Annotated in this window: 214 protein-coding genes, 1 tRNA gene, 1 other RNA gene, 3 pseudogenes and 1 riboswitch (2 of these 220 only partly in view); of the genes and pseudogenes, 102 read left to right on the forward strand and 117 right to left on the reverse strand. The window is 70.8% G+C overall.

Going from position 1 to position 226,063, the window contains the following annotated elements; genetic code table 11:
* On the forward strand, nt 1–1,283 hold the 3' portion of the coding sequence (locus D1369_RS28030) for a benzaldehyde dehydrogenase (protein WP_007381836.1). Its footprint begins 181 nt before the window's first position; the window shows 1,283 of its 1,464 coding nt (coding positions 182–1,464); the start codon falls outside the window, past its left edge; it ends in the stop codon at nt 1,281–1,283.
* 372 nt (nt 1,284–1,655) lie between these two features.
* On the opposite strand, the gene D1369_RS28035 is transcribed toward D1369_RS28030, so the two are convergent.
* The 4 genes from D1369_RS28035 to D1369_RS28050 form a co-directional block, all read right to left on the reverse strand.
* Nucleotides 1,656–2,144 (reverse strand): MarR family winged helix-turn-helix transcriptional regulator, encoded by a 489-nt coding sequence (locus D1369_RS28035; protein ID WP_037899905.1) that lies wholly within the window; start codon nt 2,142–2,144, stop codon nt 1,656–1,658.
* Nucleotides 2,145–2,155: 11 nt separating this feature from the next.
* Nucleotides 2,156–3,217: an alkene reductase gene (locus D1369_RS28040; protein WP_007381834.1), complete on the reverse strand. Its 1,062-nt coding sequence runs from the start codon at nt 3,215–3,217 to the stop codon at nt 2,156–2,158.
* Nucleotides 3,218–3,281: 64 nt separating this feature from the next.
* Nucleotides 3,282–4,187 (reverse strand): NADP-dependent oxidoreductase, encoded by a 906-nt coding sequence (locus D1369_RS28045; RefSeq protein WP_037899903.1) that lies wholly within the window; start codon nt 4,185–4,187, stop codon nt 3,282–3,284.
* A 282-nt stretch (nt 4,188–4,469) separates the two neighbouring features.
* Nucleotides 4,470–4,883: a hypothetical protein gene (locus D1369_RS28050; protein WP_037899901.1), complete on the reverse strand. Its 414-nt coding sequence runs from the start codon at nt 4,881–4,883 to the stop codon at nt 4,470–4,472.
* A 312-nt stretch (nt 4,884–5,195) separates the two neighbouring features.
* Between D1369_RS28050 and D1369_RS28055 the strand changes: the two genes are divergently transcribed.
* Nucleotides 5,196–6,314: a substrate-binding domain-containing protein gene (locus D1369_RS28055; protein WP_007381831.1), complete on the forward strand. Its 1,119-nt coding sequence runs from the start codon at nt 5,196–5,198 to the stop codon at nt 6,312–6,314.
* On the opposite strand, the gene D1369_RS28060 is transcribed toward D1369_RS28055, so the two are convergent.
* On the reverse strand, nt 6,271–6,768 hold the full coding sequence (locus D1369_RS28060) for a MarR family transcriptional regulator (RefSeq protein ID WP_007381830.1): 498 nt from the start codon (nt 6,766–6,768) through the stop codon (nt 6,271–6,273). The genes D1369_RS28055 and D1369_RS28060 overlap by 44 nt on opposite strands.
* 401 nt (nt 6,769–7,169) lie before the next feature.
* Between D1369_RS28060 and urtA the strand changes: the two genes are divergently transcribed.
* The 6 genes from urtA (at nt 7,170) to D1369_RS28090 (ending at nt 12,367) form a co-directional block, all read left to right on the forward strand.
* A complete protein-coding gene (urtA, locus tag D1369_RS28065) occupies nt 7,170–8,423 on the forward strand; it encodes an urea ABC transporter substrate-binding protein (RefSeq protein ID WP_037899899.1) in 1,254 nt (417 codons plus the stop codon).
* Between the two features lie 122 nt (nt 8,424–8,545).
* A complete protein-coding gene (gene urtB, locus D1369_RS28070; protein ID WP_007381828.1) occupies nt 8,546–9,430 on the forward strand; it encodes an urea ABC transporter permease subunit UrtB in 885 nt (294 codons plus the stop codon).
* The gene (urtC, locus tag D1369_RS28075) at nt 9,427–10,554 is read left to right on the forward strand and encodes an urea ABC transporter permease subunit UrtC (RefSeq protein ID WP_007381827.1); all 1,128 of its coding nucleotides are present in this window, start codon (nt 9,427–9,429) and stop codon (nt 10,552–10,554) included. Before urtB ends, urtC begins: the two co-directional genes overlap by 4 nt.
* Entirely contained in the window at nt 10,551–11,351 is an 801-nt protein-coding gene (urtD, locus tag D1369_RS28080; RefSeq protein WP_007381826.1) for an urea ABC transporter ATP-binding protein UrtD, read from the forward strand. The genes urtC and urtD overlap by 4 nt, the downstream gene beginning before the upstream one ends.
* 5 nt (nt 11,352–11,356) lie before the next feature.
* A complete protein-coding gene (gene urtE / locus D1369_RS28085) occupies nt 11,357–12,049 on the forward strand; it encodes an urea ABC transporter ATP-binding subunit UrtE (RefSeq protein WP_007381825.1) in 693 nt (230 codons plus the stop codon).
* Between the two features lie 159 nt (nt 12,050–12,208).
* Nucleotides 12,209–12,367: a hypothetical protein gene (locus tag D1369_RS28090; RefSeq protein ID WP_037899897.1), complete on the forward strand. Its 159-nt coding sequence runs from the start codon at nt 12,209–12,211 to the stop codon at nt 12,365–12,367.
* A gap of 42 nt (nt 12,368–12,409) precedes the next feature.
* Here the strand turns inward: D1369_RS28090 and D1369_RS28095 are convergent, their stop codons facing one another.
* Nucleotides 12,410–12,901 carry a hemerythrin domain-containing protein gene (locus D1369_RS28095; RefSeq protein ID WP_007381823.1) on the reverse strand — a complete coding sequence of 164 codons (492 nt, stop codon included), beginning with the start codon at nt 12,899–12,901 and terminating at the stop codon, nt 12,410–12,412.
* Nucleotides 12,902–13,200: 299 nt separating this feature from the next.
* On the opposite strand from D1369_RS28095, the gene D1369_RS28100 reads away from it, so the two are divergent.
* Nucleotides 13,201–14,049 carry an RNA polymerase sigma factor SigF gene (locus D1369_RS28100; protein ID WP_007381822.1) on the forward strand — a complete coding sequence of 283 codons (849 nt, stop codon included), beginning with the start codon at nt 13,201–13,203 and terminating at the stop codon, nt 14,047–14,049.
* Nucleotides 14,050–14,076: 27 nt separating this feature from the next.
* Here D1369_RS28100 and D1369_RS28105 read toward each other — a convergent pair whose 3' ends face one another.
* Nucleotides 14,077–15,243, reverse strand: coding sequence for a N(5)-(carboxyethyl)ornithine synthase (locus D1369_RS28105; protein ID WP_007381821.1), 1,167 nt, complete (start codon nt 15,241–15,243; stop codon nt 14,077–14,079).
* Between the two features lie 41 nt (nt 15,244–15,284).
* A complete protein-coding gene (locus D1369_RS28110) occupies nt 15,285–15,557 on the reverse strand; it encodes a hypothetical protein (protein WP_037899895.1) in 273 nt (90 codons plus the stop codon).
* 537 nt (nt 15,558–16,094) lie between these two features.
* Between D1369_RS28110 and D1369_RS28115 the strand changes: the two genes are divergently transcribed.
* The 3 genes from D1369_RS28115 (at nt 16,095) to D1369_RS28125 (ending at nt 18,527) form a co-directional block, all read left to right on the forward strand.
* Nucleotides 16,095–17,201 (forward strand): acyl-CoA desaturase, encoded by a 1,107-nt coding sequence (locus D1369_RS28115; protein WP_082319388.1) that lies wholly within the window; start codon nt 16,095–16,097, stop codon nt 17,199–17,201.
* A gap of 115 nt (nt 17,202–17,316) precedes the next feature.
* Nucleotides 17,317–17,838, forward strand: a complete 522-nt coding sequence (locus D1369_RS28120) for a SigE family RNA polymerase sigma factor (RefSeq protein WP_007381818.1) — start codon at nt 17,317–17,319, stop codon at nt 17,836–17,838.
* A complete protein-coding gene (locus D1369_RS28125; RefSeq protein WP_118082663.1) occupies nt 17,835–18,527 on the forward strand; it encodes a hypothetical protein in 693 nt (230 codons plus the stop codon). The genes D1369_RS28120 and D1369_RS28125 overlap by 4 nt, the downstream gene beginning before the upstream one ends.
* Before the next feature lie 58 nt (nt 18,528–18,585).
* On the opposite strand, the gene D1369_RS28130 is transcribed toward D1369_RS28125, so the two are convergent.
* Together D1369_RS28130 and D1369_RS28135 are read right to left on the reverse strand one after the other, a co-directional pair.
* Entirely contained in the window at nt 18,586–19,101 is a 516-nt protein-coding gene (locus tag D1369_RS28130; RefSeq protein WP_037899892.1) for a hypothetical protein, read from the reverse strand.
* A gap of 452 nt (nt 19,102–19,553) precedes the next feature.
* On the reverse strand, nt 19,554–20,225 hold the full coding sequence (locus D1369_RS28135) for an ANTAR domain-containing protein (protein ID WP_037899889.1): 672 nt from the start codon (nt 20,223–20,225) through the stop codon (nt 19,554–19,556).
* A gap of 333 nt (nt 20,226–20,558) precedes the next feature.
* On the opposite strand from D1369_RS28135, the gene D1369_RS28140 reads away from it, so the two are divergent.
* On the forward strand, nt 20,559–21,521 hold the full coding sequence (locus tag D1369_RS28140) for an anti-sigma factor RsbA family regulatory protein (protein WP_037903281.1): 963 nt from the start codon (nt 20,559–20,561) through the stop codon (nt 21,519–21,521).
* 188 nt (nt 21,522–21,709) lie between these two features.
* Nucleotides 21,710–22,339 (forward strand): ScbR family autoregulator-binding transcription factor, encoded by a 630-nt coding sequence (locus tag D1369_RS28145; protein WP_037899887.1) that lies wholly within the window; start codon nt 21,710–21,712, stop codon nt 22,337–22,339.
* A 21-nt stretch (nt 22,340–22,360) separates the two neighbouring features.
* On the opposite strand, the gene D1369_RS28150 is transcribed toward D1369_RS28145, so the two are convergent.
* The 14 genes from D1369_RS28150 to D1369_RS28215 all read right to left on the reverse strand — a co-directional run bounded on the left by D1369_RS28150 (nt 22,361) and on the right by D1369_RS28215 (nt 39,412).
* The gene (locus D1369_RS28150) at nt 22,361–23,398 is read right to left on the reverse strand and encodes a rod shape-determining protein (protein WP_118082664.1); all 1,038 of its coding nucleotides are present in this window, start codon (nt 23,396–23,398) and stop codon (nt 22,361–22,363) included.
* A gap of 87 nt (nt 23,399–23,485) precedes the next feature.
* Entirely contained in the window at nt 23,486–24,889 is a 1,404-nt protein-coding gene (locus D1369_RS28155; protein ID WP_007381812.1) for a carboxyl transferase domain-containing protein, read from the reverse strand.
* A complete protein-coding gene (locus tag D1369_RS28160; RefSeq protein WP_007381811.1) occupies nt 24,882–26,327 on the reverse strand; it encodes an acyl-CoA synthetase in 1,446 nt (481 codons plus the stop codon). Before D1369_RS28160 ends, D1369_RS28155 begins: the two co-directional genes overlap by 8 nt.
* Nucleotides 26,328–26,384: 57 nt before the next feature.
* Complete coding sequence (locus D1369_RS28165) at nt 26,385–27,257, reverse strand: hypothetical protein (protein WP_007381810.1); 873 nt, start codon at nt 27,255–27,257, stop codon at nt 26,385–26,387.
* 274 nt (nt 27,258–27,531) lie between these two features.
* A complete protein-coding gene (locus tag D1369_RS28170; RefSeq protein WP_161263270.1) occupies nt 27,532–28,119 on the reverse strand; it encodes a hypothetical protein in 588 nt (195 codons plus the stop codon).
* Nucleotides 28,094–28,927 carry an FkbM family methyltransferase gene (locus D1369_RS28175; RefSeq protein ID WP_118082665.1) on the reverse strand — a complete coding sequence of 278 codons (834 nt, stop codon included), beginning with the start codon at nt 28,925–28,927 and terminating at the stop codon, nt 28,094–28,096. Before D1369_RS28175 ends, D1369_RS28170 begins: the two co-directional genes overlap by 26 nt.
* Nucleotides 28,924–29,133, reverse strand: coding sequence for a Trm112 family protein (locus D1369_RS28180; protein ID WP_007381807.1), 210 nt, complete (start codon nt 29,131–29,133; stop codon nt 28,924–28,926). The genes D1369_RS28175 and D1369_RS28180 overlap by 4 nt, the downstream gene beginning before the upstream one ends.
* Nucleotides 29,130–30,035 (reverse strand): hypothetical protein, encoded by a 906-nt coding sequence (locus D1369_RS28185; RefSeq protein ID WP_007381806.1) that lies wholly within the window; start codon nt 30,033–30,035, stop codon nt 29,130–29,132. Before D1369_RS28185 ends, D1369_RS28180 begins: the two co-directional genes overlap by 4 nt.
* A 24-nt stretch (nt 30,036–30,059) precedes the next feature.
* Nucleotides 30,060–30,797 (reverse strand): class I SAM-dependent methyltransferase, encoded by a 738-nt coding sequence (locus tag D1369_RS28190; protein ID WP_007381805.1) that lies wholly within the window; start codon nt 30,795–30,797, stop codon nt 30,060–30,062.
* The gene (locus D1369_RS28195; RefSeq protein ID WP_007381804.1) at nt 30,794–32,158 is read right to left on the reverse strand and encodes a hypothetical protein; all 1,365 of its coding nucleotides are present in this window, start codon (nt 32,156–32,158) and stop codon (nt 30,794–30,796) included. The genes D1369_RS28190 and D1369_RS28195 overlap by 4 nt, the downstream gene beginning before the upstream one ends.
* On the reverse strand, nt 32,155–36,306 hold the full coding sequence (locus tag D1369_RS28200; RefSeq protein WP_007381803.1) for a DUF3367 domain-containing protein: 4,152 nt from the start codon (nt 36,304–36,306) through the stop codon (nt 32,155–32,157). The genes D1369_RS28195 and D1369_RS28200 overlap by 4 nt, the downstream gene beginning before the upstream one ends.
* Entirely contained in the window at nt 36,303–37,028 is a 726-nt protein-coding gene (locus tag D1369_RS28205) for a class I SAM-dependent methyltransferase (RefSeq protein ID WP_037899882.1), read from the reverse strand. The genes D1369_RS28200 and D1369_RS28205 overlap by 4 nt, the downstream gene beginning before the upstream one ends.
* A gap of 20 nt (nt 37,029–37,048) precedes the next feature.
* A complete protein-coding gene (locus D1369_RS28210; protein ID WP_118082666.1) occupies nt 37,049–38,230 on the reverse strand; it encodes a glycosyltransferase family 4 protein in 1,182 nt (393 codons plus the stop codon).
* A gap of 192 nt (nt 38,231–38,422) precedes the next feature.
* Complete coding sequence (locus D1369_RS28215) at nt 38,423–39,412, reverse strand: DUF3068 domain-containing protein (RefSeq protein ID WP_007381801.1); 990 nt, start codon at nt 39,410–39,412, stop codon at nt 38,423–38,425.
* A gap of 212 nt (nt 39,413–39,624) precedes the next feature.
* Here D1369_RS28215 and D1369_RS43120 point away from each other — a divergent pair, with 212 nt between their 5' ends.
* Entirely contained in the window at nt 39,625–39,777 is a 153-nt protein-coding gene (locus D1369_RS43120; protein ID WP_020116177.1) for a hypothetical protein, read from the forward strand.
* Between the two features lie 3 nt (nt 39,778–39,780).
* A complete protein-coding gene (locus D1369_RS28220) occupies nt 39,781–41,004 on the forward strand; it encodes a helix-turn-helix domain-containing protein (RefSeq protein WP_118082667.1) in 1,224 nt (407 codons plus the stop codon).
* A 24-nt stretch (nt 41,005–41,028) separates the two neighbouring features.
* On the opposite strand, the gene D1369_RS28225 is transcribed toward D1369_RS28220, so the two are convergent.
* On the reverse strand, nt 41,029–43,083 hold the full coding sequence (locus tag D1369_RS28225; RefSeq protein ID WP_162951036.1) for a TerD family protein: 2,055 nt from the start codon (nt 43,081–43,083) through the stop codon (nt 41,029–41,031).
* Between the two features lie 252 nt (nt 43,084–43,335).
* Between D1369_RS28225 and D1369_RS28230 the strand changes: the two genes are divergently transcribed.
* Nucleotides 43,336–44,109 carry an IclR family transcriptional regulator gene (locus D1369_RS28230; RefSeq protein WP_007381797.1) on the forward strand — a complete coding sequence of 258 codons (774 nt, stop codon included), beginning with the start codon at nt 43,336–43,338 and terminating at the stop codon, nt 44,107–44,109.
* Nucleotides 44,106–44,954: an SMP-30/gluconolactonase/LRE family protein gene (locus D1369_RS28235; protein ID WP_007381796.1), complete on the forward strand. Its 849-nt coding sequence runs from the start codon at nt 44,106–44,108 to the stop codon at nt 44,952–44,954. The genes D1369_RS28230 and D1369_RS28235 overlap by 4 nt, the downstream gene beginning before the upstream one ends.
* A 7-nt stretch (nt 44,955–44,961) precedes the next feature.
* Here D1369_RS28235 and D1369_RS28240 read toward each other — a convergent pair whose 3' ends face one another.
* Genes D1369_RS28240 through D1369_RS28250 form a run of 3 tightly spaced genes read right to left on the reverse strand, consistent with a single transcriptional unit; the run spans nt 44,962 to nt 48,186 of the window.
* The gene (locus D1369_RS28240) at nt 44,962–46,374 is read right to left on the reverse strand and encodes an FAD-dependent oxidoreductase (RefSeq protein ID WP_007381795.1); all 1,413 of its coding nucleotides are present in this window, start codon (nt 46,372–46,374) and stop codon (nt 44,962–44,964) included.
* Nucleotides 46,367–47,599 carry an MAB_1171c family putative transporter gene (locus tag D1369_RS28245; RefSeq protein ID WP_037899873.1) on the reverse strand — a complete coding sequence of 411 codons (1,233 nt, stop codon included), beginning with the start codon at nt 47,597–47,599 and terminating at the stop codon, nt 46,367–46,369. The genes D1369_RS28240 and D1369_RS28245 overlap by 8 nt, the downstream gene beginning before the upstream one ends.
* Nucleotides 47,596–48,186: a hypothetical protein gene (locus tag D1369_RS28250; RefSeq protein WP_037899870.1), complete on the reverse strand. Its 591-nt coding sequence runs from the start codon at nt 48,184–48,186 to the stop codon at nt 47,596–47,598. Before D1369_RS28250 ends, D1369_RS28245 begins: the two co-directional genes overlap by 4 nt.
* 180 nt (nt 48,187–48,366) lie before the next feature.
* On the opposite strand from D1369_RS28250, the gene D1369_RS28255 reads away from it, so the two are divergent.
* From D1369_RS28255 to D1369_RS28275, 5 genes and pseudogenes are all read left to right on the forward strand, one after another.
* The gene (locus D1369_RS28255; RefSeq protein ID WP_007381792.1) at nt 48,367–49,716 is read left to right on the forward strand and encodes an extracellular solute-binding protein; all 1,350 of its coding nucleotides are present in this window, start codon (nt 48,367–48,369) and stop codon (nt 49,714–49,716) included.
* Nucleotides 49,713–50,663 carry a sugar ABC transporter permease gene (locus D1369_RS28260; protein ID WP_007381791.1) on the forward strand — a complete coding sequence of 317 codons (951 nt, stop codon included), beginning with the start codon at nt 49,713–49,715 and terminating at the stop codon, nt 50,661–50,663. Before D1369_RS28255 ends, D1369_RS28260 begins: the two co-directional genes overlap by 4 nt.
* Nucleotides 50,660–51,535: a carbohydrate ABC transporter permease gene (locus tag D1369_RS28265; protein WP_007381790.1), complete on the forward strand. Its 876-nt coding sequence runs from the start codon at nt 50,660–50,662 to the stop codon at nt 51,533–51,535. Before D1369_RS28260 ends, D1369_RS28265 begins: the two co-directional genes overlap by 4 nt.
* 18 nt (nt 51,536–51,553) lie before the next feature.
* Nucleotides 51,554–51,825: pseudogene (locus D1369_RS28270) on the forward strand (arabinan endo-1,5-alpha-L-arabinosidase); the annotation flags it as partial.
* Between the two features lie 19 nt (nt 51,826–51,844).
* Nucleotides 51,845–53,362: an alpha-N-arabinofuranosidase gene (locus tag D1369_RS28275; RefSeq protein ID WP_007381788.1), complete on the forward strand. Its 1,518-nt coding sequence runs from the start codon at nt 51,845–51,847 to the stop codon at nt 53,360–53,362.
* A 9-nt stretch (nt 53,363–53,371) separates the two neighbouring features.
* Here D1369_RS28275 and D1369_RS28280 read toward each other — a convergent pair whose 3' ends face one another.
* Nucleotides 53,372–56,359, reverse strand: a complete 2,988-nt coding sequence (locus D1369_RS28280; protein ID WP_037899868.1) for a beta-galactosidase — start codon at nt 56,357–56,359, stop codon at nt 53,372–53,374.
* A 110-nt stretch (nt 56,360–56,469) separates the two neighbouring features.
* Here D1369_RS28280 and D1369_RS28285 point away from each other — a divergent pair, with 110 nt between their 5' ends.
* On the forward strand, nt 56,470–56,928 hold the full coding sequence (locus D1369_RS28285) for an Rrf2 family transcriptional regulator (protein ID WP_007381786.1): 459 nt from the start codon (nt 56,470–56,472) through the stop codon (nt 56,926–56,928).
* 175 nt (nt 56,929–57,103) lie between these two features.
* The gene (locus tag D1369_RS28290) at nt 57,104–57,754 is read left to right on the forward strand and encodes a DUF4360 domain-containing protein (RefSeq protein WP_007381785.1); all 651 of its coding nucleotides are present in this window, start codon (nt 57,104–57,106) and stop codon (nt 57,752–57,754) included.
* A 56-nt stretch (nt 57,755–57,810) separates the two neighbouring features.
* On the opposite strand, the gene D1369_RS28295 is transcribed toward D1369_RS28290, so the two are convergent.
* The gene (locus D1369_RS28295) at nt 57,811–58,599 is read right to left on the reverse strand and encodes an intradiol ring-cleavage dioxygenase (protein WP_050789696.1); all 789 of its coding nucleotides are present in this window, start codon (nt 58,597–58,599) and stop codon (nt 57,811–57,813) included.
* Nucleotides 58,600–58,760: 161 nt separating this feature from the next.
* Here D1369_RS28295 and D1369_RS28300 point away from each other — a divergent pair, with 161 nt between their 5' ends.
* Both D1369_RS28300 and D1369_RS28305 read left to right on the forward strand, forming a co-directional pair.
* Nucleotides 58,761–59,066 (forward strand): hypothetical protein, encoded by a 306-nt coding sequence (locus tag D1369_RS28300; protein ID WP_007381783.1) that lies wholly within the window; start codon nt 58,761–58,763, stop codon nt 59,064–59,066.
* A 123-nt stretch (nt 59,067–59,189) separates the two neighbouring features.
* On the forward strand, nt 59,190–59,804 hold the full coding sequence (locus D1369_RS28305; protein WP_202476988.1) for an N-acetyltransferase: 615 nt from the start codon (nt 59,190–59,192) through the stop codon (nt 59,802–59,804).
* Here the strand turns inward: D1369_RS28305 and D1369_RS28310 are convergent.
* Nucleotides 59,794–59,976: a DUF397 domain-containing protein gene (locus D1369_RS28310; RefSeq protein WP_007381781.1), complete on the reverse strand. Its 183-nt coding sequence runs from the start codon at nt 59,974–59,976 to the stop codon at nt 59,794–59,796. The two genes, D1369_RS28305 and D1369_RS28310, sit on opposite strands and share 11 nt — an antisense overlap.
* Entirely contained in the window at nt 59,973–60,758 is a 786-nt protein-coding gene (locus tag D1369_RS28315) for a helix-turn-helix transcriptional regulator (protein ID WP_240436104.1), read from the reverse strand. The genes D1369_RS28310 and D1369_RS28315 overlap by 4 nt, the downstream gene beginning before the upstream one ends.
* Nucleotides 60,759–60,927: 169 nt before the next feature.
* Between D1369_RS28315 and D1369_RS28320 the strand changes: the two genes are divergently transcribed.
* The 4 genes from D1369_RS28320 to D1369_RS28335 all read left to right on the forward strand — a co-directional run bounded on the left by D1369_RS28320 (nt 60,928) and on the right by D1369_RS28335 (nt 63,971).
* Nucleotides 60,928–61,404: an ATP-binding protein gene (locus D1369_RS28320; RefSeq protein WP_007381779.1), complete on the forward strand. Its 477-nt coding sequence runs from the start codon at nt 60,928–60,930 to the stop codon at nt 61,402–61,404.
* A gap of 309 nt (nt 61,405–61,713) precedes the next feature.
* Nucleotides 61,714–62,058 carry a DUF1330 domain-containing protein gene (locus tag D1369_RS28325; protein ID WP_007381778.1) on the forward strand — a complete coding sequence of 115 codons (345 nt, stop codon included), beginning with the start codon at nt 61,714–61,716 and terminating at the stop codon, nt 62,056–62,058.
* A gap of 263 nt (nt 62,059–62,321) precedes the next feature.
* On the forward strand, nt 62,322–62,876 hold the full coding sequence (locus D1369_RS28330) for a hypothetical protein (RefSeq protein ID WP_202476987.1): 555 nt from the start codon (nt 62,322–62,324) through the stop codon (nt 62,874–62,876).
* A 138-nt stretch (nt 62,877–63,014) separates the two neighbouring features.
* A complete protein-coding gene (locus tag D1369_RS28335; protein ID WP_007381776.1) occupies nt 63,015–63,971 on the forward strand; it encodes an arabinan endo-1,5-alpha-L-arabinosidase in 957 nt (318 codons plus the stop codon).
* A gap of 23 nt (nt 63,972–63,994) precedes the next feature.
* Here the strand turns inward: D1369_RS28335 and D1369_RS28340 are convergent, their stop codons facing one another.
* From D1369_RS28340 to D1369_RS28375, 8 genes and pseudogenes are all read right to left on the reverse strand, one after another.
* On the reverse strand, nt 63,995–65,680 hold the full coding sequence (locus D1369_RS28340) for a histidinol-phosphate transaminase (protein WP_118082670.1): 1,686 nt from the start codon (nt 65,678–65,680) through the stop codon (nt 63,995–63,997).
* A 175-nt stretch (nt 65,681–65,855) separates the two neighbouring features.
* Nucleotides 65,856–66,905 (reverse strand): annotated as a pseudogene (locus D1369_RS28345) (aldose epimerase family protein); the annotation flags it as partial.
* Between the two features lie 60 nt (nt 66,906–66,965).
* Nucleotides 66,966–68,210: a multiple monosaccharide ABC transporter permease gene (mmsB, locus tag D1369_RS28350; RefSeq protein ID WP_007381772.1), complete on the reverse strand. Its 1,245-nt coding sequence runs from the start codon at nt 68,208–68,210 to the stop codon at nt 66,966–66,968.
* The gene (mmsA, locus tag D1369_RS28355; RefSeq protein ID WP_037899862.1) at nt 68,207–69,757 is read right to left on the reverse strand and encodes a multiple monosaccharide ABC transporter ATP-binding protein; all 1,551 of its coding nucleotides are present in this window, start codon (nt 69,755–69,757) and stop codon (nt 68,207–68,209) included. Before mmsA ends, mmsB begins: the two co-directional genes overlap by 4 nt.
* A 46-nt stretch (nt 69,758–69,803) precedes the next feature.
* Complete coding sequence (gene chvE / locus D1369_RS28360; RefSeq protein WP_037903274.1) at nt 69,804–70,910, reverse strand: multiple monosaccharide ABC transporter substrate-binding protein; 1,107 nt, start codon at nt 70,908–70,910, stop codon at nt 69,804–69,806.
* A 147-nt stretch (nt 70,911–71,057) separates the two neighbouring features.
* Nucleotides 71,058–72,026 (reverse strand): hypothetical protein, encoded by a 969-nt coding sequence (locus D1369_RS28365; protein ID WP_007381769.1) that lies wholly within the window; start codon nt 72,024–72,026, stop codon nt 71,058–71,060.
* A gap of 123 nt (nt 72,027–72,149) precedes the next feature.
* A complete protein-coding gene (locus D1369_RS28370) occupies nt 72,150–73,154 on the reverse strand; it encodes an alcohol dehydrogenase catalytic domain-containing protein (RefSeq protein WP_007381768.1) in 1,005 nt (334 codons plus the stop codon).
* Nucleotides 73,151–74,311, reverse strand: a complete 1,161-nt coding sequence (locus D1369_RS28375; RefSeq protein WP_007381767.1) for a mandelate racemase/muconate lactonizing enzyme family protein — start codon at nt 74,309–74,311, stop codon at nt 73,151–73,153. The genes D1369_RS28370 and D1369_RS28375 overlap by 4 nt, the downstream gene beginning before the upstream one ends.
* A 469-nt stretch (nt 74,312–74,780) precedes the next feature.
* Here D1369_RS28375 and D1369_RS28380 point away from each other — a divergent pair, with 469 nt between their 5' ends.
* From D1369_RS28380 to D1369_RS28405, 6 genes are all read left to right on the forward strand, one after another.
* On the forward strand, nt 74,781–75,800 hold the full coding sequence (locus D1369_RS28380) for a LacI family DNA-binding transcriptional regulator (protein WP_037899861.1): 1,020 nt from the start codon (nt 74,781–74,783) through the stop codon (nt 75,798–75,800).
* 129 nt (nt 75,801–75,929) lie between these two features.
* A complete protein-coding gene (locus D1369_RS28385; protein ID WP_007381765.1) occupies nt 75,930–76,931 on the forward strand; it encodes an ABC transporter substrate-binding protein in 1,002 nt (333 codons plus the stop codon).
* Between the two features lie 195 nt (nt 76,932–77,126).
* Nucleotides 77,127–78,665, forward strand: coding sequence for a sugar ABC transporter ATP-binding protein (locus tag D1369_RS28390; protein ID WP_007381764.1), 1,539 nt, complete (start codon nt 77,127–77,129; stop codon nt 78,663–78,665).
* Nucleotides 78,662–79,747 carry an ABC transporter permease gene (locus tag D1369_RS28395; protein WP_007381763.1) on the forward strand — a complete coding sequence of 362 codons (1,086 nt, stop codon included), beginning with the start codon at nt 78,662–78,664 and terminating at the stop codon, nt 79,745–79,747. The genes D1369_RS28390 and D1369_RS28395 overlap by 4 nt, the downstream gene beginning before the upstream one ends.
* A complete protein-coding gene (gene yjfF, locus D1369_RS28400; protein ID WP_037899859.1) occupies nt 79,747–80,778 on the forward strand; it encodes a galactofuranose ABC transporter, permease protein YjfF in 1,032 nt (343 codons plus the stop codon). Before D1369_RS28395 ends, yjfF begins: the two co-directional genes overlap by 1 nt.
* Nucleotides 80,779–80,922: 144 nt before the next feature.
* The gene (locus D1369_RS28405; RefSeq protein ID WP_007381761.1) at nt 80,923–82,107 is read left to right on the forward strand and encodes a hypothetical protein; all 1,185 of its coding nucleotides are present in this window, start codon (nt 80,923–80,925) and stop codon (nt 82,105–82,107) included.
* A gap of 48 nt (nt 82,108–82,155) precedes the next feature.
* Here D1369_RS28405 and D1369_RS28410 read toward each other — a convergent pair whose 3' ends face one another.
* Nucleotides 82,156–82,590 (reverse strand): MarR family transcriptional regulator, encoded by a 435-nt coding sequence (locus D1369_RS28410; RefSeq protein ID WP_007381760.1) that lies wholly within the window; start codon nt 82,588–82,590, stop codon nt 82,156–82,158.
* Nucleotides 82,591–82,682: 92 nt separating this feature from the next.
* Between D1369_RS28410 and D1369_RS28415 the strand changes: the two genes are divergently transcribed.
* Complete coding sequence (locus tag D1369_RS28415; RefSeq protein WP_007381759.1) at nt 82,683–83,681, forward strand: NADP-dependent oxidoreductase; 999 nt, start codon at nt 82,683–82,685, stop codon at nt 83,679–83,681.
* 107 nt (nt 83,682–83,788) lie between these two features.
* Nucleotides 83,789–84,211, forward strand: coding sequence for an organic hydroperoxide resistance protein (locus D1369_RS28420; protein WP_118082671.1), 423 nt, complete (start codon nt 83,789–83,791; stop codon nt 84,209–84,211).
* Nucleotides 84,212–84,285: 74 nt separating this feature from the next.
* Here D1369_RS28420 and D1369_RS28425 read toward each other — a convergent pair whose 3' ends face one another.
* On the reverse strand, nt 84,286–85,437 hold the full coding sequence (locus D1369_RS28425) for an EstA family serine hydrolase (protein ID WP_007381758.1): 1,152 nt from the start codon (nt 85,435–85,437) through the stop codon (nt 84,286–84,288).
* Between the two features lie 138 nt (nt 85,438–85,575).
* Between D1369_RS28425 and D1369_RS28430 the strand changes: the two genes are divergently transcribed.
* A complete protein-coding gene (locus tag D1369_RS28430; RefSeq protein ID WP_007381757.1) occupies nt 85,576–86,391 on the forward strand; it encodes an EI24 domain-containing protein in 816 nt (271 codons plus the stop codon).
* A gap of 74 nt (nt 86,392–86,465) precedes the next feature.
* On the opposite strand, the gene D1369_RS28435 is transcribed toward D1369_RS28430, so the two are convergent.
* Complete coding sequence (locus D1369_RS28435) at nt 86,466–87,707, reverse strand: hypothetical protein (RefSeq protein WP_007381756.1); 1,242 nt, start codon at nt 87,705–87,707, stop codon at nt 86,466–86,468.
* Nucleotides 87,708–87,782: 75 nt separating this feature from the next.
* Nucleotides 87,783–88,739 (reverse strand): LysR family transcriptional regulator, encoded by a 957-nt coding sequence (locus tag D1369_RS28440; RefSeq protein ID WP_118082672.1) that lies wholly within the window; start codon nt 88,737–88,739, stop codon nt 87,783–87,785.
* Between the two features lie 58 nt (nt 88,740–88,797).
* Between D1369_RS28440 and D1369_RS28445 the strand changes: the two genes are divergently transcribed.
* Entirely contained in the window at nt 88,798–89,187 is a 390-nt protein-coding gene (locus tag D1369_RS28445) for a RidA family protein (RefSeq protein WP_037899854.1), read from the forward strand.
* Nucleotides 89,188–89,198: 11 nt separating this feature from the next.
* Nucleotides 89,199–89,522, forward strand: a complete 324-nt coding sequence (locus D1369_RS28450; protein WP_037903271.1) for a YrdB family protein — start codon at nt 89,199–89,201, stop codon at nt 89,520–89,522.
* Between the two features lie 3 nt (nt 89,523–89,525).
* On the opposite strand, the gene D1369_RS28455 is transcribed toward D1369_RS28450, so the two are convergent.
* Nucleotides 89,526–90,107 (reverse strand): TetR/AcrR family transcriptional regulator, encoded by a 582-nt coding sequence (locus D1369_RS28455; RefSeq protein ID WP_007381751.1) that lies wholly within the window; start codon nt 90,105–90,107, stop codon nt 89,526–89,528.
* Nucleotides 90,108–90,210: 103 nt separating this feature from the next.
* Between D1369_RS28455 and D1369_RS28460 the strand changes: the two genes are divergently transcribed.
* Nucleotides 90,211–92,658, forward strand: a complete 2,448-nt coding sequence (locus tag D1369_RS28460; protein WP_007381750.1) for a glycoside hydrolase family 3 C-terminal domain-containing protein — start codon at nt 90,211–90,213, stop codon at nt 92,656–92,658.
* A gap of 73 nt (nt 92,659–92,731) precedes the next feature.
* On the opposite strand, the gene D1369_RS28465 is transcribed toward D1369_RS28460, so the two are convergent.
* Nucleotides 92,732–93,703, reverse strand: coding sequence for an aldose epimerase family protein (locus tag D1369_RS28465; RefSeq protein ID WP_007381749.1), 972 nt, complete (start codon nt 93,701–93,703; stop codon nt 92,732–92,734).
* Between the two features lie 10 nt (nt 93,704–93,713).
* Complete coding sequence (locus D1369_RS28470; protein WP_037899851.1) at nt 93,714–94,598, reverse strand: SGNH/GDSL hydrolase family protein; 885 nt, start codon at nt 94,596–94,598, stop codon at nt 93,714–93,716.
* Between the two features lie 250 nt (nt 94,599–94,848).
* On the opposite strand from D1369_RS28470, the gene D1369_RS28475 reads away from it, so the two are divergent.
* A complete protein-coding gene (locus tag D1369_RS28475; RefSeq protein ID WP_007381747.1) occupies nt 94,849–95,343 on the forward strand; it encodes a DUF3145 domain-containing protein in 495 nt (164 codons plus the stop codon).
* Nucleotides 95,344–95,419: 76 nt separating this feature from the next.
* Here the strand turns inward: D1369_RS28475 and fabF are convergent, their stop codons facing one another.
* The 5 genes from fabF to D1369_RS28500 all read right to left on the reverse strand — a co-directional run bounded on the left by fabF (nt 95,420) and on the right by D1369_RS28500 (nt 100,343).
* Complete coding sequence (gene fabF / locus D1369_RS28480) at nt 95,420–96,700, reverse strand: beta-ketoacyl-ACP synthase II (RefSeq protein WP_007381746.1); 1,281 nt, start codon at nt 96,698–96,700, stop codon at nt 95,420–95,422.
* An 85-nt stretch (nt 96,701–96,785) separates the two neighbouring features.
* Nucleotides 96,786–97,034 (reverse strand): acyl carrier protein, encoded by a 249-nt coding sequence (locus D1369_RS28485; RefSeq protein WP_007381745.1) that lies wholly within the window; start codon nt 97,032–97,034, stop codon nt 96,786–96,788.
* Nucleotides 97,035–97,112: 78 nt separating this feature from the next.
* Nucleotides 97,113–98,108: a ketoacyl-ACP synthase III gene (locus tag D1369_RS28490; protein ID WP_037899850.1), complete on the reverse strand. Its 996-nt coding sequence runs from the start codon at nt 98,106–98,108 to the stop codon at nt 97,113–97,115.
* A gap of 16 nt (nt 98,109–98,124) precedes the next feature.
* Entirely contained in the window at nt 98,125–99,048 is a 924-nt protein-coding gene (locus D1369_RS28495; RefSeq protein WP_037899849.1) for an ACP S-malonyltransferase, read from the reverse strand.
* Between the two features lie 89 nt (nt 99,049–99,137).
* Entirely contained in the window at nt 99,138–100,343 is a 1,206-nt protein-coding gene (locus D1369_RS28500) for a helix-turn-helix domain-containing protein (protein ID WP_007381742.1), read from the reverse strand.
* A gap of 93 nt (nt 100,344–100,436) precedes the next feature.
* On the opposite strand from D1369_RS28500, the gene D1369_RS28505 reads away from it, so the two are divergent.
* On the forward strand, nt 100,437–101,090 hold the full coding sequence (locus D1369_RS28505) for a pirin family protein (protein ID WP_007381741.1): 654 nt from the start codon (nt 100,437–100,439) through the stop codon (nt 101,088–101,090).
* On the opposite strand, the gene D1369_RS28510 is transcribed toward D1369_RS28505, so the two are convergent.
* Nucleotides 101,087–101,902 (reverse strand): serine hydrolase domain-containing protein, encoded by an 816-nt coding sequence (locus D1369_RS28510; protein ID WP_007381740.1) that lies wholly within the window; start codon nt 101,900–101,902, stop codon nt 101,087–101,089. The two genes, D1369_RS28505 and D1369_RS28510, sit on opposite strands and share 4 nt — an antisense overlap.
* A gap of 19 nt (nt 101,903–101,921) precedes the next feature.
* A complete protein-coding gene (locus D1369_RS28515; protein ID WP_007381739.1) occupies nt 101,922–102,392 on the reverse strand; it encodes an N-acetyltransferase in 471 nt (156 codons plus the stop codon).
* A gap of 97 nt (nt 102,393–102,489) precedes the next feature.
* Between D1369_RS28515 and D1369_RS28520 the strand changes: the two genes are divergently transcribed.
* Together D1369_RS28520 and D1369_RS28525 are read left to right on the forward strand one after the other, a co-directional pair.
* Nucleotides 102,490–102,954 carry a MerR family transcriptional regulator gene (locus D1369_RS28520; RefSeq protein ID WP_037899848.1) on the forward strand — a complete coding sequence of 155 codons (465 nt, stop codon included), beginning with the start codon at nt 102,490–102,492 and terminating at the stop codon, nt 102,952–102,954.
* Entirely contained in the window at nt 102,951–103,967 is a 1,017-nt protein-coding gene (locus tag D1369_RS28525) for an aldo/keto reductase (RefSeq protein WP_007381737.1), read from the forward strand. Before D1369_RS28520 ends, D1369_RS28525 begins: the two co-directional genes overlap by 4 nt.
* Nucleotide 103,968: 1 nt before the next feature.
* On the opposite strand, the gene D1369_RS28530 is transcribed toward D1369_RS28525, so the two are convergent.
* Genes D1369_RS28530 through D1369_RS28540 form a run of 3 tightly spaced genes read right to left on the reverse strand, consistent with a single transcriptional unit; the run spans nt 103,969 to nt 106,791 of the window.
* Entirely contained in the window at nt 103,969–104,826 is an 858-nt protein-coding gene (locus tag D1369_RS28530; RefSeq protein WP_118082673.1) for a DUF4429 domain-containing protein, read from the reverse strand.
* Between the two features lie 57 nt (nt 104,827–104,883).
* Entirely contained in the window at nt 104,884–106,101 is a 1,218-nt protein-coding gene (locus D1369_RS28535; RefSeq protein WP_007381734.1) for an alpha/beta hydrolase, read from the reverse strand.
* A gap of 54 nt (nt 106,102–106,155) precedes the next feature.
* A complete protein-coding gene (locus tag D1369_RS28540) occupies nt 106,156–106,791 on the reverse strand; it encodes a TetR family transcriptional regulator (RefSeq protein ID WP_037899847.1) in 636 nt (211 codons plus the stop codon).
* A 66-nt stretch (nt 106,792–106,857) separates the two neighbouring features.
* Between D1369_RS28540 and D1369_RS28545 the strand changes: the two genes are divergently transcribed.
* Both D1369_RS28545 and D1369_RS28550 read left to right on the forward strand, forming a co-directional pair.
* Complete coding sequence (locus D1369_RS28545) at nt 106,858–108,477, forward strand: MFS transporter (RefSeq protein ID WP_007381732.1); 1,620 nt, start codon at nt 106,858–106,860, stop codon at nt 108,475–108,477.
* Between the two features lie 259 nt (nt 108,478–108,736).
* Nucleotides 108,737–109,048, forward strand: coding sequence for a hypothetical protein (locus D1369_RS28550; RefSeq protein WP_007381731.1), 312 nt, complete (start codon nt 108,737–108,739; stop codon nt 109,046–109,048).
* 319 nt (nt 109,049–109,367) lie between these two features.
* Here the strand turns inward: D1369_RS28550 and D1369_RS28555 are convergent, their stop codons facing one another.
* On the reverse strand, nt 109,368–110,105 hold the full coding sequence (locus tag D1369_RS28555) for a potassium channel family protein (RefSeq protein WP_037899846.1): 738 nt from the start codon (nt 110,103–110,105) through the stop codon (nt 109,368–109,370).
* A gap of 106 nt (nt 110,106–110,211) precedes the next feature.
* Nucleotides 110,212–112,944 carry a pyruvate dehydrogenase (acetyl-transferring), homodimeric type gene (aceE, locus tag D1369_RS28560; RefSeq protein ID WP_007381729.1) on the reverse strand — a complete coding sequence of 911 codons (2,733 nt, stop codon included), beginning with the start codon at nt 112,942–112,944 and terminating at the stop codon, nt 110,212–110,214.
* A gap of 358 nt (nt 112,945–113,302) precedes the next feature.
* Between aceE and D1369_RS28565 the strand changes: the two genes are divergently transcribed.
* The 6 genes from D1369_RS28565 (at nt 113,303) to D1369_RS28590 (ending at nt 117,772) form a co-directional block, all read left to right on the forward strand.
* On the forward strand, nt 113,303–113,734 hold the full coding sequence (locus tag D1369_RS28565; protein WP_020116104.1) for a DUF3052 domain-containing protein: 432 nt from the start codon (nt 113,303–113,305) through the stop codon (nt 113,732–113,734).
* A 107-nt stretch (nt 113,735–113,841) separates the two neighbouring features.
* On the forward strand, nt 113,842–114,300 hold the full coding sequence (locus D1369_RS28570) for a peroxiredoxin (protein ID WP_007381727.1): 459 nt from the start codon (nt 113,842–113,844) through the stop codon (nt 114,298–114,300).
* Nucleotides 114,301–114,395: 95 nt separating this feature from the next.
* Entirely contained in the window at nt 114,396–114,971 is a 576-nt protein-coding gene (locus D1369_RS28575) for a calcium homeostasis/redox stress adaptation protein (protein WP_007381726.1), read from the forward strand.
* 125 nt (nt 114,972–115,096) lie between these two features.
* Nucleotides 115,097–115,672 carry a TerD family protein gene (locus D1369_RS28580; protein ID WP_007381725.1) on the forward strand — a complete coding sequence of 192 codons (576 nt, stop codon included), beginning with the start codon at nt 115,097–115,099 and terminating at the stop codon, nt 115,670–115,672.
* A gap of 125 nt (nt 115,673–115,797) precedes the next feature.
* Nucleotides 115,798–116,946, forward strand: coding sequence for a DUF475 domain-containing protein (locus tag D1369_RS28585; protein ID WP_007381724.1), 1,149 nt, complete (start codon nt 115,798–115,800; stop codon nt 116,944–116,946).
* A gap of 88 nt (nt 116,947–117,034) precedes the next feature.
* Nucleotides 117,035–117,772 carry a hypothetical protein gene (locus tag D1369_RS28590; protein WP_007381723.1) on the forward strand — a complete coding sequence of 246 codons (738 nt, stop codon included), beginning with the start codon at nt 117,035–117,037 and terminating at the stop codon, nt 117,770–117,772.
* A 6-nt stretch (nt 117,773–117,778) separates the two neighbouring features.
* On the opposite strand, the gene D1369_RS28595 is transcribed toward D1369_RS28590, so the two are convergent.
* Nucleotides 117,779–118,579: a TerD family protein gene (locus D1369_RS28595; protein ID WP_007381722.1), complete on the reverse strand. Its 801-nt coding sequence runs from the start codon at nt 118,577–118,579 to the stop codon at nt 117,779–117,781.
* 206 nt (nt 118,580–118,785) lie between these two features.
* Between D1369_RS28595 and D1369_RS28600 the strand changes: the two genes are divergently transcribed.
* The 3 genes from D1369_RS28600 to D1369_RS28610 are packed head-to-tail and all read left to right on the forward strand — an operon-like array spanning nt 118,786 to nt 123,294.
* On the forward strand, nt 118,786–119,949 hold the full coding sequence (locus D1369_RS28600; RefSeq protein ID WP_007381721.1) for an HpcH/HpaI aldolase/citrate lyase family protein: 1,164 nt from the start codon (nt 118,786–118,788) through the stop codon (nt 119,947–119,949).
* A gap of 25 nt (nt 119,950–119,974) precedes the next feature.
* Entirely contained in the window at nt 119,975–122,470 is a 2,496-nt protein-coding gene (locus D1369_RS28605) for a phosphoribosyltransferase (protein ID WP_007381720.1), read from the forward strand.
* Nucleotides 122,470–123,294 carry a hypothetical protein gene (locus tag D1369_RS28610; RefSeq protein WP_007381719.1) on the forward strand — a complete coding sequence of 275 codons (825 nt, stop codon included), beginning with the start codon at nt 122,470–122,472 and terminating at the stop codon, nt 123,292–123,294. The genes D1369_RS28605 and D1369_RS28610 overlap by 1 nt, the downstream gene beginning before the upstream one ends.
* Here D1369_RS28610 and D1369_RS28615 read toward each other — a convergent pair.
* Together D1369_RS28615 and D1369_RS28620 are read right to left on the reverse strand one after the other, a co-directional pair.
* Nucleotides 123,269–123,895 (reverse strand): DedA family protein, encoded by a 627-nt coding sequence (locus D1369_RS28615; protein ID WP_007381718.1) that lies wholly within the window; start codon nt 123,893–123,895, stop codon nt 123,269–123,271. The two genes, D1369_RS28610 and D1369_RS28615, sit on opposite strands and share 26 nt — an antisense overlap.
* 57 nt (nt 123,896–123,952) lie before the next feature.
* The gene (locus D1369_RS28620) at nt 123,953–124,171 is read right to left on the reverse strand and encodes a zinc ribbon domain-containing protein (protein WP_028807445.1); all 219 of its coding nucleotides are present in this window, start codon (nt 124,169–124,171) and stop codon (nt 123,953–123,955) included.
* Nucleotides 124,172–124,276: 105 nt separating this feature from the next.
* On the opposite strand from D1369_RS28620, the gene D1369_RS28625 reads away from it, so the two are divergent.
* The gene (locus tag D1369_RS28625; RefSeq protein WP_007381716.1) at nt 124,277–125,902 is read left to right on the forward strand and encodes an alkaline phosphatase D family protein; all 1,626 of its coding nucleotides are present in this window, start codon (nt 124,277–124,279) and stop codon (nt 125,900–125,902) included.
* A gap of 160 nt (nt 125,903–126,062) precedes the next feature.
* Nucleotides 126,063–127,427, forward strand: coding sequence for an alpha-lytic protease prodomain-containing protein (locus D1369_RS28630; RefSeq protein ID WP_007381715.1), 1,365 nt, complete (start codon nt 126,063–126,065; stop codon nt 127,425–127,427).
* Nucleotides 127,428–127,538: 111 nt separating this feature from the next.
* Here the strand turns inward: D1369_RS28630 and D1369_RS28635 are convergent, their stop codons facing one another.
* The 7 genes from D1369_RS28635 to D1369_RS28665 form a co-directional block, all read right to left on the reverse strand.
* On the reverse strand, nt 127,539–128,642 hold the full coding sequence (locus D1369_RS28635) for a serine hydrolase domain-containing protein (RefSeq protein WP_007381714.1): 1,104 nt from the start codon (nt 128,640–128,642) through the stop codon (nt 127,539–127,541).
* The gene (locus D1369_RS28640; protein WP_007381713.1) at nt 128,639–129,559 is read right to left on the reverse strand and encodes a hypothetical protein; all 921 of its coding nucleotides are present in this window, start codon (nt 129,557–129,559) and stop codon (nt 128,639–128,641) included. Before D1369_RS28640 ends, D1369_RS28635 begins: the two co-directional genes overlap by 4 nt.
* Nucleotides 129,556–130,572 (reverse strand): hypothetical protein, encoded by a 1,017-nt coding sequence (locus D1369_RS28645; RefSeq protein WP_007381712.1) that lies wholly within the window; start codon nt 130,570–130,572, stop codon nt 129,556–129,558. Before D1369_RS28645 ends, D1369_RS28640 begins: the two co-directional genes overlap by 4 nt.
* Complete coding sequence (locus D1369_RS28650) at nt 130,569–131,282, reverse strand: hypothetical protein (RefSeq protein WP_007381711.1); 714 nt, start codon at nt 131,280–131,282, stop codon at nt 130,569–130,571. Before D1369_RS28650 ends, D1369_RS28645 begins: the two co-directional genes overlap by 4 nt.
* A gap of 13 nt (nt 131,283–131,295) precedes the next feature.
* The gene (locus tag D1369_RS28655; RefSeq protein ID WP_007381710.1) at nt 131,296–131,484 is read right to left on the reverse strand and encodes a hypothetical protein; all 189 of its coding nucleotides are present in this window, start codon (nt 131,482–131,484) and stop codon (nt 131,296–131,298) included.
* Between the two features lie 134 nt (nt 131,485–131,618).
* Nucleotides 131,619–132,995 (reverse strand): hypothetical protein, encoded by a 1,377-nt coding sequence (locus tag D1369_RS43440; protein WP_037899845.1) that lies wholly within the window; start codon nt 132,993–132,995, stop codon nt 131,619–131,621.
* 79 nt (nt 132,996–133,074) lie between these two features.
* Nucleotides 133,075–133,845, reverse strand: coding sequence for a DUF4097 family beta strand repeat-containing protein (locus tag D1369_RS28665; protein WP_007381708.1), 771 nt, complete (start codon nt 133,843–133,845; stop codon nt 133,075–133,077).
* 211 nt (nt 133,846–134,056) lie between these two features.
* On the opposite strand from D1369_RS28665, the gene D1369_RS28670 reads away from it, so the two are divergent.
* Nucleotides 134,057–134,128 (forward strand) — tRNA-Val (locus tag D1369_RS28670).
* Between the two features lie 56 nt (nt 134,129–134,184).
* Here D1369_RS28670 and D1369_RS28675 read toward each other — a convergent pair.
* Nucleotides 134,185–134,511 (reverse strand): hypothetical protein, encoded by a 327-nt coding sequence (locus D1369_RS28675; RefSeq protein ID WP_007381707.1) that lies wholly within the window; start codon nt 134,509–134,511, stop codon nt 134,185–134,187.
* A 160-nt stretch (nt 134,512–134,671) separates the two neighbouring features.
* The gene (locus D1369_RS28680) at nt 134,672–135,991 is read right to left on the reverse strand and encodes an MFS transporter (protein ID WP_082319387.1); all 1,320 of its coding nucleotides are present in this window, start codon (nt 135,989–135,991) and stop codon (nt 134,672–134,674) included.
* A 201-nt stretch (nt 135,992–136,192) separates the two neighbouring features.
* Here D1369_RS28680 and D1369_RS28685 point away from each other — a divergent pair, with 201 nt between their 5' ends.
* Entirely contained in the window at nt 136,193–136,618 is a 426-nt protein-coding gene (locus D1369_RS28685; RefSeq protein ID WP_007381705.1) for a DUF6003 family protein, read from the forward strand.
* A 22-nt stretch (nt 136,619–136,640) separates the two neighbouring features.
* Here the strand turns inward: D1369_RS28685 and D1369_RS28690 are convergent, their stop codons facing one another.
* Together D1369_RS28690 and D1369_RS28695 are read right to left on the reverse strand one after the other, a co-directional pair.
* On the reverse strand, nt 136,641–137,606 hold the full coding sequence (locus D1369_RS28690; protein WP_007381704.1) for a YihY/virulence factor BrkB family protein: 966 nt from the start codon (nt 137,604–137,606) through the stop codon (nt 136,641–136,643).
* Nucleotides 137,607–137,667: 61 nt separating this feature from the next.
* Nucleotides 137,668–138,216, reverse strand: a complete 549-nt coding sequence (locus tag D1369_RS28695) for a YciI family protein (RefSeq protein WP_007381703.1) — start codon at nt 138,214–138,216, stop codon at nt 137,668–137,670.
* 386 nt (nt 138,217–138,602) lie between these two features.
* On the opposite strand from D1369_RS28695, the gene D1369_RS28700 reads away from it, so the two are divergent.
* From D1369_RS28700 to D1369_RS43450, 3 genes are read left to right on the forward strand one after another with little or no spacing between them, the layout of a single operon-like run.
* Entirely contained in the window at nt 138,603–139,799 is a 1,197-nt protein-coding gene (locus D1369_RS28700; RefSeq protein ID WP_037899843.1) for an MFS transporter, read from the forward strand.
* Between the two features lie 16 nt (nt 139,800–139,815).
* Nucleotides 139,816–139,992, forward strand: a complete 177-nt coding sequence (locus D1369_RS43445) for a hypothetical protein (RefSeq protein ID WP_007381700.1) — start codon at nt 139,816–139,818, stop codon at nt 139,990–139,992.
* Nucleotides 139,989–140,285: a dihydrofolate reductase family protein gene (locus tag D1369_RS43450; protein ID WP_007381699.1), complete on the forward strand. Its 297-nt coding sequence runs from the start codon at nt 139,989–139,991 to the stop codon at nt 140,283–140,285. Before D1369_RS43445 ends, D1369_RS43450 begins: the two co-directional genes overlap by 4 nt.
* Here D1369_RS43450 and D1369_RS28710 read toward each other — a convergent pair.
* Nucleotides 140,243–141,235, reverse strand: coding sequence for an alpha/beta hydrolase (locus tag D1369_RS28710; protein ID WP_037899842.1), 993 nt, complete (start codon nt 141,233–141,235; stop codon nt 140,243–140,245). The genes D1369_RS43450 and D1369_RS28710 overlap by 43 nt on opposite strands.
* A 133-nt stretch (nt 141,236–141,368) precedes the next feature.
* On the opposite strand from D1369_RS28710, the gene D1369_RS28715 reads away from it, so the two are divergent.
* A complete protein-coding gene (locus tag D1369_RS28715; protein WP_037899840.1) occupies nt 141,369–141,881 on the forward strand; it encodes a GNAT family protein in 513 nt (170 codons plus the stop codon).
* Between the two features lie 71 nt (nt 141,882–141,952).
* On the opposite strand, the gene D1369_RS28720 is transcribed toward D1369_RS28715, so the two are convergent.
* Nucleotides 141,953–142,867, reverse strand: coding sequence for a 2-dehydropantoate 2-reductase (locus tag D1369_RS28720; protein ID WP_007381696.1), 915 nt, complete (start codon nt 142,865–142,867; stop codon nt 141,953–141,955).
* 116 nt (nt 142,868–142,983) lie between these two features.
* Between D1369_RS28720 and D1369_RS28725 the strand changes: the two genes are divergently transcribed.
* Nucleotides 142,984–143,214, forward strand: a complete 231-nt coding sequence (locus tag D1369_RS28725; RefSeq protein WP_007381695.1) for a DUF2277 domain-containing protein — start codon at nt 142,984–142,986, stop codon at nt 143,212–143,214.
* A gap of 506 nt (nt 143,215–143,720) precedes the next feature.
* Here D1369_RS28725 and D1369_RS28730 read toward each other — a convergent pair.
* From D1369_RS28730 to D1369_RS28745, 4 genes are all read right to left on the reverse strand, one after another.
* On the reverse strand, nt 143,721–144,284 hold the full coding sequence (locus D1369_RS28730; RefSeq protein WP_086023250.1) for a VTT domain-containing protein: 564 nt from the start codon (nt 144,282–144,284) through the stop codon (nt 143,721–143,723).
* A gap of 223 nt (nt 144,285–144,507) precedes the next feature.
* Nucleotides 144,508–144,957, reverse strand: a complete 450-nt coding sequence (locus tag D1369_RS28735) for a DoxX family protein (RefSeq protein ID WP_007381693.1) — start codon at nt 144,955–144,957, stop codon at nt 144,508–144,510.
* Nucleotides 144,958–145,262: 305 nt separating this feature from the next.
* Nucleotides 145,263–146,942: an alkaline phosphatase D family protein gene (locus D1369_RS28740; protein WP_007381692.1), complete on the reverse strand. Its 1,680-nt coding sequence runs from the start codon at nt 146,940–146,942 to the stop codon at nt 145,263–145,265.
* A 72-nt stretch (nt 146,943–147,014) separates the two neighbouring features.
* On the reverse strand, nt 147,015–147,659 hold the full coding sequence (locus D1369_RS28745) for an HNH endonuclease family protein (RefSeq protein ID WP_007381691.1): 645 nt from the start codon (nt 147,657–147,659) through the stop codon (nt 147,015–147,017).
* A 347-nt stretch (nt 147,660–148,006) separates the two neighbouring features.
* Here D1369_RS28745 and D1369_RS28750 point away from each other — a divergent pair, with 347 nt between their 5' ends.
* Together D1369_RS28750 and D1369_RS28755 are read left to right on the forward strand one after the other, a co-directional pair.
* Nucleotides 148,007–148,588, forward strand: a complete 582-nt coding sequence (locus D1369_RS28750; protein ID WP_007381690.1) for a TMEM165/GDT1 family protein — start codon at nt 148,007–148,009, stop codon at nt 148,586–148,588.
* A 204-nt stretch (nt 148,589–148,792) separates the two neighbouring features.
* Nucleotides 148,793–149,461, forward strand: coding sequence for an HAD-IA family hydrolase (locus D1369_RS28755; RefSeq protein ID WP_007381689.1), 669 nt, complete (start codon nt 148,793–148,795; stop codon nt 149,459–149,461).
* 235 nt (nt 149,462–149,696) lie between these two features.
* On the opposite strand, the gene D1369_RS28760 is transcribed toward D1369_RS28755, so the two are convergent.
* Nucleotides 149,697–150,641, reverse strand: a complete 945-nt coding sequence (locus D1369_RS28760) for a peptidoglycan-binding domain-containing protein (RefSeq protein WP_037899836.1) — start codon at nt 150,639–150,641, stop codon at nt 149,697–149,699.
* A 159-nt stretch (nt 150,642–150,800) separates the two neighbouring features.
* Between D1369_RS28760 and D1369_RS28765 the strand changes: the two genes are divergently transcribed.
* The gene (locus D1369_RS28765) at nt 150,801–152,834 is read left to right on the forward strand and encodes an MDR family MFS transporter (RefSeq protein WP_118082674.1); all 2,034 of its coding nucleotides are present in this window, start codon (nt 150,801–150,803) and stop codon (nt 152,832–152,834) included.
* A gap of 265 nt (nt 152,835–153,099) precedes the next feature.
* Here the strand turns inward: D1369_RS28765 and D1369_RS28770 are convergent, their stop codons facing one another.
* Nucleotides 153,100–153,588, reverse strand: a complete 489-nt coding sequence (locus D1369_RS28770; RefSeq protein ID WP_007381686.1) for a GNAT family N-acetyltransferase — start codon at nt 153,586–153,588, stop codon at nt 153,100–153,102.
* A 67-nt stretch (nt 153,589–153,655) separates the two neighbouring features.
* On the opposite strand from D1369_RS28770, the gene D1369_RS28775 reads away from it, so the two are divergent.
* The 3 genes from D1369_RS28775 (at nt 153,656) to D1369_RS28785 (ending at nt 155,541) form a co-directional block, all read left to right on the forward strand.
* Nucleotides 153,656–154,351: a hypothetical protein gene (locus D1369_RS28775; protein WP_007381685.1), complete on the forward strand. Its 696-nt coding sequence runs from the start codon at nt 153,656–153,658 to the stop codon at nt 154,349–154,351.
* 6 nt (nt 154,352–154,357) lie between these two features.
* The gene (locus D1369_RS28780; RefSeq protein WP_007381684.1) at nt 154,358–154,990 is read left to right on the forward strand and encodes a hypothetical protein; all 633 of its coding nucleotides are present in this window, start codon (nt 154,358–154,360) and stop codon (nt 154,988–154,990) included.
* Nucleotides 154,991–155,148: 158 nt separating this feature from the next.
* Entirely contained in the window at nt 155,149–155,541 is a 393-nt protein-coding gene (locus tag D1369_RS28785; RefSeq protein WP_037899834.1) for a hypothetical protein, read from the forward strand.
* A 9-nt stretch (nt 155,542–155,550) separates the two neighbouring features.
* Here the strand turns inward: D1369_RS28785 and D1369_RS28790 are convergent, their stop codons facing one another.
* Both D1369_RS28790 and proP read right to left on the reverse strand, forming a co-directional pair.
* Complete coding sequence (locus tag D1369_RS28790) at nt 155,551–156,222, reverse strand: O-methyltransferase (protein ID WP_007381682.1); 672 nt, start codon at nt 156,220–156,222, stop codon at nt 155,551–155,553.
* Nucleotides 156,223–156,309: 87 nt separating this feature from the next.
* Nucleotides 156,310–157,668, reverse strand: coding sequence for a glycine betaine/L-proline transporter ProP (gene proP / locus D1369_RS28795; RefSeq protein WP_007381681.1), 1,359 nt, complete (start codon nt 157,666–157,668; stop codon nt 156,310–156,312).
* Nucleotides 157,669–158,024: 356 nt separating this feature from the next.
* Here proP and D1369_RS28800 point away from each other — a divergent pair, with 356 nt between their 5' ends.
* Nucleotides 158,025–160,001 carry a bifunctional glycosyltransferase 87/phosphatase PAP2 family protein gene (locus D1369_RS28800; RefSeq protein ID WP_240436105.1) on the forward strand — a complete coding sequence of 659 codons (1,977 nt, stop codon included), beginning with the start codon at nt 158,025–158,027 and terminating at the stop codon, nt 159,999–160,001.
* 5 nt (nt 160,002–160,006) lie between these two features.
* Here D1369_RS28800 and D1369_RS28805 read toward each other — a convergent pair whose 3' ends face one another.
* Nucleotides 160,007–161,245: a cytochrome P450 gene (locus D1369_RS28805; protein ID WP_007381679.1), complete on the reverse strand. Its 1,239-nt coding sequence runs from the start codon at nt 161,243–161,245 to the stop codon at nt 160,007–160,009.
* A 222-nt stretch (nt 161,246–161,467) separates the two neighbouring features.
* On the opposite strand from D1369_RS28805, the gene D1369_RS28810 reads away from it, so the two are divergent.
* Nucleotides 161,468–162,637 carry a steroid 3-ketoacyl-CoA thiolase gene (locus D1369_RS28810; protein ID WP_007381678.1) on the forward strand — a complete coding sequence of 390 codons (1,170 nt, stop codon included), beginning with the start codon at nt 161,468–161,470 and terminating at the stop codon, nt 162,635–162,637.
* A 149-nt stretch (nt 162,638–162,786) separates the two neighbouring features.
* On the opposite strand, the gene D1369_RS28815 is transcribed toward D1369_RS28810, so the two are convergent.
* Nucleotides 162,787–165,030 (reverse strand): XRE family transcriptional regulator, encoded by a 2,244-nt coding sequence (locus tag D1369_RS28815; RefSeq protein WP_118082676.1) that lies wholly within the window; start codon nt 165,028–165,030, stop codon nt 162,787–162,789.
* 119 nt (nt 165,031–165,149) lie between these two features.
* Between D1369_RS28815 and D1369_RS28820 the strand changes: the two genes are divergently transcribed.
* Nucleotides 165,150–165,983 carry an alpha/beta hydrolase gene (locus D1369_RS28820; protein ID WP_007381675.1) on the forward strand — a complete coding sequence of 278 codons (834 nt, stop codon included), beginning with the start codon at nt 165,150–165,152 and terminating at the stop codon, nt 165,981–165,983.
* A 5-nt stretch (nt 165,984–165,988) separates the two neighbouring features.
* Here D1369_RS28820 and D1369_RS28825 read toward each other — a convergent pair whose 3' ends face one another.
* On the reverse strand, nt 165,989–166,687 hold the full coding sequence (locus D1369_RS28825) for a YoaK family protein (protein WP_118082677.1): 699 nt from the start codon (nt 166,685–166,687) through the stop codon (nt 165,989–165,991).
* A 104-nt stretch (nt 166,688–166,791) separates the two neighbouring features.
* On the opposite strand from D1369_RS28825, the gene D1369_RS28830 reads away from it, so the two are divergent.
* The gene (locus D1369_RS28830; RefSeq protein WP_007381673.1) at nt 166,792–168,042 is read left to right on the forward strand and encodes a hypothetical protein; all 1,251 of its coding nucleotides are present in this window, start codon (nt 166,792–166,794) and stop codon (nt 168,040–168,042) included.
* Nucleotides 168,043–168,070: 28 nt separating this feature from the next.
* Here D1369_RS28830 and D1369_RS28835 read toward each other — a convergent pair whose 3' ends face one another.
* From D1369_RS28835 to D1369_RS28865, 7 genes are all read right to left on the reverse strand, one after another.
* Nucleotides 168,071–168,490 (reverse strand): transglycosylase SLT domain-containing protein, encoded by a 420-nt coding sequence (locus D1369_RS28835; RefSeq protein WP_007381672.1) that lies wholly within the window; start codon nt 168,488–168,490, stop codon nt 168,071–168,073.
* Nucleotides 168,491–168,775: 285 nt separating this feature from the next.
* Nucleotides 168,776–169,585 (reverse strand): ECF transporter S component, encoded by an 810-nt coding sequence (locus D1369_RS28840; RefSeq protein WP_007381671.1) that lies wholly within the window; start codon nt 169,583–169,585, stop codon nt 168,776–168,778.
* Complete coding sequence (locus D1369_RS28845) at nt 169,582–171,303, reverse strand: ABC transporter ATP-binding protein (protein ID WP_118082678.1); 1,722 nt, start codon at nt 171,301–171,303, stop codon at nt 169,582–169,584. Before D1369_RS28845 ends, D1369_RS28840 begins: the two co-directional genes overlap by 4 nt.
* The gene (locus tag D1369_RS28850; protein ID WP_118082679.1) at nt 171,300–172,391 is read right to left on the reverse strand and encodes a CbiQ family ECF transporter T component; all 1,092 of its coding nucleotides are present in this window, start codon (nt 172,389–172,391) and stop codon (nt 171,300–171,302) included. The genes D1369_RS28845 and D1369_RS28850 overlap by 4 nt, the downstream gene beginning before the upstream one ends.
* Complete coding sequence (locus D1369_RS28855; protein ID WP_007381668.1) at nt 172,381–173,034, reverse strand: SCO2322 family protein; 654 nt, start codon at nt 173,032–173,034, stop codon at nt 172,381–172,383. Before D1369_RS28855 ends, D1369_RS28850 begins: the two co-directional genes overlap by 11 nt.
* Nucleotides 173,031–174,209: a prenyltransferase/squalene oxidase repeat-containing protein gene (locus D1369_RS28860; RefSeq protein WP_037899817.1), complete on the reverse strand. Its 1,179-nt coding sequence runs from the start codon at nt 174,207–174,209 to the stop codon at nt 173,031–173,033. The genes D1369_RS28855 and D1369_RS28860 overlap by 4 nt, the downstream gene beginning before the upstream one ends.
* Before the next feature lie 213 nt (nt 174,210–174,422).
* Entirely contained in the window at nt 174,423–175,448 is a 1,026-nt protein-coding gene (locus tag D1369_RS28865) for an MBL fold metallo-hydrolase (RefSeq protein ID WP_037899814.1), read from the reverse strand.
* A 167-nt stretch (nt 175,449–175,615) separates the two neighbouring features.
* On the opposite strand from D1369_RS28865, the gene D1369_RS28870 reads away from it, so the two are divergent.
* Together D1369_RS28870 and D1369_RS28875 are read left to right on the forward strand one after the other, a co-directional pair.
* The gene (locus D1369_RS28870) at nt 175,616–177,073 is read left to right on the forward strand and encodes an aldehyde dehydrogenase (protein ID WP_007381665.1); all 1,458 of its coding nucleotides are present in this window, start codon (nt 175,616–175,618) and stop codon (nt 177,071–177,073) included.
* 6 nt (nt 177,074–177,079) lie between these two features.
* Nucleotides 177,080–177,313, forward strand: a complete 234-nt coding sequence (locus tag D1369_RS28875; protein WP_007381664.1) for a ferredoxin — start codon at nt 177,080–177,082, stop codon at nt 177,311–177,313.
* 68 nt (nt 177,314–177,381) lie between these two features.
* Nucleotides 177,382–177,557: riboswitch (TPP riboswitch) on the forward strand.
* A gap of 22 nt (nt 177,558–177,579) precedes the next feature.
* On the opposite strand, the gene D1369_RS28880 is transcribed toward D1369_RS28875, so the two are convergent.
* Entirely contained in the window at nt 177,580–178,215 is a 636-nt protein-coding gene (locus D1369_RS28880; protein ID WP_086023199.1) for a TetR family transcriptional regulator, read from the reverse strand.
* A 227-nt stretch (nt 178,216–178,442) separates the two neighbouring features.
* Between D1369_RS28880 and D1369_RS28885 the strand changes: the two genes are divergently transcribed.
* From D1369_RS28885 to D1369_RS28895, 3 genes are read left to right on the forward strand one after another with little or no spacing between them, the layout of a single operon-like run.
* Nucleotides 178,443–180,164: a glycosyltransferase gene (locus tag D1369_RS28885; protein WP_007381662.1), complete on the forward strand. Its 1,722-nt coding sequence runs from the start codon at nt 178,443–178,445 to the stop codon at nt 180,162–180,164.
* Nucleotides 180,158–180,892 (forward strand): class I SAM-dependent methyltransferase, encoded by a 735-nt coding sequence (locus D1369_RS28890; protein WP_118082680.1) that lies wholly within the window; start codon nt 180,158–180,160, stop codon nt 180,890–180,892. The genes D1369_RS28885 and D1369_RS28890 overlap by 7 nt, the downstream gene beginning before the upstream one ends.
* Nucleotides 180,889–181,959, forward strand: a complete 1,071-nt coding sequence (locus D1369_RS28895; protein WP_118082681.1) for a prenyltransferase/squalene oxidase repeat-containing protein — start codon at nt 180,889–180,891, stop codon at nt 181,957–181,959. Before D1369_RS28890 ends, D1369_RS28895 begins: the two co-directional genes overlap by 4 nt.
* A 50-nt stretch (nt 181,960–182,009) precedes the next feature.
* Here the strand turns inward: D1369_RS28895 and D1369_RS28900 are convergent, their stop codons facing one another.
* From D1369_RS28900 to D1369_RS28945, 10 genes are all read right to left on the reverse strand, one after another.
* Complete coding sequence (locus D1369_RS28900) at nt 182,010–182,303, reverse strand: hypothetical protein (RefSeq protein ID WP_007381660.1); 294 nt, start codon at nt 182,301–182,303, stop codon at nt 182,010–182,012.
* Nucleotides 182,304–182,343: 40 nt separating this feature from the next.
* The gene (locus D1369_RS28905; protein WP_007381659.1) at nt 182,344–183,354 is read right to left on the reverse strand and encodes an LLM class F420-dependent oxidoreductase; all 1,011 of its coding nucleotides are present in this window, start codon (nt 183,352–183,354) and stop codon (nt 182,344–182,346) included.
* A gap of 103 nt (nt 183,355–183,457) precedes the next feature.
* Nucleotides 183,458–184,312, reverse strand: coding sequence for a DUF5336 domain-containing protein (locus tag D1369_RS28910; RefSeq protein WP_037903265.1), 855 nt, complete (start codon nt 184,310–184,312; stop codon nt 183,458–183,460).
* Nucleotides 184,313–184,395: 83 nt separating this feature from the next.
* Nucleotides 184,396–185,301 carry an N-acetylmuramoyl-L-alanine amidase gene (locus D1369_RS28915; RefSeq protein WP_007381657.1) on the reverse strand — a complete coding sequence of 302 codons (906 nt, stop codon included), beginning with the start codon at nt 185,299–185,301 and terminating at the stop codon, nt 184,396–184,398.
* A 10-nt stretch (nt 185,302–185,311) separates the two neighbouring features.
* Nucleotides 185,312–185,974: a class I SAM-dependent methyltransferase gene (locus tag D1369_RS28920; protein ID WP_007381656.1), complete on the reverse strand. Its 663-nt coding sequence runs from the start codon at nt 185,972–185,974 to the stop codon at nt 185,312–185,314.
* Between the two features lie 293 nt (nt 185,975–186,267).
* Nucleotides 186,268–188,007, reverse strand: a complete 1,740-nt coding sequence (locus D1369_RS28925) for an MFS transporter (protein ID WP_007381655.1) — start codon at nt 188,005–188,007, stop codon at nt 186,268–186,270.
* Between the two features lie 350 nt (nt 188,008–188,357).
* On the reverse strand, nt 188,358–189,287 hold the full coding sequence (locus tag D1369_RS28930; RefSeq protein WP_007381654.1) for a helix-turn-helix transcriptional regulator: 930 nt from the start codon (nt 189,285–189,287) through the stop codon (nt 188,358–188,360).
* 299 nt (nt 189,288–189,586) lie between these two features.
* The gene (locus D1369_RS28935) at nt 189,587–190,219 is read right to left on the reverse strand and encodes a response regulator transcription factor (RefSeq protein ID WP_007381653.1); all 633 of its coding nucleotides are present in this window, start codon (nt 190,217–190,219) and stop codon (nt 189,587–189,589) included.
* Between the two features lie 214 nt (nt 190,220–190,433).
* Nucleotides 190,434–191,843, reverse strand: coding sequence for a sensor histidine kinase (locus D1369_RS28940; RefSeq protein WP_037899811.1), 1,410 nt, complete (start codon nt 191,841–191,843; stop codon nt 190,434–190,436).
* A gap of 14 nt (nt 191,844–191,857) precedes the next feature.
* Nucleotides 191,858–192,880 (reverse strand): hypothetical protein, encoded by a 1,023-nt coding sequence (locus D1369_RS28945; protein ID WP_158680122.1) that lies wholly within the window; start codon nt 192,878–192,880, stop codon nt 191,858–191,860.
* A gap of 260 nt (nt 192,881–193,140) precedes the next feature.
* On the opposite strand from D1369_RS28945, the gene D1369_RS28950 reads away from it, so the two are divergent.
* The 3 genes from D1369_RS28950 to D1369_RS28960 are packed head-to-tail and all read left to right on the forward strand — an operon-like array spanning nt 193,141 to nt 196,077.
* Nucleotides 193,141–194,016 carry a MaoC/PaaZ C-terminal domain-containing protein gene (locus tag D1369_RS28950; RefSeq protein WP_118082682.1) on the forward strand — a complete coding sequence of 292 codons (876 nt, stop codon included), beginning with the start codon at nt 193,141–193,143 and terminating at the stop codon, nt 194,014–194,016.
* 31 nt (nt 194,017–194,047) lie between these two features.
* The gene (locus D1369_RS28955) at nt 194,048–195,124 is read left to right on the forward strand and encodes a Zn-dependent alcohol dehydrogenase (protein WP_118082683.1); all 1,077 of its coding nucleotides are present in this window, start codon (nt 194,048–194,050) and stop codon (nt 195,122–195,124) included.
* 14 nt (nt 195,125–195,138) lie between these two features.
* Nucleotides 195,139–196,077, forward strand: a complete 939-nt coding sequence (locus D1369_RS28960; protein ID WP_106433593.1) for a 3-oxoacyl-ACP reductase — start codon at nt 195,139–195,141, stop codon at nt 196,075–196,077.
* A gap of 57 nt (nt 196,078–196,134) precedes the next feature.
* Here D1369_RS28960 and D1369_RS43125 read toward each other — a convergent pair whose 3' ends face one another.
* Both D1369_RS43125 and D1369_RS28965 read right to left on the reverse strand, forming a co-directional pair.
* Nucleotides 196,135–196,287, reverse strand: coding sequence for a hypothetical protein (locus D1369_RS43125; protein WP_020116022.1), 153 nt, complete (start codon nt 196,285–196,287; stop codon nt 196,135–196,137).
* 96 nt (nt 196,288–196,383) lie between these two features.
* On the reverse strand, nt 196,384–197,682 hold the full coding sequence (locus D1369_RS28965; protein ID WP_007381646.1) for a hypothetical protein: 1,299 nt from the start codon (nt 197,680–197,682) through the stop codon (nt 196,384–196,386).
* 187 nt (nt 197,683–197,869) lie between these two features.
* Here D1369_RS28965 and D1369_RS28970 point away from each other — a divergent pair, with 187 nt between their 5' ends.
* Genes D1369_RS28970 through D1369_RS28980 form a run of 3 tightly spaced genes read left to right on the forward strand, consistent with a single transcriptional unit; the run spans nt 197,870 to nt 200,645 of the window.
* Nucleotides 197,870–198,709, forward strand: a complete 840-nt coding sequence (locus D1369_RS28970; RefSeq protein ID WP_007381645.1) for a Nif3-like dinuclear metal center hexameric protein — start codon at nt 197,870–197,872, stop codon at nt 198,707–198,709.
* Nucleotides 198,706–199,449 (forward strand): C4-type zinc ribbon domain-containing protein, encoded by a 744-nt coding sequence (locus D1369_RS28975; protein WP_082319556.1) that lies wholly within the window; start codon nt 198,706–198,708, stop codon nt 199,447–199,449. The genes D1369_RS28970 and D1369_RS28975 overlap by 4 nt, the downstream gene beginning before the upstream one ends.
* 11 nt (nt 199,450–199,460) lie before the next feature.
* Nucleotides 199,461–200,645, forward strand: coding sequence for a bifunctional RNase H/acid phosphatase (locus D1369_RS28980; RefSeq protein ID WP_037899805.1), 1,185 nt, complete (start codon nt 199,461–199,463; stop codon nt 200,643–200,645).
* On the opposite strand, the gene eda is transcribed toward D1369_RS28980, so the two are convergent.
* Together eda and yaaA are read right to left on the reverse strand one after the other, a co-directional pair.
* Nucleotides 200,628–201,272 carry a bifunctional 4-hydroxy-2-oxoglutarate aldolase/2-dehydro-3-deoxy-phosphogluconate aldolase gene (gene eda / locus D1369_RS28985; protein WP_007381642.1) on the reverse strand — a complete coding sequence of 215 codons (645 nt, stop codon included), beginning with the start codon at nt 201,270–201,272 and terminating at the stop codon, nt 200,628–200,630. The genes D1369_RS28980 and eda overlap by 18 nt on opposite strands.
* 63 nt (nt 201,273–201,335) lie before the next feature.
* Entirely contained in the window at nt 201,336–202,118 is a 783-nt protein-coding gene (gene yaaA / locus D1369_RS28990) for a peroxide stress protein YaaA (protein ID WP_007381641.1), read from the reverse strand.
* A 63-nt stretch (nt 202,119–202,181) separates the two neighbouring features.
* On the opposite strand from yaaA, the gene D1369_RS28995 reads away from it, so the two are divergent.
* The 3 genes from D1369_RS28995 to D1369_RS29005 all read left to right on the forward strand — a co-directional run bounded on the left by D1369_RS28995 (nt 202,182) and on the right by D1369_RS29005 (nt 205,220).
* On the forward strand, nt 202,182–203,600 hold the full coding sequence (locus tag D1369_RS28995; protein WP_037899802.1) for an RNB domain-containing ribonuclease: 1,419 nt from the start codon (nt 202,182–202,184) through the stop codon (nt 203,598–203,600).
* A 166-nt stretch (nt 203,601–203,766) separates the two neighbouring features.
* A complete protein-coding gene (locus D1369_RS29000; RefSeq protein WP_007381639.1) occupies nt 203,767–204,345 on the forward strand; it encodes a Uma2 family endonuclease in 579 nt (192 codons plus the stop codon).
* A gap of 47 nt (nt 204,346–204,392) precedes the next feature.
* A complete protein-coding gene (locus D1369_RS29005; RefSeq protein ID WP_007381638.1) occupies nt 204,393–205,220 on the forward strand; it encodes an AraC family transcriptional regulator in 828 nt (275 codons plus the stop codon).
* Nucleotides 205,221–205,294: 74 nt separating this feature from the next.
* Here D1369_RS29005 and D1369_RS43130 read toward each other — a convergent pair whose 3' ends face one another.
* Together D1369_RS43130 and D1369_RS44055 are read right to left on the reverse strand one after the other, a co-directional pair.
* Nucleotides 205,295–205,462 carry a hypothetical protein gene (locus D1369_RS43130; RefSeq protein WP_162951037.1) on the reverse strand — a complete coding sequence of 56 codons (168 nt, stop codon included), beginning with the start codon at nt 205,460–205,462 and terminating at the stop codon, nt 205,295–205,297.
* 348 nt (nt 205,463–205,810) lie between these two features.
* A complete protein-coding gene (locus tag D1369_RS44055) occupies nt 205,811–206,038 on the reverse strand; it encodes a hypothetical protein (RefSeq protein ID WP_240436106.1) in 228 nt (75 codons plus the stop codon).
* A 167-nt stretch (nt 206,039–206,205) separates the two neighbouring features.
* Here D1369_RS44055 and rnpB point away from each other — a divergent pair.
* Nucleotides 206,206–206,610, forward strand: an RNA gene (rnpB, locus tag D1369_RS29020) — RNase P RNA component class A.
* A gap of 497 nt (nt 206,611–207,107) precedes the next feature.
* Here rnpB and D1369_RS29025 read toward each other — a convergent pair.
* From D1369_RS29025 to D1369_RS44060, 3 genes are all read right to left on the reverse strand, one after another.
* The gene (locus D1369_RS29025) at nt 207,108–208,991 is read right to left on the reverse strand and encodes a DUF2075 domain-containing protein (protein ID WP_118082685.1); all 1,884 of its coding nucleotides are present in this window, start codon (nt 208,989–208,991) and stop codon (nt 207,108–207,110) included.
* A gap of 100 nt (nt 208,992–209,091) precedes the next feature.
* Nucleotides 209,092–211,107 (reverse strand): DUF2075 domain-containing protein, encoded by a 2,016-nt coding sequence (locus D1369_RS29030; protein ID WP_007381633.1) that lies wholly within the window; start codon nt 211,105–211,107, stop codon nt 209,092–209,094.
* 124 nt (nt 211,108–211,231) lie between these two features.
* A complete protein-coding gene (locus D1369_RS44060) occupies nt 211,232–211,363 on the reverse strand; it encodes a DUF6408 family protein (protein WP_237557619.1) in 132 nt (43 codons plus the stop codon).
* Between the two features lie 570 nt (nt 211,364–211,933).
* On the opposite strand from D1369_RS44060, the pseudogene D1369_RS44585 reads away from it, so the two are divergent.
* The 8 genes and pseudogenes from D1369_RS44585 to D1369_RS29065 all read left to right on the forward strand — a co-directional run.
* Nucleotides 211,934–212,173: pseudogene (locus tag D1369_RS44585) on the forward strand (DUF2399 domain-containing protein); the annotation flags it as partial.
* Nucleotides 212,174–212,268: 95 nt separating this feature from the next.
* Nucleotides 212,269–212,364 (forward strand): DUF2399 domain-containing protein, encoded by a 96-nt coding sequence (locus tag D1369_RS44590; RefSeq protein ID WP_276147342.1) that lies wholly within the window; start codon nt 212,269–212,271, stop codon nt 212,362–212,364.
* 46 nt (nt 212,365–212,410) lie between these two features.
* The gene (locus D1369_RS29040) at nt 212,411–212,794 is read left to right on the forward strand and encodes a hypothetical protein (protein ID WP_050789692.1); all 384 of its coding nucleotides are present in this window, start codon (nt 212,411–212,413) and stop codon (nt 212,792–212,794) included.
* Between the two features lie 368 nt (nt 212,795–213,162).
* Entirely contained in the window at nt 213,163–214,449 is a 1,287-nt protein-coding gene (locus D1369_RS29045; protein ID WP_037899796.1) for a sugar ABC transporter substrate-binding protein, read from the forward strand.
* A 6-nt stretch (nt 214,450–214,455) separates the two neighbouring features.
* Complete coding sequence (locus D1369_RS29050) at nt 214,456–215,361, forward strand: sugar ABC transporter permease (protein ID WP_007381628.1); 906 nt, start codon at nt 214,456–214,458, stop codon at nt 215,359–215,361.
* Entirely contained in the window at nt 215,361–216,293 is a 933-nt protein-coding gene (locus D1369_RS29055; protein ID WP_007381627.1) for a carbohydrate ABC transporter permease, read from the forward strand. Before D1369_RS29050 ends, D1369_RS29055 begins: the two co-directional genes overlap by 1 nt.
* Nucleotides 216,290–218,926, forward strand: a complete 2,637-nt coding sequence (locus tag D1369_RS29060; protein ID WP_037899794.1) for a beta-galactosidase — start codon at nt 216,290–216,292, stop codon at nt 218,924–218,926. Before D1369_RS29055 ends, D1369_RS29060 begins: the two co-directional genes overlap by 4 nt.
* Before the next feature lie 9 nt (nt 218,927–218,935).
* Nucleotides 218,936–220,174, forward strand: coding sequence for an ROK family transcriptional regulator (locus tag D1369_RS29065; RefSeq protein WP_007381625.1), 1,239 nt, complete (start codon nt 218,936–218,938; stop codon nt 220,172–220,174).
* A gap of 168 nt (nt 220,175–220,342) precedes the next feature.
* On the opposite strand, the gene D1369_RS44595 is transcribed toward D1369_RS29065, so the two are convergent.
* Together D1369_RS44595 and D1369_RS44080 are read right to left on the reverse strand one after the other, a co-directional pair.
* Nucleotides 220,343–223,936, reverse strand: coding sequence for a SpoIIE family protein phosphatase (locus tag D1369_RS44595; RefSeq protein WP_118082686.1), 3,594 nt, complete (start codon nt 223,934–223,936; stop codon nt 220,343–220,345).
* A gap of 450 nt (nt 223,937–224,386) precedes the next feature.
* Nucleotides 224,387–224,671 carry a hypothetical protein gene (locus D1369_RS44080; RefSeq protein ID WP_037899791.1) on the reverse strand — a complete coding sequence of 95 codons (285 nt, stop codon included), beginning with the start codon at nt 224,669–224,671 and terminating at the stop codon, nt 224,387–224,389.
* Nucleotide 224,672: 1 nt separating this feature from the next.
* Between D1369_RS44080 and D1369_RS44085 the strand changes: the two genes are divergently transcribed.
* Together D1369_RS44085 and D1369_RS29085 are read left to right on the forward strand one after the other, a co-directional pair.
* Nucleotides 224,673–224,954 carry a hypothetical protein gene (locus tag D1369_RS44085; protein WP_007381622.1) on the forward strand — a complete coding sequence of 94 codons (282 nt, stop codon included), beginning with the start codon at nt 224,673–224,675 and terminating at the stop codon, nt 224,952–224,954.
* A gap of 2 nt (nt 224,955–224,956) precedes the next feature.
* The gene (locus tag D1369_RS29085; protein WP_037899788.1) at nt 224,957–225,553 is read left to right on the forward strand and encodes a hypothetical protein; all 597 of its coding nucleotides are present in this window, start codon (nt 224,957–224,959) and stop codon (nt 225,551–225,553) included.
* Nucleotides 225,554–225,566: 13 nt separating this feature from the next.
* On the opposite strand, the gene D1369_RS29090 is transcribed toward D1369_RS29085, so the two are convergent.
* The gene (locus D1369_RS29090; protein ID WP_007381620.1) at nt 225,567–225,962 is read right to left on the reverse strand and encodes an alpha-L-arabinofuranosidase C-terminal domain-containing protein; all 396 of its coding nucleotides are present in this window, start codon (nt 225,960–225,962) and stop codon (nt 225,567–225,569) included.
* A 58-nt stretch (nt 225,963–226,020) separates the two neighbouring features.
* A protein-coding gene (locus D1369_RS29095) for a sugar diacid recognition domain-containing protein (RefSeq protein ID WP_007381619.1) crosses the window boundary here: on the reverse strand, nt 226,021–226,063 show its 3' end. 1,160 nt of this gene lie beyond the right edge of the window; 43 of the gene's 1,203 nt are visible here — the last part of the coding sequence; its start codon lies beyond the right edge, outside the window; the stop codon is at nt 226,021–226,023.

The following is a 226,063-nucleotide window of genomic DNA, read 5'->3' on the forward strand; positions in this document are numbered from 1 at the left end:
CCGCCCGGGCTCAGCGGGCCTGGGCCGAGGCGGCACCTCAGGAGCGCGCCGAGGTGCTGCTCCGTACCGCCCGGGCACTGCGCGACCACAGCGGGGACGTCCGCCAGTGGATCGTCAGGGAGTCCGGAGGCGTCCCGGCGAAGGGCGACTACGAGATCGCGGCCGGACTCAGTCAGCTGTCGCAGGCCGCCGGGCTCGCCTCGCTGCCTCGCGGCGAGATCCTGAGCCCCTCGACGCCGGGCCAGACCAGTTGTGCGTGGCGGGTACCGCTGGGTGTGGTCGGCGTCATCAACCCCTGGAACGCCCCCCTGCTGTTCGCCATGCGGGCCCTCGCGCCCGCCCTTGTGCTGGGCAACGCCGTCCTGCTCAAACCCGATACCCACACGCCGGTGTCCGGCGGCATCGTCGTGGCGCGGCTGTTCGAGGAGGCCGGACTGCCCGAGGGGCTGCTGCACGTTCTGCCCGGAGGCCCCGGCACCGGTGAGGCGGTCGTGGCCGATCCGCACGTCGCCATGGTCGTGTTCACCGGGTCCACCCAGGCGGGACGGGCGGTGGCCCGGGCCGCGGGCGACGGGCTCAAGCGGGTGGCCCTGGAGCTGGGCGGCAAGAACTCGATCGTCGTGCTCGACGACGCGGACATCGACGCCGCCGCGGCGGCCGGGGCGATGAGTTCCTTCGGCTATCAGGGGCAGGCCTGCGTCGCCGCCGGACGTCATCTGGTGCACGCCGACATCATGGAGCCGTACACCGAGGCACTGATCGGACAGGCCGACGCGCTGCGGGTCGGCGACCCCCGCGAGGAGGGTGTGGCACTCGGTCCCGTGATCAGCGAGCGCCAGGCGGCGAACATCGAACGCATCGTGGACGAGAGCGTGGCCGCCGGGGCACGGGTGCTGGCCGGCGGACGCCGCGACGGGCTGTTCTACCCGCCCACCGTCCTGGACCACGTCGCGCGGACCATGCCCGCCTTCACCGAGGAGATCTTCGGGCCGGTCGCCCCTGTCGTCGCCTTCCGTACCGACACGGAGGCCGTCGAGATCGCCAACGACACCGTGTACGGCCTCACAGCGGCCGTGCACTCCCGTTCGGTGCCGCGGGCCGCGGCCATCGCCGAGCGGTTGCGCACCGGCATGGTGCACCTCAACGACGTCTCTGCCAAGGACGCCGCGAACGCCCCCTTCGGCGGAATGGGAGCATCGGGCAACGGCTCCCGCATCGGCGGCACCGCCAATCTGGAGCAGTTCACCCAGTGGCGCTGGATGACGGTGGCCGAGGGGGTCTGACGGGCCGCTCGTTCGGCGGTCGGTGGCGGCAGGGCTTGTGCCTGTACGCCGACGAGGAGGCGGTCTCGTCGTCACGCGTCGGTATGACGACCCGTACGGGAACCCGAGGGGCTCGGAGCTGTCGACGTGGGGATCGGCACACGAGACCCATGCCTTCCCAGGCAAGCCGACGGACTCGGTGACCGGCGCATGACCTGCCGGGGGCGCGCGACTACGACCCGTCCTGGGACGTTTCCTCATGCCCGACCCGGCGTTCCGGGCGGGCGACCAGAACCGGACGGGCGGGTACACGTACGCGGCGGACAACCCGGCGAGCGGCTCGGATCCGACCGGGTTCGACGGGCGCCCGGGATCCGTTGCTGAGCAGGGGAGTTACGTGGACTGTCCCCGCTCTTGCCCGGGAAGGGCGCGGCCGTTGATCGCGTCGGCGATGGCGTAGGCGGTGCGGACGAAGGCCTCTGCCTGCTGCGCCGACAGGTCCCGGGCGGAGGTCTCCTCCAGCGCCCGCCACATGGCCGCGATGGGCTCGCGCATGGCACGGCCCCTGTCGGTGAGGTGGACGACCATGACGCGCCGGTCGTGTTCGGCCGGCTCGCGCACGAGCAGGCCGGCGTCCTGCATGCGGCGCAGGGACTTGGAGACGGTCGAGTGGTCCAGGCCGACGCTTTCGAGCAGTTCGGACTGGGTCTGGCCGTCCCGGTCAAGGAGCTGCATCAGCAGCAGTTCCTGGCCGGGATGCAGGTCCATCTCGCGGAGCATGGCGGCGGCGCGGGCGCGGTGAGCGCGGGCGAGCTGGAAGATCGCGTAGCTCATCGGCCCCTCGCCGGCCGTAGAGGGGGTGCGGTGGGTGGAGGCGGCCATGATGCGGTTCCTCAGACGGTGTGGGTGGGGTAGTCGGTGTAGCCGGCCACTCCGCCGCCGTAGAAGGTAGCCGGGTCGGGGGTGTTCAGCGGCGCGTCCGAGCGTAGCCGCTCGACCAGGTCCGGGTTGGCGAGCGCGAGGGCGCCGACGGAGACAAGGTCGGCCGTGCCGTTGTCGACGTCCTTGGCGCGGGTGGGCAGGTCGGTGCCGGCCCGGTTGAGGATCAGCGTGGTCGGCCACAGCGTGCGCAGGGTGCCCAGCAGCTCGTCGTCGCCCGCGTGGAGGATGTGGAGGTAGGCGAGGCCGAGCGGGCTGAGCGCACGCAGGAGCGCCGGATACAGCTCGGCGGTGTCGGACTCGGCGATGTCGTTGTAGGGGTTGCCGGGGGAGATGCGCAGGCCGGTGCGGTCGGCGCCGATTTCCTCGGCCACGGCTGTGGCGACCTCGACGGCGAAGCGGATGCGGTTGTCGATGGAGCCGCCGTAGCGGTCGGTGCGCTGGTTGGAGTTGTCGGCGAGGAACTGGTGCACCAGGTAGCCGTTGGCGCCGTGGATCTCCACGCCGTCGGCGCCTGCCGCGACGGCGGCCGCCGCGGCGCGGCGGAAGTCGTCGACGGTCGCCACGACCTCCTGCGTCGACAGAGCACGGGGTACTGGCATTTCCTGGGGCCCGGAAGCGGTGAACATCGCGCCCTGCGGCTGAATCGCTGAAGGGGCGACCGGCTGACGGCCGTGCGGGGTGTTGTCGGGGTGGGCGATACGTCCGGTGTGCATCAGCTGGATGACGATCCGGCCGTCGGCCGCGTGTACGGCGTCGGTGACCTTGCGCCACCCGGCGATCTGATCGTCATTGTGGATGCCGGGGGTGAGGAGGTAGCCCTGGCCGTCGGCGTTGGGCTGGGTTCCCTCGGTGATGATGAGCGCGTGCGAGGCCCGCTGGGCGTAGTACTCGGCGTTCAGCTCGGTCGGTACGCCTTCGGGGGTGGAGCGGTCACGGGTCATGGGGGCCATGACCAGGCGGTGCGGGAGGGAGATGTCGCCGACGGTGGTCGGTGTCCACAGGGCGTTCAGCATGAGTGGTCCTTGGGCGCGGTGATGGTCAGGTGATGGTCGGAACAGGAGGAAAAGGCGGGCGTGATCAGTCGAGGGTGAGGACGAGCTTGCCGCGGACATGCCCGGCGTCGCTGATCTGCTGGGCCGTGGCGGCCTGGTCGACGGGGTAGGCGGTGACGGTGGTGACGAGCTTGCCGGTCGCGGCGTCCTGCGCCAGGGCGGCCAGGCGGGCGGCCGAGCGTTCCTGGCCACCGCTGGAGAAGGTGATGCCGAGCTGGTGCGCGCGGAAGTCGGCGATCGTGACGATGCGCTCGGTGCCGCCGCGCAGGGCGACGGAGTCCTCCAGGGCTCCCTTCCCGGCCAGGTCGAACACCGCGTCCACGCCGTCGGGGGCGAGCGCCCGGACCCGCTCGACCAGGCCCTCGCCGTAGAGGGTCGCGGTGGCGCCGAGCGAGGTGAGGTAGTCCTGGTTGGTGGGGCCGGCGGTGGCGATGACACGCGCTCCGCGGGCCGTGGCGAGCTGGATTGCCAGGGTGCCGACCGCTCCGGCCGCGCCGTGCATCAGTACGGTCTCCCCGGCGGTGACGCCCAGCAGGTCCAGGACCCGCTCGGCCGTCTCGCCCGCCACCGGCAGCGCGACCGCGTGCTGCCAGTCGAGGCCAGCGGGCTTGGGGGCCACGGTGGTGGCCAGCGCGTACTGGGCGTACGAGCCGGTGTCCGACCAGCCCAGCACCTCGTCGCCCACCTGCACGTCCTGCACACCCTCACCCAGGGCGTCCACCACGCCGGCGAGCTCGGCACCGGGGACGGCGGGGAGCGACGTGGGGAACGCGGCCTCCATCGCCCCGGAGCGGATCTTGCCGTCCAGTGCGTTCAGGCCGGCCGCCCTGACGCGGACGCGGACCTGCCCCGGGCCGGGCTGCGGGACCTCGATGTCCGCCTCGTGCAGCACGTCGGTGCCTCCGAAACGGTCGAACAGGATGGCCTTCATGACGACTCCTCTCGTGTCGCCACCCATTTAGGTGGCTGGACACATAATCAACGTAACAGCAAACATGTGGCTAGCCAAGTATTTGTTGTTGCTCGGGCTGCGCAAGATCGGTCGCGGTCGAATCGGTCGCCTCAGGGTGGCGGTCGAAGCGGGAGGCGCTCCGCCGGAGCGCGCCTTTCGCAGCCAAGGGCTACCTCGACCGGAAGCTGGACGACCGGGCCGGCCAGCCCCTAGCGGTGCGCGGCTCCACGCACGTACACACGGCTGCCGGCGAGGTGCAGGTCACCTGCCGCAGAGGTTCAAGGCGACGGTCAGGAAGACCAGGTGGTTCGGCACGGTCTTGACCTCGGCCTTCGCCCAGGCTCTGCGTCGTCCGTACTGTCGGACGACCACGACGCCGGCGTGGTCGTTGATCGCCTCGACCATCGGCCAGGGCAGGGTTCCCTTGCGCTTGGCGGTGACGCCGGTGGCATCCGGTTCGAACGGGCCGTAGGTCGTCTTCCGTCCCGGATCGGTGAGCCGAGAGTCTGTGGAGCGAGCCGTAAAGACTCCCCAAGGGCGGCTGAAGTGCGGTTGCTGTTCGTGTTCGGTCCGGATCGCCAGGCCGTGATCCTGGTCGGTGGCGATGAAGAGGGCAACTGGTCCGGCTGGTACCGCGTCGCGGTGCCCCAGGCGGAGCAGGCGTACGCAGAGCATCGAAGCGAATCGATGGAGAGGAAGGGGCACGCCAGACTGTTTCCCGGACGAGCACGGGGCTGGACGGGACCGGTGACCTGGCCGCCGTCGAGGCTGCCGCGTCCGCCGGGGCCCGTGTCGACGACCTCGCGCCCGCGGAGCGGTACCGGCTGGTGACCATCTCCCCGACAACCGGCGGCTGTTCTTCCGGTATCCGTTGGTCGGTTCCGCGGTGGTGGAGCCCGCACGGCGAGCTTGCTCCTCATGTCTACAAAACGGTCTCGATCCCAGCCAATGCTTGGGCGCTGACGGTCGCCCGGCAATCATGTGGCCATGCAGCGGCCGCTCAGCCTCCACACCCCCGAGTGGTTCACGGCCGACGACTCGGCCCTGAACGTCGCGCTCGTGTACCCGATGCAGGGGCCTGCCGGGATCTTCGGTCCTGCCTGTGAGGCATGCGGGCAGCTGGCCGCCGAGGAGATCAACAGGGCCGGCGGTGTGCTCGGCAAGGAGCTCCGGCTGCTGGAGGTCGACGGCGGCGCCGACCCGCGGAAGGTCGCCGACGAGGTCGAGGCCCTGGTGGCGACCGGTGTGGTGCACGGGGTGACCGGTTGGCACATCTCCTCGGTCCGGCAGGCGGTGGCGCCCCGCATCGCGCACCTGGTGCCGTACGTCTACACCGCCCTGTACGAGGGCGGGGAGCGGACCGACGGCGTCTTCATGACCAGTGAGACGCCCGACTGGCAGCTGCTGCCCGCCATGCGGCTCCTGGCCGAGACACGGCGGGTGCGCCGATGGTTCGTCGTCGGCAACAACTACGTCTGGCCCCGGCGCACGGCCCGGGCGGCCCGTCGCTACGCCCGCTCGTGCGGGGGTGGGCGGGTCTGCGGCGAGGCGTACCTCCCGCTGGGCACCGGGGACTTCCGTGACGTGCTGCGGCGCATCGAGCACGCGGACGCGGACGGCGTGCTGATGCTGCTGGTCGGCAGTGACGCGGTCCGCTTCAACCGGGCCTTCGCCGCCTCCGGCCTCGACCAGCGGTGCCTCAGGCTCAGCACGCTGATGGACGAGAACATGCTGATGGCCAGCGGTCCGGAGGCGACCGGTGACCTCTTCAGCACGGCCGGGTTCTTCGCCTCGCTGGCGAACCAGGACACCCTGGACTTCCACGGCCAGTACGCCGACCGCTTCGGCATCGAGGCTCCGGCCCCCGGAAGCCTCGGTGAATCCTGCTACGAGGGCGTGCTGCTGCTCGCCTCACTCATCGAGCGGGCCCGCACCCTGGACGTCGCCGCGATCTCGGCCGCCGCCGAGACCGTCTCCTACGAAGGGCCGCGCGGTCTGCTCCACCTCCGCGACCGGCATGTGCGCCAGCGCATCTACCTCGCGGAGGCGGACGGGCTCGACTTCAACGTGCTCGCCCAACTCCGCGCTCCGCACGACCTGGTGTGACGCCGCCCGGGCCGGTGGCGCCCCGGCCCGAGGTGCCCCGACCTTCCAGGGCCTCGGCCAGCCGTGTGAGCAACTCGTCCAGCTCCTCGCCAGGGAGTGACAGCTCCAAGTCCCCCCACTCGGCACGTACTTCACGGACCAGCAACTGCCACCGCTGCATGCCTCGCGGAGTGAGGTGGGCCAGCACCCGACGCCGGTCGGCGGGGTCGACGCGGCGGTAGACCCAGTTCTGGTCGACGAGTTGGTCGACCAGCTTCGTGAGGCTCGGGGCCGGCAGGAAGGCGTGGTCGGCGAGGGCCGTCATGTTGTGCCCCTGCCCGTCGGACAGCAGGTCGAGCACCCTCCATGCCTCCACCGAACAGTCGAACTCGTCCAGTACGGACTGCACTCGGCGCACCGCGAGACGTTCGGCCCGGGTCAGGAGGTAGAGCAGTTGCTGGGGCTGCCTCGCCATCGTGCTTCTCCGCTCGTGCTGTCGGCCGGTGTCCGAGCCTACCTGCGATCACCTGGCGCTTGACAAGGGGAACCGAGAAACTGATCCTTTCCCTGGGAAGCATTAATTGCCGTCGCTGAGATGCCGTCAAACACGCATCTTCAGCGGGGGCCTTTTTGTTGTGCCCGCAATTTTGCTTCCACTGGAAACCATTCTTCAATTGCCGTGAAACGCACCGGAAACAGTCTCCTCGCAGGCTGTGGTCGCACTTCAGTGACCAGCCCGGACGCCACCCCGGAACGGCTGGGGAACCCGTGCGTCAACGCCGCCGCTTCTGAAGCGTGTCCCTCCCCTTCCCTCCCACGGCTCTTTTGAGCCACTCCGCTCTTTTCGCATCGCCCTTCGGGGCAAGGAGGTTGTGCATGTCCGGGCTCAGCATCAGCAGACGCGGTCTTCTGGCCGGCATATCGGCAGTCGGCGCGTCCGCCGCCCTCAGCGCCTGTGGCGCCAAGACCGGCACCGAGGCGGCGTCGGGCTCCGGCGCCAAGGCGGACACGTCCGGCAGCACGGTCAAGGTCGGTCTGCTCAACTCGCTTTCGGGCACGATGGCTATCAGCGAGGTCACGGTCCACAACTCGCTGCTGCTCGCCATCAAGGAGATCAACGCCTCCGGGGGCGTCCTGGGCAAGAAGCTCAAGCCCATCAGCCAGGACGGCGCCTCCGACTGGCCGACGTTCGCCGAGAAGGCCGAGGCCCTCATCACGGACGACAAGGTCGCGGCCACCTTCGGCTGCTGGACCTCGGCCAGCCGCAAGGCGGTCAAGCCGGTCTTCGAGCGGTACAAGTCGCTGCTCTTCTACCCCGTGCAGTACGAGGGCCTGGAGGAGTCGCCGTACATCTTCTACATCGGCGCCACCACCAACCAGCAGATCGTGCCCGCCCTCGACTACCTGAAGAAGCAGGGTCTGACCAAGCTGTACCTGGTCGGCAGCGACTACGTCTTCCCGCGCACCGCCAACAAGATCATCAAGGCGTACGCGAAGGCCAAGGGTCTGACGGTGGTCGGCGAGGACTACGCGCCGCTCGGCTCCACGGAGTTCAGCACCATCGTCAACAAGGTCAAGGGCTCCGGCGCCGACGCGGTGTTCAACACCCTCAACGGTGACAGCAACGTGGCCTTCTTCAAGGAGTACAAGTCCGCCGGCCTCACGGCCAAGAGCCTGCCGGTGCTCTCCGTCTCGATCGCCGAGGAGGAGGTCAAGAGCATCGGAACGCAGTACCTGGAAGGCCAGTTGACTGCCTGGAACTACTACGAGACCACACCCGGCGCCGCGAACAAGAAGTTCGTCGCGGCCTACCAGGCGGCGTACGGCAAGGACAAGCCGACCTCCGACCCCATGGAGGCCGCCTACATCTCCGTCTACCTCTGGAAGGCGATGGTCGAGAAGGCCGGCTCCTTCGACGTCGCCAAGGTGAAGGCCGCCTCCGACGGCATCGTCTTCGACGCCCCCGAGGGCAAGGTCACCGTCGACGGCGCCACCCAGCACGTCTACAAGACGGCCCGCATCGGCAAGGTCGGCTCCGACGGCCTGATCGAGGAGGTCTGGAACTCGGGCAAGCCGATCAAGCCGGACCCGTACCTGAAGGGCTACTCCTGGGCCTCCGGCCTGTCCTGAGCCACGCCCCACGGGATCGACCCGGCTCCGTCAAGGGGCCGGGTCACGCCCATGGCGAGCCCGTACGCGGCAAGCCCGCACGTCGCCAGCCCGCACGTCCGTACCCGACCCGGAGCCGCTTCATGACGGTCGTCCTCAACCAGTCCTTCACCGGCATCAGCATCGGTGCCGTCCTGCTTCTCATCGCGCTCGGCCTGACCCTGACGTTCGGTCAGATGGGCGTGATCAACATGGCGCACGGCGAGTTCATCATGGCCGGCGCCTACACGACGTACGTCCTGCAGAAGTCCATCAGCAGCGCCGGGATCTCCCTCCTCGTCGCCCTGCCGCTCGCGTTCCTGGTCGCGGGCGCCATGGGGGCGCTCCTTGAATGGCTGCTCATACGGCGGCTCTACACGCGCCCGCTGGACACCCTGCTGGTCACCTGGGGTGTCTCGCTGATGCTCCAGCAGCTGGCCCGGGACGTCTTCGGCGCCCCCAACGTGCAGACGGCAGCGCCCGACATCCTCACCGGCAACATCTCGGCCGGCTCGGTCACCTTCGCCAACAACCGCCTGTTCATCCTGGGACTGGCGCTCCTCTGCGTCCTCGGCCTGACCCTGGTCCTGCGGTTCACCCCGCTGGGCCGCCGGATCCGGGCCGTCGTGCAGAACCGCGACCTCGCCGAGGTCTCCGGCATCGCCACCGGGCAGGTCGACCGGATCACCTTCTTCATCGGCTCCGGCCTGGCCGGCGTGGCCGGGGTCGCGCTCACCCTGGTCGGACCGATCGGCCCGACGATGGGCACCAACTACATCGTCGACGCCTTCCTGGTCGTGGTCGTCGGTGGCATCGGACAGCTGAAGGGGGCCGTCATCACGGCGTTCGCGCTGGGCGTGCTGCAGTCCGTGCTGGAGTACTCGACCACCGTCAGCGTCGCCAAGGTCGTGGTGCTGGTGGCGATCGTCGCCTTCCTCCAGTGGCGACCCCAGGGCCTGTACACACTGCGCACCCGGAGCCTGGCATGACGACCACGACCACAACCACGCCCCCCGGCACCGTGACCCCGCCGTCCACGCCGTTGCTGAACCGCTTCCGGGTGCCCGCGGGCTTCGCCCTCGGTGCCGTGCTCCTGCTCGGCATCGCCCCGCTCGCCCTCTCCGACTTCCGCCTCTCCCTCCTCGCCAAGTACCTGTGCTACGCGATCGTGGCCGTCGGTGTCAGCCTGGCCTGGGGCCGCGGTGGCCTCATGGTCCTCGGCCAGGGCGTCTTCTTCGGTCTCGGCGGCTACGCCATGGCCATGCACCTCAAGCTCACCGACGCCGCCGCCACCGGCGAGAAGCTGCCGGACTTCATGCAGTTGTACGGCACCGGCGACGCGCTGCCCTGGTGGTGGAAGCCCTTCGCCAACCCCGGCTTCGCGCTCGCCATGACCGTGCTGCTGCCCATGGCGGTCGCCGCGGTGCTCGGCTTCCTCGTGTTCCGACGCAGGGTGAAGGGCGCCTACTTCGCGATCCTCAGCCAGGCCCTCGCCGCCGCCCTCTCCATCTGGCTGGTCGGCCAGCAGGCGACCACGGGAGGCACCAACGGCCTCACCGACATCCAGGGCTTCTTCGGCTACTCGCTGGACGACCCGGTCAACCAGCGCATGGTGTACTTCGTCATCGCCGTCGTGCTGCTCCTGCTGATGGCACTGGCCCGCCAGCTGTTCGTCAGCCGCTACGGCGAACTCCTCATCGCCGTACGGGACTCCGAGGAACGGGTGCGCTTCCTCGGCTACAACCCGGCGAACATCAAGCTCGTCGCGTACGTCGTCGCGGCCGGCATGGCGGGCCTCGCGGGAGCCCTCTTCGTCCCGGCCGTCGGGATCATCTCCCCGGCCCTGATCGGCATCGTGCCCTCCATCGGCTTCGTCATCGGCGCGGCGGTCGGCGGGCGGGCGTCCCTGGTGGGAGCGGTGCTCGGCGCGATCGCCGTGGCCTGGGCGCAGAGCACGCTGTCCGACGAGTTCCCCGCCGCATGGACCTACCTCCAGGGACTGCTGTTCGTGCTGGCGGTCGGCTTCCTGCCCGGCGGCCTGGCCTCTCTGGGCGTCGTCCTGCGCAGGCGCCGCACTCGTACCGGTACCCCTGCGACTGGAGAGACAGCATGAGCGGCGAGGGACTGACTGTCCGCGACCTGCGGGTCACCTTCGACGGGTTCACCGCCGTCGACGGTGTCGACCTGGACATCCAACCCGGTGACCTGCGCTTCCTCATCGGCCCGAACGGCGCCGGCAAGACCACCCTCGTCGACGCGGTCACCGGCCTGGTGAAGGCGACTGGCTCGGTCCGCTTCGGCGAGCAGGACCTGCTGGGCAAGCCCGTGCAGAAGATCGCGCGCCTGGGCATCGGCCGTACGTTCCAGACGGCCAGCATCTTCGAGGAACTGACCGTGCTGCAGAACCTCGACATCGCGGCGGGCGCCGGGCGGGGCGTGTGGACGATGCTGCGACGCCGCAGGGACATCCCCGAACCGGTCGCGAAAGCGTTGGAGACGACGGGCCTGACCGAGCTGCGCGACCGCCCCGCCGGCGTTCTCGCCCACGGCCAGAAGCAGTGGCTGGAGATCGGCATGCTGCTCGTCCAGGATGTGCAACTGCTCCTGCTCGACGAGCCGGTGGCCGGCATGAGCCACGAGGAACGGGAGGCCACCGGCGGGCTGCTGCAGCGGGTGAGCGAGGACCACACTGTCGTCGTCATCGAGCACGACATGGACTTCATGCGCTCCTTCGCCCGCAGCGTCAGCGTCCTGCACGCCGGCAAGGTGCTCAGCGAGGGCACCGTCGCCGAGGTCCAGGCCGACGCCAAGGTCCAGGAGGTCTACCTCGGGCGCGCCTCCGAACCCGTACCCGAAGCCGAACCGGGATCGACGCCCGCCGCCCCCGCCGCCGTCGCCGAGGAGGCGTGAGACCCATGCTGGAGATCAGTTCCGTACAGGCCGGTTACGACCGCACCACCGTGCTGCACGGCGTCACGGTCTCGGTCCCGAAGGACGCGGTCGCCACCGTTCTGGGCCACAACGGCGCCGGGAAGAGCACCCTCCTGCGGGTCGCCATGGGCCTGCTCAGGCCGAAAAGCGGCGCCGTGCTGCTCGACGGCGAAGACATCACGCGCCTCGCCCCGCACCAGCGCGTGGCCCGCGGCATGGCGTACGTCCCCCAGGGCCAGCAGTCCTTCCCGCATCTGACCACCGCGGAGAACCTGCAACTCGTCGCCGACGGACGCCCCGACGGCAAGGAGGCGACCGCCGAAGCCCTGGACCTCTTTCCCGTCCTGCGCGAACTGTCCGGCCGCCGCGCCGGCCTGCTCTCCGGCGGCCAGCGGCAGCAACTCGCCATCGCCCGCGCCCTGATCACCCGGCCGAGGCTGCTGCTGCTCGACGAACCGACCGAGGGCATCCAGCCCTCCGTCGTCGCCGAGATCGAGGAGACGATCCTCGCCCTCACCCGGCGCGGCGGCCTGTCGGTCCTCCTCGTGGAACAGCACGTCGGCTTCGCCATGCGGGCCGCGCAGCAGTACTACGTCCTGGAGGCGGGCCGGGTGACGTCCTCGGGCGAGGGCGGAACAGGCGCCGAGCAGACGGTACGGGCCGCGCTCAGCGTGTGAGGCCCGGCCGGTGAACGTGCGGCCCTCGACGGACGGTGAGAACCCGATCCCCGTCGAGGGCCGTCCGCGTGCCGGCCGCCTTACCGGGTGAGGCTCAGGTACTGCGGCGAGCGCATGGACCGGAGACCAGGAACGAACCCGACGAATCAGTTGATAACTATGGTTCCTCTGCTCGTCGTCCTTCTGCTGGCTCTGATCCTTTTCGGCGCGGGTTTCGCGCTGAAGGCGCTGTGGTGGCTCGCCGTCATCGTGCTGGTCGTCTGGCTGCTCGGCTTCGTCCTGCGCTCCGCGGACAACATGCCGGTGGGCCCCGGATGATCCGGGGCCCACCGGCATGTCCCGGGTGAGGCTGTCGCGTAGTCAGGAGCCGACGATGCGGCGCACGTTCTCGACGTCACCGCAGCCGGCCTTCAGCCGGCGCTCGCGCTCTTCCACGAAGGCCTCGCCCAGTTCCTCGCGGCGCTCCATGGCGACGTTCTCGCGCGCACCGTTCAGGATGGTGCGCTCCTCCTCGTCGGCGTGGTGCGTGACGGCCTGCACGAGTTCTTCCAGCTTCTCGTCCCACTCCTCGGAGCCGACCTCGTCGACTTCCAGGAGTTCCAGGAGCGCCTTGTTGCCCTCCTCGTGCTCCTCCTCGCCGTGTTCCACCTCATCGTCGTCAATCTTCTTGTAGCGCTTCAGCGCGGGATAGACCTTCGCCTCTTCCGCCAGAGCGTGCGCGATCAGCAGATCGGAGAATTCCCGAAGGGCGGCAGCCCGGTCGGCTTCGACGCTGCGCATCAGACGAAAGAGATCCTCCATCTTCCGGTGGTCCTGGAGAATGAGTTCAACGACGTCTCGTGTCTGGGCCATGGGGGTAGGCATCACTTTCGTGCGGGGGAATCTTGCCGGAATCCTGCTACCCCCTCCTGCGGCGTTCAGCAGGACGGCCTGATCGAATACCGAGCAGTGTTCTGTCACCGATCATTGCGCACCAGGTGCAGTCCATGGCCGCCGACGCGGCGAGCGTCAGCGTTCTTCGCCGCCGGCTTCTCCCGCTTGGCCGCACGTTTGGATGTCGGCCCGGGCATGAAGGTGCGGAGAAGGGGTAGACGCGGCTCCGGTGATCAGAAGTGGGCCGGGGTCGGCCTGGCCGACAAGGGAGGGACCTAATGGTTACGGATACGGCAGTGACGACGGCGGATGCGCGGTGCGCTGAACTGCCGGCGGTCCCGGACCCGTCGAAGGTCGCCCCGAAGGACGCGCGGGAACTCACCCGCCTGTTCTTCCAGCAGCTCACGGTGTTGGACGAGGGCACGCCGGAGTACCAGTACGCGCGCAACACGCTGATCGAGATGAACATCTCCCTGGTCCGCTACGCGGCCTCCCGCTTCCGCAGCCGGGACCCCGAGGAGATGGAGGACATCGTCCAGGTCGGCGTCATCGGTCTCATCAAGGCCATCGACCGGTTCGAGCTCTCCCGTGAGGTGGAATTCACCTCGTTCTCGATCCCCTACATCGTGGGAGAGATCAAGCGGTTCTTCCGTGACACCACCTGGGCCGTGCACGTTCCGCGCCGCCTGCAGGAGGCCCGCGTCCAGCTGGCACGCGCCACCGAGGAGCTGAGCACCCGCCTGGGCCGCACCCCGACCGTGGCGGAGCTGGCCCAGTTGATGAACCTGGAGGAGAAGGAGGTCATCGAGGCACGGCTGGCCTCCAACGGCTACCGCTCCTCCTCCCTGGACGCAGCCATCGGCAACGGCGACGACGGCGAGACCGCCCTTGCCGACTTCATCGGCACCGACGACGGCGCGCTGGAGCTGGTGGAGGACTTCCACGCACTCGCTCCGATGATCGCCGCGCTCGATGAGCGGTCGCGCAAGATCCTGCACTGGAGGTTCGTCGAGGAAGCGACCCAGGCCCAGATCGGCGAGCGACTCGGCATCTCCCAGATGCACGTCTCCCGACTGCTGTCACGCACCCTGGCCCAGCTCCGCGAGGGCATGCTCACGACTCACTGACACCGCCGCATCGGACAACGGGTGACCTCATACCGGCTGCGGCGCGGGGTCCAGCGCGGGGGCGTGCGGGTAGGCGGCCGTCCGGTGCTGGAAGGAGAGGATCTTCGGGTTCTGGACGACGCCGTCGCGGATCTCGATGGCCTTGCTCACCGTGGCGTCCGCGTCCCACGCCGCCGGGCCGGTCAGGACCTTGCGCAGATAGGGGAGGAGCGCCTCGCTGATCTCCCAGGTGGCGGAGTTCCACAGGTGGGACGGGCTGTGGTCCACGCCGTAGTAGTGGCATCCCGGCCCGACCAGGGGCATCGGGTCGCTGAAGGTGGTCGGACGGGCCCAGGAGAAGCCCATGCCCTCGTCGCAGGAGACGTCGACGAAGAAGGAGCCCGGCCGGAACAGGGCGAGTTCCTCCTCGTTGACGAACGTCAGGGGCGCGTCCGTGTCCTGCCTCACGCAGTTGACGACGATGTCGAACCCGGCGAGGTACTCCGCGAGGGGCACGGGCCCGGCCGGGGTGAGTGCCTGGAGGCGCGACGGATCGTCCTCCAGCTCCTCGAAGTGGTTCATCACGACCGACGGCATCGGTGAGGCCACCGCGGCCGCGGCGCGCTGGGTGAGCACGGTGACGTCGGAGACTCCCATGGCTCCCAGGCCGGTGACCGCTCCGCGCGCCGTGGCGCCGAAGCTGATGACCACGGCGCGCAGCCGCCGTCCGTAGCTGCCGGTCAGCCCGCCGAGCTGTAGGGCGTGCAGCACCGAGCAGTAGCCCGCGAGCTCGTTGTTCTTGTGGAACACATGGACACTGAAGGCGCCCGTGGACGTCCAGTGGTTCATGGCCTCCCAGGCGATCAGGGTCAGCCGGCGGTCGATGGCGAGCTGCGTCATCTGCTCGTCCTGCACGCAGTGCGGCCATCCCCACAGCACCTGGCCCTCGCGCAGCGCGGCCACGTCGTCGTGCATGGGCTTGGGCAGCAGCATGACGTCGCACCCGGCGAGGAGCTCATCGCGGGAGCGCAGTCCCGCCACGAGCGGTCGCAGCGCTTCGTCGGCGACGCCGAACCGTTCGCCGTAGCCCTGTTCGAGGAAGATCCTCTGCCGTAGGTCCGGGGCGATCCGGTCGAGGTGGGCGGGATGCAAGGGCAGACGGAACTCGTTCTCCTTGCGGGAGGAGGCGAACACTCCGAGACTCAAAAGGCTCATACGCTTCCTCATCATTTCTTTCGGTCGTTTCGTTCGGCGTCCTACGTGGGCGGACTGCCGTGGGCGCGCACGCGCTCGGCCAAGGGGAGGGGTGTCTCGTCCAGACCGTCGACCGACCCGCCGGCCATGCGCGCACACGTGCCGCGGCAGGCGAGCAGCTGCTTGTCGTCGCGGTGGGCGACCACGACCGCCTCCGTGCCGGGTGCGTACCGGTAGTCGGTGCCGCAGATGAGGCAGGCGAGTCCCGAGAGCATCTCCGGGGTCGGTTCGCGGCGGCCGCGGCGGTGGCCGGAGATCGAGTCCTGTGAATACATGCGTCCGGATCCTCTTGATCGGTTCAGGGCGTACGCCGGATGCCGGAATGCCCGAGGACATTCCGAGCACATTCCGATGGGGGAGATCCGCTACCGCGCTGCGCGGGACCGGATACGGGAGGGGGCGTGGCAGTACGAGCCAAGCGGCATGGTGCGGCTCTCTTCCGGCCGGATCCGAGATGCGCCGGCCTGTGCCGTTCTCCGAGGGCGACGCCGAAACGGGTGACGGCGTGCGAGGTGCGCCCGGTCTCGCAACCGTACTCCCCTCCAGACCCGGCGCGTACCGGACCGGGGCTCCCGAGCGGTCGCCGGGAGCGCTGTCGAGCCCTTGCCGGACCCGGTGGGAACGTTCTGTGCGCACCGGTCGTTCCAGCGAGTGGTTGTAGTTGGAGTTTGCGAACGTTGAGCGCCCGCGGAGTTCTGCCGGCGGGCGTTCCGTCGTTTCCAGGGTTTTCTTCGACGGCCGGCGACCAACAGCCCGGGATCGCGCGATCGCGCACGGACCCGACCTACTCGCCATCTCGAAGGAGACGTCACATGTCCGTGAGCACCGACACCATCGACCGGGGCCCCGATCCGGTGACCCCGTACGCAGGGCCGACGGACCCTCCTGCGGAGACCCGGGGGAGCGACTACGCCGTGCTCTGCCGTGAGGTGAAGGGGAGCGGGCTACTCAAGCGGCGGCCGGGCTACTACTCCGTCAAGGTCGGCGCGAACCTCCTCCTGCTGGCCGCCGGCTGGACCGCCTTCGCCCTGATCGGCCAGTCGTGGTGGCAGCTGCTGACGGCCGCCTTCCTCGCCGTGATGTTCACCCAGACGGGATTCATCGGGCACGACGCCGGACACCAGCAGATCGCGGGCTCCAAGCGCGTCAACAATGTGCTCGGCCGTGTGCACGCCGACCTGCTGATCGGCCTCAGTTACGGCTGGTGGATCACCAAGCACAACCGCCACCACTCCCACCCGAACCACGTCGACCGCGACCCCGACATCGCCGACGGCGCGATCGCCTTCACCGAGGACCAGGCCCGCGTCCGCAGCGGGGCGTACGCCTGGCTGGGCCGCCACCAGGCCTGGCTGTTCTTCCCGATGCTGCTGCTGGAAGGACTCGCCCTGCACGTCGCCGGCGTACGGGCCCTGCTCGACCGCACCGGCACGGCGACCTCGCGGACGACCAAGGCGGCCGAGGCCGGCCTGCTGACGGCACATCTCGTCGGCTATGTCGCCGCACTGTTCCTGGTCCTGACCCCCGTGCAGGCCGTGGTCTTCCTCCTCGTGCACCAGGGCCTGTTCGGCCTGTACATGGGGTGCTCGTTCGCCCCGAACCACAAGGGCATGGCCCTGTTCGGCAAGGACGACAAGGTCGACTTCCTGCGCCGGCAGGTACTGACGTCGCGCAACATCCGGGGTCACCGACTCACCGACTTCGCGCTCGGCGGGCTCAACTACCAGATCGAGCACCACCTGTTCCCCTCCATGCCGCGGCCCAGCCTGCGCCATGCCCAGGAACTCGTGCGCACCTACTGCGCCCGGCACGGCATCGCGTACCACGAGACGGGGCTCCTCGACTCCTACGCCCAGGTGCTGCGGCACCTCCACGCGGTCGGTGGCCCGCTGCGGCTGCGCCCCGAGCTGGAGTACTGAGCGTCCGGGGTCCGAGCCCCACCGCCCTTCGGCATGGGTCACGAGAAAGTCCGACCCGCAGGGCAGTCGAACCCCCTTCCCCACCCGTCTTTACAGGGGAACGAGGGAGGGCGCATTGAACGCCGACGAGGAACGCCAGTTCCGCGAGTTCGTGGCGGCGCGGTCGAGATCGCTGCTGCACACGGCCTACCTGCTGACCGGGGACTGGGAGCAGGGCCGCGACCTGCTCCAGACCGCGCTCGCCGCCACCGCTCGGCGCTGGTCGAAGCTGCGGGACCGGGAGCAGCCGGAGATCTATGTGCGCCGGGCGCTCTACCACGCCCAGGTGGACCGCTTCCGACTGCTCAGCTGGGGACGGGAGACGGTCACCGACACCCTGCCGGACCAGCCGTCCGCGCAGGTCACCGACTGGGCCGACACCGTGGCCCAGCGGCAGGACATCATGGCCGCGCTGCGGCGGCTGCCCAAGCGCCAGCGCGCGGTGATCGTGCTGCGCTACTTCGAGGACCGGCCGGACGAGGAGATCGCCGCGATTCTGGGCGTCGCCCAGGGGACGGTCCGCAGCCAGACCCACAAGGCGCTCGCCTCTTTGCGCACCTCCCTGTCCACTGCCTCCGGAAGGGGCGTCGTCGCATGAACGACTCGACCGAACACCCGCTGCGCGCCGCCCTGCACGCCGAGGTCCGGGAGAGCGCCGACGCCGCCGGTGCCCGGCTGGCCGGACTCGCCGACGGCGCGTTGCGGATCGCCCGGCGGCGGCAGCGGCTGGTCCGCGCCGGGGCCGGCGTCGCCGTCGCCGCCGCGGTCGCCGCCGCCTGGGTGGCCGTCCCGGACGGGACGACCCCGCGCGGGCACGTGGTGCCGCCCGCGGCAGGGGACAGCACCGGGAAGGCGGCCCTGATGTCCCTCCTGCCGGTCACCTCGTCCACGGAGGGCGCCTGCGCCCCCGGCAGCGGCGGTTACACCGTGCGGGCGAGCGCGAGCCACCCGGAGCTCTGCGTCCGGGCCGACCGGGCCAAGGGCATGACCGACGTCCGGGTCGCCTCCGCCAAGGCGGTCAAGAGCAGCGTCGTCGGCACCTGGCAGGTCGAGGTGACGTTCAACTCCGCCGACCGGACCCGGTTCGCCGCCCTCACCGGCTCCGTCGCCCCGGCCCCGCCCCCGCGCAACGAAATCGCCATCATCGTCGACGGCAAGCTGTGGGGCATGCCCTACGTGAGGACCTCGATCACCGGCGGCCGTCTGGAGATCGCCGGGGCCTACTCCGGGGACCTCACCAGCGCCGCCGTCCACGACCTCGCCCACCGTCTGGACCCCGGCAGGTGACCCGAGTGCCGGCACTCGCACAGGTGATCCGACGCCGAGGGTGACCCGATCTGACGACCTACGTCTCGGAGAGCTCCGCGCGCAGGGTGTCGCGCAGGCGGCGCAGGTCGTCCGCGGGGCGGCCCAGGCCGTTGAGGCGCAGCCGGGCCGCCTCGGTGCGGTCGCCGGGGCGGACGGTGCAGGCCAGGTTCATCGAGGCGCGCAGCATCCACAGGTCGTAGGCGAGCAGCCGGACCGCGCGGGCCTGGGCCGTCACCAGGTCCGGGTCGGTGGTGCCCACGTCCTGGAGCCGGGCGCGCAGCCGGTGCAGGGCGATGCTCTGCTGCCCGCAGTCCCGGGCCGTCCCGCGGGACACCGGGCCGGGCTCGCCGCACGCGGCGACCGCCTCGTCGGCCGGCGGCTGCGCGGCCACCGCCTCGTCCAGTACGGCGACGAGCGCCCTCAACTGGTCGGGCCGCGACGGTCCGACGAGGGCCGGGCGGCGGTGCACCAGGGAGCGCAGGAACGGCCGTACGGCCGCGAGCCACCGGACGGCGCGGGGTGCGAGCCCGTTCGGAGCTGTGCCTGTGCGCATGGCCCCTCCTGGCGTCCGTGGCGTCCGTGGCGACCGGGCCCCGACAGGCCCTCGCGGGCGCGGAGAACCGGCTTCCGGCCGCCGCGTTCCTCCAGTGTGCGCCTCGCGCGCGGCCGGGTGTTCCTTCGCGTCCTGTCCGACAAGGCTTGATCGGGCGTTCTCGGGGGTAGTTCTCCTCCCCCGGGGGTAGTGGGAGGCGGTGCGGTCGTCCCGGGGAGGTAGGGCAGGTGCCTTCGAGGGCACGATGTGCGGGCGGGTCTCGACGGCGAGGCTGGTTCGTGTCGGGGAACAGGAATCCAGGCCCGAGGAGGGCGCCATGAACCGCCAGATCCGTGTTCGCGTCAGCCGTCGGCCCTCGTCCTCCCGTGACACCCGGCAGCCCGAGATCGACCGCAGGACACCGTCGGGACGGCTGCTGCCGTACTGACGCCCCAACGGCCCACGACCGCCGGTCAGTTCAGACAGCGGTCGATCGCCGTCCGCAGCGCTTGGCGTAGTTCGGGCGACGGCAGCGGGCCACCGCCCTCCGCGCCGGCCGTGACCACCGCGGCGACCTTGCGCAGTTTGGTGTTGGAGAGCTGGGAGGCCTCCCGCAGGACGTTCCACGCCTGGTCCGAGGAGCAGGCGTGGGTGGCCATCAGGACTCCGCGCGCCTGGTCGATGACCGGGCGGGTGGCGATCGCCTGCCGGAGCTGCTCGACCTCCGTGCGCAGCCGGTCCAGCTGCTGGGTGCGCTCCAGGACCATCGAGGAGGGCACGGGCTCCCAACGCGTTCCGGGGCCGTGCAGCGGATCGTCGGGGTCCAGACCGGCCATCTCCAGGACGCGGCGCGGCTGTTCGGCCCAGCCGGTCGCCGTCACCCGTACGCGACGGCGACGGCCGTAGGTGTCGAGGACTTCCAGGAACTGCAGTCCCGTCGTGTCCATGAAGGTGACACCGGTCATGTCCAGGTCGACCCGGTCGGTGTCCTCCGGCAGCCGGGCCAGGGTCCTGCCCAGGGCGTCCGCACAGCCGTGGATCAGCTCGCCGCGGGCGACGAGCACGGCCCTGCCCCCGTCCACGCTGCTGTCCAGGGCCAGGGTGTCCGGCCGCCCCGCGAGCGATGTGTGTGTCGCTGACCTCATGTCCGCCTCGCTGCTCCCCACAGTCGTCACGACGTTGAGTCACCGATCGCCGCCGGTTTCCGGCCCGGCCCAAGGGTGTGGCGGTGCGGGATCCGGCGGTGCTGGGATGCGCCTGCCCGGCTCCTCGGGGAGTACACCCGGCCCGACGGGGCGTGATGGGCGCACTCGGGGGGTAAACGCGGTCTCATCCAGGTCTTGGCAGGAGACGTTTCGGGAGGGGAGCCGTATCGGAGGGGAGAGAGGCTGGTCGGCAGAGTGAGGAGTGGGTGTGAAAGTCCGGTACAAGGTGCCGAGGCGCCGCCTTCCGGCGGGCGGGAACAGGGTGACGCCGTGGTGAACGCGGTGACCGAGGCGGCGGATCCGTTCGTGCATCCCGCCCTCTTCTACCGCGACGAGCGGGAGTACCTGGCCGCAGTGGTGCCGTTCGTGCACAAGGCGCTCGCCGCCGGGGAACCGGTCGCCGTGGCCGTGCCCACCGAGAACCTGCGGCTGCTGAAGGCGGAGATCGGCGCCGAGAAGGACGTACGGTTCCTCGACATGCGGGAGGCCGGGCGCAACCCCGGCCGGATCATCCCGGGGGTGCTGCGCGCCTTCGCCGACGCCCAGCCGCCCGGCACCCGGGTGCGGATCGTCGGCGAACCGATCTGGGCCGGCCGCTCGGCCGTCGAGTACCCCGCGTGCGTCCAGCACGAGGCGCTGATCAACGCCGCCTTCCGGGGCCGCCAGGTCACCATCCTGTGCCCCTACGACACCCGCCGCCTCCCCCCGCAGGTCGTCGCCGACGCCCACGCCACCCACCCCGTGGTCGTCGACGCCGGTTCCGGGCGGGAGGAGGAGAGCGGACGGTACGACTTCGAGGCCGTGCACGCCCGCTACAACGCCCCGTTGCCCCCGGCCCCGGATGTGGCCGCCCACGCCTTCGTCGCCGATGTGCTCGGCGAGATCCGGCACTTCGCGTCCGACGCGGCCGAGCGGTTCGGGCTCGTGCGGCCCCGGCTCGACGACCTGGCGCTGGCCGTCGCCGAGCTGACCACCAACAGCGTGGTGCACGGCGGTGGTTCGGGCCTGCTGCGGGTGTGGGCGGAGGACGGGCACGTGGTGTGCGAGGTCCGCGACCAGGGACACCTCGCCGACCCGCTGGCCGGCCGCCGGCCGCCCTCCCGGGACCAGTTCGGCGGTCGCGGCCTCCTCATGGTCAACCTCGTCGCCGACCTCGTGCGCGTGCACACCGGGCCGGACGGCACGACGGTCCGCTGCTGGTTCGCCGTCCGACCCGCCGACCTGAAAGTCGTTTAACGCACTCAGCGCCGGGAGATGGATGTTGCGACCCCATCGTCCTCGCTCGGCACGAGCGCCTACGACACCCACCCGGATCCTGTCCGCCAGGTGAACTCCCCTCGTTGGTCAGGGTGTTTCCCCGATCCGTCGGGAAAAGTACAAACTGATCCACAGAGCTCGTCGTGACACAGGCAGGGGTGGGACGCATGGTCGGACAGGAACGCGCGGAGGTCACCCGGTCGGCCATCCTCGACGGGGCGGCCCGCGCCTTCGACGCCGAGGGCTACCACGGGACGTCGCTCGGGGACATCGTCAAGGAGGCCGGAGTGACGAAGGGCGCGCTGTACCTCCACTTCGGTTCGAAGGAGGAGCTCGCCCAGGCCCTCGTCGACGAGCAGTTCACCGCCCTGGAGTCGGTCACGGACACGGGCAGGCCCGGGGTGCAGACCGTCATCGACATCGTGCACTCCATGGCCCGGCGGCTGCCGGCGGACGTCCGGGTGCGGGCCGGCATCCGCCTGGTCATCGACCAGAGCTCCAAGGCGGGCCTCGTCAGCGAGCCGTACACCCGGTGGATCGAGCTCTTCCGGGAGTGCCTCGTGCAGGCCCAGCGGCGCGGGGACGTGAAGGCGGACCTCGACCCCGGACGGGTGGCCCGGCTGGTCGTCGGCTCCTGGACCGGACTGCAGCTCAGCTCCCAAGTCCTCAGCGGGCGGGCCGACCTGACCGAGGAGACCACCCTCATGTGGGAGATGCTGCTGCCGAGCATCGTGCCGCCGCGGCGGCTGGAAAGGTTCCACCCCGAGGGCACGGCCCGGGTGCCCGAGATGGTCTGAGGGGGCCCGCAGGGGCCACCCTCAGGTGGCCAGGGGGTCGAGTGACATCGGCTCGATCCGGCCCTCCAGCATGTACCCCAGTCCCTGTACGGCGCAGACGTCCGGCCGCTCGGCGATGTGCACCGGCATCCCGGTGGCGTGCCGCAGCATCTGGTCGAGCCCGGGGAGCAGGGCGGAACCGCCGACCATCATGATCCCGCGGTCGGCGAGGTCGGCCACCAGGTCGGGCGGGCAGTTGCGCAGCACCCGGCCGATGCCGTCGAGCACGGCGGTCAGCGGGGTCTCGATCGCGTCCCGTACGGCGGCGGTGTCGACCTGCACCGAACGGGCCAGTCCGGTGGCGACGTCCCGTCCGTGGATCTCGGTGGAGGCGGGGCCCTGCGGGGTGAGGCCGTTGCCGGAGAGGGCGAGCTGGAGCGGTCGTACGGACTGACTGGGCAGCATCAGCTCGTGCTCGTGACGCAGGTGCTGGACGATCGCGTGATCGACGGCCTCGCCGCCGACCGGGACGCGCTCGGCGGTCACGATCGACCCGAGGGAGAGCACGGCGACCTGGGTGGCGGCGGCCCCGCACACCATGATCATGGTGGCCTCGGGCCGCTCGACGGGCAGTCCGCAGCCGACGGCGGCCGCGATGAGGGTGTCCACCAGCTCCACGCGCCGCGCCCCGAGCCCCACCAGGGTCTCGATCGCCGCGCGCTGGGCCAGCGGATCGGCGTCGTGCGGGGTGCAGGCGGCGGCCCGCAGCCGGGGCTTGCGGCGCAGGTTGCGGCGGATCTTGTCGCCGAGCAGATGGCGCAGCATGCGCTGGGCCATCTCGATGTCGACGACGGTGCCGCCGGAGACGGGCCGGACGACACGGATGTAGTCGGGGGTGCGGCCCGTCATCTTCTCGGCGAACTCACCGACCGCGATCAGCGCGCCGGTACGGGTGTTCACGGCGGCGGCCGACGGCTGGTCGACGACGAGCCCGGCCCCCTTCACGTACACCCGCGTCCTCGCCGCGCCCAGGTCGACGGCGAAGTGGCAGCGGCGCAGCTGCTCCAGACTGGCGGTCATGGAGGTCCTCCCGAGAGCACAGACCGTGGGCACGCCGGGTGGCGGGCTTAGTGGCATCGTGCGGGGGAGGGGGAGGGGGCGCCTTTCTTAGGGGGCCGGGCGGGGTGCCGCTGAATGGGGGTTTCTGCCGCCGTCGGGCGCGATCACCCCGAGATCCACCAGGTCCTGCGGCCGGATCCGCAGCTGATCCGCCGTCGGTTCGACCTCCTCCGGCGCTCGCTTCAGGATCGCCGCCGCCAGTTCCGGCGCGATCACGGAGAAGTAGCTGTCCGGTGTGGCGTACGTCCTTCCGGGCGCCGCCAGGGCCAACGCGCCGCCCGAGCCGCCCTCGCCGATGAGGAGGGACGTGATCGGGGTGCGGGCGGAGGCGACCGTGGCGAACAGTTCGGCGATGGCCGCACCCACGCCCTGGCGCTCGGCCTCGGCGTCGTTGGCCGCGCCCGGGGTGTCCACCAGCGTGAGCACCGGGATGCCGAGGCGGTCCGCGAGGCGGATCAGACGGGTGGCGGTGCGGTAACCGGCGGGGCGGGTCGCCGTGCCGGTCTGGGCGGCATAGGCGACGGTACGGCCCCCGTGCTCCCCGAAGCCGCACAGCATGCCCGGGTCGGTGCCCCCGCAGCGGTCGCCTGAGACGGCCGCGCGCCGGGTGAAGTAGGCGTCCAGGTAAGCCTCCGCACGGGGCCGCTCCGGAGAACGGGCCCGGCGGACCGCGTCCCACCCGGTGGCGGGCAGGTCGGCCGTGCCGAGCGGGGCCGGGACGGGAGCGGGTGCCGGTTCGGGGGTACGGCCGTCCGCGGTCCCGTCGCCGGCTGTGCCCGACCGCCTCGCCAGCAGCCGCAGCCACAGTCCGAGGGTCTCCCGCAGTTCCTGCGGCCGTACGACCGCGTCCGCCGCGCCCGCCGCGACCTGAGCCTCCGCCGTGTACGCCGTCGGGTCCGCGTCGGCAGGGCGGACCCGGGAGCCCGCGAAGCCGACCTGGGCGCCCGGGAGGGCGAGGACCACGTCGGCGCCGGCGCCCAGGGTGGCCCAGCCGCCGCCGGTGGTGGGATCGCGCAGCACCGCGATCTGGGGCAGGCCCGCCGCCCGGGTGAGCGCCGACTGGCGTGCCACGCGCTGGAGTTGGGACAGGGCGAGCATGCCCTCCTGCATACGGCTGCCTCCCGTGGCCACCAACGGGACGACCGGCAGGCGGTGTTCGCGGGCGTAGGTGTACGCCGCCTCCAGACGGTCCCCGGTGCGTTCGCCCAGCGAGCCGCCGAGGAAGCCGAACTCGAAGGCGATCAGGACGGCTCGGGTGCCCTCGACGCGCGCGGTGCCGCAGACGACCGACTCCTGCTCGCCGGTGCGTTCGGCGGCGCGGGCGCGCGAGGCGTCGTAGCCCTGCCAGGCGAGCGGCCCGTCCGGCTTCGACTTCCTTGCGGGGTACGGGATTTCGCTGAAGTCGTCGGCGAGCAGGGCTACCGCCTCGCGTGCGGACAGGCGCTCAGCCATGCAGCACCCGCTTCATGATCTTCCCCATGTCGTTGCGGGGGAGGGCGGTGAGGTGGTGGACGACCCTGGGGCGCTTGTGCGGGGCCAGGCGGCGGGCCACGTGGTCCGCCAACTCCTCCAGCTGCGGCGGCGACTGGGAATCCGCCGGGACGATCCACGCCACGATCCGCTCGCCCAGGTCCGGGTCCGGCTCCCCGGTCACCGCCGCCTCCCGCACCCCGGGGTGCTCAAGGAGCGCGTTCTCGATCTCACCCGCTCCGATCTTGTAACCGCCGCTCTTGATCAGGTCGGTGGCCTTGCGGCCGACGATCCGGACGTACCCGTCCGCGTCCCGCACCGCCATGTCCCCGGTACGGAACCAGCCGTCCGACGTGAACGCGGCCGCCGTCGCGTCCGGCCGGTTGAGGTACTCGGTGAACAGGTTCGGGCCGCGCACCTGGATCTCGCCCACCGTCTCGCCGTCGTACGACGTGATCGGTGACCCGTCCTCCTCCACCAGCCGCAGCTCCACGCCCGGCAGCGGTACGCCCACGGTCCCGGCCCGCGGCTCGCCGTCGGCGCGCACGCTGGTGTTCATCAGGGTCTCCGTCATGCCGTAGCGCTCGACGACCCGGCGGCCGGTCGCGGCCGTGATGCGCTCGTGGTCGTGGACGGGGAGCGCCGCCGAACCGGAGACGAGCAGTCGGGCACCGGCCAGCGCCTTCACCAACTCCGGGTCCCCGGACAGGGTCTCGGCGATGCGGTGGTACATCGTGGGGACGCCGAAGAGCATGGTCGCGCCGTCGTTCAGCTCCCGGGCCACCCCGTCCGTGCTGAAACGGCCGAGGTGGCGGACCGAGCCGCCGCGGCGCAGCGGGCCGAGGACGCCCAGCACCAGGCCGTGCACATGGAAGAGGGGCAGACCGTGCACCAGGACGTCGGCCGAGGTCCACTGCCAGGCGTCGGCGAGGGCGTCCAGAGTGGTGGCGACGGCTCGTCGGGGGAGCACGGCGCCCTTCGGGGGGCCGGTGGTGCCGGAGGTGTAGACGACCAGGGCGGGGTCGTCGTCCCGCGCCGCACTGTCGAAGGTGGTGCCGCCGGTGGCATGCACGTCGATGTCGAGGCGCTCCAAGTCACCGACCGCTGACGGGAGTTCAGCGCCCGGTGCGGCGAGCAGCAGACCCGGCGTGCTGTCGCCGAGGATGTGCCCGAGCTCCTTCTCGCCGGACTTCGGGTTGAGCGGCACCGCGGCGACACCGGCCTCCAGGGCCGCCACCACGGCCACCGCGGTCTCCAGTTCCGGCGTCGCCCAGACAGCCACGCGGTCGTACCGCGCGAGACGGGCCGCCAGGGTGCCGGTCGCCGCCGCCAGTTGCGCGTAGGTGAGCGAGCGGTCGCCGAACCGCAGGGCGACCCGCCCCGCCGTGTCGCCGGTCAGGGCCGGGAAGAGAGTGGTCACGCGTCGTACTCCTTGCCTGTCGTTGCTGCTCGGTGTGCGGTCGGGAGCCTCCCCGGTCTACCGCCCGGCGGCCGCCAGCACCGCCTCCACCACCGGCCGCAGCGACCCGGGATGCAGGAACAGGAAGAGGTTCGGCTCGACCAGCTCCAGCTCCATGACCCGCGGCTGTCCGTCCTCCCCGTCGACGAGGTCCACGCGCGCGTACAGCAGCTCCGGCGCGTCCGGTACGGCTGCCAGGGCGCGCTCGGCGACGGCCTGTTCGGCCGGGGTCGGCGTCCAGGGCTCCAGTCCCGGGTGGGCGACCTTCGCCGCGTCGAAGGCCGTACCGGGCGCGAGGACGGCCCGCTTGCGGCTGGCGTGCAGCAGCCGGCCCCCGAAGAACTGCAGCGCCCGCTCACCGGCCGCGTCGATACCCCGCATGTACGGCTGCACCATCGCGGTCAGCCCCTCCGCGTGCATGCGCTCCAGCTGCCGTACCGCACTCTCGTGCTGCCCGGGCGTGTACCGCGCCGCGTAGCGCGCGCCCGCCCCGGACGTGGGCTTGACGACGTACTCGTGGTCGTCGGGCAGGTCGGCCGGGTCTCCGGGCGCGAGATAGCGCGTCGGCACCACCGGCACGCCCGCCTCCGCGAGCTCCCCTAGGTACCGCTTGTCGGTGTTCCAGCGCACGACCTCCGCCGGATTGGCGAGCCGCGTCGCCTTGCCGCACCGCTGCGCCCACGCCACGAACTCGGCGGCCCGCCAGCTGTAGTCCCAGGTCGACCGGATGACGGCCAGGTCGTAGCCGGCCCAGTCGACGTCTGCGTCGTCCCAGAACACGGCCTGCGCGTCGGCTCCGGCCTCGCGCAGCGCCGCCACCAGCACGGGCAGATCGGCGTCCTTGCTGGGCTCGGGGCGGGGGTCGTAGGTGACGAGGGCGATTCGGGGCACGGCGGGGTCCTTTCCCATACGGCTCGACCAGCAGGCTAACCACGGCGGACGCAACCGCCACAACCGCTCCCGTATCCGCACCGTGTGCGCGTTGCCGCCGACGGCCCCGAGGATCGTGGTCGACGACTTCACCCCGGCAGCGGAGTGACCGCCCGGCACGGGGGTCACGTGGACCGCCCCCGCCCCCGCTGGCTGGCACACCCCGCCCTGGACGCCGTCGAACTCCCCCTGGCGGAGGATTCGGCCACCCTGGTGGGGACGCGGCGCCGGGCGGTCAGCGCACGGTCAGTCTCTGCAGCAGCCCCCACGTGAACTCGGCCACCACCTCCCGTCGTACGCCCTCCTCGTCCGGGGCCCTGAACGCCAGGCCCCAGCGGGTCGGGGCCGTGCCCTCCAGGGGGCGGGCCGGGGGGAAGGCCCGGGCCGCCTCGTCGACCGTGCAGGACCAGGGGGTGAGGTCGGCGAGTGTGTGCAGGCCGGGGCCCTTGGCTCCCGGGGCGCGGATCAGCCACTCGTTCCAGACCGCGCCGGCCGGGGACAGGAGGACCTCGAAGCGGAGGTCGGGCCAGAGCGGGACGGGCCAGAGCCAGGCCTCGCACTCCAGGTCGCCCACCTTGCGGGTCAGGACCGTCTCCGGGACGCCGAGGACCGAGCGGTACCGGGACGCGGCGGCGCGGGCCCGAGGCGAGCGGACCATCGCCTGCCAGCGCTTGTTGGCCTCGCGCATGTCCGCGATCGAGGCGCCCAGGGTGCGTCTGGCGCCCTCCACCAGGTCGGGGTTGTGGTCGGCCATGCGGCGCAGCAGGACCAGCTGGAAGTCCTGGACGGTGAAGGGGCTAGCCGGGGGCTTTCCGGAGGACATGGTCACCATCGTCCCCCACAGCACTGACACCGGGCCGGCGCCCGTCGGGCAGGAACAGCACCGAGTTGATGTACCGCGGGCGCCGGAGGAAGGGCAGGACACGGCGGAGCAGGCCCTGGCTGACGACGTACGAGGCCGTCTCCTGGTGGGCCTCCAGGGGGAAGCCGGACAGCGGGACCCAGGTGGCGCGGGGCAGCACCCAGCCGTCGTAGCCGAGGAGGGACAAGTACGTCACCACCGGGGCGATCGGCTGGATCCGGGACTCCAGCTCGACGAAGAGCGCGGGCCGGTCGCGCGCGAGGATTCCCGTCGCCCCGCGCAGCACCGCCAGCTCGCTCCCGTCCACGTCGATCTTGATGAAACCGACGTCTTTCAGGCCCAGTTCGTCCAGCGTGACGCAGCGGACGTCCAGCGCGCGGCCGTGGATGTCACGCCGGACCAGGGAGGACACCCCGCGGTCGCCCTCGTCGCCGGGCGGCAGCCACAGCCGGGCAATCCCCGGGCGGTCGGTGGCGGCGGCCTGGACGACCTGGACGTTCGCCGGGGCCGCCGAGGTCAGCAGCCGGGCCAGATGGGGGACCGGCTCGACGGTCACCACGCGCCGCGCCCGCCCGGCCAGCCGCCGCGTCCACGGCCCGTACCAGCCGCCCACGTCCACCGCCGTCCGGCAGTCCGCCGGGCACAGCTCGGCCAGCCGCGCCAGCTCCGGCTCGAAGCGCGGGTACACGGCCCGGGCCGCCGCCGCGACGAGGCGGGTGGGCAGATGGGGGGCCACTCTCGCCGCCCAGGTGCGCGCCGGTCCGGTCATGGGGTCATCCGTTTCAGGAGGTCCTCGTGCTCGTCGTCCGTCACCTGCTCACCGGAGGACGGCAGCAGCTGCGGGATGCCGTCGACGATCGGGTAACGGCGGTGCAGCCGGGGGTTGTAGAGGGCCTCGTCCGGCGGTACGAGGTGCAGGGGGCCCTTGTCGAGCGGGCAGGCCAGGATCTGCAGCAGCGGGTCGTCGGGGTTCATGGGGGCGTCAACTCCTTGGCACCGATGGCGGGTTGGGGCGCCGGATCATGCTTGGGCATGCTGAGCAGTACGGCGACCGCGAGCACCGTGCCCGCGAGGCGCAGCGCGAGCCGCAGCGGATCGTGGGGCAGGGACTCACCGAACGAGAGCGTGCCGAGCACCGCGGTGTACAGACAGGTCACCGTCGTGCACACCGGCACGATCAGCGAGGCCCGGCAGCGCTGCAGCGCTGCCTGCGACATCACCAGACCGAACGCTCCGGTGAACAACAGGAGATACGGATACGGAGAGCCCAACAGCTCAACTACCGCGCCACCAAGCCCACTTGACGTCAGGCAACTCGACACGCCCTTGATCGCGAGCGAACTGACCCCGTACAGCAGACCCACCGCCACGCCGTACTCGACGCCGGTCGTCGGCATCCGGTGCCGGTGTCGGGTGCGCCGCTCGGCGGACCCGTACAGCCACACGCCCGCCGCCAGCGACGGCACGGTCACCAGCAGGATCAGCTGGTACGGGGCGTCCCGGCTGACCCGGTCCGAGCCCTCCTTCAGGGACAGCACCACCATGAGGAGCGCGGCGAGGATGGCGCCCAGCGCATACCGTTCCCGGCCGGTCGTCTCCTCGCCCAGCAGCCGCGCCGACAGCAGCACCAGCAGCACGAGACCGGAGACGAAGATGCCCTGCGCGGCCGCGATCGGCAGCGTCCGGTACACCGCGAGCTGCGCCCCGAACCCGGCGGCCAGTGAGAGCGAGCCGCCGATCCAGAGCGGACTTCTGAGCACCAGCCCGAGCAGCCGCGCCGGTTGCCGGATCGACACCTCCGGCAGGGCGGTCAACGCCCTTTTCTCCAGCACGAATCCGACGCTGTACAGGGTGTTCGCCAACAGAGCCGCCGCCACTCCCCACCACATGGTCCCCGCCCCCTAGGTCTTGCGCGCGTGCAGCAGCAGGATCGACGCGAGCGAGGGTCTGGCACACGCGAGGCGGTCCAGTGCGCGCAGCGGACGCGGCACACCGTGGAAGGGAGCCCCCTCCAGCCGTACGACCTCGAAGCCGGCCGCCGCGACGAACTCCCGCAGCGCACGCGCCGTGTACAGCCGCAGATGCCCCACGACCTCCCGCCCCGGCCGCCCGTGGATCGCCCGCAGACTCACCTCGGAGAACACCGGCTGGACGCCGGCCAGCAGCAGGCCGCGGTTGTACCAGGCGGCCAGGTTCGGCGTGGACAGCATGAGATGGCCTCCCGGGCGAAGGATGCGACGGATCTCGTCCAGCGCGGCGTCGGGGTCGACGAGATGCTCGACGACCTCGCTGAACAGCACGGCGTCGACGGAGGAGTCCTTGAACGGCAGCCCCGTGCCGCCGAGTTCACCGCGGATGGCGTACGACAGTCTGGCGCGGGCGCGCTGGAGGGCGTCCTGGGACCAGTCGACGCCGACGATGCGGTGACCGGTGAGGAGCGGGGCGGCGGTGGCGGCCGCGGAGCCGTCGCCGCAGCCGATGTCCAGGACGGTACGCGGGGCCGTTCCGGCGGTGCCGAGGGCCGCGGCCAGCATGCGGGCCTGGCGCAGGGAGCGGGGTGTGCCGGAGGCGACCGGGACGGCCGGGTCCTCGTAGAAGTCCCTGAGGCTGCCGCGGCGCGGGGGTGCGGTGGTGTTCACGGGGCCACCTCCGTGGTGTGCAGGTAGTGCTCGAACAGGTCCCGCAGATGGGCACCGTCGCCGTGCCCGAGCAGGGCCCGCGACCAGCGCAGGGCGAGGTGCAGGCGGCCCGCGGTCGAGGCGGTCGTGACCGTGAGGCCGCGGGGCATCCGCGCGGGCGCCGAGAACCACACGGCGTGCGCCCGGCCCGCCTCCTCCCCGAAGTCCAAGGGGTACGGGATGCGGCCGATGTTGCTGAGCAGGGTGGTGGAGGTCCAGGGGGCCGCCGCCCTGCGCAGGCCGCGGGTGAGGGCGGCGCGCCAGGCGACCGGGGTCACCGGTGCCGTGAGGAGGCTTGCGCCGTGGCCGAGTTGGGGTCGAGAGAGGGATTTCAGCGCACGGGTCCGCTGCGCGGTGCGGCTCAGGAACTCGGGCATGTCGGTCGGGTCGTGCGGCAACTCCTCGGCCGAGAAAGGGACTTCGACCAGACGGGTGCCGTTGCCTATCGGCATGGTCGTGTCTCTCGGACGGTCGTCCACGGGCATGGTGATGCGCAGGGGGCGGGGGGTTTGTCCGTGCTCCCTGTTCCAGTGGGCGATCGTCAGGGCCGTGGCGACCATGAGCTGGTCGTTGACCGTGTAGGGGGAGCCCTTGGGGCGGTGGGGGAGGGGGAGTTCGGTGACGAGGAGGCCGTTGCCGGGGGAGTTCTCGGGCGTGCCTTGCGCTACGCGGGCCGGGCGGGTCCAGTTGGACGGGGCGTCCGTTGTTTGTGGGGGATCCGGGGGGCGGATGGGCGCCGGGGTGGGGGAGTTGTCCCTGCCGCCGTAGATCTCCGCCGCTGTGGCGAGGATGCGGAGGCAGGCGGGGCCGTCCAGGGCTGTGTGGTTGATGGTGAGGAAGAGGACGGTCGTTTGTCGGGTGCGGGGCAGTGGGGGCTTGTCGCGCAGTTCCCCGCGCCCCCAAGCAGGTGGGTGCAGTCCGACCATGTCTGTGGCCTCGCTGCCCTCTGCCGGCCCTGCCCCCTCCACCACCTCCAGTCGGATCGGCGGGGACAGGGACAGAGGAGGCGCCTCCTCCAACGCCCTCGTCCTCGCATCCCGCAGGGCATTGCGCCCCGCCTCCGGAAAGCTCACCACCTCCACGTCCGGCTCCGTCGTCAGCTCCCACTCGTAGCGGCGGCGGTACCGACCCCCCGGGGCCTCCCGCATCAGGATCCGCGGGTGCCGGTGCAGGGCCTCCAGGAACGCCTTCCGGAGCCGTGACCGGTCCAACCGTCCCGGCAGGTGCACCTCGATGTGGACCGTCTCCGGTTCCTCCTCCTGGAGGCAGTGGCGGGAGACCTCGTCGACCACTGGGAACGGGATGCGCGTCGATGGGGTCATTCCGGTTCCGTCCTCCCCTTGCTCACCTCGGGCTCGGGCTCACGCACGCTCACCAGCGCCGCGAACAAAGCGATCAGCGCCAGCAGTTGGGCCACGTGCCCGAAGGCCCCGTGCGACGCGCCCACCGGTTCACCCGCCCCCACCGCCGCGGCGATCCCCGCCCCCGCGAGGGCCACGAACGCGATCGGCACCAGCAGACCGTGCCGCCTGGACGCGAGCAGCGCCAGTGCCGGGACCAGCAGGGCGAACCATCCGGCGATCACCACGCCCACCAGGGTGAGCGCCACCACCCCGAGCCACACCCCCGGCGCCGGAGGCGCCGGCTGCGGTGCGTCGGGGTTCGGGGAGCGCCTGCGCCACAGCACCAGGCCCACCAGTACCGCCAGGGCGATCCCGCTGCCGATCAGCGCGCCGTCGTACGTCGTCGCGGGCTCGTACGACAGCTTCACCGTGCCGCCGGCCCCCGCGGGGACGCGCCAGCCCTGCTGCCAGCCGTCGAGCCGCAGCGGGGAGAGCGACTTGCCGTTCAGCGTGGCCTTCCAGCCGTCGTTGTAGTTCTCGTACGTCGTGAGGTACGAGGCGGCGCCCGACCCCACGGTCACCTCGCGCCGGTCGCCCAGCCAGTCCCGTATCCGCAACTCCCGGGTGAGGGAGGTGGGTTCGGCGACCGTGCCGCGGGTGAGGGTGATGTCGGTCAGGGCGAGCGGCCCGGCGTCGCCGCCCTCGACGACGTGCTCACCGGACGGGAGGGACAACTCGGCGTCCGAACGGCTCGACTGACAGAGCGTCACCTTCAGCTCCCGCCGGTCGGTCAGGTCGCGGATCAGTCCCGACACGCCCGTCTGGTACAGCTTCCCGTCGATCGCCAGCACCGGGCCCTTGCCGCACGGCAGGGAGAACTTCCGGTCGGCCTTCGGCTGCGGGGTCCGGTACTGGTCGAGGGCCGGGAGGTAGGCCTCCGTCAGCCCCACCGGGAGCTGGAGGTCCTCGTCGGCGACCGGGTTGTGCAGGACCAGCGGGGCCGTCCTGGTGATCGTGATGTCGAGGCGGTCGGTCGTGATCGCGGGGAAGCGCACCGCGCCGTTCTCGTCGACCCCGGCGACCGTCGCCCCGTCGGGCGAGGTGATGTCCACCTCGGTGGGACGGGTGGAGAGGCCGCCCGCGGGCGCCAGCACGATCTCCGAGATGGGCTGCTTGCCGTTCCAGCTCAGGTGGATCGTGGGGCGGTCGCCCGCGATCCAGGCGGTCGTGAGGTCGCCGTCGGTGAGGTTGCGGGCGGACAGCCCGGTGCCCAGGGTCGCCGTGGAGTCGGCGGTCGCGGTGATGCGGTTGCGCTGGTCGGGGGCGACCTCGTACAGCAGCCTGTCGAGCTCCTCCCCGCTCACCGGCACCGCGCTCGCCCGCACCGAGTACGTTCCCGAGGCGTCCGTGGTGAAGCGGCGGTGCAGGCCGGCCTCGGTGCCGGTCGGGGAGATCCCGGCCGGGTCGGGGACCCGGTGCAGGGAGACCACCTCGGCTGCCGAGTCCGCGCCGTCGGCGTCGGTCGGCACCCGCAGCAGCCGGGTCACCTGCACGTCCGGCAGGGCGATCTCGGAGAACCCGGCCCCGGCGAGCCCGGTCCGTCGCGCGACCGAGTCGACGATGGTGAGCTTCATCCAACCCGTCGCCCCGGGCGGGGCCTTGATGCTCTGGGTCGACCCGTCGGCCCGCAGGAAGCTGGTCCGCGACCCCCGCTCCGTCTCCACCCGCACCTTGGTCGCCGCCGACCGCACGCTCTCCTGCGGCAACGGCGTGACCTTGAACGACGAGGGCATGTCGTACGCGGGGTCGGACAGCCCGATCCGCAGCCACTGCCCGTCCGGCGAGCCCGCGACGCCCTCCGCCCAGGCGGTGTCCGGGTTGCCGTCGAAGGCGTTGACCGGGTCGAACTGCGGAAGGTGGAACAACCAGTTGCCGTACGAGGACGCCGTCACCGAGCGGGCGCCGCGCAGTTCCGCCACCGTCTGGTGTGCCTGGCCCGTCGTCGGCAGGATCTGGTGCGGTTTCTCCCCGGCGTCCTGGGCGGCCCCGGAGGCGTTGCGCTCGTCGCTGGTGTACGTGTACGAGGTGTTCGCGTTGACGAGCCCGAAGCGGGTGTCCGCGCGCCGCAGTCCGTCACCGACGATCTGGAGCGGCGGGGTGCCGAGCCCGGGGTGGTTGTCACCAGTCAACACCGTTGCCCTGCCCCGCAGTTCGGTGGCCAGCGGGAGCAGTGACTCGGGACCGCCGGACACCTGCGCGGTGTCGGCGACCGGCAGCAGGCCGGCCTGTCCGGGCCGGGGCACGTCCTTGTTCGCCGGACGGTAGATCTCCACCGCCCGCTGCCTCGGGTACAGCCCCTCGATCTGGAGCGGGGTGTCGTTCGCGATCGTCCCGCCCGTCATGAGGGGCCCGAGGCCCGTCACCCGCTCGTAGCCGGACTGTTCGAGGGCCCGCTTGACCACCGAGGACGACACGCTGCCGATCTGGTCGGGGTCGAGGTCGTTGCGGACGACGACGTAGTAGACCCCGGCCCGGCTCAGGTAGTCCGCGAGGCCCGGGATCTCGCCGCCGGTCATCAGTGCCTGCTCGACCGCGTCCGTCGCGCGCCGGTTGCCGGGGGTGCCGAAGGGGACGTAGTCCCGCTGCGCCCAGCGGGACTCGGCGAGGACGTCGAGGGGCTGGTCGATGGGGGAACCCCAGGTGTAGATGCCGTGCGCGGTCGCGGGGACGACCAGGGCGCGCGAGTCGGGGGAGTACTTCTCCAGCCAGTCGGCCGTGGTGTGCCAGTACTTGGGCAGCTCCTGGAAGGAACCCGGGTTCAGGATCGAGCCGTTGAGATACGGCCACATCAGCCCGGGCAGGACCAGGAGGGCCGCGATCAGCGGGGCGTACCGGCGGCCCCTGATCTCTCTCGCCCCGCGCGGTTCGGCGGCCACGCCCACCAGATGGGCGAGACCGAGGACCAGGGCGAGCGCGAGCCCCGGCTGGAACTTGTAGATGTTGCGGAAGGGGGCGAGGCCGCCGTTCAGCCAGTCCTGCACCAGCCCGTGGAAGGGGGCGCCGAACGCGCCGCCGTACCCCGCGAGCAGCACCAGGACGGCCGTCAGCACGGTCAGCACCAGCCACCGCCGCTCCGGCATGTCCCGGCGCGCCAGGCCCGCGAGGCCGAGCCCGGCCGCGAACGCCGAGCAGAGGATCACGATCACCGAGGAGGCCACGGTCCAGCCGGCCGGCAGCCACGCCTCACCCAGATGCAGATAGGCGACCCAGTTCCCGGCCCCGCGCAGGGCCTCCGTCGCCGACATCGTCTCGGTCGTGGTCCGCGCGCTCTCGACGTACGGCAGGAAGTTCTCGCCGTAGAGGCCGAGCAGCAGCAGCGGGATCACCCACCAGGCGGTCGCCAGGATCACGCCCGGCACCCACCAGACGATCAGCTTGCGCTGCCGTGGTCCGGGCGGCCGGGAGAGCAGATACAGCCCGACCGGGAGCAGACAGGCCAGAGTCGAGGCAGCGTTCACCCCGCCCATGAACGGGACGAGCAGCGCCGAGCGCAGGGCGGCGATCCGGGCGCTGAGGCGCTCGTTCGTCAGCGGCAGCAGCACCCAGGGCAGGAAGGCGCCGGGCAGCGCGGCGGCGGAGGTCGAGCCGACGACGATGGTGAAGGTCGGCCACAGCGCGTACGCGACGGCGGCGAGCAGCCTTCCAGGACCGTTGCCGATGCGCAGCCGCTCGGCCAGCCGCAGCGCACCCCAGAAGGCGACCGACACGATCAGCGAGAGCCACAGCCGCTCCACCAGCCACACCGGCAACTGGAAGGCGTGGCCCAGCCAGTAGAACGGCAGCATCGGCCACAGATAGCCGACGTACTGGTCCTGGATGCCGCCGAAGGACCCCTGGTCGTGCCACAGCTGCCCGAGGTCGGCGAGGAACCGCCCGGGATCCGTGGTGACGCCCAGCTTGGTGTCGAAGGTCTGCCGGCCCGGGTGCACCACCAGGAACAGCACGAAGACCACGGCCCAGAACCCCAGCAGCCAGCTCCGCGACCGCGGACCCTCGGGAGGACCCGGCATGACCGCGGTGCCGGGGACGGCTGCCGGAGGAGGGGCCTGGACCGTGGACGTCGTCATGGTGGACACCGCCGGAGGATGAGGAGGAGGTTCCAAGTGGCGATCTCGCGGAGGCCGGGAGCCCGTACGACGGTCTCCGCGAGGAAGGGCCAGTAGCGGGAGCGCGCCGAGACGACCGTGATGTCGTCGCGGGCACGCACCTGCCGCAGGGTCGGGCCGATGTGCACGGCGAACAGGTTCTCGCCGAGCGTGTGCTTGGGGGCCCTTCCGGTACGGCGCCGATAGCGGGCGCGGGCCCGCTCGGCTCCCAGGTAGTGCCAGGGCGCCCACTCGTGACCGCCCCACGGGGACAGCCAGTTGGTGAACGACACGTAGATCAGCCCGCCGGGCCGGGTCACCCGGACCAGCTCGCTGAGGAAGATCTCCGGATCGGCCACGTGCTCGAGGACGTTGGAGGAGAAGGTGACGTCGGCGGCCGCGTCCCGCAGGGGGAGCAGGTAGCCGTCGGCGATCACCGTGGAGTCGGGCGGTTTCTCGCCCAGCTCACGCACGTCCGGCTCGAAGAGGAACGCGTCGGCGCCGCGCCGCCGGAACTCCTCGGTGAAGTACCCGCTCCCGCCGCCGACGTCCACGACGGTACGGCCGGCGACGGGACCGTCGTAGGCCTCAACCTGGTCCACGGCGTCGCGGGCGAGCAGCGCGTAGCAGGACTCGGGGTCGTCCTGCTCCCGCAGGAAGGCCCGGAAGAGCGCGAGCGAACGCCGGAGGGAGGGATCCTTCATCCGATTCGCCCGGGGCCGCGTCACGGTCCCCAGCCCCTCACCGCCTCGGCGGCCACGGCCCGGAACTGTCTGACCGTCCGGTGCCAGCGATACCGGGCCGCCCGGTCCTGAGCGGCCTTGCCCATCAGCTCACGGCGGTGTCCCGACAGGGTGAGCGTGCACCAGGCGGCGGCGAACGAGGACTCGCCCTGCGCGAGGACACCCGTCTCCCCGTCCTCGACGGAATCCCGTAGGCCGGGCACGTCGAAGGCGATGGTCGGCGTCTTGCGGGTCGCGGCCTCGGTCACCACAAGACCCCACCCCTCCACGGCCGAGGGATGGAGCAGCAGCCACGCCTCGCACAGCAGCCGGTGCTTCTCGGCCTCGGTGACATGGCCGGTGAACTCCACGCCGGGACCAGCGAGTTGCTCCAGCCGGGAGCGCTCGGGGCCGTCCCCGACGATCACGAGTCGGCCTCCGGTCACCGGTCGCACCCGCTCCCAGAGTCTCAGCAGCAGGTCTATGCGCTTGTACTCGACAAGCCGGCCCACGGCCAAGAAGAGCGGTTCCGGGGAGCGGCGAACCAGGGGTTCCGGTTCCTCGACCCCGTTGTGCACGACCCGGATGCGGTCCCGCTCGACCCCGATCGCCCGCAGGGCCTGCGCTGTCGAGGGAGACACGGCGACCAGCAGACTCCGGTGCCGGGCCGCCGCACCGGCCAGCGCCCAGTGTTCGAGTCTTCGGCCGATCCGGGCGGCCGGGGCCAGCGGGCCGCCGAACCGCATCTTCCACAGGTCGGTGTGCACATGGTTGACCAGGCACAGGGTGGGGCCGTGGTGCCACAGAGGGGCGAGGTACGGCATGCCGTTGCAGACTTCGACCAGCAGGTCGGTCTCGCCGACCTGGCGGGCGAAGGCCGTTCGGGCGCGCAGGTAGTGGCCGAACTCGCCGCCCGCCGACACGACGCGGTAGTCCCGGTAGGAGGCCGGGCCGCCGCACAGCAGGGTCACCTGGTGGCCGAGCCGGGTCAGTCCGTCGGCGAGCCGGTCGACGAGGAGCTCGGAGCCGCCGGCGGCCGGATTGTCGAGGTCACGGTGGGCGAGAAAAACGATTCGGCGCGGGGGTGGGGGGAGCGTCGAGGGGTGGTGCGGTCCGTGCGATGAGGGTTGCCACTGCGACGCCTGGGGAGACGTGCGCAGCGGGTGGGGCACGTGCTGGGGCATGGGTGCTCCAACTCGTCTCAGGGTGCGGAACTCAGCGGTGTGTTTCCGGCTGTTGTGGGGGGACTGAGTGCTTCCTAGGAGGAGGGTGTGGACGGGTTGTGCTCGGGTGGGGTGGCACAGTTTTCGCCCACCGGTACGCCGTGGCTACTCACGCACGTGACAATTTCCGGGCTTATTAGAGCTGACGTCCAGTCACATCGTGAGGACGGGCTGGGGCGTACCGCTCATATCGGTGGACTCGGGGCGCCTGCGTCCCCGTACCACCAAAACGCCCCCCACGGCAGCCAGCACGAATCCAGCCACAGCCGCCCCGATCGGCAACGTCTCGCCCACCGCTCGCAGTTGGCCGCTGTCCCGCTTCGCGAGTCGTACGGCGTCCTTCTGGGTCGCGGTGGTGAACGCGATCTTTTTGCTGTCGAGCAGCACGACTGCGTCCTTCTTCGCCCCGGGCGCCCGCAGGGTGCGCTTGGGGCCCACCTGTGCGTAGACCACCCGGCCGGTGCACTGGTCGACGACCAGCTCGATGCCGTGGTTGGAGTACCACTCCTCGGCCAGCACCTGCGGCCGGCCGGGCTCGTCCACGATCGTGCCCGGCACCAGCCGTGTCCCGACCTTCGCCGGGGCGACCGTGCCGGTGAACCGGTAACCCGTGTACCCCTGAACCTTCTTCGTACCCTGGTAACGCAACGTCACCGTCGAACCCAGGGAGTTGTCCCACCACTGGTAGGAGCGTCGCTGCACGTCGAAGGGGAACTTCAGATAGGCCTCGCCCTCGATGTACGGCTTCTCGCCGCAGCAGTGCACCGGCTTGGTGGTCTTGCGGTCCATGACCCAGCGGTGCGGGACGAACTCCAGCGCGTCGTGCGGGTCGGCGGCCGGCAGCGACTTGTCGGTGTCGACGGTGGTGGTGACGTCCCACACCGCGGCCCGGCCGCTGCGCTCACTGTCCTCGACGTCGCCGCGCACTCGCTGGGTGACGGTGATCCGCTGGTCGGGGACGGTCTTCACCTGTTCGGTGTCGAAGACGCTGCCCGTGCCGCGGTAGACGGCGGTCTGGTCGATGTTGATCGGATTCACGGCTGCCCGTGGGGCCACGTACCACGCGAGCAGGGGCGCCAGTACCAGCAAAAACGTGCCGAGTCCCAGCAGAATCAGGGAGATTGGAGAGGCTGTACGGCGCATCCGGACACTCCAGGGGCGTGAGATGACGGAGTTCGGGCCGCTCTATGGGCCGGAGACCGTAGGCGTATCGGCACGGGGTGTCAACGGGGTGCCGATGTCTTGACGGACTGTCAAGGTGATGTCGACACTGGGTCGACAGGCAGGGTGGGTACCGGGCTTGGATGCTGGGGTGGGACACCGGACCGAGCCGCTCGAGAGAGGCTGCCCCTGCGATGTCCAGACTGCTCGCCGCCGCACTGACCGTCGTGGTCGCCGCCCTGCTCGCCCTCGGTGCCGCGCTCGGCATCGTCGCGCTCCTGGAGGCGACGCCCGAGCAGCCCAACACCCCCTTGATCACCTATGAGCAGACGGATCAGGGGAGTTGACCCGTGGCCGCCCGCCCGGCAACAGTGAACGCCCGCTCGGCCTGGCATGACGTCCCGCGCCTCCAGGTCCGTCGTTTCGCGGCCATCGCCATGTCCGAGGCGCCGGCCCTCGCGGAGGAGATCCTGCGCGAGATCCGCCGCGAGTACCCCCATCTGCCGGTCGTCCTGGACGACTCCGGCGAACCGATGGCCCTGGTCGGCATCCGCCGCGCGATCGAGGTCTTCGTCCAGCACCTGGAAACGGCGGAGGGCCGCCCGACCGTCCCGCCCGGCGTCTTCCAGGAGTTCGGCAGAGGCGAGGGCCTGAACGGTCGCAGCCTCGACTCCCTCCAGGCGATCTACCGCATGGGCGTACGCCTGGCCTGGCGCCGTTTCGCCGACATCGGCCAGCGCGTGGAGATCCCGCCGCCCGCGATGTACGAGCTGGTGGACGCGGGCTACGAGTACCTGGACGGCCTGGTCGACCAGTCGGTCCGGGGCTACGCCGAGGCCGCGGCCCGCCAGGCGGGCGAGCGGTTGCGCCTCCAGCGCCGCCTGATGGAGTTACTGCTGGCCGAACGCCACCGGGGCGATCCGGCGGACGCGCTGACGGAACGCGCGGCCCGCATCGGCTGGCCCCTCCCGAAGAAGGTGGCGGTCGGCGTCCTGCTCCGCCCGGCCCGCGAGGCGGTACCCCCCGCGGTGGGCCAGGGAGTCCTCCTGGACATGGACTACGAACAGCCCCGCATGGTCGTCCCGGAACCGGACGCGGCGGGCCGCCCCGAACTCCTGCACCGGGCCCTGACCGGCTGGGCGGGCGCGATCGGCCCCCCGGTCCCCCTCGCCGACGCGGCCAAGTCCCTCCGCTGGGCCGAGGCCGCCGTACGCCTCATGGAACGCGACCTGCTCCCCGCCGGAGACGTGCTGTACTGCACCGAACACACCGAGGCCCTGGTCCTGCTCCAGCCCGAGGAACTGATCGACGACCTGGCCCGGCGCTGCCTGGCCCCCCTGCGCCACTGCGGCCCCACCCACGGCCGCCGCCTCGCCGAAACCCTGCTCGCCTGGCTGGAGACACGCGGCGGGGCCCCGGAGGTGGCCGCCCGCCTCGGCGTCCACCCCCAGACCGTCCGCTACCGCCTCCGCCAGATCCGCGAACTGTGGGGCGACGAGATCGACAACCCGGACCGCCGCTTCGAACTGGAGCTGGTGCTGCGGGCGCGGCGGTTGCGGGGCGAGCTGACGTGAGGGGCGGACCGCCGCCCCGGGGCCTCACACCCGGGCCCTTTCCCTCGCCCCCGTCCGCCGGGCCGCGGGAGCGTCCAGGTGGACCATCACCGTGGAGTGGAAGCGGTGCACGGCGTCGTCGACGCTGCGGATGAAGCTGGACTCGGCGTTGCCGCGGCTGTTCCCCATGTTCTTGAAGAGGGACAGACGGAAACCGGTGATGGCCCCACCCCCCTTCGGCAGCATGTCCGCCGGTTCGGGGCGCAGCCGCTCCAGCGTGCCCCGGGGGCCTCCCGTCCCGCCCTCCAGCAGGGTTTCGACATGCAGGTCCGCCGGTGCCTCGGCGAGACGGCGGACCAGACGCTTGACCCAGCTCAGGGGATAGCCCTGCTCGGGCGCGGGGAACTCGATCGAGGTGCGCAGCCTGCCGGTGCGCAGATCGGCGCCGATCGTGAGCAGGCCAGGTGCCTGCTCCACGCGAAGCTCCGCCTGAAGCCGGCCTTCCACACAGAGCCGGTCGGCGAGCTGCATCCGGCGGGCCTCAGGGTCGGTGCCGCGCCGGGCGCGCTGGGCGGGCAGCACCTTCTGCCCGAGTTCGCCGCCGAGCCTGAGGCACACCTGACGGACCAGCCGCTCCCAGCTCTCGACCACTTCGAGGGCGCGCGGGTCGCCCTGGCACAGGGTCTCGTCGCTGATGCCGTTACGCACCGGCACCCAGGCCGAGCCCATGTTCTGGAAACCGTGGCAACCGGAGTTCTCGTGCTGGAGATAGTGCAGCAGCTCCTGGAGCAGCCAGGTCCGCGCGGCGTTCCCGACGCCCTCGTGCCGGATCAGCATCTGCGCCTGATGGGCCACTTCTGCCCAGGACAGGTGCCACAGCGCCACCTGGTGCTTGCGCCGTCGGTCGATCCTGACGTCGACCAGGGGACTGCCCTCCAGTGCCACGTCGTTCGACAGCGTGATCACGGCCTCGTAGCCACGCCGGGCGGCGATGTCCATATAGGCCTGCACTTGGTCGGCCTTGAGGGCGTTGCCGTTGGTCTTCGTCTCGACGAGAGCCGTCCACAGCTTGCCTGCCCGCTCGATACGGATCACCCCGTCGGGGCGCCGGGGTGTGTCACCGTGCGGCAGGGAGACCTCGGTGAACGTCTCCATACGGCCCGACGGTGCCCCGAACGCGGCGGTGAGTCGTCTGCCGAACCGCGGAACCTGGGTCATCACCGACAGCAGGACCGATGTGGCGCGCATCTCCCGGTCCCGGTCGCTCTTGAGTGCGGAGACCGGAAAGAGCCTGGCGGGTTTCCAGGAGTCGTTCTCCGCGAGCGACTTCGGTGGCGTGCTGGGCGGCGCGGCCCTCTTCTTGGCGGTGCGGGGCCGGGCAGCCGGTTTGGGTGCTCCGGCCTCGTCGGCGGACCGGCGGGGAGCCGGAACGGCGTCCAGCGCGCCCGACGGATCCGGCTCCGGAGCCGTGCCTGGCGGCACTCCGACCGGCCGGCCGTTCACAGCCGGTTCCGCAGCGGCCGTGACCGCCATGTCGTCCACGACCTCGACGGCCGTCTCCGCGTCGTCGTCGACGTCCACCCCGAAGTCCGTGGCAAGGCCCGCCAGCCCCGAGTCGTACCCCTGGCCGACGGCGCGGAACTTCCATTCGTCGCCGCGCCGGTACAGCTCGCCGAAGATGATCGCGCTGACCGTTCCGGCGTCGCCGACGGTGAAGCGCAGGAGGGTTTCGCCGACCGCGTCGGAGAGGGTGACGCGGAGGTCGTCCAGCTCGCCGAAGTGGGCGCCTTCGTAGCGGCTCGCGGCCACCACCATGCGGTCGACCTCGGGTGGGACCGCGGTCAGGTCGAAACCGATCCGGTCTTCGTTCCCGTCCTCGGTGGGTGTCTTGTCCAGCAGCTGCACGCTTCCGTCGGCGGCCACCGGGTTGTTGTAGAAGTAGAAGTCGGCGTCGCTGCGGACCTTGCCGTCCTGGCCCAGCAGCAGGACGGACACATCCGCGTCGCCGTCCCCCGCCGGACTGCTCCAGCCCAGGCTCACGATCACCGAACCGGTGTTCTCGCTCAGGGCCGACAGGGCAGTGTTCGACCCCTTGGTCATTTCACGCACGAGATCCCCCCTGGATCACATCCCCCACACGCACCACGCATTGTGACGTGTCGCACACGAACACAGTAATACCGGCAGCTCGCACCCGTGTCCTTCCTGCGGAAACAGGCTGGAGGGGGAGTTCGGGACGTGCCTGACCATTGCCGGAGGAAACAGCATGTCGATAGCCTGTGTTCGTCATGCCGATCGTCTGTTGAAATTTCGAACGCAGACGCCTTAGACGCAAAGGGAAGGGGGCCGGTTGTGGGACGCCTCGTACCTGCCGTGACCCGGGCTCTCGACATTCTCGAGCTCTTCCTCGACGGAGACGGGACGCTCTCCGCCCCCGACATCGTGCGCAAGCTCCAGCTGCCGCGCACCACCGTGCACGAGCTGGTGACCACTCTCGCCGCCCGGTCGTACATCGTCCAGGTTCCCGGTCAGCCGGGACGCTACCGGCTCGGGGTGCGGCCCTACCAGCTCGGCAGCCGGTACGCCGAGCAGCTCGACCTCGCCGCCGAGGGCCAGCAGGTCGCCCGGTCCGTCGCCGAGACCTGTGACGAGACCGTGCACGTGGCGATCCTGGAGGGCACCGACGTCATCTACATCGCCAAGGTCGACTCGACGCACGCGGTGCGTATGGTGTCGGCCGCCGGCCGGCGCCTGCCCGCGCACTGCACCTCCGTCGGCAAGATGCTCCTCGCCTCCCTCCCCGAGCCGCAGCTCGCCTCCCGTGTCCCGGAGGACGGCACGCTCGTGGCCATGACGCCCAACAGCATCACCGACCCGGCCGCCCTGCGCGAGGCCCTCGACGAGATCCGGCAGCGCGGGGTCGCCGTCGAGAACCGTGAGTCCAACCCGGACGTCTCCTGCGTCGCCGCCCCGGTCCGCGACCGCACCGGGCAGGTCGTCGCCGCGCTCTCCATCTCGGTGCCGATGATCCGCTGGAGCGACGACCGCCGCGGCGAGCTGGAGCAGCTGGCCGCCAAGGGCGCCGCCGAACTGTCCGAGCGTCTCGGCCACCGGAGCGTGGGATGACCCGCCACACGAAGTACGAGGTCGCCGTACGCGCCGAGGCCACCCTCGGCGAGGGCCCCACCTGGGACGGCGAGCGGCTGCTGTGGATCGACATCCTGGGCGCCCGGCTCCACAGCTACGACCCCGTGTCCGGGCATCGCACGGTCCGCCTCCTGGACCAGCACATCGGTGCCGTCAAGCCGCGCACCGGCGGCGGACTCGTCCTCAACCTGCGGGACGGCGTGGCCCTGCTGGACCCCGACGGCTCCTTCCGCTGGCTCCACCACGAGCCCGTCCCCGGCCGCCGGGCCAACGACGCCGCCGTCGCCCCCGACGGTTCCCTGTGGGCCGGCACCATGCGCTACGACGAAGCACCGGGCGGCGGCACCCTGTCCCGTGTCACCGGTGACGGCACGCACCACACCGTCCTCGACGACGTGGCCGTCAGCAACGGCACCGGCTGGAGCCCGGACGGCCGGCTCATGTACTACGTCGACTCGCCCACCCGCCGCGTCGACGTCTTCGACCACGAGAACGGGCACATCTCCGGCCGCCGGACCCTCGTCGAGATCGAGGACGGCGCCGGTTTCCCCGACGGCCTCACGGTCGACGCCGACGGGTGTGTCTGGGTCGCGCTGTGGGACGGGGGAGCGGTCCGCCGCTACACGCCCGACGGCGAGCTGGACCGGGTGATCACCCTCCCGGCCCCGCGCGTCACCGCGTGCGCGTTCGGCGGCCCGGACCTGACCGACCTGTACATCACGACGGCCCGGGTGGGCCTGGCCGCCCCGCACCCGGTGGCCGGCTCCCTGCTGGTGGTGCCGGGCGCGGGCAAAGGCGTACGGCAGCCGTCGTTCGCGGGCTGAGCGACGGCTACTGCAGCCCCGCCTTCTTCAACTCCTCGGCGGTCAGCGGCGGTTCGGTCAACGCCGGTTTCAACGGCCCCCGCACCGCCGCCAGCAGCACAGCCGGCGTCAGCAGCACCTCCGCCCGCCGCTCCAGTGACGTCACGTCGGTGACCCGGCGGGCGATCCGGCCGTTCCCCGTGGCCGTGCGCATGAGACGCGAGACGTACGCGGCCACGAGCCGGTCCCGGGCCGTCGGGCCGGCCTCCGTCGCTCCGGGATAGAAGACGTCCTGTCCGGTGGCCAGGTCCCACGCCGCCCCCACCGGCCGGGCCACCGCCCTCTGCACCCGACGGGACAGCCCGGCCGCCCCGAACCCGTGCCGCCGTGTGAGCTCCCGCAGGATCAGCGCGCTCTGGGCGCCGACGGCCAGACCGTGCCCGTAGACCGGGTTGTACGCGGCCAAGGCGTCGCCGAGCACCGTGAAGTTCTCCGGCCAGGCCGCCGCCCGCTCGTAGAAGTACCGCCGGTTGACGGTCGTACGGGTGAAGGCGACCTCGGACAGCGGCTCGGCGCGGGCGAGCAGGTCGCCGATCAGCGGATGTCTGAGTTCCTCGCGGGCGAAGCGTACGAAGTCCTCGCCTGAGGCGTCGGCGGCGGTGGGTTCGCCGCCGCGGGTGCCGTTGAGGGTGACGATCCAGCGGCCGTCCTCGATCGGCAGCAGGAAGCCCGACCGGCCCGGTCCTGGCTCGCGGGTGTCGGGCTGGACACTGACGACGGGGAAGCCGTCGCGGGCCTGTTCGGGGGCGAGGTAGAGGCGGCTCGCGTACGCCAGGCCCGAGTCGACCTCACGGCGCTCCGGCGCCGGCAGCCCGAGGTCCGCGAGCCAGCGGGGCGTTTTGGAGGCCCGCCCGGTCGCGTCCACGACCGTCCCCGCACCGATGGTCCGTTCGCGGCCGTCGGCCTCCCGCACCCGCACCCCGGTGACGGCCTCCGCGCCGCCCACCAGCCCCAGCGCCTCCGCGCCGCCGAGCACCTCGACCCGTTCGTCCGCGAGGACCCGCGCCCGGACCGTGGCGTCCAGCAGGTCCCGGCCGGCCAGGATCACGTGGTGGGACTCGGGCCAGCGCCGGAACCAGCCGTGGGCCGAGTGGACGACCATGTCGGTGGTGACCGGCGCCCGGCGGGCCCCGGCGTCCAGGAGTGTGGCGGTGATGCCCGGCAGCAGTTCCTCCATCGCCCGGACACCGCCGGACCACAGCATGTGGGCGTGCCGGGCCTGCGGCAGCCCCTTGCGCGGGGCCGGCCCCCCGGGCAGTTCGTCGCGTTCCACCACGACCACCCGGTCGGCGAGGCCCGTCAGCGCGGCCGCCGCGAGCATGCCGGTGTGCGATCCCCCGAGGACGACGGCGACTCTGGCGGGGGAGGGGCTTTCAGTCATGCGTGGACATGCTCTCTGCCGGGACGGTCGCGCGGGCGCGTACCGCCTTGATCTCGTCGGGGCTGCGCAGGACCTCGGACACGGCCGCGATCTCCTGGAGCAGGTACGTGGTGTCGGGTTCGCCGTCGCCCTCGGTGTCCGGCGCCTGCCGCCCCGCCTCGACGGCGTCCAGGATCGTCACGGCGGCGGCGAGGGCCTGGGCCCGGCCGCGCTCGAAGCCGAGGGCGAGCGCGGTGTCGTAGGCCCGCACCCGCAGGTCCTCGTCGATGAACCGGGACAGCTGGAGCAGTGCGTCCCGGATGAAGGTCTCGCGGCGGATCAGCCGCATCTCGGCGGTGGCGCGCAGGGCGAGCGGCTCACGGCTGCCCGCGACGGTCCGCATCAGCCGGGCCAGGGCCCTGAGGTCGCGGTGGCGACGGCGGACCAGCCAGCGCTCGTGGAGGTACTGGCCGGCGTGCGGGACGATGAAGCCGATCGCGACCAGGGTGGCGGCGACGCAGGCGGCGGCCGGGGCGATGTTGGTGTTCAGCCAGTCCAGGTCGTGCCCGGTCCAGCGGGCCACGACGGCGGTGAGCTTGGCCGCGCTGAAGAGCAGGTTCGTCGCGAAGCCGACCCCGAGGAAGCGCAGTCCCCAGCGCAGCCAGGCGTCGAGGCCGGCGGTGCGGATCCAGTTCCACACCAGCCCGGACGTGATCAGGCTGGCCACGGTGTGCGCGAGCAGGTAGAGCAGGATCAGCTCGCGCATGAACGGGGTCTCGGCGTAGTAGGTGTCCAGGTCCCGGATCCGCTCCACGGGGACGTCGGCGAGGGCGAACAGCACCCACATCACGACGACCACGGCCGCGTACACCCAGATCACCCAGCGGGTCGCCCGCCGGGTCCGGGCGTGGTGCTCGGTGCGGCCGTCGCGCCAGTGCACGACCAGCAGCAGCCAGGACGCGCACAGCGCGGTGAGCAGCGAGTACACCCAGGGCGCGGCGATGTTCGGGACGCCGGTGACCCGGTTCGTCCAGGCGATGGTGCTCGGGGCCGCGAACAGGAACACCGCGCAGGCGAACAGCAGCAGGCCGCCCACGGCGCGCAGCAGCGGGTCCCGCCACAGCTTGACGATGCTGGGCAGCTTGATCGCCAGGGCCGCTCCGAGGACCAGGCCCGGCAGCCAGTACGGGATGCTCAGACCGGTGAGGGACCCGACCGTCCCCGCGGTCAGGTGGGGGTGTGTCACCGCGCTCCGCCTCCGCGGTAGCCGAGGGTTCTCTGGACCGTGCCGGGCCGGGCTCCGGAGCCGCGGCCGGAGACGAACGGCCGGAACGCCGCCGCCAGTCGGTGCCCGAAGTCGTCCGCCTCGGCCTCGTCCGCCGCCCGGGAGCCGTCGCGGGCGGCCACGGTCAGGGCGACGGAGTCCCAGCCGGGCCGTTTGGCCAACGCGTCCGCCGCGGCCGCGTGGTGGTGGGCGTGGCCCGCGTGCAGGTGCCACAACTCATGGCCCAGGATGACCAGTTGCTGCATCTCCTCGGCCCGCTCCTCGATGATGACCAGGTCGAAGTCCTCGAACTCCACCCACAGTCCGGTCACCGCGATCTCGTCGGGGAACCGCTCGAAGCGCAGGTCGACGGGCCGTCCGCCGCGCCGGACGCTCATCTCCTGGCACAGGGCCCGGCACAGCTCGGGCACGTCGGCCGGGGGGCGGGGCCGGGCCCGGACCGCGGCGGTGAGGTGGGAGACCAGATCGCGCATGGCCGAGGTCGCACGGGTGCGTCGTAGCGCCGAGGCGATCCGGGCCGCACTCCTGCGCGCACCCGCGATGTCCATCCCACCCCCTGAACTCTCCCGCCGCCACAGGACGGGCTGTTCGAGACTACGCGCCCTGTCCGATCCCGTCACGCGATCCGATTTTGCCTGCGCACCCCATTGACTAGAAAGCGCTTCCTGCCTACGGTCCCGTTCGAAGTTACGGGCGCAATTCGAGATCTCGAACAGATGGGGCAGGGAATGGGACGACCTGACCTGAGCCGCAGGCAACTTCTCACCGCAGCCGGCGGACTGGGCGTCGCCGCGAGCTTCGGCTTCGCGGCCCTCGGCACCGGCGCCGACGCACTCGCCTCCGGCGCGGACACCCGGGTGCGCTACTGGAACCTCTTCAGCGGCGGCGACGGCGCCAACATGATCGCGATGCTGGACGCCTTCCGAAAGGCCCACCCGGACATCGACGTCAAGGACTCCACCCTCCAGTGGGGCAACCCCTTCTACACCAAGCTCGCCATGGCGGCGGCGGGCAACCGCGCCCCCGACCTCGGCGTCATGCACATGGGCCGGGTCACCGGCTTCTCACCGGGCCGTCTCCTCGACCCGTGGGACCTCGACCTGCTCGCCAAGTACGGCATACACGAACAGGACTACAACCCCGCGCTGTGGAAGCGCGGCGTCATCGACGGCAAGCTCTACGCCCTCCCGCTCGACATCCACGTACAGCTCTGCTTCTACCGCAAGGACGTCCTGGGCAAGGCGGGCCTGCTCGGCGACGACGGCCGGATGGTCCCGGTCACCTCCACCGACGAGTGGTTCGACGTCCTGAAGAAGGCCAAGGCGGCCCAGAAGAAAGGGCTCCAGACGATCGGCCTGTGGACCAACGACCAGAACTTCCAGTGGTGGTTCTTCGTCGCCTTCTACACCCAGCTCGGCGGCAGGTGGTTCAACGCCGACAACACCGAGGTCCTCTTCGACCCCGACAAGGCCACCCAGGTCCTGGAGTTCCTCCGCCGCCACGTCACCGACGGGTACGTCATCCCCGGCGCCCCCACCGGCGAACAGTTCATCAACGGCGCCCCCTTCACCTGGGAGGGCAACTGGTCCGTGCCGGTCTTCTCCGGCGCGAAGCTCGACTACGGCGCGACCCCGCTGCCGCCCGTCTTCGGCAGACAGGCCACCCACGCCGAGTCGCACGCCTTCGTCCTGCCGCACCAGGCGGGCCGCGGCGGCGCCACCAACGAGGGCGCGCACCGACTCGCCGCGTACGTCGTCACGCACGCCCTCCAGTGGGCGGCCGGCGGTCACATCCCCGCGTACACGCCGACGCTGTCCACGGCCGCGTACCGGAAGCTCACCCCGCAGAACGAGTACGTGAGCGCCATGGACCACCAGGCCACCGAGCCGAAGGTGTGGTTCGCGGGCTCCACCGGCGTGCTCGCCCAGGACCTCGGCCCGGTCGTGGTCTCCTCGACGATGGGCTCCGCGAAGCCCGCGTCGGTGGCGCAGACCATGAAGAAACACCTCACCAAGCTGCTCGCCTCCAAGAACCCGATGGACGGCAGGACCGCCGCGCAGGGAGGTGCGGTCGCATGACGACCAGCGCTCACATGACGACCGGAGCCGTCGCCGCACCGGGACGCGCCAGGACCGCGACCGCGACGGCGACCGTCCGCCGCAAGCAGGGCTTCCAGCACGGGGGTTGGTTCATCGCCCCGTTCCTGGCGCTCTTCGTGCTGTTCGTGATCTGGCCGCTGCTGCGCGGCGTCTGGCTCAGTTTCACGGACGCCAACATCTCCGGCGACGACGCGAGCTTCGTCGGCCTCGACAACTACCGCGAGGCCCTGCACGACTCGGCGATGTGGGACGCGCTCGGCCACAGCGCGTACTTCACGCTGCTGGTCGTCCCGTGCATCACCGTCCTCGCCTTCCTGCTGGCGATGCTCGCCCACCACATCGAGCGCGGCAAGTGGCTGTGGCGGCTGTGCTTCTTCGTGCCGTTCCTGCTGCCCTCGACGGTCGCCGCCAACATGTTCCAGTGGCTGTTCACCCAGGGCATCGGCCTGGTCAACGAGACCTTCGGGCTCGACACGCCCTGGCTCACCGACAAGTCGTACGCGATGCTCGCCATCGTCATCGAGACCCTCTGGTGGACCGTCGGCTTCAGCTTCCTGCTCTACCTCGCCGCCCTCCAGGGCATCCCCGGCCACCTCTACGAGGCCGCGAAGCTGGACGGCGCGAACGCCTGGCACCGCATGGTCCACATCACGCTGCCGATGCTGCGCAACATCACCGGCCTGGTGATCGCGCTCCAGATCCTCGCCTCGCTGCAGCTCTTCGACCAGGCGGTCGTGATGATGGACTTCGGGCCGGGTCCCGAGGTCAGCACCCGCTCCTTCGTCCAGTACACCCTGGAACAGGGCTTCACCAGCTACCGGGTGGGCTATGCCTCCGCGATGTCCATCATCTTCTTCGTGATCATCGCAGTCGTCGCCCTGGCCCGGATGTGGCTGCTGCGCAACCGTGAGGAGAGCGGCCGATGACCACCACCGCCGTACAGACCCGCAAGCGGTCCCGCGACCGGACCCGTAAGCCCTGGACACCCAGCCAGATCGTCCTCACCCTCCTCGGGGTCGCCGTCTCCGCCGTCTTCGTCGCACCGATCGCGGCCGCGCTGTTCACCTCCCTCAAGTCCGAGGCGGAGGCGGCCGAGATCCCGCCGCACTGGCTGCCGAAGGTCTGGACGGGCCAGGCGTGGAAGGCGCTGTGGGAGACCGGCAACATCACCAACTGGTTCATCAACTCCCTGGTGGTGTCGGTCTGCGTCACCTCCGTGGTGCTGACGGTCAGCGCCCTCGCCGGATACGGCTTCGCCCGCACCGAGTTCCGCGGCAAGAACGTGCTCATGGGCATCGTCATGTCGGGCCTGATGGTCTCCCCGGCGGTCCTGGGAGTGCCCCTCTTCACGACGGTCCAGCAGATGGGGATGGTCGACACGTACTGGGGCATGATCCTTCCCCAGTGCGCGCCGGCCGCGATGGTCTACATCCTCTACAAGTTCTTCCAGGGCGTCCCGCGCGAGTTGGAGGAGGCCGCGTTCATCGACGGCGCGGGCCGCTGGCGGGTCTTCTTCACGATCGTGGTCCCACTGGCGAGGCCGTCCCTGGCGGCGGTCGGCATCTTCACCTTCATCGCCTCCTGGAACAACTTCCTGTGGCCCTACATGGTGACCAACAACCCCGACCTGATGACCATGCCGAACGGCATCGCGACCGTCATGAACTCCTACGGCATCCAGTGGGCCCAACTCATGGCCGGCGGCCTCATGGCGGGCCTCCCCCTGATCATCGTGTTCGTCTTCTTCCAACGCCAGATCGTGGCGGGGGTGGCCCATACGGGGCTGGCGGGCCAGTGACACGACCACGGCACTGCACGGCACGGCCGCTCCTACTACCTCCTCGCGTCATACGACACCTGTTGTGCGGGAGTGAACTCCACGTACAAGATCAGGGCGGCGGCGACCTGCTGCTGGCAGGACACGGGAGGTACATCGGCACCGGAGGCGAGTCGGTCTTCCGCACCCGCGGCCAGGACTGGCTGGCCTACCACTACTACGACGCAGAGGACAACGGCACACCGAAGCCGGGCCTGAACAGGCTCGGTTGGGCGCGTGACTGGCCGGTTGTCGAGCAACCCCGTTTCTGAAACTTCCTGAAAGGCATCCATGAGCACGCCCACCGCCCGCTTCACCCTCGACCCCGCCTTCACCGTCGGCGAAGTGAACCCCCGTGTCTTCGGCTCCTTCGTGGAACACCTGGGCCGCTGCGTCTACACCGGCATCTTCGAACCCGGTCACCCCTCCGCGGACGAGGACGGAATCCGCACCGACGTCCTGGACCTGGTCCGGGAACTCGGCGTCACCGCCGTCCGCTACCCCGGCGGCAACTTCGTCTCGGGCTACAAGTGGGAGGACAGCGTCGGCCCGGTGGAGGACCGCCCCCGCCGCCTCGACCTCGCCTGGCGCTCCACCGAGACCAACCGCTTCGGCCTCTCCGAGTACATCGCCTTCCTGAAGAAGGTCGGCCCCCAGGCCGAGCCGATGATGGCGATCAACCTCGGCACCCGCGGTGTCGCCGAGGCCCTCGAACTCCAGGAGTACGCCAACCACCCGGCCGGCACCGCCCTCTCCGACCTCCGCGGCGCCCACGGCGACAAGGACCCCTTCGGCATCAACCTCTGGTGCCTGGGCAACGAGATGGACGGCCCCTGGCAGACCGGCCACAAGACGGCGACGGAGTACGGCCGGATCGCCGCCGAGACGGCCCGCGCGATGCGCCAGCTCGACCCGGGCGTCGAACTCGTCGCCTGCGGCTCCTCCAGCCAGTCCATGCCCACGTTCGCCGAGTGGGAGGCGACGGTCCTCGCCGAGACGTACGACCTCGTCGACTACATCTCCCTGCACGCCTACTACCAGCCGGAGAACGGCGACCTCGACTCCTTCCTGGCCTCCGCCGTCGACATGGAGTCCTTCATCGAGAACGTGGTCGCCACCGCCGACCACGTGGGCGCGAAGCTCAAGTCCAAGAAGAAGATCAACCTCTCCTTCGACGAGTGGAACGTCTGGTACATCTCGGAGTGGCACGAGATCGAGAACTCCGGCACGCGGGACTGGGCGGAGGCCCCCCGTCTCCTGGAGAACAACTACAGCGTCCTGGACGCGGTCGTCTTCGGTTCCCTCCTCATCGCCCTGCTGCGGCACGCGGACCGCGTCACCGTCGCCTGTCTGGCCCAGCTGGTCAACGTGATCGCCCCGATCATGACCGAGCCGGGCGGCCCGGCCTGGCGTCAGACGACGTTCTTCCCGTTCGCCCAGGCCTCCAGGTACGGCCGCGGCGAGGTCCTCGACGTCCGGGTCGACTCGCCGACCTACGACACGAAGAAGTACGGCGAGACGGACCTCCTGCACGCCACCGCCGTGCGCGCCGAGGACGGGTCGGTCACCGTGTTCGCCGTCAACCGCAGCCGCAGCGAGCAGCTGCCGCTCGAAGTCGCCCTGAGCGGACTGGACTTGACGACCGTGGTCGAGCACAGCGTCCTCGCCGACGCCGACCCGGACGCCCGCAACACCCTGGACGCGCCCGACCGGGTCGCCCCGCACGCGGCCGAGGGCACCGCGCTGACGGACGGCACCCTCACCGCCGTACTGGAGCCGCTGTCCTGGAACGTGATCCGGCTCGCGTGACCGACCGGGCTACCGGCCGGGGGAGTCCACCGGTGCCACCGGCACTCCTCCGGCCGAGGCCCCCATCGCCGTCAGCCGCACCTCCCCGGGCCCCGACTCCGTCGTCCCGTCGGACAGCACCGCCAGTGCCAGGGTGTTGGTGCCCCGCGTGCGCAGGATGCCGTTCGGCAGGACGAAGGTGTGCTGCGGGCCCACGTCGTTGACGTACTGGCCCATGTTCCAGCCGTTGAGGAAGATCTGCACGCGGTAGGCGCGCTTCGGGTCGTCGTCGAGGGCGAGACCGACGGAGGCGTCGATGCCGGAGTCCACGGCGAGCCGGAACGTCGTCCGGTACCAGGTGACCCCCTGGCGCCGGTCGGCGCGCGGCAACTGCGTGTCCTCCCAGTGCTCTTCGGCGAACCCCGGCAGATGCCAGCCCTTGCGCTCCCCGTACAGCCCGCCGTTGTTGAGCGGCCCGCGCACCGGGTCGGGTGCCGTCTCGCCCTGGATGCGCCAACTCGCCTTCGGGGAACCGCCCTTGAAGGTGACCGCCGTCAAACCCCGGGCCACCTTGTGGGAGTCGGCGGATCCGCCGTCCATGTCGTGTGCCATCCGCCGGACCAGGACGGACAGGACGCGGGGCGAGTGCCCGGCGGGGGGCGGCACGTCGAAGGTGGCCGTCGCCGTCCAACTGCCCCTGCGCGCGGTGCCCTTGTCCGGCACCGGCATCCGGTGCGTGCCCAGCGGCTCGCCGTCCAGCCACGCCATCAGCAGCCCCTGCGTGCCCGTGCTGTAGGACAGCGACACCGACTCCAGCTCGTCCGCGCCCGTCAGGCGTCCCCGGTACCAGACGTCGCCGTAGTGGAAGCCGTAGTCGTCGGCGAACAGGACCGGCTGCCCCTTCGGGACCGGGGTGATGCTGTACGAGCTCGTGCGGTCGGCGGTGGTCCAGCCGGAGTCGTCGTAGTCCGGGACGGACTCGAAGTTCTCGGTACGGCGCCGCCAGCCGCCCAGCGCGGGCAGCCGCACCTCCCCCACGGCGGGGATCGGGAGCTGTCCGGGCGTGGGCGGCATGTCGGCGCGCAGGCTGCCCATCGGGGTGGCGGAGGTGCGCAGCGGGCGGCCGTTCCAGGTGATCCCGCCCATGCCGCGCGGCCCCCACACCTCCATGCCCGTGCCCTCGACGGTGTCACCGGTGAGATGGGCGGTCGCCCCGTCCAGGGTGACCCCGCGCACCAGCGACGGCCCGTACACGAGGACCGGTCCGGTCGGGGTGTCCACCGGGAACAGCCGCAGCGAGCCGGGGTCGTCGGTGAAGATCAGCAGCAGCGGGGTGTCGCTGCCGCCGCCCTCGATCCGCACCCGGGCCGGGCCGCCGACGCCCATCGGCACGGTGATCCTGAGGACGCCGAGGTCGTAGTTCCACGCGGGTTCCGCGTCGCCCCGGGTGACCAGGGGCTCCTCCGGGCACTCCAGGAGGACCTGGGCCATCTCGCCGTGCGGGGCCGTGAACACGGCGATGTCCATCCGGCCGACCTTCTGGCACATCATGGGCTGCGCGGTGGCGAACTTGAGCGTGTGCCCGCCCAACTGGAGGCCCGCGGTGAGCAGTCGGGCGTCATGGGCGGCCACGGTGAACGCCACGTCGATCCCGGCGTCCGGGATCGTGGTGGTGATCGGCGCGTCGGTGTCGTTGCGCACGACGTACACCTGGGAGCCGGTGTCCGGGTTGGTCAGGTGGTACACCTTCAGCCGCTCGTCCGCGGCCCGCACCGCGTCGGCGCGGTTCAGCTTGGCGAAGTCCGGCACGGTCCGCAGGAGATGGCCCAGCTGGTGCGCCGGGGCGAGCTTCGGCGTCTGCCGGCGGGCCTCGTCGATCGCCGCCCCGTAGTCGTACGACGTGTAGACCTGCGGGGCGGGCAGCCAGCCCCACGAGGTGCCGCCGAAGGTCATGTAGACGTTGTGCACGGTGATGCCGTTGGCGAGGTTGGTGAGCTGGAAGCGCCGCTCGTAGGCCGCGTCCCGGGTCCGCCGTGCCTCGGCGTACCCCTTGCCGTCGAACGTGGCCCCGCCCCACGAGTCGAACCAGCCGCCGCCGAACTCCGGCATGAACCCGGGTGTCGTGGGACTGGCCGTGGCCCCGCCCTTCAGCCCGCCCTCGCCGAAGTCCCCCCAGTCGGGCGGCACTTCGGACGGCACGGGGTACCCGTCGAAGCCGTAGAGCCATCCGCGCTCCTCGCCCCCGGTGTTGAAGGATCCCGGGGTCCAATACCCGTTCCTGCCCTTGTCGTTGTGGAACAGCGGGACGTCGATCCCGTCGGCGCGCACCTTCTTGTACAGGTGGGACATGTAGTCGCGGCCGAGGGGCTCGTCGACGAAGGCGTCGTACTCGTTCTCGATCTGGTAGAGCAGGACCGTGCCGGTGCCCTTGGTGAACAGGTGCCGGGCGGCGATGGCGTTGACCTCGGTCAGCCACTCGTCGACGTACGACAGATAGGCCGGGTCGGAGGTGCGGGCCCGGCCCGCGGTCGCCGTCAGCCAGCCCGGGAAGCCGCCGCCGTCGACCTCGGCGTTGATGTACGGGCCCGGGCGCAGGATCACGTACAGGCCGGTCTCGGTGGCCGTGCGCAGGAACAGGTCGAGGTCGCGGACGCCGGTGAAGTCGTACTGGCCGGGGCCGGGGGAGTGGTAGTTCCAGGCCACGTACACGCTCACCGCGTTGAAGCCGTGGGCGCGCATCTTCTGCAGGATGTCCCGCCACAGCGACGGGCTCGGCAGCCGGAAGGGGTGCATCTCACCCGACCACAGCACCAGGCGCCGGCCGTCGACCAGCAGCGAGTGCTTGTCGTGGCCGACCTTGTGGCGCGCCCGGTCGGCGGCGGGAGCGCCGGGCGCGGGCCCGGTGGGCACGCTGTGGGAGGCGTAGGCCCGGGTGGTCTCCCCACCACTGCCGCTCAGCGCGAAGCCGAGCGCCGTGGTGCCGGCGAGGGCGCTGAATGTACGTCTGCTCAGCTCCAAGGGAGCGCCTCCTGGTCGTGCCGCGCTAGCGCCAGTCCGTCCGTGGGTGTGGTTGGTGTGCCTATTGTGGCGTGGCCATTGTCTCTTCCCGAACGCCGCACAATTGTCGTATGAGGATCTCTGCACGGGCGGACTACGCGGTACGGGCAGTGCTGGAGCTTGCCGTGAGGCAGGGCACCGAGCCGGTGAAGGCCGAGGCCATCGCCGCGGTCCAGGACATTCCGCACAAGTTCCTGGAGGGGATCCTCGGCGACCTCAGGCGCGGCGGGATCGTCGACAGCAGGCGGGGCGGGGGCGGCGGTTACCGGCTCGCGCGCGAGGCCTCGGCCGTCACGGTCGCGGATGTCATCCGCGCGGTCGACGGGCCGATCGTGTCGGTGCGCGGCGAGCGGCCCACCGGTCTGGAGTACACGGGGTCCGCCCAGCCCCTGCTCCCGCTGTGGATCGCCCTGCGGGCCAACGTCCGCAAGATCCTGGAGGGCGTCACCATCGCCGACATCGCGGGCGACGCGCTCCCCGAGCCGGTGCGGCGGCTCGCGGCCGAACCGGCCGCGTGGGAGAACCCCTGATCGCTGCCGGGGCCCAACTTCTGCTGTTTACACGTGAGTTCGGCCATCGTGGGAATGGCTGGAGTTCGCTCTGGCGGTGCCACAGGGGGCTCCCTACGATTCGATCGCCGCGGCGCTTCACAGAAACCACACAGGTTCTCCACGCTTCAACTACAGCGCAGAGGAGAGACCCCCCATGGCAAGTGGACTTCTTCTGGGCGGTGCCGTCGCCGCTCTCGTGGCCGCGGCGGTGCCCGCGCACAACCCGTCCGGCGGGTTCGTCGACCCGCCCCCGGACAAGATCGTCATCGACGTCGCCACGGTGAACGGCTCCGGCTGTCCCGCGGGTACGGCGGCCGTCGCCGTCTCCGAGGACAACACCGCCTTCACGGTGACCTACAGCGACTACCTCGCCCAGGTCGGCGGCAACTCCGATCCCACGGCGTTCCGCAAGAACTGCCAGCTCAACCTGATCGTCCACGTCCCGCAGGGCTTCACGTACGCCATCGCCGAGGCGGACTACCGGGGCTTCGCCTCGCTCCAGGCCGGCGCGAGCGGCGTCCAGCGGGCCTCGTACTACTTCCAGGGCTCCTCGCAGACGGCCGCCAAGACCCACACCTTCCCCGGCGCCTACAACGACAACTGGCAGGCGACCGACACCACCGACTGGGCCCAGCTGGTCTGGGCCCCCTGCGGAGTCCAGCGCAACTTCAACATCAACACGGAGGTCCGCGTGAACGCGGGCACCTCCTCGCCGTCCAAGGTCAGCTTCATGACGATGGACTCGACCGACGGCGACATCAGCACCGTGTACCACATGGCGTGGAAGGAGTGTCCCCGCAAGTGAGGTCCTGAGCGGGGCCGCCCGCCGTCCGAGGGGCGGCGGGCGGTTCGGTTCCGGTGTCAGCTCCTCTCGACACCGAGGGTCAGGGTGCCGGAGTAACCGGCCGAGGGGCTGCTGCCGAGGGCGGTCAGCGTCAGGAGGCCGGACGCGGCGCCGCCGTCGTCGTAGATCCCGTCCTGGGCGAGCGTGGTGCGGCGGACCGTGTTGGCCGAGTACGGCGAGAGCGCGCCGACCTTGGCGGTGGTCGTCTCGTTGAAGAAGAGCTGGCCGGTGTGGAGCTCGGTGCCGCCGGTGAAGGAGCCGTCGGAGGTGAGGGTGACGCCGACGTGCACCTTCACGTGGATGTGGACGCAGCGGCCTATGTACCACCCGGGGTAGACCGTGGTGATCTTGGCGACCCCGCTGGAGTCGGTCAGGACGCCGCCGCGCAGGAAGGTGCCGCTGTCGGGCTCGTTGTGGCCGTTGTTGCCCACGTAGCCCGAGTACTCGCCGAGCGCGTCGCAGTGCCAGATCTCCACGAGGGCGTTGCTGATCGTGGCACAGGTGTCGTCGTCGACGACGGTGAGGGCGAGTTTGAGCGGGAAGCCGGTCTTGCCCTCGGTGATGTCGGCGCGGACGTACTGGCCGTCGAGGTAGTAGGGGCCTTCGGTCATCTCCTTGGTGAGGGTGCAGACCGCCGCGGCGGCCACGGGGGCGGTGTCGGGGGATGCCTGGGTGCCGGGCACGGCGGCACCCACGGCGAGCGTGACGGCCGTCGCCCCGGTGGCGACGAGGACGGTCCGTCGGCCGATGCGGTCTCTCGTGGGGGTGTCGTACAGGGGGGACTCGCTCAGGGGAGTCTCGTTCATGGGGGTGTCTGTCATGGACACGGCACCTTAGGGGCCGTTGCTGTTGATGGGCTGTCAGTTCGGCAAAGTGAGGGACCGTCAAGTTTCTTGCGAGACACGTTGCGGTGTCTCACGCGGTGGGCGCGGTACCGTAACGGGGCGTATGCCGACAAGGAGGGTAAATGGGGCTTACCGTGCGGGTCGAACGGCGCATCGCGGAGGACTTCCCCGGCCGGGAGGGCGAGGTGGTGGGTGACCTCCTCACCGAGCTGGTCAACCACCTCACCGACCGGGGCGACCAGGAGGACAAGGAACGGATCGCCGCCGCGACGCTGCTGTGCGGACAGGGCCGGGTGGACCGGCTTCTCGACGCGGTCCAGCTGGCCAAGGAGGACTGGCGGGACGTGCTGGTGGGGGCGGGGCTGGCGGATGCCGGGTGGAGGGAGCGGCTGGAGGCGGACTTCGGACCGGCGGCCTCCTCCGGCTGACCCGCGGGGGCAGGACCGTGCGGCATCCGGGCAGGGCGCCTCCTGGTCGGTGTCGTGCGGCCCCGCCGTCGCAGGTCGCAAATGCCTCGTGTACGAGTCGGCCCTCGACCTACGCTCACCACCATGACGTCACACGATGTGCCCGCAGGTTCCCGGGCCGCCTCCGGTGGTGCCGGACCGGTGATCCGGCAGGAGACCGCTGACGACCACCCGGACGTGCGCGAGGTCCATACGCGCGCGTTCGACGACGGCGAGCGGGTCCCCGGGCTCGTGGAGGCACTGCGCGCCGCGGAGGCCGCGGTGGCGCCGATGTCGTTCGTCGCCACCGTCGACGACCGGGTCGTCGGGCATGTCCTGCTGAGCGCGGCGCGGTTGGACGCGCCGCGCCGGATCGTGGACGTCCTCACCCTGTCACCGCTGGGCGTCCTCCCGGAGTTCCAGCGTCGGGGCATCGGTACCCGGCTCGTCGCGCACGCCCTCGCGGCGGCTGACAGCCAGGGTGTGCCGCTGGTGTTTCTGGAGGGCTCGCCGCACTACTACGGCGCGCGCGGCTTCGAGCGGGCCGACGCGGTGGGCTTCCGTTCGCCGTCCCTTCGGATCCCCGAACCCGCGTTCCAGGTGGCCCGGTTGTCCGCGCACGAGCCGTGGATGACGGGCACGTTCGTGTACTCGGAGGTGTTCTGGGCCTTCGACTGCGTCGGTCTGCGTGAGCCGGAGGGCGGCGCGGTCACTTCGTGAGGTGGGTGAGGAACTCGGTCCAGGGGGTGGGGGTGGTGGTGAGGTGGGGGCCCTCGGGGTTCTTGGAGTCGCGGATGTGGATGGTGGTGGGGGTGAGGGCGAGCTCTACGCAGTCGCCGTCGCCACCGCTGCTGTAGCTCGACTTGAACCAGTCCAGTTCGGTGCTGCTCATACGTCCCCTCGCATCCGCTGCAACAGGCTCACCGAGTCGTTGAGAGTGAGAGCCTGTGAGCGCATCCTGGCATATCGCCGTTGGAGGACGCTGACCTCATTCGGGTCGGAAATGAGGAGTCCGGCTCGCTGACCCTCGCAGTAGGCGAACCACTGTGTCCGCGGCGTCTCCAGCAACTGCATGGGGCCGTCCAACCCGGCGTGGTTCTCCTGCTCGGTCGGCATGATCTGGATCTCGACGTTCCGCAGCTCGGCCAACTCCAGGACGTGGTCGATGAGTTTCGCCGTGACCTCGACTCCGCCCGTATGCCGCCGGAACAGATGCTCCTCGAGAATGAAGCCGAAGGCCGTGTTCGGCCTCTCTCGCAGCAGTCGTTGACGCTCCGCCCGCGCGACCCACTGCGCCTCGATCTGGTCGTCGTCCAGCGGCGGGAGCTGGTTCGTGAACAGCTGCCGCGCATACGCCTCCGTCTGCAACAGCCCCGGGATCAGCCGGCATTCGTACGTGTACAGAGTGATCGCACCGGCCTCCAGTCCCGCCCACTGCCGAAACCACGCCGGCAACCCCGGCTGTCGAGCCAGCTTCGGAAACGACTTCCGCAACGCCCCGGTGTTCCCCGTGGCCTCCTCCCCCCGCTCCACCAGCACCAGATCCGGCATCCGGCGCCCCAGCTCCACACTCGCCACCGTGTGTTTGGAGAACCCCACGAGGTCGCCGAACTCCTCCCGGCTCAACCCCGAGTGCTCCCGCAGCGCTTGCAGCACCGCCCCGAACGTCCGCATGCTGTCCGACGACTCCGGCTCACCGCCACCATCGACCACAGTCGGTCACCTCCCGCACTCATGGTCACGGTCCGTCACGTGTACTGTCCAGTCCGTGACCGCGTACTCTGCCGCGGCGTACGCGGTGTGGACCTGGAGAAGTTCGGCCCGGGGGCGCCAGATTGGGGCCATGACAGCACCTGCCACCCCCCAACCGCCGGTCACCGTACGTATGTTCACTCAGCGACTCAGTGCGACCCCGAGAGCTGCCCGTCTCGCCCGGCATCTCGCCCTGAACCAGCTGCACGACTGGGGTATCCCGCACGACGCCCCGGCCGCCGACTCCGTCGCGGTGATCGTCGCCGAACTCGCCGCGAACGCGGTGACGCACGGTCGGGTGCCGGGGCGTGACTTCGAGTTGCGGCTCTCCCTCGTCCCCGGAAGTGTGCGCGTCGAGGTCACCGACACGCGCGCCGAGCCCGTTCCCGCCGTGCGGCCATCAGGGCCCCTGGACGACGGCGGCCGCGGTCTCCTTCTCGTCGACGCCCTCGCCGACCGCTGGGAGGTGCTGGACCGGGAGCCGCCGCCGGGCAAGACGGTCCGAGCGGAGGTGGATCTGCCGCGGTGGCGGGCGCTGGCCAGGAAGGCGGGGGCGACGGACAGCTGACGCCCCTCGTGTGCGATGCCGCGCGGCGAGCGGGGCTCAGGTGCCGGCGGTCGTGCCGGCGCCTGTCCTGGTCGAGGGTCCGCGTCACGAAGGGCGTGAGCCCGAGTTCCGTCCGCGCACCAGGGATCGGCTGCGAGCGCGGGGGATCGCGGCGGTGCGGACCGGTGCTCCTCCCCGCTGAAGTGCTCGGACGCCCGGACCCCGGGATCCCCGGGCGACCGGCCCGCTTACCTCGCGGGTAATCGCCCCCGGTTCGCCCCGCGTGCCAGGCTCGTCGGCGTACGGAGCCCTACCGACCGGGAGGACACCATGACCGCCTACGCCATAGCCCACCTGCGGGAAGCCGCGCCGCATCCCGAGATCGCCGAGTACATCGAGCGCATCACCGCCACCTTCGAACCGTACGGCGGCCGCTTCCTCGTGCATGGTGCGCAGCACGAGGTGAGGGAGGGCGGCTGGCCCGGACACGTCGTGGTGATCGGGTTTCCCGGGATCGCCGAGGCGCGGGCCTGGTGGGACTCCGCCGCGTACCAGGGGATCGCGCCACTGCGTTCGCGGCACATCGAGGGCGACATCATCCTCGTCGACGGCGTTCCCGAGGGATACGACCCGGCGGTCACCGCGAAGGCGATGCGGGACGCGCTCGCCTCCTGACAGGACTGACGCGGCACGCGGGGCGCTGCGCGGCGACCTCACCGCCGGAACGCCGAACGGAGGCCGAGGCGGGCGAGCGGTTCGGGGGAGGGGCAGCGGGCGCGGGTCGTCGGCATGGAAACGGATGGTGTGGGCATGGACCGGCCGGACACGACCCACGACCCATGACTCCGAGTTCGCCAAAGAGACCGCCGACGCCGTCCGTAAGGTGGAGGCCGGAACGGACGGCAATCCCGTCGACATCGACATCAAGTGGTGGCCAGATGACTAGCGCGAGCCCGGCGTCGTCCCGGCTGATCGCGACGGTGGACGCGCTGCGGACGGCACTGGCGGAGAGTCCGGACGTGCTGTCGTTCACGCTCGGCGGGACGATCGACGAGGAGACGGCCGCCGCCGCGGAGGCCGACGGGGTGCCGCGGGAGTTCCTGGACTTCTGCCGGGTGCTCGACGGCGCAAGCTGCGGGCCGTCCGTGCAGCTCTTCGGTCTGGACGAGGCGGAGGAGCACCAGTTCTACTGCGAGCCGGTGGTCGACTCCCCGCTGCCGCTGTCCCCCGAGAAGCTCTACTGTGTCGGGATGGCCCAGCAGGCCCCGGTCTTCCTCGACCGCGCGGGCGGCGGCGTCCTCGGAGCCCCCGAAGAAGGCGCCGACTGGGTCGACGCGGAGCGCTTCGAGCAGCTCGCGCCCAGCGTGGCGGCGTACTTCCTGGAGCGACTGGCCACGTTCGACGAGTACAAGCGGCTCGCGTCGGTCGACGACGAACTGGTGGAGTACGACGACTGGCTGAAACTGCTGCGCCGGGCCGGTCTCGCCGACTGAGCGCCGTCGTGCCAACGGCTGTTGCTGCGCGGACCATTGACGCGCAAGGGGTTCGATTCTACGGTCCCGCCCGAAGCTCTGATCGGTGATCGGCATATCGAACATCCCCCCACTCGCATCCTGCGAAGGAGCGTCACCGTGCGCCGCACCTCACTCCTGGCCGTCCCCGTGGCCTTCCTGCTGGCCCTGATCCCGGGCACGGCCTCCGCGTACCCCAACCCCGGGACCGTCACCGGCGCCACCACCGTCCACGACCCGACGATGATCCGTACCTCGGCGGGCCGCTACCTGCTGTACGGCACCGGTGGCGGCCTCGGCTACCGCATCTCCACCGACCGGATCGCGTTCACGGCCGGCAGCGACGCCTTCTCCGCCAAGCCGGGCTGGTGGTCGTCGTACGCCACCGAGGCCTGGGCGCCCGACATCTCCTACCAGGGCGGCAAGTACCTGATGTACTACGCCGTCTCGACCTTCGGCTCCAACAAGTCGGCGATAGGCCTGGCGACTTCGAGCACCGGTCTGCCCGGCTCCTGGAGCGACCAGGGCACCGTGTACACCTCCACCACCTCCAGCGACTACAACGCCATCGACCCGAACCTGTTCGTCGACGGCGACGGCAAGTGGTGGCTGTCGTTCGGCAGTTGGTGGACCGGCCTGAAGATGATCCAGATCAACCCGGCCACCGGCAAGCAGCTCTCCACCAACACCACCCGGTACTCGATCGCCTCCCGCCCCACCGGGACCAAGGCCGTCGAGGCGCCGTACATCGTGAAGCGGAACGGCTACTACTACCTCTTCGCGTCCTACGACACCTGCTGCGCCGGCACCAGTTCGACCTACAAGGTCAAGGTCGGCCGCGCCACCAGCGTCACCGGGCCGTACGTCGACAAGAACGGCGTCTCGATGATGAACAACGGCGGCACCCCGGTCCTGGAGACCCACGGCAGCATCATCGGCCCCGGCGGACAGTCCATCATGAACGACACCGACGGCGACCTGATCGTCTACCACTACTACGACGGCAACGCCAACGGCACCGCCAAGCTCGGCATCAACCTCCTGAACTGGAGCAGTGGATGGCCGGTCGCGTACTGATCAGGTGAACACGTGGACGCCGCTCAACCGGTCTGCCCCATGCCCGCCGCGTTCGGCCAGCTCTGAGCGTTGGGCCAGCCGGTGGCGGGCGCCTGGGACAGCTCCTGCGGAGCCCCGGGCGCCGGCGCGGTCATGCCCCGCACCTGCGCGGCCGTGAGCCCGCCGCGGGCCGGCACTCCCACCGGAGTCGGCCCGCTGGGCGGCGCGAAGGGCGCGGGAGCCGCAGGGGCCGGCGGAGGCGTCGGCATCTGGGCAGGGACAGGGGCAGGGGCAGGTGCAGGGGCAGGCATCGGGGCCGGCGCCGGCATCTGGGCCGGCATCGGCATCCCCGCCCCCATGGAACCCATGGAACCCATGGACCCCATGGGACCCATGGAAGCAGCCGCCCCCATGGGCGCCGCCGCGGCCACCGCCACAGGCTGGGCCACCGGCATCGGCATGCCGACGCCTCCGCCCATCCCCCCACCGCCTACGGCCATCGCCGCGAGGTCCTGCATGCCCGCCCCGTTGGTCTGGCCGACCAGCCGGTCCACTGCCGCCGTACCCGAGCTGTAGCTGGTCCCTTGAGCGAGCTCGGGCACGGCGGCTCCCCTCCTGGTCCCGTAGAGCACCTGTTCCAGGCCGGACACCAGGCGACGCACGTCCACCTGGGGGCGCACCACGAGCCGCAGGAAGCGGCTTGACGAACCGATCTTGTTGCCGCACTCGCGGACGAGGATGCGGTGCTCGGTGAGCATCCGGTCCCGGACCACGGTGCCCTCGGCACCCACGGGCAGGCGCACGAAGAGGAAGTTCCCCTGGGAGGGGTAGACGGTCAGGCCGGGCAGCGCGGAGAGCTGGCTCGCCATGTCGAGGCGGTCCCGGCGGACCTGGTGGAGGCTCTGCGCGTACTCGGCGCCGTGCTCCTTGAGCATGAACACCACGTACTCGGCGAAGGCGTTGAGGTTCCACTTCGGCAGCATCGAGCGGACCCGGCCCGCGAGGGAGGGGTTGGCGACCATGTAGCCGAAGCGGATGCCGTGCAGGCCGAAGTTCTTGCCGAGGCTGCGCAGGACGATGACGTTCGGCCGGATCATCGCCTCCTGGACGACGCTCGGTTCGGACTCCGCGTCGGCGAACTCCAGGAACGACTCGTCGATGATGATGAGGTCCAGGTCGGCCATGGCGTCCATGAACTGCACGAGCGCGTGCTTGTGGAGGAAGCCGCCGTCGGGGTTGTTCGGGTTGCAGATGACCGCGACCCGCGTGCCCCGGGTGCGTATGAACTCGGCGTACTGCGCGAGGTCCAGAGCGAATCCGCTGGACTCCTGGAGCGGGAACATGTCGACCCGCTTGCCGGTCTCCATCGGCTGGTCGGTCCAGCGGCCGAAGGTGGGAACCGGGATGGCCAGGGACTCGCGGACCAGCAGGTGGTCGATCCAGGTGATCAGTTCGGTCGAGCCGTTGCCCATCGCCACGGCCTGCGGCGGGAGTTGGAGCAGGTTGCACAGCTCGGCGGTGATCGTGTCGGCGCTGCTGGGGTAGTAGGTGATGATGTCCTTCAGCCGCGCGGCCATGGTGTCCATCATCGCCGGGGTGGGGAAGTAGGGATTGCAGGGGATACAGAAGTCCACCGGCCCCGTCCCGTCGCCGCCCTCGCGCGCCAGCGCCGCCATGGACGGGCTGTGCGCAGCCGTGCTGCGGAACAACGAGGTGACGTTGTCGGCCATCGAACCTCCGTATGGGGCGGACCCGGCGGGGACGACCGGGTCCGTCGTCATGGGGTGGCCCGCGCGGGGGAGCACGGGCCGCCCTTACATACGGACGCCTGAGTGGCGCTGTTCAACGGGTGTGAAAGAAGTGTGAGTTCGGGAACCCGGGGCCCGAATTCGTCATCTCACCAGGTCAGACGCCGAACGAGTGAATCGTCGTGGTCCGGTGTGTCTGGCCCGGACGCAGCACCGTCGAGGGGAACGACGGGTGGTTCGGCGAGTCCGGGAAGTGCTGCGTCTCCAGGCACAGGGCGTCGCCCTGGCGGTAGGTGTGACCGCCGGTGCCGGTGAGGGAGCCGTCGAGGAAGTTGCCCGAGTAGAACTGCAGACCCGGCTCGACGGTGGAGATCCTCAGGGTGCGGCCCGACGACGGGTCGCGCAGGGTCGCCACGTGCTCGGGCTCGGCCGTGACGCCCTTGTCGAGGACCCAGTTGTGGTCGTAGCCCTTGGCGAAGACCTGCTGCTCGTGACCGGCCCGGATGTCCCGGCCGATCCGCTTGCCCTCGCGGAAGTCGAAGGGGGTGCCCGCGACCTTCGCCTGCTCACCGGTGGGGATCAGACCCGAGTCGGTGGGCGTGTAGCGGGAGGCGGCGATGTGCAGCTCGTGGTCCTCGATGGTGCCGGTGCCCTCGCCGCCGAGGTTCCAGTACACGTGGTTGGTCAGGTTGACCACGGTGGCCTGGTCGGTGGTGGCCTCGTAGTCGATCCGCCAGTCGCCGTGGTGGGTGAGGGTGTACGTCACCTTCACCTCCAGGGTGCCCGGGTAGCCCATCTCGCCGTCGACGGACGTGCAGTACAGGTGCAGGCCGACGTCCGAGCCCTTGGTGAACGGCTCGACGTCCCACACCCGCTTGTCGAAGCCCTGGGTGCCGCCGTGCAGGCTGTTGACCCCGTCGTTGACGGAGAGCTGGTAGCTCTTGCCGTCCAGGGTGAACCGGCCCTCGGCGATGCGGTTGCCGTACCGACCGATCAGCGCGCCGAAGTACGGGCTGGAGGCGACGTAGTCCTCGACCCGGTCGAAGCCGAGGCAGACATTCGCGTACCGACCGTCCCGGTCGGGGACCTCCAGGGACTGCACGATCCCGCCGTACGACAGGACCTTCAGCCGTGTACCGCCGTTCTCCAGCGACCACCGGTCGACCTCGGTACCGTCGGCGAGCCTGCCGAAGAGCGTCTTCACCGGTCCTTTTCTCCTCCCATGGGAAGGGCCCCGCCTTCCGGCGGGGCCCGATCCGGTCGTGGTCTACGAACCGACCCTGCGCTTGTTCCACACGTCGAAGCCGACCGCCGCCAACAGGGCCAGACCCTTGATGACCTGCTGCCAGTCGGTGCCGACGCTGAGGAGGTTCATGCCGTTGTTCAGCACACCGAGGACGAGACCACCGATGATCGCGCCGAGGACGGTTCCCACACCGCCGCTCATGGACGCGCCACCGATGAACGACGAGGCGATGGCCTCGAGTTCGAAGTTCAGTCCCGCCTTCGGGGAGGCCGCGTTCAGGCGGGCCGCGACCACCAGACCCGCCAGGGCCGCGAGCACGCCCATGTTCAGGAAGACAAGGAAGGTGACCTTCTTGTCCTTGACGCCGGACAGCTTCGCGGCCGGCAGGTTGCCGCCGATCGCGTAGATGTGCCGGCCGAAGACGGCGTTGCGCATGACGTAGCCGTAGCCGACCACCAGCACACCGAGGACGAGCAGGATGATCGGCGCGCCCTGGTAGCTGGCGAGCAGCATCGTGACCGCGAGGACCGCGGCGGCGATCGCGACGAGCTTGAGCAGGAAGGCGTTCCTGGGCAGCACGTCCAGCGCGAACTCCTGCTGGCGCTTGCGGTCGCGGATCTCCTGGTAGACCACGAAGGCCAGCAGCGCGAAGCCCAGCAGCAGGGTGAGGTTGTGGTAGTTGGTCTCCGGGCCGACCTCGGGCAGGAAGCCGTTGCCGAGCTTCTGCAGACCGTTCGGGAACGGGCCGAGGGTCTGACCCTCCAGCAGGATCTCCGTCAGACCGCGGAAGAGCAGCATGCCCGCCAGGGTGACGATGAACGACGGTATGCCGAGATACGCGATCAGATAGCCCTGGACCGAGCCCGCGACCGCGCCCACCACCAGGGTCAGCACCAGCGCGACCGGCCAGGCCACGTCGTGCTGCACGGTCAGCACGGCCGCGAAGGCGCCCACGAACGCGGTGAGTGAACCGACCGACAGGTCGATGTGCCCCGCGATGATCACCAGCATCATGCCGATCGCGAGGATCAGGATGTAGCTGTTCTGGAGCACCAGGTTGGAGACGTTGCGCGGCAGCAGCAGGTCACCGTCGGTCCACACCGCGAACAGCGCGACGATCAGGCCGAGCGCGATCAGCATGCCGTACTGGCGCATGTTGCGGCGCAGTCCGCCCAGCATCAGCTGGAGCAGGCCCTCGCCGGAGGACGACCCCCCGCCCTTGCCGGGCGGCGCCGCGGCCGGAACCTTCGTCACATCGGTGCTCATCGCGTTACCTCTTTGTCCTTCGTCATCTGGCGCATCAGCACTTCCTGCGTGGCCTCGGCACGCGGAACCTCACCCGTGAGCCGTCCGGCGGCCATGGTGTAGATGCGGTCGCACATACCGAGCAGCTCCGGCAGCTCGGAGGAGATGAAGACGACCGCCTTGCCCTCGGCGGCCAGCTGGTCGATGACCGTGTAGATCTCGTACTTGGCGCCCACGTCGATACCGCGCGTGGGCTCGTCCAGGATCAGCACCTCGGGACCCGCGAAGATCCACTTGCTGAGGACGACCTTCTGCTGGTTGCCGCCGGACAGCCTGCCCACCGTCTCGAAGACGGTGGGCGCCTTGATGTTCATCGACTTGCGGAAGCGCTCGGCGACCTTCCGCTCCTCGTGCTCGTCGACGACACCGCGCTTCGCGACCTTGTTCAGGGCGGTCAGCGAGATGTTGCGGTTGATGTTGTCGATGAGGTTGAGACCGTAGTGCTTGCGGTCCTCGGTGACGTACGCGATGCCGTGCTCGACCGCCTCCGCGACGGACTTCGTACGGATCTCCTTGCCGTCCTTGAAGACCTGGCCGCCCGCGTGCCGGCCGTAGGTGCGCCCGAACACGCTCATCGCGAGCTCGGTGCGGCCCGCGCCCATCAGGCCCGCGATGCCGACGATCTCCCCGCGCCGCACATGGATCGACACGTCGTCGACCACCTTGCGCGTCTGGTCGATCGGGTGGTGGACGGTCCAGTTGCGGATCTCAAGGGCCGGGGCCGCGTCCGTCTCGCCCTCGTACGGCGTGCGGTCGGGGAACCGGTGATCGAGGTCGCGGCCCACCATGCCCGAGATGATCCGGTCCTCGGTGGTCTCCGGGGCCTTCACGTCGAGCGTCTCGATCGACTTCCCGTCGCGGATGATCGTCACCGAGTCGGCGACCCGGCGGATCTCGTTGAGCTTGTGGGAGATGATGATCGAGGTGATGCCCTGCTTCTTCAACTCCAGGATGAGATCCAGGAGTTTGCCGCTGTCCTCGTCGTTCAGGGCCGCGGTCGGCTCGTCGAGGATGAGCAGCTTCACCTTCTTCGAGAGCGCCTTCGCGATCTCCACCAGCTGCTGCTTGCCCACACCGATGTCGGTGATCCGGGTCTCCGGGTGGTCGGTGAGACCCACCCGGCGCAGCAGTTCGGTGGCGTGCTTGAGCGTCTCGTTCCAGTTGATGAACCCGCCGGAGGCGTGCTCGTTGCCGAGGAAGATGTTCTCCGCGATCGACAGGAACGGCACCAGGGCCAGTTCCTGATGGATGATCACGATGCCGTGCTGCTCGCTCGCGCGGATGTCCTTGAAGGAGACGACCTCTCCCTCGAACAGGATGTCGCCCTCGTACGTGCCGTGCGGATGGACGCCGGAGAGCACCTTCATCAAGGTGGACTTCCCGGCGCCGTTCTCACCGCAGATGGCATGGACCTCGCCCTGACGGACGGTCAGTGTGACGTCCGACAGCGCTTTGACGCCGGGAAAGGTCTTGACGATCGAGCGCATTTCCAGGACGGGTCCCGCCATGGTCGTGCCTTTCAATCAGGGGGATGGGCCGACAGGGAGGGGCTGACTAGTTGAGCTCGCTCGCCTTGTAGTAGCCCGTGTCGACCAGTTCCTTGGTGTAGTTGCTCTTGTCGACGCTGACCGGCTGCAGCAGGTAGGCCGGGACGACCTTGGAGCCGTTGTCGTACGTCTTGGTGTCGTTGACCTCGGGCTTCTTGCCGTTGAGGACGTCGTCCACCATGGTCGAGGCGACCTCTGCGAGCTTGCGGGTGTCCTTGTAGACGGTCTGCGTCTGCTGGCCGGCGATGATCGACTTCACCGAGGCGAGCTCGGCGTCCTGACCGGTGATGACCGGCAGCGGCTTGCTCGCGGAGCCGTAGCCGTCCGACTTCAGCGCGGCGATGATGCCGATGGAGATGCCGTCGTACGGCGACAGGACCGCGTCGACCCGGCCGCTCTTGTACGAGGAGGTGAGGACGTCCTCCATGCGGTGCTGGGCGGTGGTGCCGTCCCAGCGCAGCGTGGTGACCTGGTTGATCTTGGTCTGGCCGGACTTGACGACGAGCTTCTTGCTGTCGATGTACGGCTGCAGCACGCTCATCGCGCCGCCGAAGAAGTACTTGGTGTTGTTGTCGTCGTTGGAGCCGGCGAACAGCTCGATGTTGAAGGGGCCCTTGCCGCTCTTCAGGCCCAGCTTGTCGACGATGTAACTGGCCTGCAGCTCACCGACCTTGGTGTTGTCGAACGACGCGTAGTAGTCGACGTTCGGCGTGCCGAGGATCAGACGGTCGTAGGCGATGACCGGGATCTTGGCGTCCTTGGCCTGCTGGAGCACGTTGTTCAGCGACTTGTTGTCGATGGCCGCGACGATCAGGCCCTTGACGCCCTGCGTGATCAGGTTCTCGATCTGCGAGACCTGCTGGTCGGGGTCGTCCTCGCCGTAGACCAGCTTGGTCTTGTAGCCCTTGGCCTTGAGGTTCTTGACGACGTTGTTGCCGTCGGCGATCCAGCGCTCGGAGGACTTGGTCGGCATCGCGATGCCGATGGTGCCGCCCTTGGCGCTGCCCGTGCTCTCCTCGCTGCCGCCCTTGCTGTCCTGGCCGCAGGCGGTGAGGGTGAGGGCGAGCGAGGCGGCGCCGGCTATGGCGGTGAGTGCGGCTCGACGAGTACGCATGATCATCATCCTTGATGTCGGGAGGCCGGGTGCGGTCCGGCAGTACGGGTGCCTGGGGGCGGTGCGGGGGAGCGACCGGGAGAGGCGGGGTTGTGTCGGAGTCTGTGCGACTGCGTCGGGTTTTGTGAAGGGGCGTTGTCCGGAACGTTATGCAGGTGTTTCGAATCGCTTCAGCTCGCCCGGCAGTCGGGAGCCGAGCGGCGCCATGTCGCCGTCCGCCCCGTGTCGTTCGAGCAGATCCAGGGCAAGCCGTCCGCGCCGCACTCTCTCCTTGGCGGTGGACAGTGTGAGATCGCGCATGTGGTGCCCGTACGGGTAGATCCCCGGCGCCTTCGACAGGCCGAACTTCAGATAGAGCGGTGCGCCGCGCCGGATCAGTTCGGCGACCTCGTACATCCGCACATAGCCGCCGAGATCGTCGGGGGCCTCGATGTACATGTCCATCGGGGCGGCCGACACCCGCCGGATCTCGGTGAGGTGATCGAGCGTCAGATCGCTGGGCACGTTGATCGAGTCGCCGCCGAGGTTCTCGTACACGGCGTACGCGGCCGGGTTCACCGGCCCGATCAGCGCCGACACCTTCAGCGTGGTGTCGGCCGGGATGATCCCGGCGGCCCGCGCCCGGTGCAGCGTCCACAGCACACCCTCGTCGGCGACGAGGAGGCACTTCACACCCAGCTCGGTGGCGCGCACCGCGTCCTCGACGCAGCCGGCGACCGCGTCGTGCCCCCGGGCGCGCAGCCCGCCGCCTCTGGAGTCGGTGCGGGTGGAGCCGCCGATGTCCCAGGTGCCCCGGGGGCCGGTGAACAGGCAGAGCTCGATGTCACGCTCGGCGGTCGCCTCCACCATCTCGGTGATCTCGGCGTCGGTGAGCATCCACACGCCCGAGCCCTGGCTGATCCGGTGGATCGGCACATCGAGCCGCGAGGCCTCCTTGAGGACCACGCCGAGGGCCTCGGGGCCCTCCACGGAGGGCACTTCGGTGCGCCAGCGTCCACCACCGGGAAAGGTGTGGGGGGACGCGTCGGAGGGGTCGAGGGCGGGCGCGTTCAGGCCCAGCGCGGCGAGTGCCCGCTCGCCGGGTCGTCGGGCCGCGCTGGCGGTGGTCTCGGTCACAAGCTGTCCTTCAGGGTTCGGTATTTCGGACGACATTCGCGGCTCTGGGTGCGCAAGGCTGTGGATGTACGCCGGTACGAAGTCATCAGGTAACCCCGTACCGGCGTACGGCTCAGTGGTGTGTCATGGCCGTAGGAGGACTTTCCCGACCTTCGGATCGCCGGACCCCACCAACTCGATGGCCTGGGGGAATTCGTCCAGCGGCAACTCGTGTGTGACGAGCGGCAGCGGATTGAGCAGCCCGGCTCCGAAGACCCGCACCGTGTGCGCCCAGGCGTCCGGCGGCGCCCCGAACACGGTGTGCACCTCCAACTGCCGTACGACGAGGTCGGTCGGGTCCAGTCCGTCGGCGCCCGGGGCCGGGATGCCGGTGAGGACGAGCCGGCCACCGCGTCGGAGCAGCGAGGCGGCGGTGTTGGCGGCGGAGGCCGATCCGGCGGTCTCGATGACGACGTCGAAATCGTCCGGCAGCTCCTGGTCCCGGGTGCGGAAGTCGGTGGCGCCGAAGGTCCTCGAGAGCTCCGCACGGTCCGGGCGGGTGCCCACCACCAGCAGCTCCGCCGGGGAACCCGCCTTCAGGAGCTGGACGGCGAACATCCCGAGCGTCCCCGTGCCCACGACGGCGACCCGCTCGCCGGGCCGCGCGTTCGCCTTGAGAGCGGCGGCGGCGATGCAGGCGGCGGGTTCCAGGAGCGCGGCCGCCGTCAGGTCGGCGTCGTCCGGGAGGGCGTGCAGCAGCCGGGCCGGCAGGGTGAGCGTGGCGGCCATGGCGCCGGGCTGGGTGAAGCCCGTCTCCTCGTAGCCGGCCGTGCACAGCGTGGTCTCGCCCGCGTGGCAGCGGTCGCAGACCTGGCAGTTCCGGAAGCCCTCGCCCACCACCTTGCGGCCGAGGAGCGACACCGGAACCCCGGAGCCCACCGCCTCGACCGTGCCGGACCACTCGTGGCCGGGCGTGAGGGGGTAGCGGACGTACCCCTCGGGCCGGTTGCCCTGGTACACCTCGCGGTCGCTGCCGCAGATGCCGACGGCGTGGACGCGGACCAGCGCCTCGCCTGCGGCGGGCTCCCGAGGGGTGTGCTCGACGAGCTGGTGCTCGCCGGGCGCCTCGATGACGACCGCGGTCCTCACTTCGCGGCGCCCTTGGGCTTGCGCCGCTCCCAGCCCTCGGCCCACAGGTCGAACCGGGCCTGCTGCTGCGGGAACTCGGCGGCGGCGTCGACGTCCAGCTCGACACCGAGGCCGGGGGCGTCGGAGAGGTGGAAGTAGCCGTCCACGACCTGCGGGGCGCCCTTGACGACCTTCTTGATCTCCGCGTCGGCGAAGTCGTTGAAGTGCTCCAGGATCTTGAAGTTCGGAGCGGTGAAGCCGACCTGGAGGGAGGCGGCGGTCAGGACCGGCCCGCCCACGTTGTGGGGCGCCACCAGCATGTAGTGGGTCTCGGCGGTCGCGGCCAGCTTCCGCGTCTCCCAGATGCCGCCGATGTGGCCGACGTCGGGCTGGATGATGTCCACGGCCTGGCTCTCGAAGAGCTCGCGGAACTCGATGCGGTCATGGATCCGCTCACCCGTGGCGACCGGCATGTCCACCTTGGCGGCGACCTTCTCCAGCGCCTTCAGGTTCTCCGGCGGCACCGGCTCCTCCAGCCAGGCGGGCTTGAAGGGCGCGAGATCCTTGGCCAGGCGGACGGCCGTGGCGGGGGAGAAACGGCCGTGCATCTCCAGCATCAGCTCGGCGTCCGGCCCGATGGCGTCACGGACGGCCTCGATGAGCGAGACGGCGTACTGGCTCTGCTCGTGGTCGAGCTCGAAGTGCCCGGTGCCGAAGGGGTCGATCTTGAGCGCCTTGTAGCCGCGCTCCATGACCCCCCGGGCGGCCTTGTGGTAGGCCTCCGGCGTCCGCTCGGTGGTGTACCAGCCGTTGGCGTACGCCTTGACCTTGTCGGTGACCTTGCCGCCGAGCAGTTGCCAGACGGGCACACCCAGGGCCTTGCCCTTGATGTCCCAGCAGGCCATCTCGATCACGGCGATACCGGACATCACGATCTCGCCGGCCCGGCCGTAGTCGCCGTACTTCATACGCTTGACGAGGTCCTCGACAGCGAACGGGTCCGACCCGAGAATGTGGTTCGTCTTCGCCTCGTGCAGATAGCCGAGCAGGGCGTCGGTGTGGCCCAGCATGCGGGTCTCGCCGACTCCGGTGAGTCCCTCGTCGGTGTGCACCTGGACGTAGGTCAGGTTCCGCCATGGCGTCCCGACCACGTGCGTGCTGATTCCCGTGATGCGCACGTCAGCTACTCCCTAGACTTACTGAGCTTGTTCGAAATTTCGGCTCACGTTCGAAATGCTGGCTCGACCGTAAGGACGAGGCGGTCGGAGTGTCAATGGGTCGGGTGGTCGAACGAGTAACGGTTTCCGTGTGGCGCCCACATCGCCCCACATCGGTGGTGCGCGGCCCCGCGAAACCGCCCCCCTCCCGAACTCCCGCAGCTAGTCGCGTTACTCAACCGTAACGACACTTCCCGCTGCAGCCCTCTTGACCGCCGCGAATTGTTAGCGCTCACAATGACCTCCGCATTCATCGATCGATGCCCACCGGCATCCAGGGAGGTACGAGCGTCGTGTCGGCAGTGCTCCCAGCCGCCTTACCGGTCGAGGTCACGGGGCTGTCCGGAACCCCCGCGTGATCCGGACGGCGCGGTATCGTCCGCCCACCCCACAGGACTTGTCGGAAAACGATCGCCAAGGAGGTGCGACCGTGAACCACGTACAGCTTCGGCCGCCCACCATGGCCGACGTGGCACGCCTGGCCGGGGTGTCCCACCAGACCGTCTCCCGCGTACTGGGGGATCACCCCAATGTGCGGGACGAGACGCGTGCCAAGGTGCAGCGCGCGATCGAGGAGATGGGCTATCGCCGCAACTCCTCGGCGCGGGCCCTGGCGACCAGACGCACCCGGACCCTGGGTGTGGTCGCCTCCAACACCACCCTCTACGGACCGGCCAGCACGCTGTTCGCGCTTGAGGAGGCGGCGCGTGCCAAGGGGTACACCGTCTCGACGGTCAGTCTGCGCAGGCTCGCGGTGGAGACCCTCTCCGAGGCCCTGGACCACCTCAGCGAGGGCGGGGTGGAGGGGGTGATCGCCCTCGCTCCGCAGCGGTCGGCGGTCGAGGCCCTCGCCGAACTCCGCCGTCCCTTCCCGGTGGTGGCCGTGGGGACCGGCTCGGGCGCGGAGATCCCCAGTGTCAACGTGGACCAGTGGCTGGGCGGGCGGCTGGCCACTCGTCATCTGCTGGCCGCCGGCCACCGCACGGTCTGGCATCTCGCCGGGCCCGAGGACTGGCAGGAGGCGACCGACCGGGCCGCCGGCTGGCGAGCGACCCTCGAAGCGGCGGGCGTCGAGCCGCCGATGCCGCTGCGGGGGGACTGGAGTCCGCTGTCGGGCTATCGTGCGGGGCAGGAACTGGCCGGCTGGGTGGGCCGCGGACTGACCGCCGTCTTCGTCGCCAACGACCAGATGGCACTGGGGGTGTTGCGGGCGCTGCGTGAGGCGGGCGTACGCACTCCCCAGGACGTCGCGGTGGTCGGCTTCGACGACATCCCGGAATCGGAGTTCTTCGCTCCACCGCTCACCACCGTCCGGCAGGACTTCGCGACGGTGGGCAAGCGGAGCATCGACCTGCTGCTGGATCTCATCGAAGGCCGGGAGCCCTCCGGGACGCCCGGAGTCGCCATCGAACCCCAACTCGTCGTCCGGGCCAGCACCGCACCGGACTGACGGACACCGAGCGACAACCCATCAGCGCCAATCAGCAACATTCGCACACCAGTGTGACCGGTATTTCGAATAATGATCGACAGGCTGGACGCAGTGCGATCGGTTCTGGCTCTTCAAAGGAGAAGAAACATGCTCAACAGAAGGAACTTCCTCACTGCGGCGATCGGCGTGGCGGCGGCGGGCACCCTGGCGGCCTGTGCCAAGGAGGACGGGGACTCCAGCACCTCCTCCGGCGGCAGCAAGACGATCACCCTCGGCTTCTCCCAGGTCGGCTCCGAGAGCGGCTGGCGCAGCGCCAACACCGACTCGGTGAAGTCCGCGGCCAAGGAGGCGGGTTACAACCTGAAGTTCTCCGACGCCCAGCAGAAGCAGGAGAACCAGATCTCCGCCATCCGCAGCTACATCGCGCAGAAGGTGGACGTCATCGCCTTCTCCCCGGTCGTCGTCACCGGCTGGGACGCGGTGCTCAAGGAGGCCAAGGCCGCGAAGATCCCGGTGGTCCTCACCGACCGCTCCGTCGAGACCTCCGACCAGTCCCTGTACGTCACCCTGGTCGGCTCCGACTTCACCGACGAGGGCCGCCGCGCCGCCAGGATCCTGGAGAAGGTCCTGACGAAGGCCGGTCACAAGGGCGCCGTGAAGATCGCCCAGCTGGAGGGCACCACCGGTGCCGCCCCCGCCATCGAGCGCGCCAAGGGCTTCAAGGAGGTCATGGACGCGGACCACGCGGACGACTGGAAGATCGTCGTCAGCCAGACCGGTGACTTCACCCGCGCCGGCGGCAAGCAGGTCATGGCGGCCTTCCTGCAGTCCAACCCGGACGTCAACGTGCTCTTCGCGCACAACGACGACATGGCCATCGGCGCCATCCAGTCCATCGAGGCGGCGGGCAAGAAGCCCGGCAAGGACATCCTGATCGTCTCGATCGACGGCGTGAAGGACGGCTTCGTGGCCATGTCCGAGGGCAAGATCAACGCCATCGTCGAGTGCAACCCGCTGCTCGGCCCCCAGCTGATGGACGTCGTGAAGAAGGTCAAGAACGGCGAGAAGGTCGAGCGCTGGATCAAGACCAAGGAGGGCGACTTCATGCAGGACCAGGCCAAGGCCGCGCTCCCCACCCGCAAGTACTGAGCCGCTCGCAAGTACTGAACGACCGCAAGTACTGAGCGACCGCGCGTACTGATCCACCGCGTGTACTGATCCACCGCGGCACCGACCGACCGCACTCACCGGCAGGGAGCCTCCGGCAGGCCGAGCACACCTCGGCTCAAGGAGGCTCCCCGCGGGCCGTGAACGAGATTCGATGAGTCCATGAGGAGCGCTGCCATGGCAGAGCCGCAGCCCGTCCTGGAGATGACGGGCATAGTCAAAGAGTTTCCGGGGGTAAGGGCTCTGTCGGGCGTCGACTTCCGGCTCTTCCCCGGCGAGATCCACGCCCTGATGGGCGAGAACGGGGCAGGGAAGTCCACTCTGATCAAGGTGCTGACCGGGGTCTACTCCCTGGACGGCGGCACCATCACCCTCGACGGCAAGGCCGTGCGGATCGGCAGCCCGCTGCAGGCGCAGCAGGCCGGCATCAGCACGGTCTACCAGGAGGTCAACCTCTGCCCCAACCTGTCGGTGGCGGAGAACATCTTCATCGGACGTGAACCCACCCGCGCGGGCCGCATCCAGTGGAAGCGCATGCGCAAGGAGGCGGCGGAGCTCGTCGACCGTCTCGGCCTCGACATCGACGTCACCGCGCCGCTGTCCTCGTACCCCCTCGCGGTGCAGCAACTGGTCGCGATCGTACGGTCGGTGGGCACCGGTGACAGCGACGGCGAGGGCTCCGGCACCAAGGTCCTGGTCCTGGACGAGCCGACCTCCAGCCTTGACCGCGACGAGGTGCTCGAACTGTTCCGCCTGATGCGGCAGTTGAGGGACGAGGGGGTGGCGATCCTCTTCGTCTCCCACTTCCTCGACCAGATCTACGAGATCTGCGACCGCATGACCGTGCTGCGCAACGGCACCCTGGTCGGCGAGCACATGGTCCGCGACCTCGACCAGGTCGGGCTGATCGAGCTGATGATCGGCAAGGCCCTGGACCAGCTGGAGGAGCTCCACGACCAGCAACTCCACGCGGACGTGGGCGAGTCGCTGCTGAAGGCGGAGGGCCTCGGCAGGGCCGGCGGTATCGCCCCCTTCGACCTGGACATCAAGAAGGGCGAGGTCGTCGGCCTCGCGGGCCTGCTCGGCTCCGGCCGCACCGAACTGGCCCGGCTGCTCTTCGGCGCCGACCAGCCGGACAGCGGCACGGTGACCATCGGCGGCAAGCAGGTCTCCCTGAGCGCCCCGAACGACGCCATCGGCGCCGGGGTCGCGTTCTGCTCGGAGAACCGCAAGACCGAGGGCCTGGTCCCGGATCTGACGGTCCGTGAGAACATCATCCTCGCCCTGCAGGCGGCCCGCGGCTGGACCCGGCCCATCCCCACCGCACAGCGCGACGAACTCGTCGCCAAGTACATCAAGGCGCTGGACATCCGCCCCGCCAACCCGGAGGCCAGGGTCGGCCAGTTGAGCGGCGGAAACCAGCAGAAGGTGCTTCTCGCCCGCTGGCTGATCACCCAGCCCAAGCTGCTGATCCTGGACGAGCCGACGCGCGGCATCGACATCGGTGCCAAGACGGAGATCCAGAAGCTGGTGGTCTCCCTCTCCGAGGACGGCATGTCCGTGCTCTACATCGCGGCCGAGCTGGAGGAGGTCCTCCGCCTCAGCCACACCATCGGGGTGCTGCGCGACCGCAAGCTGGTGGCACAGCTCACCAACGGGCCCGAGATCACCCCCAGCAAGATCCTCGAGACCATCGCGAGCGGAGAACACCAGTGACCACCACCTCCCGCTGGCGAGCACTGACGCGCCACAACCTGTTCTGGCCGGTCGCGGTCCTGGTGGCCCTGCTGCTCGTCAACGTCCCCTTCACGCCCGACTTCTTCGCGATCCACATGACGAACGGCCACCTCTACGGCAGCCTCGTGTCGATCGTGCTGTTCGGCTCGCCCCTGATCCTGGTGGCGGTCGGCATGACCCTGGTCATCGCCACCGGCGGCATCGACCTCTCGGTCGGCGCCGTGGTCGCCATCACCGGGGCCCTGACCTGTTCGTACATCAGCGACCAGGCCGACCAGGGCGCCCTGTCCTCGGTGCTGCTCGCGATGGGCCTCGGCCTGATCGCGGCGGTGGTCTGCGGACTGTGGAACGGCTTCCTCGTCGCCAGGATGGGCATCCAGCCCATCATCGCGACCCTCATCATCATGGTCGCCGGCCGCGGTGTCGCCCAGCTGATCACCGACGGCCAGATCATCACCATCAACAGCGAGCCGTACAAGCTCATCGGCGGCGGCTACTGGCTGACGCTGCCCTTCTCCATCTTCGTGGTGGCCGCGGTCGTGGCCGTCACCGTCCTGCTGACCCGCCGCACGGCCCTCGGTCTGCTCGTCGAGTCGGTGGGCGGCAACGCCGAGGCCAGTCGTCTGGTGGGCATCCGGTCGATGCGCATCAAGATCATGGTGTACGTGTTCTGCGCGGTGTGCGCGGGCATCGCGGGCCTGATGATCAGCTCCAACACCTCGGCCGCGGACGGCAACAACGCCGGCCTGTGGATCGAGCTCGACGCGATCCTGGCCGTCGTCATCGGCGGCACCTCGCTGCTCGGCGGACGCTTCTCCATCGGCGGCACGGTCATCGGCGCGCTGGTCATCCAGACCCTCACGACGACGATCTACACCATCGGCGTTCCCACCCAGACCAACCTGGTCTTCAAGGCAGCCGTCGTCATCGTCGTGTGCCTGCTCCAGTCCCCGAAGTTCCGCGCCAAGGTCTTCGGCGCCCGCGCGAAGGCGACGGGCCCGGCAGCGCCCGCCGCGGTCGCCGAGTCCGCCGACCCCGCTCCCAAGATGGAGGTGTCGTGATGAGTACGACCACTGAAACTCCCGCGACACCAGGCGCGCCGGAGCGTCGTACGACGTCCAGGTCCGCCCGTCTGCTCGGCGACCGACGGCTGTCCGTCCTGGTCACGGCCGCGCTGTTCCTCGTGATGTACATCGTCGGCCTCAGCCGCTACCAGAACTACGGCTTCGGCGACTCGCAGGTGTTCCTCAACCTGTTCATCGACAACGGCTATCTGCTGGTCGCCGCCGTCGGGGCCACCTTCGTCATCATGTCCGGCGGCATCGACCTGTCGGTGGGCTCGGTGATCGGCTTCACGACGATGCTCACGGCGTGGCTGGTCCAGGACGTGGGCCTACCCCTGCTCCTGGTGATCCCGATATCCCTGGCCGTGGGAGCGTTCGGCGGCTTCCTCATGGGCTATGTGATCCACAACTTCGAGATCCAGCCGTTCATCGTGACGCTCGCCGGTCTCTTCCTCTTCCGGGGCCTGTGCCTGGTCATCAGCAAGGAGTCGATCGCCATCGACGACTCTGACGTGAGCAGCCTCGCCCAGACGCGAGTGCCGCTGGGCGTGGGGGAGTTGTCGATCGGCGCCGTCGTGGCCCTGGTCGTCCTGGCCGCGGCCTTCTACATCCTGCACTACACCCGTTTCGGACGCCGGGTCTACGCCGTCGGCGGCAATGAGCAGTCGGCCCTGCTGATGGGCCTCCCGCTGGGCGGCACGAAGATCGCGGTCTACACGATGAGCGGCTTCTGCTCCGCGCTGGCCGGCCTGCTCTTCATGCTCTACATCCAGTCCGGTGACCCCCTGCACGCCGTGGGCATGGAACTCGACGCGATCGCCGCGGTGGTCATCGGCGGCACCCTGCTGACGGGCGGATCCGGCTACGTCCTGGGCACCCTCTTCGGCGTCCTCGTCCTCGGCCTGATCAAGAGCATCATCCAGTTCGAGGGCACGCTCAGCTCCTGGTGGACGAAGATCGCCACCGGTGTGCTGCTCTGCGCGTTCATCCTGATCCAGCGCGTGATGACGGCCCGTAAGAAAACCTGAGCCGACGGGGAACCGGCGATGTCGGTTTCGATGCGATGGGAGTGGAACATCCTCGACTGCCGCACCGGAACAGCCGGTTCCCCACACAACCTTCACAGCTGTCTCTAGGAACGCCACCGGTCCGGAACTTAATCTTCCCGCGTCATGGACTTCTGCCTCCCGTGCCGACGGCACCTCAACGGCGCCCTCGCCTGCCCGGGCTGCGGCACCTCGATCGAAGAGCTACGCGCGTACGCCCCCCGCGTACCGGCCCAGGCTCAGCCGCAGGAGCCTCCAACGACCCCGGTGTACGCGGCGTACGGAGCCGAGGAGCAGTACGGCCACCCTTCCCTCGCGACGGACGCCCACGCGGGCGCGTACGCGGGCGGGACGGGTGTGTACGGCGGCCAGGGGATGGCCGGGGCGTACGGCACGGGTGCCACTTCTCAGTACGGCGGAAGTGGCGACGAGGTCACGTCGTACGACGGAGACGGGCGCGGCCCCACCTCGTACGGCCCGGCTGGTGTGGCGCACGACGCCGGCGGTCACGGTGGCATGGCGTACGGCGGCGACGGCCGTGGTGCCGCCTCCCCCGCGGGGGATCCGGCAGGTGGCCGGTCGGCGGAGTCCGGGGCGGGCTACGGCTCGACCGGGACCGACACCGGCTCGGATGCCGACGTCGAGGCCGCCGTGAGCGACGGCGTGGCCGAGGGCGCGGCGGAGCCGACCGGTGGCCGGGCCTCGCGGCGACGCGCGCGTGGCCGGAGTGCGGAGAGCGCCGAGGGCGCCACTCCCTCCGCGGAACCCGAGAACACCCACGCCGACGAGTACGACGAGGACGAGGGCGACGACCCCACCGGCGGAGCCAGTCGTCGAGACCGCAAGGCCGCGGCCCACCGCAGGCGTCGCCGCAGGACCCTGCTGATCGCCGCCGGGTTCGTGCTCGCGGCCGGCGGTCTGAGCCTCGCGGAGCTGGGCATGGACGCCCCGGGATCCTCCCCCAAGCCGGCCGCTGCGGGCGGGGATTCGGCCGAGGACGACGCCTCCCCGGAGGCGAGCGAATCGGCGTCGACGGACACCGACACCGCAGGAACCGTTCCCTCGCACTCGCCTTCCCCGTCGGCCTCCGCGTCCCCTTCGCCCTCCGCGTCCAAGAGCGAGGGCCCCGACGCGAGCAGAAGCCCCGACACCCAGTCGGCGACCGGCAAGCCCCCCGGCGCGTCGCCCCCCACCGCCACGCCCACGTCCACGAGCGGCGGCGCGGGCCCCACGGCCACCCCCACCACCGCGGCCCCGAGCCCGGACCCGTCCCCGACGGAGTGCGACCGCTTCCTGTGGTGGTGCACGTGACGCCTTCGCTCAGGTGAGGCGAAGGCATACGTGCGGACCCGTCGGCCCCTACGCGTCCCGCATCCGCCGCAGCAGGTCCCGCAGTGACTCCCGCTCGCCCTGGGACAGCCCTGCCAGCGGCTCCCGCGCGAACCGCAGCCCCTCGCGAAGGTCCCGCGCCACCCGCACGCCCTCCTGAGTCGCCGCCGCCACCTTCACTCGGCGGTCCGCGGGATCGGGCCGCCGCTCCACCAGTCCCCGCGCCTCCAGCCGGTCCACTATCCCGGTGACGTTCGACGGCTCGCACTTCAGCTTCTGGGCCAGTTTGCGCATGGGCAGCGGCTCCAGGGACAGCAGACTCAACAGCCGCGCCTGCGCCCCGGTGAGGGCGTGCTCCGCGGCCGCGTCCTCGTAGTCCGAGTAGAAGCGGGCCACCACGTCCCCGATGAGCTCCACGACTTCCATGGTGAGCGCGTCGGGCCGGGTCTTGTGAGGAGTGGGCATGCGCTCCAGGATACCCCTTTACTTGACAACCTGAAATATTCAGGAGCATGGTTGTTTAAGGCACTGAAGTAAATGGAAAGGTCGCAGGCATCATGATCAACCGCGAATGGCACCTCGTCTCCCGCCCCGTCGGCTGGCCGAAGCCCGAGGACTTCGCCCTGGTCGAAGCCGAGGTCCCGACCCCCGGTGCGGGCCAGGTACTGGTCCGCAACAAGTACCTCTCCGTCGACCCGTACATGCGCGGCCGCATGAGCGCCGCGAAGTCGTACGCCGCGCCCTTCGAGCTCGGCAAGGTCATGCAGGGCGGCGCGGTCGGCGAGGTCATGGAGTCCAACGCCGAGGGCATCGCCGTCGGTGACCACGTCCTGCACTTCTTCGGCTGGCGCGAGTACGCGGTCATGGACGCGAAGCACGCCGTCAAGGTGGACGCCGACCAGGCCCCCCTGTCGACGTACCTCGGTGTCCTCGGCATGACCGGCCTCACCGCCTACGCCGGCCTTCTGCGCACCGCCTCCTTCAAGGAGGGCGACTCGGTCTTCGTCTCCGGCGCCGCGGGTGCCGTCGGCAGCCAGGTAGGCCAGATCGCCAAGCTCAAGGGCGCCTCCCGGGTCATCGGCTCGGCCGGCTCCGACGAGAAGGTCAAGCTGCTCGTCGAGGAGTACGGCTTCGACGCGGCCTTCAACTACAAGAACGGCAAGGTCAGCGACCAGCTGCGCGAGGCCGCCCCGGACGGTGTCGACGTCTACTTCGACAACGTCGGCGGTGACCACCTGGAGGCCGCCATCGGCTCCCTCAACCAGGGCGGCCGGATCGCGGTCTGCGGCATGATCTCCGTCTACAACAACACCGAGGCCGCCCCCGGCCCGCGCAACCTCGCCCGTCTGATCCAGACCCGCGGCCGCATCGAGGGCTTCCTGGTCGGCGACCACTACGACCTCCAGCCGGAGTTCGTCTCCGAGGTCGGCCCGTGGGTGGCGTCCGGAGAGCTCAAGTACCGCGAGACGGTCGTCGAGGGCATCGAGAACAACCTGGAGGCGTTCCTCGGGGTCCTGCGCGGCGACAACACCGGAAAGATGATCGTCAAGCTCTGACCTCCGCGGCCCCCTGTGCTGGATTTCCGGCATGCGGTAACTTCTTTCCGAATCCCGCCGTCGATCGTGGGCGCGAGTCGCGGTGGACCGAGGAGGAAGACAACCGCATGCCGGAAATCCAGCAGTCCGACGTCCTGTACACCGCCGTCGCCACCGCAGAGAACGGTCGCGACGGCCGGGTCGCCACCGACGACGGCAGGCTCGACGTGGTCGTCAACCCGCCCAAGGAGATGGGCGGCAGCGGCAACGGCACCAACCCGGAACAGCTCTTCGCCGCCGGCTACAGCGCCTGCTTCCAGGGCGCCCTCGGGGTCGTCGCCCGCCAGGAGAAGGCCGACCTCTCCGGTTCGACGGTCACCGCGAAGGTGGGCATAGGCAAGAACAGCGACGGCTTCGGCCTGATCGTCGAGATCTCGGCGACCGTCCCGAACGTCGACCCGCAGACCGCCCGGGCCCTGCTTGAGAAGGCCCACCAGGTCTGCCCGTACTCGAAGGCGACCCGCGGGAACATCTCCGTGACACTCACCTGACGGAGCTCACCGGTCGTACACGGCGGAGGCGGCACCCCTGGACGTGGGGTGCCGCCTCCGCTCTGCCGTACGGCTCACACGGACAGAGCCGCCTGGTGTACGGCTCTCACGAACCGCTCGTTCTCCGGCGCCGCCCCTCCCGGGAACGCCATCCGGCGGCGGGTGTAGCCGTAGGCGAGGCCGCTGCGAGGGTCGGCGAAGGCCTGGGAGCCGCCCGCTCCGCTGTGGCCGAAGGAACCGGCGCCCAGGAACGGGTGCCACATGTCGGCGGTGGCCTGGAAGCCCAGGCCGTAGGACTTGTGGGCGCGGGCCACCAGGTCGTAGCCGACGGAGTGGATCTGGCCCACCTCCGCGATCGTGTCCGGCTTCAACAGGGGCGGCCGGTCGGCCACTTCGCTGATCGCCGCCGCGTACATCCCGGCCAGGCCCCGCGCGGCCGCCACGCCACCCGCCGACGCCGGCCCTTTCGCGCGTACGGCACGGGAGTTGGCATAGCCCACCAGGTCACCCGGGTCCGGCACCTGCTGGTTGAAGGCGATCGCGGCCAGGGTGTGCGGGCCCGTCGGTGTCGCGTCAAGGAGGGCCTGCTGCGTGGCCGTCGGCACCATCGGCTGCACCGAGCGGTAACGGGGCTCCAGGGCCTCGGGCAGCCCCAGATGGAAGTCCAGCCCGTACGGGGCCCGGATCCGCTCCTCGTACACCTCCTGGAGCGTCCGGCCCGTCGCCCGCCGTACGATCTCGCCGGTGAGCGCGCCGATCACGAGCGCGTGGTAGCCGAAGGCCGTGCCGGGGCGCCAGAACGGCTTCTGGTCCGCGAGCCGTTCCGCCACCGCCCGGTCGTCCGACAGCTCCTGTGCCGTGAAACCGGCATCGAGGCTGACCACCCCGGCCCGGTGCGCCAGCAGATCCCGCAGGGTCAGCTGCCCCTTGCCCTCGGCGCCGAACTCCGGCCAGTAGTAGGTCACTTTGCGGTCCAGTTCCAGCGTGCCCTCCTGGACGAGGAGCGCCACCACCAGGTGCGCGGCCCCCTTGGTCGACGAGAACACGCCGTACAGGGAGTCCGGTCCGGCACTCTCGCCGGCCCACAGGTCGACGACCCGCCTGCCGTGCACGTACGCGCTCAACTGCCCCTCGTAGTCCGGCCGTTCGCCCGCCACGAAAGCGGCGAACTCCTCACGCACCACCTCGAAGCCGTCCGCGACGGTGCCGTGGATCTCCTGCGTCATCCGCTCTCCTCAACCTCAGCCGCTGCTCGCGTGCGCCTTGGTGAACAACGCCCGTCCGACAGTACGGCGAGAGGTGCTTGTTCGACTCAACCGCACCAAGAGGGGGTCGCCCGCAGGTCACCCGATAGGGTGCGGGACATGCGTGATCTCGGGGCGGGCTTCCACTATCTCCTGAAGGGCCAGCGGTGGGTGGCCCGGCACGGCAAGCAGTACGGCTTCGGACTGATCCCGGGCCTGATCACCCTGGTGCTGTATGTGGCGGCACTGGTCGCCCTGGGCACCTGGGGCGAGGACTTCGTGTCCTGGGCGACGCCGTTCGCCGACGACTGGTCTGGCCCGTGGCAGGGCCTGTTCCGGGGCTTCCTCACGGCGGTCCTGTTCGCGCTGGCCCTCCTCCTCGCGGTCCTGACCTTCACGGCGGTCACCCTCCTGATAGGCCAGCCCTTCTACGAGAACCTCTCCGAGAAGGTCGACCGGGACGTGTCCCCGGACGGCACGGCCCCCGAGTCCGGTCTGCCACTGTGGCGCGAGCTGTGGATCTCGGCGAGGGACAGCCTCCGTATCGTCGTCCGGGCCCTGCTGTGGGCGGTCCTGCTCTTCGCCCTGGGCTTCGTTCCGGTCGTCGGCCAGACGGTCGTCCCGGTCATCGGCTTCTTCGTCACGGGTTTCTTCCTCACGGAGGAGCTCACCGCGGTCGCGTTGCAACGCCGAGGCGTCGACCTCCGGGCCCGCCTCACCCTCCTCCGCTCCCGCAAGACCCTCATCTGGGGCTTCGGCACCCCCCTCGCCCTGGCCTTCGTGGTCCCCTTCGTCGCGGTGTTCCTGATGCCGGGCGCGGTGGCGGGGGCGACGCTGATGGCGCGGGAACTGCTGGGGGAGGAGACCCGGGACGGGGACGACGAGTCCGACGACGACTCCGACGAGTGGACCCTGTCCGGCGAGCCCGGAAGCTGAGACGACGGAAGCGGGCACCGTCGTTCAGCCCGTCCGGCGTGTGAGGACGAGGCCCCTTCCACCGCCCGAAAGCCCTACGCCCCTGCCGCCACCGAAATGATCGCCCGCACCTGCGCGATGATGTCCAGCCGGTTGCGGACGAACCCCGGATCGGTCACCGTCCCCGTCGCCGGATCCGTGTTCCCCGCCCCGAACTCCAGCACCGGCGTGTGCACATGGCCGCCCGGCAGTACGTCGTGCAGCCCCAGCCGGTCCCGCAGCAGCGTGGCCCGGTAGGCGATCTCGTTGGAGAGGTAGTCCCCGCCACCCCCGGCCCGTGCCGTGGACCCCGGGCTCGGCCCGTCCGGACGGACGACCGGCTGTGTCTCTCCCGCCGGGATCTCGGTCACGCTCGTGTGGTCGTAGACCGGAAAGCGCCCGGTGTCCGCGTCCACGATCGCCTTGTACGGCAGCGTCGTGGTCGTCCACTGCGGCTGCGAGCCCGGATCGGCGACCGGAATCGTGCCCGTCACCCCGACGGTGTCGTTGTCCGCGAACCCGCCCCGCCAGGCGCCGTTGGTCCGCTCGACGTCGAACCGCCCCACCCGCCCCTGACTCACGGTCGTGAAGAGATCCACCCGCTTCAGATACGGCCGCAGCGCCCGCTCCACGGTCTGGTCCGTGAAGTCCTGCCACCGCACCGGGAACACGACGGTCTCCACCCGGGCCGGCCCGTCCGCCGTCTCGATCACCGTCCCGTCGAGCGCGAGCGCACTCGCCCCGGAGGGATTCGAGATCCGTATGTCACGGTCCAGCGTGAACGGATCGAACCCGGTGACGAGCACCCGCTTCAGCCGCTCACCGGCCGGATACCGCACGGCGGTCTGCCCCCGCGAGGTCTGCTCCAACTCATCCAGCAGAGCCGCGCGTTGCGCGTCCGACAGCCCGAACGACGGCTCCCAGGTCCGCACTTCGCGCGTCATCGCCAACCGCGCCCAGTACAGGGGCCGGTCGTCGTCCCGGCTCAGGTCCCCACCGGCCGGACCCCGCCCCTGCGCCCGGTCCACGGCCCGCTTCCACAGCGCGGACCCCTGCCGTACGACGACCTTCCGCGCCTGCGCGTAGGAACGCGCCGCCCCGAGCGCCCGGTTGAAGCGCGGCGGCACGGTGTCGAATCCGGACCGTTCGAGGATCTCCCGCGGCACGGCCTGGTCGAGCCGCCGCTCCTCCACCGTGGGCGAGGGCGCGGTCGCGGCCGCCGCCGGGCCCGCGGGGGCCACCGGCCCCGCCAGCAGGGCCAGTCCGAGGATGCCGATCCGAACGCGTAGGGATGTCAAGGGAGTTCAGGTCCTTCCGTCGCTGTGGGGCGCGAGTGGTGCCGGACGACGGCAGTATCGCGTGAGGGAAGTGGTCTACGCCATGGGGAGCGAGGTGCGGGGAATCCGCCCCGCCGCCTCCCGCAGCGCTTCCACGAACACCTCCACGGCCGGCGCGACCGACCGTCCCCGCGGTGTCGCCGCGTACACCGCCCGCGCCGGAGCGCCCTCGTCGAGCACCGGGAGCAGCACGACGTCCGGCCGTACGGACTCCGCGGCGAGCGCCGGGACCAGCGCCACCCCGAGCCCGGCGGCGACGTACCCCTGCTTGGCGGTCCACTCGCCGACGACATGCGCGATCCGCGGCCGGAAGCCCTGCCGCAGGGCCGCGTCGAGAAGCGTCCCCTCGGGCCGCGGGCTCCCGGAGATCCAGTCGGCGTCCGCGAGCCGCCCGAGCCGCACCGGCCCACCGCCCTCGGCCACCAGCGGATGCCCGGCCGGGACGGCGACGTACAGCGACTCGTCGAGCAGATGGCTCAGTTCGTACGCCGACAGCGGCGCCCCGCCGGTCGTGGAGACCACCGCGAGATCCAGCCGCCCCTCGGAGAGCCGGTCCAGCAACGACGGCGTCAGCCCCTCCTCGCGGGAGACCCGCACGCCCGGACGGCGGGTACGGAAGGCGCCGAGGGCGTGCGGGACCAGGGCCGCGTCCGCCGTCGGGAACGCCCCGAACCGCAGCCGCCCGCCCGCCCCTTCACGCAGCGCCGCCAGCTCGCGCGCGACCCCGTGCAGCGCCCCGGTGACGGTCTGCGCGTACGGCACGAGCACCCGCCCCGCCGCCGTCAGCCGGACCCCCCTCGGCAGCCGGTCGAACAGCGGCCCCCCGCCCAACGCCGCCTCCAGAGCGGCGATCTGCCGGGACACCGCCGACTGCGTCCAGCCCAGCGTGCGTGCGGCCACGGTGAACGACTCGTGCCGGGCGACCTCCAGGAAGACCCGCAGCCACACGGTGGCGAGGTCGGGAGGGAGATCCTTGCGATGCGGGTTCGGCATGGCAGCCATGCTGGACATTCGCTTGTCGCATCGCAAGGGCGGACCTAGCGTCGACGGCATGCAGATCACCCTGGACAACCCCGCCGGTGCGCCCCAGCCCCTGAGCCCCTACTACTCCCAGGTCGCCCGCGTCGAACAGGCCGACGGCAGCGCCCTGTTGTTCGTCTCCGGGCAGATCGCCGAGGGCGCCACGCTCGCCGAACAGTCCCGGGGCGTCTTCGAGACCCTCGCCGCGCTGCTGGAGGCACACGGGGCGAGCCTGTCCGACGTGATCAACATCCGCACCTATCTCACCGACATCTCCGAACTGGAGGAATACGGCGCGGTACGACGGGAGTTCCTCACCGGCACCCCGCCCACCAGCATGACCTTCGAGGTGCCCCGGCTCTTCCGGCCCGAGGCGCGGATCGAGATCGAAGTCGTGGCGGCGGTGCCGGCGGGCGGGTGATACTGCCGCCCATGAAGGCAGCCAACCTGGGCGTTCTCTTCCTGATCGAGCTCGGCGCCCTGGCGGGTGCCGCCTACTGGGGGTTCACCCGGGACATCGGCGCACCCTGGCTGCTCGGTCTCGCCGCACCCGCCGTACTCGTCGCCCTGTGGGCGCTGTTCGGCTCGCCGCGCGCGAAGTACAAGGTGAGCGGGGCCGGTCGCGTCGGCTTCGAGCTGCTCTGGTTCGGGGCGGGCGTCGTCGCCCTGTTCGCCGCCGGGGCCCACCTCTGGGCGTTCGCCCTCGCCGTCGTCTGTCTGCTCAGCAAGACACTCGCCGCCGTCTGGAGCCAGTGACCCTCACTCCACCGTCTCGCCCAGCAGTCGCAGGAAGTCCCGGAACGCGCCCGGCATGTCCACCGACTCCGGGTCGAGCAGCCACTGGTACTGGAGTCCGTCCATGACCGCGACCAGCAGCGGCGCGGTGCGTTCCGGGCTCAGCCCGTTGGGGAGGCGGTCGCCGTACTCCGTGCGGAGGGCCGCCGCCATCGACGCGCGTACCCGGCTGTAGCGGTCGGTGAAGTACTCCCGTGCCGGATGTCCCTCCGTGACGCTCTCGCCGAGCAGCGCCGAGAAGGTCTGGATGATGGCGGGCCGCATCGCGTTGTACTCGACGAGAGAGGCGAGCAGGTCGACACGCCAGCTGCCGTTCGGCACCGCGTCCCACCTGTCCCGCTCCTCCAGGACCGCGACCAGCAGCGCGTCCTTCGTCGGGAAGTGGTGCAGCAGCCCCTGCTGGGTCAGTCCGACGCGCTCGGCCACCGCGGCGAGACTCGCGCCCCGGTAACCGCGCTCGGCGATGACCTCCAGGGCCGCCCGGATGATCTCGGCCCGGCGTTCCCCGCTTCTGGTCCTGGCGCTCATGGCGTCACCGTACGACATGCCACCCCCCTCGTTGTAACGGCGAGATAACCAAACCTACCGTTCGCCAGGTAATCGGGGCACGATGTGAGGACCGCACGGACTTCAACGAGGAGGCACTGCCATGGCGGCATCCGAGGGACCCGAGGGCACCATCCCCGCCGACCAGGCCCGTGAGGCGGCCGTCGAGGCGGCACTCGCCGCGCTCGACCTCGACGCCAAGGCGGCGCTCCTGGCCGGCCAGGACATGTGGACCCTGCCCGCGCTCCCCGAGATCGGCCTCGCCTCCCTCGTCATGTCCGACGGCCCGATCGGCGTCCGGGGCGTGCGCTGGAGCGCCGACGACCCGTCGATCGCCCTGCCCTCCCCGACCGCGCTGGCCGCCACCTGGGACCCGGAACTCGCCCGCCGCGCAGGCGTGCTGCTCGCCCAGGAGGCCCGCCGCAAGGGCGTCCACGTCCTGCTCGCCCCCACCGTCAACCTCCACCGCTCCCCGCTCGGCGGCCGGCACTTCGAGGCATACAGCGAGGACCCGTACCTGACGGGGCGGATCGGCGCCGGGTACGTCACCGGCGTCCAGGAGGGCGGCGTCGGCACCACCGTCAAGCACTTCGTCGCCAACGACGCCGAGACCGACCGCTTCACGGTGAACAACCTGGTCTCCGAACGCGCCCTGCGCGAGCTCTACTTGGCGCCCTTCGAGCACATCGTCGAGAACGCCCACCCGTGGGGCATCATGACCGCCTACAACACGGTCAACGGCACGACGATGACCGAGCACCACCACCTCGTCAACGAAGTCCTGCGCGGGGAATGGGGCTTCGACGGCTACAACGTCTCCGACTGGATGGCCGCCCGCTCCACCAAGGCCGCCATCGAGGGCGGCCTCGACGTCGCCATGCCCGGCCCGACGACCGTCTACGGCGAAGCCCTCGCCCGGGCGGTGCGGGACGGCGAGGTCCAGGAGAGCGCGGTCGACACCGCCGTACGCAATGTGCTGCGGCTCGCCGCCCGCGTCGGCATCCTGGACGGCGCCGAACCCGTCGTCACCGACCTCCCGGACACCGTCGACGGCGCCGAACTGGCCCGCGAGATCGCCCGCCGCGCCTTCGTCCTGGTCCGCAACCAGGGGGCGTTGCCGCTGAAGTCCGGCACGGTCGCCCTCATCGGCGCCGCCGCCCGGGACGCCCGGGTCCTCGGCGGCGGCTCCGCCACCGTCTTCCCGGACCGTGTCGTCTCCCCGCTCGACGGTCTCACCGCCGCCCTCCCCGAGGGCACCCTCACCTACGCCCTGGGCGCCGACCCCAACACCGAACTCGCCGTCGCCGACAAGGGGTTCAGCCTCACGGCGGTCTGTCGCGACCCGGCCGGAGACGTCATCGGCACGGCCTCCGCCCCCAACGGCCACATCCAGTGGATGGGTTCGGACCTGCCCGAAGGCGTCACCCACGACCGTCTGCACACCGTCGAGCTGACCGGCACCTTCACCCCGCGCGAGAGCGGCGCCCACACCTTCGGCATCAAGGGACTCGGCGCCTTCAAGCTGGTCGTCGACGGCACGACGTACTACGACGACGTCCAGCGCACCGACAGCGACGACCCCTTCATCACCTTCTTCGGCGCCCCCGAGCCCCGCGCCCGGGTCGAACTGACCGCGGGCGAGCCGGTCGACGTCTCCCTGACCTACGTCGTCGTCCTCCCCGAGGACATCCCGATGAAGGTCATCGCCTTCACCCTCGCCCACCAGGACCCCCAGCGCGACCCCGACGAACTGATCGCCGAGGCCGTCGAGGCCGCCCGCGCCGCCGACACCGCCGTCGTCGTGGTCGCCACCACCGAGCGCGTCGAGTCCGAGGGCTACGACCGCCGGGACCTGACCCTCCCCGGCCGGCAGGACGAGCTGGTCCGCGCGGTCGCCGCCGCCAACCCGAACACCGTCGTGATCGTCAACTCCGGCTCCCCGGTGGAGCTGCCCTGGCGCGAGGACGTCGCCGCCGTCCTGCTCGGCTGGTTCCCCGGCCAGGAGGGCGGCGCGGCCCTCGCCGACGTCCTGACCGGCGCCCACGAGCCCGGCGGCCGCCTCCCCACCACCTGGGGCACCCTGGCCGACGCCCCGGTCACCAGGGTCACTCCGCGGGACGGCGAACTCCCTTACGACGAGGGCGTGTTCATCGGGTACACGGCCTGGGAGAAGGAGGGCCGCACCCCGGCCTACCCCTTCGGACACGGCCTCGGCTACACCGACTGGACCTACGAGTCCGTCGAGGTCCGCGGCGCCACCGCCCGGGTCCGGCTGCGCAACTCCGGTGCCCGCCCGGGTCGCGAGGTCGTCCAGGTCTACCTGGCGCCCGCCGAAGCCGACGCCGAGCGTCCGGCCCGCCGGCTCGCCGGATTCGCGGCGGCCGAGGCCGGCCCCGGCGAGAGCACCGAGGTCACCGTGGAGATCCCGCGCCGGGCCTTCGAGATCTGGGACGAGAAGACCTCATCGTGGGCGTATGTGAAGGGTTCGTACGAAATCCAGGTGGGGCGCTCGATCGGGGACCGCAGGGTCACCGCGAGGATTAACGTCTGATCGTAGGGGGCACTGCTCTCACACAAGCAGCCCCGGCCCGGGACCTGACCCCTGGGCCGGGGCTCGTTCGTGCTCAGCGCGCGCCGAAGCCGTACACCGTCTGCGACCGGTACACCTCGCCCGGCCGCAGCACCGTGCTCGGGAACTCCGGGCGGTTCGGCGAGTCGGGGAAGTGCTGGGTCTCCAGCGCGATGGCGTCGCCGGGCGCGAAGGGCTCGGTGAGGTGGTCGGCGGTGTAGAGCTGGAGCCCCGGCTCGGTGGTCGCCACCGTCAGCAGCCGCCCGGACGCGGGGTCGTACAACTCGGCGACCTCGACGGCCTGTTCGGTGATCCCCTTGTCGAGCACGAAGTTGTGGTCGTAGCCCGCGCCGACCTTGCGCGCCTGACGGAAGTCGAACCGGGTGCCCGCGACCTCCTCGACCCCCGTCGGGATCAGATCCGCGTCGACCGGGGTGAACCGCGAGGCGTCGATCCGCAGTTCATGTCCGCCCGCGTTCCCGGAACCGGCCAGGTTGAAGTAACTGTGGTTGGTCAGGTTCACGATGGTCGGCGCGTCGGTGACCGCCTCGTACGCGATCCGCAGCGCCCCCGACTCGTCCAGGCTGTACGTCCCCGAGACCTCCAGGCGCCCCGGGAAGCCCTCCTCGCCGTGCGGGCTGATCCGGCTCAGCCGCACCCCGTGCGCACCGGCGGGCTCCATGTCCCACACCCGCTTGTCGAAGCCGTGCTCACCGCCGTGCAGCGAGTTGGGCGCGTTGTTGGGCGCGAGCGCGTACGTCGCCCCGTCCAGCTCGAAGCGGCCGCCCGCGATCCGGTTCGCGTACCGCCCGACGAGGGCACCGAGATACGGACCGGAGTGCTCCAGATACCCCTCAAGGCCGGCGAAGCCCAGCACCACGTCCGCCGTCCGCCCGTCCCGGTCCGGCACCTCGACCGACTGCACGATCCCGCCGTACGACAGGATCCGCACGCGGACGCCCGCGCGCTCCAGGGTCCAGCGGTGCACCGGGGTGCCGTCGGAAAGCGTGGCGAAGAGTTCGTTCATGTACGGAACTTTAGGACACGGACCTGACCTTGCGGTATGCGATCTCCGCCAGCCGCGCCTGTCCGTTCACACTCGGATGGAACCAGTCCCAGTGACTGAGCTGGTCGGTACCGAACCGGTAGTCGTACACCGCGCCCCCGTCGTACCGGCACCGCTCGTCCCTGGCGCACACCTGCCTCAGCACGGCGTTGTAGGACTCCACCCGCTCCTGCACGGTGTCCCGCCGCTCGGTCGCCGCCGCGTCCAGGGCGTCCGCGTCGGCCAGCATCGACGGGCACACGCCCAGCTTCCACACCTGCTTGCCCAGCGGATTGCTGCGGCCCTGGGACCACAGCCGCTTGAGGTTCGGCACGCTCGCCACGTACACCTGCGCCTTGGGTGCCTGCTTGCGCAGCACGCCGAGCGCGTCCTCGAAACCGGCGCGGAAGTCGGACACCGACGTCATCGCCGCCGTGGAGTCCCGGCAGGCGTCGTTGGCGCCCACCATCACGGTGACCAGCGCCGGTGTGCGCGAGGCCGCCTGTGCCATCTGCGTGGGCAGGTCGGCCATCCGCGCCCCGGACACCGCGTAGTTCCAGCTGCGCCCTGCCGCCTTCGCCCTCCCCAGCAGCCGCACGGCCAGGGAGTCGACCTGGGTACTGCTCCCGGTGGCCCAGGACACGTCGGGGCAGTCCTTCAGGATCCCGCAGGCGTCGAAGCCGCGGGTGATGGAGTCGCCGACGGCGGCGATCGAGGCCGGGCTGCTGTCCCACGCCGGCGTCGGCTTCGGCGAGGACCTGGGCTTCTGGGTGGGAGCCGCCGAGTCACCGCCCACGGCGTCACAGCCGGCGACGCCCACAAGAGCCGCCGTCAGGACGGCGACGACGGCCCGCGAGCGGTGGCCCTGCTTCCGCATCCGTGGTGTTCCCCTCATGAAATGGTGGTCCTCTCATCACAACGCACGGGAGTTCCCGGGGGTCGCGAGGGAACGATCGACACCCGTACTAGCGTCCTGCCGGGTGAATGGCGGGCGTTTCCGGGCACCGGGACCGACGGTACGTCACACTCCTTGCGCCGCCGCACGGTAGCCTCGCCATCAACGTGGCCGGTCGGCATCGCCGCCATGCCGGCCGGCAAGACCTGTCCCGCTCAGCCCGGAGGTCCCGGTGACGACACGTGGAGTTCTGTACGTGCACTCCGCGCCGCGCGCGCTGTGCCCGCACGTCGAGTGGGCCGTCGCCGGGGTGCTCGGCACGCGCGTCAACCTCGACTGGATCCGGCAGCCGGCCGCGCCGGGCACCTGGCGCTCGGAGTTCTCCTGGAAGGGCGAGGTGGGCACGGCGTCCAAGCTCGCCTCCGCCCTCAGAGGCTGGCACCTGCTGCGCTTCGAGGTCACGGCCGAGCCCTGCCCCACCGCGGAGGGCGAACGCTACAGCTGCACGCCGGAACTCGGCATCTTCCACGCCGTCACCGGCATCCACGGCGACATCCTGATCCCGGAGGACCGCCTGCGCGCGGCCCTGACCCGCTCCCAGCGCGGCGAGACGGACCTGGAGGCCGAGCTGGCCAAGCTCCTCGGCAAGCCCTGGGACGACGAGTTGGAGCCGTTCCGGTACGCGGGCGAGGGCGCCCCGGTCCGCTGGCTGCACCAGGTGGTGTGAGTCCGCCTGGACGCGCCGTACACGTGAAGGGCCCCCACCGACCGGTGGGGGCCCTTCCGTTGCGTACAGACGGTTCTCAGACCGTACGGAACGCCAGTACGACATTGTGCCCGCCGAACCCGAACGAGTCGTTCAGCGCGGCGATACGGCCCTCCACGGGCAGCTTGCGCGCCTCGCCGCGGACGACGTCGGCGTTGGCCTCCGCCTCCGGGTCGAGGTTCTCGACGTTGATGGTCGGCGGAGCCACCCGGTGGTAGAGGGCGAGGACGGTCGCGACCGTCTCCACGCCGCCCGCGCCACCGAGCAGGTGACCGGTCATCGACTTGGTGGCGGACACCGCGATGTGGTCGGCGTCGTCGCCGAACACCTTGCGCAGCGCCTTGAGCTCGGCGATGTCACCGGCCGGGGTCGACGTGGCGTGCGCGTTGACGTGCACGATCTCCGCCGGGTTCAGGTCGGTGTTGTCGAGCAGGTGCTGCAGGGCGTGCGAGATGCCGCGGCCCTCGGGCTCCGGCTGCACGATGTCGTGCGCGTCGGCGGAGATGCCCTGCCCGACGGCCTCGGCGTACACCCGCGCACCGCGCTTGGCGGCGTGCTCGGCGGACTCCAGGACGACGACACCGGCACCCTCGCCGAGGACGAAGCCGTCACGAGCCACGTCGTAGGGACGCGAGGCACCCTCGGGGTTCTCGTTGTTCTTGGACATCGCCATCATGTTGCCGAACGCGGCGATGGGCAGCGGGTGGATCGCCGCCTCGGTGCCACCGGCGACGACGACGTCGGCGCGGCCGGTACGGATCATCTCGATGGCGTAGCCGATGGCCTCGGCGCCCGACGCGCAGGCGGAGACCGGGGTGTGCACACCCGCGCGGGCGCCGACGAGCAGACCCACGTTGGCGGACGGGCCGTTGGGCATCAGCATGGGCACGGTGTGCGGGGAGACGCGGCGAACGCCCTTCTCCTTGAGCACGTCGTACTGGTCGAGGAGGGTCGTCACGCCACCGATGCCGGAGGCGATGACGGCGCCGAGACGGTCGGGGTCGATCTCGCCGACCGAGCCGTCCTCACCGGCCTTGCCCTCGAAACCGGCGTCGGCCCAGGCCTCCTTGGCCGCGATCAGCGCGAACTGCGCCGAGCGGTCCAGGCGGCGGGCCTGCGGACGGGGAATCACCTCGGTCGGCTCCACCGCGATCTGCGCGGCGATGCGGACCGCCTGGTCGGCGGCCCACTCCTGCTCCAGGGGCTTGACGCCGGACTTGCCGGCGACGAGGCCCTCCCAGGTAGAGGCTGCGTCGCCACCCAGCGGTGTGGTTGCGCCGATACCGGTGACGACCACGGTGCGATTGGTCGGGCTCACGGGAAATCTTTCTCCAACGGTACGAGGATTAAGCGGCGCCACCGCCGGGTGGCGGGGCCGGTCAGCGTCCGACCCAAGCAGTGGCTCAGGCCTGGTGCTTGAGGATGTAGTCGGTGGCGTCGCCGACCGTCTTGAGGTTCTTGACGTCGTCGTCCGGGATCTTGACGTCGAAGCGCTCTTCGGCGGCGACGACGACCTCGACCATGGACAGCGAGTCGACGTCCAGGTCGTCGGTGAAGGACTTGTCCAGCTGGACGTCCTCAACCGGGATGCCGGCGATCTCGTTCACGATGTCGGCAAGACCGGCGACGATCTCTTCCTGAGTGGCGGCCATGGTGGCGCTCCTTCGTTTTCTTGATCAGAGGGTTGGCAGTGCTTCCCGTCCCGGACCGGTCGGTCCGGCACGGAGTGCCTAGGGGAGGGTAACGACAGTGGCGGCGTAGACGAGACCCGCCCCGAATCCGATGACGAGCGCGGTGTCGCCGCTCTTCGCCTCACCGGTCGCCAGAAGCCGCTCCATAGCGAGCGGAATCGAGGCGGCCGAGGTGTTGCCGGTGGTGCGCACGTCACGCGCGACCGTGACGTGCTCCGGCAGCTTCAGCGTCTTCACCATCGAGTCGATGATCCGCTCGTTGGCCTGGTGCGGAATGAAGACGTCCAGGTCGCTCGGGGTGATCCCGGCCGCGTCCAGCGCCTGCTGGGCGACCTTCGCCATCTCGAACACGGCCCAGCGGAACACCGCCTGGCCCTCCTGGGTGATCGCGGGGAACTTGCCCGTGGAGTCGTACTCGGTCCACGCCACGGTCTGCTTGATCGTCTCGGACTTGTCGCCCTCGGAGCCCCAGACCGTGGGGCCGATCGCCGGTTCCGCGGACGGACCGACCACGACCGCGCCGGCACCGTCGCCGAACAGGAAGGCCGTGGCGCGGTCCTCCAGGTCGGTGAGGTCGGACAGCCGCTCCACGCCGATGACAAGTACGTACTCCGCCGAGCCCTCGACGATCATGCCCTTGGCGAGGGTGAGGCCGTAGCCGAAGCCCGCGCAGCCCGCCGAGATGTCGAAGGCGGCGGCCTTGTTCGTGCCCAGCTTGTCGGCGATCTCCGTCGCCACCGCCGGGGTCTGCTTGAAGTGCGAGACCGTCGAGACGATCACGCCGCCGATCTGCTCGGCGGAGATCCCGGCGTCGGCGATCGCCTTGCCGGACGCCTCGATCGACATCGCGGCGACGGTCTCCTCGTCGTTCGCCCAGTGGCGGGTCTGGATGCCGGAGCGCGAGCGGATCCACTCGTCGGAGGAGTCGATCGTCTCGAGGATCACCTCGTTCGGCACGACCCGGGTCGGACGGTAGCCGCCGACACCGAGGATGCGCGCGTACGGAGCGCCCTTGCTGGGCTTGATCTTCGACATGCTCTCGTGCTCCTTCTCAGGCACTGTGCTCGGCGATGAGCTCGCGAGCAGCGTCGAGGTCGTCGGGTGTCTTCAGGGCCAGCGTCCTGACGCCGGGCAGTGCGCGCTTGGCGAGGCCGACCAGCGTGCCGCCGGGGCAGACCTCGATCAACGCGGTGGCGCCGAGCTCCTTGAAGGTCTCCATGCACAGGTCCCAGCGGACCGGGTTGGCGACCTGGCCGACCAGCCGCTCCAGCACCTCGGCGCCGGTGCCGACGGTCTGCCCGTCCTTGTTCGAGACGTACGGGACCGTCGGGTCGGCCGGTGTCAGGTCGGCGGCGGCCTTGGCCAGCGCGTCGACCGCGGGGGCCATGTGGTGCGTGTGGAAGGCGCCGGCGACCTTCAGCGGGACGACCTTGCGGACGCCCTCGGGCTTGTCCTCGTTCAGGACGGCGAGCTGCTCCAGCGTGCCCGCGGCGACGATCTGCCCGGCGCCGTTGACGTTCGCCGGGGTCAGACCCAGCTTCTCCAGGTGCGCGACGGAGACGTCGTGGTCGCCGCCGAGCAGCGCCGACATGCCGGTCTCGGTGATCGCGGCGGCGTCGGCCATGGCCAGGCCCCGCTTGCGTACGAGGGTGAGGGCGGCGGCGTCGCCCAGCACGCCCGCGAAGACCGCGGCGGTGATCTCACCGACGCTGTGCCCGGCGACGGCGCCCGGGGCGATCGTGGCCGTGTCACCGAGTGCCGAGGCGGACAGGATCCCGGCGGCGACCAGCAGCGGCTGGGCCACCGAGGTGTCGCGGATGGCGTCCGCGTCGGCCTGTGTGCCGTAGTGGGCGAGGTCCAGTCCGATGGCGTCGGACCACGCGGCGACGCGGTCCGCGGCACCGGGGAGTTCGAGCCAGGGGGTCAGGAAGCCGGGCGTCTGGGCGCCCTGGCCGGGAGCGACGAGTACGAGCACTCTCACACTCTCTCTTGAGGGCGGCCCAAGCCGCCCGTGGGGACAAGGACGAAGAACAGGTAGGGGTTTTGTGGGCCCCCGACAAAAGCCTAGGGCTGGAGATCCCCGTCGGCCAGACGCCCCAGGATGAGCGCGATCCGCAGGGTGAACGCCGAACGTACATCGGAGGGCGACCAGCCGGTGACGTCAGTCACACGTCGAAGCCGGTAGCGCACGGTGTTGGGATGCACGAAGAGCATCCTGGCCGCGCCCTCCAGACTGGACGCCTGTTCGAGGTAGACCGAGAGCGTCTCCAGGAGCGCGGAACCGGCCTCCTCGAGTGGTCTGTAGATCTCCTCCACCAACTGCTCGCGCGCACGGGGATCACCGGCCATCGCGCGTTCCGGAAGCAGGTCGTCCGCCAGCACCGGGCGCGGGGCGTCCTGCCAGGCGGAGCACGCCTTGAGCCCGGCGGCGGCCGCCTGCGCGGAGCGGGTCGCGGCGAGCAGATCGGGTACCACGGGCCCGGCGACCACGGGTCCGGCCGCATAGGGCCCGATCAGCGACTTGGCCACGGCGAGCGGGTTGTCGCTGCCGCCCGCGATCACGACGAGCCGGGCCCCGAGCACCCCGGTCAGCACCTGGAGCTTGGCGTGCCGGGCGGCCCGCCGGATGGCCTCGACGGTCAGCTCGGAGTCGCCCTCGGGGGCGGGGCCGAGCACGACACAGACATGCTCGGGCGCGTTCCATCCGAGAGCCGCCGCCCTGCTCACGGCCCCTTCGTCGGCCTCCCCGCTGAGCACCGCGTTCACCACGAGCGACTCCAGCCGGGCGTCCCAGGCACCGCGTGCCTCGGCGGCCTGGGCGTAGACCTGCGCGGTGGCGAAGGCGATCTCACGGGCGTACACGAGCAGGGCCTCACGCAGCACGGACTCGTCACCGGGGGCCGCGACCTCGTCGATCGCGCTCTCCATGACCTCGATGGTGGTGCGCACCATCTCCACGGTCTGCCGCAGCGTGATGGCCCGGGTCAGCTCACGGGGAGCGGTCCCGAACACGTCGGTGGAGATGGCCTGCGGGGCGTCCGGACGCCGGAACCACTCGGTGAAGGCCGCGATTCCGGCCTGGGCGACCAGCCCGATCCAGGAACGGTTCTCCGGGGGCATCGCCCGGTACCACGGCAGCGTCTCGTCCATGCGCGTGATGGCCTGCTGGGCGAGGGACCCGGACGACTTCTCCAGCCGCCTCAGGGTCGCGGCATGAGCGTGGGGACCGCGTGCGGCGGGGTCGGACTTGCGGTGTTCGGGTTCGGGCACGGGGACAAGACTGCCTTATCCGGACGTCAGTGCGCGCCGCCGGGTACCGCCCGAGACCCCACCGGCGGCCCGCCCTGGCACTACCGTGGTCCCGTGACGGACGTACGGCGCGCCGCGGAGCGCTACCCAGGCGGGGACCCCGGGACCGGAATCGAGTCGTGGCACGCCTTCTCGTTCGGGCCGCACTACGACCCCGACAACCTCCGGTTCGGCGCGCTGATCGCCTGCAACGAGGAGCGGCTGCTGCCCGGGGCCGGGTTCGACGAACATCCGCACAGCCACACCGAGATCGTGACGTGGGTGGTCGAGGGAGAGCTGACGCACCGGGACTCCACCGGGCACGAGACCGTCGTACGGCCCGGTGACGTCCAGCGGCTGCGCGCCGCGGCGGGCGTCCGGCACGTGGAGCGCAACGACGCCGAGACCCCCCTGACCTTCGTGCAGACCTGGCTGGCGCCCCTGGAGCCCGGCGGCGAGCCGGCGTACGAGATCGTCCGCGGGATCGCCGACTCGACGCCGTACGCGATCCCGGAGGCGGGCGCGATGCTCCACCTACGGCGGCTCGGTGCGGGGGAGCGGACGGCGGTGCCGGACGGGCGCCACCTGTACGTCCATGTCGTGCGGGGCGAAGTGCGGCTGGACGGCGAGGAGTTGGGAGCCGGTGACGCGGCCCGGGTCACCGAGGCCAAGGAACTGGACGTGGTGGCGGTGACGCCGGCCGAACTGCTGGTGTGGGAGATGTCCTAGAGCTCGGCCAGGACGGCGTCGGTGAACACCGGCCACGCCTCGACCGCCCACGGCCCGAACGCGCGGTCCGTCAGCGCCACGCAGGCCGCCCCCGCGTCCGGGTCGATCCACAGGAACGTGCCGGACTGGCCGAAGTGCCCGAAGGTGCGAGGGGACGAGGAACTCCCCGTCCAGTGCGGGGACTTGCCGTCGCGGATGTCGAAGCCGAGGCCCCAGTCGTTGGGATTCTGGTGGCCGTAGCCGGGCAGCACGCCCTTCGTGCCCGGGAACTGGACCGTCATCGCCTCCGCGACCGTACGCGGATCCAGCAGCCTCGGCGCCTGCACCTCCGCCGCGAACCGGAGAAGATCCTCCACCGTCGACACGCCGTCCTTCGCGGGGGAGCCCTCCAGGGACGTCGACGTCATGCCCAGCGGCTCCAGGACCGCCTGCCGCAGATACTCCGCGAACGGGATGTCCGTCGCCTTGGCGACATGGTCGCCGAGCTGTTCGAAGCCCGCGTTCGAGTACAGCCGCCGCTCCCCGGGGGCAGCCGTCACCCGGTGCTCGTCGAAGGCCAGCCCCGAGGTGTGCGCGAGCAGGTGCCGCACTGTCGACCCGCTCGGCCCGGCCGGCTCGTCGAGCTCGACCGCCCCCTCCTCGTACGCGACGAGGACGGCGTACGCGGCGAGCGGCTTGGTGACCGAGGCCAGCGGGAAGCGGTGACCGGCCGGACCGTGGGTGCCGAGGACCGTACCGTCGGCCCGGACCACCCCCGCCGCAGCGGTGGGAACCGGCCAGTTCTCGATCAACGCGAGGCTCTGCAAGGACATGCCGTCGAGCGTAAGCGGCTCAGAGCTTCAGAATCATCGTGGGGTCCGGTTTGTGGACGAAGCCGAGCGAGACGTAGAGCGGCTCGGCCTCCGGGGAGGCGGTCAGCATGACCTGGCCGGCGCCCCGCTCGCGGAACCACGCCAGCAGTTCGTCCATGCACGCGCGCGCGTACCCGCGCCGGCGGGCCTCGGGGTCGGTGGCGACACTGAAGACGTACCCGGCCAGCCCGTGCGGATTGCCCGCCTTGCCGATCCGGTAGTCGACCGTCCCGGCCACCAGCGCGCCCAGCGCCCCCGGCCGGTCCGGGTGGTCCACGACGAAGGCGGCGAAGTCCCCTTCGGCCTCGCGCAGCTTCCTCCGCAGCGACGGCAGCGCCTCGGTGTGCCACGCTGTGGAGGCGTCCCCGCCGGGCAGGGCGTCGATCATCACCTGGCGCAGACGCAGCACTTCCTCGGCGTCCTCGGGCGTGGCACGGCGTACGAGACTCATGGCCCGCACGCTAGCGACCGAGGCTGTGGCGCGTCCTGCCGATTTCTTACCGGTCCCCCTTGCTTGGAGTGCACTCCAAGGCCATAGCGTTGAGGTCATGACGGTGATGGAGACCACAAGTACCAGGACCGACAGCTGTGCCGCCCCGCCGCATGCGCACCGGCGCCCGAACGGCCAGGACAGCTACACGATCAGCGAGGTCGTCGCCTTCACCGGCCTGACCGCGCACACCCTGCGCTGGTACGAGCGCATCGGCCTGATGCCGCACATCGACCGCTCGCACACCGGCCAGCGCCGCTACAGCAACCGTGACCTCGACTGGCTCGACCTCGTCGGCAAGCTCCGGCTCACCGGCATGCCGGTCGCCGACATGGTGCGGTACGCGGAACTGGTGCGCGAGGGCGACCACACGTTCACCGAACGGTTCGAGCTCCTGGAGACGACCCGCCGGGACGTCCTGTCCCGGATCGCGGAACTCCAGGACACGCTCGCCGTTCTCGACCGGAAGATCAGCTTCTACGCCGAAGCCGGTCGCGCCTACGAATCGGAGAAGGCCGGATGACGGACACCACGATCCCCACCGCACAGCTCGGCGACACCGGCCCCACGGTCGGCGTCCAGGGACTCGGCTGCATGGGCATGAGCTTCGCGTACGGCCCCGTGGACGCGGAGGCGTCGCGGGCCACCCTGGAGCGGGCCCTGGAGCTCGGCATCACGCTCTACGACACGGCGGACGCCTACGGCCAGGGGGAGAACGAGAAGTTCCTGTCCCCGTTCTTCAAGGCCCACCGCGACGAGGTCGTGATCGCCACCAAGTTCGCCCTTTCGATACCCCCGGACGACCCGACCCGGCGGATCATCCGCAACGACCCGCCGTACATCCGCCAGGCGGTCGAGGCGAGCCTGAAGCGCCTGGACATCGACGCGATCGACCTCTACTACATGCACCGGCGCGATGTGAACGTGCCGATCGAGGAGTCCGTCGGCACCATGGCCGAGTTGGTGCGCGAGGGCAAGGTCAAGCACCTGGGCCTGAGCGAGGTCACCGCGGCGGAGCTGCGCGCGGCCCAGGCCGTCCACCCCATCGCCGCCGTGCAGTCGGAGTGGTCCCTGTTCAGCCGGGACATCGAGGCCCAGGTGGTCCCGGCCGCCCGCGAACTGGGCGTGGCCCTCGTCCCGTACTCCCCGCTCGGCCGCGGCTTCCTCACCGGCTCCTTCACCAACGCCGACAAGGACCTCACCGCCGACGACTTCCGCCGTCAGCAGCCCCGCTTCACGGGCGACAACGCGGCGGCGAACGCGGCCCTGCTGGAGCCGGTCCGCACGGTCGCCGCGGCCCACGGAGTCTCCCTGGGCCAGGTCGCGCTGGCCTGGGTCCAGCAGCAGACGACGGTCCACGACCTGCCGGTGATCCCGATCCCGGGCACCCGCAAGCCCGGCAGGGTCGAGGAGAACGCGGCGGCGACGGGCATCGAGCTCACGAAGGAGGAGCTGGAGCTGCTGGAGCCGATCGCGGGCCAGGTGGCGGGAGACCGGTACGCGGACATGCGGTTCTCGTCCGCGGGCCGGGAGTGAGCTAGAGCTCCGCCAGCAACTCCGCCTTCTTCACGGAGAACTCCTCGTCGGTGACCAGGCCCGCCTGGTGGAGTTCTCCGAGATGGCGAATCCGTTCGGCGATGTCGGCGGGGTCCCGGCGCGGCGCGGTCGCGGCCGGGACCGCCGCCGCGGGCCCTCGTCGCCGTACGGCCGCGAGGACCGCCGCCGCGAACGGCAGGGACTCGTGGACCGGCCCGTACCCGAGCCCGAACACCACGGCCGCCGGGTCCTGGTCCGCCTGCGCGGGCCCCGGCTCTCCGCGCAGCAGCCGCAGATGGCCCTCGAAGACCTCCGGCGACCGCCACTCGACACCCGTCAGCTCGGACACCGGGAAACTCTGGTCGCCGGCCTTCCACTTCGCCGAGGACGCTCCCGTCCAGAACCAGCGGAACCGCACGGTACTGCCGTCGAAGCTCGCCTTGCCGTCGTACGCCTTGAACTGCAACGGCACCTCGGGCGCCGGTACCAGGAAACGTTCCGCCGGCTCGTCGTCCTCCTTCAGGAGGGCGCGCAGCTCGTCCATGTAGTACTCGGCGAGCGTCTCCTTGTCGGCGGGCAGCACCAGCCGGTAGGGATCGCACCCTTCCTTCAGCTGTCCCGCAGCCGCCTCCATGAGCGGATCCGCCCCGGGCCGCGGCTCGGCGTGCAGCACCACCGTGCCCCGCTTGCCGGGTGTCAGCGTCACCCCGGCGATCGCCTCCAGGGGGATCCGTCGTTCCCCCAGCGCCTGGAAGAGCTTCGGTGTGCGAATCCCCCGTTCGTAGCGGATGAGCACGGAGTCGGAGTCGAACTCCCAGGCGGCATGAAATCCGGCCAGTACGTCACCCATGCGGGTCATCGTATTCGGCACGAGCTCCTTCGTCCCTCCTCGCGCGGACCGCACTTCCTGCGGTCTCTACGCGCGTCCGGCCGTGGCCGTGCCGGACAAACCGGCGCGGCAGGCTTCGTCCTCGTGGGCGCAGTGCACCGAGCGGTACGCGCCAATGCCGATCTCGGCGAAGTTGAGCAGGCTCTCCGTTCCGGGCTCGAAATAACCGGCGTGACCGTCCGCACCCTGCGCGGACAGCACGCGCGCGCCGAACGCGGAGGACACCGGGTCGGCGCCGTGGCCGAGCCCGCCCACCTCCAGGTACGGCACGTCCTGGATCCAGTCGTCGGCGTCCCGCATCGCCCACACCCGCGCGGTGGTGCGCAGATGGGAGGCGTGGGAGACCCGCATCCCGGGGCTGCCGGCCACCGCGATGTCGGCCACCCGGCTGGGCAGTGTGTGCGCGGCGACCCCGCACACCACCGAGCCGTAGCTGTGGCAGAACAGGGAGACGGGCGAGCTGCCGGGCAGCGCGCGCACCAGCGCGTTCAGCCGCACCGCGCCGTTCTCGGCGCGCATCGCGGTGGCCGAGTCGATGCCGAGTCCGGCGGGTGCCGTGTAGTCCGCCCAGGCGATCACCGCCGTACGCGTGGCCGGGCTCGCCTCCCGCTCGGCCCGGTACAGGGCCTGGGCCATGCCGACCGGTGCGGACCAACTGCGGTTGGTGCGCTGGAAGGTGAGCACGTCGGTGTCGACGCCGGGCACCACGACGGAGACCCGCTCCGCCGAGCCGAGATCGCCGAAGACCTCGGCGACCCGGCCGGAGCCGTCGGGGTCGAAGGCGAGGATGTGGCGCTCCGGGGCCGTCAGCGCCTCGAAGCGCTGCATACGGCGGCCCGCCTCCTGCTGACCGGCCGGCGTGAGCCGGGCGTCGTGCATGCGGGTGCGCTCGACGGCACGGGCCTGGAGGAGCGCGAGGCGGTTGGCCTGGTAGCGCAGTGCGACGGGGGCGCCGTTCATGTTGCCGACCGCGAGCGGGTAGCGCTGGGCGAGGCGGACCCGCTCCTGGGAGCTGAGCGAGGCGAAGAAGCGCCCGAGCCGGTCGGGGGCGGTGTCGGGGTCGGGCAGCCGGTGTCCGTGGAGGCGGCCGTGCGACCAGGACTCGAGCGAGGCCTGGAGCTGACCGGCCTCCCGCTCATTGCGCAGCGCGGTCCAGCCGGTGGTCGCCAGCATCACGAACACCACGGCCAGCGCCAGCAGTGCGCGCCAGACGTTGAGTTGCGGGGAGGTGTCGAAGGAAGTCACTGAAAGGACACACTAGGAGAACGGGACGGTCTCGGGTTAATCCAGTGACAGGGATCACAGTTTGGTGTAGGGGCTCCACTTGCCGGTCAGCGCGGGACCCAGCAGTTCGAGGTGGGAGACCGTCAACGCGCGCATCGCCTCCAGGCTGAACTCCCCGTCGGCCGACCACTGCCGTTCCGTCACCCGCATCACTCCGCTGAAGACGGCCACCAGCAGCCTGGGCCGCGGGTCGGTGGCCGCGTCGAGGCCCTCGCGTTCGGCCAGCACCCGTGCGAGCACCTCCTCGACCTCCGCCGAGCGCCGCAGATGCGCGGCGAGGAGCACGGGCGTCGACTCGATCACCCGGTACATGCCCAGGAACCGCTCCACCGGCACGACCGACTCGACGACCTCGTGCAGCGTGTCCCACCCCTGGAGCACGGCCTGGCGCAGCGCCTCCAGCGGGGGTTCGTGCGGCGGACGCGCGCGTACGGAGTCGACGAAGTTGCTCACCGTCATCGCGTCCAGGGCGAGCGCCGCGTCCTCCTTGCCGGCGAAGTAGCGGAAGAAGGTGCGCTGCGAGACCCCGACGGCGTCGGCGATGTCGTCGACGGTCGTCTGCTCGTAGCCCCGGGAGGTGAACAGCTCGATCGCCACCCGCAGCAGTGCCTCCCGGGTGCGCTGTTTCTTGCGTTCGCGGAGTGTTTCCATTGGTGTCAGTTACCGACTTGTGAATTGGTTTGTCAATTGTCAGTGGCTGTCACTAGCCTCGAACACATGACTAGTCAGACCACCATCGACACGACGGGGCCGGGGGACAAGGCGCCACAGTCCCCGTCGGATCAGCCGCCCCTCTCGGGACTGCGCGGCCACCCTTGGCTCACCCTGCTGACCGTGGCCGTCGGGGTCATGATGGTGGCCCTCGACGGCACCATCGTGGCCATCGCCAACCCGGCCATCCAGGCCGACCTCAAGGCGAGCTTCGCGGACGTCCAGTGGATCACCAACGGCTACTTCCTCGCGCTGGCGGTCGCCCTGATCACCGCCGGCAAGCTCGGTGACCGCTTCGGCCACCGCCAGACCTTCCTGATCGGCGTCGTCGGCTTCGGAGCCGCCTCGGGCGCGATCGGACTGTCCAGCTCCATCGCCGCGGTCGTCACCTTCCGCGTTCTGCAAGGCCTGTTCGGCGCCCTGCTGATGCCGGCCGCGCTCGGTCTGCTGCGGGCCACCTTCCCGGCCGAGAAGCTCAACATGGCCATCGGCATCTGGGGCATGGTCATCGGCGCCTCCACCGCCGGCGGCCCGATCCTCGGCGGTGTCCTCGTCGAGCACGTCAACTGGCAGTCGGTGTTCTTCATCAACGTGCCGGTGGGTGCCCTCGCCCTGGTCCTCGGGGTGCTGATCCTCCTCGACCACCGCGCCGAGAACGCCCCGCGCTCCTTCGACCTCCTGGGCATAGCCCTGCTGTCCGCCGCCATGTTCTGCCTGGTGTGGGCGCTCATCAAGGCCCCGACCTGGGGCTGGGGCGACGGACTGACCTGGACCTTCATCGTCGCCTCCGTCGTGGGCTTCGGGCTGTTCGCCTTCTGGGAGACGAAGGTCAAGGAGCCGCTGATCCCGCTCGGGCTGTTCCGTTCGGTGGCGCTGTCGGCGGGTGTGGTGCTCATGGTCCTCATGGCGATCGCGTTCATGGGCGGCCTGTTCTTCGTGACCTTCTATCTCCAGAACGTGCACGGTATGCGCCCGATCGACGCCGGTCTCCACCTGCTCCCGCTCACCGGGATGATGATCGTCGGCTCCCCGCTCGCGGGCGTGCTGATCACCAAGCTCGGCCCGCGGATCCCGCTGGCAGGTGGCATGGCGGCCACCGCGATCGCCATGTACGGCATGTCCACGCTTCAGGCGGACACCGGCAGCGCGCTGATGTCCCTCTGGTTCGCGCTGCTCGGTCTCGGCCTCGCGCCCGTGATGGTCGGCGCCACCGAGGTCATCGTGGGCAACGCGCCCATGGAGCTGTCCGGTGTGGCCGGCGGTCTCCAGCAGGCCGCGATGCAGATCGGCGGCAGCCTCGGTACGGCCGTCCTCGGCGCCGTGATGGCCTCCAAGGTGGACGGCGACCTCGCGGGCAACTGGAAGGACGCGGGGCTGCCGGCGCTGACGCCGGCCCAGCTGGACCAGGCCTCGGAGGCGGTCCAGGTGGGCGTGGCGCCGGTCGCCAAGGGCACCCCGCCGGAGATCGTCGCGAAGATCACCGACGTCGCCCACGACACCTTCATCTCCGGCATGAGCCTCGCGTCCCTGGTCGCCGCGGGAGTCGCCGCGTTCGCGATCCTCGTCGCCCTGCTCACCAAGCGCGGCGAGAACGCGGAGGCGGGTGCGGGGGTCGGCCACATCTGAGGCCTGACGAGACGTCAGCGCACTTCCCCTATCAGGGTGAAGAGGCTAAAGATTTCTCGCCTCCGGTACGCGCCGCAGGTCACAGTAAGTCAAGCCCTCCGCACGGCACGCTCGTACGCCGCGGAGGGCGGACGGCGCTGCGGCGCGCTGCCGGAGGGGGGCGGCGCGCCGCAAGGCCGGAGGATTAACCCCGGAGACCGGGGTACTCGCATCGTTGAACCCGAGATGAACCCAACCAACCAAGGTTCTCAGGGAGTTGATGATGGCGGGCTTCGGACAGGGAACGCGCAGGTACCCCCGATCACGTGGCCGGACGTGGTCACGGACCGGGCCGGATCGCGCGACGCTCGGAATCATCGGAGTCATCTGCGCGATCGCGGGATTCTTCGTACTGGGCATCATCCTCGGCCCCGTCGCGCTCGTCTGCGGCTGGCTCGCCATGGGCCGCACCTGGTCGGGCGCCAACGGTGCCTGGCCCGCTCTGGTCGCCTTCGTACTGGGCGCCATCGACACGCTCCTGGCGATCATCTGGCTCGTCGGAGCGGCCACCCCGGGCAGCGGGATGTTCTGACCCGGGGCGCGTGAGGGAAGGGCCCCCGGTGGGACGACCGGGGGCCCGCCTCACGTCTGCCGACGGCTGCGCGGCTCCCGGGACGCCAGGTGGTCACGCAGCGGGCGCGCGACCCTCGGAATCATCGCCGGGTCCTGGCGGTGACCCCCTGAGGGGTCCGTACCTGCGCGGTCGCGGGCCCGTCTCATGTCTGCCGACGGCTGTGCGGCTCCGGGAGTGTTCCCAGGCGGCCGGCTCGTGACGGGCCGCCTCCGTCCTGGATCCGGAGGTCCCGTCATCCGCGTCTGCGGGGCCGGTCCCGTCCTCGGCGGAGTCCTCCTCAGCCGCCGACAGAGGTTTTGCGCAAGGCCGCCACCTCGGCTCTGAGGGCCCGGACCTCCTCCGTCAGGGCGCGGATCGCCTCCGTCTGCTCCCGTTCCTCCACATCGTCCTTCTCGAAGCGCTCGATGAACCACGCGGCGATGTTCGCGGTCACCACACCCAGCAGGGCGATGCCGGACAGCATGAGCCCGACCGCGATCATGCGGCCCAGGCCGGTCGTCGGGGCGTGGTCGCCGTAGCCCACGGTCGTCATGGTCGTGAAGGACCACCACACCGCGTCACCCAGTGTGCGGATGTTCCCGTTCGGGGAGTCCCGTTCCACCGAGAGCACGGCCAGCGAGCCGAACATCAGCAGCCCGACGACCGCCCCGCCGACGTACGTCGTCACCCTGATCTGCGAGGCCATCCGCGCCCGCCGCCCCACCAGCAGCAGCGTCGAGACGAGCCGCAGCAGGCGCAGGGGCTGTATGAGCGGCACGACCACGGCACACAGGTCCATCCAGTGCTGCCGTACGAATCCGCGGCGGTCCCGCGAGAGCGACAACCGCATGAGGTAGTCGACGGCGAACACCGCCCACACCACCCACTCGACCACCGTGCACGCCGCCGTCAGGGAATGCCCCGCCGAGGTGTCCACGATCGGCACGGCGTAGGCGACGGCGAACAGCACCGCGAGCGCCAGAAGAGGCCGCTGGGTGTGCTGTTCCCAACGGGCCTGCGCCGACTGTTCCGTCATGTCCGCATCGTAGAGAAACGACGGAGGGCGGTGAGGCCGTAGACCCACCGCCCTCCAGGGGCGCGGGGAACTGGCGATCAGTCCCCACACACCCGCAGCCGAACGACTACGCGTCGCCCCCGGCGGCACCGGGGTCCGCAGCCGACACATCCAGCAACTGGTACCGGTCAATGGCCTGCTTCAGCACCGACCGGTCCACCTTGCCCTCCCGCGCCAGCTCCGTCAGCACGCCCACCACGATCGACTGCGCGTCGATGTGGAAGAACCGCCGCGCCGCACCCCGGGTGTCCGCGAAGCCGAACCCGTCGGCGCCCAGCGACTGGTACGTGCCCGGCACCCACCGCGCGATCTGGTCGGGAACCGACCGCATCCAGTCGGAGACGGCCACGAACGGACCCTGTGCCCCGGCCAGCTTCCGCGTCACGTACGGCACCCGCTGCTCCTCCTCCGGGTGCAGCAGGTTGTACTCCTCGCAGGCCACGGCCTCGCGCCGCAGTTCGTTCCAGGAGGTCGCCGACCAGACGTCCGCCTTGACGTCCCACTCCTCGGCGAGGATCTTCTGCGCCTCGACCGCCCACGGCACGGCCACACCGGACGCCATGATCTGCGCCGGGATCGACCCCGAGACGCCCTCGCTGAAGCGGTAGACGCCCTTCAGGATGCCTTCGGCGTCCACGTTCTCCGGCTCGGCCGGGTGCTGGATGGGCTCGTTGTAGACGGTGAGGTAGTAGAAGACGTCCTCACTGTCCGGGCCGTACATCCGGCGCAGACCGTCCTGCACGATGTGCGCGATCTCGAACCCGAACGCCGGGTCGTACGCCACACAGCCCGGGTTGGTCGAGGCGAGCAGCTGCGAGTGGCCGTCCGCGTGCTGGAGACCCTCGCCGGTCAGCGTCGTACGGCCCGCGGTCGCGCCCAGCACGAACCCACGCGCCAGCTGGTCCGACATCTGCCAGAACTGGTCGCCGGTGCGCTGGAAACCGAACATCGAGTAGAAGACGTAGACCGGGATCAGCGGCTCGCCGTGGGTGGCGTACGCCGAACCCGCCGCGATGAGGGAGGCCGTGCAGCCCGCCTCGGAGATGCCGTCGTGCAGCATCTGGCCGGTCGGCGACTCCTTGTACGCGAGCAGCAGCTCCCGGTCGACGGACTCGTACTGCTGGCCGAGCGGGTTGTAGATCTTCGCACTCGGGAAGAACGAGTCCATGCCGAAGGTACGGTACTCGTCCGGCGCGATCAGCACGAACCGCTTGCCGAGCTCCTTGTCCCGCATGAGGTCCTTGAGCAGCCGTACGAAGGCCATGGTGGTGGCGATCGACTGCTGCCCGGAGCCCTTCTTCACGGTCGCGTACGTCTTGTCCTCCGGCAGCGCCAGTGGCTTCGCGCGCACCACACGCGTCGGGACGTAACCACCGAGACCCAGTCGGCGGTCGTGCATGTACTGGATCTCCTCCGAGTCCCGGCCCGGGTGGTAGTAGGGCGGCGCGCCCGACTCCAGCTCCTTGTCGGAGATCGGCAGGTGCAGCCGGTCGCGGAAGCCCTTGAGGTCGTCGACCGTCAGCTTCTTCATCTGGTGCGTGGCGTTGCGGCCCTCGAAGTTCGGGCCCAGGGTCCAGCCCTTGACCGTCTTGGCGAGGATGACCGTCGGCTGGCCGGTGTGCTCGACGGCCGCCTTGAACGCCGCGTAGATCTTCTTGTGGTCGTGACCGCCGCGGCCCAGGTGCAGGATCTGGTCGTCGGTCATGCCCTCGACCATGGCGCGCAGCCGCTGGTCGTCACCGAAGAAGTGGTCGCGGATGTAGGCCCCGGACTCGGTGGCGTAGGTCTGGAACTGTCCGTCCGGCGTGGTGTTCATCCGGTTGACGAGGATGCCGTCGCGGTCCTGCGCGAGCAGCGGGTCCCAGCTCCGGTCCCAGATCAGCTTGATCACGTTCCAGCCGGCGCCCCGGAAGACCGACTCCAGCTCCTGGATGACCTTGCCGTTGCCGCGCACCGGGCCGTCGAGGCGCTGGAGGTTGCAGTTGACGACGAAGGTCAGGTTGTCCAGGCCCTCACGTGCGGCGATGGTCAGCTGGCCGAGCGACTCGGGCTCGTCCATCTCGCCGTCGCCGAGGAACGCCCACACATGGGACTTGCTCGTGTCGGCGATCCCGCGCGCGTGCATGTAGCGGTTCATCCGCGCCTGGTAGATCGCGCCGATCGGGCCGAGACCCATCGACACGGTCGGGAACTCCCAGAAGTCCGGCATCAGCCGCGGGTGCGGGTACGAGGACAGCCCGTGCGGCGCCTTCGACTTCTCCTGGCGGAACGCGTCGAGGTTGTCCTCGCTGAGGCGGTCGAGCAGGAACGCGCGCGCGTAGATGCCCGGGGAGGCGTGGCCCTGGAAGAAGACCTGGTCGCCGCCGTCGCCCTCGTCCTTGCCGCGGAAGAAGTGGTTGAAGCCGACGTCGTAGAGCGACGCGGAGGACGCGAAGGTGGCGATGTGTCCGCCGACGCCGATCCCGGGACGCTGGGCGCGCGAGACCATCACGGCCGCGTTCCACCGGGTGGCGTTCAGGACCTTCCGCTCGATCTCCTCGTTGCCCGGGAAGAACGGCTCAGCCCTGGTCGGGATGGTGTTCACGTAGTCCGTGCTGCGCATCTCGGGCACGGCCACGCGCTTCTCGCGGGCCCGCTCGATGAGCCGCAGCATCAGATAGCGGGCCCGCTCCCGGCCGCGCTCGTCCACGGCGGCGTCGAGGGAGTCGAGCCACTCCTGGGTTTCCTCGGGATCGAAGTCAGGAACCTGACTCGGAAGGCCGCCAATGATGATCGGGTTGCGATCGGATCCGGAAGCCACGCTGTTCCTTACCTGTCAGAGGGCCGTATTTCTGTATGTCTGCACCGCTCCCCATCGTGTACCTCGGGGGGCCAAACGTCATCTCTACTCCGGGGTAACCCAGGGGTCCGTACCCGGGTATGGTTCCCAAACACGCAAAGAGGGCAGAAAGGTGTGGCATGCGTCACGACGTGAGCGCGATGATGTGCCAGGAGTTGGGCGACACGTTCCGGAACGTCACCGTTTCGGCGGTCTGAAACGCCGGGTACTTGCGCGATCCGCCCCGCCCGTGTGGACTACGGCCAATGCTTCGCGCACGCGCGTGGCTGAGACTCCCCCGTGGGGGACCCCCATCAAAGACAAGACCAGGAGGCAACCCGTGAGCGCGACCGCGGACCACGCGGAGACGAGCCCTGCCGTGAGGCTGGGGTTCCAGCCCGAGCAGGTGGTCCAGGAGATCGGCTACGACGACGACGTAGACCAGGAACTCCGCGAGGCCATCGAGCAAGTCATCGGCAGCGACCTTGTGGACGAGGATTACGACGACGTCGCCGATGCCGTGGTGCTCTGGTTCCGTGACGAGGACGGCGACCTGACCGATGTGCTGGTGGACGCCACCACGTACATCGAGGAGGGCGGCTCGATCCTGTTGCTGACGCCGAAGACCGGCCGGGACGGCTACGTGGAGCCGAGTGACATCTCCGAAGCCGCGACGACGGCAGGCCTGTCCGCCTCCAAGAGCGTCAGTGTGGGCAAGGACTGGAGTGGCAGCCGGCTGGTGACGCCCAAGGCGGCCAAGTCCAAGAAGTAGCCCGAGGGGACCGGACGGGCCGCCACCGGCCCGTCCGCTTTCCCGCGGTGATCGCTGCGTAGGGTGGGCGTGTCACTCGAACAGCCCCCCGAAGGGACATCCACGCGATGGCGATCCAGGTCGGCGAAAAGGCCCCCGACTTCGAGCTCAAGGACAACCACGGCCGGACCGTGAAGCTGTCCGACTTCCGCGGCGCCCAGAACGTCGTGCTGCTCTTCTACCCCTTCGCCTTCACCGGCGTCTGCACCGGTGAGCTGTGCGAGCTGCGTGACAACCTGCCGCAGTTCTCCGACCGCGACACGCAGCTGCTCGCCGTCTCCAACGACTCCATCCACACCCTGCGCGTCTTCGCCGAGCAGGAGGGCCTGGAGTACCCGCTGCTCAGCGACTTCTGGCCGCACGGCGAGGTCTCCCGGGCCTACGGCGTCTTCGCCGAGGACAAGGGCTGCGCGGTGCGCGGCACCTTCGTCATCGACAAGGAGGGCGTGGTGCGCTGGACCGTCGTCAACGCCCTGCCGGACGCCCGCGACCTGAACGAGTACGTGAAGGCGCTCGACACCCTGTGATTGTTCGCCTCCAGGGACTGCGTGGGCGGGGAACCCGTCACTAGGATCGAAACGTTGATCCGGCAGCATCAGAAACAGCAACCTATGGAGGACTCGTGGGAGTCAGCCTCAGCAAGGGCGGCAACGTATCGCTGACCAAGGAGGCCCCGGGCCTGACCGCGGTCATCGTCGGTCTGGGGTGGGACGTCCGCACCACGACCGGCACCGACTTCGACCTGGACGCCAGCGCGCTGCTGCTGAACGCGGCCGGCAAGGTCGCCAGCGACGCGAACTTCGTCTTCTTCAACAACCTCAAGAGCGCGGACGGCTCCGTCGAGCACACCGGTGACAACATCACCGGTGAGGGCGAGGGCGACGACGAGCAGATCAAGGTCAACCTCGCCGCCGTCCCGGCCGACGTCGACAAGATCGTGTTCCCGGTCTCGATCTACGACGCCGAGAACCGCCAGCAGTCCTTCGGCCAGGTGCGCAACGCGTTCATCCGCGTCGTGAACCAGGCCGGCGAGGCGGAGATCGCGCGCTACGACCTCTCCGAGGACGCGTCCACCGAGACGGCCATGGTCTTCGGCGAGCTCTACCGCAACGGCGCGGAGTGGAAGTTCCGCGCCATCGGCCAGGGCTACGCCTCGGGCCTGCGCGGCATCGCCCAGGACTTCGGCGTCAACGTCTAGGACCTGATCCCCGGGCAGGCCCTCGGACCGGCCCCGGCCCTTTTCGTCCGGCGCCGCACGGTTTGCGTGCGGCGCCGGACGTGCAGGAACAGCACAGAAACACACTCTCGGGGAGGGAACAGCACATGGGCGTCACGCTCGCCAAGGGAGGGAACGTCTCCCTGTCCAAGGCCGCCCCCAACCTCACCCAGGTGATGGTCGGACTCGGCTGGGACGCGCGCTCCACCACCGGAGCCGACTTCGACCTCGACGCCAGCGCCCTGATGTGCAGCAGCGGGCGGGTCCTGGGTGACGAGTACTTCGTCTTCTACAACCAGCTCAAGAGCCCGGACGGCTCGGTCGAGCACACCGGCGACAACCTCACCGGTGAGGGCGAGGGCGACGACGAGTCGATCCTGGTCGACCTCTCCCGGGTGCCGGACCGGTGCGACAAGATCGTCTTTCCGGTGTCGATCCACGACGCCGACAACCGCGGCCAGACCTTCGGCCAGGTCAGCAACGCCTTCATTCGCGTGGTCAACCAGGCCGACGGCCAGGAACTGGCCCGCTACGACCTCTCCGAGGACGCCTCCACCGAGACCGCGATGATCTTCGGCGAGCTCTACCGCTACCAGGGCGAGTGGAAGTTCAGGGCGGTGGGGCAGGGGTACGCATCGGGCCTGAGGGGCATCGCCCTCGACTTCGGGGTCAACGTCTCGTAACGCGATATGAGCAAAAGCCGGGGCCGGGTCGGGCTTCGAAGGTGCCCGACTACACTTCGCTTCAAAGTTTCGTAAAGCCGAGTGCGGCACGGGGGAATCCCGTACACGTACGGATTGGGTAGCCAGTGGTTCTCAAAACCTTCGGCTGGTCGTTCGCGGTCACCGCGCTCGGCTTGGTCGCTGCGGTCCTCTACGGGGGGTGGGAGGGCTTCGGTGTCGTGGCGATCCTCTCCATCCTCGAGATCTCCCTGTCGTTCGACAACGCGGTGGTCAACGCCGGAATCCTGAAGAAGATGAACGCCTTCTGGCAGCGCATCTTCCTCACCGTGGGCGTCCTGATCGCCGTGTTCGGCATGCGGCTGGTCTTCCCCGTCGTGATCGTCGCGATCAGCGCCAAGATGGGGCCCATCGAGGCGGTCGACCTCGCCCTGAACAACAAGGACCACTACCAGGAGCTGGTCACCGACGCGCACCCGGCGATCGCCGCGTTCGGTGGCATGTTCCTGCTGATGATCTTCCTGGACTTCATCTTCGAGGACCGGGACATCCAGTGGTTGCGCTGGATCGAGCGGCCGCTGGCCAAGCTCGGCAAGGTCGACATGCTGTCGGTCTGCATCGCGCTGGTCGTCCTCCTGATCACCGCCTTCACCTTCGCGACCCACGCCCACCAGCACGGCGGCGCGCATGTCGACAAGGCGCAGACCGTCCTGATCTCCGGTATCGCGGGTCTGATCACGTACATGGTGGTCGGCGGACTCTCCGGCTACTTCGAGGACAAGCTCGAAGAGGACGAGGAACGCGAGCACGAGGAGGAGGAACGGGCCGAGCGCGAGGGCAAGTCCAAGTCGGCGGTCCTGATGGCCGGCAAGGCCGCGTTCTTCATGTTCCTCTACCTGGAGGTCCTGGACGCCTCCTTCTCCTTCGACGGTGTGATCGGCGCGTTCGCCATCACCAACGACATCGTCCTGATGGCCCTGGGCCTGGGCATCGGCGCGATGTACGTCCGGTCCCTGACCGTGTACCTGGTCCGCCAGGGCACCCTCGACGACTACGTCTACCTGGAGCACGGCGCCCACTACGCGATCGGCGCCCTCGCCGTGATCCTCATGGTCACCATCCAGTACGAGATCCACGAGATCATCACCGGCCTGGTCGGGGTCCTCCTGATCGGCTGGTCCTTCCTGTCCTCCGTACGGCGCAACAGGGCGCTCGCGGCCGCGGAGGGAAAAGCCCAGGGCTCGGACGAGAAGACTGAGGTCTCGTCCGGGGTGTGACACCCTTCCTGGTGAGGAACGCTCTGAGCGGGGCGGCCGGGCTCCGGCCGCCCCGCCGGTTTTCTCCACAGTGAACAGGGGGGCGGGAATGGGCTTCTTGGACGGACTCCGGGGCGGCCGCGAGGTCCACTTCGACTCGGGCAGCGCGGCCAGCAACGCCATAGAGCTGACCAAGCGGCACAACCGGGTCTCGCTCACCAAGCAGGGCGCGGCGACCGGGAACCTCCGCGTCAACCTGACCTGGCGGATGCGGACCTCCGACATCGGCGGCTCCCAGCGGGAGTCGCTGCTGCGGCACCCCTTCAAGGCGCTCAAGCCGCCGGAGGTCCTCGGGCACAGCCAGAGCATGGTCAACGTCGACCTCGACCTCGGCTGCCTGTACGAGCTGGCCGACGGCACCAAGGGGGTCGTCCAGCCCCTCGGCGGCCTGCTCGGGGACGTCAACGCGCCGCCGTACGTGAAGCTCAGCGGGGACGACCGGTTCGGCTCGGCGTCCGGCGAGACGATGTACGTCAACCTCGACCACCGGGACCAGATCAAGCGGCTGCTGGTCTTCGTGTACATCTACGACCAGACGCCGGCGTTCGACCGCACGCACGCGATCGTGACGCTGTACCCGAGCAACGGGCCGCGCATCGAGATAGGCCTCGACGAGCGCCACCCTCAGGCCCGGTCCTGCGCCGTCGTGATGATCGAGAACGTCAAGGGCGAGCTCATCGTGCGGCGCGAGGTGCAGTTCGTGTACGGGTTCCAGGGCGAGCTGGACCGGTTGTACGGGTGGGGCTTGCAGTGGGGACGGGGATACAAGTCGAAGGCGGACCGGTGAGCGCCGCTACCGCCCGATGAACTGCGGTCCCTGGGGAGGCATGCGGAACTCCGCGCCCGCCGGGACCGCGGGCACCGGGTGCGGGTAGCCGTAGCCGGACGCCGCTGCCACGGGGGCCGTGGCCGGGGTCGGCGACTGGGGGTAGCCGTAGGCCGCCTGGGTGGGGACCGAGGAGGCCGACTGGGCCGGCTGCTCCGGGGGAAGCGGGAAGGACGTGGGCTCGGGCTGGGACGGGGTCTGTGCGGAGTCGGACTCGTCCACCACGATGCCGTAGTCCGTGGCCAGGCCCTGCAGACCCTCCACGTAGCCCTCGCCCAGGGCGCGGAACTTCCAGCCCTCGCCGCGGCGGTACAGCTCGCCGCAGATCAGGGCCGTCTCCCTGCCCGTCTCCGGTTTGATGTCGAAGGAGACCAGCGGCTCGCCGTCGGCGACCGAGGCGTCGTACAGCAGGATGCACAGACCCCGCACCCGGCCGAAGGTGGCGTCCTCCGCGGACGTGTCGTCCGTCGAGGCCACGAGGAGAATCTGGCTGACGTCGGGCTCGACACCGGCGAGATCTGTCTGGATCGTGTCGGTGGGGCCCTCGGCGACGCGTTTCTTGCCGAGAAGCCAGACCTTCCCGGAGGGGTGCCGGGGCTGGTTGTAGAAGACGAAGTCCTCGTCGGACCGCACACGGCCGTCGGGGCCGAGGAGCAGCGCCGAGGCGTCGACGACCGGGACCCCCTGCCCGGGTGCCCAGCGCAGCACGGCGCGTACCGTGGTGGCTTCCAGCGGGACGTTCGACCCCTTCAGCATGGCGTGCGTCATGCGGTCATCCTGCCCTCTCGGTTCTGGTCACGACAATGCGGGGGTGCGGGAGAGCGGTTCATGTCGTACCGGTGTCGGCATGGTCGTGTTTGCCTGCGTTACCTGAAATTCATGACCGGTGGGAACCTCGTACATGGGTACCTACGTACTATTACCGGCCACCTGTGAACGGCTCGCAGGCGGCACAGCCATCACGGGGGAGTCATATGCGTCATTTCGGGCACATCGCCCCGGAGGTGCGTCAGCGCCTCTTCCACCAGGAGCCCTGTGAGTTCACCGCGGACTCCCCGTCCCGGCTGCTCTCCGCGGCCCTGGGGGCCACGCTCTACAGTCCGGCCACGCGGCCGCGCCTCGCCGACGACATCGTCAAGCAGGCTGGGCTCGGCGTGGTCTCGATGGTGCTGTGCCTGGAAGACTCGATCGGTGACGAGGACGTCGTCGCGGGTGAGGAGAACCTCGTCCGGCAGTTCACGGACCTGGCGGAACGGCAGGGGCATCTCCCGCTGCTCTTCATCCGGGTCCGTGCCCCCGAGCAGATCCCCGATCTCGTACGCCGGCTCGGTCCCGCGGTCCGGCTGCTGTCCGGATTCGTGCTCCCGAAGTTCACCGAGGAGCGCGGCATCCCCTTCCTGGAGGCCCTCTCCGTCGCCGAGGCCGCGAGCGGGCACCGGCTGTTCGCGATGCCGGTGCTGGAGTCGCCGGAGCTGCTCTACCGGGAGACGCGCGTAGAGACCCTGGAGGGCATCGCCCGCGCGGTCGACAAGTACCGCGAGCGGGTCCTGGCCCTGCGCCTCGGCGTCACCGACTTCTGCTCCTCCTACGGCCTGCGCCGCGCCCCCGACATGACCGCCTGGGACGTCCAGATCGTCGCCTCCGTGATCGCCGACGTGGTGAACATGCTGGGCCGCGCCGACGGCACCGGGTTCACCGTGACCGGGCCGGTCTGGGAGTACTTCCGGGTCCAGGAGCGCATGTTCAAGCCGCAGCTGCGCCGCAGCCCCTTCCTGGAGGGCCAGGCCGAGGAACTGCGCGAGGCCCTCATCGAGCACGCCATGGACGGCCTGCTGCGCGAGATCACCCTCGACCAGGCCAACGGCCTGCTCGGCAAGACCTGCATCCACCCCTCCCATGTGCTGCCCGTGCACGCGCTGTCCGTGGTCAGCCACGAGGAGTTCAGCGACGCGCAGGACATCCTGCGCCCCGAGCGGGGCGGCGGCGGAGTGCTGAGGTCGCAGTACACGAACAAGATGAACGAAGTGAAGCCGCATCGCGCCTGGGCCGAGCGGACCCTGCTGCGCGCCGAGGTCTTCGGGGTGGCCAACGAGGACATCGGCTTCGTGGAGCTGCTCGCCGCCGGAATCTCCGGCTGATCATTCCGTGGACACCAAGGGACGCATGAACAAGGCAGTGAACGACGGGACGCCGGGCCGGATCTGGTCGGGGACGTGGGTCGCCGACCGGCTCGGCGTCGAACTCGTGGGCGACGACCGGCTGACCGACCTGCTGGGGCTGGCCCTGCGCCGCAATCCCAAGCGGGCCCATCTGCTGGTCTCCCACGTGCTAGGCAAACACGTCCCGCAGTCCCCGTCGGTGGTCTACGGCCATGGCTTCTCCCTGGGCCGCCGGGTGCGCGACCTGCTGGGCGACGAGGAGGCGGCCCGGGCGGTCGTCCTCGGCTACGCGGAGACGGCGACGGGCCTCGGCCACTGTGTCGCCGACGGCATCGCCCTCGCCCCCTACCTCCACTCCACCCGCCGCCCGGTCCCCGGCGTGGCCCCCGCGGGCGGCTTCGAGGAGTCCCACTCCCACGCCACGAGCCATCTGCTCCTCCCGGAGGACCCTGCGCTCCTGGCCGGCGACGGCCCCCTGGTCCTGGTCGACGACGAGTTCTCGACGGGCAACACGGTCCTGAACACGATCAGGGATCTGCACGAGCGGTATCCGAGGGACCGGTACGTGGTGGTCGCGTTGGTGGACATGCGGTCGGAGGAGGACGCGGGGCGGCTGGAGGATTTCGCGCGGGAGATAGGGGCGCGGGTGGAGCTGGTGGCGGCTGCATCGGGCACCGTAAGCCTGCCCGAAGGGGTCTTGGAGAAGGGCCAGGACCTTGTAGCCAGGTTCGAGGTGACTGACCCAGGGGCGCGGGGCTGTATCGAATCTGCGGCTACCGCCGCGCGGGCGCGACCAGCCCCCACGAACCCGCACCCGGCATACCACCGTGTTGACCTGTCGTGGCCCCGAGACCTCCCCGACGGAGGTCGTCACGGTTTCGCTCCGGCACACCGAATACGCCTGGAGAACGAACTCCCGGCGATGGCCGCAAGGCTCGCCGAAACGCTGCCCCACGGCGCACACCGCGTGCACATCCTCGGCTTCGAAGAGCTGATGTACGCCCCCCTCAGACTCGCCCGCGAACTCGAACAGTGCGCTCAGGACACCGAGTTCACCTACTCCACCACTACCCGCTCACCCGTCCTCGCCGTGGACGACCCGGGATACGCGATCCGCACGCGTCTCACCTTCCCCGCCCACGACAACCCGGCCGACGGCCCCGGCGACCGCTACGCCTACAACGTCGCCGGCGCCGGCTTCGACGCGGTGGTCGTGGTCGTCGACTCCACCGCCGACACCCCCGAACTGCACGCCCCCGACGGCCTCCTGGCACGGCTCGCCGAACACACCCCGCACGTCACCCTCGCGGTCGTCCCCAGCTACACCCCCGAAAGGCCCTCCATGCTCCCCGAGCCCCTCCGTGGCCCCGCCTTCTCCTCCTATGCCCCGGAGGACGTCGGCTGGCTGCTCCAGGACCTCTCGGACGTCACGCTGGAGGCGCCGACCGAGGAGCGCGAGGAGGCAATCCAGAGCGGCGGCGCGCACTACGCGGAGTCGCTGCCGATGGAGTACCAGCCGAGCGACCAGTACCAGGAGCTGTTCCGGACGGCCCTCGACGAGTCCTCGGCGAGGCTCGCCCAGGCCGTCGGCGCGGTCACGGAGATCGTGCTCCAGGAGCGCTCGCCCCGCCCCGTCCTCGTCTCGCTCGCCCGCGCCGGCACCCCCGTCGGCGTCCTGATGCGCCGCTGGGGGCAGTTCCGCCACGGTCTCGACCTGCCGCACTACGCCGTCTCGATCGTCCGCGGCCGCGGCATCGACGCCAACGCCCTGCGCTGGCTGGCCGACCACCACGACCCGGCCGATGTCGTCTTCGTGGACGGCTGGACCGGCAAGGGCGCGATCACGCGTGAACTGACGGAAGCGGTGCGGAAGTTCGAGGCCGAGGGCGGCCCCGCCGGCTTCGATCCGGAGATCGCCGTACTCGCCGACCCGGGCTCGTGCGTGCGGACGTACGGCACCCGTGAGGACTTCCTCATCCCCTCCGCCTGCCTCAACTCCACGGTGTCGGGCCTGATCTCGCGCACGGTCCTGCGCGCGGACCTGGTCGGCCCGGACGACTTCCACGGCGCGAAGTTCTACCGCGAACTCGCGGGCGCGGACGTGTCGGTGGACTTCCTGGACGCCGTCGCGGCCCGTTTCCCCGAGGTCGTGGACGCCGTTGACGCCACCGTGAAGGAACTGCTGGCCGGCGACCGCGAACCCACCTGGGAGGGCTGGGCCGCCGTCGAACGCATCAGTGAGGAGTACGGCATCCACGACGTCAACCTCGTCAAGCCGGGCGTCGGCGAGACCACCCGGGTGCTGCTGCGCCGGGTGCCCTGGAAGATCCTGGCCAGGGCCGGTGCGGGCGCGGACCTGGACCACGTACGCCTGTTGGCCGAGCAGAGAGGTGTCCCGGTGGAAGAGGTCGCCGAACTCCCTTACACGTGCGTGGGGTTGATCCACCCCAAGTACACGCGGGGCGCGACGGGCGCCGACGGCAAGTCGGTGACCCTCTGATGGCGGCCCAGGCTCCGGTGCTGGTCGCGAGCGACCTCGACCGTACGCTCATCTACTCGGCCGCCGCCCTCGCGCTGACCATGCCGGACGCGCGGGCGCCCCGGCTGCTCTGTGTCGAGGTGCACGAGAGCCGGCCGCTGTCGTACATGACGGAGACCGCGGCGGGACTGCTCTGCGAGCTCGGGGACGCGGCGGTCTTCGTGCCGACGACGACCCGTACCCGTAAGCAGTACCAGCGCATCAACCTGCCCGGCCCGCCGCCCGCCTACGCGATCTGCGCGAACGGCGGCCATCTGCTGGTCGACGGCGTCACCGACCTCGACTGGCACGAGCGGGTCACCGCCCGCCTCGCCGACGAATGCGCGCCGCTCGCCGAGGTCAGCGCGCACCTCCAGGCAACGACCGACCCTCTGTGGGTGCGCAAGCACCGGATCGCCGAGGACCTCTTCGCCTACCTCGTTGTCGAGCGCGAACTGCTGCCGGAGGACTGGGTGAAGGAGCTCGCGGTGTGGGCCGAGAGCCGCGGCTGGACGGTCTCCCTCCAGGGCCGCAAGATCTACGCCGTTCCCAAGCCGCTCACCAAGAGCGCGGCCGTGCGCGAGGTGGCCCGGCGTACCGGGGCCGCCCTGACGCTGGCCGCGGGCGACTCCCTGCTCGACGCCGACCTGCTCCTCGCGGCCGACCGGGGCTGGCGGCCGGGGCACGGCGAGCTGGCGGACGAGAACTGGACCGCTCCGGCGATCACCGCGCTGCCGGAGCGGGGCGTGCTGGCGGGGGAGCGGATCCTGCGGGAGCTGCTCAGGACGGCTCGGACGCCTCAGTAGACGAGGGCCGCCGCAGCAGTCGTACGGCGACGAACGCCACGACCGCGAGCGCGGCGGCCACCAGGACGACCTTCGAGTAGGCGGACACGACGTCGGTGACCTGGGTCCAGTTGGCGCCCAGGGCGTGGCCCGCGAGGACGAACGCCGTGTTCCACAGAGCGCTGCCCAGTGTGGTGAGCGTCAGGAACACCGGCAGCGGCATGCGTTCGACGCCGGCCGGGATCGAGACGAGGCTGCGGAAGACCGGGATCATCCGGCCGAAGAACACCGCCTTGGTGCCGTGCCGCAGGAACCAGGCCTCGGTCCGCTCGATGTCCGCGGCCTTGACGAGCGGCAGCCGGGCCGCGAGTGCCACCGTGCGGTCCCGGCCGAGGAGCGCGCCGACGCCGTAGAGCGCGAGGGCGCCGATCACCGAGCCCGCCGTCGTCCACAGCAGCACGGCGACCAGGCTCATCCGGCCGGTGCTCGCCGCGAAGCCCGCGAGCGGCAGGATCGCCTCGCTCGGGAGGGGCGGGAAGAGGTTCTCCAGGGCGATGGCGACCCCGGCCCCGGGCGCGCCGAGGGTGTCCATGAGGCCGTTGACCCAGTCGATGGCTGACATGGGCCCACGCTAGGGACACGGACCTGAAGGCAGCCTGAAGAAGCGTCCGTACGGCGGTCAGCCGCAGCAACCGCCGCCGCAGCACCCTCCGCCGCCGCCCGCCTGGGGGGCCGGGGCCGACGCGGACGCCGAGCCGCCCACCGCCACCGTCGACAGGAGCTTCACGGTGTCGTCGTGGCCGGCCGGGCAGTCGGCGGGGGCGGAGGACTCGGCCATGGGGCGGCTGAGTTCGAAGGTGTCGCCGCAGGTCCGGCAGCGGTATTCGTAGCGAGGCATGAACACAGGTTAACCGGCGCTCCGACAGGCATGTCCGAAATCTGATCATTGTCTGGTTAGCATGCGGGGGTTCTCTGCCGGCGATCAACCGCGGGAGGAGCCCCCTTGGCTTCGCGACACAACCCCGAACTGCGCGCTGCCGCACGGCACGTGGGGCGGCGGCGGTTTCTCACGGTCACCGCGGCGGCCGCCGCCCTCGCGTTCAGCACCAACCTGCCGGCCCGGGGTGCTGCCGGCTCCCGCGAACTCGACGCGACGCGGATCGACAGTGACCCGTTCACGCTCGGCGTCGCCTCCGGGGACCCGTTGCCCGGCTCCGTGCTGCTGTGGACCCGGCTCGCCCCCGCCCCGTTCGAGCCCGACGGCGGTCTGCCCCAGCAGTTCGTCGTCGTCGAGTGGGAGCTGGCCTCCGACGAGAGCTTCAGCGCCCCCGTCCGCAGCGGCACGGCCGTCGCCTATCCGGAGTACCACCACACCCTGCACGTCGACGTCGACGGGCTCGATTCCGACCGGGTCTACCACTACCGCTTCAAGACCGGCACCTGGATCAGCGAGACGGGCCGTACCCGCACGGCACCGGCCACCACGGCCGCCGCCGCGTCCCTCACCTACGCCGCCGTCTCCTGCCAGGCCTACCACGACGGGTACTACACGGCGCACCGCCATCTCTCCCAGGACGACGTCGACGTGGTCCTCCACCTCGGCGACTACCTGTACGAGTACGCCGTGAACTCCGCGGGCGGTCAGCGCGCGTACACCGACCGGAAGCTGCCCGCCCTCTTCAACCGCGAGACCATGACCCTGGAGGACTACCGGCTGCGCTACGCCCTCTACAAGAGCGACCCGGACCTCAGGGCGGTCCACGCGGCGCACCCCTTCGTCGTCACCTGGGACGACCACGAGGTCGAGAACAACTACGCGGGCGCCATCAGCGAGAACGACGACCCGCCGGAGGAGTTCCTGCTGCGCCGCGCCGCCGCCTACCGGGCCTACTGGGAGAACCAGCCGCTGCGCGCCGCACAACAGCCCAGCGGCCCCGACGCCCGGCTCTACCGCCGGCTCCAGTGGGGCACGCTCGCCCAGTTCGACGTCCTCGACACCCGGCAGTACCGCTCCGACCAGGTGTACGCGGACACCAAGCACACCGGCGGCCCCCTGCAGGACGACCCGGCGCGCACCATCACCGGGGCGGCGCAGGAGAGCTGGCTGATCGACGGCTGGCGTGCCACGCAGGCCCTGTGGAACGTGATGCCGCAACAGGTCTGCTTCTCCCAGCGCAAACTCGACCTCACCGCGGAACCCAAGATGTCCATGGACGCCTGGGACGGCTACCGGGCCTCGCGCCGCAGGATCCTCGACGGCGCGAAATCGGCCGGGGTCGAGAACCTGGTGGTGATGACCGGGGACCTGCACGCGGCGTACGCCTTCGACATCAAGGACGACTTCGACGACCCGGCCTCCCGGACCCTCGGCACGGAGTTCACCGCCACGTCGGTCGCGAGCGGGCGGGACGGCGCCGAGAAGCCCTCCACGTGGGACACGTACCTCAAGGCCAATCCGCATCTGAAGTTCTACGACGGGCGCCGCGGCTATGTGCGGGTCACCCTCGACCGGCAGAAGGCGCGGGCCGACTTCAGGACCGTGTCCGCCGTGACGACTCCGGGTGCGCCGATCTCGACCGCCGCGTCCTTCGTGACGGAGGCGGGCGACCCCGGCCTCAAGCCTGGCTGACGTACCCGGCCCGGCGGCCCGGCGGCATCCCCTGCTCCGCCGGGCGGCCCCCTCTTGTCGTCCGATGCGCGGAACGACCGGGAAACGGACATCTCTTGAGCTGTTTTCGGCAAAACCTAGGGATTCGAGAGCTTTTGTACCCCACCCGAGGAGACGCCTGATGGCCCACAGACACGTTTCAGCCGGCTGTGCCGCGTTGACGGTACTCGGCGCACTCGTGCTCACGGGGCTGCCCGCGGCCGCGGCCGCCGAGCCCCCCGCGCCGACGCCGGCACCCTCCGCCGCCGAGACGCTGGGCGCGAACAGCCCTTCATCCGTGGTCCTGCGGGCCATGGAGCGCGACCTGCGCCTGACCGAGGCCCAGGCCAGGACCCGCCTGGTGAACGAGGCCGAGGCGGGCACGCGCGCCGGCCGGCTCCAGAACGCGCTGGGCAAGCGCTTCGCGGGAGCGTGGGTGAGCGGCGCCACCTCCGCCGATCTGACGGTCGCGAGCACCGACGTCGCGGACACCCCGGCCATCGAGGCCGGCGGCGCGCGGGCCGTGGTCGTCGACACCCCGCTGGCGGACCTGAGGGCGGCCAAGACGAAGCTGGACCGTGCCGTGACCGGCGAGGGCCTCAAGACGCCGGTCCGGTACGTCGACGTACGGACCAACCGGGTGACGCTGCAGGCGACGAGCCGCGCCGCCGCGGACACGCTCATCGAGGCCGCCGGCGTCGACAGCGCGCTCGTGAAGGTCAAGGTGTCGGCCGACCAGCCGCGCGCCCTCTACGACATCAAGGGAGGTGACGCCTTCTACATCGACGACACGTTCCGCTGTTCCGTGGGCTTCGGCGTCACCAAGGGCGACCAGCAGGGGTTCGCCACGGCCGGCCACTGCGGGAAGACGGGATCGAAGACCACCGGGTTCAACCAGGTCGCCCAGGGCACCTTCGAGGCGTCCGTCTTCCCCGGGCAGGACATGTCGTGGGTGGGCGTCAACAGCGACTGGACCGCTACGCCCGCCGTCAAGGGCGAGGGCGGCCAGGACGTGCAGACCGCCGGCTCGGTGCAGGCCCTGGTGGGTGCCGCGGTGTGCCGGTCCGGTTCCACCACGGGCTGGCACTGCGGCACGATCCAGCAGCACGACACCAGCGTCACCTACGCCGAGGGCACCGTCGACGGCGTGACCCGGACGACGGTGTGCGCGGAGCCGGGTGACTCCGGCGGCTCGTACATCTCGGGCGTCCAGGCCCAGGGCGTCACCTCCGGGGGCTCCGGCGACTGCACGAGCGGCGGCACGACCTTCTACCAGCCGATCAACCCGGTGCTCAGCACCTACGGCCTCACGTTGAAGACCAGCACGAGCGAGAGCGGCACATCCGCCCCCGAGGACGGCCAGGAGGGTTCCTGGGCCGCGGGCCGGGTGTACGAGGTCGGGGAGCGGGTGACCGTCGACGGCGTCGCGTACGAGTGCCTGCAGCCCCATCAGGCGCAGGCCGAGTGGCAGCCCGCCCTGGCTCCGGGCCTGTGGCAGCGCGTCTGACGACAGGGTGACGGACCGCGGCGAGGCGCGGGGGGCGGGGTCTGCGGGCTCTGCCCCGCGCCTCGCCGTGATGCCGCCGATGCCCGGCCCGTCGTCCCGTCCGTCGTTCCGCTACATCTCGGCCAGCAGGGCGTACGCGGTCGGCACGAAGGCGTCGCGGACCCGGAAGCGGCGGGTGCACATGGCGGCCAACGCCGTCCCGGTGTCGGGCCGGAAGCCCAGGAAGGCCTGCTGGCCGAGGGTGGCCCCGCCGTGGAAGTACATCGGACCGCGCTCCGTGGGGTGCCGGAACCAGGCCACCGTGTGCACGTGCCGGTGCCCGAGGCCGCGCCGGAGCACCGGGCGGCGGACCGCGCGCAGCGCGCCGGTCAGGGGCCGGTCCGCGGGATCCAGATGCGCTTCCAGGAACGTGAGCAGGTCGTGCGGGGTGGCCCGGACGGCGCCGGCCGCCTGGAAGCCGCCGACGGTCAGCGGGGGTACGGGCGTCGTGCCGTCCCTGCGGTGTCCGGTGGCGTCGGTGGCCGGGCCGCCGGGGACGAGGCCGGCCCCGCTCAGCCCGAGCGGGCCCAGCACCTGACCGGTCAGCAGCTCGTCCCACGGGGTGGCGGTCGCCGCCGCCAGGGCGTGACCGAGGACGGCCACACCGAAGTTGGAGTAGTGCCAGCGGGTGCCCGGCCGGCGGTGCTGCCGATGGCGCAGGAAGGCGTCGACCACGCGCTCGGCGGGATAGCGGGCGTAGGGGTTGGTGCGCCACGCCGGCAGCGCCCGGACGAAGAAGTCGGCGGGCAGGGCGGGCAGACCGGAGGTGTGGGTGATCAGGTGGGCGAGGGTGACGGGCTCCTCGCCGGGCCGCCGGGCCGGATCCGTTCGCCGGGCCGCGTCCAGCAGGGCGGCGGCCGGCTCGCCGCCGGACAGCAGGCCCGTGTGGGTCAGGTGCGCCAGCAGCAGTCCGGTGAACGTCTTGGAGGCCGAGCCCAGTTCGTAACGCAACCGCTCGCGCGGCACGGGCCGGGGCGGCGCGGTGCCTCCGGTGCGCACGGTGCGGCGACCGTGCCGGGACAGGGCGAAGACGACGTCGGGCGCGTCCACGGCGGCCACGGCCGCGTCCAGTTGTCGCCGTACCACCTCGTCGTCCTCCGCCTGCGGGACTTCGGGCGGGAGTACGTCGGTGAGGTCGAGCGGACCGCCCGGCCAGGGGTGCGCGCCGGCCCTCATGACGGGGTGTGCGCCAGTCGCGTCAGGGCGCGCGACATGGCCAGTACGGAGGCGAAGGCGGCGACCAGCGTCGGGTGGTAGACGACGTCGAAGACCTCGTCGGGTCCGCCCTGCGGCATCGCGCGTACGGCGGGCATCGCGCCGTCCGGCTGCTGGGCGGCGGCGAATCCTTCCCAGGCCCGCTCGTCGAACGTGGGGCGGGGCAGACAGGCGTCGACGACGAGCAACTCTCCGAGCAGGTCCCAGCGTTGCAGGTCGAGCCAGTCGTCCAGCCAGACCGGGAGCCAGGTCGCGAGGTAGTCGGCGATCCCGGCCGGCAGACCCTCGGGGTTCTCTCCCCAGTCGGTGAGATGGAAGACGGTGTGGGTGATGTCGTAGGCGATGTGCCCCTCCACCGTCCAGGGTTCGGGTGCACGCCCCAGCCAGGTCGCGCCGACGAGGTCGGCTTCCGGCGGCCGGGGCGGCAGGCCGAAGCGGCGCTGGAAGGCGGACAGGCCGAGGCGGCGGACCGGTGCCATCTCCAGGGCGGCGAAGCTGTCCAGCCGTTGGTTGAGCCGGAAGGCCCGCTCGGCCTCGGGGTTGCTGTAGCCCAGTTCCCTGAACGGCAGGTACACCTCGAAGGGGATGGGCGAGACGGGTTCGGTGCGCTGGCCGCGCACCAGCATCCGGCCGCCGTCCAGGGTGTGGCACCAGGCGTGGTCGATCAACTGCCGTGCCAGCGCGGCCTGCCGGGACCCGGCCACACCTTCACGGAACAACACCTTGCAGATCAGGGCCAGTTCGCCGACCGGTTTGAAGCGTTCCAGGAAGCCGACCTCCGGATCGACGTCCAACTCCAGCCGGAATCCGTCGCGGTGGGCGTGCAGCCACTCCAGGGCGCCGGCCCCGACCTGGTGGATGAGGCGTGTGTTGGTCATCCCGGCACTCCCTGTCCGCCGCTCACCGCGTCCGCCTGCCCGTCGTCCTCGGCCGCCTCGCGCAGCCGGTTCACGGTCAGCACGGCGGCGAAGGCCGTCATCAGCGTCGAGTGGTAGCAGTCGACGAAGGCGGGCGCGTGGGTACGGCTGCCTCGTCCGCCGGTCTCCGGGACGAAGCCGGAGTCGTCCTGGGCCGTCGACAGCCTCGCCCACGCGTCCTGAAGCAGGGCGCGCTCCGGCGGGCCGGGCAGGCTGCTCGCCACGGCCAGCAGTTCGCAGCTCAGGTCCCACTGCTCGTCCTCCAGACAGGTGTCGAGCCAGGGCGGGAGCCAGTGCCGGAGGTAGGCCGCGACCGGCGGGGGCACGGCCCGCGGGGTCAGGCCCCAGTCGGTGAGATGGAAGATCACATGGGTCAGCGTGTAGCCGGCGGCCAGCTCGAACGTCCATGGCTCCGGCAGGCCGGCGAGCCAGGTGCGGTCCAGCGCCCGCGACATGTCCCGGTGTTCCGGGATGCCGCTGCGGCGCTCGGAGTTGAGCACACTCATGCGCCGGTTCGGTTCCTGCTCCGTCACGTGCCAGCCGCGGGTGCGGGCCACCGTCGCGGTGGCGCGCTCGTAGCCTTCGTGGCGCAGGCCCGCCGACGCGAAGGCCGCGTACACCTCCAGCGGATACGTCGCGAAGGGTTCGAGGCGCTGCAACTCCACGAACAGGGCGCCCCGCCCGGTCTGGTGCCACGCGAACGACAGCAGGTCGGACGCCGTCACATGGAGCGGGTCGGCCGGATCGGTGTGCCGTCGTACGCAGACGCACACCTGGGCCAGCTCACCGAGGGGCTTCCAGGTGGTGTTCACGTTGCCGTGCTCGGCGAGCGCGTCGTCGCCGAGCGTGAATCCGTCGCGGTGGGCGGACACCCAGGTCAACGCGGCCTCGGCCAGGTCCCGGACCTCGCGCGGCGGCCGGACCCCAGGGGTCGCCCGGCCCTCGGGGGTCGCCCGGACCTCGGGCGCCGTCACACCAGCACTCCGGTCCGCATCAGCTGAGCGGCCTGGACCTGGAGCGCCACCCGGGCGTCCTCGCCGCCCATCTGCGCCACGAACTCCAGCCCGGTGTCCAGGCCCAGGGTCTGCGGCACGTCGTCGAGGAGGACCAGCCAGCGTCCCGCTCCGGCTGCCTGGAGCCAGTCGCGGCGGCGGACCGCCCGGACGAATCCCCGGGCGATGTCGACCGGACGGCGGCGCGCCGCACGGGCCACCGCGCAGTCCTCGCCGGGCAGCGCGAGCGCGGCGAGCACGGCGAGTTGGTGGGTGAGGAACTGCCATGGCGCGTCGTCGAGCCAGGCCGCCCCGGGTTCGGTGCCGTCACCCGACGCACCGTCGAGGGACGCGTCCAGCCGCAGGAGCGCCCGCCTCATGGCCCAGTGACTCCACACCGAGGTGGGAGCGGCTTCGGCGGGGGGCGGATAGGCGTGCACGGCTCTGCTGAACACGGTGAGGTCGTCCGGTTCGGGGGGCGGACAGCGCAGCAGGACGCTCGGCAGGACGACGTCGGCTCCCACCACCCGTACGGCGGCGAGGGACGGGTCGGCGGTCGTCTCGGGGCCGTGCCCTTCGGTGACCGTGCCTGCCAGCCGGAAGCGGTCTCCGCTCCGAAGAGCGGAGACCAGTTCCGACGTGAGGCCCTGCACCGCGCCCGCGAGGCGGGTCGAAGTGCCTGACTGCTCCATTCGGATTCTCCCGTCAGCCCTTCTTCGGCCGTGGCGTCGGAGGCGACAGCAGGAGGTTGCTCGACGAAGACGTCAGAGCAAGCGCCGCGCACTGGCGGCTGTCGCGGTAGTAGCCGTCGGCCTCGACGGGGTCGAGAGCCGCTTCGACGTCGGTGCCGGGAACCTCGGTGAGGTCCTCGAGCTGGAATTCGGTGGAGGACATACCAACATCTCCTTTGTGAGAGATATGCGGTCTCAGTCCATGTCACCGTATTGGGGCGATCTATGCAAAAAAGGGTGATTTGTCTAGTTCGTGCGAGATTCAATCGCCTGCTCGCGAGTAGTTGACGAGCAGTTCTAGTGCGCGGCCCCGCGCTCCTCACGGATCTGCGCGACCACCCGGGCCACCGTCTGCCGTACCGCTTCCGTCTCGGTGAGGAAGTGCCAGTAGTCGGGGTGGCGGCCCTCCAGGGTGGCGACCGCCCGGTCCAGGCGGGCCACCGAGTCGTCCAGCGGGCGCGCGTGCCGTGGGTCGGGGGTGGTGCGGCCGGTCATGGCGAGGCGCTGGGCGTCACGGAGGGCGAAGCGGGTGCGGTCGATCTCCTGCTGGGGGTCCTTCTGTACGGCGTTCAGCCGGCGCAGCCGGTCGCCGGCGGCGGACACGGACTCGTCGGTGGTGTTGAGCAGAGCGCGGACCGTGGAGAGCAGCGAGGTCGCGTCGGGCCAGCGCTGTTCGTCGCGTGCGACGCGGGCCTCACGGAGCTTCTGCTCGGCCTGCCGGACGTTCTCCGCGGCCTGGTCCGGGACGTGCTGGAGGTCCTGCCAGCAGGCGGCGGTGAACCGGCGGCGCAACTCGCTGAGGACCGGATCGACCTGGCCCGCCCGGGTGGTGAGGGCCTCGGCGCGGGTGCGCAGGGAGACCAGCCGGTGGTCGATCTCCGCGGCCCGCTCCGGCAGCCGCTCGGCCTCGACCCGGATCGACTCGGCCTCCCGCGCGACCAGTTCGGCGCGCTCCAGGGTCTGCGCCACGCCGTGCTGCCCGGCACCCTGGTTCAGTTTGGTCAGTTCGGGGCCGAGGGTGGCGAGCCGGGCGGCGAGGTCGTCCGCCCTCAGCCCCGACTCCCGTACCGCGTCCAGGGCGTTGGAGGCGGCCAGCAGCCCCTGTCGGGCCCGCTCCACGGCCGGGGCGAGGCGGGCCAGCCGGGTCTCGGCCTTGTCGAGCAGCGGGCCGAGGCTGTCGCCGAAGCGGTCCAGCTCCTTCTTGACGTTGCCGAGCTCGTCCTTGGCCCGGGTGAGCTCGGTCCGCGCGTGTGCGGCGACCGACGCCTCCAGGTCGTCCCGGTCGAGGTCATGGGCGTCGACGGCGTCGATGTAGTGGCGGCTGGCCTCATCGATGCGTCCGCTGATCGCCTGGAAGTCGGCGACCGCCCGCCGGGCGGCGGGGGAGTCGTCGACGGCGGTGATGGTCTCTATCGAGATGCGCAGATCCCGCTGGGCGGTGTCCAGTTCGTAGAACGCGGCCGCTGCGGCGTCCTTCGCGGCCTGTGCCTCGGCCCGCTGGCTCTCCGCGCGCCCGCCGAACCAGCGCCGGGTGCCGCCGCCGGCGAACGCGGCCGGCAGCGCGAGGGCGGCGAGCAGGGGCAGACCGACGAGCGTGAGGGTGTCCCTGAGCGCCCGGCGGTGTGCGCGCGGCACCGACGACGACGAGTACGACTGCGATGGTGTCGCCGTCACATCCCTCTCCCGTGCTGAGTCCGTCCAGGCGGTGCCCGGTGTCATTCTCCCACCGGTGAGGGACGAACACACGGGCCGGTCAGTTCGCGGTTCGCACCGTGATCTTCCCGTCTCCGCTCTGGGCGGACACGAAGTGGTCGCTGGAGTCGGAGCGGGGCACGGACACGTCGACCCCGCCGTCACCGGACTTCGTGTCGACGCGGTAGGTGGCCTTCGGCAGCTCGACGGTCACGGAGCCGTCGCCGCTGCGGGTCTCCACCCGCTCCGGTACGGCGCCCAGTTCGAGGTGGAGCGAGCCGTCCCCGGTGCGGGCGGTGACCCGGCGGGAGGTGACCTGGGCGCGCATCGACCCGTCGCCGGTGCGCAGCTCCAGCGGCCCGCTGGAGTCGGTGACCCGCACGGAGCCGTCGCCGGTGCTGATGCTCAGCGGCCGGGTGAACCCCCGGGCCCGCACACTGCCGTCGCCGTCCTCGACCTTCACGCTGATGTCCCGGGGCACCTCGATGCGGTGCTTGGCCGCGCAGTCGGCCACGACACCGCTGCACTTCATCCGCAGCACCAGCCGGTCGTCCTTCATCGACCAGGTCACCTCGGGGTCCTTGCCGACGGCGACGGTCCCCTGGAACCAGCGGGTGACCTCGATCGTGCCCGCCTTGTTCGAATCGGCGGCGACGATCTCCAGCGCCGAGTCGTCGGAGTCGACGGTCAGGGTGCGGCCCTGAAGAGCGAAGGCCTTGTGATCGGGGGTCTTGTCGTCCCCGGCGGAGGCACCACAGGCGGTGGCCCCCGCGACGACGAGCGCGAGGACCCCGGCCGCGGCGGCGGCACGTGCGGGAACGGAACGGACCATGATGATCTCCCCCTGATCTAGCCCTGGACGGGCGGTCGCGGGCAGTCCGCGACCCTGTTTCGACCCTAGGGACCGGGGCCCGGGCGGGGGATCCGGGTCGCTCCCGGATCGGGGGTGGGGTTTTCCCCCGTACCGACCCTGATCGCGCCGGCCCCGCGGGTAAGGGTTTGCAGGGCAGGGTCCCGGGCAAGGTAGGCTGTCGACTCGTCTCGGGTGCGTAGCTCAGGGGTAGAGCGCCTGCCTTACAAGCAGGATGTCGGCGGTTCGAAACCGTCCGCGCCCACCTGACGAAGGACCCCGGCCGTCTCGGCCGGGGTCCTTCGCCGTTCAGCCCGCTTCCTACTTGCGGGACGCGTGCTTCAACTCGGTCCGGGCGTCCACGCGGTCCGGGGTCTCCACTTCCGTCCAGAAGCGGTGGGTGGTGACGAAGACCGCGAGTTCGTGCTCGCGCTGCCGGAGCTTCTCCACCTCGGCCTGTTCGTCGGGGGTCCAGCCGGGGGAGGCCGGGCGCTCCACCTTCCGCCAGCCGTTGTCGTCGCTGAAGCCGTCCAGAGGCGCGACCGACCAGGGGAGCCGCTTGAGCAGGGCCGACAGCTCGGCCCGGACCTGATGCAGCTCCTCCTGACCGGCGAGGAGGTCACTCGGAAAGTCATAGGTCTTAGCCACGACACAATGCTACGCCTGTTCGATTTTGGGTGGCGAGTGGCTTCAGGAGGTTCATGCGAACGGGGGGCGACCGGTCTGGGAGGCGGCGGTCTGGGGTGACCGGTCTGGGGTGACCGGTCTGGGGTGACCGGTCTGGGGTGACCGGTCGGTCCCGCGCGCATCAGTCGGACGTGGGGCCGGCGTGTCGGGCGGGTTCCGGAAGCGTCCGTCCCAGGCGGGCGAGCGGGGACAGGGCCATCACCACCGGTGACAGCAGCATGCCCGCGGCCGTCACCAGGAGGCTGGTGCGCAACCCCCACTCCTGCGCGAGGTATCCGCCCAGCAGGGAGCCGAGCGGGGTCAGGCCCATGCCGACGAACGTGATCGTGGCGGCCGCGCGGCCCTGCATCCCGTCCGGGGTGACCGCCTGCCGGACGGCCATCACCGTGACGTTCACCAGCTGGCCGCCCGCCCCGAACACGAATCCGACCGCGAGGAGCGCGACGACCGTCATCGCCGAGGAGCCGTGCAGCGCGGGCACCCACAGGAACGCGCCGTCGCCGAGTGCCGCCGCGGACACGAGCACCGCACCATGACCGAACCGGCCCGGCAGACGGGCGGCGAGCAGCGATCCCAGGAGCGCACCCGGCCCCGTCGCCGCGAGCGACAGCCCGACGACGGCGCCCGGCAGATGCAGTTCGCGCGGCAGGAAGAGCAGATGAACGGTCATCAGCGCGGCGAAGGAGAACTGGAAGGCCGCCGAGGCCAGGCACACGGTCCGCAGCGAGGTGTCGCCGACGACGAACCGCAGGCCCTCGTATATGCGCCGCCCGGTACGAGGCGGGCGCCGCTCCGGGTGCTTTGGGAGATCCGGGACCGATTCGACCCGCCGGATCCGTCGGATCGACAGGAACGACAGCGTGAAGAAGAGCGCGCCGACACAGGCGGCGACCGGCGCCGACAGCCATGACACCAGCGCCCCGCCGAGGGCGGGACCGCCGATCTGCGCCGCGGACCGGCTGCCCTCCAGCGCGCTGTTGCCCCGCACCAGCTGATCGCGTCTCACCAGCCGTACGAGAGACGACTGGTAGGCGACGTCGAAGAACACGGACAGGACGCCGACGGCGAAGACGACCACGTACAGCGCGGGCAGGCCGAGCCCGCCGAGGAGCCCGGCCAGGGCGGCGGCGCCCAGGGCCAGGGTCCGGCCGGCGTCCGACAGCACCATCACCGTACGGGTCCGCCATCGGTCCACCCACGCACCGACGAAGAGCGAGAGCAGCAGGATCGGCGCCTGCCCCACCGCTCGCAGGACGCCCAACTCGCCGGCGCCGGCGTCGAGGGTCAGGACGGCGAACAGGGGCAACACCAACAGGCTTGTGTGTTCGCCGAGTTGGGAGGCCGTCTGGCCCACCCAGAGGCTACGGAAGTCGCCATCCCGCCACAGCCGTGACGGGACGGGCCGAGCGGAATCGGACACGGCGGAGGAAAAGGACGGCACGGGGGATCCTCGGATCGAAGGCCGGCTGTGCCACACCTCGCGAGGGCAGCACGCGATGACAGGCCGGACGGCCTACGACGTCAACGCGCGCTCTCGGGACCGGGCATGTCCTCGCTCCTCTCCGGTCACTCGCCGAACAGAACATTAGCCGGGCGCGGCGGGGTATTGGGAGGTCGAAGCCTCTGGTGAGAAGGAGTCGAGATGACCGACGACGCCTACCTGTTCCTGCTCGACGACGCGTCCGCGCGGCTCGGCGTGGCCCCCGCCGCCGTCGGTGAGCTGGCCTGCATGGAGACCCCCGCGGTCCGCGCGTGGCTGGACGCCCAGGGGACCACGCCGACCTCCCCGCACCTGCGTCTGCTGCCGCCGGAGGAGACCGCCGCCGTGCCCGAGGGAGCCGAACGGCTGCCCGTGCCGCTGAGCGACGAGGAACTGAGCCGGGTCCGCCACCATCTGGCACCGGAGTCCCTCGCCGGGGTCGAGGAGGAGCTGCTCGCCTACCGCGACTACGCGGACGGCCGGGACGGCCTGATCGGACGCGCCCTGGCCGCCGGCGTCCCACCGCACCGCGTCGTCGAACTGACCGGCGTGGACCCCGCGACGGTCACCGCCGCCGCCCAGGGCTGACCGCGAGGCCGCCGCCCCGGCCTCACTCACCCGGGCCGGGGTCCGGGTGCACGGCCGACTCGATGCCGGCGCGGGCCGCTTCCAGCTGAGCGGCGAACGCGATGCCGAGGAACAGCGCGACAGCGGTGAGGTTCGCCCACAGCAGCAGGGCGATGAAGGCCGTGAGCGGCCCGTACACGGCGCCGAAGGCACCGCTCTCCTCGACGTACAGCGCGAGCAGCCAGGTGGCCGACACCCACAGCAGCAGATGTACGGCCGAGCCGAAGGCCAGCCAGGTGTAACCGGGCTGCACGCGCCGCGGTGACCAGCGGAAGATCACGGCGGAGGCCACCCAGGCCAGCGCGAGCCCCACCGGCAGGTCCAGCACACCCCACCAGCGCGGCCCGCCGCCCTCCCGGCCCGCGGACCGGGCCACCGCGTCGCCCACGGCCTCGCCGGCGACCAGCACCACGAACCCCAGCACCAGGGGCAGACCGGCGGCGACCGCGAGCACGATCCCGCGCGCGTACTTGCGCGGGAAGGGACGGTCGCGCTCGATGCCGTAGATCCGGTTCGCGCCGCGTTCGATCTGGCCCATGGCCGAGGCGAGGTTCAGCAGGGCGAAACCCAGACCGAGCCACAGGGCGAGCGTGCTCCAGACACTGCCGTGCGCGGTGCGCCGCGTCCCGTCGAAGGCGTCCTTCACGATGTCGGCGCTCGCGCCCGGCACGATCCGGCCGAGTGTCAGCTCGATGATCCGCCCCACGCCCTCCGTGTGCACCGACGTGGCCAGGCCGACCAGCGCCACGGTGCACGGCACCAGCCCGAGCACCACCTGGAAGGCGAGGGCCCGCGCGTTGGTGAAGCCGTCGGCGTAACGGAACCGCGCGAAGGAGTCGGTCAGCAGCCGCAGGCCGCCGTAGTGGCGCAGGGCGGTGAACGCCTCGTCTCCGGAGAGCTCGTCCCCGATCATGTCCCGGGTCTGCGGGACGTGGACGGCGGTACCCATGGCGTGGACGCTCCTTGTTCGTACGGCTGGTCCCTGTGCGGTTGCCCCGAGATCCAGGTTGTCAGCGTCGCCCGCCGAACTCCCACGCGTGGACCTCCACGGCCGCGTACCGGTCCGCGCTCAGCACGGCTCGGGCCCGCTCCGGGTCCGGGGCGCGGACCAGGGCCGCCGTGCCCAGCCAGGCGGTGGCGTCGTCCGAGAGCAGGGGGCCGTAGGCGATCAGGTCGTCCCTCTCCCGCGGTACGGCGAGATCGACGGCCTCACCCGTGCCGAGACCGAGCACCAGGTACCGGTCGTCCCCGGTCCGCCCGCCGGGGAAGTCCCACATGGTCCGGCCCAGCAGGTTGCGCCAGCGGCGCAGCAGTACGTCCCGGTACGCGCCGGCCTGGTAGTTGGGCTCGTCGAACGCGAAAGCGCGGGCCGCGGCGGGGTCGGGCAGGTCGACGATGTGCACACTGCCGGTCGGTGTCTCCCCGTCGGCGCCGAACGTCGGCCCACGGGCGATCAGTTCGTCCGCGAACCGGTCCATGTAGGACCAGTGCGCTTCCGTCAGCTCCTCCCGCAGGGGCAGCGAGCCGGGCCGGTCACGGTGGTAACAGAAGAACTCCATGGCCCCAGAGCCTTGTCGATCTACGTCCGCATCTCAATGGCATTTGCCCGGAAGTGTGTTCGCCGGCCCGGCGAGCATCGGGGCGAGGCGGGTGGCGAGTTCGGCCATGACGACGTCGATCGGGGCGCCCAGGGTGCTGAGGCTCGCGGGCGACTGAAAACCGTCCGTTGCTGCGGGCGCCGTGAGTCGAACGCCGGGTCGATCCCCAGCTCCTTTCGGCAGGAGGAACACGCGGATGACGCTGGCCCCAGAGGTCGGCCCCGCTTTCGTCCAAGCGTCGTCGGTGCTTTGTCCATGGACCGGGCCGTGGCCGGGAGGCGAGGGTCGGTTCATGGACGCGGATCTTGAGGATTGTCGTGCATAGTCCGACGGTCGAACGGCCACGGATGCCAAGTGGGCTGCTCGCGCTGGCTGTCGGCGGGTTCGGCATCGGGCTGACCGAGTTCCTGATCGCGGGCCTGCTGCCGCAGGTGGCGTCGAGTTTCGCGGTGTCCGAGGCGGCCGCGGGCCAACTGATCTCCGGATACGCGTTGAGCGTCGCGGTCGGCGCGATCGTCCTGACCGCGGCGACCGCACGGCTGCCCCGCAAACAGGTCCTGGTCGGCCTGGTGGTCCTGTTCGTCCTCGGCAACTTGCTGTCCGCGATCGCACCGAGCTACCCGGTGATGCTGTGGGGGCGGATCGTCGCGGCCCTGTGCCACGGTTCGTTCTTCGGCATCGGCTCCCTGGTCGCGCGCAGCCTGGTCGCGCCGGAGCGCAAGTCCCGCGCGGTGGCCGTCATGTTCGCCGGGCTGACCGTCGCGAACGTCCTCGGCGTGCCGTTCGGCGCGCTGGTGGGGGAACGCTGGGGCTGGCGGGCCGCGTTCTGGGCGGTCACCGCGGTCGGCCTGCTCGCGCTCGCGGGAATCATCGCGTGCGTGCCGGGCCGCGCCGCTACGACACCGACGACGGAACCGGCGCCCCCCACCGGTCTGCGCGCCCAGCTCGGCGCGTTCCGGTCCGGGCAGGTCTGGCTCACCCTGGTGGCCACAGCGCTCGGCTACGGCGGGATGTTCGGCGCGTTCAGCTATATCGCCTACACGTTCACCGAGGTCGGCGGCTTCTCCTCGGCGGACGTCGCCTGGCTGCTCATGGTGTACGGCGTCGGCCTCGTCGTAGGCAACATGATCGGCGGTCGGGCCGCCGACCACGACCGCGACCGTACGCTGCTCCTCGTCCTGGCCGGTCTCACCGTCACCCTGGCCGTGTTCGGACTGCTCGCCGAGAGTGCCACGGCCTCGGTGGTGCTGGTGTTCCTGATGGGGGTGTTCGGCTTCGCCGGCGTGCCCGGCATGATCACCCGCGTCACCGACCACGCGCAGGGCGCCGCACTGGCCGCAGGCGCCAATGTGTCCGCGTCCAACATCGGCAACGCGCTGGGTGCCTGGGCCGGAGGCCTCGCCATCACCGCGGGTCTCGGCTACACCGCACCGCTCTATGTCGGCGCGGGCATGGTGCTCACGGCCGTCGCCGTCATGGCCGTGGCCGCGCGGCGAGCCGGGGCGGCCGTAAGGCAGCACCGCGCGTCGTCGCTCCGGCGATGACTTCCGCGCGCGGGAGATGGCACCGCAGACCGCCGCGGGCAAGGTGCTCTGGCACTTCACGATGTCGTTGGACGGGTTCGTGGCCGGTCCCGGGCACACGATGGACTGGATGACGGGGTTCTCGTTCCGGCCCGGCCTCGTCGAGGAGTACGCCGCGACCACCCCGAGGACGCGCCCTCCGCCACCGGGGTGACCTTCCTGAGCTGCGACGCCGCCGAGGCCGTCCGGATCGCCCTGGAAGCCGCCGGCGGCAAGAACGTGGAGGTCTTCTCGCCCACGATCGGCCGGCAGCTCCTCGAACGCGGGCTGATCGACGAGATCGACCTGCACATCGTGCCCGTCCTGCTCGGCGACGGCATCCGGCTGTTCGAGAACCCCGGCGGCGCTCCCGTCCGCCTCGCACGCCTCGACGGCGGCGACCGCGGGGCCGCGGTGAACGTGCGCTACCGCCCGCTCGTGACCGACCCCAGCCACTCGGTCAGGTGACGGCCGACCTCCTCGGGGCGTTCCTGCTGGATCCAGTGGCCGCAGCCGTCGAGGAGGTGGGCGGCGTGCAGACCGGGAAGCGTGGTGGGGAAGGCGTCGATGGCGTCGGACAGCCAGGTGGTGGAGGCGTCGAGGGCGCCGCCCAGGAAGAGCGAGGGCCGGCGGATCGGCGCGCCCGCGTAGGCGGCCAGGTCCTTCCAGTCCTGGTCCATCGCGCGGTAGCGGTTCAGGGCCCCGGTCAGTCCCGTGCGTTCGAACTCCCCGGCGTAGACGTCGAGATCGTCCTCGGTGAGCCAGGCCGGGAGGCGGCCGGCGGGGAAGCGGTCGCGCAACTGCCCGCCGGGTGCGACGAAGTGCGGGTCGGCGGGCATGTGGTGGGCGTCGGCGGTGGACGTGGGCATTGTGTCGGCCGAGAGCGCGGCGTAGAAGCCGGCCAGCCAGCCGCGTACGTCCGGCTCGATCTCCCGCTCGGCGCGGCCGGGCTCCTGGAAGTAGGAGACGTAGAACTCCTCCTCCCCGCCGATCCCGGCGAAGACCTCGCTGGGGCGGGGGCCGCCGGGCGGGGTGTACGGCACGCTCAGCAGGGCGACCGCGTGGAAGACCTCCGGCTTGAGCAGCGCCGAGTGTGCGGCGATCGTCGCGCCCCAGTCGTGCCCGACGACCACCGCGGAGCGCTCGCCGAGCGCCTCCACCACGGCCGCGTTGTCCTCCACCAGCTCGGTCATCCGGTACGCCGCCACCGCCTCCGGCCTCGAGGAACGGCCGTATCCGCGCACGTCCACGGCGACCGCGCGGTATCCGGCCGCGGCCAGCACCGGCAGCTGGTGCCGCCACGAGTACCAGGACTCCGGGAAGCCGTGCAGCAGCAGGACGAGGGGCCCGGTGCCCTGTTCCACGAGGTGGATCCGGCCGGCGGGACCGGGGACCAGACGGTGGGTGAGGTGCGACATGTGTCCTCCGTACGTACGGATACGGGTCACGACGAGCATGCGGGGCGGCGACGATGTCGCGCGAGGTCTGTTGCCGGTTCGGCAAATCCGCAGGCCGGGGGCGTTGTCAGACCCGGCACTTACGGTGGTCGGCATGGATACGGAGCAGGTGCGGCTGGTGCCCTGGGCGGAGGGTGACCTCTGGCTGCTGGAGCGGACCAACAGTCCCGAGATGACCGCCCACTTGGGCGGGCCGGAGAGCGAGGAGAAGCTCGCCGCCCGGCACCGGCGGTACGTCGGTCTGTCATCGGGGCGGATGTACCGCGTCACGCTCGCGGACGGCGGGCAGACCGTCGGCTCGGTGGGGTTCTGGGAGCGTGCGTGGCGGGACTCCCTGATATGGGAGACCGGGTGGGGGATCCTGCCGGAGTTCCAGGGCCGGGGACTGGCCGCGCGGGCGGCCCGCGCCGTCGTGGCCGAGGCACGGGCTGCCGGCGGACACCGGTATCTGCACGCGTTCCCGACCGTGGAGCACACCGCGTCGAACGGCGTCTGCCGCCGGGCGGGCTTCACGCTGCTCGGACAGGTCGAGTTCGAGTACCCGAAGGGGCACTGGAGCACGTCGAACGACTGGCGGTTCGACCTGACCGGCGGGGACGACCGCTGAGAGCGCGCGCGGGGACGGCCGGTGTCGGGGCGGGCGGTGACAGGACGGGCGGTGACAGGGCGGCCAGGCCGTCAGTGGCCGGCGTCCGCCAGTTCCCCGACCACCCGGGTCGCCACGGGCACCTTCACCCCGTGCCGGTCCGCCGCGCGCAGCAACGCCCCGCCGATCGCGTCCAGTTCGAGGGGGCGGCCCGCCTCCGCGTCGCGCTGCATCGACGACTTCGTGCCGGGCGGAAAGGCGTCGTAGCGGGCGAGGGCCCGGGTGGGGTCGGCGGGTCCGCCGCAGGCCGCGCTGACGGCGGTGGTCTCCTCGACCAGGGCGGTCAGTTCCTCGCGGTGACGGGTGCGTACCTCGCCGAGGGGGAGGGCGTGCAGGGTGGTGAGGAGGGCGAAGGGGGCGAGGAAGGACATCTTGGCCCACAGGGCGGCGGTCTCGTCGTCCAGGACACGGGTTGCGGGGCCGGCGGCGGCCAGGGCGGAGGCCAGGGCGTCCAGGCGTTCGCGGGGGACGCCTTCGCCGGTCAGGTCGAGCTCGGCGAAGGGGCTGCCGTGCTCGATGACGCCCGGCGCGACCCTCGTCGACTCGACCCGGATCACCGCGGGGGCGACCCGGTCCGGGCGGTAGCGGGTGCGCAGGGTCGCCGGGTGCTCGACACCGTTCAGGAGGGGGACGAGCAGGCCGTCGCCCAGGGCGGTGGGCGGGACGCGGTCGAGGGCGGAGTGCAGGGAGGTGTGCTTGACGGCGATCACGCAGGCGTCGACCGGTTCGCGCAGCTCGGTGTCGGCCTCGACGGGGGTCGTGAAGTCGCCGAAGGTGCCGCTGCGGACCTGGATGCCGGCCGTGCGCAGGGTGTCCGCCGTGTCGTCGCCGGCCAGGCAGATCACCCGGTGTCCGGCGCGGGCCAGGAGAGCGGCGAGGAGGCCGCCGGTGCCGCCCGGGCCCAGGACGGCCACGGTGCGTTTTTGGTGCGCGGAGTCGTGCGCCATGTCGGGTTGTTCCTCTCGTCGGTCGGCCCCGGGGTCGGTGGCCGCCTCGGCGAGATCATGACATTCGGAACGGGCGGACGGAAGCGCCGATCCGCTCGGGGAGGGAGACTGTCGGTATGTGCCGCAGTATCAAGACGCTTCGTCCGCCTGTGTTGCCCGAGGAGGCGACGGAGGAGGAGATCCGGGCCGCCGCGCTCCAGTACGTGCGCAAGGTGTCCGGCTTCCGGGCCCCCGCCGCCCACAACCGCGAGGTCTTCGAACGGGCGGTGGAGGTGATCGCGGAGGCGACGGCGGAGCTGCTGGCGGACCTGGAAGTCAGGGGAACGGCTCGCCGCGAGGCGGGGTGACCCGGGACGACTCCAGCCGAGAGCAGCGCCGGGTGAGGCGGGCTGCCCCGGCGCGGGGACCGACCCGGGACAGGGCCTGCCCGCCGCCGCGGCTCGACCTGCCGGGGGCACGCGGGCTGCGTGGCTCGGCCGGGTAGGCAGCGGATGCATGTCCTCGGTCGCCGATCAGGTACCGCTGCGGCTGACCTGCCTGCTGGCGCGGGGGCGTGTCGCTGCGCGGTGCTCACCGGTCCGCGGTTGAGGTGCGTCCTGCCGGCGCCGGTCGGGTGGTGCGCGGTCTGGCCTGCGTGCGGCTCCGCCGGGCGGTAGCCGACGGCCGTCCCGCTCTCGCAGATCGGGTGTTCGGCTTTGACCTGCCTGTGTTGCCGGGCGGGGCCACCGGGCCGTAGCCGATGTGCGTCCTGCCGGCGCCGGGCGGGTCCGGCATCAGCTTTACCTGTGTGCGAGCGCGGGAGCGTGTCGCCGCGCGGTCCCACCGGCCCCCGCCGTCGTCCTCGGCGACGCCGTCAGCTTGCCTCCGCTTGGCCCGGTCGTGGGCGCATCACAAATGCCGCCACCGCCCCCGCCCCGAACAGCGCCGCCACCGACACCCCCGTCGCCAGCCAGGTCGCCCCCAGCCAGTGGGCGCCGAAGTAGCCGAGGGCCACGCTGTACGCCGCCCAGGAGAGGCCCGCGAGGGCGGACCAGGGGAGGAAGTCACGGGCTCGGCGATGGGCGGTGCCGGCCAGGAGGGAGACCACCGAGCGGCCGGCGGGGGCGAAGCGGGCGAGGACCACCAGGGCCCCGCCGCCCGCGGAGAGCGCGTCGCCGAGACGTTCCTGCGCGGTGGTGAGGCGACGCGAGCGGGCGATCGCGCGGTCGAGGCGGGCGCCACCCCGGAAGGCGAGGCGGTACGCGGCCAGGTCGCCCAGCACGGAGGCGGTCGTCGCGCAGAGGATCAGGACCATCACGTCCGGGACCTGCCCGGTCGCCGCACTGCCCGCTGCAGCGGCCGTCGCGGCCGTGATGACCAGCACCCCGCTGGGCAACAACGGCACGAACACGTCGAGGAGCACCGACAGCGCGACCATGGCGTAGATCCATGGACTGCCGGTCACTGACCCCAGGCTCTCCAACACCGCGACTCCCCGTGATTCCCCCGTAGACAGCCATACAGCGTACGCGTGGGCAGTGACAGGAGATTCACGGGGGGCTCATGAGATGGACGCGGCATGTTCACCCGGCTGCCGCGTCCGCACCGGACATGCCGGTGCCCTCCCCACGGACGCGGGGAGGGCACCGTACGTGATCGCCTCAGACGGCCACCGGCTCGGCCGCCGGCTTTCGTTCCTGCGCCGAGCGCTTCGCGAACAGCCGGTCCAGGCCGAACGCGCCGGACCCGGTGAAGACCAGCAGCAGGAAGGCCCAGCTGAACATCGCCGCCGCCTCGCCGCCGTTCTCAATGGGCCACAGGGCCGTCGGCTGGTGCACCTTGAAGTACGCGTACGCCATGGACCCGGCGGCGAGGAACGCGGCGACGCGCGTGCCCAGGCCGAGCAGCACGAGGCTGCCGCAGACGAGCTCGATCACGGCCGCGTACCAGCCGGGCCAGGTGCCCGTTTCGACGGTGCCGCCGTGGGTGCCCGGGACACCGCCGAGGACACCGAAGAGGGAGGCCGCGCCGTGGCAGAGGAAGAGCAGGCCGACGACGATGCGGTACAGGCCGAGGGCGTATGGCTGGGCGCTGTTCAGGCGTCCGGTCATGTGGGGGACTCCTTCGGTCGGGTCGGTCCCACAGGGGGGTCGCCCCAGGGGGATGGGAACCGAGTCGGGCCCTCCACGCTAGGTGTCCCTGATCTATGCTTTCAAGTTCAACATTTAGCCATCGGTTTGCCTCATCCGCCCCTGCCGTTTCACCCGCAGCCGCACGTGGAAGGGCTCTCGCCCTCGCGCCGGGCTACCGAAAGTGTGTCCGAATACTCACCTGCGGGTGGGCATGCCGAACATGAACAGCCTTGCCCAGGGCCATATTTGACGATGTGTCAGGCACGTTAGGCACGTCAGGTGCGTCAGGTAGTGCCACGGGCCAGCCGGGGCTCTGCCCGTCCGCTCCCGCCGGTGAGTTCGGACTCCGAGATCGTCACCAGCCGGGTCCGGCCCTCGCCCGACTCCCGCGCGTGGTCCAGCCGCAGCCGCGCCGAACGTCCGTTCAGCGTCAGCGTCATGAGCTGGTTGCCGAACCAGGGGCCGCCCGTGTGCCGCCAGGAGACCGGCGGTCGCGCACAGCGTCCGTGCCGGGCGAGCCCCCGCCCGAGCACCCGCGCCACCGCGCTCCAGCCGAAGCGGAAGCCGAACCGCATGTAGGAGGGCACGGAGTTGTGGACGGGGGAACAGGTGAGCTGGAGAACGCGCGCGTCCGGTTCGCCGGTGTGCCACTTCGGCTCGGCCACGTACGCGTGGTGCACGTCCCCCGACAGCACCAGCACCGTCGCCGGCGCCTCGGGACCCGAACCCACCTCGGCGATCAGATCCGCCAGCGCCGCGAAGGACTCCGGGAACGCCGCCCAGTGCTCCAGATCCGCCTTGCGCCGCAGATTCTCGCCGAACCGGGCCCAGCGCGCCCCGCGGTCCCCCCGGCACAGCGCGGCGTCCCACGCCTCGGCGTCGTGCACCAGATGCGGCAGCAGCCAGGGCAGCGAGGTGCCGATCAGGAGGTGGTCGTAGGAGGAGCGGTCCTCCAGCGCCTGTTCGCGCAGCCACTGCGCCTCGCCGGGGTCCAGCATCGACCGGTTCTCCTCGTCGAGGACGCGGGCCGCGCGGGAGTCCACCATGAGCAGCCGCGTCCGGCCGAAGTCGCGCCGGTAGCTCCAGCGCACGGAGGCCGCGTCGGCCTCGGCCCGGCAGGCGAAGTCGCGCAACTCTTCGGTGCCGTCGGGCGATCGGCGTACGGCGGCGTAGAGCGGGTCGGCGGCCAGCTCGGCCGGGGGGAGGTTGCCCAGGTGCTGGTAGACCCAGTACGACATCAGCCCGCTCAGCAGCCGCTCCCGCCACCAGGTGAGGGTGCGCATGTCCTCGACCCAGGCGGCGGAGGTGTTCCAGTCGTCGATGACGTCGTGGTCGTCGAAGATCATGCAACTGGGCACGGTGGACAGCAGCCAGCGCACCTCGGGGTCGAGCCAGGACTCGTAGTAGAGGTGGGTGTACTCCTCGTAGTCCGCCACCTGGTCGCCCGGCGGGTCGCTCAGGTCGCGGCGTGCGGCCAGCCAGCTCTGCGTGGCCCGGGAGGTCTCGTCGGCGTAGACCTGGTCGCCCAGGAGGACGAGGACGTCCGGCCGTTCGCCCTCCGGCTCGGCGGCGATGCGGATGGCGAGGGTGTCCAGGGCGTCGGGGCCCACGGGGTCCTTCTCGCCCTCCGGGGGCGCGGCCCAGCGGCATGAGCCGAAGGCGACGCGTACTACCGCCTCCTCGGTGGTCGTACGGATCACGGAGGGCGGGAAGGGCGAGTCCGGCAGCGGCCACGCGCGTGTGCCGTCCAGGAACACCTCGTACGACCGCTCCGTGCCGGGGGTGAGGCCGTCGACCGGGACCAGCGCGTAGTGGTGGCCCGCGATCTGGAAGGTGGGCGCCTCACCACCCGTGCCGTCCGAGCAGCGCACCTCGGCGGTGCACGGACGGCTCGTCTCGACCCACACGGTCGCGGACGAGCCGTCGACGTACCTGAGCAGTGGTCCGACCCGCAGATCCGTCACGTGATCCTCCTCCGTCGCCCCGTACGGTACGGAACGACCGAGGCCTGCGGGGAGATTCCGGCCCGGAATCGGTCAGCAGTTGGCGAGGTAGCTCGTGAGAGCGCTCTTCTCGGCGGAGTCGACGGAGAGGTCGTAGTAGTACTTCACCTGGACCCAGGCGCGGACGTAGGTGCAGCGGTACGAGGTGACCGACGGCATCCACTCGGCCGGGTCCTGGTCGCTCTTGGACTGGTTCACGTTGTCCGTGACGGCGATCAGCTGCGGGCGGGTGACGTCGTTGGCGAAGGCCTGGCGCTGGGCGGTGGTCCAGGCGCTCGCGCCGGAGTCCCAGGCCTCGGCGAGCGGGACCAGATGGTCGATGTCGAGGTCGGAGGCGGCGGTCCAGGTGGCGCCGTCGTACGGGGAGTACCAGCTGCCGCTGGTGGCGGTGCAGGCGGAGTTGGTGACGACGTTCGAGCCGTCCCGCTTGAGGATGTACTCCCGGGTGTTGCAGGTGCCGCTGATGGTGATCCACGTCGGGAACAGGTCCCGGGCGTAGCCGGTGCGGTTCTCGGTCGCCACGGTGAGCGAGGCGAGGTAGGTGCGGGCGGTGGCCGCGCTGACCGGGGTGGGGAGGGCGGCGGAGGCGGTCGGGCCGTTGAGGACCGCGACGGAGGCTATGAGCGCGGTGAGCGCGCCAAGTATGCTGAGCCGTCGACGCGCGTAGAACTTCGGCATGCGAACTCCCTTGGGGGGGCGGGGGTGTTGGAGCGCGAGCGTTCGAATGCTCGTGGCTCCGTGTTGCGGGGAGATGTGCGTACGGTGAGAAGTTAATGACGCGTACATGACACGACAAGGTTTATGGCGAAACGATCACGTACGATGGATGCCGTTGAAGGGGAGTAGCTCTTCGCCGGACCGTCGACATACTGCTCAGCTCGTCTGAGCCGGCGCCCGGAGGCAGGTCTTCAGGGATCGGCCAGCGAGACCTTCGGCCAGTAGTGCACTGACTGTGTGCTGCCGTGCCGAGGCGTCGTTTCGCAGGAACACTCTCGGTGGGGCAGCGCCCGACCGATTGAGGACTTTTGATCAGCTTCACCGTGACGGCCGTCGTCTTCGGCGTCGTCTTCCTCGCCGAACTGCCCGACAAGACCGCGCTCGCCGGCCTCGTCCTCGGCACCCGCTACCGCGCCTCCTACGTCTTCGCGGGCGTCGCCGCCGCCTTCGCGCTGCATGTGGCGCTCGCCGTCGCGGCCGGCAGCGTGCTGACCCTGCTGCCGCAGCAGATCGTGCAGGCGCTGACCGGCGTGCTCTTCCTCGGCGGCGCGGCCGTCCTGCTGCTGAGGAAGGATGACGGCGACGAGGAGATCCGCAAGCCCGAGGACCAGTCCTTCTGGAAGGTCGCCGGGGCCGGGTTCATGCTCATCCTGGTCGCCGAGTTCGGGGACCTGACCCAGATCATGACGGCGAACCTCGCAGCACGGTATGACGACCCGCTCTCCGTGGGCCTTGGCGCGGTACTCGCCCTGTGGGCGGTGGCCGGTCTCGGGATCGTCGGCGGAAAGGCCCTGATGAAGCGGGTTCCGCTGAAGCTGATCACCAAGGTCGCGGCGCTGCTGATGCTGGCGCTCGGGCTGTGGAGCCTGTGGGAGGCCGTGACCGGCTGAGCTGAACGGCGAGTGAACTGTTCCCGGCCGTCTCGGGGCAGTCTCCGGGGGGGTGGTGGCGGGAACCGGCCCGATTTTGTACCGTGGAGAAACAAAGTGGCCCCCGCTCGTTTTCCCTGACCGGCGGGCGGGGCCGCCTTGTCCCTCCGGGGGGCGCGGAGGAGACACCTCCGAAGCCCCACGTCCCGCGTCTTGGAGCTGCCGATGACGGCCACCGCCGCCCCCACCGTGCTCACCGCCCGCGCCCTCCTGCTCGACATGGACGGCACCCTCGTCAACTCCGACGCCGTCGTCGAACGCATCTGGCGCCGCTGGGCCGAACACCACGGGCTGGACGGCGACGAGGTCATGAAGGTCGTCCACGGCCGCCAGGGGCACGCCTCGATGGCGGTCCTGCTGCCCGACCGGCCCATGGAGCAGAACCTCGCGGACAACGCGCGCATGCTCGCGGAGGAGACCGCGGACATGGACGGGGTGGTGGCGATACCGGGAGCGCCGGAGTTCCTGGCCTGCCTGCGAGGACTGCCCCACGCACTGGTGACCTCGGCCGACGTGCCGCTGTCCACGGCCCGGATGGCGGCCGCGGGTCTTGAACTGCCCGATGTCCGTGTCACCGCGGAGTCGGTCGGCGCCAGCAAGCCGGACCCCGAGGGATTCCTCAAGGGGGCGGCGGAGCTGGGCGTGGCACCGGCGGAGTGCGTGGTCTTCGAGGACTCCGGGGCGGGGATCGCGGCGGGCAAGGCGGCCGGGATGCGGGTCGTGGGGGTCGGTCCACGCGCGGGCGTGCACGGGCCGGACGTCGTGGTGCGGGACCTGACCCAGGTGAGGGTGGAAGCGCGGGCCGACGGCACGCTGGGGATCCACGTCGGGTAGATCTCCCCGGGGCGGGGCCCCGTACGGCTGCCGCCGCGGGGGCGCGACCCCCACCGTCCCTGCGCTCGCGATGCGGGTCTACGGCTGGGTCGAGTCTGTCCGCCCGCGGCTGGGTCGTGTCCGTCCGTCCCCCCCATCCGCCCGTCCGCCTTGCCGGGCGCGGGGCCCTGGTGACTCTGCGGCCGCCGTCGCGTGGGCGCGACCAGCCCCACCGGGGCCGCGCCCGGGGAACGGCCTACGGCTGGCTCGTCTCCGACTCCAGGCGCTCCCGCGTGACCAGGTCGTACACCCCGTGCTCCGCCACCTGGACCCCCCGCTGCCACTGATACGCGGCGACCGCGTCCTCGACCCCCTCGTCGTAGTGCCCGGCCGCCTTGCGCGAGTACAGCCCGACCTGGGTGAGCCGCAGTTCGAGCTCGACCACCTCCGCCCCCTCGGACCCCCGCCGCAGCACCGGCGGCGTCGCCTCGCGCGCCGCGTCGGACCCGGCCGCCGGATTCGTCGCGGCGGACGCCGTCGGGGTCGCCGAGGGCCCGGCCGACCGGGACGGGCTGGGGGAGGCGCTGGACCTCGACGGGGACGGGGAGGCCGACGGGCTCGCGCTCGCCGTGGCGGACGGCGGTGCGGAGGACGGCCGTAAGGACGCCGTGGCCGTGGACGGGGGTGCTGACGCCGCGGTCGTCGTCGCGTCCGGGACCGCCGGCCGTACGTCCTGAGGCGCCGCCTCGTCCCGCGACGGCGGCTCGTACGCGAACAGCCCACTGGCGAGACCGGCCGCGGCGACCACGGCCGCGACCGCCCCGGCGGAGGCGAGCAGGACGGTACGGCGTCGGGTGCGGCGCGGGTGCGCGTCCGCCGTCGAGTCGTGTGCGGAGGAGTCCCGCCCCGCCTCGAACAGGCTCAGATCCGTGGGGCTCGGGGGAGGCGGTGGCGGTGACGGCACGCGCAGCGGCATCGTGGCGTCCGGCGCGGGCGCCCTCGGCACCGGTGCGCTCTCGTCGTCCAGCTCCACGTACGGCCGTATGCGCAGCGGATCGAAGTCCTCCGCCGCGGCCGCCTCCGCCGTACGCGCGTCCCGCAGCGCGTCCGACGCGCGCCGGGTGCACCCGCAGGACGGGGTGTTGTCCGCCCCTCTCGGTGCCCCGCACTCCGGGCACAGATGACCGTTCGACTCCGCCATGTGTTCGTCCCTCCCCTCGCAAACTCCAGAGATTATGCAGACCCCCTCCACAGCCGACTTTCGGAAGCCCCCGGAATATCGGCTTCCAATGGGACTCAACAGGCCGTAAACGGTCACACCGACCACGATGGAGAGGTATCGAGAGCTCGGGAGGACTTCATGGCCGCGGACGCGCACGGTATGACGGAGGATGTGCGAGACACGGGAGAACACCACGTGTCCGGCAACGTCCTCGTCTCGATCGGGGCCCTGCTGCTCGGCATGCTGCTCGCCGCGCTGGACCAGACGATCGTGTCCACCGCGCTGCCCACCATCGTCAGCGACCTCGGCGGCATGGAGCATCTGTCCTGGGTGGTGACGGCCTATCTGCTGGCGTCCACGGCGGCGACACCGCTGTGGGGCAAACTCGGTGACCAGTACGGGCGCAAGCGGCTGTTCCAGACCGCGATCGTGATCTTCCTGATCGGCTCCGCGCTGTGCGGCATGTCCCAGGACATGACCCAGCTGATCGCCTTCCGGGCCCTGCAGGGGCTGGGCGGCGGCGGGCTGATGGTGCTGTCGATGGCGATCGTCGGCGATCTCGTCCCACCGCGCGAACGCGGGCGATACCAGGGGCTGTTCGGGGCGGTGTTCGGGGCGACGAGCGTGCTCGGACCCTTGCTGGGCGGCCTCTTCACCGAGCATCTGAGCTGGCGGTGGGTGTTCTACGTCAACCTTCCGGTGGGCGTGGTCGCGCTGGCCGTGATCGCCGTGGTGCTGCGGATCCCCCGCAAGTCGACCAAGCACGTCATCGACTACCTGGGGACCTTCCTCATCGCCGCCGTCGCCACCTGTCTGGTCCTTGTGGCCTCGCTGGGCGGCAACACCTGGGGCTGGGGATCGCCCCAGATCGTCGGACTCGCGGTGCTGGGGGTGCTGCTGGCGGTCGCGTTCGTGGCGGTCGAACGGCGGGCCGCCGAGCCCGTGCTGCCGTTGAAGCTGTTCCGGGTGCGGACCTTCACCCTGTCCGCCGTCATCAGCTTCATCGTCGGGTTCGCGATGTTCGGGGCCATGACCTATCTGCCCACCTTCCTCCAGGTGGTGCACGGAGTCTCACCGACCATGTCCGGTGTGCACATGCTGCCCATGGTGTTCGGGCTGCTGTTCTCCTCGACCCTGTCCGGGCAGATCGTCAGCCGTACCGGGCGGTGGAAGGTGTTCCCGGTGGCCGGGACCGCGGTCACCACGCTCGGGCTGCTGCTTCTGCACCGGCTCGACGAGAGCAGTTCCACCTGGGTGATGAGCCTGTACTTCTGTGTGTTCGGGCTGGGACTCGGGCTGGTCATGCAGGTGCTGGTGCTGATCGTGCAGAACGCCGTCTCGTACGAGGACCTCGGCGTCGCCACGTCCGGCGCGACCTTCTTCCGGTCCATCGGGGCGTCCTTCGGCGTCGCCATCTTCGGTACGGTCTTCGCGAACCGGCTCGGGGACAAGCTGGCCGAGGCCCTGCACGGGGCCCAACTGCCGCCCGGGGTCTCGGTGTCCGGGATCGAGGCCGACTCCCGGGGACTCGCTCAGCTGCCGGGCTCGCTCAGGCCCGAGGCGCTGCACGCGTACGCCTCGTCGATCACCGACGTGTTCCTCTACGCGGCGCCTGTGGCGTTCCTCGGGTTCGTGCTCGCGTGGTTCCTCAAGGAGGACCGGCTGCGCGGGTCGGTCACGGCACCCGACGTGACCGAGACGCTGGCCAGCAACCCCGTGGAACGGTCGTCGTACGACGAGGTGTGCCGGGCGCTGTCGGTGCTCGGGACCCGGGAGGGGCGGCGGGAGGTCTACCGGGAGATCACCGCGCGGGCCGGGTACGACCTGCTGCCCGCGTCGAGCTGGCTGGTGCTGCGGATGCGGAAGTACGGGTGGGTGGAGCCGTCGCTGCTCGCCGAGCGCACGTCCCTGCCGCTGGGCGTGATCATCGAGGCGGCGCGGCAGGTGGAGGAGCGGGGGCTGGCGACGCGGCGGGGGCTTGATCTGTTGCTCACCGAGCCGGGGGAGGAGGTTGCCGCGCGGCTCGCGGCGGCTCGGGAGGCGTCGTTGGGGGAGCTGCTGGGGGACTGGTGGGGGCCCGGTCGGCCCACCGATCTCGCGCAGCTGGTGAAGGATCTGAATGACGAACTGTGCGGGTCTGATCGTGAGCAGCCGCATGCCTCCGGCGGTTGAGCGGTTGTTTGTGCGGGTCGGTGGGGGCGGGCGTTTTTGCGCAGTTCCCCGCGCCCCTGATGCCTGCGGCGCAGCTGCGGGTTCGGTGGGGGCTTGTGTAGCGCGTGCGGTGTGGTTTGGGGTCGGGGCCGGGGTGGGGGGTGTCCGTCCTCGGTCCGGCGGCTCGGCTGCTTGAGCAGGGCTCTGTGACGGACGCCGGCCGCTGCGGGCGGACACCCCCCACCCCGTCCCCTTCCCGCCGTACGCGGCTTGCGGGCCGTCGGGGCTACAGGGGCTTGCCCAGGGTGTGGTCCGCGTAGATGTCGTCGCTGTACGGGGCGATCTCCTTGTAGCCGAGCCTCGCGTACAGGGTCAGGGCCTCGGTCAGATCCTTGCGGGTCTCCAGGACCAGGCGGGTCGCGCCCAGGGCTCGGGCCGCGGACTCCGCCGCTGCGACGAGCAGGGGCGCGCCGCCCTTGCCGCGCAGCTCCTCGCGCACGTAGACCCTGGTGAGCTCGGCGCTTCCGTCGGGGCGCAGGCGTATGCCCGCCGTGCCGGCCGGTTCTCCCGCGTATCTCGCCACCAGTAACTGGCCTGTCGGAGGAGTCAGGTCGCTTCTGGTCTCCTTCGCCACCTCCCTCTCCAGCTCGGCCGGGTCCGTTCTGCGGTTCTCATGGAGGAGGTAGTAGCGGTCGCTGACCTCCGTGTAGTAGGCGCGCCAGAGTGCCGCTGCCGTGGGGGAGGCGGGATGTTCCGCGGTGATGGTCCAGGTCATGGCTGGATTGTCGCGTACACATATGCGGAGACGGTTTGAATATACGGTTCAGGGCAACCCGGCCGTCATGTCAACAGGCCTGATCATCGCTCTGATCGTGATCGTGGCGGCCGTCCTCATTGTGGCGGCCGTCCTGTCCCTGCGTGGCCGGGGCGCGCAGCACGGCCGGGGCCTGAAGCGACGCTTCGGGCCCGAATACGACCGTACCGTGGCCCGGCACGACGGGGACGAGAAGGCCGCCGAGCGCGAACTCGCCGAACGCGTGGAGCGGCATGGATCCCTGCGCGAGCAGCCACTCGAACCGGCGGAGCGTCAGCGGTACGAGGACCGCTGGACGGCCGCCCAGGAACGCTTCGTCGACTCTCCTCGGGAGGCTGTCGCCGAGGCGGACCGGCTGCTCGCCGAGCTCGCCGAGGCCCGGGGCTTCCCGGGCGGCGGGCAGTACGAGGAACAGTTCAACGCGCTGTCCGTGCACCACGCGGACCACGTGCACGGCTACCGGCGGGTACACGCGGTGGCGGGTACCCGCGCGAACGTCCGGCAGGACGGCGACGGCCGGACGGACACGGAGGACATGCGCGCCGCCATGGTCGAGGCACGGGCCCTCTTCGAGGACCTCGTCGGCCCGCCGCGGAGCCGCGAGGAGTCCCGTACACCCACCGGCGAGTCCCACGCGCGCGCCGGTCAGCCCCGCGACGGTCGTGACGACAGCCGGGGACATCTGCCATGGGCATTCAACAGGCGCCACGCGAAGGGGAGTTGAGCTGAAATGACGGATGCCACGAACAGGCCGGGAGCCGAGGGACGCACGGGCAGGGGTACGGGCAACGATCCCGCGGACGAGCACAGCCCCCTGGTGACACCCACCGAGACCGAGGCGCCGGATCTGGAGCAGGAGGGACGTCCGGCGGGCACCGCCGGCGCCGAGCGGCGTGGTGACGAGGGCGGCTTCGGCCGTGACTCCGTCGCCGGCCGGGACAAGACGTCCGGCCTCGGTCGCGGGACGGAGCGGGGGCGGGACGCCGGTTCTGCCGACGCCGTCGGCGGTGTCGGTACGGGTGTGGGCGGGGTCTCCGGCCGCGAAGGTCATGACGGCCGTGCCGGTCAAGAGGCCCGGCTGCTGCCGCACGACGAGTCCGACAAGCTCAGCGAGCGGCTCCAGCACGCCGTCGCCGGGTTCGTCGACGAACCCCGGTCCGCCGTAGAGGAGGCCGACCACGTGCTGGAGGAGGTCGCCGCCCGGTTCGCCGATGCCGTGAAGGAGCGTCGGCGCACCCTGCGCAACTCCTGGCAGACCGGCGACGGCGGCCAGAACAAGGCCGTGAGCGCAGGCGACACCGAGCAACTCCGGCTGGCGCTGCGGGACTACCGCGAGCTGACGGAGCGGCTGCTGCACAGCTGACGCCTCGTCCGTACGTACGACCGGCCTGTCTCCCGAAGTCGGGGGGCAGGCCGGTCTTGCGTGGCTTGCGCCGGACACCGCCCTGCCGGGCGATTTATCATGCGGCGGCGGCAGGTCAACGGGGTTGCCGCGCAAGGAACCTTTCAGGAGGAGCGCACGTGCTCGAACTCACCATGGCCGTCGTCACCGCGGCGGAGGAGGGTGCCACGGCCGGTATGCAGATGGCCGACGCGCCCAGTGACCCGGGCACCGTGCTGCGGGTGGGCCGGGACAAGTCCGTGTGCCGGCTCGCGACCCCCGACGACTGGCTGTTCGTCTCCCGGGTGCACCTGGAGTTCCTGTGCGGGCCCGAGGGCGTCTGGCAGGTGACCTGGCTCCAGGGCTCGCAGCCCGATCCCTCGTCCGAGGTGCAGCTGGTGGCCGGGGCCTACGCGCAGCCGCTGGTCTACGGCGGCTCCGTGACCCTGCCCCGGGGCGGCAACGGTGAGATCGTCATCCGCGACCGCACCGCCCCGCGCAGCGTCAACGTCGGCTTCTATCACGAGGCCTGAGCGGGACGGCTACGGCAGGACGCGGGCCAGCGCGAAGCCGTCGTAGCCCTTGCTGCCCACCGTCTGGATCGCCGTGGCGCTCAACCTCGGGTGCTGTCCGAGCAGTTCGAGCGCGGTGCGGGTGCCCCGGACGTCGGGGGCGGGGTTGTCGGGGTCGGCGACCCGGCCGCCCCGTACGACGTTGTCCACCACGATGAGGCTGCCCGCGCTGGTGAGCTTGAGCGCCCACTCCACGTAGTGCGGGTTGTTGGCCTTGTCGGCGTCGATGAAGACCAGGTCGAAGGGGGGCGGGTTCTCGTCGGCCAGCCGGGGGAGGGACTCCAGGGCGGGCCCGACGCGTACCTCGACGACCTTGTCGAGACCCGCGCGGGCGATGTTGCGGTTCGCGACCTCGGCGTTCTTCGGGCTGTACTCCAGTGAGACCAGGCGGCCGTCGGCGGGCAGGGCGCGGGCCAGCCAGATCGTGCTGTAGCCGCCGAGCGTGCCGAGTTCCAGGATCGTGCGGGCGCCCTGGATCTGGGCCAGGAGCTGGAGAAGCTTGCCCTGCGGCGCCGTGACGGCGATGGACGGGAGCCCGGCGGCCTCGCTGTCGCGCAAGGCCGCCCGGAGTGCTTCGTCCTCCGGGGCGAGATGGGCGGTGAAGTAGTCGTCGACGTCGTCCCAGAACTGCGACTCGCTCATACACCTATGCCTTTCATATGCCTAGTTAGGGCAGCTAACTAGTTGCACTAAGGAATATAGGTGTGCTCCCGGCTCCTGTCAGGGGAATTACCGCTGAGGCGGTGAGCCGGGCAGCGGCCGGCCCGCCGACTCGGTCATGAACCACACCGCCACACCGCCGATCACGGCCGCGGCCATCATGTAGTAGGCGGGCATCATCATGTTCCCGGTCGCGCCGATCAGGGCCGTCACCACGAGCGGGGTCGTGCCGCCGAAAAGGGACACCGAGATGTTGAAGCCGACCGAGAGGGAGCCGTAACGCACCCGGGTCGGGAAGAGCGCGGGGAGGGCGGACGGCATCGCCGCCGTGAAGCACACCAGGAGCAGGCCCAGCGCGCCCATGCCGAGCGCGATCGCGAACAGGCTGCCCTGCCGGATCAGCAGCAGGGCCGGTACCGAGAGCAGCAGGAAGCCCGCGCAGCCCGCGGCGATCACCGGGCGGCGGCCGACGCGGTCGCTCAGGGCGCCCGCGAACGGCTGGACGACCATCATCAGCGCCATCACGGCGAGGACGACCAGCAGGCCGTGCGTCTCGTCGTACTTCAGCTCGCTGGTCAGATAGCTGGGCATGTACGACAGCAGCATGTAGTCGGTGACGTTGAAGACCAGGACCAGGCCCACGCACAGCAGCAGGGCCTGCCACTGGCCGGTGATCATCTCGCGCAGCGGGACCTTCCGGCGGACGGACTCGGCCTTCTCGGTCTCCGCCGCGAAGGCCGGGGTCTCCTCCAGGCGCAGCCGCAGATAGAGGCCGATGGCGCCCATCGGGCCCGCGATCAGGAACGGGATCCGCCAGCCCCAGGAGACCAGGTCGTCGGTGGACAGCAGGGCCGTCATCAACGTGACCAGGCCCGCGCCGGCGATGTATCCGGCCAGCGTGCCGAACTCCAGCCAGCTGCCGAGGAAGCCGCGCTTCTTGTCGGGGGAGTACTCGGCGATGAAGGTGGACGCGCCCGCGTACTCGCCGCCGGTCGAGAATCCCTGGACCAGGCGGGCGACCAGGAGCAGCAGCGGGGCGCCGACGCCGATCGTGGCGTACGACGGGATCAGGCCGATGGCGAAGGTGCCGGCCGCCATCATGATCATGGTCACCGCGAGGACCTTCTGGCGGCCCACGCGGTCGCCCAGCGGGCCGAAAACCAGGCCGCCGAGGGGGCGGACCAGGAAGGCCGCGGCGAAGGCGCCGAACGTCGACAGGAGCTGGGCGGTCGGATTGCCGGACGGGAAGAAGACCTTGCCCAGGGTGACGGCGATGTAGCTGTAGACGCCGAAGTCGAACCACTCCATGGCGTTGCCCAGCGCGGCGGCCTTCACGGCGCGCTTCACGAGGGCCGGGTCGACGGCTACGGCCTCGGGGGCGCCGGGGTCGTGAGAGACGGTGTGAGAGAGGGCGGTGGCACTCGGCAAAACTTCGCTCGCCTGCCTTTCGACGGGGACAAGGGCAAAAAGCGACCATAGGCGGACTTGCCGGGCTTACGTGCTGCTCGGGTCCGGTCGCGGACCGTACATAAAGGTGCCGTATGCAGGTACCCCGTGCCTGGTCGGGGAGGTGCCTCCCCGGGACACATGTGATCCATCTCGCGCCTGGCTGCGCGACAGCCATCGGGACGGACTATGGTCATTCGGACAAAAACGAAGCGGACGTCAGGTGAAGCAGGCGTGGCCTGCGTCCTTCTTCCCGGACGCATGGCACGAACGGGACGAGAGGCCGACGCGGCGTGGCGAATGCGGAGCACAGGGGGACCACTGAGGTCCAGGCGCGGATGCGTGCGGCCAGGCTCGTCCTGTGGCTGGTGACGGCCGTCCTCGCCCTGCGCGAGGTGGCCGTCGTCCTCCGTACCCCCAGAGGCGAGCGGCTGACGGACCTGGAGACCTGGGTCGGCCCGGACGGTGTCCTGCATGCGAAGGGGTCGCTGTACGACTCGACGCGGTTCACCGGTACCCCGTTCGGGGGACTTGTCCTGAAGCCGCTCACCCGCGCCGCCGAACAGGCGCTCGGCTGGGGCTGGACCTTCGGCACCCTGCTCCTGGTCGTCGCCCTCGGTCTCGTCGCCGCCCGCGCGCTGCCCCAGCCGGTCGGCCGCCGCACCTCCCTGCTCGCCGCGCCGGCCGCGATCAGCCTCCTCATGCTGTCGCTGCCCGTGCGCAACACGCTCTACCTCGGGCAGACCAGCATCATCCCGGTCCTGCTGGTCCTCGTCGCCTGCTTCGCCGTACGGGGTGAGCGGGTCAGCGGACTGCTCATCGGGCTCGCCGCCGCCCTCCAGCCCGCGGTCCTGCTCTTCGCGGCCCTGCTCTGGTTCACCGGCCGCCGCCGGGGCGCCCTCACCGCGGCCGCGACCTTCGCCGCCGGCACCGCGCTCGCCTGGGCCGCGCTGCCGCACGACTCGTACACCTACTGGGTGCACCACATCGCGGGCACCGGCCTCGGGGGCCCCGCCGACGACCTCGCCAACCAGTCCCTGCACGGCCTGCTGCTGCGCCTGGGTGCGGCCGGACCGCTGGAAATCTCTCTGTTCCTGGCGCTCGGCGCGGCCGTCGCCGCGCTGGGCGTGCGCCGGGCCGTGCGCTACGCCCGCGACGGCCAGCTGCTGCTCGCCGTCGCGATCACCGGATGCGCGGCGATCGCCGTCTCGCCGACCACCTGGCAGCACCAGCTGCTGTGGGTGCTGCTCGCGGTCGTGGGACGGGTCGGCAAGCGGGCCTCCGACCGGTATGTGTGGCCGGTCGCCGTCGTCGTGGTGATGACACTGCCGACGACGATGCTGCTGCCGCACATCGCGACGCTGTACCCCCTGCGGGACAACATGGTGCTGCTGGCCGCGCTCGCCGCCGCCACGGTGATCCCCTTCCTGTCGCGCACCTCGCCGTACTACCGGACACCGATTGCCGCGCGGTACGCACCTCAGGTGCCCGCCCGGTTCCGGCACGTGCCGCTGCTGCCGTTCCTGCGGCGCGTGCTGACGCGGCCGAACCTCCTCCTCGAACTCCTGCTGATCCGGATCACGTACGCCGCCTACCAGCAGGTCAGACTCGCGGCGACCGGTGGCACCAACTCCGCCGGGCGGGCCACCGCCGAGAAGCACGGGCAGCAGGTCCTCGATCTGGAGCGCCTGCTGCACATCGACATCGAGCACTGGGCCAACCAGGCGGTCGTCAAGGTCGACTGGCTGCGGAACTTCTTCGACTACTACTACGAGTCCTTCCACTTCGTGGTCCCGCTGAGCGTGCTGGCCGTTCTGTACTGGCGCCGCCCGGTGGACTACCGGTGGGCCCGGGCCTCGCTCGGGTTCGCGACGCTGCTGGCCCTCGTCGGGTTCTGGCTCTATCCGCTCGCCCCGCCCCGGCTGATGCCGGCGCTCGGCGTCATCGACACCGTGCACGGAGTGCAGGACTTCTCCAAGCCGGACTACGGGACCCTGACCGCGCTGACCAACCAGTACGCGGCGATGCCCTCGCTGCACTTCGGGTGGTCGTTGTGGTGCGGGGTCGTCATCGCGGTCATCGCGCCGAAGTGGTGGATGAAGGGGCTGGGGCTGCTGCATCCGCTCTTCACGGTCTCGGCGATCGTGGCCACCGGGAACCACTGGGTGCTGGACGCGGTGGGGGGTGCGGTGGTGGTCGCGGGTGGGTTCGGGTTGTCGTATCTGTTCCAGGGGCCGCGGGGTCGGACGGTGGCAGCTGCCGCGGAGGTCGATGACGAGGAACGGGCGCTGGTGCGCAGTCCCCAGCGCCCCTGAAGACCTCAACCCAGGGTGACCTGAAGCTCCTTGACGCCGTTGATCCACGCCGAGCGCAGGCGGCGTGGGTCGCCGGTCGCGCGGAGGTTCGGCATGGCGTCGGCGATGGCGTTGAAGATCAGGTCGATCTCCAGGACCGCCAGGGACTTGCCGAGGCAGTAGTGCGGGCCTCCGCCGCCGAAGCCGAGGTGGGGGTTGGGGTCGCGGGTGATGTCGAAGACGTCCGGGTTCTCGAAGACCTCGGGGTCGTGGTTGGCGGCGGCGTAGAAGATGCCCACCCGGTCGCCCTTCTTGATCTGCTTGCCGCCGAGTTCCGTGTCCTGGGTGGCCGTGCGCTGGAAGGCGTTGACCGGGGTGGCCCAGCGGACGATCTCCTCCGCGGTCGTCGAGGGGCGCTCGGCCTTGTACAGCTCCCACTGGTCGGGGTGGGTGAGGAAGGCGTGCATGCCGTGGGTGATGGCGTTGCGGGTCGTCTCGTTGCCGGCGACCGCCAGCATCAGCACGAAGAAGCCGAACTCGTCGGAGTTGAGGTTGCCCTCGTCCTCCGCGGCCACCATGGTGGTGACGATGTCCTTGGCCGGGCACTGCTTGCGGTCGGCCGCCATGTTCATCGCGTAGGCGATGAGCTCCATGGCCGACTCCTGGCCGACCTGCTCGCTGATCGCGTACTCCGGATCGTCGTACGAGATCATCTTGTTGGACCAGTCGAAGATCTTCGCCCGGTCGTCCTGCGGGATGCCGATGAGCTCGGCGATGGCCTGCAGGGGCAGTTCGCAGGCGACCTGGGTGACGAAGTCGAAGGAGCCGCCGGGCAGGGCGGACGCGCTCTCGACGATCGCGTGGGCGCGGTTGCGCAGGCGTTCCTCCAGGGCGCGGATGGCCCGGGGGGTGAACACCCGTTGGACGATCCCGCGGACCCTGGTGTGCTCCGGCGGGTCCATGTTGAGCAGGATCAGCCGCTGTGCGTCGATCGCGTCGCGCTCGATGCGTTCGTTGAAGCGGATGATCGCCGTGTTGAGGTACGACGAGAAGATCTCCGGGTGGGTGGAGACGTACTTGACGTCCGCGTGCCGGGTGACCGCCCAGTACCCCTCGTCCTGGAAACCGGCGACATTGGCCGACTGGGGGATCCAGCGCACCGGTTCGGCCCGGCGCAGTGCGGCGAACTCCGGCAGCGGTACGCGACTTTGCAGCAGGTCGGGGTCGGTGAAGTCGAACCCGTCGGGAAGCGCTGGACACGACATCGGCAACTCACTCCAGCCGTTCGACAACTTTCTGACGGCCCATCAGGAACAGAGCTGCCGTGAAGGTAGTAACGGGTTCTACAAGAGGCAAGGGGCACGGAGGCCCCAATTGCCTGCAAGACCCTTGCGGTGGCGGCCGGATCCTCAGCAGACTGCAAGCAACGCGCTAACTAGAACACGTACTAGTTCCAGGGATCCGTTCGGAGGAGAGGACCCGCACCCATGGCCGCCGAACCCGTGATCGTCGAAGCCGTCCGTACCCCCATCGGCAGGCGCGGCGGCGCGCTCGCCAATCTGCATCCCGCCTATCTGCTGGGCGAGACCTACCGAGAACTCCTCGGCCGTGCCGGCATCCCCGCCGACGCGGTGGAACAGATCGTCGGCGGCACGGTCACCCACGCCGGCGAGCAGTCCATGAACCCCGCGCGCACCGCCTGGCTGACCGTCGGGCTGCCGTACGAGACCGCGGCGACGACGGTCGACTGTCAGTGCGGCTCCTCGCAGCAGGCCTCCCACATGGTGGCCAACATGGTCGCGGCCGGGGTCATCGACGTCGGCATCAGCTGCGGTGTCGAGGCGATGTCCCGGGTGCCGCTGGGCTCGGGATCGAAGCACGGGCCCGGCAAGCCCTTCCCGGACGAGTGGAACGTCGACCTGCCCAACCAGTTCGAGGCGGCCGAACGGATCGCGCGGCGCCGGGGGTTGACCCGGGAGAACGTCGACACGCTCGGCCTGCTCTCCCAGGAGCGGGCGGCCGTCGCCTGGGCCGAGGAGCGTTTCAAGCGGGAGACGTTCGCGGTGCAGGTGCCGACCACCGAGGAGGAGCAGCGGGCCGGGCAGGGCATGTGGCGGCTCGTCGACCGGGACGAGGGGCTGCGCGACACGTCCATGGAGGCGCTGGCCGGTTTGAAGCCGGTCATGCCGACGGCGATCCACACGGCGGGCAACTCGTCCCAGATCAGCGACGGCGCCGCGGCGATCATGTGGGCGTCCAAGCGGATGGCGCGGGCGCTGAAGCTGAGGCCGCGGGCCCGGATCGTGGCCCAGGCGCTGGTCGGCGCCGACCCGCACTTCCACCTCGACGGTCCCGTCGACGCGACCCGCGCGGTCCTCGGCAAGGCGGGCATGTCCCTGAAGGACATCGACCTCGTCGAGATCAACGAGGCTTTCGCGTCCGTGGTGTTGAGCTGGGCCCAGGTCTTCGAACAGGACCTGGACAAGGTCAACGTCAACGGGGGCGCGATCGCCCTCGGACACCCGGTGGGGGCCACCGGGGCTCGGCTCATCACGACGGCCCTGCATGAACTGGAGCGCACGGACAAGGAGTTCGCGCTCATCACGATGTGTGCGGGCGGGGCGCTGGCCACCGGCACGATCATTCAGCGGTTGTAGCCGACGTCCCGTCGCGGACGGCTCGGAGGCCGAACGGGGGCTCGACGTCTTCTCCACCTGGCGGTCGACCTTGGGTGAGGCTGCAACAGGACGGGGACACCCCTGTCCGCCTGCGCACCGGCCCCGCCGGTTCCCAGGTGAGGACCGTTTCACCCGAGGCGCTCGATCCCCGCCCTCGCCTCCGCCACCGACGCCGTGTCGCCGAATGCCGTGAACAGGTCGCGGGCCCGGAGATAGAGCTCGCGGGCTTCGTCGGGGTCGCCACAGTGTTCCAGGGCCGTGGCGAGGCCGAGCGAGGTGTGGGCGCGGAGGCGGTCGATGCCGGCGTGGGCGGACGGTGTGCCGACCGCACGGAAGGCCTCCGCCGCCTCGGGCCAGCGTTCGAGGGCCAGCAGGTCCTTGGCCGTCTCGCAGCGCAGGAGCGCCGCGACGAACTCGTTCAGGCCGGGCACGTCCCCGGGCCGGGTGCCGAGCAGGGCCCGGTGCAGGGCCAGTGCCTCCTCGCCGTGGCCGGACTCGCGCAGGGCGGTGCCGAGGACGCGCTGGGAGACGGCCATGCCGGTGGAGTCCCCGGTGGTCTCGAAGAGCTGGGTGGCCCGGGCGGCCGCCTCCGCCGCCTCCGCGGGACGGCCCAGGCCCATGCAGGCCCCGCTGATGTACGACCACGCCCAGGCCTGCTGGTCCAGGTCACCGGTTTCCGAGGCCAACTGCAGGGCCTGGAGGGCGAGTTCCTCGGCCTCCTCGTACCGGCACGCGCCCACCGAGTGGGCCCAGGCGAGGCAGTTGAGTTGGTGGGCCTCGGCCGCCCGGTCCTCGAGGGCGGCCGCGGACCGGGCGCCGTGGGAGAAGAGGGTCCGCCACTCGGGCCACTGGCACCAGCGGTCGGAGAACCAGTACAGGGTGCGCGAGGCGTGCAGGATCTCCTGGTGCCGGTCCGCCGCGAACATCAGGGGCAGGGCGCCCGCCCAGTTGGAGCGCTCGGCGGTGAGCCACTCCTCCGCCTCCTCGGCGGACCCGGGGGTGAAGGGGACGGGTTCGCCCGGCCAGGGCTCCGGCGCGCCGGGCGCCTCGAACCGGCGGCCCGCGGCGGAGGCCGACCGCAACAGCCAGTCCGCCATGCGCCGTCGCACGTCCCGGGTCACCGACTCCGGTTCCTCGGCGCCGAGTTGCTCCCGCGCGAAGAGCCGTACGAGGTCGTGCAGGGCGTACCGGCCAGGCGCGGTCTCCTCCAGCAGGCCCCGGTCGACCAGCAGGTCGAGGGAGTCCTCGGTGGTGAGCGGGTCCTCGCCGGTCAGTACGGCGGCGAGGTCGGGGCCGGTGTCGTGGCCGGGGACGAGGGACAGGCGGCGCAGCAACAGCCGGTGCGGCGGCGTGAGTTGGCCGTAGGAGAGGGTCAGGGCGCTGCGGACGGCGAGGTCGCCCGCGACCAGGCCGCTCAGTCTGCGTCCCTCGTCGGCGAGTTGGCCCACCAGGTGGGCCGGGGTCCAACTCGGTCGGCTAGAGAGGCGGTTGCCGACGATCCGCAGGGCCAGGGGGAGATGCCCGCACAGCTCGGTCAGCCGGGTGACCGACTCGGACTGCCCGTCGACGCGCGGGGTGCCGAGGATCCGTTCCAGGAGGGTCGCCGACTCGCCGCCGCTGAGCCCGCCGAGCCGGATCCGCCGTACCCCTTCGAGACCGGCCAGCGGACGCCTGCTGGTGACCAGCACCAGACTGCCTTCCGCGTCCGGCAGCAGCGGTCTGGTCTGGGCCTCGTCGGCCGCGTCGTCGAGGACGACCAGGGCGCGGCGGGTGGCGAGCGTGGCCCGGTAGACGGCCTCGCGGGCCGCGGGGTCGACCGGTATCCGCTCCGGCGGGAGACCGAGCGCCGTCAGCAGGAGGACCAGCGCCTCGTCGGCCGGCAGCGGGGAGTCGCTCATGCCGTGCAACGGGACGCAGACGCAGCCGTCCGGGAAGGAGCCGGACAGGCGTCGCAGCGCTTCCGCGGCGAGCGTGGTCTTGCCCTGTCCGCCCGGCCCGAAGAGCACCACGGCACGCGTACCGGTGCCGCTGCCCAGGGACTCCAGCTCCGCCAGTTCCCGCTTCCGTCCGGTGAAGTCCGGGACGGTCCGCAGGAGATACGGCGGCGTCGGCGCCCCGCCGCGTTCCCGGCCGGCGTCGGCCAGCCGCTGCAAGCGCTCGCGCTGCTCGTCGTCGAGCCCGAGGGCCGCGGCGAGGGCGTCGACGGTACGGCGCTGCGGCCCCCGGCTGCGACCGCGCTCCAGGTCGCCGAGGGCGCGGACGCTGACTCCTGAGGCCTCGGAGAGCTCCTCCAGGGTCAGCCGGGCGGCCCGGCGCAGGGAGCGGAGGGTGCCGCCGAAGGGGGTCGAGGGAGGAGAAGTGTGCCTGGTCATCAGGACAATTAGAACAGCGCTCCCTACTTCCGCCTGTGTTTCTGCCTGGCGCGAACCGGCCGCCACTGGTGAGCTGGATTCCGGTCCGAGCAGTTCCCGTCGAAGGAAAGAGAACCGATATGCCGTACATCACCGTAGGCGCGGAGAACAGCGCGCCGATCGAGCTCTATTACGAGGACCACGGCACCGGACAGCCCGTCGTGCTGATCCACGGCTACCCGCTCGACGGCCACTCCTGGGAGAAGCAGCTCCCCGCGCTGCTGGAGGCCGGCCACCGGGTCATCACCTACGACCGCCGCGGCTTCGGCCGTTCCTCGCAGCCCACCACCGGCTACGACTACGACACCTTCGCCGCCGACCTCGACAAGGTCCTCACCACCCTGGACCTGACCGACGCGGTCCTCGTCGGCTTCTCGATGGGCACCGGCGAGGTGGGCCGCTACCTGGGCACCTACGGCTCGGGCCGGGTCGCGAAGGCGGCCTTCCTGGCCTCCCTTGAGCCCTTCCTGCTGAAGACCGACGACAACCCGACGGGCGTGGACCAGTCGGTGTTCGACGGCATCCTGGAGGCCGTGACCAAGGACCGTTACGCCTACTTCGACGCCTTCTACCAGGACTTCTACAACCTGGACGAGACGCTCGGCAGCCGGATCAGCGAAGCGGCCGTCCGGGGCAGCTGGAACGTGGCGGCGGGTGCCTCGGCGCACGCCTCCGTGGCCTGCGTGCCGACCTGGATCACCGACTTCCGGGCCGACGTGGCGAAGATCGACGTACCGGCGCTGATCCTGCACGGCACCGGCGACCGCATCCTGCCGATCGACGCGACCGGCCGGCCCTTCCACGCGCTGCTGCCGTCCGCCGAGTACGTCGAGATCGAGGGCGCGCCGCACGGGCTGCTGTGGACCCACGCGGAGGAGGTCACCTCGGCGCTGCTGGCCTTCCTCGCGAAGTAGGCGGGCTACTCGCGCCCCGAGGCGGTCACCGCGAGCAGGGCCACCAGCCCCGCCGCGACGGCCAGCGGAATCCCGAGGCCGTGGTGGAGCACCAGCCACGCGCCGATCCCGGCTCCGGCGACCATCGCGACCACGGACGCCGTGCGCCGGGGGGAGCGGGTGCCGGGGCCGCCGCCGGCCCGGGAGTCGGCGGCGAGGCCGGTCAGCGTCATGGTCAGCACGGTCGTCGTCAGGTCAGGGACGCCGAGCTTGCGGACCGTGGCGTTGCGCAGGCCCATGGCGAACGCCGTGACGGCGATGAGGGTGTAGGCGGTGGCCGTGGCGCCGGGCGCGGCGAAGGCGACCACGGCCGAGATCCCCAGAAACACCGCCTCGGCGGCGAGCGTGAGGCGGGCCCAGGTGCGGCGGGAGCCGGAGCCGAGCCGTACGGCGACCCGGCCACCCGCGATCGCGCCCACCACGAAGGACACCAGCGAGGTCAGCGTGTGCTCCACCGAGAAGCCGGGCGCCCCGGCCGCGGCGAACCCGAGCACCACCACATTGCCGGTCATGTTCGCGGTGAAGACGTGTTCGAGGCCGAGATAGCTGACGGCGTCGATCAGTCCGCTGACCACCGTCAGCCCCAGCAGTACGGCCACCAGGCGCAGCCCGCGCGCCTCGGGATCGCCGGCTGCCTGCGTGTCGGTGCCGCTCTGTTCGCTCATCGGGTCTCCGGACGGCCGGACGGTCGGGGTGCACCCAAGTCCACCACGGATGCGGGGGGTTCTCGGATGTCGGGGGTGACCTGCGCGTCCGTAGCGTCGAGGACATGAGTGACGAGACGCGCACATCCCATGGATCACGGGCGAGCCGGCGCACGCGGAGGGGGCTCGCCGCAGCGGCCGCCCTGCTGCTCGCCGGGCTCGCCGCGGCCCCGGTGGCGGCGGCCGCCGGTGAGCGGACGCAGCAGACGCGACGCGGTGACCTGGTCGCCGTCACGCCGGTCGCCGACCGGGACGCCGGGCAGGTCAGGTCGTTCCTGACCGGGTGGGACGTCGACGCCGACGGGGTGCGGTACGGCTTACGGGCGTACCGGCTGACGTACCGGACCGTCGACCCGTACGGCGCACCCACCACCGCGACCGGGCTGCTGACGCTGCCCAGGGGTGGCGGCCACCGCCTCGACCTGGTCTCCGACACCCACGGCACGATGGTGGACCGCGACTACGCGCCCTCGGTGAGCGAGGACTTCGGGCGGGTGCCGTCGTACGTCAACGCGGCCGCGGGCCGCGCGGTCGCCGCCCCCGACTACCTCGGTCTCGGCAAGGGGCCGGGCCCGCATCCGTACATGGACACCGCCTCGTCCGTGACCGCCTCCGTCGACATGCTGCGCGCGGCGCGGACGGCCGCGGAACGGCTCGGGCGCCCGCTGACCGGCGCGGTGTACGCGACGGGCTTCTCGCAGGGCGGGCAGGTCGCGATGGCGCTCGGGAAGGCCCTGGACGAAGGCGCCGACCGGCACTTCCGGCTTGTGGCCCTCGCGCCGGTCAGCGGCCCGTACGACCTGGAGGGCCAGGAGATGCCCGCGCTGTTCGACGGCCGGGTCAACGACACCAGCGGGGTCCTCTACATCGCGTACTGGCTGGTCGCGCAGAACCGCCTGCACCCCCTCTACAAGGACCCGTCCGAGGCCTTCCGCGCGCCCTGGGCGAGCCGGGTGGAGGGCCTGCTCGACGGGAGTCACGAGCAGGAGGACGTCGGCAGGGGACTCGCGCCCTCGGTGAAACAGCTGCTCACGCCCGCCTTCTACGAGCGGCTGCGGCACCCGTCCGGCGCCGTGCTGGACGCCATGCGGACCGCCGACCACACCTGCGACTGGAAGCCGGACGTGCCGGTGCGGCTGTATGCCGCCGCCGGCGACACCGACGTGCCCCTCGGCAACACCCGGACATGCGCCCGCACCCTCGCAGGTCAGGGAGCGAGGGTGCGGGTGGTCGATCAGGGGGCCGTGGACCACTTCGGGTCGGTCCTGGTGTCGGCCCCCCAGGTGGTGCGGTTCTTCGACGGCGTACGGCGGTGACGCGTACGACGGTGACGTGTGCGGCGGCTCAGTACCAGCCGTTGGCCTGCCAGAAGGCCCAGGCGGCGGTCGGGCTGCCGTAGCGGGAGTTCATGTAGTCCAGGCCCCACTTGATCTGGGTCTTGGCGTTGGTCTTCCAGTCGGAGCCGGCCGAGGCCATCTTGGAGCCGGGCAGGGCCTGGACCAGGCCGTAGGCGCCGGAGGAGGAGTTGGTGGCGTCGACGTCCCAGCCGCTCTCGTGCTCGACGATCCTGCTGAACGCGTTGTACTGCGCGGCGTTCGGGATCATCTTGTGTGCGATGGCCTTGGCCTGGGCGGAGGAGTTGGTCGTGGCCGCCTGGGCCGGCGCCGCGGTCAGGACCAGGCCGGCGGTGGCGGCGGCCATCGCGACGGTGGTGATGGCCTTCTTCGGGGAAGCGATGCGGCGGGCGAAGCGGGAGACGGACACGAGGAACCTTTTCTTCGGGGACGGTGGTGTCGCTCGCTGCCCCGGGGGACATGCGGCGGCGCCGAGGCCCGTGGGCTTGTCGGCGCCGTGCGACGTCGTCCACAGAAACAGGCTCGGAAGGCGTCCGCAATGACCCCTTTTACTAGTTGTGGTCGAATCGCCGGGAAAGGCCGCCTCTGTGATCTGGCTCTCAAAGCGCAGGTCAGAGGGGGTGCACGATGGGTGTTATGTCGGAAATGCTCCTACTGTTCCCCTTAGTAGGTGAGCTGGGTCATGTGGGGCGCTTCACCGCTCGGGCGCCTCGAATGTGACCTGGGCCTCGAAGGCCGCGCGGCGGGTGGCCCGGCGCAGCGCCCTGAGGAGGGCCGGGCCGAGGGTGAGCGTCAGGACGACGGTGACCACGGCCCGCCCGAGGTCCCAGCCGACGGACGTGGCCAGGCAGTACGCGACGAAACGGGCCAGGTTGGCGGGGACGCCGGCGTGCGGGTCGAAGGAGATGTCCGAGGCGAGGGCGCCCAGGAAGGGCCAGCCGGCCATGTTCATGGCCGTGCCGTAGGCGAAGGCGGCGAAGAAGCCGTAGACGGCCAGAAACCGGACTTCCGTACGGCCCCCCGCGCGGGCGGGCACCGGCAGCAGGCCCGCGCCCATGGTGAACCAGCCCATCGCCAGCATCTGGAACGGCATCCACGGCCCCACCCCGCCCGTGAGCAGGGCGGACGCGAACATCGTGACGTTGCCGAGCGCGAAGCCGAAGCCCGGGCCGAGGACGCGGCCGCTGAGCACCATCAGGAAGAACATCGGCTCGATGCCCGCGGTGCCGGCGCCGATCGGCCGGAGCGCGGCGCCGGTCGCCGCGAGCACACCGAGCATCGCCACCGCCTTGGGGCCCAGCCCCGACTCCGCGAGCGCCGCGGCGACCACCGCGACGAGGAGGACGAGCAGCCCGGCGAAGAGCCAGGGGGCGTCCTGGGCGTGGGTGCCGACCTGGGAGGTGGGCGGGGCGAGGAAGGGCCAGCCGAAGGCGGCGACGCCCACGGCGCTGACCAGGGCGAGGGTGAGGACGGAACGAGGGCCGAGGTGGACGGCTCGGGTCATGACAGGGCCTTTCGCACCTGCGGGACGGTGAGCCATCGCTGAGGGGCCAGGATCTTGCTGACCTGCGGGGCGAAGGAGGGGGAGGACGTGATGACGTCCGTCACCGGGCCGTCGGCGATCACCTCGCCGTCGGCCAGCAGGATCACCCGGTGGGCGAGTTCGGCGGCGAGTTCCACGTCGTGGGTGGCCAGCATGATCGCGTGGCCGCCGGCGGCGAGTTCCTGGAGCAGGCGGACGAGACGGGCCTTCGCCGCGTAGTCCAGGCCGCGGGTCGGTTCGTCGAGGAGCAGGAGGGGCGGGCGCGCGGTCAGGACCACGGCGAGGGCGAGGGCGAGCCGCTGACCTTCGGAGAGGTCGCGGGGGTGGGTGTCGTCGGTCACGCCGGGGAGGAGGTCGGTGACGAGAGCGCGGCAGGTGCCGGGTGCCGCGTGGGCGTCGGTGTCGGCGGCGTGGCACTCGGCGGCGACGGTGTCCGCGTAGAGGAGGTCCCGGGGTTCCTGGGGGACCAGGCCCACTCGGCGGACGAGGTCCCGGGGCGGGGTGCGGTGGGGTGGGGCGCCGCTGACCCGGACTGTGCCGGTGCTCGGTGCCACGAGCCCTACCAGGGAGTTGAGGAGGGTGGACTTTCCGGCGCCGTTGCGGCCCATGAGGGCGATGGTCTCGCCGGGGGTGATGGTGAGGTCGATGTGGCGCAGGGCCTGGACGTGGGCTCGGCAGACGGAGAGGGCCGTGACATCGGCGAGGTTTGGTGCCTGTGGGGTGGAGCGGTTGTGGAACGCCCGCCTTCGGCGCGGCGTTCCGTGGTTCCCACCCGCACCACCTGTTTCGCTTTCGTTGGCGGGTGGCCCCGGTAGGGCAGTCCCGCCGTCGGCGGCCGCGGGTGCGTTGCCTGTCGGTACCCGTCCGGCCAGTCGGTTCCTCAGGCCCTCCGCCCTGCGCCGTGCGTCCCGCACTGTCAGCGGCAGCGGCGCCCAGCCCGCCAGCCGGCCCAGGTCCACCACCGGCGGATACACCGGGGACACGGCCATCATCTCGGCCGGAGTGCCCACCCGCAGGGGTGCGCGCGGGGCCGGCAGGAGGGCCACCTGGTCGGCGTACTGGATGACGCGTTCCAGGCGGTGTTCGGCCATGAGGACCGTGGTGCCCAGGTCGTGGACCAGACGTTGGAGGACGGCCAGGACCTCCTCCGCCGCCGCGGGGTCCAGGGCCGAGGTCGGCTCGTCCAGGACCAGGACGTCGGGGTGCGGGGTGAGGACCGAGCCGATCGCCACGCGCTGCTGCTGGCCGCCGGAGAGGGTGGCCAGCGGGCGGTCACGCAGCGGAGCCAGGCCCAGCAGGTCCAGGGTCTCCTCCACCCGACGCCGCATCACCGTCGGCGGCAGACCCAACGACTCCATCCCGTAGGCGAGTTCGTCCTCCACGGTGTCCGTCACGAAGTGGGACAGCGGGTCCTGGCCCACCGTGCCGACCACGTCGGCCAGTTCACGGGGCTTGTGGGTACGGGTTTCGCGGCCGGCCACCGTGACCCGGCCGCGCAGGGTGCCGCCGGTGAAGTGCGGGACGAGACCGCCGACCGCGCCGAGGACCGTGGACTTGCCGACCCCCGACGGGCCCACGAGCAGCACGAGTTCACCCTCGGGTACGTCGAAGTCGATGCCCTGGATGGTGGGTTCGGACGCCCCGTCGTACGTCACGGAGACATCCTCGAAGCGGATCACGACGACGGCTCCTTGGGGGCGGGGGCGAGGAAGGCCGGCAGCAGGCCGAGGAGGACCGCCGCGGCCGGCCACAGGGGGAGGACGGGGGCGACGAGCGGCACCACGCCGGGGTGCAGGGCGACCGGGTCGGCGACGCTCGCGAGGAACATCACCGCCGCGACGGCCGCGCCGGAACCGGCGACCAGGAGGGACCGGGTGGTCCAGCGGTCCGGGCGGTACCGGGTGCGCGGGGTGCGGCGGCCGCCAAGACGCAGACCCGCGAGGGCCGCGGCGAGCCCGGCGAGGAGCACGGGGACCCCGTACGTGCCGCCTTCGGCGGTGAGAAGTCCGTACGTTCCCGCGCAGACGCCGAGCAGGCCGCCGAGGGTGAGCGCGGCGGTCGTACGGCGGACTCGGGACGGGACCTCGGCGGTACGACCGTAGCCGCGGGCGTCCATCGCCGCGGCGAGCGCGACGGAGCGTTCCAACGCGCCCTCCAGGACCGGGAGTCCGACCTGGAGGAGACCGCGGATGCCGGTGTCCGGGCGGCCCCGGAGGCGGCGGGCGGCGCGCAGGCGTTGGACGTCGGCGATGAGATGGGGGGCGAAGGTGAGGGCCACCACCACGGCCACGCCGAGTTCGTAGAGCGCGCCGGGCAGGGACTTGAGGAGCCGGTGAGGGTTGGCGAGGGCGTTCGCCGCGCCGACGCAGACGAGGAGGGTGGCCAGTTTCAGGCCGTCGTAGAGCGCGAAGACGAGGGCCTCCGCCGTGAGCCTGCCCCCCAGGCGGATGCCCTGGGACCAGTCGGGCAGGGGGAGTTCAGGGAGGGTGACGAGCACATGGGTGCCGGGGACGGGCGAGCCGAGGACGACCGCGAAGAGGAGACGGACGAGGAGCACGGCGAGGGCCAGCCTGAGGAACGCGGTGTAGGAGTGGGACCAGGGGGCCGGGCGGCGGCAGGTCGCCACCACGTAGGCGGAGACGACGACGAGGAGGGCGAGGAGAAGGGGGTTGGTGGTGCGGGTGGCCGCGATCCCGAGGGAGAGGGACCAGAGCCACCAGGCGCCGGGGTGCGGGGACACGGACCGGGCGGGTGAACTACGGGGCATTCCCGCGCCGCCTCGTCTGCCACACCGCAGCCGCACCCAGTACGACGATCGCTGCCAGACCCGCGAACAGGCCGACGGACGGACCGGAGCCCGACGCGCTCCTCTTCGCACCGGTCCCCTTCTCGGCGTTCCCCTTCTCCGCGTGCTCCGCGACCGGCTCCCCGCACCCCGTCTCCGGATACCCCGAGACCGCGCACAACAGGGCGTTCGTGCTGTACCGGAGAGGTTCGGCGACCGACGCCAGGGCCTCTGCCGTGGTCGCGTCCCGGGGGACCGACGCGCACTCCGTGCGGGCCGCCGGGGGTGTCTCGCCGGACGGGGCGTCCGCGGCCGTACCGAAGTCGAGGACCAGGGCCACTCGTTTACGGCCTTCCCGTGCGGGCGTGTCCGCACAGATCCCCGTGAACGACGCAGGCCCGCGGGGCTTCGTCGCGTCCGACGAGTCCTCGCTCACCGCGAAGCGGAAGCCCTGGACGTCTCCGTCGGAGGGGACCGCGGTCGAGGGGCCCTGGGTGGCATAGGTCCAGGTCGTGCCGGTGCGGTCCCAGAAGGACCAGTAGCGGTACCCGGTGGCGTGGGCCGGGCCCACGGTGGCCAGGAGGACGCCCGCCACGAAGGAGAGGAGGACTGTCCGGCGGATCACGGCCGCTTCCTCTTGTTGCGGCTGCTGAGCAGGAAGCCGATGCCCGCGCCGGCCGCGAGACCCGCGCCGATCATCCACCACACGGAGGTGCCGGAGTCCTCCTGGGACGCGGTGGTCACCGGCTCCGGTCCCGTCGCGGTCAGCTCCTTCACCAGGTCCGTGCCGCCGAAGTCGCCCGGGTCCGCGCCACCCGCCTCGGCGGCGAGGATCAGCTGGGCGTATCCCGCCGGGCCGCTCTGCGCGGCCCACTTCGCGGAGTTCCGCTCCAGCCACGCCAGCGGCCCCCGCGCGGCCCCGGTACCGCCCTGCACGGCGAGGGCGACGACCGCGTCCGCCGTGTTGCCGTAGTCGGGCTGGTCCTCGGCGCCGGGGAGGACGGACTTCAGGTAGCCGTCCTTCGCGACCGCCCCGGCGAGGAAGGAGGCTCCGTTGGCCGCGGCCCGCTCAGGGGTGCGGTCCGGGGTGTCGGCGCAGGTGGTCTCCTCGCCGGTGTCGGCCCGCGCCGTCACGAAGTTCGTTCCGAGCGCGGCGACGACCGCCGCCGCCGTCGCGTCCGCGTTGGCCCTGAGCTTGCCCTTCTTGTCCGGCTGGTAGGCGAAGGCGCCCCCCTCGGCACACCGCAGGGACAGCTTCAGCAGGGCGTCGTAGGGCGACTTCGCGCCGTTGCGGATCGTCGAGACGGGGGTGTGCTGGGTGATGAGCGCGCCGATCACCACGGACGTCGAGTTGGCGTCGCTGGCCCCGCCGGGGGCGAAGCCCCAGCCGCCGTCCTTGTTCTGGACGGACTTCAGCCAGGCCACCGCCTTCGTGACCGCGCCGCCGTGCCCGCCGACCACGGACAGGGCCTGTGCGGCGACGGCGGTGCTGTTGGTGTCGACCATCAGCTTGGCGTCGCAGGCCTTCGCCGGATTCGCGCGGAAGGCCGGGAACGCCCCGTTCGCGCACTGCTGTTCGGCGAGCCAGTCGACGGCCGCGGGGGCGGGCTGCGCGTGCGCTCGGTACAGGGCGATCAGCGCGAGCGACTGCCGCCAGACCCCGTCGTACGTGGGGTCGCTGCTGCCGTACAGCCCCGAGGGCAGGGACGGTGACGGGGACGGGGAAGCGGCGACGGCGGGCGTGGCCGTGCCGATCACCACGGTGGCGGCCAGGACCGCGGCGCTGCGGCGGACGTTCATGATCGGCGGATGCCCTTCTCCCTGTGGAGCGCCGGGCAGCACGGGAGGACCCCGGGCGGCTCGGCTCCGTATACCTCGACGGTGCCGCACACCGGCCGGTCTCCCAGGCCCTTGCGGCACTGGGGGAGGGGGCGTGCCGGAATTGCACCGGCTTCCCCCCGTACGGCATGTGATGACGACCCGGCTACTCTACTCGCCCGTAGGAAAGCGGCTTCAGGTGGCCACGTACGTCACCGGATCGCTCCCCGGCACCGCCTCCGCGTGCCCCAGCTTCACCAGCCGCCGCAGATGCGCCTCGGCCTCCGAGACCGCGATGTTCCGTGATCCGTAGGGGATCTGCTCCCAGGGCCGGTTCCACTCCATGCGCACGGCGAGCTGCCAGGGGGTGAGGGGCTTGGCGAGGAGGGAGCGCAGGTCGGTGAGGCGTTCCTCGTGGTGGGCGAGCAACTCCCGCACCCGGGCGCTCGCGTCGGTGAAGACGTGCTGGTGGGCGGGGAGGACCTCGGCGGGGGCGAGCCGTCCGACGCGTTCCAGGGAGTCGAGATAGTCGCCGAGGGGGTCGGTCACGGTGGCGTCGTCGGGGTCCTCGTACAGGCCGATGTGCGGGGTGATCTCGGGGAGCAGATGGTCGCCGGAGAACAACCGCCCGTGGCCCGCGAGCCGGGCCGGGTGCTCCTCCTCCAGGTGCAGGCAGACATGGCCGGGCGTGTGTCCCGGGGTCCAGATCGCGCGGAGCCGGCGGCCGGGGAGGTCGAGAAGTTCACCGGGGACGATCTCGCGATCGGGCAACGCGGGGGAGAAGCCCGGGAGTTCACGGCGGCGCGCGCTGCGCAGGGGGGCGATGTGTTCCTCGGGGGCGCCCGCGGCCTCCAGCTTGACCGTCATGTAGGTGAACCAGCGCTCGGCCCGGGTCTCCCGGGTGCGCCGCACGATCGCGGAGTCCGCCGCGTGCATCGCGATCCAGGCCCCGGATGCCTCCCGCACCTTGCCGGAGAGGCCGTGGTGGTCGGGGTGGTGGTGGGTGATGACCACGCCGTGGATCTCGCCGACGTCGGTCCCGCACGCGGCCAGCCCCTCGGCGAGGGTGTCCCAGGAGTCCGGGTCGTCCCAGCCGGTGTCGACCAGCACCGGCCCCCGGTCGGTGTCGACGACGTACACCAGCGTGTGGCCGAGGGGGTTGTCGGGGATGGGCACCTGGACGGACCGGACGCCTCCGCCGTGGTCGTGCACCTGCGCCATGAGTTCCCCAATCACCGCGTTCCCAGCACTATAACTAGAACGGGTTTCGACGGTAGCCCGAGGTCACCAACAGCCGTGGTGTGCGGCCCGTGGACTCCTCGGAGGGGAACTGGTATCAGTTCCGTATCTGATGGTTCGTCAGCAAGCCGTCCTGGGAGGCGTTCGCCATGGCCGAGCTCGTGGAACACGGACAGCTGTTCATCGGCGGGGAGTTGACCGACCCCCTGGGCGAGGACGTCATCGAGGTGATCTCCCCGCACACCGAGGAGGTCATCGGACGGGTGCCGCACGCCTCGCGCGCGGACGTGGACGCGGCGGTCGCCGCCGCACGCACCGCCTTCGACGAGGGGCCCTGGCCACGGATGTCGCTCGACGAGCGCATCGAGGTCGTGACGAGGATCAAGGACGCGATCGCCGTACGGCACGAGGAGATCGCCCGTGTGATCTCCTCCGAGAACGGCTCCCCGTACTCCTGGAGCGTCCTCGCGCAGGCCCTCGGCGCGATGATGGTCTGGGACTCGGCGATCACGGTCGCCCGGAACTTCACCTACGAGGAGCAGCGCGACGGAGTCCTCGGCCGCATCCTCGTGCGCCGCGAGCCGGTCGGGGTCGTGGCCGCCGTGGTGCCGTGGAACGTCCCGCAGTTCGTCGCCGCCGCCAAGCTCGCCCCGGCGCTGCTCACCGGCTGCACGGTGGTGCTCAAGCCGTCGCCCGAGTCACCGCTGGACGCCTACATCCTGGCCGAGATCACCAAGGAGGCCGGGCTGCCGGAGGGCGTCCTGTCCATCCTCCCGGCCGACCGCGAGGTCAGCGAGTACCTGGTCGGGCACCCGGGGATCGACAAGGTCTCCTTCACCGGGTCGGTGGGCGCGGGCAAGCGGGTGATGGAGGTCGCCGCCCGCAACCTCACGCGCGTGACGCTGGAGTTGGGCGGGAAGTCGGCGGCCGTGGTCCTGCCGGACGCGGACGTCGAGGCGGCCGTCGCCGGGATCGTCCCGTCCGCCTGGATGAACAACGGACAGGCCTGCGTGGCCCAGACCCGTATCCTGCTGCCCCGCTCCCGCTACGACGAGTTCGCCGAGGCCCTTGCCGCGGCGGCGAGTTCCCTGGTCGTCGGCGATCCGCTCGACCCCGCTACCCAGGTCGGCCCCCTGGTCGCCGAACGTCAGCAGCGCCGCAACCTCGACTACATCAGGATCGGCCAGGAGGAGGGCGCCAAGATCCTGACCGGCGGCGGACGCCCGGCCGGCCTGGACCGCGGCTGGTACGTCGAACCGACGCTCTTCGGGGACGTGGACAACTCGATGCGGATCGCGCGCGAGGAGATCTTCGGCCCGGTGATCTGCCTGCTGCCCTACGGCGACGAGTCCGAGGCCGTGAAGATCGCCAACGACTCGGACTACGGCCTCTCCGGCAGCGTGTGGACGGCCGACGTCGAGCGCGGGATCGAGGTGGCCCGCCAGGTCCGTACCGGCACCTACAACGTCAACACCTTCAGCCTCGACATGCTCGGCCCGTTCGGCGGCTACAAGAACTCCGGCCTGGGAAGGGAGTTCGGTCCGGAGGGATATGGCGAGTACCTGGAGCACAAGATGATCCATTTGCCGGCCGGCTGGGAGGGGTGAAGGGCGATGGGGGACCGCTGGCTCGTCGAGGTCGACCGCTCCCTGTGCATCGGCTCCGCGCAGTGCGTGCACACCGCCCCCGAGGGCTTCCGCCTGGACACCGCCCGTCAGTCCCACCCCGCCGACCCGGAGACCGACGCCAACGAGAAGATCCTGGCGGCGGCGGAGAACTGCCCGGTGGAGGCCATCATGATCAGGCTGCTGGGGAGCGGGGAGGCGGTGTTCCCGCCCGAGGAGTAGGGGTCGAGAAAATCATGATGTGAGGGGTTCTATTCCCGGACGAACGTTCTATTCTGGACATAGGCCTACGAGGCGAGTGAGGGAGTCCGACCGAAGTAGCCGACTCAGGCGAGATGTGAAAGCTTCCGCCAGGGCCGACGTCGACGGTAGGGCTGAGAGGCCGGAGAGCAGCGGGAAGGCTCGACGGCGACCCCCGGAACCTGATCCGGACCATACCGGCGAAGGGAACCCGTCTCGTAGGTCGTTCACGCGTGCGTGCGGGCTCGTCAGGATCGCGGTTCCGTGAGGTCGATCAGGCGGCACACCGTCTCGATGTCGATCTTCACCTGGGCGATGGAGGCGCGGCCCGAGAGCCAGGTGATCAGCGCGGAGTGCCAGGTGTGCTCGATGACGCGGACCGCGGAGAGCTGCTCGGGCGTCGGGTCCGCGAGCCCCATGGCGTCCAGGATGATCAGCGTGGTCTGGTGGGAGACCTGGTCGACCTCCGGGCTCACGCTGCGGTCCGCGAAGGTCAGCGCACGGACCATCGCGTCGGCCAGGTGCGGTTCGCGCTGGAGGGCGCGGAAGGCCCGCATCAGGGTCTCCGCGACCCGCTCGGCGGCCGTCTCGCCCTGGGGCGGCTTCTTGCGGAGCGTGCCGTGCATGTGTTCCAGCTGGTCCTGCATGGTGGCGACCAGCAGGTGGATCTTGGAGGGGAAGTAGCGGTAGAGGGTGCCGAGCGCCACCTGCGAGGACTCCGCGACCTCCCGCATCTGCACCGCGTCGAACCCGCCCCGGCTCGCCAACTGCGCGCTCGCGTGCAGGATGCGGCGGCGCCGGGCCTCCTGCCGCTCGGTCAGCGCCGGCGCGTCGGGTCGTGCGGTACTGGCTTCCACTCCGGCCGACTTGGCCACCTTGTCCACCTTGGGTTCCGTGACAGTCCGTGAGGGCTCGCGATCACACAGCATGGCAGGGTGCCGGGCCGTGGCGCGGTCGCGGCGTTCGTGGCGTGAATCACCTGATCCACCGCTCACAGGGCCCTTACCTGCCGGTAGATTCAGAGCCTCCTGAACGATCAAGTCTGAAACTTGTTCTAGATTACCGTCTCGTCGTAATCTCGCGGGACAGTGCAGGCAGAAGGGGGCCCAGAGTGACCGCTGAGGCCAGTCAGGCCGGGCCCTCGAAGGACCCGGCCGCAGACGGCGAGCGACCGCTCCGTATCGCGCTCCTCACCTACAAAGGGAACCCGTTCTGCGGCGGGCAGGGCGTCTATGTACGGCACCTCTCGCGTGAACTGGCCCGCCTCGGCCACCGCGTCGAGGTCATCGGCTCCCAGCCCTACCCGGTCCTCGACCCGGGCTACGACGGTCTGAGCCTGACCGAGCTGCCGAGCCTGGACCTCTACCGCTCCCCGGACCCCTTCCGCACCCCGCGGCGCGACGAGTTCCGGGACTGGATCGACGCTCTGGAAGTCGCCACGATGTGGACCGGCGGCTTCCCCGAGCCGCTCACCTTCTCCCTGCGGGCCCGACGCCATCTCCGGGCCCGCAGCGGTGAGTTCGACGTGATCCACGACAACCAGACCCTCGGCTACGGCCTGCTGGGCGACGTGGGCGCGCCGCTGGTGACCACCATCCACCACCCCATCACCGTGGACCGGCAGTTGGAGCTGGACGCGGCCGAGGGCTGGCAGCAGCGGCTGTCCAAGCGCCGCTGGTACTCCTTCACGCGCATGCAGAAGCGGGTGGCGCGCCGCCTCCCGTCGGTCCTCACCGTCTCCGGCACCTCCCGCCAGGAGATCGTCGACCAGCTGGGTGTCCGCGACGACCGCATCCACGTCGTCCACATCGGTGCCGACACCGACCAGTTCTCGCCGGATCCCTCGGTGCCCGTCGTGCCCGACCGGATCGTCACCACCTCCAGTGCGGACGTCCCCCTCAAGGGGCTGGTCTTCCTCGTCGAGGCGCTGGCGAAGGTGCGTACGGAACACCCCGGGGCGCATGTGGTCGTCGTGGGCAAGCGGCCCACGGAGGGTCCGGTCGCCGCCGCGATCGAGCGCTACGGCCTCGAAGGCGCCGTCGACTTCGTCAAGGGCATCTCGGACGCCGAACTGGTCGACCTGGTCCGCTCGGCGGAGGTGGCCTGCGTGCCGTCGCTCTACGAGGGCTTCTCCCTGCCGGCCGCCGAGGCCATGGCGACCGGCACCCCGCTGGTCGCGACCACGGGCGGCGCGATCCCCGAGGTCGCCGGCCGCGACGGCGAGACCTGCCTCGCGGTACCGCCGGGCGACTCCGGCGCCCTGGCGGTGGCGCTGAGCCGACTGCTGGGCGACCCGGACCTGCGGGCCCGACTCGGGGCGGCGGGACGCGAGCGCGTACTCGCCCGTTTCACCTGGGCACGCGCCGCCGAGGGAACGGTCACCAGATACCGAGAGGCGATGGCCGACGCCACGACGGGCACCACGCCCGCTCCGACGACGGCCCCGTCCCGCTCGGCGGTTCCGGGCGACGGTCACTCCACGGTTCCGGCCAACCCGGCGAAGGGCTCGGCCGGTTCGGTGACCTCGGAGCACGGTCGTTCGGCGGTTCCGGGCCAGGATCGGTCCGCGGTTCCGGCTCGCTCGGTGGCGGACCCGTCCCGGTCGGCGGCCTCGGCCCACCCGCGCTCGGCGGACCCGGATCACGGGCGCTCCGCGGCTCCCGCGAGTCGTCCTGCGGACGTCGTGGCGGGGGAGGGCGGTGAGGCGGGTGCCGACGCCGCTCCGGCGCCCTCGAACAACGCCGTATCCGCCCTCGGCTCCTCGAAGACCACTGCCCCCGCAGCCCCCACCAGTGACACCGGTGTCTATCCCGAAAGCAGGGCCACGTGCTGACCGTCGACTTCTCCAGGTTCCCGCTCGCGCCGGGTGACCGCGTCCTGGACCTCGGATGCGGGGCCGGCCGGCACGCCTTCGAGTGCTACCGGCGCGGCGCGCAGGTCGTGGCCCTGGACCAGAACGCCGACGAAATCCGCGAGGTCGCCACCTGGTTCGCGGCGATGAAAGAGGCCGGGGAGGCCCCCGAGGGTGCCACCGCGACGGCGATGGAGGGCGACGCGCTGGCCCTCCCCTTCCCCGACGAGTCCTTCGACGTCGTGATCATCTCCGAGGTGATGGAGCACATCCCCGACGACAAGGGCGTACTCGCCGAGATGGTCCGGGTGTTGAAGCCCGGCGGCCGGATCGCCATCACCGTCCCGCGCTACGGCCCCGAGAAGGTCTGCTGGGCCCTGTCCGACGCCTACCACGAGGTCGAGGGCGGCCACATCCGCATCTACAAGGCGGACGAACTGCTCGCGAAGATCCGCGAGGCCGGCCTCAAGCCCTACGGCACCCACCACGCGCACGCCCTGCACTCACCGTACTGGTGGCTGAAGTGCGCGTTCGGCGTCGACAACGACAAGGCGCTGCCGGTGCAGGCGTACCACAAGCTGCTGGTCTGGGACATCATGAAGAAACCGCTGGCCACCCGGGTCGCCGAACAGGCGCTGAACCCGCTGATAGGCAAGAGCTTCGTGGCCTACGCGACCAAGCCGCACCTCCCCCGGGTGGACGCCAAGTGACGACCCCCCGGACAGAACACCTCGTCCTGCCCGGGGTCCTCACCGCCGAGCAGGCCGCCGCGACCGTCGCCGGCATCCTGGCCGTGCAGCGGGAGGACGGGGCGATCCCGTGGTTCCGCGGGCACCACCTCGATCCGTGGGACCACACCGAGGCCGCGATGGCACTGGACGCGGCGGGCGAGCACGAGGCGGCCGAGCGCGCCTACGAGTGGCTCGCACGCCACCAGAACGAGGACGGTTCCTGGTACGCCGCGTACCAGGACGGGCACTTCGCGGAGGTCACCGACCGCGGGCGCGAGACCAACTTCGTCGCCTACATAGCCGTAGGAGTGTGGCACCACTACCTCTCCACCGGCGACGACACGTTCCTCGACCGGATGTGGCCGACGGTGTACGCGGCGATGGAGTTCGTCCTCGGGCTCCAGCAGCCCGGCGGGCAGATCGGGTGGAAGCGGGAGGACGACGGCAGGCCCGTCAACGACGGCCTGCTCACCGGATCCTCCTCCATCCACCACGCGCTGCGGTGCGCGCTCGCGATCGCCGAACAGCGCGAAGAGCCGCAGCCCGACTGGGAGTTGGCGGTCGGCGCGCTACGGCATGCGATTCGCAGGCACCCGGAACGCTTCCTCGACAAGGACCGCTACTCCATGGACTGGTACTACCCGGTCCTGGGCGGGGCGTTGACCGGTGCGGAGGCCAAGTCCCGTATCGAGGACGGCTGGGAGCGGTTCGTCGTACCCGGTCTCGGGGTGCGCTGTGTCGTCCCCAACCCATGGGTCACGGGCGGGGAGTCGGCCGAACTCGCCCTGGCCCTGTGGGTCACGGGCGAGTCCGACCGGGCCCTGGAGATCCTCCAGTCGATCCAGCATCTGCGGGACGCGGACAGCGGCCTGTACTGGACCGGGTACGTGTTCGATGACGGGGCGGTGTGGCCACGGGAGCTGACCACCTGGACCGCGGGGTCACTGCTGCTCGCCGTCGCCGCGCTGGGCGGCCACGAGGCCACCTGCGCGGTGTTCGCCGGCGACCGCCTGCCGCTGGGTCTCGACCCGGACTGCTGCGCCTGACCAGCCACGAGGGCGCCGCAGACGATGACGGCACCCCCACAGCGGAGCGCTCAGTGGCGGTGGGCCCGGTTGGCGATGGCGTGGCCCACGAACAGGTAGACCACCGCTGCCAGGCCGTAGCCCGCGACGACCCGGGCCCATGCCTCGTCGAAGGTGAACAGGTCGTAGGACCAGCCGGCGAGCCAGCGAGCGGCATCGTGGATGAACTGCACGAAGTCGTTCGCACGGTTGGCGTCCAGCAGGTACATCAGGATCCACAGGCCCAGGATGAGGGCCATGATGTCGGCGACGATCGCTATGACCGTCCCGGCTGAATTGGCACCACGGCGCGTATGAGTGGACATGGTGTTCGAATGGCCGCGATTTCTCCGGCGAAACCTGGCGTCACGCGTTGAGCTCCGCCAGCACCCGTAGCGACCGACGGTCCGGGGCCAGCGCCAGCAGGTCCGTCACCGGGCCCTTGCGCCACGACTCCAGCCGCTCGGCGATGCGTTCGCGCGGGCCGACCAGGGAGATCTCGTCGGCGAACGCGTCCGGCACGGCGAGCACGGCCTCCTCGCGACGGCCTTCGAGGAACAGCCGCTGGATCCGGCGGGCCTCGTCCTCGTATCCCATACGGGCCATCAGGTCGGCGTGGAAGTTGCGGGCCGCGTGGCCCATTCCGCCGATGTAGAAGCCGAGCATCGTCTTGACGGGCAGCAGCCCCTCGGCCACGTCGTCGCAGACCCGCACCTGGGCCATGGGGGCGACGAGGAAGCCCTCCGGTGCCTCGGCGAGCGCGTCCCCGTAGACCTCGGGCCGGTTCGGCGACCAGTACAGCGGCAGCCAGCCGTCGGCGATCCGGGTGGTCTGGGCGACGTTCTTCGGACCCTCCGCGCCCAGCAGGATCGGCAGATCGGCGCGCAGGGGATGGGTGATCGGCTTCAGCGCCTTGCCCAGCCCGCTGCCGTCCGGGCCTTGGTAGGGGTGCGAGTGGAAGCGGCCGTTCACCTCCACCGGCGCCGCACGCCTCAGCACCTGCCGTACGACGTCGACGTACTCCCGGGTCGCGGTCAGCGGCGACTTGGGGAACGGACGGCCGTACCAGCCCTCGACGACCTGCGGCCCGGACAGTCCGAGGCCGAGCATGACCCGCCCGCCGGAGAGATGGTCCAGGGTGAGGGCGTGCATGGCGGTCGTGGTCGGCGACCGGGCGGCCATCTGCGCAACGGCCGTGCCCAGCCTGATCGTTGACGTCCGTGCCGCGATCCAGGTGAGCGGGGTGAACGCGTCCGAGCCCCACGACTCGGCCGTCCACACCGAGTGATAGCCGAGCCGCTCCGCCTCCTGGGCCAGCGGGACATGGTCGGGGGAGGGGCCACGGCCCCAGTAACCGAGCGCAAGGCCGAGTCGCACGACGCCTCCTGACGGTCTGTCAGCTCTGCGGGACCGCTCGCGAATGTACGGCAACGGCCCCCCGCCCGGAAGGGCGAGGGGCCGTCCTGCGACCTGGAAGGACTCAGCCGCGCTGGATGCCGCTCGTGTCCTGGAGCACACCGCGGCGGCCGTCCTGCGTCTGGGCGACCAGAGCCGGACCGCGCTGCTCGACCGCCAGGTACCAGGTACCCGGCGCGAGTTCGGCGATCGGCGTCGGTGAACCGTCCTCCGCGAACAGCGGACGCGGCACCGGCACCGCGAACCAGAACGGCGAGAACTCCGCGGCCGGCGGCTGCGGGGCCTGCGCCTGCGGCTGCGGCTGCGCGCCGAAGGGCTGCCCCGGCTGCGGCTGACCGCCGTACGGCTGCTGCCCCTGCTGGCCCGGCTGGCCCTGCTGTCCCGGCTGGTGGGGCTGGGCGCCCGGGTAGCCGTAACCACCGGGCGGCTGGGCACCGTAGGGCTGCGGCTGGGGCGGCTTGGGGGCCGGGACGAGGCCGGCCTGGAGGGCGGGGACGAGCGGGGTGGCGACGGCGGCCGCGGCCATGACCAGGGTGGCGACGAGAGCGAGGATCAGGCCGATGCCGGCGCTGACGGTGTCCGAGCTGGAGCCGTAGTCCGCGGCGCTCAGCGGGTCGAAGACGTTGCCGAGCGCGCTCCAGGCGGCGAAGACGGTGAACGCGGTGCCGACCTGGCCGAGGTCGAGGCCCGCCACCTTGGGGAGTTGGGACAGGCCGTGCGACACGACGACGAGGGCGGCGCCGATGATGCCCGCGAGAACAACCCCCATCACGACCGGACCGCTCGCCCAGGCGCTGGGGAGGTCGGCGTCGTCGGGGGCTCCGTCGACCGAGTACAGATCAAGGAACGACGCGATGAACAGCAACACCGCTGCACCGATCACCACGCCGTCGCCTCGAGTGAGGGAGCGGATATTCACTTCAAGTCCTTCGTAGGTCGTCTCGTCGTCGGTAGACCCTATCGTCCGGCCGGGCGGATCGTACGACGGGATCAGCGCACGGATCACCGCCCGTGCAGGAAACTCACGATTCCTTCAGAGATTCCCTGCGCCGCCTTCTGCCGCCACGCCCCGCTCGTGAGCAGTGCCGCGTCCTTGCTGTCGCGCATGTTGCCGCATTCGATGAACACCTTGGGAACCTTCGACAGGTTGAGGCCGCCCAGGTCGGTGCGGGTGTCGAGGCCGGTGCCGTGGCCGATGTAGTTGGAGGGCCTGGTGTTCGTCGCGTGGCGGAAGTCGGTCGCGATCAGTTTGCCGAGTTCCGCGGAGGGGGCGACGATCCGGCGGGTGTCGGCGATGCCGTGGTGGACGCGGCCGGGGAGGATCACGTGGTAGCCGCGCTGCCCGGCGCCGGCGCCGTCCGCGTGGATCGACACCACCGCGTCGGCCTTCGCCCGGTTGCCGATCCTGGCCCGCTCGTCCACACAGGGCCCGTAGGGCCGGTCGGCGTCCTGCGTCAGTTTCACCGTCGCGCCCTGCCGCTCCAGCAGGGTGCGCAGCCGGTGGGCGACGTCGAGGGCGAACTTGGCCTCCGCGTAACCGGAGTTGGTGGACGTCCCCGTCGTGTCGCACTCCTTGCGGTTCGTGCCGATGTCCACCTTGCGGTTGATCTCGGCCGGGTGCCGGAAGTTGGTGAGGTTGTGCCCGGGGTCGATGACGACGACCTTGCCCCGGAGCGAGCCGAGCGGCTTCTTGTCCTCGACGGTGGTGGAGGAGACGGTCGGCGGAGCGCTCGCCCGCGGGCTCGCCGCGGCCGCCGTCCCGTTGTTGTCGGCGGCCCCGCTCACCCCCGCGTACACCAGCCACCCGAGCAGCGCGCCCGGCACGAGCACGGCGAGGGCGACGGCCAGCGGGCGGCGCCGGGGACGGCGGGGCTGGGGGGAACCGAATTCAGGGCCTGCGTACGACACGTCTGCGACTCTATCCCCGCTCCCGGGTCCCGGCCCGCGTCCGGCGCAGCACCCGCAGCGAGTCGGTCGCGGAGACCTCCGTGAAGGCGCCGGAGTCGAGGGCCCGGAGGTAGATCCGGTAGGGCGCCTGACCGGTGAACTCGTCCTCAGGGTCCGGGAACACGTCATGGATGACGAGCAGCCCGCCCTCGGCCACGTGCGGGGCCCAGCCCTCGTAGTCGGCGTTCGCGTGCTCGTCGGTGTGGCCGCCGTCGATGAAGACCAGCCCGAGCGGAGTTCCCCAGACCTTCGCGATCTGCGGCGACCGCCCGACCAGAGCGACGACGTGCTCCTCCAGGCCGGCCCGGTACAGCGTCCTGCGGAACTCCGGCAGCGTGTCCATCACCCCGAGCTCGGGGTCCACGGTCTCCGGATCGTGGTACTCCCACCCCGGCTGCTGCTCCTCACTGCCCCGGTGGTGATCGAGGGTCAGTGCGACCACGCCGGCCTCGCGGGCCGCGTCCCCGAGCAGAATCGCGGACCGGCCGCAGTACGTACCCACCTCCAGCAACGGCAGCCCGAGCCGCCCGGCGTCCAGGGCGGCCTCGTAGAGGGCCAGCCCCTCACCCAGGGGCATGAACCCCTTCGCGCCCTCGAAGGCGGCGAGAATCTCGGGCTTGGGAGCCGCGGCCATGGGGGGTTCCTCTCGGTCGTACGGATCGGGCGTGCGGGCGGACGCCGGACGCCCCATGCTGCCGCACGCTCCTTCGCCGAGGGACGGGGGGTGCGGGGGGCGTTCGCCGGGCGGCCGCATGTCCTGGTCGGCCTGGTCCGTCTCACGGTCGCGCCCGGCGCCGGTCCGAGCAGGGAGTGCCCCCGTGTCCGGCCGCCAACGGGTTCCGCCGGGCCTACGTCTTCGGGTGCGCCCCGGTACGCCACACCCCCGCCCTCGGTGTCGGGCGGGGGTGTGGTTCCGCTGAGCGGTCGTCAGGCCGTGACCGTCTCGGTCTCGCCCGGCAGGGCCAGGTCGAGGGCGATCGCGCGCTCGTCGCCCGCGTGAGTGGCAGAAGAGGCCAGGGGACCGTGACCGGCGGCCCGTGCGGCGAGCACGTACGCGCCCCCGCTCGGCACCCCGAGTACGTACGTCCCGTCCTCGTCGGAGACCGTCGCCCCCGCCTGCCGGCCGCGCCGGTCGATCAGCGTCACCTTGGCCCGGGCGACCGGGGCGCCGGACGCGTCGAGGACTCGGCCGCGGAAGCCCCGCAGGACCTCCTCCGCCCGCGCCAGGTTCGCCTCTTCCTCACTGGTCGCCCGAAGCTGCGGCGCCCGGTTCGGCTTCGGCAGGAACAGCGCCATCAGCAGTCCGACGGCCACCGCACCGGTCGCGATGAGGAAGGACACCCGGAACCCGTGCATGGTCGGAACCGCGACGCCGCCGACGTTGTTCGCCGTGTTCGCCAGCACCATCCCGATCACGGCGCTCGACACGGACGTACCGATGGAGCGCATCAGCGTGTTGAGGCCGTTCGCCGCACCCGTCTCCGACGCGGGCACCGCGCCGACGATCAAGGCCGGAAGAGAGGAGTACGCGAGACCGATGCCCGCGCCCAGCACGACCGCGATGACCAGGCTCTGCCAGGCCGCGCTCATGAGGCCCAGGCCCGCGCCGTAGCCGATCGCGATGATCAACATGCCGAGGATGAGGGTGACCTTGGGGCCGTACTTGGCGGAGAGGCGGGCGTACACCGGTGCCGTGAACATCATCGTCAGGCCCAGCGGGGCGACCAGCAGACCCGCGACGACCATCGACTGGCCGAGGCCGTAGCCGGTCGCCTTCGGGAGCTGGAGGAGCTGGGGAAGGACGAGCGAGACGACGTAGAAGGAGACACCGACCATGATCGACGCCAGGTTGGTGAAGAGGACCGCCGGGCGGGCCGTGGTGCGCAGGTCGACCAGCGGGGCCTTCACCCGCAGCTCCATGACGCCCCACAGGACGAGGACGACCGCGGCGGCGGCGAAGAGGCCGAGCGTGGTGCCCGAGGTCCAGCCCCAGTCGCTGCCCTTGGTGATGGGGAGGAGGAAGAGGACCAGGCCCGTGGAGAGGCCGATCGCGCCCAGGACGTCGAAGGTGCCCTCGGCGCGCGCCGGGGACTCCGGTACGACGAGGAGGGTCAGGAGGATCGAGAGGGCGCCGAGCCCGGCGGCGCCGTAGAAGAGTGCGTGCCAGTCGGCGTGCTGGGCGATCAGGGCCGCGAGGGGGAGGGCGAGTCCGCCGCCCACGCCGATCGAGGAGCTCATCAGGGCCATGGCCGAGCCGAGCTTCTCGCGGGGCAGCATGTCGCGCATCAGGCCGATGCCGAGGGGGATCGCGCCCATGGCGAAGCCCTGGAGCGTGCGGCCGGCGATCATCGTGAGCAGATCGCTGGTGAGCGCGCTGACCAGGGCGCCCACGACCATCACGGCGAGGCTGAGGATCAGCATGCGGCGCTTGCCGTACAGGTCGCCGAGGCGGCCCATGATCGGGGTGGCGACGGCGCCCGAGAGCAGGGTGGACGTCAGGACCCAGGTGGCGTTGCTGGGCGCGGTGTCCAGCAGTTGCGGCAGGTCCTTGATGACCGGGACGAGCAGGGTCTGCATCACCGCGACCACGATGCCCGCGAAGGCGAGCACCGGGACGACAGCGCCGGACGCTCTCCGGGTGGGCTGGTCGGTCGGCGTGTGCGTCATGTGAGGGAGGCCTCCGGGCCTGGAAGATCGGCTTACGTGTGGCTTGAACTACGTATGCATGGGCAACTATTCCGATGCTTCGGCGTACTAAGATTTCTTTAGGTTCTCTTGGGGAAGCGGAGCCGGGTGGGGATCGTGACGGGCGTGCTGGAAGCGGCTGAAGTCGCCCACAGACCTGAACGCCTACTGATCGCCTTCGCCGGGTTCATGCCCTGGCCCCCGCGACCCTGACGATCGTCACGTCGGCCGTCCCCGAGGGCGCCGCGCGGGGCTGAGGTGATCGTTCTCAAGGTGGTGCTCACCACCTTTGCCTCAGACCTCCCGTGACCGCTGTGGGGAGTACCGCCGTTTCAGCCCATCGCCAAGGCCCCAGCGCTGGAATCCTGAGCCGGGCGAACGCTCTCCTGTACGCAAGGGCGGCTCGCCGCGTCGATGTACGTCTTGGTGACATCGGTGATGAAGTCGCGGCTGCTGTCCGGGTCGAGCGCCTGGGCCTGGAGGTGGTCGTGCAGCACGCTGTAGTGCCGCACGTCGGAGTGTTTCTCCAGGTAGAGGTCGCTGGTGAACCGTTCCAGGTACACCACCGCGCCGGGGGCGTCGGCGAACTTCAGGATGGAGAACTGTCCTGACAGGCCCGGGTGGGCGCCCACGGCGTAGGGGAGGATCTGCACGGTGATGTGCGGCTCGGTGCCGAGCGCGTTCAGGTGTTCCAGTTGTTCGCGCATGATGTCGGGACTGCCGATGGCACGGCGCAGTACCGATTCGTCCAGGACGGCCCACAGGCGCAGCGGGGAGGCCGGGTTGTAGATCCGGTGCTGTCGGCGCAGCCGCACCTTCAGGCGCGTGGCGGCCTGTTCGACAGCGAGCTGGGGGATCGTTTCCTCGATGATCGCGTGGGCGTAGGCGGGCGTCTGCAGCAGAGCGGGGATCACCATGGGTTCGTACGTGTGGAGGGAGGTGGCGTCCGTCTCCAGGGCGATGTACACGTTCTGGGGGATGTCGCCGTAGGCGTGCCACCAGCCCTGCTGCCCGGATTCCCTGGCCATCTGCATCAGTGAGTCGACGACCTGCGGGTCCGTCACGCCGTAGAGCGCGCACAGGTCGCGCACGTCGCGGGGGCTGATGGCGCGGTTGCCGTTCTCCAGGTGACTGATCTTCGGCTGGGAGACCATCAGCCGCTCGGCAACTTCCGCGCTCTTCAGCCCACTGTCCAGGCGAAGCCGGCGGAGCTCGGCTCCCAGACGGCGCCTCCTGACGGTGGGGTTGCTGTTCGCCGCCACCACGGTGTACCTCCAGCTCCAAGTCATCACGCTGGTCGCAGGTTGCCATGGCGCAGGGGCTGTTGATCACGTGCCATGCCGTCATGTCCGGCAGGCGGCCAGACGGACTGTGACGTCGGCATTTGCCTCGCGGCCGGACCGCCAGGCGTGATCGTCAACCCCGGCTTTCCAAGATCCCCCTGCAGCGGCAGGCCCGATCCGCCGGGTCGAGGGCTCCCCTTACGGCTGGTTCGTGGGCATGGCGCCGATGGGGACGGAGTGCAAGTCGGCGGAGGTGGTCGAGCAGGGCACGGCCGGCCTCACAGCCATCCCTGCTGCCGGGCCGCCCGTACCGCCTCCATCCGGTTGCGGGTGCCGGTCTTGCCGATGGCGGAGGAGAGGTAGTTGCGGACGGTGGACTCGGAGAGGTGGAGCCTGTCGGCGATGTCGGCCACCGTCGCGCCGTCCGTGGAGGCCCGCAGGACATCGCACTCACGGCCGGTGAGTGGGCTCGGGCCGGCGCTGAGAGCGGCCGCGGCGAGGGCGGGGTCGATCACTGTCTCGCCGGTCAGCACCCGGCGGATCGAGGCGGCCAGCTCCTCGACGGGACCGTCCTTGACGAGGAAACCGGCGGCACCCGCCTCCATCGCCCGGCGCAGGTAACCAGGTCTTCCGAAGGTGGTCAGGATCAACACCCGGCAGTCCGGCGCCTGGTCGCGCAGGTCGGCGGCGGCGTCCAGACCGCTCATCCCCGGCAGCTCGATGTCGAGCAGTGCCACGTCGGGGCGGTGCGTGAGGACCGCGTCCACGATCACGTCCCCCGCCGCGACCTGGGCCACGACCTGGATGTCCGGTTCCATCCCGAGCAGCAGCGCGAGTGCCCCGCGCATCATCTGCTGGTCCTCGGCGAGCAACACGCGGATGGACCTGGCGGGCCGGTGGTCCCGGGGCATCTCGTTCACGGCCCAAGGGTAGGGCGCGGGGGCGGGGGTGGAGGAGGTGCGACCGCGTTACGCCGACCCGCCTGATCCTTGAGAACTGGATCGTGGACCGGGGGAGCGGAGGAGTGGGCCGCAGGACCGGCGGAGTCGGCGGAGTCGGCGGAGTCGGCGGACGGGTCGGCGCGGTGGGCGGGGGGAACGCCGGTGTGGGCGGCTCCGCGCGGTGTCACCGGGCCGCTTCGCCGATCCGGGACCCGCCCACGGTGGCCGCCGACTCCTTGGGCTCTGCCGGTTCCTCGGGCCCTGCCGGTTCCTCCGACTCGACCGGCAACTCGGCGCGCACCAAGAATCCGCCTCGGGGCGCCGGCCCTGTCTCCAGCCACCCACCGGCGGCGGCCAGCCGTTCCGCGAGCCCCTTGAGGCCGGTGCCACCGATGCCGGGCGTTGGCACCACCGACGCCACGGACGCCACGGACGCCACCGCAGGTGCCGGTACCGGTACCGCGCCCGCAGCGCTCCCGGGAAGGCGCGTCTCCCCAGCCGCCCCCCGACCGTCGTCCCACACGCGAAGCTGTACCCGTTCCGCCGAGCCCCGCACGGAGATCTCGCAGCGCTCCGCCCCGCTGTGCCGTACCGCGTTGGTCACCGCCTCGCGGACCACCCAGCCCAGCAGGGCCTCGGTCCGGGCCGAGAGCGGAGGACCGGAGCGGTGGACCACGGGCTCGATGCCCGCGGCGCGCAGAGCCGAGGTGGCCCGGTCAAGGTCCGTGCTGAGGCTGCCCTCGCGGTAGCCGGTGACCGCCTCACGGATCTCGGTGAGCGCCTGGCGGCCGACCGACTCGATGTCGCAGACCTGCACGAGTGCCGCGTCCAGGTCGCGTGGGGCCAGGCGCCGGGCCGCCTCCGACTTCACCACGATCACCGACAGCGTGTGCCCGAGCAGGTCGTGCAGATCGCGGGAGAAGCGCAGCCGCTCCTCCTCGACCGCGCGCCGGGCCAGTTCCTCGCGGGCCTCTCGCAACTGCCGTACCGCTTCGGAGAGGGACATGATCGCGGCCGTCACCATCGTGGAGATCCACGTGGCGTACGCGGTGTCGAGTCCGCCCCAGCCGTCACGGAGGACGGCGGCCGCGCCGGCCACCACGGTCACGACCGCACCCACCCAGCGCAGGTGCGGCAGCCGCACGATCGCGCCCGTCGCGAGCCCGAACAGGGGGAAGAACAGCAGCCAGTTGCCGCCGTACCCCATCGCCAGACCGCAGGTCACCAGGCCCAGCAGTCCCAGCGCCACCCGCGTGGAGACCGCCTCCCGGGTTTCCTTGCGGAAGGCGCGGAAGGCGACGTAGATGTAGAGCGAGTTGAACGTCAACAACCCGAGGCCGCCGACCCAGGGGCTCGGGGTCTCGCTCTGGAAGAGGTTGGAGAAGGCGCCCATCCCCATCAGCAGCCACGGCAGCAGACCGAACCCGCTGCCCAGGCCGGCGTTCGTGGGGACCTCCCCGGCCTGCTGCGCCGCCTTGTACTCGGCGTTGAGGCGCTGCTTGTTCGCCTTGTAGTACCGCTGGTGTTTCCGCGCCTCGCGGACCCCCTCGCGGATCTCGTCCACGCGGCACGAGAGCTTGTGCGACCAGAACATGACCGTTCCTCCGCTCAGAGGTGCCCGGCGTGCCGCCGGTACGACAGGACAGCGTACGAACCCAACAGCCGCGGACACACTCCCCGCACGAGGACCGCCTCGGGCGCGGGCGGGTGTCCCGGCTCGTCCAGGACGGACAGGCCGGGCTCTCCGGAGACCGCCACGGCGTACCGCACCCACCGGGGCCGGCGGCCTACGGGGTTCCGCGCCCACCGGGGCCCGCTGCCGGAGAGCGGGTCGCCGTGCCGCCCGGCCATGGCGCACCGCACCCGTCCCTGGCCGCTGGAGAGCGTGTCTCCGTGTCGCCTGGTCGCGGCGTACTGCGGGCGTCGGGGTCGGCTGGTGGAGAGCGTGTCGCTGCGCCGCCTGGCGAGGGCGTGCCGCACCCGCCGGCCCCGGCTGCTGGAGAGCGAGGTCCTGTGCCGCCCGATCACGGCGCACCGCACCCGTCCCCAGCCGCTGGAGAGCGTGTCCCCGTGTCGTCTGGTCACGGCGTACTGCGGGCGTCGCGGTGGGCTGCTGGAGAGTGGGTCGTCGTCCCGCCCGCCGAGGGCGCGCCCCACCCGCTGGCCCCAGCCGCTGGAGAGCGTGTCCCCGTGCCGCCCGGTCACGGCGTACCGCAGGCGTCGCGGTCGGCTGGTGGAGAGCGGGTCGTGCCACTCGGCCACGGCGCACCGCACACGCCGGCCCCGGCCAAAGGAGAGCGAGTCCCCGTGCCGGCCGGCCGGTTCGGTGGTCCCGGCCGGCTCCAGGGCTCCGGCCACGTGCGGCGGCGACGGACAGCGGCCGTTCGTGAAGGCGCCTTGCTCACGGACGATGACCCGCGGGACCACCCGCCTCTGGTGGGGCATCGCCCCTACCCCGTCGGCCCGCACCGCGCCGAAGATCCTGTGAAGACCGAGCACCGCCACGCTCCCGCCGGGCGCGAACTCCTGGTCGGTGCCGTCGGTGCCGTCGGTGCCGTCGACGGCCCGCACGGTGCCGAGGCTCCTGACCGCGCCCCGGAGGGCCACCGCCGTTTCTGTCCCCTGTGTCATGCCGACCACGCTACGAATCCGCCCCGCCCGCCCGGCAGATGCGCTTGTACGGAATCCGGCAGGACAAATGTCACGGGTGCCGGAGCCCCGGAACCGGCCCACCTGACACACCGTCAGGAGCCTTCACAAGTGCGTTGTGCTCGGCTATACAGAGGGCGCCGGACTGGAACGCGTTCTAGATCGGCCCGCGACGACCTCGGTGCGGCCGACGGTGCGGACGGCCGTACCGAGGTCTTGACCGAGCCCCTGTCAGGAGCCGTATGCCCATCGACGCAGCCAAGGCCCTCGCCGCCGAACCCCGGACCGGTGAGATCTCCTGGAACTCCAAGGACGTCCAGCTCTACCACCTCGGCATCGGGGCGGGCTCGCATCCCGACAAACCCAGCCCCGCCACCGACCCCGACGAACTGCGCTACACCCTCGAGTCCCGGCTGCACGTCCTGCCGAGCTTCGCCACGGTCGCGGGCTCGGGATCGCCGGGAGTGATCAGCGGCCTGTCCATGCCCGGCATCGAGGTCGATCTCGCCAAGGTCCTGCACGGCGGCCAGTCACTGGTCATCCACCGCCCCCTTCCCGCCCAGGGCACCGCGACCGCCGCCCACCGCATCGCCGCCGTGTACGACAAGGGCAAGGCGGCCGTCCTGGTCATGCGGACCGAAGTCGCGGACGCCGAGGGCCCGTTGTGGACCAATGACGCTCAGATCTTCGTCCGCGGAGAGGGCGGCTGGGGCGGCGACCGGGGCCCCTCCGCCCGCCTCGAACCCCCCACGGGCGAGCCAGACCGGACCGTGGAGCGCCCCATCCGCGAGGACCAGGCCCTGCTCTACCGTCTCTCCGGCGACTGGAACCCGCTGCACGCCGACCCGGAGTTCGCCAAGGTCGCCGGGTTCGAACGGCCCATCCTGCACGGGCTGTGCACCTACGGCATGACGCTCAAGGCGGTCGTCGACACGCTGCTCGGCGGGGACGTGACCCGGGTGCGGTCGTACGTCACCCGGTTCGCCGGGGTCGTGTACCCGGGGGAGACCCTGCGGATCCGTATGTGGCACACCCCGCAGTCCACCAGGGTCGCCGTCAGCGCCGTGGAGCGCGACGACGCGCCCGTCCTCGCCGACACCGTCGTCGAACACTCCTGAACCCACAACGCCGTACGAGGGGAGCCGCACCATGCGCGCAGCCGTACTGCACGAGATCGGCCAGGAAAAGCTCGAAGTCCTCGAAGACGTAGAGGCGGTGGGCTTCGGACCCGGCAGGGTGCGGATCCGGATACGGGCCACAGGGCTGTGTCATTCGGACCTGTCCGCGATGGCCGGGGTCCTCCCGCAGCCGGCGCCCTTCGTGCCCGGACACGAAGGCGCCGGCGAGATCGTCGAAGTCGGGGAGGGCGTCAGCCACTTGAAGGCGGGCGACCGGGTCGTCGTCTGCTGGCTGCCCGCCTGCGGTGCCTGCCCCGCCTGCAAGCGCGGGCAGACCGAGCTGTGTCTGGCCGGGTTCATGAACGCCGGCACCCCCAACTTCCGGCGCCCCGGCGGGGACGTGTTCGGTTTCGCGGGGACCGGCACCTTCACCGAGGAGGTCGTCGTCGACGCGGGCTGCGCGGTGCCGATACCCGACGACGTGCCCTTCGACATCGCGGCGCTGATCGGCTGCGGGGTCACCACGGGACTCGGGGCCGCGCTCAACACCGCGGACGTGGAGGCCGGTTCGTCGGTCGCCGTCATCGGCTGCGGTGGCGTCGGCATCTCCGCCATCCAGGGCGCCCGCCTCAAGGGCGCCGCCGAGATCGTCGCCGTCGACCCGGTCGCCTCGCGCCGCGAAGCCGCCCTGGGGTTCGGCGCCACCCGGGCCGTCTCCCCGGACGAACTCGCCGACGCCAAGCAGCAGGTGACCGCGGGCGAGGGCTTCGACTACGTCTTCGAGGTCGTCGGCAAGTCGGCGACCGCGAGGACGGCGTACGAGACGACCCGGCGCGGCGGCACCCTCGTGGTCGTCGGCGCGGGCGCCATGGACGACAACCTCCAGCTCAACATGTTCGAGCTGTTCTTCGACGAGAAGCGCATCCTGCCGTCCCTGTACGGCGGCGGGGACGTACTGCGCTCCTACGAGCGGACCATCGCCCTGTGGCGGGCCGGCCGTATCGACCTGGACGGTCTGATCACCCACCGGGTGTCGCTGAGCGAGATCAACGAGGCGCTCGACCAGATGCGCACGGGGAGCTCACTCCGTACCTGCATCGAGATCTGAGGGCTGCGATGACCGTGCCACTGCCACTTGAGGGGCTCTCAGCGATCGTCACCGGCGCCGGACGCGGCCTTGGCCGGGCCGAGGCGCTGGAGCTGGCCCGGCTCGGCGCCGCCGTCGTCGTCAACGACTACGGACAACCGGGCCGGGACGGCTCCGGCGAGGCCTCCGCGGGCCCCGCCGAGCAGGTCGCCGACGAGATCCGGGCCGCGGGCGGACAGGCCGTCGCCCACACCGGGGACGTGGCCGACCACCAACAGGCGCGTGAGCTCACGGAGTTGGCGATCGCCGAGTTCGGCAAGCTCGACATCCTCGTCAACAACGCGGGCATCCTGCGCGACCGCATGGTCTTCTCCATGACCGAGGGCGAGTGGGACGCGGTGATCCGGGTCCACCTCAAGGGCCACTTCAACACGACCCGGTTCGCGGCCGCGCACTGGAGGGACCGGTCCAAAGCGGCGGGCGGGCCGGTGTACGGCCGGATCGTGAACACCTCCTCGGAGGCGTTCCTCGCCGGGTCCGCAGGACAGCCCAACTACGCTGCGGCCAAGGGGGGAATCGTCGGACTCACCACCTCGACGGCCCTCGCGCTCGCCAAGTACGGCGTCACCGCCAACGCCATCTGCCCGCGCGCCCGCACCCGGATGACCGAGGAAGTCTTCGCCGGTCTGGAGCAGCCCGAGTCGGGACTCGATCCCCTCGCCCCCGAGCATGTCGCCCCGCTCGTCGGCTACTTGGCCTCACCTGCGGCCGAGCGCGTCAACGGCCAGCTGATGGTCGTACACGGAGGGATGGTTGCCATCGTCGAACGGCCGCGGGTGCAGGCGAAGTTCGACAGCAAGCAGGACACCTTCAGCTACGACGAACTGGACGCGCTGCTCACCCCGCACTACGCGCGACGGCCGGCGGGGGAGACCTTCGCGGCGGCCGAAGTGCTGGGGCTCAAGCGGGAGTAGACACGAAACGGCCCCGCCCCTTGCAGTAAGGGCGGGGCCGTGTGTCGCCGTCCGACCTCAGGCCGCGGCCTCGGTCTGCTCGACCGACTTGCGGTGACGGCCACGCGGGGCCGTGTCGCTGTCCTGGACCGAGACCGGACCCCGGTGCTTACCGTGGCCCGTGGACTCCTGGACGTCGGCAGTCGACTGGTTCGTGCTGGCGTCGCTCATGGAAGTAATTCACCCCGTCAACATGATCTTTCTTACAGCGGGGGGAGTTTAACCGGCACACCACAGGGCGAATCCAGGCGGCCGAGCCAACCGGCACTACTTCGTTACAAGATTGCCCAACGGGGCTTGCTGCAAGGGCACGGGACGGGCCACGGCAGACTCCGGAGGGACCGGAGGGACCGGTTCGGGCGCCCCCGCGACCTCCCCGCCGCCGCCCTCCGAACCCTCCAGGCCGACGTCCCCCGCCCCCGTTCCCCCCGGGCCCTCCGCTTCCCCTGCGAGGGCCCCGTGCCCCGAGGCCGCCGCCCACCGCGCCACCCCGCACGGCGTGTCCGCCGTGGCGTACGGCAGGAGCAGCTCCCCGTCCTCGGTCCACAGCCCGGCACCGGCCAACCACCCCTCGGGCGCCGGGAGATGCTGGACCTGCCGGGCGGCGGGCCGCCACACGCCCACCCAGCTGCCCATCGGCCCGTCGACGCGCAGCGCCACCCCGCAGCTCTCCGGCACCAGCACCTGCCCCGGCTGGATCGCGAACGGCGTCAGCGCGCAGTCAGGGACCCGCAGGCACTCCGGGAAGCGCACCGGCAGCGTGCTGCCCAGCACCCCCCAGCCCAGCCGCGGCCGCCCCGGCGACGGCGCGTCCGAGGAGATCAGCAGCAGCCCGCTGTCCGGGTCGGCCAGCAGCAGCCGGTCGTCACTGCCGTCGGCGATCTGCAGCAGCGGCGACACCTCCCCGCCCCGCTCCAGATCGACCACGACCGCCTTGGTCCGCCCGTCCGTCTCCCGGTCCAGGGCCAGCATCCGCCCGTCCCGGTCCAGCCACACCCCGCCCGAGCAGCGCCCCGGGACCTGCGCGAGGTGCTCCGGCCCGAAGGCACCGCCCGCCACCAGCCACACGGCACTGGAGTGCGGGCCCACCGCGAGGGCGTACGCCTTCTCGCCGCCCGGCGCCGGCGGCAGCAGCCGTAGGACCGTGCCCTGGTCCGGGCACTCGACCGCGCCCAGCGGCAGCTCACCCGTCCGGGGCCCGGTCGGGTAGAGCAGCGAGAAGGTGTGCCGCCCGCCCGTGAACCGCCTGATCAGCACCCGCCCGTCGCCCATGGGCTGCACCTCGGTGCCGGGCTCCTCGGGCTGGTTGCCGGGCAGTGGCACCGCGTAGGGCTCGGGGCCGTCCAGGGTCCAGCGCTCCGGGAACCAGGAGTCGCCGTTCCGGGCGAGGCGGGCCGCGTAGGAGCCGTCGACGGTGATCACACATCCGGTCCGCGGGGCCCTGCCGTCCTCGGTGATCACGTGCTCCGTCCGCGAAGTCTCCCCGTCGCCGTTTTCCTCGTCCCCGTTCTCCCCGTCCCCGTTCTCCTCGTTCGCCGCCGCGGGTTCGATGGCACAGGCCGTCATCGTCCGGTCACCTCCGGTCACGAAACTAGTTTTCGCACGCACGGGCGTGGGACGGGCGGGCTTCCCCTTCACACAAAGGGGTGGCACAGGAACGATTCGCCTGAGGAAACCGGGGCGACTGTGCTGACCGGGACTGCCGTGGGCGGCTCAGGTTCAGCGGGACAGACCAGGCAGGTAGCCTTTCCCCGTGCCCCGTCTGTCTGAAGTCATCGCCGCGCTGGAGAACCTGTGGCCCGCCGAGCGGGCCGAGTCCTGGGACGCGGTCGGCACCGTCGTGGGCGAACCCGACCAGGAGGTCGCGCGGGTCCTCTTCGCCGTCGACCCGGTCCAGGAGATCGTCGACGAGGCGGTGAAGCTGGGCGCGGACCTGCTGGTCACCCACCACCCCCTCTACCTGCGCGGTACGACGACCGTGGCGGCCTCGCACTTCAAGGGCCGGGTCGTCCACACCCTCATCAAGAACGACATCGCGCTGCACGTGGCCCACACCAACGCGGACAGCGCCGACCCGGGCGTCTCGGACGCCCTCGCGGGCGCGCTCGACCTCCGTGTCGTACGGCCGCTGGTGCCGGACCCGACGGACTCGGAAGGGCGCCGGGGACTGGGCCGCGTGTGCGAGCTCGACCCCCCGACGACCGTCCGCGAGTTCGCCGCGCGGGCCGCCGAACGCCTGCCGGCCACCGCCCAGGGCATCCGCGTCGCCGGCGACCCCGAGGCCACCGTCCGCACGGTCGCCGTCAGCGGAGGCTCCGGCGACAGCCTCTTCGACCAGGTCCGCGCGGCCGGCGTCGACGCCTTCCTCACCGCGGACCTGCGCCACCACCCGGTCTCCGAGGCCCGGGCCCACAGTCCTCTCGCGCTGCTCGACGCGGCGCACTGGGCCACCGAGTGGCCCTGGTGCGAGCTGGCCGCCGCCCAGCTCGACGAGATCTCCGACCGCCACGGCTGGAACCTGCGTGTGCACGTCTCCAAGACGGTCACCGACCCCTGGACCAGCCACTCCCCTTCACCTGGAGCCCCCAACTGAACGCCGCGCCCGCCGACCAGATCCGCCTCCTCGACGTCCAGGCCCTCGACGTCCGCCTCCAGCAGCTCACCCACAAGCGCAGGTCGCTGCCCGAGCACGCCGAGATCGAGTCGCTCACCAAGGACGCCACCCAGCTGCGCGACCTGCTCGTGGCCGCCCAGACCGAGGAGAGCGACACCGCCCGCGAGCAGACCAAGGCCGAGCAGGACGTGGACCAGGTGCGTCAGCGTGCCGCCCGCGACCAGCAGCGACTGGACTCCGGCGCCGTGACCTCGCCGAAGGACCTGGAGAACCTCCAGCGCGAGATCACCTCCCTGGCCAAGCGCCAGGGCGACCTGGAGGACGTCGTCCTTGAGGTCATGGAGCGCCTGGAGTCCGCACAGGAGCGGGTGGCCGAGCTGACCGGACGCGTGTCCTCCGTCCAGTCGAAGATCGAGGACGCCACCGCCCGCCGGGACGCGGCCTTCGAGACCCTCGACGGCGAGATCGCCTCCGTGACCAAGGAGCGCGAGGTCATCGCCGCCTCCGTCCCCGCCGACCTCCTCAAGCTCTACGAGAAGCTTCGCGAGCAGCAGGGCGGCGTCGGCGCGGCCAAGCTGTACCAGCGCACCTGCCAGGGCTGCCGCCAGGAGCTGTCCATCACGGACTTCAACGAGGTCCGCGCGGCCGCGCCCGACACCGTGGTCCGCTGCGAGAACTGCCGCCGCATCCTGGTGCGCACGTCCGACTCCGGCCTGTAAGGGGCGTCGGCGTGCGGGAGTTCATCGTCGAGGCCGACGGCGGCTCGCGGGGCAACCCCGGGCCGGCCGGCTACGGCTGCGTGGTGTTGGACGCGGCGACGGGGGAGACGCTGGTCGAGACGTACGAGTACCTCGGCGTCGTCACCAACAACGTCGCCGAGTACCGGGGGCTGCTGGCGGGTCTGCGCGCCGCGCACGACCTCGACCCCTCCGCCCGCGTCCACGTCCGCATGGACTCCAAGCTCGTCGTCGAGCAGATGTCGGGCCGCTGGAAGATCAAGCACCCCGACATGAAGCCGCTCGCTCTGGCAGCCGGGCGGGTGTTTCCGCCGGGGCGGGTGACGTACGAGTGGATCCCGCGCGAGCAGAACAAGCACGCCGACCGGCTGGCGAACGAGGCGATGGATTCGGAGGGTTCCGCGAGTTCGGTTCGGCAGCCGTCTCCTGCTGCTGAAGCTGATGCTGGCGCGGCCGCCAAGGCCGAGACTGACGTGCCTGCCGCCAAGGCCGAGGCCGACGTGCGGGCTGCCAAAGCGGTGGCCGCCCCCGGCTGGGCCCCGGCCGACATGGGTGCGCCGGCCACCTTCGTACTCCTGCGGCACGGGGAGACTCCGCTCACGCCCCAGAAGCGGTTCTCGGGGAGCGGCGGTACGGATCCCTCCCTCTCCGAGGTCGGCAGGGAACAGGCAGACCGCGCAGCGACCGCCCTGGCACGCCGAGGCACGATCCAGCACATCCTCACCTCCCCCCTGACCCGTACCCGGCAGACCGCCGCCGCCGTGGCCGACCGGCTCGGTCTCGAGGTCACCGTCGAGGACGGCCTGATCGAGACCGACTTCGGCGCCTGGGAGGGGCTCACCTTCGGCGAGGTGCGCGAGCGCTACCCGGACGACCTCACCGCCTGGCTGTCCGACCCGGAGGCTCAACCCACCGGCGGCGGCGAGAGCTTCGCGGCCACGGCGACCCGGATCGCGGCGACCAGGGACAGGCTCGTCGCGGCGTACGCGGGCCGCACGGTCCTGCTCGTCACGCACGTCACCCCGATCAAGACGTTCGTCCGCCTCGCGCTCGGCGCCCCGCCCGAGTCCCTGTTCCGCATGGAACTCTCGGCGGCGTCCATGTCGGTGGTCGCGTACTACGCCGACGGCAACGCGAGCGTGCGGCTCCTCAACGACACCTCACACCTGCGCCCGTAGCCGCAGCCGGGACGCCTCCCGGGCCAGCCTTTCGACCCGCCCCCAGTCCCGCGCGGCGACCGCGTCCGCGGGCAGCATCCACGTCCCGCCCACACAGCCGACGTTGGGAAGGGCCAGGTACTCGGGGGCGTTCCCGGCCCCGATCCCTCCGGTAGGACAGAACCGAGCCCGCGGCAACGGCCCGGACAGCGACTTCAGATAGGCCGTGCCCCCGGCCGCCTCCGCCGGGAAGAACTTCATCTCCCGCACCCCCCGCTCCAGCAGCGCCACGACCTCCGAGGCCGTGGACACCCCCGGCAGGAACGGCACCCCGGACCCCCGCATCGCCTCCAGGAGTACGTCCGTCCAGCCCGGGCTGACGAGGAAGCGCGCACCCGCCGCCACCGACTCCCGCACCTGCCCGGGCGTGATGACGGTCCCGGCCCCGACCACCGCGTCCGGCACCTCCTCGGCGATCGCCCGGATCGCGTCCGGCGCGGCCGGCGTCCGCAGCGTCACCTCGATCGCGGGCAGCCCGCCGGCGACAAGCGCCCGGGCGAGCGGCACGGCGTCGGAGGCGTCCGCGATGACGACGACGGGCACGACGGGCGCGATGTCGAGCAGAGAGGCATGCGGGGAGGAGGCCATGGCGTCATCCTGCCGAAGCGCTGCACTGTGCGCAAAGGTCGTTGCATTCCATGCAACGACGTCTCAGTGGATCTCGTCCACCAGCACATCCAGGGACCAGGCCTGCCCCGCCTTGGCGGGCACGGACGCCTCCACCACGTACCCCAGCTCCCGCAGCGCCTCGACCAGCTCGGCCGGCCCCTTCGGCGAGACCCCGGCCGACAGCAGGCTGCGCACCATCCGCCCCTTCGTCGCCTTGTTGAAGTGGCTGACGACCTTCCGGGTCGGCGCGTGCAGCACCCGTACGGTCGCCGTCCGCCCCGCGACCTCACCCTTCGGCTTCCACGCGGCCGCGTAGGCGGAGGACCGCAGATCGAGAACGAGGCCGTTCCCGGCGGCCTCGGTGAGGGCGGCGGCCATCGGCGTCCGCCAGTGCGTGCCCAGCGCCCCGATCCCGGGCAGCCGCACCCCCATCGAGCAGCGGTACGACGGAATCCGGTCGGTCACCCGGACCGCACCCCACAGCCCCGAGAACACGAGCAGCGAACGCCCCGCGCGCCTCTTCGCGGCCGCGTCGAGGGAAGCCAGGTCGAGGGCGTCGTAGAGGACACCCGTGTAGATCTCCCCGGCGGGACGCGCTCCCGCGGTCCTGAGCTCGACGTTCTTCGCGACCTCGCCGCGCAGTCCCTCGCTCAGTCCGAGCACCTCGCGCGCCTTCTCCTCGTCGGCGGCGCACAGCTCGACGAGCGCGTCGAGGACGGCCTCCCGGCTCTCGTTGAGCCCCGGCAGCGACAGCGACTCCAGTTTCAGCGGGGCGCCACGACCGGAGGACGCCTTGCCTTCGGAGGGAGGCAGCAGGACCAGCACGGAACATCTCCTTCTGTTGAGCTCCGGACAGCGTACGGGGCCCGATCTGCTTACCCTCGCTGTATGCCCCGCCGCCGCATACGTGTGACCGACGTCCCGCTACGGGCCGCCTTCGCCGCCCTGCGCACCGAACTCGGCGTGCCCTCGGACTTCCCGCCCGAGGCGACGGCTCAGGCGGAACGGGGGCCCGACCTGCAGGGGTACGAGGACGCCACCGACCTCCCCCTCTTCACCATCGACCCGCCCGCCTCCACCGACCTCGACCAGGCGATGCACCTCTCCCGACGGGGCACCGGCTACCGCCTCCGGTACGCCATCGCCGACGTCGCCGCCTTCGTGGTCCCCGGCTCGGGGCTGGACGCGGAGACCCACCGGCGGGTGATGACCCTGTACTTCCCGGACACCCGCGTTCCGCTCCATCCGCCGGTGCTCAGCGAGGGCGCCGCGAGCCTCCTCCCGGACCAGGTCCGCCCCGCCGCCCTGTGGACGATCGACCTCGACGCGGAGGGCCGTACGACCGCCGCCGACGTCCGCCGGGCCCTGGTCCGCAGCCGGGCCAAGCTCGACTACGAGGGCGTGCAGCGGACGATCGACGCGGGCACGGCGGAGGAGCCGCTGGAGCTGCTTCGCGTCGTCGGCGAGCTGCGGGAACGGCTGGAGGTCGAGCGCGGGGGCATCTCCTTGCGGGTCCCCGAACAGGAGATCGTCGAGCGGAACGGCTCGTACGAGCTCACCTACCGCGCTCCGCTGCCCGCCGACGGCTGGAACGCCCAGATCTCCCTGCTCACGGGTATGGCCGCCGCCGACCTGATGCTCGCGTACGGCACGGGAGTGCTCCGCACGCTCCCCGCCGCCCCGGACGGCGCGGTGGGCCGCCTCCGCCGCACCGCCACCGCCCTGCGCATCGACTGGCCGCACCATGTGTCGTACGCGGCGCTGATCCGTTCCCTGGACCCGGGGATCCCGTCCCACGCGGCGTTCCTCCAGGAGTGCACGACCCTGCTGCGGGGCGCCGGCTACACGGTCTTCCGCGACGGCGTCCTGCCCTCCCCCACCACCCACGCGGCGGTGGCCGCCCCGTACGCCCACTGCACGGCACCCCTGCGGCGCCTGGCCGACCGGTACGCGTCGGAGATCTGCCTGGCGGCGGTGGCGGGGGAGCCGGTGCCGGAGTGGGTGCTCGCCGCTTTCGAGGCGCTGCCTCGCGAGATGTCCGAGGGCGGCCACCGTGCGGCCACGGCGGAACGGGCGTGCGTCGACCTCGTCGAGGCGGCGGTGCTCAAGGACCGGGTGGGGGAGGTGTTCGACGGGTGCGTGGTGGACGTGGACGAACACCGGCCGACGGTGGGGACCGTGCAGTTGGAGACCCCGGCGGTCATGGGCCGGATCGACGGGGAGGATCTGTCGCTGGGCGAGCGCCTCAGGGTGAAGGTCGTGCAGTCGGATCCGGGAACCTCGAAAGTGCGCTTCGCGCCTGCTTGATCGCAGGTCGGTGGGTCCGGCGGTTGAGGGGCGGCCTCGGCGACTGACGTCGGTGACTGACGGCGCTCATCCTCGTGTGCCACGATCGAGGGAACGGTTCCCGATCTCTCGGGCAGGTGATCTTCCGATGTCCCAGTCTGGCGAGCGACAGAAGGAGGGGCGTGACATGACTGCCATGGCCCACGAGTCGCTCACGCAGGAAGAGGTCCTGCTGGAGGGCTTTCTCGCCCTGGACGCTCCGGAGGGTTTCCGGGCGGAGCTGATCGAGGGGGAGATCGTTGTGACGCCGCCGCCGGACGGGGAGCACGAGAAGTACATCAGCCGAATCGTGCGGCAAGTGATCAAGCACGCGCGGATCGAGATGGACTTCTCCGGGAACAAGGGGCTGAAACTGAGAAGCGGCGAAGCCTGTCCGAAGAACCACGTGGTCCCCGACGTCACGCTCGCGCCTCTTGAGCTCGATCTTTTCGGGAGCGCCGACTCCTGGATGCCCTGCGACGGCGTCGCCTTGGTCCTCGAGGTGACGTCCACCAAGCCCAAGGCGGATCGCGAGGCCAAAAGGCGCTGCTACTCCCGCGGCGGTATCCCTCTCTACCTGCTCGTCGACCGGGAGACGTCGTCGGTCACCCTGTTCAGCGACCCGGAGAAGGACGACTACCGGGAGCACTGCACCCGCCCCTTCGGGAAGCCGATCACCCTGCCCGACCCCTTCTCCTTCGACCTGGAGACCGCGGACTTTCTCTGACCGCCACGGCGTTGCACCCTCTGAGCAAGACGGACAGGGGGACGACCGTGGCGGAACAGGCACTGTGGACGAGAGCACGGCTGGGCCGCTGCGGCCCCCCGCTGGACCTCCTGACCGCCCGCTTCGACCGCCACGTCTACGCCTCGCACACGCACGAGCAGTTCAGCATCGGCATCTGCGTCGGCGGCTCCGAGGTCATCGACTACCGAGGCGACCACCTCCGCCCGGGCCCGGGCTCCATCGTCGTACTGGCCCCAGGCGAAATGCACACAGGCCGCCCCGCAGCCGCCGACGCCGGCTACGCATACCGCGCCCTGTACCCCGACCCCGCCCTCCTCACCGAGGGCACCGTCGGCGGCGGCCTCCCGTACTTCCGCGACCCCCTCCTCGACGACCCCGAACTCGCCTCCGCCCTCGGCCGCGCCCACACCGAACTGAGCGCCTGCCCGGACCCGTTGGAGGCCGAGTCCCGCCTCCCGTGGCTGCTGACGGCCCTCGCCCGCCGCCACTCCACGGCCCGCGCTTCCGACGATGTCGTCCCAGGCGCCGCCCACATCGCCCACGCGGTGCGGGACCGCCTGGCCGACGACCTCCTGGAGCCCCCCTCCCTCGCCGAACTCGCCACCGCTCTAAGCCTGTCCCGCTACCAACTCCTCCGAGCCTTCCGTACGACGATGGGGATGCCCCCGTACGCCTGGCTGGCGCAGCACCGGGTACACCGGGCCCGCGGACTACTGGAATCCGGGCTCAGGCCGGCCGAGGTCGCGAGCCTGGTGGGCTTCGCCGACCAGGCGCACCTGACCCGCTGGTTCCGGCGGGTACTCGGGGTCACCCCGGCGGCGTACCGCAACAGCGTTCAAGACGCGGGCCGCTGACACGCTGAGGATGGCCGCATGACTGCGCGCGGCTGGTTCCTGTTCTCCCTGATGGGAGTGGTCTGGGGCATCCCCTACCTGCTGATCAAGGTGGCGGTGGACGCCCCGCTGTCCCCGTCGATGGTGGTGTTCACGCGCTGCGCGCTGGGCGCGGCCCTGCTCCTGCCCTTCGCGATACGGCAGGGCGGCCTGCCCGCCACCGTTCGCACCCACTGGCGCCCGATGCTGGCGTTCGCGTGCATCGAGATCATCGGACCCTGGTGGACCCTGACCGACGCGGAACGCCACCTGTCCAGCTCGACAGCGGGCCTGCTGATCGCGGGTGTCCCGATCGTAGGAGTGGCCCTGGCGCGCTTCTTCGGCGAAACGGAGAGGCTGGGAGTGCGGCGCGTCGTCGGGCTCGGCCTGGGCCTGGCCGGCGTGGGAGTCCTCACGGTCCCGCACCTGACCGGCGGCGACGCCCGCTCCCTGGCCGAGGTGCTGCTCACGGTGATCGGCTACGCGACGGCCCCCCTGATCGCCGCGCGTCACCTGAAGAACGTCCCCACCCTCCAGCTCATCGCCCCTTGCCTGGCCCTCGCGGCCCTGGTCTACGCCCCGGCGGCGGCGATGACCTGGCCGTCGACGATGCCCTCCCCCTCGGTCCTGGCCGCACTGGCCACCCTGGGCGTGATCTGCACCGCGGTCGCCTTCGTGGCCTTCCTGGAGCTGATCAAGGAGGCCGGCCCGACCAGGGCAACCGTCTTCACGTACGTCAACCCGGCGGTGGCGGTGGCAGCGGGCGCGATCTTCCTCTCCGAGCCCCTGACGGCGGCCATCGTCGCGGCCTTCACCCTGATCCTGGCGGGCTCGGTACTGGCGACCGCCTCCGGTGCGGGGGCCACCGCCCGCCCGGCGCTGGGTCCCCCGAGGGGCGAGGCCGCGGGCGGGGCCCCAGCCGGACAGAGACGAGGCGCGCGCCCGGTAACATGGTCGACACGGCAGACGAGCCGGGCGGACGGCCGCGTGAAGTCCCCTCTTGGAGGGCTTCCCGAGGAACGTCCGGGCTCCACAGGGCAGGGTGATGGCTAACGGCCACCCGGGGTGACCCGCGGGAAAGTGCCACAGAAAACAAACCGCCGGGGACTTCGGTCCTCGGTAAGGGTGAAACGGCGGTGTAAGAGACCACCAGTGCCCAGGGCGACCTGGGCAGCTAGGTAAACCCCACCCGGAGCAAGGTCAAAAGGAAACACCCCGGTGTTTCTGCGGGGACGCTCGAGGGCTGCCCGCCCGAGTCCCCGGGTAGACCGCACGAGACCGGCGGCAACGCCGGTCCTAGATGGATGGCCGTCTCCCCGACCGCCGCGAGGGGGTCGGGTGACAGAACCCGGCGTACAGCCCGACTCGTCTGCCATCGGGGCCCTGAACTGGGATTTTTTCCCAGTCAGGGTCCTATCCCGTATCGAGGCACTTCCGCTTCTCTCTCGGGGTTCCCGCGCGTTCCCGTGCAAGTGTGTACGCGTTGTGCACTGGGGCGACCTCTCGGTCGTGGGCGTGATGGCTGAGGGCACCGGGACTGAGCAGGGGCCACCGGAGGCCGCTTCGACCTCGACGCGTGGGCCCGGCCGTTGTGTGCTCTCGTAATGGCCGGGGCCCGACGACGCACGCTGAAGGCCCGACTGCTGTCCAGCGTGATCGTGGGACGTTCCGGCGTCAAGAAGGCCTACGACCCGATGCCGCGTGGCGTGGGCGGCAAGCAGTGCGTGCACGTGACCCCACCGGCGTGCCAGCCGCCACGAGCCGAGCTGCATTTGATAGGCACGGTGCCGTCAAGATCGTAGTCAGCGTGAGCGACTCGAACCGCAGACTGATGCGGACTGTGGGGACATGTGGTCCGCAGATACATGGTCACGCGAGGGCAGGCACAGGTGTCGAGGGAGCCACGAGTTCCCGCAACTTCGTACGGGTCTCGGCGTCGGTGGAGTAGATGACGGTTCCGACCATGCCGCGGGTCAGCAGGACCTTGTAGGTGTTCAGGATCAAACGGTCCACATCTCCATCGGGCGTGGACTTCTTGAACACGGGGTCCTTGGACGCCGTGCGGTCGACGATCCAACGATCCTCGCGCCACACGAGGTCTGGGCCGATGATGACTCCGTTCCAGTCGTACTCGAAGCCCTGGGCCGTGTAGACGCAGCCGACCTGGCCGAAGCCGGCGGGATCCGTGGCCCAAAGGGCTGCCGGCGGAGCACCATTCACGGCACGCTCGCCGAAGACGTTCCACGGCCGGGCCCATTCGCCGATCACGACGTCGGTGGGCAGGGCCTGGCCGGGCGGAACCTTCTTGGTCCAGGGCCAGCAGTATCCGGCTGTCATCCGCGCGCCGTAGCCCTGCTCGCGCTTGGCCGTAAGGAACGCTTCCAACTCCTGCGGGCTGTCGACCACTTCGAGGACAACCTTGCCGTCGTCCTCCCACACCACCGGCCCGGTGCCCTCCAGCCCGAGCAGCCGTACTACCCACCGCAGATACGCGTCGCTGCCTCCGCACCGGAACTGACTGTCCAACTCCACGATCCGGCAGCGCAGTCCGCGTGCAGCCGCAGCGGCCCGGATCTGCTCGACGGTGCCCATTTCCCCCGGCCGTACCACCTGGTGCTGGTCGAGGAGGAATACGGGCACGCGTGCGACGTCTATGAGTTCGTCGATTTGTCGCTTGCCAGTGCGGTGTGAGGAGGGGGTGTACCGGTTCGCTGAGGTTTCCCGGATGCGGTGGGCTTCGTCGCAGATCAGCACGGAGAGACTGTTCTTGGGTGCCGTCATGAAGCTGTTGAAGTATTTGAAAAGCTCTTGGACTTCGCGTTTGCGGGCGCCTGCGACCTTTCGCATGGTTTTGGTGAAGGACTGTGACCCGGTGGCGTGCAGTGCAGGTGTGCCTCGCCGGTAGAGCTCTCCGAGGAGGGAGAGCGCGATCACGCTCTTGCCGGTGCCGGGCCCGCCCGTCACCACGACGACTTCCTTGTGATCCGACTCCTCCGCCCTGCGTACAGCCGCGAGCACCAGTTCGTACGCCACCTTTTGCTCGTCCAGCAGCACGAACTGCTCCCGCTCACGCACCTCCTGAGCCGCCACCGTCATCAGCTGGAGTGAGGGCCGGGCCTTCCCGGCCAACAGGGCGTCGGCCGCTGCGGCGCCCGGCCGTGGTGCGAGTTTCGAGCGCAAGTAGTCGAGGAACTCGCCGCGCCTCTCGGCGGTGAACATCCGTCCGCGCTCGCTCTGCTGCGCTTCGTACAGTCCGCTGACCCCGAATTCCGTGGCGTTGTGGAGATAGGCCACACCGCAGATCCGATCTCCGTGTTCGGCAAGCGCTCCATTGAAGCTCACCAGATAGTCGCAGTACCCCCGGACCTGCTCGATGGGGTTGAGGACGGGCTGGGCGTAGGCGTCGACCCGGCACAGCAGGGGGTCGTCCTCGTCGGGGTACGCCTGGCTCCACTGCTTCAATTCCACGACAACGTAGGACGGTTCGCCGGTTCGCGGGTGCACGCCGGCCAGCACCGCGTCCGCTCGCTTGCTGGTGAGCGGGAGCGAGTACTCGACCAGCACCTCCACCTGACTGAGACCGGCATCGACCAGGGCCCGCCCAAGAGCGGGTAGCGAGCGCTCCCACGAGCGAGCCTCGGACAGGCTGGGCTTGTAACCGTGGTTGTGCACGAACTGCTCGGCGAGGTGCAGGAACAACGAACCGTCAAGGGTCCGCGCGGTGATCGCTTCTGCGGACTCGCGGAACAGCAAGGAACTCCCCCAGGCAGCACGAAGTGACTCGTGCGGGTGGGGGCATGTCCTTCGAGACTCCACCGGCGTGGAGCGGAAGCCCGTCGGGCCGCAATGACGATTAGTCGAACTCTATCGCGAGCTGCTGCGCGACGGTCTGCTCCGCCTTGGTGACCTGCGGCGGAAGCTTCTTCCTCGCGGGCTTGGCCAACGGGGAGTCCGCGACTGTCCCGGAGATCAGTTCCCGGAGAGCGTGGCGTGTGTCCGTGTCCTCGGCGTAGATGACAATGCCTTTGCGGGCACGGGTGAGCAGCACGTGGTAGGCGTGTCGCACCAGGCGGTTCACTTCCTGGTCGCTCACCTTTGCCTGCTTGAGCTTGCCATCATGGGTCTTGGTCCGGTCCACCCGGAACTGTCCGTCCTGCCAGAAGAGGTCCGGGCCGATGATGACGCCGCTCCAGTCGAACTCGAAGTTCTGCGCCGTAAAGATGCAGCCGATCTGCCCGAAGCCGCGTGGATCGGTGGCCCATTGACTTGTCTCGGGTACGTCCTCGAGCCGCACCCCGTCCTTCGCGTTCCATGGGCGATGCCAATCGCCGACGCGTACTTCGAGGAGAAGTTCGCCGTTGTTGGGTTTCTTCCATTCCCAGCAGAACCCGGCGGTCATCCGCGCCTGTGCATTGTCCTTGCGGATGCGTTCCTCGAGAAAGGTCTCCATCTCCTCGGGGCTCTCCGCCAGACGAACGTCGAAACGACCGTCAGGTATCCATGGGGACGCGGTTGTCGGATTGAGACTCAGCAGCTTCGTCACCCAGTCGCGGAACGCGGCGCTGCCCTCGGCCCGGAACATACCGGGCAGTTCGAAGACTTCGTAGTCGCACCCTCGCGCCTCGGCCCGTTCGATGAGATAGGCCACCGAGCCGACCTCGTCCGGCCGCAGAGACTGCCAGTCGTCGAGCAGGAACACCGGCACCTCGGCGGCCAGGATCAGCTCGTCCGCCTGGGCAAGCCCGCGTTCCTTGACCCACTTAGGTACGTCGCGTCCATCGGACTTGATCCGTACGCGATGGGCTTCGTCAGCGATGAGGACATCGAGGGAGTTCTCGGGCAGCTGGCCGAACTGTTGGAAGAAGCGGTAGTCCCTGACCGCCTGCTTCTCGACGGCGCCCTTCGTGCCCCGCGGTGCCGCATCCACGGCGGCTCGGCGCAGGTTCCGGGTGAAGGAACGGGAACCGCTCGCATGCACGACCTCGTGCCCTTCCTGTCGAAGGGTGCGCAGCAACTCGACGGCGACAGCCGTCTTGCCGCTGCCAGGGCCGCCCTGGATGATGACGACTTTCTTGCGGCCGCTCTTGGCTCCGCCCGCGCGGACCTTCTCGTACACCTCCTGGAAGGCAATCTCCTGCTCTTTCTGAAGGGCGAAGACCGGATGCGGGCTACCCACCCTGCTGAATGCCTCGCTCGACGACGGCGCCTCGTACTGCGTCGCCCGGCACAAGACGTCCGCAGCCCTTGCGCCGGAGACGCCCGGATCCAGACGCGAGGCGAGAAACGCCTCGAAGTCGCCAAGTTGGTCTCTGGTGTACAGGCGGCCGTGGGCGCTGCGGGGCAGGTCGAAGAGAGCGGCGACCTCATGCCTGGCGTTGTGCAGCAACGCGACTCCGGCGATGCGGTCGGGGTGACCGTGCAAGGGTGCGAGGTGCTGGATGAGGTACTCGCAGTAGCGCTGGACCTGGCGTACTGGATGGAGTTTCGGCTTGCCGTACCCGGCGTCCACAGCGATGGGATTGGTGGGGGACACCACCGCCTTGCGCCATTGTTTGAGTTCAACGACGACATAGGACAGGTCCTGGGTCGTCGGATGCTGTCCCGCGAGGATCGCGTCGGCTTCGCCGGCCATGCCGGGGGTCGCGTATTCGATGAGGACCTCGACGTTGTCGAGGTTCCGGGCGAGAAGCGCCTCGATGACATCGGGGAGGCTGTGGTCCCAGGACGCGACCAGACCGTTCCCCGGCTGCTTCTTGTTGGGGTGGGTCTGAACGTATTCGTGGATCAGTTGCTGGGTGAGCGGCAGGTGCTCGGCGCCGACAGGAACGATGAGCGGGCGCAGCTCGGCGACCGACTTCCGGAGCAGCAAAGGTACTTCCCCCACAGGCACGACAGAACTCGCGCGGGTGGGGGCGTGTCCTGGGGAGGAAGCCCGTCGGGCCGCAATGACAGCTTGCGAAGGGGCGGACCCGGAGGCCCGCCCCGCTCCCCGGTCAGCCGAGGAGGTGCACCGCTGCCTGGACGAGGGCCCGCACCAGGTCCGAGCCGAGGCTCGCGGCGACACCGACGAGGATGTCGCGGATCCAGTTGCGGGGGCGTTCAGGCTTGTACTCGACGGGGCTCATCCGAGAGCTTCTCCTTATGCGCGGTCGGATGGCAGGGAGGGCTCCCAGCCGGGAACGTCCCGAATCCGTCCGACCGAGGCGAAGGAAATCGCGCTCGTAGGCCCGCATCGCGTATTGCCCTCCGGAGAGGGCTGTGGCGCGAGTCAACGTTATCCCACAGTTGTGCTGTGGGAGCCGAGGTTTTGGTGGCATGTGAGGCGCCGGGGTAGCGGGATTCGGCCAACTTTCCCGCGACAAGCAGCGCACGAACCCTGCACGTCGTGGACAAGGCTGCGTTCAGCCTGCGTGGCACCCGTATCGACGCCGACGACCACTGCCCTCGCGCAGCAGCACCTGGAAGCCCTCTGACCCATGCAGAACTGTTCTCGGCAGCAGCACCGTCTCGGCGTCGGCGGCGGTCATGCCGCACCGCAGAACACGGACACGTCCTGTCCGGTGCAGCCGTGAAATCGGGATTCTGCCTGTCAGCGGGGCGCGGTAAGGCCGACCTGAGGCGAGAGAACCCTGCGAGAACGTGCGGACCACTGCCTGGAGACCCATCTCACGCTGCGTGAACTACGAGCTCTGCGAATGGAGTTGCCCTACCGCACCCGTATCCACGTCTGTGAGAATCCACGAGTCGTCGAGGCCGCCGCCGACGCCGGTTGCGGCGAACCGTTGATCTGCACCTCGGGCAGCGCGACAACAGTCGTCCTCACTCTGCTCGACGCACTGGCTTCCGCCGGATGCGCCTTCGTGTATCACGGCGATTTCGACGGGCCGGGGATCATGCTGGCCAACCGTGTCGTGGAGCGGTACGGCGCGGAGCCGTGGCGTATGAGGACAGAGGACTACGAGTACCTCGTGACCCGAGCCCAGGCCCACGGCACACCGCAGTACTGCTCAGCGGACCGCGGGCAGAGACGGTGTGGGACTCGGAACTGGCCCCGACCATGGAGGCATTGGGAATCGCCCAGCACGAGGAGACGGCCCTCGACCTGCTCTTGGAGGATCTCGGCTGAGGTAGTGGCGGTTGTGCCTCAGGGCGGGGATGCACACGGACATGATGTGGACCTGCACACGGCGGGGGAGCGCTGGGGAAAGTACGTCGACGAGGAACAGGTGGAGCTGTTCGCGGAGGACGCGTGGCACACGGACTTCGCCCCGGACAACATCCTCATCCACGGCGGCAGGTCTCGCTCGATCGGCTGCGCTTGGCCGACGCGGGGCGCGGCGTGGATCGGCCCGTTCATGCGCACCCTGCGGATCATGGAGGCCGGGTCGGAGGCAGGGCACGCGGTCTCGTGGGTGCAGCGTGTTCAGTCCTGGCGCGAGGCCCACCCGAAGGCGTTGGGAGCGTTTGCCGCCGCCGTAACCCGGCTGTGGCGGGAGATCGCCGCGGAGGATTCTGCCCCGGGAGGGTGGCGACAGCCTGGCACGCCGCTGAGTTGAAGGCTCTCCTTCTCGTGACGCCGTGAGTGCCGTAGTGGACGCTTCCGGTGCGTGGTGGCCCAACGTATATGCAGGGCACCCGGGGCAGCGATGGAGGCCCGACAGAACCCGGTGTGCAGCCAGACCCACCTGCCCCAAGCCACCTGACCTGCCCTGATGGCCGGTCAGCGCCCTTTGTCATGTTTGGCCGACGCTACCTCTCCTATCTGAGGATTCGTGAGCGCTACCCCCGGACTCAGTTGAAACTCGCATGAAACAAGCCCTTGTCCCGGCCTTAAAACGACGGTTAGTTTAACCACCATTCGAAGCCCGACCTGATCACCCGGGCGTCTCCACGGCGTGTGCATGCTTCAAGGAAGGGCAGTGCCATGACGCTTGACAGGGCGCAGTTTTCGCGTCGGGGTTTTCTCGGGCTGGGAGTCGCGGCGGGCATCATCACGCTCACGGCGTGCGGGTCCGGGGCGGGGTCGAGTGACGGCCCGCTGGTGATGACCGTGTGGGGTGGGGAGACCGACCGGGCGACGTACCAGAAGCGCATCAACCTGCTCGTCAAGAAGTACCCCGAGTTGAAGGTCAAGCTCCAGCTGATCCCGTCGGAGTCGTACGCGCAGAAGGTGCAGACGATGATCGCGGGCGGCAACGGCCCGGACATCATGCAGGTCGCCGAGAACGTCAACGTCTACTCCAGCAAGAACCAGCTCCGGCCGCTCGACGACCTCGCCAAGAGCGCGGGGCTGGACCTGACGCAGCGGTTCGGGACGATCGGGTCGCTCTACTCGTACGAGGACAAGCTCTACGCGATACCGGACCGGTCCGGCGCGATGATCGTCTACTACAACAAGACCCTCTTCGAGAAGAAGGGCATCAAGGCTCCTACCGCCGAGTGGACCTGGGACGACACCCTCGATGCCTTCAAGGAGTTGACGGAGAAGGGGAAGACGTGGGGCTACGGCGGCGCCGGCTGGTGGCCGCAGTGGTGGAGCATGGCGTACCAGAACGGTGGCGCCATCATCGACGCCAACGGGAAGCCGACCGCGGACAGCGACGAGGTCGTCGAGGCGCTGCAGTGGGTCGGTGACCTGACCTTCAAGCACGGCGTGGTGCCGACGAAGGCGCAGTACGCCGACATGGGCACGGACGTCGGCGGCGACCAGGCCTTCGCGGCCGGCACGGTCGCGGTCAACGCCACCGGGTTCTGGGCCATCGCGGGCCAGGCGGAGTCCACGTTCGAGTGGGACATCGCGCCGATGTGGCGCGGCAAGAAGCAGGCCGTGGCCTCCTTCGGCAGCGGTCTCGCCATCTCCCGTACCGCGAAGAACCCCGACAACGCCTTCAAGGCGATCGACTTCCTCACCTCGCCCGCGGCCCAGCAGCAGATCATCGCCGCCGCCGAGGACGTGCCGGCCAACCTCGAGGTGCAGAAGAGCGAGGCGTTCCTCAAGCCCGCCTGGATGAAGTCGGACGTGAACATGGGGGTGTTCGCCGAGTCCAGCGAGTTCCTCTTCAAAGCGCCGTTCATCCCCGAGTGGAACGAGATGCTCGCGGCCATCGACACCGCGACGGCCGACTTCTGGCTCGGCAAGGAACGCAGCGCCAAGAAGGCGCTCACCGCGCTCCAGAAGAACCTCGAGTCCATCATCAAGTCCGCGGGATGACCGCCCATGGCCATGTCGAGGTTGCGGCGCCGTGAGGCGCTCTGGTTCTACGTCTTCGTCTCACCGTGGGTGATCGGGTTCCTCGCGTTCCTGCTCGGACCGATGATCTCCTCGATCTACTTCTCGATGACGGACTGGGACTCCTTCACCCCGCCCAAATGGGTCGGTATGGACAACTACACCAAGTTGCTGACCGACGATCCCATCTTCTGGAAGGCCCTCGGGAACACCCTCTTCTACGCGGCGGTCTCCGTTCCGCTGGGGCTGCTCGTGGGGCTGTGGCTGGCCAATCTGCTCAACAAGCAGGTCCGGGCCCGCAAGTTGTTCCGCACCCTCATCTACCTGCCGACACTCGTCCCCCTGGTCGCCGCGTCACTGGCCTTCCGGGTCGTGCTCGCCCCGTCCGGCCCGCTCAACGACGTCCTCGGGTGGGTCGGGATCAAGGGACCACAGTGGCTGCTGGACCCGTCCTGGGTGAAGTACGCGCTGATCCTGCTGTCGGTGTGGGGCGCCGGCAGTGCGACCGTCCTGCTGCTCGCCGCCATGAAGGGCATCCCCCGCGAGCTGTACGAGGCCGCCGAGATCGACGGCGCGGGTCCGGTGCGGCAGTTCTGGTCCATCACGGTCCCGCAGCTGACCCCGGTCATCTTCTTCAACCTGGTGATGGGACTCATCGCGGCCTTCCAGGTCTTCTCGCAGGTGTACATCCTCATGCCGAAGGCCTCCCAGCCCGGCACCTACAACGCCAGCCAGACGATGGTGCCTTACCTCTTCGACCAGGCCTTCTCCTACTACCACATGGGCTATGCCTCGGCGATCTCGTGGCTGCTGTTCGCCGTGATCCTGGTGTTCACCCTGCTGGCCTTCCGCACCACCCGCCGCTGGGTGTTCTACGAGACCGAGGTGAAGTGATGGCGACCCTCGCACCCACCGTCGCACCCCGACAGGGCGGCGGGGCCGACAAGGACGAGGAGCCCGAGGGCGGTACGAGTCGCGTTCTCGGTGTCTTCAAGGCGACCCCGTTCACCTACGCGACCCTGATTATCGTCTCGGCGGTGCTGTCCGTGCCGCTGGTGTTCGCCGTGTCGATCGCCTTGTCGACCGACCACACCGTGACCACCAACGCGTTCACGATCTTCCCGCACGAGTTCGAGTGGCGAAACTTCACCAAGGTCTTCGAAGGCGACCTGCCGATGGGCCGGTTCCTCGTCAACTCCCTGATCATCGCGCTCGGTTCGGTGATCGGCCAGATGGTGTCGAGCGGACTCGTGGGCTACGCCTTCGCGCGTCTTCGGGCTCCCGGCAAGAACGTCATGTTCCTCGTCGTCATCGCGACGATGATGATCCCGACACAGATCACGATGATCCCGCAGTTCATCCTGTTCAAGGACCTGGGCTGGGTGAACACCTACCTCCCGCTGATCGTGCCGAACTTCTTCTCCAACGCCTTCAACGTCTTCCTGGTACGGCAGTTCGTCTCCCGCCTGCCCAGCGAGCTCGACGAGGCCGCCATGGTCGACGGGCTCGGCTTCTTCGGCATCTACCGGCGCATCATGCTCCCGATGCTGTGGCCCGTGCTGATCGCGATCGGCATCTTCACCCTGACCTACAACTGGGGTGATTTCATGGGGCCGTTGATCTACCTCAACGACGATTCCAAGATGCCGCTGGCGCTGGGCGTGCAGTACATCACCACGACGGCCGTGGCGGGCCAGCCGCCGCCGTGGAACCTGGTGATGGTCGGCTCGATCCTGCTCACCCTGCCGATGATCGCCGTCTACTACCTGGGCCAGCGGTACCTGTACGAAATGGACATCAGCGGCGGAAGCGCGGGAGTCAAGTGAGCCACTCAACCATCGCGGGTACCGGCGTCGACCTGGATGCGCGCGGCATCCGGATCGAGGGCACCGAGCGTGTCGTGCTGTGCGCGTCCCTGTTCTACTTCCGCCTGCCGCGGGAGCAGTGGCGCGCCCGGCTCGAACAGGTCAGGGACTCGGGATACACCTGCGTGGACGTCTACCTGCCGTGGAACTTCCACGAGTTGGCGCCCGGCCGCTGGTCCTTCGAGGGCCGGCGCGACGTCGCCGCCTTCCTGGACCTCGCGCAGGAGACCGGACTGTACGTCATCGCCCGCCCCGGACCGTACATCTGCTCCGAGTGGGACGGCGGCGCGCTGCCGGCCTGGCTGGGTCTCGATCCCGACCTCCGTGTACGGCAGCACGAGCCGCGCTTCCTCGCCCAGGTCACCGCATGGTTCGACCAGGTGCTGCCGTTGCTCGCCGAGCGCCAGTACCCGGCCAACGGCCCCGTCATCATGGTGCAGTTGGAGAACGAGCTCGACTTCTTCGACTGCGAGGACCGCGCCGGTTACCTGACCGCCCTGCGCGACCAGGCCCTGAGCCACGGCATCACCGTGCCCCTCATCGCCTGTTCCGGGCAGGGCGACATCGAGGGAGCCACCGGGGACGTCCCCGGAGTCATCCCCGCGTGCAACTTCTACCCGGATGACGACTCCCCGGACATCGAGCCAGAAGTCCGGCGCTACGCACAGGTGTTGGCCGACCGTGACCTGCCCCTGCTCATCACCGAGACCAACCGCCGTCACCGCACACTGCGGAGGCTCCTGGCGAGCGGCGCCTCGCTGATCGCGCCCTATCTCCAGTCGTCCGGCTGGAACTTCGGGTACACCCCGTCCACCGGGAACTGGGGCGACCCCGCCAACTTCATGAGCCACGGCTACGACTTCGGCGGCTACGTCTCCTCCACCGGCGCCGAACGCCCCGAGTACGCCCAGGCCCAGCTGCTCGCGCGCGTGATCGACACTCTGGGCTCGCGGCTGGCACTCGCCGGCTCGTCCGTGCCCCGCGTGCCGGTCACCGCCGACTTCCCGACCAGCTCCTCACCTTCGGCTCGGGACCTCGACGGAGGCGGGCAGCTCATCGCCGTACCGCATCTCGGCACGGCAGGCACGGCAGGCACGGCAGGCACGGCACCGGGCACGGCGATCGTGAACGGCGTACCGGTCGCCGTAGCCCCGGACTCGTGCCCGCTGATGCTGGCGGACGTGCCGCTGCGGCCCTGGGGCCATGACGGGACGCTCACCCTGGCCTCCGCGGATCTGGTGGCCGCGGCGGACGGCGTGCTGACGTTCTCCTCCGAGGTTGCGCTCACCGTCGTCCTCGGCGGCAACCGGGTCGAGATCCCGGCTCCGGCGGCCGGCGTGCCCGAGCGGGTGACGGTCGAGGGGCTGACCCTTGTCGCGCTGGCGCCGGGGGACGCCGTACGACTTCGGGCGACGCAGCGCGACGGAACGGTGCGCTTGGCCGACGCGTCACCCCTGCCGAGTGCGGCGCCGTCTGTCGAGGTACGGGACGTCCGGCGGCGGCCGGCCGGGGCCCACGAGGAGCCGGCCGGTGCCCATGAGCTGCCGCCCGCGCTGGAGGCACTCGGTGTGTATCGGGGGCGTGGGACCTACCGAACCACCCTTGATCTGACGGGAGTCGACGAACTCCTGCTCGTCGGCGCCGCAGACATCGTGGACCTGTCGGTCGGCGGCCGGGTGCATCCCACGATCGCCGGGTTCGGCGCGGCACAGCGGGTCGACGTCCGGGAAGCGGGTGGCCGGGTCGGCGTCGAGGCCGTCGTGGAGATCTGGGGGCACGCGAACTTCGACGACGCGCGGCTGCCGGCCCTCCGACTCGGCGCGCTGCGTGGGCTCGGCTCGCTGTGGACGGTCCGGGACGTGACGGACGTGTCGGCGCTGTGGGCCGTCCACGGCCACTGGGCGGGTCTGCCCGCGCCCCTCCGCGGGCTCGGCGGCTGGAGCAGCACCCGGGTCGGCATCCCCGTCACCTACCGCCGCGAGATCCGGTCGGCCACCGCGTCGGCGCTGCACCTGCGGGGCGTCGTCGAACCGGTGCGGGTGAGCGTGGACGACGGCGAACCGCGCACGGTCCACAGGGAGGATCCCTGGGTCCTGCTCCCCGCCGGAACCCACCGGGTCTCCGTCACGCTGCCGCACCACCCCAGCGGCGGGGGCCTGCGCGCCGAACTGCTCGGCCTGGAACCGGTGACGGACTGGACCTGCGCCGTCCAGAACGATGACGTACTGACGAGGTTCGCTGCCGAGGCCGACCCCGCCGACCCCGCCGCCCCTGAGCGGTACGACATCCGGCTGCCGCTGGCCCTGGAGCCGGGCGAGGAGGCGTGGCTCGACGTCGATCTGTCGCATCTGCCGCCGTCCGACAAGGGCTTCGCGGTGCGGCCGGCCGGGACGCAGATCCGCGTGACCGGATGGGCCGCGGGGGAGTGCCTGGGCCGGGTCTGGGCCGGCGACAGGCCCGCCTTCTCCGGCGGAGACTCGAACATACTATGGATACCGCCAGGCTGGTCCGGCCTCACCCTGCTGGTGCGGGGAACCGCCGGACCGGGTAATCCGGAGCTCCGCACACTGCGGCTGGAGTATCCAGACGACTGAGGGAGCGCGGTGGCGCGGCGCACGGCCCGGGATCTCCGGAGCGAGAACCGTTTCGAGGTTCTGCACGCTTTGTTCGAACTCGGGCCTTCCACCCGGCAGGAGCTCGCCCGGCACACCGGACTCAGCCCGGCGACCGTGGCGACCATCGTCACAGAGTTCCTCTCCGAAGGTGTCCTGCGCGTCGCCACCGTGGAGAACAACACCGGTGGACGGCCGCAGGAGCGGCTCACCATCGACCCCGAGCGCGGCCGCATCGTCGGCGTCGACGTGGCCGAGACCTACGTCGACGCCACGGTGTACGACCTCGAACTCGGCGTGCTCGGGCATGGCGAGGTCGCACTCGACGAGCACGAGAACGACCCCTCGTACGTCGTCGACGGAATCGTCCGCGCGATCGAGGCGGCCGTCGCGGACGGGGGAGTCCAGCAGAAGCGCATCCTCGGCGTCGGGGTCAGCATGCCTGGGCATGTCCATCCCGACGCCGGTGTCTCGGTCTTCGCACCGAACTGGGACTGGCACGACGTGCGCATCGAGGAGCTGCTGGAGAAGGTGCTCCCGGTCCCCGTGTACGTCGACAACCCGCTCAAGGCGGTCGTCCTGTCGGAGATGTGGTTCGGTGTCGGGCGGGTCGTCGACAGCATGGCCGTCGTCAACCTCGGCACCGGTGTCGGCGCGGGCATCGCCATCGACGGGTCACTGATGCGCGGCGCCACCAACAACGCCGGGGAATGGGGCCACACGCTCCTCCGGCTGGACGGCAGACCGTGCCGGTGCGGCCGGCGTGGCTGTGTGGAGGCGTACCTCGGCGCCCCCGGTCTGCGCACGACGCTCGCCGAGATCGACCCGGACCACCCCACGCTCGCGCAGTCACGGCAGCGCGACTTCGTCGAGGCGGTCGCCTTGGGTCTCGACGCGGGCGACCCTGCGCTGAAGGAACTGGCCCTGCGCACGTCGCGCTACCTCGCGGCGGCCCTCGGCGACCTGGTGAACCTGCTCAACATCCCCAGCGTCACCCTCACCGGCTGGACCTCCACGGCCCTGGCCCGGTGGCTCGTCCCCGCCGTGCGTGCCGAACTCCCCGACCACGTCATGCCGGGCTCCCTGCAGGGCCTCACCGTGGAGCCGTCCCAGGTCCCGGGCAACGCCGTGGCCCTCGGCATGGCGGCCTTCACCCTGCAGCGGTTCCTCACACGGCTGGGCCTGGGCAGCCCGGCGGGTACACGGCCTCGGCCGGACCCGGAGCCGTAGGAGGTTCTCGGTACGCCGCTAGTGCGACTTCATGCGCATCGCGCTAGCAGGTCACAGCCGATCCGGCCCTCAAAGGTACAGATCAGACGGGTACTCGGGGAAAACCGGCGCACGGTCACGCTAATGAAGACAGTTCGGTAGCAGTGAATTAGCAAATCTGCAGCTTCCTCAGCAACGACTACGAGCAGTAGTGGTCGGTTGTACGGCACTTCTGTCGGTCTGCGGGTCGTCGGTTCGGCGTGATGGTTCGGCGGTGGCTGCGAGCAGGGCGGCGTCGTCGTCGACCCGGTCGGGGGTGTTCAGCAGTTCCAGGGCCCTTTCGGTGATCCGCTGGGGGTCGGAGCGGGCGGCGGCGGGCAGCGCGGCGCAGGTCCGGCGCAGGGCCGCCAGGCCGTCGTCCAGGGACAGCGCCCGGTTCTCCACCAGGCCGTCGGTGTACAGCAGCAGGCCGGTGCCGGGCGGGAACGCCACCTCGCGGTCGACCGGGGTGCTGCCCAGACCCAGCGGCAGCGCCGGGGGCAGCTCCAGATAGGCGGTGTCGGCGGCTATCAGCAGGGGCGGCAGGTGCCCGCTGGCGGCGTAGCGCAGGCGGTGGCGGTGGGGGTCGTAGACCGCGTAGAGGCAGGTGGCGAAGCGGTCGGTGGCGAGCGACTGCAGGTAGGCGTCCAGCCTGGTCAGCACCTGGGCCGGGCCGGCGCCCTCCAGGGCGAGGCTGTGCAGGGCGGAGCGGAGTTGGCCCATCAGAGTGGCGGCTTCCACGTCGTGGCCCATGACGTCGCCGATGGCCAGCCCCACGGCGCCGTCGGGCAGGGCGAGAACGTCGTACCAGTCGCCGCCGATCTCGGCGCCGCGGTTGCTGGCCCGATAGTGGGTGGCCAGGCGCACTCCGGGCAGCTGGGGCAGGCGGTGGGGCAGCAGGGCGCGCTGCAGGGTCAGGGCGAGGCGGCGCTCGTTGTGGTACCGGGTGGCGTTGTCGTAGGCCAGGGCCAGGCGGTGGGCGAGGTTCTCCAGATACTTGTGTTCGACCGCGGAATAGCCGCCGGTGTGCCGGACCAGTACCAGGGCCCCCAGCGTCTGGTCGTGGGCGCGCAGCGGCAGGGCCAGCACGGCGGCGGGCGCCGGGTGCGGGCCGACTGGGGCCGGGGCGGTGCCGCTGATCGCGCGGGTGGCGGCGGTGGCCAGGGCCTCGCGGGCAAGAAGGGGGGTGCCGGCGATGTACGGCGGGGGCGACTGCGCCGGGGCGGGTGCCGCAGGGGTGAGGTGGATGCTGATCTGGTCGGCGAAGTCGGGCAGCAGGATCTGACCGGTGGTCTGCAGTATCTGGTCCGGGTCGAGGGTGGCGGCCAGCCGCAGGCCCGCGTCGGCCAGGGAGGCCAGCACGGCCAGCTGGTTGCGGGTCTCGGTCAGGGCCTGTTCGCGCAGCCGGGACAGTTCCAACCCGGTGCGGACACGCGCCAGCAGCTGGCGCGCGGAGAAGGGTTTGGCCAGGTAGTCGTCGGCGCCGGCGTGCCGACCCTGCACGGATTCCTCCTCGCCGGCGCGGGCGGTGAGCAGGACGATGGGCAGGCGGGCGGTGCGCGGGTCGGCGCGCAGCGCCCGGACCAGCTCGAAGCCGTCCATGCGGGGCATCATCACGTCGCTGAGCACCAGCTCCACCGGCTGCGCCAGGGCCATCTCCAGGGCGGCCCGGCCGTCGGCGGCGAGCAGCACGTCGTAGTCGGGCTGCAGGAGCTGGGTGAGGTAGGCGCGCATGTCGGCGTTGTCGTCGACGACCAGCAGGCGGGCCCGGTGGGGGCGGTCGGTTTCGTGCGGGCTGGGGCCGTGGAGGGCACCGTGGGTCGCGGGGGCGTGCGGGGTGCGTGCCGCTGAGGTGGCCGCGGCGGGGACGGAGGTGGCCGTGGCGGGGACGGGGTCGGCCGCCAGCCAGCCCAGCGCCTCGTCCACGTAGGCCGCCGTGCGGCCGGGCCCGCCTCCGCCTTCCCTGGGGATCTCCCCGGGGGATCCGGCGCCGGCCTCGGGCGGGGCAGGGCGGGGCCGCTGGGCGGTGGCGAAGGGGAGGTCCACGGTGAGGGTGGTGCCCTGGCCGAGGCGGCTGTCCACGCCGACGGTGCCGCCGTGCGCTTCCACCAGATCCTTGACCAGCACCAGGCCGAGGCCGCTGCCCTCGTGGGAGCGGGAGCGGGCGCCGCGGACCCTGTGGAAGCGCTCGAACAGGCGCGGCAGCTCGTCCGAGGGGATGCCGGTGCCGGTGTCGGTCACGGTCAGCCTGGCCCGGTCGCCGGCCGCGGCCACCTGCACCCGGGCGCCGCCGGTGAAGGTGAACTTCAGGGCGTTGCTGAGCAGGTTGAGGATGATCTTCTCCCACATCTCCCGGTCCAGGAGGACCGGCTTGGGCAGGGGCGGGCAGTCCACCTCCAGCGTCAGCCCTGCCGCCTCGAAGGCGGACCGGAACACCCCGGCCAGCTCGGCCGTGGCACCGGCGAGGTCGACCGGCTCGAGGGCGGGGCGCGTCTGCCCGGCCTCGGCACGGGCGACGTCCAGGAGGGTGTTGACCTGCTTCAGCAGGCGCAGGGCGCCGCGCTCGGCCAGCTCCAGCTGCTCGCGCCGCTCGGGCCGGTCCTCGTCGGCCAGGGCCTGCTGGAGCGGGCCCAGGAGCAGGGTGAGCGGGGTGCGGAACTCGTGGCTGACGTTGGCGAAGAAGGTGGTCTTGGCCCGGTCGAGCTCGGCCAGCGCCTCTGCCCGCCTGCGCTGCTCTTCGTGCGCGAGCGCGGCCGACAGCGCCCCGGCCACAGCTGAGGCGAGCACCTCCAGGAAGTCGTAGTAGGCCCCGGCCGGGGGGAAGCAGGGGTTGACGCCCACCACCAGCACGCCCTCCACCCGGCCCGCGCTGTGCAGCGGAAGGGCAAGCGCCTGCTCGACCGGGAGCAGGGAGGCCGCGGCGTGCCGTCCGGCCAGGCTGCCGCCGGTGAACGCGGCGGCCGGCAGCGTGGCCGGGACACCGTCGGCGACCACCTGCACCAGCCGGGCCGCCGCCTCCGGCCCGTCGGCCGCATTCAGTGAGACGGTCTCGGGCGCCGACCGGAGCCCGGTAGAGGCCGCCGGCCGCTGCATCCCTGGCTCGGAAGCCAGGTACAGGCCCAGAAACGGGATCTCCTCGGGGTAGGAGCCCGCCACCTCGGCGACCACGCGGGCGACCTCGCCCGGAGTGGGCAGCCCGGCCGTGCGCGTGCCGGTCTCGCTCAGCAGGCGCAGTCGGCGCTCGCCCAGTACCCGGCCGGTGGTCTCGGTGAGGATCTGCAGCACGCCGCCGGCGGTGCCGTCATCCAGCAGCACGGGCTGGAAGGCGGAGTCGAAGTAGCACTGCTCCAAAAAGCCGTGGCGTTCCATGATGAGCAGCTCATCCGGGACCAGCAGGGGCTTGCGGGTGTCGGTCACATAGTGGAAGTGGGAGCTCACGGGGTGGGCCCAGACCTCGGGGAACACCTCCTTATAAGGCCTGCCGAGCGCCCAGGGGTGTTTGGCGCCGACAATGGGTGTGGAGCCCGAGTTGTACAGCGTGGCGAATTCAGCCCCCCAGTACAGAGCCATCCCATGCTCAGAGGTGAGCATGAGGCGCAGGCTGTCCACGAGGGGCCCTGGCCAGGAGACGGGGGGCCCGAGCGGCGTCGCCCTCCAGTCGATCCCTGACAGCAGTTCGCCGAACGCGCCGCCCTCGGCGAACACCCGGGCCGCCGCGGTGCGCGGATCATCGCGCCGGGTCATCGAGAAATCTTCCTCCTGGCGCCTGTGTGATCCGCCCGCGCTCCCAAGGCTGCCGACGGCCACTCGCTGCGGACCTCCCGGGCAGATCGGACGCCGGATCCGATAGTTCTGACGACACTTCTGCCTGAATTGCCCATATAGAACAATTAAGACCCATTTGCTCAGAAGTGTACGCCTGCAACCGCACGCCGACGGTGGTGATCGTCGACCAGCAGTCTCTGCGTCCGGCCGTCACGGTCGGCGACGACGGACTAGTCCGGGACCGCGCGAAGAGGTGGTCGATGATCCGGTCTGCGGCCGACTTGCTCGAGTGAAGCTACTCAAGATTCGACCTGGCTTCGCCATCGGCTACGGCGGCAGGACCCTCCCTGCCGGACGCCAAAGGTGTTCGATTTGCGTGGAGTTCACCACGATCAGATGAATCCATCTGGTTTGAGGATCGGGTGGCCCTCAACAGCCCTTCGGGCAGCCGCCGTTCGCGCCGCCACCGAAGAAGGCCGGCGCGGGAAAGGTCATCGGCCTGGGCTGTCTCGGTCTCGTCGGGCTCTTCGTTCTGATCGCCCTCATCGGCGCCGTCGCGGGCAGTGGCTCCGGCTCGAACGACTCCAAGAGCGCCGATGACACCAAGGCCAGCGGCTCGACGTCGAAGAGCGACACGGCGGCCGACCTCTCCAGGAGCAGTGACAAGAAGGTCGGCAGCGAGCCGAAGGCCGACAAGAAGGTCGTCGTCTTCAAGGTGTGGGGCACCGCACCCGCCGGCGCCCTCGGACCACTCGACATCACCTACGGGTCCGACTCCGACAACCGCGACGGTGCTTTCAAGAACGGCGAGTTCGAGGCCACCTTGCCCCTCGACGATGACGCCCTGTACTTCAACGTCACTGCACAGCTCCAGGGGTCCGGGGACATCCACTGCTCCGTCACGGTCGACGGGAAGGTGAAGAAGGCTCACGCGGCCGGCGACTACAACATCTGCAATGCGCAGCTCAGTGCAGGCCTGCTGGGAGGGTGGGACTGACGATGGCTGAGAGCGCTCCGCGACCTCCCGTCACACCTCCGCCGCCCGGCTTCCCCCCGCCCGTGCCGTCCGAGGTGCCAGTCCCGCCGATCCCGCCGATCCCGCCGAAAAAGCGTCGCACCAACGCGATCATCATCGGCTCGGCCGCCATCGTGATCGCCGCGATCGTCACCACGGGCATCGTCGTCGTGGGGGCCACCAAGGGGTCCCCCGATGACGACGACAAGCCGCCCACCACCACCGCGTCGAGCATCCCGGACGAGGATCTCGTCACCCCCGCCGAAGAACCGACGTACGGCGAGGTCGAAGCCGACAGTTTCTCGATCGACCTGCGCACCACCGCACGGCAGTGCTTCGGATCGGCGGGTTGCAATGTGACCGTGGAGCCGGAGCTCACCTACCTGGGCAGTAGTGGGGTCCTCGACCCGGACGCCGTCTACGAGATCACTTACGAGATTCACGGCGACGAGTCCGGGCCGGTCATCCAGACCGCCGAGCTGACGAACCAGACCAGCCTCAGCTACAGAAAGTCTCTGATCAGCACCCCTTCGGCGAGCACGGAACTCTCTGTGGAGATCACTGACATCCAGCAGGGCTGACGCGTTGCAGGTATCAGGTCAATGTGCGTTCCAGGACCGTGACCGTCGCGCTCCTCTTGACCCCCTTCGCCAACCCCTGCAGCTTCACCGGCACCTCCACCTTCTCCGTCCCGTAGTTCACCACCGCGAGATAGAGCCGCTTCCCGGAGCGCGTCGCCACCGTCGCCAAGCCCGGCAACGCGCGTGCCGTTGCCGGCAGCACCGTCTCGCCCAGCCTGCTTGTCAGCATCTGCTGGGCCCAGTAGCTGAAGGAGACGTAGCTGGTCAGATTGTCGTAGGCGATCAGGTCCGTGGCCCAGACGTTGTTCTTTACGGGGGAGAACAACGGGGCGTAGCACTCCATCAGGACCTGGTCCGAGTTCCGGATCAGGCCTGCCGGCCATGCCGCGTCGCCCAGAGCGGCGTTCAAGTCGGGGGTCGGGCGGCCCTCCTGCGCCGCTGCTGACCGGGGCGATCGGGCCGGAGACTCACTCGCCTCCGTCGTCGGCCCCCGTCCCTCCGCCCAACCGA

This window comes from Streptomyces sp. CC0208, assembly GCF_003443735.1.
Classification (GTDB): Bacteria; Actinomycetota; Actinomycetes; order Streptomycetales; family Streptomycetaceae; genus Streptomyces; species Streptomyces sviceus.

Bases quoted from the DNA above. Each gene is read 5' to 3' on its own strand.
- D1369_RS28035 (WP_037899905.1), bottom strand. From the start codon at position 2,144: ATGGCCGCCTCCACCCACCGCACCCCCTCTACGGCCGGCGAGGGGCCG.
- D1369_RS28040 (WP_007381834.1), bottom strand. From the start codon at position 3,217: ATGCTGAACGCCCTGTGGACACCGACCACCGTCGGCGACATCTCCCTC.
- D1369_RS28045 (WP_037899903.1), bottom strand. From the start codon at position 4,187: ATGAAGGCCATCCTGTTCGACCGTTTCGGAGGCACCGACGTGCTGCAC.
- D1369_RS28050 (WP_037899901.1), bottom strand. From the start codon at position 4,883: ATGCTCTGCGTACGCCTGCTCCGCCTGGGGCACCGCGACGCGGTACCA.
- D1369_RS28055 (WP_007381831.1), top strand. From the start codon at position 5,196: ATGCAGCGGCCGCTCAGCCTCCACACCCCCGAGTGGTTCACGGCCGAC.
- D1369_RS28060 (WP_007381830.1), bottom strand. From the start codon at position 6,768: ATGGCGAGGCAGCCCCAGCAACTGCTCTACCTCCTGACCCGGGCCGAA.
- urtA (WP_037899899.1), top strand. From the start codon at position 7,170: ATGTCCGGGCTCAGCATCAGCAGACGCGGTCTTCTGGCCGGCATATCG.
- urtB (WP_007381828.1), top strand. From the start codon at position 8,546: ATGACGGTCGTCCTCAACCAGTCCTTCACCGGCATCAGCATCGGTGCC.
- urtC (WP_007381827.1), top strand. From the start codon at position 9,427: ATGACGACCACGACCACAACCACGCCCCCCGGCACCGTGACCCCGCCG.
- urtD (WP_007381826.1), top strand. From the start codon at position 10,551: ATGAGCGGCGAGGGACTGACTGTCCGCGACCTGCGGGTCACCTTCGAC.
- urtE (WP_007381825.1), top strand. From the start codon at position 11,357: ATGCTGGAGATCAGTTCCGTACAGGCCGGTTACGACCGCACCACCGTG.
- D1369_RS28090 (WP_037899897.1), top strand. From the start codon at position 12,209: ATGGTTCCTCTGCTCGTCGTCCTTCTGCTGGCTCTGATCCTTTTCGGC.
- D1369_RS28095 (WP_007381823.1), bottom strand. From the start codon at position 12,901: ATGGCCCAGACACGAGACGTCGTTGAACTCATTCTCCAGGACCACCGG.
- D1369_RS28100 (WP_007381822.1), top strand. From the start codon at position 13,201: ATGGTTACGGATACGGCAGTGACGACGGCGGATGCGCGGTGCGCTGAA.
- D1369_RS28105 (WP_007381821.1), bottom strand. From the start codon at position 15,243: ATGAGCCTTTTGAGTCTCGGAGTGTTCGCCTCCTCCCGCAAGGAGAAC.
- D1369_RS28110 (WP_037899895.1), bottom strand. From the start codon at position 15,557: ATGTATTCACAGGACTCGATCTCCGGCCACCGCCGCGGCCGCCGCGAA.
- D1369_RS28115 (WP_082319388.1), top strand. From the start codon at position 16,095: ATGTCCGTGAGCACCGACACCATCGACCGGGGCCCCGATCCGGTGACC.
- D1369_RS28125 (WP_118082663.1), top strand. From the start codon at position 17,835: ATGAACGACTCGACCGAACACCCGCTGCGCGCCGCCCTGCACGCCGAG.
- D1369_RS28130 (WP_037899892.1), bottom strand. From the start codon at position 19,101: ATGCGCACAGGCACAGCTCCGAACGGGCTCGCACCCCGCGCCGTCCGG.
- D1369_RS28135 (WP_037899889.1), bottom strand. From the start codon at position 20,225: ATGAGGTCAGCGACACACACATCGCTCGCGGGGCGGCCGGACACCCTG.
- D1369_RS28145 (WP_037899887.1), top strand. From the start codon at position 21,710: ATGGTCGGACAGGAACGCGCGGAGGTCACCCGGTCGGCCATCCTCGAC.
- D1369_RS28150 (WP_118082664.1), bottom strand. From the start codon at position 23,398: ATGACCGCCAGTCTGGAGCAGCTGCGCCGCTGCCACTTCGCCGTCGAC.
- D1369_RS28155 (WP_007381812.1), bottom strand. From the start codon at position 24,889: ATGGCTGAGCGCCTGTCCGCACGCGAGGCGGTAGCCCTGCTCGCCGAC.
- D1369_RS28170 (WP_161263270.1), bottom strand. From the start codon at position 28,119: ATGTCCTCCGGAAAGCCCCCGGCTAGCCCCTTCACCGTCCAGGACTTC.
- D1369_RS28175 (WP_118082665.1), bottom strand. From the start codon at position 28,927: ATGACCGGACCGGCGCGCACCTGGGCGGCGAGAGTGGCCCCCCATCTG.
- D1369_RS28180 (WP_007381807.1), bottom strand. From the start codon at position 29,133: ATGAACCCCGACGACCCGCTGCTGCAGATCCTGGCCTGCCCGCTCGAC.
- D1369_RS28195 (WP_007381804.1), bottom strand. From the start codon at position 32,158: ATGACCCCATCGACGCGCATCCCGTTCCCAGTGGTCGACGAGGTCTCC.
- D1369_RS28200 (WP_007381803.1), bottom strand. From the start codon at position 36,306: ATGACGACGTCCACGGTCCAGGCCCCTCCTCCGGCAGCCGTCCCCGGC.
- D1369_RS28205 (WP_037899882.1), bottom strand. From the start codon at position 37,028: ATGAAGGATCCCTCCCTCCGGCGTTCGCTCGCGCTCTTCCGGGCCTTC.
- D1369_RS28210 (WP_118082666.1), bottom strand. From the start codon at position 38,230: ATGCCCCAGCACGTGCCCCACCCGCTGCGCACGTCTCCCCAGGCGTCG.
- D1369_RS28215 (WP_007381801.1), bottom strand. From the start codon at position 39,412: ATGCGCCGTACAGCCTCTCCAATCTCCCTGATTCTGCTGGGACTCGGC.
- D1369_RS43120 (WP_020116177.1), top strand. From the start codon at position 39,625: ATGTCCAGACTGCTCGCCGCCGCACTGACCGTCGTGGTCGCCGCCCTG.
- D1369_RS28225 (WP_162951036.1), bottom strand. From the start codon at position 43,083: ATGACCAAGGGGTCGAACACTGCCCTGTCGGCCCTGAGCGAGAACACC.
- D1369_RS28235 (WP_007381796.1), top strand. From the start codon at position 44,106: ATGACCCGCCACACGAAGTACGAGGTCGCCGTACGCGCCGAGGCCACC.
- D1369_RS28240 (WP_007381795.1), bottom strand. From the start codon at position 46,374: ATGACTGAAAGCCCCTCCCCCGCCAGAGTCGCCGTCGTCCTCGGGGGA.
- D1369_RS28250 (WP_037899870.1), bottom strand. From the start codon at position 48,186: ATGGACATCGCGGGTGCGCGCAGGAGTGCGGCCCGGATCGCCTCGGCG.
- D1369_RS28255 (WP_007381792.1), top strand. From the start codon at position 48,367: ATGGGACGACCTGACCTGAGCCGCAGGCAACTTCTCACCGCAGCCGGC.
- D1369_RS28260 (WP_007381791.1), top strand. From the start codon at position 49,713: ATGACGACCAGCGCTCACATGACGACCGGAGCCGTCGCCGCACCGGGA.
- D1369_RS28265 (WP_007381790.1), top strand. From the start codon at position 50,660: ATGACCACCACCGCCGTACAGACCCGCAAGCGGTCCCGCGACCGGACC.
- D1369_RS28275 (WP_007381788.1), top strand. From the start codon at position 51,845: ATGAGCACGCCCACCGCCCGCTTCACCCTCGACCCCGCCTTCACCGTC.
- D1369_RS28285 (WP_007381786.1), top strand. From the start codon at position 56,470: ATGAGGATCTCTGCACGGGCGGACTACGCGGTACGGGCAGTGCTGGAG.
- D1369_RS28290 (WP_007381785.1), top strand. From the start codon at position 57,104: ATGGCAAGTGGACTTCTTCTGGGCGGTGCCGTCGCCGCTCTCGTGGCC.
- D1369_RS28295 (WP_050789696.1), bottom strand. From the start codon at position 58,599: ATGAACGAGACTCCCCTGAGCGAGTCCCCCCTGTACGACACCCCCACG.
- D1369_RS28300 (WP_007381783.1), top strand. From the start codon at position 58,761: ATGGGGCTTACCGTGCGGGTCGAACGGCGCATCGCGGAGGACTTCCCC.
- D1369_RS28305 (WP_202476988.1), top strand. From the start codon at position 59,190: ATGACGTCACACGATGTGCCCGCAGGTTCCCGGGCCGCCTCCGGTGGT.
- D1369_RS28310 (WP_007381781.1), bottom strand. From the start codon at position 59,976: ATGAGCAGCACCGAACTGGACTGGTTCAAGTCGAGCTACAGCAGCGGT.
- D1369_RS28315 (WP_240436104.1), bottom strand. From the start codon at position 60,758: ATGCGGACGTTCGGGGCGGTGCTGCAAGCGCTGCGGGAGCACTCGGGG.
- D1369_RS28320 (WP_007381779.1), top strand. From the start codon at position 60,928: ATGACAGCACCTGCCACCCCCCAACCGCCGGTCACCGTACGTATGTTC.
- D1369_RS28325 (WP_007381778.1), top strand. From the start codon at position 61,714: ATGACCGCCTACGCCATAGCCCACCTGCGGGAAGCCGCGCCGCATCCC.
- D1369_RS28330 (WP_202476987.1), top strand. From the start codon at position 62,322: ATGACTAGCGCGAGCCCGGCGTCGTCCCGGCTGATCGCGACGGTGGAC.
- D1369_RS28340 (WP_118082670.1), bottom strand. From the start codon at position 65,680: ATGGCCGACAACGTCACCTCGTTGTTCCGCAGCACGGCTGCGCACAGC.
- mmsB (WP_007381772.1), bottom strand. From the start codon at position 68,210: ATGAGCACCGATGTGACGAAGGTTCCGGCCGCGGCGCCGCCCGGCAAG.
- mmsA (WP_037899862.1), bottom strand. From the start codon at position 69,757: ATGGCGGGACCCGTCCTGGAAATGCGCTCGATCGTCAAGACCTTTCCC.
- chvE (WP_037903274.1), bottom strand. From the start codon at position 70,910: ATGCGTACTCGTCGAGCCGCACTCACCGCCATAGCCGGCGCCGCCTCG.
- D1369_RS28385 (WP_007381765.1), top strand. From the start codon at position 75,930: ATGCTCAACAGAAGGAACTTCCTCACTGCGGCGATCGGCGTGGCGGCG.
- D1369_RS28390 (WP_007381764.1), top strand. From the start codon at position 77,127: ATGGCAGAGCCGCAGCCCGTCCTGGAGATGACGGGCATAGTCAAAGAG.
- yjfF (WP_037899859.1), top strand. From the start codon at position 79,747: ATGAGTACGACCACTGAAACTCCCGCGACACCAGGCGCGCCGGAGCGT.
- D1369_RS28405 (WP_007381761.1), top strand. From the start codon at position 80,923: ATGGACTTCTGCCTCCCGTGCCGACGGCACCTCAACGGCGCCCTCGCC.
- D1369_RS28410 (WP_007381760.1), bottom strand. From the start codon at position 82,590: ATGCCCACTCCTCACAAGACCCGGCCCGACGCGCTCACCATGGAAGTC.
- D1369_RS28415 (WP_007381759.1), top strand. From the start codon at position 82,683: ATGATCAACCGCGAATGGCACCTCGTCTCCCGCCCCGTCGGCTGGCCG.
- D1369_RS28420 (WP_118082671.1), top strand. From the start codon at position 83,789: ATGCCGGAAATCCAGCAGTCCGACGTCCTGTACACCGCCGTCGCCACC.
- D1369_RS28425 (WP_007381758.1), bottom strand. From the start codon at position 85,437: ATGACGCAGGAGATCCACGGCACCGTCGCGGACGGCTTCGAGGTGGTG.
- D1369_RS28430 (WP_007381757.1), top strand. From the start codon at position 85,576: ATGCGTGATCTCGGGGCGGGCTTCCACTATCTCCTGAAGGGCCAGCGG.
- D1369_RS28440 (WP_118082672.1), bottom strand. From the start codon at position 88,739: ATGCCGAACCCGCATCGCAAGGATCTCCCTCCCGACCTCGCCACCGTG.
- D1369_RS28445 (WP_037899854.1), top strand. From the start codon at position 88,798: ATGCAGATCACCCTGGACAACCCCGCCGGTGCGCCCCAGCCCCTGAGC.
- D1369_RS28450 (WP_037903271.1), top strand. From the start codon at position 89,199: ATGAAGGCAGCCAACCTGGGCGTTCTCTTCCTGATCGAGCTCGGCGCC.
- D1369_RS28455 (WP_007381751.1), bottom strand. From the start codon at position 90,107: ATGTCGTACGGTGACGCCATGAGCGCCAGGACCAGAAGCGGGGAACGC.
- D1369_RS28460 (WP_007381750.1), top strand. From the start codon at position 90,211: ATGGCGGCATCCGAGGGACCCGAGGGCACCATCCCCGCCGACCAGGCC.
- D1369_RS28465 (WP_007381749.1), bottom strand. From the start codon at position 93,703: ATGAACGAACTCTTCGCCACGCTTTCCGACGGCACCCCGGTGCACCGC.
- D1369_RS28470 (WP_037899851.1), bottom strand. From the start codon at position 94,598: ATGCGGAAGCAGGGCCACCGCTCGCGGGCCGTCGTCGCCGTCCTGACG.
- D1369_RS28485 (WP_007381745.1), bottom strand. From the start codon at position 97,034: ATGGCCGCCACTCAGGAAGAGATCGTCGCCGGTCTTGCCGACATCGTG.
- D1369_RS28490 (WP_037899850.1), bottom strand. From the start codon at position 98,108: ATGTCGAAGATCAAGCCCAGCAAGGGCGCTCCGTACGCGCGCATCCTC.
- D1369_RS28510 (WP_007381740.1), bottom strand. From the start codon at position 101,902: ATGTCCTTGCAGAGCCTCGCGTTGATCGAGAACTGGCCGGTTCCCACC.
- D1369_RS28515 (WP_007381739.1), bottom strand. From the start codon at position 102,392: ATGAGTCTCGTACGCCGTGCCACGCCCGAGGACGCCGAGGAAGTGCTG.
- D1369_RS28520 (WP_037899848.1), top strand. From the start codon at position 102,490: ATGACGGTGATGGAGACCACAAGTACCAGGACCGACAGCTGTGCCGCC.
- D1369_RS28525 (WP_007381737.1), top strand. From the start codon at position 102,951: ATGACGGACACCACGATCCCCACCGCACAGCTCGGCGACACCGGCCCC.
- D1369_RS28530 (WP_118082673.1), bottom strand. From the start codon at position 104,826: ATGACCCGCATGGGTGACGTACTGGCCGGATTTCATGCCGCCTGGGAG.
- D1369_RS28540 (WP_037899847.1), bottom strand. From the start codon at position 106,791: ATGGAAACACTCCGCGAACGCAAGAAACAGCGCACCCGGGAGGCACTG.
- D1369_RS28545 (WP_007381732.1), top strand. From the start codon at position 106,858: ATGACTAGTCAGACCACCATCGACACGACGGGGCCGGGGGACAAGGCG.
- D1369_RS28550 (WP_007381731.1), top strand. From the start codon at position 108,737: ATGATGGCGGGCTTCGGACAGGGAACGCGCAGGTACCCCCGATCACGT.
- D1369_RS28555 (WP_037899846.1), bottom strand. From the start codon at position 110,105: ATGACGGAACAGTCGGCGCAGGCCCGTTGGGAACAGCACACCCAGCGG.
- D1369_RS28570 (WP_007381727.1), top strand. From the start codon at position 113,842: ATGGCGATCCAGGTCGGCGAAAAGGCCCCCGACTTCGAGCTCAAGGAC.
- D1369_RS28580 (WP_007381725.1), top strand. From the start codon at position 115,097: ATGGGCGTCACGCTCGCCAAGGGAGGGAACGTCTCCCTGTCCAAGGCC.
- D1369_RS28590 (WP_007381723.1), top strand. From the start codon at position 117,035: ATGGGCTTCTTGGACGGACTCCGGGGCGGCCGCGAGGTCCACTTCGAC.
- D1369_RS28595 (WP_007381722.1), bottom strand. From the start codon at position 118,579: ATGACGCACGCCATGCTGAAGGGGTCGAACGTCCCGCTGGAAGCCACC.
- D1369_RS28600 (WP_007381721.1), top strand. From the start codon at position 118,786: ATGCGTCATTTCGGGCACATCGCCCCGGAGGTGCGTCAGCGCCTCTTC.
- D1369_RS28605 (WP_007381720.1), top strand. From the start codon at position 119,975: ATGAACAAGGCAGTGAACGACGGGACGCCGGGCCGGATCTGGTCGGGG.
- D1369_RS28610 (WP_007381719.1), top strand. From the start codon at position 122,470: ATGGCGGCCCAGGCTCCGGTGCTGGTCGCGAGCGACCTCGACCGTACG.
- D1369_RS28615 (WP_007381718.1), bottom strand. From the start codon at position 123,895: ATGTCAGCCATCGACTGGGTCAACGGCCTCATGGACACCCTCGGCGCG.
- D1369_RS28620 (WP_028807445.1), bottom strand. From the start codon at position 124,171: ATGCCTCGCTACGAATACCGCTGCCGGACCTGCGGCGACACCTTCGAA.
- D1369_RS28630 (WP_007381715.1), top strand. From the start codon at position 126,063: ATGGCCCACAGACACGTTTCAGCCGGCTGTGCCGCGTTGACGGTACTC.
- D1369_RS28635 (WP_007381714.1), bottom strand. From the start codon at position 128,642: ATGAGGGCCGGCGCGCACCCCTGGCCGGGCGGTCCGCTCGACCTCACC.
- D1369_RS28640 (WP_007381713.1), bottom strand. From the start codon at position 129,559: ATGACCAACACACGCCTCATCCACCAGGTCGGGGCCGGCGCCCTGGAG.
- D1369_RS28650 (WP_007381711.1), bottom strand. From the start codon at position 131,282: ATGGAGCAGTCAGGCACTTCGACCCGCCTCGCGGGCGCGGTGCAGGGC.
- D1369_RS28655 (WP_007381710.1), bottom strand. From the start codon at position 131,484: ATGTCCTCCACCGAATTCCAGCTCGAGGACCTCACCGAGGTTCCCGGC.
- D1369_RS28665 (WP_007381708.1), bottom strand. From the start codon at position 133,845: ATGGTCCGTTCCGTTCCCGCACGTGCCGCCGCCGCGGCCGGGGTCCTC.
- D1369_RS28685 (WP_007381705.1), top strand. From the start codon at position 136,193: ATGACCGACGACGCCTACCTGTTCCTGCTCGACGACGCGTCCGCGCGG.
- D1369_RS28690 (WP_007381704.1), bottom strand. From the start codon at position 137,606: ATGGGTACCGCCGTCCACGTCCCGCAGACCCGGGACATGATCGGGGAC.
- D1369_RS28695 (WP_007381703.1), bottom strand. From the start codon at position 138,216: ATGGAGTTCTTCTGTTACCACCGTGACCGGCCCGGCTCGCTGCCCCTG.
- D1369_RS28700 (WP_037899843.1), top strand. From the start codon at position 138,603: ATGCCAAGTGGGCTGCTCGCGCTGGCTGTCGGCGGGTTCGGCATCGGG.
- D1369_RS43445 (WP_007381700.1), top strand. From the start codon at position 139,816: ATGGCACCGCAGACCGCCGCGGGCAAGGTGCTCTGGCACTTCACGATG.
- D1369_RS28710 (WP_037899842.1), bottom strand. From the start codon at position 141,235: ATGTCGCACCTCACCCACCGTCTGGTCCCCGGTCCCGCCGGCCGGATC.
- D1369_RS28715 (WP_037899840.1), top strand. From the start codon at position 141,369: ATGGATACGGAGCAGGTGCGGCTGGTGCCCTGGGCGGAGGGTGACCTC.
- D1369_RS28720 (WP_007381696.1), bottom strand. From the start codon at position 142,867: ATGGCGCACGACTCCGCGCACCAAAAACGCACCGTGGCCGTCCTGGGC.
- D1369_RS28725 (WP_007381695.1), top strand. From the start codon at position 142,984: ATGTGCCGCAGTATCAAGACGCTTCGTCCGCCTGTGTTGCCCGAGGAG.
- D1369_RS28730 (WP_086023250.1), bottom strand. From the start codon at position 144,284: ATGGTCGCGCTGTCGGTGCTCCTCGACGTGTTCGTGCCGTTGTTGCCC.
- D1369_RS28735 (WP_007381693.1), bottom strand. From the start codon at position 144,957: ATGACCGGACGCCTGAACAGCGCCCAGCCATACGCCCTCGGCCTGTAC.
- D1369_RS28745 (WP_007381691.1), bottom strand. From the start codon at position 147,659: ATGCCGAAGTTCTACGCGCGTCGACGGCTCAGCATACTTGGCGCGCTC.
- D1369_RS28755 (WP_007381689.1), top strand. From the start codon at position 148,793: ATGACGGCCACCGCCGCCCCCACCGTGCTCACCGCCCGCGCCCTCCTG.
- D1369_RS28760 (WP_037899836.1), bottom strand. From the start codon at position 150,641: ATGGCGGAGTCGAACGGTCATCTGTGCCCGGAGTGCGGGGCACCGAGA.
- D1369_RS28765 (WP_118082674.1), top strand. From the start codon at position 150,801: ATGGCCGCGGACGCGCACGGTATGACGGAGGATGTGCGAGACACGGGA.
- D1369_RS28770 (WP_007381686.1), bottom strand. From the start codon at position 153,588: ATGACCTGGACCATCACCGCGGAACATCCCGCCTCCCCCACGGCAGCG.
- D1369_RS28775 (WP_007381685.1), top strand. From the start codon at position 153,656: ATGTCAACAGGCCTGATCATCGCTCTGATCGTGATCGTGGCGGCCGTC.
- D1369_RS28780 (WP_007381684.1), top strand. From the start codon at position 154,358: ATGACGGATGCCACGAACAGGCCGGGAGCCGAGGGACGCACGGGCAGG.
- D1369_RS28790 (WP_007381682.1), bottom strand. From the start codon at position 156,222: ATGAGCGAGTCGCAGTTCTGGGACGACGTCGACGACTACTTCACCGCC.
- D1369_RS28800 (WP_240436105.1), top strand. From the start codon at position 158,025: ATGCGTGCGGCCAGGCTCGTCCTGTGGCTGGTGACGGCCGTCCTCGCC.
- D1369_RS28805 (WP_007381679.1), bottom strand. From the start codon at position 161,245: ATGTCGTGTCCAGCGCTTCCCGACGGGTTCGACTTCACCGACCCCGAC.
- D1369_RS28810 (WP_007381678.1), top strand. From the start codon at position 161,468: ATGGCCGCCGAACCCGTGATCGTCGAAGCCGTCCGTACCCCCATCGGC.
- D1369_RS28815 (WP_118082676.1), bottom strand. From the start codon at position 165,030: ATGACCAGGCACACTTCTCCTCCCTCGACCCCCTTCGGCGGCACCCTC.
- D1369_RS28820 (WP_007381675.1), top strand. From the start codon at position 165,150: ATGCCGTACATCACCGTAGGCGCGGAGAACAGCGCGCCGATCGAGCTC.
- D1369_RS28825 (WP_118082677.1), bottom strand. From the start codon at position 166,687: ATGAGCGAACAGAGCGGCACCGACACGCAGGCAGCCGGCGATCCCGAG.
- D1369_RS28830 (WP_007381673.1), top strand. From the start codon at position 166,792: ATGAGTGACGAGACGCGCACATCCCATGGATCACGGGCGAGCCGGCGC.
- D1369_RS28840 (WP_007381671.1), bottom strand. From the start codon at position 169,585: ATGACCCGAGCCGTCCACCTCGGCCCTCGTTCCGTCCTCACCCTCGCC.
- D1369_RS28850 (WP_118082679.1), bottom strand. From the start codon at position 172,391: ATGCCCCGTAGTTCACCCGCCCGGTCCGTGTCCCCGCACCCCGGCGCC.
- D1369_RS28860 (WP_037899817.1), bottom strand. From the start codon at position 174,209: ATGAACGTCCGCCGCAGCGCCGCGGTCCTGGCCGCCACCGTGGTGATC.
- D1369_RS28865 (WP_037899814.1), bottom strand. From the start codon at position 175,448: ATGGCGCAGGTGCACGACCACGGCGGAGGCGTCCGGTCCGTCCAGGTG.
- D1369_RS28870 (WP_007381665.1), top strand. From the start codon at position 175,616: ATGGCCGAGCTCGTGGAACACGGACAGCTGTTCATCGGCGGGGAGTTG.
- D1369_RS28875 (WP_007381664.1), top strand. From the start codon at position 177,080: ATGGGGGACCGCTGGCTCGTCGAGGTCGACCGCTCCCTGTGCATCGGC.
- D1369_RS28900 (WP_007381660.1), bottom strand. From the start codon at position 182,303: ATGTCCACTCATACGCGCCGTGGTGCCAATTCAGCCGGGACGGTCATA.
- D1369_RS28920 (WP_007381656.1), bottom strand. From the start codon at position 185,974: ATGGCCGCGGCTCCCAAGCCCGAGATTCTCGCCGCCTTCGAGGGCGCG.
- D1369_RS28925 (WP_007381655.1), bottom strand. From the start codon at position 188,007: ATGACGCACACGCCGACCGACCAGCCCACCCGGAGAGCGTCCGGCGCT.
- D1369_RS28935 (WP_007381653.1), bottom strand. From the start codon at position 190,219: ATGCCCCGGGACCACCGGCCCGCCAGGTCCATCCGCGTGTTGCTCGCC.
- D1369_RS28940 (WP_037899811.1), bottom strand. From the start codon at position 191,843: ATGTTCTGGTCGCACAAGCTCTCGTGCCGCGTGGACGAGATCCGCGAG.
- D1369_RS28945 (WP_158680122.1), bottom strand. From the start codon at position 192,880: ATGACACAGGGGACAGAAACGGCGGTGGCCCTCCGGGGCGCGGTCAGG.
- D1369_RS28950 (WP_118082682.1), top strand. From the start codon at position 193,141: ATGCCCATCGACGCAGCCAAGGCCCTCGCCGCCGAACCCCGGACCGGT.
- D1369_RS28955 (WP_118082683.1), top strand. From the start codon at position 194,048: ATGCGCGCAGCCGTACTGCACGAGATCGGCCAGGAAAAGCTCGAAGTC.
- D1369_RS43125 (WP_020116022.1), bottom strand. From the start codon at position 196,287: ATGAGCGACGCCAGCACGAACCAGTCGACTGCCGACGTCCAGGAGTCC.
- D1369_RS28965 (WP_007381646.1), bottom strand. From the start codon at position 197,682: ATGACGGCCTGTGCCATCGAACCCGCGGCGGCGAACGAGGAGAACGGG.
- eda (WP_007381642.1), bottom strand. From the start codon at position 201,272: ATGGCCTCCTCCCCGCATGCCTCTCTGCTCGACATCGCGCCCGTCGTG.
- D1369_RS28995 (WP_037899802.1), top strand. From the start codon at position 202,182: ATGCCCCGCCGCCGCATACGTGTGACCGACGTCCCGCTACGGGCCGCC.
- D1369_RS29000 (WP_007381639.1), top strand. From the start codon at position 203,767: ATGACTGCCATGGCCCACGAGTCGCTCACGCAGGAAGAGGTCCTGCTG.
- D1369_RS43130 (WP_162951037.1), bottom strand. From the start codon at position 205,462: ATGCACGCGAACGCCAGCATCGGGCGCCAGTGGGTGCGAACGGTGGCG.
- D1369_RS44055 (WP_240436106.1), bottom strand. From the start codon at position 206,038: ATGGCCGCCGTCAGGGGCTCGGAGAGGAAGATCGCGCCCGCTGCCACC.
- D1369_RS44060 (WP_237557619.1), bottom strand. From the start codon at position 211,363: ATGAGCCCCGTCGAGTACAAGCCTGAACGCCCCCGCAACTGGATCCGC.
- D1369_RS29045 (WP_037899796.1), top strand. From the start codon at position 213,163: ATGACGCTTGACAGGGCGCAGTTTTCGCGTCGGGGTTTTCTCGGGCTG.
- D1369_RS29050 (WP_007381628.1), top strand. From the start codon at position 214,456: ATGGCCATGTCGAGGTTGCGGCGCCGTGAGGCGCTCTGGTTCTACGTC.
- D1369_RS29055 (WP_007381627.1), top strand. From the start codon at position 215,361: ATGGCGACCCTCGCACCCACCGTCGCACCCCGACAGGGCGGCGGGGCC.
- D1369_RS44595 (WP_118082686.1), bottom strand. From the start codon at position 223,936: ATGACCCGGCGCGATGATCCGCGCACCGCGGCGGCCCGGGTGTTCGCC.
- D1369_RS29085 (WP_037899788.1), top strand. From the start codon at position 224,957: ATGGCTGAGAGCGCTCCGCGACCTCCCGTCACACCTCCGCCGCCCGGC.